We start from the raw sequence: 230,686 nt of genomic DNA, 5'->3' as shown, positions 1-230,686 counted from the left end.
AATTCCACAGTTTTTCCAAGCTTTTCATAATTCTCTTTGATTTTGTCGTACTTTTCTTGAAGCAAATACTCTCTTAATTGCATGATGGTTTCATATTCGAAAAATAAAGTAGGCTTGATATCAATCCCGATAAACTTTCTGGAAATTTGTGCAATTTTTAGCAATGAAACCGAATCTACACCAAATTCTTTTAATGAAATATTTTCACTTATTTCCTCCATGGGTTTTTGGAACACCATGGAAACCATGATTTTCAAATCTTTTGTCAATAGTTCTGGTAAAATTGATTCCAGTTTTGCAAATGAATGATTTGAAATCTGGAAATGCTTATCTATTTTAGCCTTGTCACCTTCAATGCCTAAAATCTGTGTAAGATTTTGCTCTTTGGAAATCTTCAAGAGTTCCGCAAATATTTTCAGTCCATTATTATTTTCCACCGGCTGCATTCCAAAAACATTCTTAAGGTGCTCCTTTTCTTGAGGCATAACCTGAATCCCGCCACTTTCCCAAAGGGGCCAGTTTATTGAAATCGAAAGACCTTTACGCTTATTTTCTGCAACCATTTGACTTCGATATTCAGAATAGTAATCCATAAAGCTATTGCCTGAAGAATAATCACATTGGCCTTGATTCGGCATTAATGCAGCTACAGATGAAAACATAATAAAGAAATCTAGATTATCGTATGCTGTGAATTTATCCAGATTCACAGTACCATCAATCTTAGATGATATAACTCTTTCAAATGATTCTGCCGATTTGTTGATAATAAAGCTATCCTCAATCATGCCTCCAGCTTGTATTACTCCATCAATGCCGCCATATTGAGCCCTTATACCTTTTAAAGACTCTTTCAACTGATGCTCATCGGCAATATCTGTTTGAATATATTCTGCATTTCCTCCTGTTTTGCTAATATCATCCAGAAATATTTGTATATGTTCATTTTTAGCCTTCCGTCCAAGTAAAATCAAATTTGCCTGATAATTCCGGGCCAAAAATTCAGAGAATATTTTTCCAAGTCCCCCTGCCCCTCCGGCAAAAACATACACGCCGCCTTTTTTAAAACATAATTCTTCATTTGAATGCTTACCTGCCACAGGAACCATTTCCCGCTGATATCTCTTTCCCAGAACAAAGCGTGTTTCATTCATGGGTGAAAAATTTGCAAATACTTCTTTCCAAAGCAGTTCATGGTTTTTATCATTCTTGCCGTCAAAGCTTGTAACCTCCAACCTGATACGCGGATATTCATATTTCAATGTACGCGCTAGTCCGCCTACAGCATGAATATATGGTAAAAACTCTGGTTTGCCGTCCATATCAAAATAAGAAATTTTAACCGGATTCTTTATTTTAGCCTTAATCAGAGATTGAATCAGGTGAAGCAAAACCTTTAAGTCGCCTTTTCCCGGGCTGTAGGAATGCATAACAATATGACTTGGAATACTTTTTTTAGTCATCAATTCTTTAAACAGCTTAAGGAAATCTACCGAATCGTCAGCTCTTAAAGATTCACCCTCCAATTTGTCAGTTTTGAAGGTTTTATACATAGTGATTTGAATGCCTTCACCAACTGTTGCTATGGCATTTTCTTTCATGCTCTTATCGCCATTAATAATCATAACGCCAGTTGCTGCTAAAGGATTCCAATTGCTTTCTTTTTTACGCCACTGGGATGTATAATAATAAACCTGTTGACTATTGTCACCTTTGCCGGGCAGAGCACGTTTCACAAAGTTCTCAAAAGATAAAAGAACTTGTCCTTTTTGATCACAACCAAATATATCAAATTTTAGAACAGATTCATTTGAATCTTCTTGCTGTCTGACATAATAGAAACTCAGCTTTTCCAAATCTCCCTTACATACAAGATTTTCTAAAAAATAAGGCACGTATTGGGAATCTTCACCCGACTTATCTTTAATGCTCAATCTGACTGCCGTCTGCAAAGCACCATCAAGAATTCCAACAACTGTCTTTTGAGTTTTGTCATTAATTTTTGCAACTGCTTCATTTTGCCCACAATAAATATTTTGTAACATTTGGAAGGAAGGCCCATATAAAAGACCACTTTTTATAAATCTACTATACAAAGATTCATTGGATTCTTCCTCCGAGCACCGTCCGATTACTTTCTGAATATCAAGCCTGTCTGTTTCTAAATTATTGCTGAATATTTCGACTACACCTTGGCAATATACCTCATTGGAAATGTTAATTTGGAAATTATATTCATTGCCTGCAGGCTTGAAGGATAGTGTAAGTTCCATTGAGTCTTCCAGAAAAACAGCAGGCTTAATCCAATAGATTTTTTTCATGCTCCAACAATTCACATTATTGGCACCCAATTCTTCTGCCAGTGTTTTTAATGCCAGTTCCACATAACCCATTCCAGGCATTGTTTTTTTACTTTGAACAAGATGGTGGGCAACCATTAAAGAATCTGTAGTAACTGTTATTTTTGTGATAAACCCCTTTTCGGATATTTTCTTCTCAACAATTCCAGTTTTTATCTCACTTTCTTTATTATCCATATTCATAAACCAGCAACGCTTCTTTAAGAACGGATGACCTGTCAGTAAGGTACGTTTACCAGGAAATGTTGAAATATCCCAATCAATTAAGCCACCGTTCACCCACTTAACAGCGTAATGCAGCAAATCGTCTGTAAACATTACCTTTTCTGGTATATTGCCTTTTATACCGGAAGCCAAGCCATAAAAACAGTCTTTTGAAGTTTCACCTTTCATATACCCCTGCAGTAAAGCAATAAGGTTTGCTGTTGAATCCGTGTAAACTGCCAGTCTTTCTTCAAATTCATCACGTCCGAACATCATTGTAAAGGCAATGTCTTCAATGGATACTTTAAGTCCGTTCTCATTGCACAGAAAATCCAGTAAGTCCTGTACCATAGTTTTCAATCGGTCTTTTTTGGATGAGAGCAGCACAAGATGTTTTACCGAATTATCAACTAGCTGCTTTCGCTGGACTTTCGGCGGTTCTTCAAGAATAACATGGGCATTTACGCCACCCATCCCAAAGCCACTGACAGCAGCTTGCTTGGGTTGAATTTTTTCATTAATTTGTCTGTTTTCCCATTTCATTGGCTCTTTAACGATAAAAAAGGGAGAATTATCCAATTCTATATATTGATTTAACTCTTTAAAATTAAGTAATTGAGGTAGCATCCCATGCTGCATACATAGCAATACTTTAATTATTGAGGCCATGCCTGAGGCACTTTCAAGATGTCCTATATTTGTCTTCACTGAGCCAATACCACAATAGTTGCTTTCTTTCATCTCAACATTGCAAAAATCATAATATTCTTTATAGGCCTTTTTGAGTGCATTAATTTCTATAGGATCACCTAAAGGAGTTCCTGTACCATGAGCTTCAATATAGCTGATATTTCTAGGGTCTACTCCAGACCTTTTCAAAGCTGTTAATACTACCTCGGCTTGAGCTGTTACATTTGGTGCAGTCAAAAAGTTAGAGCGACCACCATGATTAATTGCTGTCGCTTTAATCACTCCAAGGATATTGTCTTTGTCCTTGAGAGCCTTTTCAAGAGGCTTAATAAAAAGTGCACCAACACCTTCCCCGCGGACATATCCATTTGCTGATGCATCAAATGTCTTACACTGCCCATCTTTGGACAACATTCCGGATTTTGCATGTGAAATATACATTCGAGGACTAATCATTGCGTTTACGCCACCTACAACAGCAGCTTCGCACTCTCCCAGACATATATCTTTCACCGCATTATGTAAAGCAACTAATGAGCTTGAACATGCTGTATCTACTGCTTCACTGGGCCCATTAAAGTTAAAGAAAAATGACACTCTATTTACTAATATGGAATGAACTGTACCCGTTGATACAAAAGCACTGATGTCATGACCTAAAAGCTCACTGTAATCATTCTTGGAAACTCCTGCATATACACCAATTTTTCTTCCAGACAAGCTTTTTGGGCTGTATCCCGAATTTTCGAAAAGCTGCCAAACTGTTTCAAGAAAAATTCTATGCTGAGGATCGATATAATTGGCTTCTTTTGGTGATATGTTAAAAAAACGGGAATCAAATTTATCAAGGTTATCGATAAATCCCCCCCATTTACTATTCGTTTTATTTTCTTCCTTCTGGGGATCTCCGTATACTTCTCTCCAATCCCAACGTTCCTGTGGGATTTCCGTTATGCTGTTTACCCCCGAAATCAAGTTTTCCCAAAATTCTTGAGTATTGTTTGCTCCCGGAAAGCGGCAAGCCATCCCAATAATAGCGATATCCTTTTTATTGTTAATATCACATTCTTTATTGCTTATTGCTCCTTGTATTTCAAGCTTATTGATAGCACCATCATTCATTGCACAAATCCACCCCTTAAATAGATTGCAATCAAGTATCTCTTTGCAGTAGAGATTAAATCATTGATTTCAATTTATCTCTTATTAGGTTTTCAATTATACACAGTGTTTCATTAATGAATGAAACTGTGAATTCAAATATGCTGCTGTTTCATTCATAATTTTGATGCCTATTTCATCTACATGCCTATTTCTCCAATTTTCCAGTTCGGTCCCTTTGACCCATTGATTAAATGCACCCAGAGCCGGGCCACAGTGTACCTGATAATTTACTCTCTGGTCTTCATTTCCTTCCAGTGCAAGTTTGGTCGAATACCTGAAATACCACTTGAAAATCAGAGCCATTTTGTATTTCGGGCTTTTTTCTGCTTTTGAAATTTCATGAGGATATTTGTTTACAATTTCAGAATAAATATCTTCAAAGCTTTTCATAAAATATTTTTCCTGAAGCTGAGTCCTTGTCTTTAAGTCAATTTCTTCTAATGAATTATGTTGTCTGTACAAATCATATAATTTGTTTGCTCTTGCCGGAAAAAACAGTCCTTTTTTCAATACCTGAACTTTGGCTCCTATCTCAAACATATCTCCAGCCGGAGCATATTCAGTGTCCTGTACATTGGCTTTTTGAAGCAAATCCTTTACTGCACTGCTTGTTGCTGCCTCCACAGTACATTGATTAATAGAGCCTGTCAAAATAAAATCGGCATCCAGAATGAATGCTGCTGCCGCTGACTCAGGTGTCCCAATTCCACCAGCAGCACCTACCCTAATTTTTTTGTGAAATCCAAATTTCTCTTGCATTCTATCTCTTAATGTCGTAATTGCAGGCATCAACGTATATGCTACTCCTGAATCTGTATGCCCTCCTGAGTCTGCCTCAACACAAATATCGTCGGCCATGGCTGTTTCCGCCAACATATCTGCTTCTTCCTGGGATAGCTTCCTTTCCTCCAACAACTTTTTTACAATACGGTTGGGGGCAGGAGATAAAAAAGCCTCTGCTACTTCTGGCCTTGACACCTTTGCAATAATTCTGTTGGTAGCTATAACTTTTCCATTGGCTATGCGCTTCAAACCTTTGCCACGGTATTTTACCAAGGCAGGTGTTATTCCCAAAAAAGCAGCCGCTTCTATAATATTAATTCCATTATCTAAAATAATGTCGATTATTTTTTCTTCCATTTCATGATTTTCAGGATGGTGCAAAAAGTTTATTCCATATGCTTCATTTCTGGAAAGTTCACTTTTAATATACGAAATTGATTCTTGGATTTCAGGGATTTTTAATCCGCCTGTTCCCAGAAATCCCATCATTCCTGCCTTCCCCATCTTAACTACCATTTCCTTTGAGGAAATTCCACGATACATACCTCCTGCCAGATATGCATATTTAAGGTTATAATCCTTTTTAAATTCAGAATCTCCTAACGAGAAAGGCGTGATTCCCTCTGGTTCCACTGATGGAAAGTTTTTTGATTCAGTAATTGAATTGTTAATATCCGTATACTTTAAAGTCCCCTGGCTTTCCACTGCAGCATATGTTATACCGTATCTTCCTGATAGAACACTCTCTTTTTCATCATTTGGAATTTCTATGGGGTTAGCTTCCTTTTGTATTCTGGAGAATAAGCCTGTTAAAACCTTTCCTGCACCAATTTCATTAAATTCCAATTCTCCAAATCCAAGGAGATATCGAATACTTTCTGTCCATTTTACAGGGTGTGTAATTTGATTGACCATGTTTCTTTTGATTTCAGTTTTTATATATGGCCTTGCTGTAACATTTGAAATAACAGGAATCTTAGGTTCATTAAGGCTGATATCGCTTATAAAGTTTTCAAATTCAACTTTAGCTTTCTCCATATATCTGGAATGAAATGCTCCGCTTGTTTTAAGTGGTATATACATCTTAACATCAGGATGTGATTTAAAAATAGCTTCTGCCAAATCAATATCGGCTTTAAGACCTGAAATTACGATTTGATAGGGGCTATTAAGATTTGCTATATCAATTGTATGTAAATTATTCTGCTTTAAAACATCAAATACCTGTTCTTCACTTAATCCAATAACCGCAGCCATTCCGCCGCCAACTGCCATAGCCATCAGATTGCCTCTTTTTTGAACCAGTCTTAAACCTGTCTCAAAGTCGAATACATCTGCTGCAAACAATGCGTTATATTCTCCTAGACTGTGACCAAGTACAAAGTCCGGCTTTCTGCCAACTTCCTGAATTTTTTTCAAGTAGCTTAAGGCATTAACAACAAAAAGTGCCGGCTGAGTATATTGTGTCTGTCCTAAATTTGAGTCCGGATCCTCTAAACAAAGCTTCTTTATTGAATACCCTAAAATTTCGTCAGCTTGAGAAGTATAGTCCTTGAATTCGTCAAACAATATTCCTCCCATTCCTTTAGCCTGTGAACCCTGTCCTGGAAAAGAATATACAACCATATACCTGCCTCCTCATCATTATCCGGTGTTATCTATCGAAATCTTAGCTTTACAATATCAGGTGTAAAACTTTAACCTGAATAAACTGCCAATGCACCAACACGTCTTAAACTTATTTTTTAAAAACTACAGAGGTGTTGATACCCCCAAAGCCGAAGGAATTGCTTAATGCTACCTGTAATTCCGCCGGAGATGAAGTTTTTCCCACAAAACGAAATCCTATGTCCACCGGATTCTCAAGGTTTCTGTTGGGATGTACAAATCCCTGCTCCATTTGTAAAATCGTCGCAATACCTTCCACCACTCCTGCCGAATAAAGACAGTGGCCTGTAAGTCCTTTGGTAGAATTTATCCATATATTACCAGTGTGTTCTCTGAAAACCCGTCGGATGGCCTTCAGTTCGGTAATATCTCCCAAGGGAGTGGATGTACCATGTGCATTAATATAGGACACTTCAGATGCTTCTACATTTCCCTGAGCCATAGCGGATATCATAGTTCTAGCCTCCCCTTCTTCATTAGGATCCGAGAGTCGATTTCCGTCTAATGCAATGGCTCCTCCTAACATAAATGCATGTATTGATGCTCCTCGTGCAGAAGCACTATCATAAGCCTCCAGCAGTATGCATCCTCCGGCTTGACCATAGATAAAACCTTCATGATCCTTGTCAAAGGGACGGCAAGCCTTTTCTGGTTCCTCTGCAAAACCCTTTCCACCCATGCCTCCTAAATTGTAAAACCCTTGCAACTCCATAGGGGACAAATCTGCTAGTGCACCTACCACCAAACAGGCATCTACAATGCCGCTCTGTACCATACGGAATCCCTGAATCAATGCCACATTACCACTAGCTGAGGCTCCACCTGCTGTAAAGCCTTCTCCTTTGACTCCTAGTAATTGGCTCAGAACGCCCAAATGGTCTGTATCCATATAGTGAAGTGCATAGCTAGGCGTCAGATACTCAGGGGTATTGCGAAATTTATCATAATGACCATAAGTATAATTTTGGGAAAGGTTGCTTCCCGATACAACTATTCCAATTCTGTCACTTTTCAGCTGTTCCTGATACAGTCCGGAATTCTCCCATGCCTCCAAAGTAGCTAGAACTGAAGCCTGAATGGGTAGTGATGACCGCCGTGCAAACTGCCTGGCGTTTTTCACTGTTTCGGCAGGCAAAAGAGTATATTTTTCCAAGCCTGCTTCAAAGGAAAAGTTTTTAATTTGCCCACCAATGGTCACGGAAATTTCAGGTGCCGGCATATTTTCCAGCTTTTTAATACCATGTTTTCCTTCTTTGAGAGAGGCTGTAAATTCCGGGATACTGTTCCCAATGGAACTTACAATTCCCATGCCCGTAATCGCAACCATTCTTTTACTATCGCCCATTTATTTAACTCCCCATCTTCTTTTCATACAAAAGGTCTACGATTTCCCCAATGTTTTTCAGCATGCCAAATTCAACTAAAGGAATCTTTAGTTGAAGCCTTTCAATAGTATCCACAATGATATCCATACGGTCGATTGAATTTGCTCCAAGATTTTTTAAACTTTCCTCAATAGTAATGCTTTCTTCTGGTAAATCTGGAAGTATTTCTAGAATATTTTCCTTGATAATACAAAAAATCTCTTGTTTTGTCATGATTCTTCTTCCTTTCTGATTGCGATAATAGGAAATCAAAATCAGTTAAAGCTAAACTTAAACTGATAACATATATCTCGGTTATTAAATTATAAATATGGATGAATCTGATATACACTTCTTGTATCTTTTGAGAACTTTAAAAATCCCTGGAATTAATGCCGCATTACTGCTCCAAGGGCTTTGAGAAGGCCTTTTTTAAAGGTATGGATGTGTTTAACGGAGAATGCCTTTTTATACCTATTATGATAAAAAGCGAACTAATTAATTTACAGAATATCTATCGCAGATTGAGCAAATCCACGCTATTGGTACTAACAGCATCGCGACCAATGTAAATTTCTTCCAGATACACTGGAATACATAAAACAATTCATCTTAGTCATTTCCATTATTCACATGCTTTCCCTCAAAAATATACTGTCCCCAATTCTATTAAGTTCTGCAATATTATAACTGAAAATAGTTTCTTTTTTTATGAATCTATGCAATTTATATCAATATTTTACAATGTGTGTATAAGAACATTATATACTCAAATATATAATTTTACAATATTTATATTTATTACATTTTAGTATTAAAATTAATAAATTTGTTATTTTTTGTCTATAAATGATAAATAAAATTGGATTATGATGAAGAAGTAACATATACTTGTGCAAGGTAACATTAAGTTTACACAATTATCAAATTTAATGAGCTGCTTTATATACTGTTGGATAAACTCAAAAATCGTATACCCTAGAAAAGCCTCAATGCCACTTCTCTTAAGAGTATACGATTTTCACTAAATTTATATAACACAATAATTACTCAGCTTCGGGAACATCAAGCATAAGCATTTGTGGAGGTACTTCTTCGTTATAATCAAAAGGAAGACGTACACCGCAACACTCTGTACGTGGAATCCCCCAATCACAGAGTCTACCGTCCGGGTCATTAATGTATGCCATATTCTGACCGCTGCTACTGTCAGATTCACTTCCCCCATCGTCATCCAATTTGCCCTTGATACTATCTAGTAAGCCGCAAATTGTTTCATGGTCCTGCCCCGGAATAAGACTTTGCTTTTGCTACTCTTACATTAGTTACGTTCACCTCGTTTCAACCACCCACATTTATTATAAAGAAGTAGAGAGATTATGGCTTGATTTTACTTGCTGTTTGAGCAGGAAATTTGTTAATAGTCCCAAGTAAGTATTGCTTAATTAATGAAAAATCCAGTGCTGTTATTTGCTGGTCTCCATCAACATCAGCAGCAAGCTTGCCTTTTGAATCAGGACAATCAGAAATCTGGCCCAGCAAATACCGTTTTACTAATGAATAATCTAATGCGTCAATCATGCCATTTCCGTCAACATCACCAAACTCTATATTTGTATCAGTGGAGCTTGCTTGTACTTTTAGTACCACTACACCATGTGACGGTACATTGGCTGTATACCCAGTGTTAAAGGTACCGCAGTCCTTATGCTCCCAAAGATCACGAACTGTGACAGGACCATCGGCAAGCTGTATATCACTCCAATTAACTGTGATATCTGCCGAAGTGGCTCCTCTATTTAAGAGTGCAACCGCCTTGGTAGTACCATCTGTCCCTAGAGGTTTACACCATACTTCAAGTTCTCCTGAAGAACTTACCTTAGTGCCTTGCACTCCTGCGGCATCTTGGTCAATAGCAATGACTTCTTTGTTGGTAAGAATTTCTTTGGTAGCAGGTGTCATATTTCTAAGATCATTTCCGGCAATAAGTGGAGCTGCCATCATACACCACATGCTGAAATGCGCTTTGTATTCTGTGTCTGTCATATTACCATTACCAACCTCCAACATATCTGGGTCGTTCCAATGCCCAGGACCTGCGTAAGCGGCTGATTTAGAGTTTTCGTCAATATTCCTTATAATGCTTCCCCAACTGTCACTTATATCCCCCGTGGTTCTCCAAGAATTACCGCAATCTACCATCCACGGACCTGCAAAATACCAGCAACATATGCTGTAAAAAATAGGCCTCCCTGTCTTCAAAAGAGCATCCCTCATTTTTTCGTAGCCTGCCTGCAAATTGCTGTCTGAAGCGCAGTTATCATATTTTAAATAGTCCACGCCCCATTCAGCAAAAGTTTTTGCATCTTGCTCCTCATATCCCTGACTTCCACTTTGGGGAATATTGCAGCAAGTGGTTACTCCCCTGTCACCATATATTCCAAATTTTAATCCTTTTGAATGAATATAATCTGCCAAAGCCTTCATTCCGCTCGGAAAACGTTTGGGGTCTGGAATAAGTTTTCCATTAGCGTCACGTGCAGGGTTTGCCATCCAATTGTCATCAAGATTTACATACTCATAGCCTGCATCCTTCATTCCTGTTGTAACCATAGCATCTGCAATTTCTTTAATTTTATCTTCGTTGATGTCACCCCCAAATATATTCCAGCTGTTCCAACCCATTGGGGGAGTCAATCCCAGACCGTTGTTCAGGGCCATTACTTGATTGAAATTTAAGACAGATGCCGGAAATGGTGAGATAAACACCATTGTTAAAATTGCCAAGGCTATAAGGCGTTTGATTTTTTTCATTATAATAACCTCCAAAAAATTAATAGTGAGACACAAACTAGAACAACGTTAACTGAGTATGTATGTTTGTTATGCTGGGACTTTATCTATAATAAATATCATTTTACCATAACTTATTTATCTTGGTAAAACCAACTAAACTTTAGATATCATGAGAGTATTCCCTTTTAAATTGTCTTGATTGACATTGTATCACGATGATATAATATAACGGAAAAAAATAGTATAAATATATATATTTCTTAAAAATGTAAAGTCATTTCATATGGCCGTATTTAATTGTAAATCAATCTTACTAAACATCGACTCTATTTCTCGTCTTTCTCTGTGTGGTGTATTGGACACACGCACAGCGAAATATAAATCATGCAAGTAATGACCGGGATTGTAATTGAATCAAAGGTTATACACTGCTATATCATATGGAGAGGAGGCAAACCAAAGCTCATTTCTATGTGAGCGGTATCGTTCACATCTTATTTCCAACTATTTAACCTTATATTTAAAGGAGGATTATCATGTTTAGAAACACCAATAAAAGAATTCTTGCTTTTGTTATTGTTGTTGCAATGTTAATGTATTTCATTCCAACAATGACTTTCGCAGTAGAAGAGGATAGCTCTCATCTCATTACCAATCAGGCTAAAAAGCCTTCAACTGCAGGCGCCCTTCAACTTCTAAACAAGAACGGAGTTAAAACATTATGCGACAAAGATGGGAACCCTATACAGCTTCGTGGTATGAGTACCCACGGTCTTCAGTGGTTTCCTGAAATAATTAACAATAATGCCTTTGCGGCTCTCTCCAAGGATTGGGGCAGCAATGTTATCCGTTTAGCAATGTACGTTGCTGAAGGCGGATATTCAAAAGACCCTGAAATAATTAAGAAAAGAGTAATTGATGGAATTGATTTAGCCATTGCAAATGATATGTACGTTATTGTAGACTGGCATGTACTTACACCAGGTGACCCAAATGCAGATGTATATAAGGGTGCAATGGATTTCTTCAAGGAAATATCCCAAAAGTACCCCAATAATCCTCATATAATATATGAATTGGCTAATGAGCCAAGCCCCAACGATCCGGGTGTTACCAACGACGCAGCAGGTTGGGCAAAAGTAAAAAGTTACGCAGAACCTATAATAAAAATACTTCGTGACAGCGGTAATAAGAATCTTATAATCGTTGGAAGTCCAAACTGGAGCCAGCGCCCTGATTTGGCTGCTGAAAATCCAATAAACGACAACAATACAGCATATTCATTTCACTTTTATAGTGGAACGCATAAAACTTCAACTGATAGCACCGACAGAGGCAATATAATGAGTAATGCAAGATACGCTCTTGAACATGGTGTAGCAGTTTTTTGCTCTGAATGGGGAACTAGTGAAGCAAGCGGAAACAACGGACCATACTTGAAAGAAGCAGATGAGTGGCTTGAATTTCTCAATGCCAACAATATCAGTTGGATTAACTGGTCTCTTACAAATAAGAATGAAACATCAGGATCGTTTATACCTTTCATATCCGGCAAATCAGATGCCACAAACCTGAATCCCGGAGATGATCAGGTTTGGTCATTAAAAGAACTGAGTGTATCCGGAGAATATGCCCGTGCCAGAATAAAAGGTATAAAATACGAACCTATTGAGCGTTCCGAAAAAGAAGAGTTTACAACAAATGTATGGGATTTCAATGATGGAACGACTCAAGGCTTCGGTATAAATGGTGACAGTCCGATTAAAGCTGACAGTATCACCCTTGCAAATGAAAAAAATGCTCTTAAAATCACCGGCTTAAATAACAGCAATGATCTTACAGAAGGAAACTACTGGGCAAATGTTCGTCTTTCAGCTGATGGTACAAGCAATAAACCTAACATTTTTGGTGCAGAAAAACTAACAATGGATGTTATTACAGCTGCTCCTGCCACAGTATCAATAGCTGCCATTCCACAGAGTTCAACCCATGGTTGGGCGAATCCTACACGTGCCATTGCTGTAAAACCAGCTGACTTTGTAAAACAAGAAGATGGTACATATAAAGCAGTATTAACAATAACACCGGCTGATTCACCGAATTTTGATTCTATAGCAAAAGACAGCAAAGATAGTACAATGACTAATATTATTTTGTTTGTTGGTGCGGATACAGATGTTATTTCACTTGATAATATAACTGTATCAGGAAACCGTGCTGTGGTAGAAGCACCTGTTGAACATGCTCCAATAGGAAAGGCAACTCTTCCTTCAACCTTTGAAGATTCAACCCGACAGGGATGGGCTTGGGATGCTACCTCAGGAGTTCAGAGTGCCTTGACAATAAAAGATGCCAACGAATCAAAAGCCATTTCATGGGAAGTTAAATACCCTGAAGTCAAGCCAGTAGACGGATGGGCCTCAGCACCTCGTATAATGCTTGGTAATGTAAATACAACTCGTGGGAATAACAAATATCTTACATTTGATTTTTATCTGAAGCCTACACAGGCAAGCAAGGGTTCTCTTACAATAAGTCTGGCTTTTGCTCCACCAAGCCTTGGTTTCTGGGCGCAGGCAACAGGTGATGTAAATATACCTTTATCAAGTTTAAGCAAAATGAAAAAAACCACAGATGGGTTATACCACTTCCAGGTAAAATACGATTTGGATAAAATAAATGACGGAAAAGTACTTACTGCCAATACTGTCCTCCGTGATATTACAATTGTTGTTGCAGACGGTAACAGTGATTTTGCCGGTACTATGTACTTGGATAATATCAGGTTTGAAAATGACAGCAAAACTGAACTTAATAATTCCATAACAATGTTGGTATCAAAAGGTATCATCAATAACGCAGATGTTAAAAAAATCAATTTTAATAGTAGCATTTCAAGAGGCGAGTTTTTAATGTGGCTTGTTAAAACTTTAGATTTGAATGCAAAATTTAGCTCAAATTTCAGCGATGTTAATAAAAAAGGCAGCTACTATAATTCAGTGGGTATTGCCAAAGCACTTGGTATTACTAGCGGCGTCGGAAATAATAAATTCAATCCTAATAAGGCAATAAGCCGCGAAGATATGTTGGTATTAACCTATAAAGCTCTGAAAATAGTAAATAAAAATTTGGCTAAAGGTAATGCTAACGATTTAAAACAATTTACTGATGCTTCAAAGGTTTCAAAAAATGCTGTTGAAAGTGTAGCCACTATTGTAAAGAACGGATTTTATTCAGGTGATGCAAAAAAACTGAATCCAAAAGCATCTGTTGCAAAGTCTGAGGCTGCATTAATGCTTTATAAAATATACTCTAGTTTACATAAGTAAAATATTGGATTAATTTACTTATAAAAAATCTTCCGTACGTTTGTTCGGAAGATTTTTTTTTGTATGAAATAGTATTAAATAAGCAATTGATTTTTAATTTACTTCCGATGCTTTAGTTTTCAATTATTTTACCATTTTGCATCATAAAGTATCTGTTTGCGGCAGTTGGAATTTGTCTGTCGTGAGTAACGATAATTATCGCAGTGCCGCCTTTGTTTATCTCTTCAAAAAGCCGCAAGATTGAGTCGGCGTTTTCGGGGTCAAGGTCGCTTGTAGGTTCGTCTGCAATCAGTATCTTGGGATTTGATATCAAACTTCTTGCTATTGCCACACGTCTTGCCTCCCCACCTGATAAATTACGAGGCCTTTCATTTAACAGATGTGATATGCCGACTTTTTTAAGAAGTTCTACGATATTCACTCCTTTAATCCCCGATAACTTTGATGGCAAAGTTATATTTTCGATTACAGATAAATTGTATAAAAGCGTATTTCCTTGCGGAATATATCCGATTTCAGAACAGCGAAGATAAGCAAGCTTATCTTCAGACAATTGTGTTAAATCTTTACCGTCAAAAATAATTTCTCCGCTGTCTGGTTTCAAAATTCCTGTAAGTAAAGAAAGTAAAGTGCTTTTTCCACTTCCGGAATGACCAGTAATGACTGCAAAATCCGTCTTATATAGTTCAATGTCTACTCTGTCAACTGCAAAAAATTCCTCGCCACGTCGAGTATATGATTTTGCTAAATTATTCGTTTTAAGAAAGCTCATAAACTATTTCACCGCCTTTAGTTGCTGTCTTTTATATTGTTTAATACTTCCATCTTAGAAATTTTTACAGTCGAAAATAATACCGCAATTGTCCCAGCCATGACTCCTGAAATAATCGCCCCGAATATAAGAGTCACTGCCGATAATCCGGATGGAGGAAGATATGCTGCTGAAAGAGATTTTTCAATAAGCTTATTATACAACGAAACACCGAAAACTGCTGTTGATGCGCCAATAACTGCGCCTGTGAGTGAAAGAATCAGACCTTCAGAAATCATAATCTGAATAAGAACATTGTTTTTTGCGCCAACTGCCCGAAGTATTCCAAATTCACGTTTCCGTTCGTTAAGTACAACAGTCCATATAATTACAAGTGCAAACACGGCAAAAAGCCAAATCCCAACCGAGATAACAGTTAAAGTACTTTTCACAAGTCCCAGGTTTTTTGATGTACTTGAAATTAACGCTTTATTCGTTATGGTTTTAATGCTCTCACGACGAAAGTGCTCATTTATATTTTTTTGTACATCCACTATATTGTAATCATCGGAAATATTAGCCATAACAGTCGAAACAACATCTTTTACGCCTTTGCCCTTTGGTAATGGTGACGATTCCTTGTAATGCTGATATTCATCAAGCAATGTCTGTGCCGTATCAAGGGTTACAAATACGCAGTTATCAAACCCCATACCCGTTTTTCCAAGATTTGCAACAACTTCGTATTCTTTTGAAAACAAGAGCATTTTCTCCCCGACAGTGCGCTTGATGTTTGCACCTACTACGATTTGTCCATATTTGGGAGTGAAAATATTAGAATTGCTCAACCAAGGCTTAATAACAAAATCCGTTTCCGGGTCATATCCGATTATTTGTACGAGTGCCGCACAGTGTTCACTATTAAATGTTGAAATAAATATTTGAGGCGTGCTATCTTTAATTCCGTCAATTTGTGGCAACTCCTCTGCTACTGTGTTAGAAATATAAAACGTAGACGGTTTGCCTGAAAGCAATACACCCTCAAAATCATTTTCAACTTGAACAGGAACAAGCATAATATCTGCACCGAGTCTTTCTGTGATGCTGTCAATACCGTTTTGCAAGCCAATTTTAAACCATAGCCCCACTGTTATTATAAAAACTGCAAAAGCGGTTAGCAATAATATCCCTACACTTCTAAAACTTCTTTCTTTAATGTTACAGATTGAAATTTTCCAAACAATCATAAAATTTCAACCTTTTTATGAATACTTTTTATCTTAGAAAGTATCTGAACAATAGATAGTAAGCTTATAAGTACGCCAAGTACAATCAAAGTAGGCTCTGTTATTTCACGACAAGCCATAGTTTCCATTTCGCAGTATCCATTGAATTTAGGGATAATAATAACCAAAACTCCTCCCAAAAATAACAATCCGCTTGCTAACAAGTTGACCTTTTTGCTTTTAACAAATAATGTTCCAAGTGCAATTGCTGCAAGAATTGTGCCGAGTACAGTCACACTGACACAAGTCTTATAACACAGCATATGAGTTCCCATATGCATACCAGTGGTTTCTTTTAAGTGATACACTCCTTGAGGAAGTACAGCCGTTACCGCTCCTAAAAATGATGTCACTACCAATAGTACTTTTGCTCTGGTTTTAAGTTTAGTCATTTTACCCATTCTCCTTAATTCTCAATATTTGCAAATCAAAATGCGATTGTTCGAATGTTCATATCCTGTAATCGCCCTCTATCGATTCTATAAGCCCATATTCTATCAGAATTTCCTCAAGGCGTTCCTGAGTCATAGGCGTGGGAATAGTGAATTTTTCATTCTCGTCTATGGCTTTTGCAAGTTGTCGATATTCTTTTGCCTGATTTGCTTTGGGGTTGTATTCGATTACTGTTTTGCGGTTAATTTCAGCTCTCTGAACAACGTTGTCACGTGGGATAAAATGTATAAGCTGTGTGTTTAGTTCTTTGCTGAACGCACGAAGCAAGTCAATCTCCCGGTCTACATTACGGCTGTTACAGATAATACCTCCAAGGCGAACACTACTTGTTTTGGCATATTTGGCAATACCTTTTGAGATATTGTTTGCCGCATATAACGCCATCATTTCTCCGCTTGCAACAATATAGATTTCTTTTGCTTTGCCCTCACGGATAGGCATAGCAAAACCACCACAGACAACATCGCCGAGAACATCATAAAATACATAATCCAAATCATCCGTATATGCACCAAGCTGTTCAAGAAGTCCAATAGACGTTATGATTCCGCGCCCTGCACAACCCACGCCAGGTTCAGGTCCGCCGCTTTCAACACACTTTATGCCAAGAAAACCCTCTCTAAGAATATTATCAAGCTCTACTTCCTCACCTGTCTCACGAAGAGTATCTAGAACGGTTTTTTGTGATAGTTTACCAAGAAGCAAACGTGTACTGTCAGCTTTTGGGTCACATCCCACAACCATAATTTTCTTTCCCGCTTCCGCAAGCCCTGCCGTAAGATTTTGTGTTGTAGTAGATTTACCGATACCACCTTTACCGTAAATTGCTACTTGTCTGAGTCCCATAAATTAAACCTCCATATATTCATTAACTGTGTGAAAATGTATTTTCAAAGCTTACTTCACGTAAGTAAATTGTTCACGAATATTAAATTTCATTTTGTCGCTCATAAATATCTACTCCTCTCCCATTCTCCGATATGCTTTAAGTTTTCCGAAAGTATAAGCACAGTATCTTTTTTCCACGGCAAAATTCGAATTGTTTTAAAATCGGGATATAAGAATGCATCGAGTGCCCCCTTACTAAAACCTGCTCTGCCGTCTTCTGCAAAATAATTAGACTGGACATCCCATCGCTCTTTATGTAATTCATATATTCACCATAAAAAATTATTTTACTTCAAACTGATGTGTAACAATATCACTGACTTTTATTTCACCCTCTTTTAGAGTACCTGATTTTACAAGGTCGTCAATCCAGGGTTTGATGCTATCTTCGGGGATTTGGGTGTTTTCGGAATAGTAATGATTTCCTTTTACTTCCTGACCTATAAAATCCCCCGTAAGCTTTGCGGTTTCTTCCTTATTTGCGTTCGCCCAAACTTGAGCCTTTTTCAAAGCGTTGACAAAGGACTGAACCTTGTCAGGGTGTTTTGCAATAAAGTCATCTGAAAAGAAATAGAGATATGTTCCCGTTGCTTCACCGAGTCCAGCATCCCAGCTATCGTCAATTTTATGAAGGCCAGCTTCTTTAGCTGCATCAAAGAACGGAGGATGAACACCAATTATATCAACCTGTCCCAGCTTGAGTGCCTCTATTTTTGATGTGTCCGCATCCATACCTATCCACTCAAAATTAGAACGCGGTACATTGTATTTATCAAATATTGTTTCAAGTATGAAAGATTCACAAGTATTGACCCAACCGGCTGATTTGAGCTTTGTGCCACTCTTGTATTTCTTTAGGTCAGCAATAGTCCTTACGCCTGCATTCCAAGCGTCGTCATTAACGAAATACCACATATGCAGTAATCTGTGTTCGGTATCACCTATTTTATCAGGGTCAGGTTCGATGATAGAACGCCCCACAGCCTTTACTTTGGCACCACCTTGTACCCAAAGTGCAAGCTGATTTGGATGAGTGTCATGGAAATCATTTACTCCTGTAACAATGGACGTGAGTATTTCGCTGTCTGGAATTTCACCTGTCCATACCAGTTCAAGTCCTTCTTCTGCAAAGAATCCCTTTTTAATCGCCACGATATACGGAGCAAGTGTGCAGTCTTTGCGAGTTGCGGTTTTAATGGGGAAAAGTTCCTCTTTTTTGCTTGAAACATTTGCGTTTGTCTGCGTATTCCTTGCTTTTTCATCATTTCCGCAAGATGCAAGTGAAATGACTACCACAAACGACAGAAGCAGTGTGATTATTGTTTTGTTTTTCATAACAATCCTCCCTTTTTAATAATTTTATGTTAACGTAGGTAAGTACCTTTTCTCCTCATCAATTTATTAAACTTGCTTTTTGCTTCCAATCAAAAAGTTTTTCACCAATTAAATCAAGTATTTTTGTAAGAACTATGCCTATGATTGCTGTAATGATTATACCGGAGTAAATATTCGGCAGATTATATGCTTTTTTTGATTCCATTATGAATCCGCCAAGTCCTGGGAATAGATTTGAGGAGCTTATCATCTCAACAGATACAACAAATAAAAACGACATTTGCACTCCGAGTTTAAAACCAATGTATAGCTCTGGAAGCGATGCGGGAAGTATAACCTTTAACAACAGCACCACCCTATTTGTTCCCATAGCTTTTGCCCCTTTTATAATCTCCTTATCGACGTTTTCAATGCCCGCAAGGGTATGAAAGGCAATTTGCCAAACCACTACCCAAAACACAATAGCTGCTTTACTTTCATCACCTATACCGAAAAACAGCATAAACAACGGAAACAACGCAAGGGGATTAAGTTTTTCAAACAAATGCAATAGCGGCATTATATATTCTTTTGCAAATTTTAAATAAGTGGCAAGTGATACGCCAATAAATATTCCGACAGTCGCTGATATGGTAAAGCCCTTCAGTCCTCTTTTTACAGTAAGAAACAATGTCTTTTGCCAAAAGTCAGGTTGCTGTATATTTATCAGAATCCGTTTTAGTACATCAAGAGGTGCGGGCAGAATACCATTATCAATTGCACCTGTTACGATAGCTATATGCCAAACAACAAATAAAACAATTGTGAGAAAACTTGCAGAAATGAGATTTTTAAGTCTATCCATCTCTACATCACCTCCTTGGATTCCCAACGTACCGACCATTCCTGTAACTTATCAAGAAGGGTTGCTACAATTATGCCGATTATGGCTATGAGTAATATTCCAACATACATTCGGGGAATGTTGTAATTCTTTTCAGCATTATGTACAAGCCACCCAAGTCCGCTGTCCGCGCCGAGTTCTTCCACTGCAATAAGTACCGTAAATCCGAAAGTAACCGAAGTTTTAATTCCTGTAAGTATTCGTCCGAAACACCCAGGAAGTATTACCGCAAAGAACATTTTAATCCCGTTTGTTCCCATGGCTTTTGCGGCCTTAATCAATATCGGGTCAAAGTTGGTTACGCTTATCATAGTTGAAAATAGTGCCGGAAACACAACACACCAAAATATAATCACAATCTTGCTTGTTTCACCAGTTTTAAAAAGAATAATGAATATAGGCATAAGCGTGAATGCGTTTATAAGCGAGAGGTTTGTCAAAAAAGGCGTTACAAAACCTGCTACTTTAGGAAGCTTTGTCGCAAGTATAAACCCAAGGGGCAGTGCGACCAGTACTGCTATCACAATCCCTAAAGCAAGTCTGAAAACGCTGTAATATATGTGCTCCCAGAACATATTCAGCTGTATCATCTTCGCCATTTCTTTGATTACAGTAGAAAACGCAGGGACAAACTGCGTATCAATCCAGTTCTGACTTGCCGCAAGCTCCCAAAACCCGAAGAAGAGGATTACAAATATAAAACCCACAAATTTTTTCATATTCTATAATCCCCCTCATTCAGAATATCTTCGTCTTCAGGCTTGTTATGGAGAAGCTTCCAAAACAGCTGAACATAATCCCGAAATACATTTGTACCACGTATGTCTGAGTTACGGGGGCGGGTAAGTTCTATGTTTTTTATGGCTTTTATTGTCCCGGGGTTTTCAGTTAGGACAATTACCCTGTCCGAAAGGATAACTGCCTCTTCAATACTGTGTGTGACAAAGATAATAGTCTTCTTAGTTTGTTCCCAAATGTTTAAAAGTTCGTCCTGCAAGATTTCTCTTGTTTGTGCGTCAACTGCCGCGAACGGTTCGTCCATAAGCAGTATGTCCGGATTATATGCCAGCGAGCGCGCAATAGCCACACGTTGCTTCATTCCGCCAGAAAGCTCATAGGGGTATCTGTCCGCAAAGCTTTCTAGGTGAATGAGTGACAAATATTTATCAGTTATCTCTTTACGCTCTTTTTTAGGTACTTTTTTTAATTCAAGACCATATTCAATATTTCTTCGCACAGTCCTCCAAGGAAACAGCCCATAGCTTTGCATGACAAACCCTACATCAAGAGATGGCTTTTCAACCTTCTTATCGTCAATTAGCACTTCTCCTTTTTCGGGTTTAATTAGTCCCGCAATCACGTCAAGCAATGTTGACTTTCCGCAACCAGAAGGACCAAGTATTGTGATAAATTCTCCCTCTTCTACTGTAATATTAATATTCTCCAGTGCGGTAAATTTTTGTTTTTTACCGTTATCTTTGATTATATAAGATGTTTTAAGTTCGTTAACAATAAGTTTTTTAGCCATATAGATTCCTCATTCTTCTTACGGCTGACCGCCTACCGACGCCGTATATATTGTTTCAATTAACGATAACGCTCCTCGATATCCCACATAGCTTTTATTTATAACAAGTCTGTCTGTTATCGGCGTCCCAATGCGGATAAGCTGTGCCTTTCGTTTAGCCGCAACGTCTGCCTCCCAGGATGTACCGAATATGAATGGCATTGCAGAGCCAAAATCTACCTTTTCAATCTCCTGTTCGATAATATAACCGTCCTCGATAAAGTCTACATCAACGCTTACACCGTCCGTGAGGTTTTTATACAATTCTTGTAAATGTACACGATGTTTTGCAGGCGTGTTGTCAGTAATAATTGCTTTTAGGGGTATAAGCCCCAATTGATCGGCAAGGAATTTTGTTATTGCGATGTTATATGCAGCATCTGATACAATAGCAAATTTTGACGGCAGTCCGAACCAGAATTCCGCAAAAAATTCTGCAAAGTGTTCAAGGTAGTAATAGTAAATCTGTGCTTCTTTGGCAATGAAATTGTTAGCCTTAGCCACTTGTGTCTTGCCTGCTTTTGTAAATTTCAGAACATTATGTATAAATTCAGTGGTTGCCTCTTCGCCGATAGGTATGACAGGATAATGTAGATAAGGTGTGTTGTATTTCTTTTCAAGGTGCTCAGCGATTCTAAGTCCTACCCAAGGTGACAGAACAATATTATACTCCGCTTTGGGAATGGTTTTCCATTCTGAAATCCCGCCGCTGTCAATTCCGAAAAGTATATTGACGGTATACCCCGCCCCCTCTAAAATACGCTTTATCTCTGTATAATCACCACGCCAAAATGTATTAAAGTATGGAACCTCCGTAAATACATTGATTAGTTTTTTTTGCTTCGGCTCGTCTTTTCCATAATCCCCCACAAACTGGTCAATAATATCAATAACAACTTGTTCATGTCCATAGAGATTATTTCCCTTAAATCCAGCTACGTCCGAATGTATTACAGGTTTTCCCTTTTCGGCATATTTTCTCGTAACGCTTTCAACGTCGTCGCCAATAAGCTCGCTAACACAACCTGACAGCACAACGAACAAATCGCCGTCAATAATGCGGAGTGTAGATTTCACAAGATCATCAAGTTTTTTTGCGGCTCCAAATACCACATCCTTTTCACCGATATTTACGGAGGGAATAGCACCACCACCACCATATCCCGCACCCTGATAACCGTTTTCACCCGAAAGCATTGTGTATTGTTTATCCACGCAACCGGGAGAACAGTTTATAATAGGGATAGCCCTGTTGATTGCAAGAACGGTATATGCCGCACCGATTGAACAACCGTAACGTGGGTGGACTATTGAGTTTGTTTGTTTAGCCATTATGCTATAACCTCCTTAATTACGGTTTTTTTCTTTGTGGTTTCTACAACAGGCTCGGGTTCATCAAGTATTTCGGGGTGCTTTGCAAGTATAAACTGATCGGGCTGATTAAGCCACCATTCAGTATATGGCAATTTAACATGGCGTTTTAATACATTGTTGAATTTCTTGCGAGCCAAAATATCAAGTAATGCGTTACCTGTACGAACAATTCCCTCATACCCAAGCGGGAAATGTTCATCGCCCATGGCAAATGACGGTATCCCGAGCTTTGCAGCAACAGGAGCAAGACCGTTATGTCTTATAATAATAAAATCGGGGTTAACACGTTTTAAAAGTCCGGCAAACTGAAATTGCTGTGTTTTACTTACGGTAAAATAGTCTATATCACCGCTTGCATCTATTAAATGCTGCAAAGTTTCCTGTTCAGGATAACCTGCGTCATAAGTCGGGTCATGGTGGAAAACGATAGAACCGTTCACATCCACACCAAGGTCACGGACAACTTCAATCATAGCATGTGCGAATGATGAGCCTGTTGAAACGAAACCCCTTACCGTTTTACCTCCGTTAAATTCTTTAAGCTTTATTTTGAGTTTTTCAATTTCAGGCAGCCATTTTTCGTGCTGTTCTTTGATATAGTCCTCTATTTGCCCATCTTTGCCAACTGTCCGAGCAACCGCTCTGAGCCAATCGTCCGTGCCTTTAATGCCGTATGGTTGAGGTCCTTTTATTTGCGGTATACCATATTCTTCTTCAAGTGCAGTGGCCATATATGAACCGAGAGTATGGCAGAATGTTGCTGTAGCTGCCGCTTCGGAAGTTTGCTGTAATTCTTCAAAGCTAGCCATGTCTATTATATAATTCACTCTCAGTCCGAGAGGCTTTAACATATCCGTAAAATAATCCGTCCCCCAAAGTGCAACTATGTTTATTAAGTCCGGTTGCCGGACAGGGTTTTTATTCGCTATCTGTCTGACAATGCCATGCTGTGAAATATCGAAACCTGTTGACCAGTGTTTGCTTCTGAAGCCTTCGCAGTAAAGTGGAACGACGGGTATACCAATTTCTTCTTCAAGCTCGCTTGCAATTGCACCTATATCTTCACCGATAATAGCGGTGGAGCAGGACATTGATATAAATATTGCTTTCGGTGCGTACCTATTAAATGCATCTCGTATGGATTGCCGCAACTTATCACTTGCTCCAAACACCATATCTTTTTCAAGCAAATTTGTGCTGAAAATGCGTATGCTTTCCACAGGTTTATGACGACGAATGAGACCTATTTTGAAACCCAGATCAAATCGGGGATGATTGGCGGAACAGCCTATTGGGGAGTGTTCAATTAAAATGCAATCTGTAAGATTCCCGATTTGACATGCGACAATGGCATTATTACACATCGTCTGCTGATTGAACGGCATATTTAGTTCATTTATGCGACAACCTCCGCCTTTTTTATTACCAGCACAACCACTGCAACCGTTTCTGGAAATTTCACGACTTTCATTTTGTTCTTGCGAAAGTCTGGAAAGTTCACTTGCCTTTCCATCCCATGATACAATAGAACCGAGTCTTGCTTCGCGATTTTCAACATTCGCAAGACGTAAGTTTACTTTGGACATTTTATACCTCCATCTTATTTAAAATTGAAAAACAAGAATAGATTTAGCCTATTAGTCAAATCAAATATCACTGCGGTTATTATAGAATAAAAGGCTTTTCATATCCAATACATGAAAATGATACGCGCCTATAGAATGAATCTATAGGCGCGTATCGGTTTCTTTGCCATTGGCAATAAGAAATTTTTTGATTTCTTCAATATACTGACTTCCCATGTGACTGAGAATGGTGTTTTTTCTGATGATATAACCGATTTCCATTACACTATTTGGATTTAAATCATCATCCTCAAAAGGAACTGTAGTAAAATCGGTGCCGTTGAGTTCTTCGCAGATTATGCCGGAGCACAGCGTATAACCGTTCAACCCAATCATCAGATTCAGCATAGTTGCCCGGTCGCATGCCTTGATGGTCCGCGGATATTCGTTGGTACTCAGTATTTCTTCGGTAAAATAAAAAGAACTGTTATCCCCCTGCTCAAAGGATAGACAAGGATATTCGGCAAGCTGGGAAAAATGGATGGAACTTTCCTTTGCCAGCGGATGACCCTTCCACAAATAGACATAAGCCTTGCAATCAACCAGCTTATGAAATTCAAGATTATTAGTAGAGAGCAATCTCCTAATGATTTTTTGGTTAAAATCGCTCAGGTATAGAATCCCTATCTCGCTTTTGTGCGTACTGACGTCGTTTATAACGTCCTTTGTTTTCGTCTCCCGTATGGCGAACTCATATTTAGAGGTGTCAAAGGATTTTACCATTTCCACAAATGCCTTTACCGCAAAGGAATAGTGTTGTGTGGAAACACCGAATTTTCTTTTCAGATTTCCGTTTTTCCCATACTTTTCAAGCAACGACTCATATTGACTATAAATCTGGCGGGCGTAAAGTAAGAATTCTGCGCCGTCACTAGTCAGGCTCACCCCTTTACCGCTCCTGTGGAAAATTGTAATGCCGATTTCCTTTTCAAGTTCTTTGACGGTACTTGTAAGCGAAGGCTGTGACACATAAAGAAACTCCGCCGCCTTGTTCAGCGAGCCTGTTTCGGAAATAGTAATAACGTAGCGTAATTGCTGTAAAGTCATAAATCCTTCCCCCATTTATTTGCCATAAAATGGTGGTTGAACCCCCCACCTAGCGTAATATATATCTAATTAATATGAATTCTGGCATAATTAAATTGCTGTGCGACTTTCTCCATATCGATTGCGTACCAGTAGGATTCAGATGCGTTTCAATAATCAATGGGAAAATTCCAACGTTAAATTTTTGCACACAAGTTTTTTTGGCTCAAAATCCAAATCCATATAAAACATATGTGACTAGTATGCATTATTATAGTAAACAGTCCACTTACTGTCAATACTTAATTGGTAATAATATGAAAATTTTGGCTTGCCATTTCTCCATTCCTTTTCCGATAAACTCCAACATACTCAACAGGCTAAAGCCCAAAAAAACCGACTAAGATGCTACATCAGCACCCCAATCGGCAGTCAAATTCGTTTAATAATTCTAAAATATCAAAACTTTATTTTCAAATCCATATCCTCTATAGATATTTCTGGATGATGATATTGCCCTCTTTTATTCAACATTTTTCCACCCCGAACAGCTTTTTTAGGGCACCAATGAAAACAAGCTAAACAGCTTGAACAATCCTTTTTCCAATGTGGCCTTTTATTTATAATTTTTATATTATTTAGTGGGCATACATTTTCGCATATTCCACAACCAACACACTGATATGTATATGAAACATTTTTAGGATTTAAATATAAATGCTTTCCCAAGAGTTCACAAATGCTACTTTCTATACGAGTCTTAAGGTTATCTTTACCTTCAATTTTAATTATACTTCTATTATTAATTTTAGCAGAAATTTCAGTTACTTTAGCCTTATAAGTGTTCAGCCTTTCAACTTCTAAGTTGTGTGGAGTTACAAGTGCATTTCCAGGCATATTAATAAGAAATACTGAAGACAATGATTGTCCTTTTTTATTTATACATTTATTTAATTCACTCAAGCTTATACCAGGAGTTCCATTGCAGGTTGCAATAGCAAAAATATATGGATTAGTTTTAAATATTAATTTTTTTATAAAGGACTTAACTAAATCAGGAACATTCATAAAATGAACTGGAAATGCAAATCCTACTACATCTGCATTTATTTGAACAGATTCTTCATTTCTATATATTGATAATGGAATTATACATGCTTTATCATTCAAACTGTTATTAAGTTCTCTTGCTATTGCCAAAGAATTTCCAGTTCCAGAAAAATAAAAAATTCTTGACCTCATACTAGCACCTCTTATTATAATTTTAAATAATTATAAATCTTGTACTTAGGTACAAAGTCAAGCATATTTTTATTTTTCTAAATTATTAATAAATGCATTACATAATGGACATTCATGTGGCTTATATAAATTTTCCTTAATATCTTTAAGATTTTCTTTGACACCTTTAAGCTCTATAATCTTATCATCAATTTCAACAAGCTTTTTATTAATTAATTCTTCTACGTAATTTATATCTAAATCTACACCATTAATAGCTGAAATAAATTTCTTATCTGTTCTAAAGTAAATCCAGCACTCTTAGCACTCTTAATAAAGCTAAGGATAATTAATGTATCTTCTGAATAAAGTCTGTATCCTTTTGAAGTTCTTTTAGGATTAGGAATTAGCTTGTTCTTTTCATAGAATCTTAGTGTTTCCACATTAATGTCAGCTATCTTGGCAATTTCACCTCTTAAATAATATTTCATATTACTTTCCTTTATTCATGCCTTTCTATTCAAGATATGTTTTTTTTAACTTAATATTTGATGAGTTATCATATTATCATACAACTCATTTACGGAACGGGCAAATTATATATTGTCCTATGTAATTTATAAGAAGGTTCTGACTTTCAGATTTCCATGTATTGTAGCAATAACATAACGAGAAGTTTAAGCTTGAACATTAGTTACGAATATTACTTATTAGCAGAAGCAAAAGTTATTTTTCTGACAAATCATGTGTTAAGTAATTCCTTTAATACCATATCAACCACTTCTGGTACTGTGTCTGTTGACCCTTGTGCCCCATTTTTTTCCGCTTCTACCCTATGCTCCAACCGACTTCCGTCTGAAGAGAATATTATAAATGGAATTTTGTTGCCACTATCACGTATTTTCTTCAACAATACATACCCCTCGCGAGGTCCTTCCTTTCGCCCCATATCAGATATAACAAGCGAATACGTATTGTTCTCCATAAAATTTAGTGCACGTTCAGTTGATAATGCTAAATCAAACTTTAACCCATAGTTTTCAAGAATGTTCCGTACATACACATTGTTTTCAGGGCAATCGTCCACCCAAAGTATCAGTTTATTTCCTCTCGTTTTACTAAACTCTACTCCACGATGAATACTGTCAATATATAATTCTAAATGCTCACGAAATATATTTACCAAAGCATTTTCGTCTGGTACTGTGAAGAAAAGACCTTCATTTTTATGTTTCTCTTTAAACGCTTGTATTTTAGCATACTGCTCTTGGTCGATTTTTGATGGTGAGACAGGTTTGTCAAGAAAATAAAGAAACACATGCTTTCCATCCTTGAGCATACGTTCTATTTCTTCTTCCGTACCCGAGCCATAATCCTCGGTTTCTGTACCAAATCTTGTCCAAAAAACAGCAACCGCAAAGTCTGCTTTATCAACAATCTGTTTATCCAAAATTTTTTGAGGATGTCCACCAAATTGTGGAAAGGCATTGTTTGTCCAACTTATTGTCCGCAAGACAACACCATTTTCTCTCCCATAAAAGTTATTAAATTTACTCGCAACATTTTCAAACATTCCTACAAATTGAGAAACATCACCTGGGCAAGATATTAGCAAGTCATAAACTTTAGCCATTTTCATAATAAATCCTCCTCAAATATAAGGTATTTATATTTTTAATATAATTCTTATTTGATAGTATAAAGACATGGTAGCAATTCGAATTTTCACATTACTGCTATTATATGCATGCCCAGTAATATGGAAAACAGTATTTAAGCCCCCCATAATTCTTAAAATTACAGCCTTCCAATCTTAGCTAAATCTTCTTAATCAATATTTTACCATATATCCCTTATATTTGTTATAACATATCTTTCCTTTAAAATCCTTCTATAACACAAAAAGCCACTATTTATGAATCCCAAAACCCATAAATAGCGACTTTTCTCATCATTTAAGCAATCTGCTTCACGTTACCAACATCATGTATCTACAGTCAAACTACCACTATATCACATCTCTGTTCTTACAATTTTACCTGCACCAAATCCTAATTAACATAGGGCAACTTATCATACTTACCCAGCAAATACCCTTTGAGTATGGCTAAATCAATAGCATTTATTTCACCATCCATATTTAAATCTCCGACAAACATCTTGTCCTGGACAGGAAAACTATCTATCTTTCCCAGTAGGTATTGCTTTAAATATGCAAAATCAATGGCGTCTACTGTTTTGTCTCCATTATAATCACCTACAACTTCTACGTTAAGCGGTGTTTCTGCCACCCCTTCTAATGTAGGAACTACTACCTTCATCAGTCCGGTGTTGGCATCAAACTCCACTTTATCAATACAGGTCTCTCTATGGTAGCCGAGACCACTGCTATATTGCCCCAATGGCGTCACAAACCTGTGATAAGCCATATAATACTCATCTTTATTAGGAAGCTTTATAATTGACTGATGTCCGCATCCAAGAATATTGTTGTCCGGATTCTTGGATAAAACTGTGTATTGATATTGAATAGGCCCATATAGGCTATTTGAAGTACCATAGTTTACATGATAGTTTTCACTACCTGTATCATCACACGACCATGTAAAATGATACAGACCGTTCCTCTTAATCACTGTCATTGATTCTCTGAAATCAACAGCACCACTCAGATTTTTCATAGACCCTGATTTTAAGCTTATCATATCATCATTCAACTGAACTATAGCAGGTGAGCCATTACCAAAAAGCAGATAGGAAATTCCGTCATCATCTGTAAAGACTGATGAGTCTATTGTCTGACTTACAGTAACTCCATTTTCCAGATTTTCCGGTGTGATTAATGGTTCACTTTCTGCTATAAATGGCCCTTTAGGACTTTCCGAGGTTGCAACTCCAATACAGGATTTACCATCTGAACGCTTTGCACAGAAGTAGAAATAATACTTTCCGTTCTTCTCTACAATAGTTGGCGCCCAAGCACTTCCTACCGCCCAAGGAACATCCTTCCCCACTCCTGCATCAAGAATAACTCCTTCATCTTTCCAGTTAATCATATCTGATGATGAAAATGCATGGAACTGGGTTCCACTCCATCCTGTATAACCGTCTGTGGTAGGATATATATAGTATTTATCTCCAAATATACTGATATCTGGGTCAGCAAATTGTCCTCCTAAAACAGGATTATTGCAGAGTATCCCTTCTACTGTCCATACCTGTATACTCTCATCCGGCATCTTGATTCTAATCGATACCGGCTGTGTCAAATCTATGGGGTGTCCAACCAATCCATCTATTGTACAGCCGTTTGCTAACTGATATTTTAATGGCACTGATGAAATATCCTTTACAGTACTGTTGCTACGACTGAAATATACTGTAGCCTTTTTATTTACCGAATCACATTTTGTCCCAATGATACTGTATCCTTCTGCAGATGCTCCTTTTATAATGTTCTCTTCAACAATGTTTGCTTTAACCTTTACCGTTGACAATACTTTTCCGTCTGCCATTGGTACTCCGAAGTTAGGAGTTCCGTCGCTATTCCAGACTAATTTCTGAACACGGGTATGTCTGCCTGCATCATACAGGGGTTCATAGCTACCACTAATGTATTTTTCTTCCTGACGGGCATGGTATACAAGGATATCTTCACTACCATCCTCAGACACTGTAAATGTATTATGTCCCGGGCCGTATTGGCCTGCCTCTGTATTGAAGGTCATTACCGGATATGGTGTCTTTACCCAAGAATTAGGATTCAATAAATCGCTTTTATCCGAGGCTGTAAGAAGTCCCATACAATATAGAGCATCTGTACCGCTAGCGGAATAAGAAATGAATATTCTGCCGTTTCTCTTAATAACGCTTGGCCCCTCATTTACTTTATAGGCATGAATTTCCCAATCGTATTGAGGAGTGGCAATCTTGACAGCATTTGTATCAATTGTATAGGGATCTTTCATTCTAGCAATATATAAGTTTGAATTAGGGTCATTCTGAGCCCAAACCATATACATATTTCCGTTATGCTCAAAAACAGTTTCATCCAGAGAGAAACCACTAAAAGCCATGTCTGAAGAATTAGTCTTCTTTACCTGTCCCTTGTCCTGCCAGTTTTCTTTTACCATTGGATCCAGATTACCCGGGCACATTAAGACATGTGGCCGTATTTGCCAGACGTCGGTGCTGGATATGGTAGTTGTATAATAAATATACCAATTCCCGTTAATAAAGTGTATTTCTGGTGCCCAGACATGAGGACTTTTGTTTCCTTGAAGAGGAGCCTTTGTATATATTACCTTTTCAGTTGCAGTGGAAAGGCCCTGAATGGTTGATGCTTTTCTAATTACTATACGGTCATATTGATACATACCTACATTGTTGTGTCCGTTTGAAGCATCTGTATATGAGGCAGTGAAATAATAATAACCATCTGTATGTTTATAAATACACGGATCTGCCCTGTTCAATATTAAAGGATTTTCGTACTCATTTTCATATAATACTCCTTCAACTGTAGCAATTCCATCCTCTGTATACTTAGCCTGACTTATATCATCCCATAATACTTTAGCACTTCCTGTTGTACCATTACTGTAATTAACTTTTACTTTCGAAGGTAATTCAGGTAATTGACCTGCATTTTTGGTAACAGTAACATCTTCTGCACTTACTATTTTTACTGGCTTGTTAGCAATACCAAATTCATCTGCAATTTCTGTTTCATTAAATGCACGATTGTACACTTTTACATTGTCAAAATAGCCCTTGAAATAGAGATCTGCTGAGTAGAAGGATTTACCTAGATAAGCCATCAGACTTGTACCCAAATCCGACATTGAAATTGACACATTATTATTTCTGCCAAGCATCAAGCCATCCTTATATATAGCCATACTTGTAGGTGTTATTACCAACTTAATATTCATCCACTTATTTGCTATAGGTACAGTAGTGGCCTTAACCTCCTGTTCATTTGAGTAGGAATTTATAGTAATTGCATTTCTGCTTTCAGTATCCCGTGTTCTCAGAAACATATATTTATTTGTATCTTTACCTACAGTAAAAGTAAAGAAATTCCCTGATACTGTCAACGGCTTAATATCCATAGATATTGTTACCGTATTCCTGCCATCAAAGAAACCCTGTGGGAAAGCCGCAAAGGTATCTGTGGTTCCATCTAGATAAAGTACTTGAGATTTCTTTTCAGAGTCATATACATATGTTGCATTTCCGTTCAAGGTACCCTTACGGTTATTACCTGATGTATCAGCGATTGTATTTCCTGTCTTTGTCTCGTCAAATTTGTATTCAAGTATCGGAGTTGTCTTGGGTTCTTCAATTGGTGCTGAGTTTCCCCATTTTGTCATAATTGCATTGTATTCAGCCTGGGTTATGGGCATTACTGTTCCATGACGTGGCCCGGTTGGCAGCTTATACTCTGAAGAATTTAGTCTAGTAAACACACCAGATGCAATGTCTGTAGATACCATGGGATAGTAGCCTCCTCCTCCATAGTAATCTAATAGCAGACACCATTTGTTTTGACCGTTAAACTTGAAGATTGCGGGTCCTTCAACACCTTTCTGGCTTTCAACACTAGTTGATGGTAAAGATACGAAATTCTTATTCAGCAACTGATCGCATTTATCTATAAGAATGTTCTTATTAACTTCATCTTTTGAAAATCTGTAATATATGCCTGCGTGTTTGATTATTGTTGTATCTATTACATCATTACTTCTTTCAATATACAACTTTGGTTCGGTAAAAGTATAAAAGTCTCTTGTCTTTGCTATGTATATTCTAAACTTGCTATAGTTATCTGCTCCTATTCTTGATGCCCAGAACATCACATATTCTCCGGTTTTCTCGTCAAATACTATTTCAGGAGCCCAGGTACAGCCTGCGTCATCCCTTGCAACCTTAACTAGTCTTTCTTTAGACCAATTTATTAAATCATTGGATTCCCAAATAACAACAGATTTACTTCCGGATGTTGCAGCTGCATCCCAGCCTTTACCATTTGCTATTCTTAGGTCTGTTGCAACCATATAGAATTTATCTCCATCAGGTGATCTTATTATAAAAGGATCTCGAACACCCTTATCTCCAACAGTTGAAGTCAGTACCGGATTGTTTCCATTGAGTTCATTCCAATGAAGTCCATCTATACTTGAAGCAAAGTATATCTGCTCTGCATCAGATCTGGCAGTGCCATTAAAATATGTAAAGAAATATCCCTTATAATCCGATTCATTTATAGTTTTTGGTTTTGCCTTTACTGTAATAGTCAAATCTGTGGTATCCGATGCAGTTCCATTTGTCAGATGTGCTGTTAATGTTACTTTTGTGTCTGTGTTAGGCCTTGTAACGACACCTGCAGGAGTATTGTCATAGCCTTGATTCACTACTTCATTCACATTAACAATAGAAGGCTTGTCCGTTGACCATGTTACCTTGACAGTTACTCCTTCAGTAACAATTGATGATGGTAATGTAATATTTCCGCGTATATCATCTGCATTAGGAATAAAAAGCTGCTTTTTGGCATTCTCAATTACCTGGTCCTGTCCTTGCAACAATGCTTTAACTGTAACTTGGAATATTTTAGTATCACTTGCACTTCCTCTAGATATAGTTGCAGTAAGCGTTACCTGTTTATCTGTATCAGGGTATTTAGGCCTATTTACATAGCCAGTTGAAGAAACAACACTTGGGTTAGAAGAGACCCAGGTAATAATACTGCCATTCTCTCCTGTTGTGGGCAAGTTAATTTTTGAAGTTACCTGACTTAAATCTCCTAAGTTTAGCGCTGCTTTGTCCATTGCCACAATATCAGCTGCGCTGCTGTTACTTAATTCTACTACCTCTGCGCTGCTCAATGCCCTATTATATAATCTGAAATCAGAAATTTTTCCTTTGAAATATTTGTCCTCAACATAAGGTGCTCTTCCAATGAAATTTGCTGCCGTAGATTCAATATCTTTGGGAGTATATGCTACATTGGTGTTCTCAGCAACCTTCACCCCATCTACATAAAGTGTACCTATAGTCCCTTTTTGAGTATATGTAACATACTTCCACACTCCTGTACTAAAGGCCGAGTTCACCTTAGTGTTTTGCTCGTCAGTCCAGCGTGCTTTTGCAAGCATAACCCTGTAAACTCCTGATTCTAATAGAAAACCGAAATAATGTGCATTCACGTCACTTTTGGAATCTGTCGTCGTACCAAAAGTAAATATCCAGGACGGGTTCATATTTGATGAATCAACAAAGACCCTGGCGCTTACAGTAGTCTCTGTCAGCTCTGACAATAGGCCATTGGGCATCTTTATATATCCTGAACTTCCATCTAATTCAATTGCACCCGAGCCATTTTGGGCCGTTATCCAACTGCAATTACCATTCAAAATTCCGTCCCTGCCGTTACCTGAAGAATCGGCCACTTTTATACCTGATCCCTCGTTAAACCTATACCAAAGCATCAAACCGGTGTCTGCATTTGCATTGTTTACAGGCATAAATGAAAGTAGTCCTGTGAGAATTGAAGTAATTAGCAGACATGACAAAATACGCATTTTAATCATAGCTTTCCTCCTTTATATTCACTTTTCAATTTGGCGGGAGCTTATATTTCTACAGATAGTTATCATAGTAGGGTTTATACAAGAATATTATATCATAATTATATACATATAAGTAAATTATTGTATTATAATTCAATTAGTGAGTCAAAAAATAATGCTATATAGAATAAGTATAATTAGTTAAAAGTATGTTATTTAGGCATTTTAGAAGGGCTTAATATTGTATTAATTATTACTTTTTTCCGTATATATAATTACTACATAAAGACATGCAGCAAAAGAAATTAATCTTTTGTTGCATGTCTTCATTGTACTTACCTCCTTGTACAATTATTTTGTATTAAATCAGTGACCAAAGCCACTGTTCGACCCATTAAAAGTCATAGTTAACATAACACTTCAAATTTTATTCTTTTCCAAACATCAAGCACATCATCCGGCTTCACATCTTAGCCATTATGCCAGCGTTTGTTGGCCTGAACTTTGACAATCATGTATAATATCTTCCGGACTTGGAAGGTGTGTGTTTCACCTCCTGGGACGGACCTTGGCGGGCCGATTACCCGTATGAAAGAGTATTTTTCCATTCCGGTAAGTCTACATGATTTGGCTGGTTGAGGCCAGCTTTTTAGCTGGTTCCTCGTGTCACATGCAAGGTTGTTTGCTTACATGAGAAGGAATGGAGGCTTTTAAGTCCATTAATTTTTTAAGGAGGCATTTTGATGAATTTCAGACCTATTGCAGGAATCGATGTAGGTAAATTCTTCAGTGAGATGGCAATTCTTTCTCCATCCAATGAAGTGATTGCCCGCATGAAGATCCACCATGATTCCAGTTCTGACGTTGAAAGAGTCGTTGAATTACTGAAAAAAACGGAAAAGGACTTTGATTCTAGGCCTTTCGTCGTCATGGAATCCACCGGGCACTATCACAAAATCCTTTTCCATTCACTTTGTAAAGCTGGATTGGAGGTCTCCATCATAAACCCCATCCAGACTGATTCTATCAAAAATATTGGAATCAGAAAAGTGAAAAATGATAAAGCTGATGCCCGGAAAATTGCCCTGCTATACAGATTTCAGGAGCTTAAAACTACTAATATCCCCGATGAGGATATTGAATGCCTGCGAAGTCTTTGCCGACAGTACTACAAGCTCTCTGACGAACTTACTGCCTACAAAAACAGGCTTACGGGTATTGTTGACCAACTCATGTTAAACTTCAAGGATGTATTCCCCAACATCTTTTCAAAGGCTGCTCTTGCAGTATTGGAGAAATATCCTACGCCTGCGCATATTCTTAAAGCGAACAGGAACAAGTTGATTGCACTGATCCAGAAGAATTCTCGCAGAAGCCTTAAGTGGTCAACTGCAAAGTATAATCTTTTGGTCTCCAAAGCCAGAGAGTTTGCGCCTTTGACTGTTCATAATTCCTCGAACATTGCTATGCTGGGTGTCTACATATCCATGATCAGAACTCTGGAAGATAACTTGGCGAAGGTCCTAAAAACCATTCATCTATTGATCGCTGAAGATATGGCAAAGGATATGCCCATGCTAGCATTAACTCTTGAACTTTTTCAGAGCCTGCCAGGTATTGGCCTTCTTACTGCTGCCACCATTCTAGCAGAAATCGGCGATTTTTCCGCTTTCTCTAAGCCGGGAAAACTGGTTGCTTACTTTGGCATTGACCCCTCTGTGATGCAATCCGGAGAATTTACCGGCACACGGAATAAAATGTCCAAGAGAGGTTCCAGGCTACTTCGCAGGGTTCTTTTTACAACTGCTCTTGCCAATATCCGAACTAAGCGGAATAAAGAGGCTTGCAACCCTGTATTACTTGAATTCTACAAGCAAAAATGCCAGAGTAAACCTAAGAAGGTAGCTTTGGGAGCAGTTATGCGTAAGATCATCATTTACATCTTTGCTGTTCTAAGGGACAGAAAACCGTACCAGTTACGCAGTCCTCAGGAACATGCTCAGATATTAGCAGCAAAGCATATAGCAGCTTAGCAGTACCTGCACTTGATGTTTAGTTTTCAAGGATCAGTATTTCATTTTAGACCAGCTATTTTATGTCTACTTCGCAAAGGTGGTCTTGTTGTTATGCATTTTTTCTATGTCAGGAGTTTTCAAAAATTCATAAAGCTTTTTCTTAAAAACTCTTGACTTTAATTAGCTGGTCTTTTATTTTTTTGAGCTAATTCTATTATTATTTTCTATTTATTGTAATTTTTTAAATAAATTGACAAAATGTATAATAATTCTAATCTATTTTTTTGTAAAATGTTGGAATAATTGTTGACAATTTGCAAGATATCTTGTATTATATGAAATATCCATTATAGTAAATTCAACCCATATATGTATTATGTATAGTTTATTATTCAATCAAACATAAGTAGCTGTGATTTAGCCACTCTTGTTTTAGTTAGCTTTATATGTAAACATTTAAATCTTTTTGCTAAGGAGATTATAGCGGTATAAATTAGTAGAATATGCTAAGCAAAATCTTTTCAAAACATTTATTCTCCCAAGTATAGACCTGTACAGAGGGTAGTATCCCCCTTATCAGATTAATAAGGGTATAGAAATACTTGGCGTTCCATAAAAGGAAGTGGAAGAACATAAATGTGCAGCGTTATATACTTTTTTGATTCAGAAGTATTATAGTAAGAACACTCAAAGTGCCCATATCAGTCTTAAGAATGGATTTTAAAGAGATATAAAATTCACTTTTTTGACTGTGTAGGATTATTAAAAATCTAAAATTTTAGGAGGATGAAGCAACAATGACTGAAAATGAGAAAAAAATAATAAAGATTTTGGAAGAAGTTTTGGCATTAGAGGACTCTGGTGAAACAATAACTGCCGATTCTGATTTAATAAATGATCTTGCCGCTGAATCAATTGATTTTATTGATATCTGTTTTAGATTGGAAAAGGATTTTAATATCGGTAAAGTAGCAGTAACAGATATTTTCCCTGCGGGTTTAAAAGATGAAGAAAAATATGATGATGATAAAATGAGCGATGAATTAAAAAAATATCCTCATATTAAAGGAGATTTGCTGGAAGAAATTATATCAACTAAGAGTTTAAAACCACTTATGAAGGTAAAAACCCTAATATACTTTGTTGATTGGAAGAAGGCAAATGCATAAGGATAATCAGGTTGTTGTCACTGGCATCGGTTTGGTTACTCCTTTAGGATGCAATTATAATGAGGTGTGGAACTCACTGCTTGCCGGCGAGAATGGTATTCGCCGATTATCCGGTGATTTTAGCCGATTAAGTGAAAATCAAGTATATATTGGCGGTGTAATGCCTGAACTTCCATTCCACCAGCTAAAAATGATGAATTCAGGATATAAGGCTAAATGTAGACATTTGGGTCCAACCGCCAAAATGCTTATTTATGCAGGACTAAAGGCATTAGAAGATGCAAACCTGAGTACTCCGGATGATACTCAAAGGTATAATATCGGGGCTGTTGTAGGTGCTGGGTCCACCCTTGCAGAGGAATATGATGGAATACCTTTAGAGGATAGGAATCCTAAATGGTTTTTGGAAACCTACCCTAATCTTCTACTATCCCACCTGGCTTCTGCAGCTTCTCTCAAAGGATTTGGGTGTACTATTTTGTCTGCCTGTGCCGGAGGCAATCAGGCTATCGGAGAAGCAATGAAGAAGATTCAGCGTGGCGAGGAAACTGTTCTTCTGGCTGGAGCTGTGGATAATAAACTGTCATACTTACATACCTCGGGCTTTAGCCGACTGAAAATGTGTTCAACAAGTGACGACCCTGAAAGTGCCGTCAAGCCTTTTGACAAAAACCGTAATGGTTTTGTTATTGGTCAGGGTGCTTGTATGCTGGTGTTGGAGTCATTAAGCAACGCCCTTAAACGAGGTGCGGATATAAAAGGAAGAATTGTGGGCTATGGAAATGCATTGGATGGAGGAAGTTTGACTGATGCATCCTACAAAGGAAAAATTGCGGCCATGCAGCGGGCTTTGGATGATGCCGGACTGCAGGCTGATGGCATAGGGTATATTAATGCCCACGGGACATCCACCGTATCCAATGACAAGGAAGAGAGTATCGCAATTAAAGAGGTTTTTGGAAATAAATCCTACGAAATTCCTGTAAGCAGTACAAAATCAATGATTGGGCACACTTTTGCCGCCTGTGGTGCAATAGAAGCTTTTGTATGTATCAAGAGTCTTTTAGATCAGCGTGTCCATATTACCAGAAACTTTCAAGAAGGAGATCAATTCTGTAATCTTGATTACGTTAAAGGTTCTGCCAGGGATGTTAAGATGGATTATTGTATCAGTAATACAAGCGGACTCGGAGGTTATAATTCATCCCTTATTTTTGCAAGGGTTTAAATTATGTGGAGGATATCATGGAAAATGCAGTAGTCATCAGCGGAATAGGAATTTTAAGTCCATTGGGAATTGGATTAGAAGATCACATAACTGCCTTGAAAGATGGAAAAAGCACTCTCAGGGCTTCAGATAAGAGTGGTTTTGCAAATAATATCGGTAGTGTGCCGGATTTTAACCCGGGCAAATATATTCAAAATAGAAAGTCTCTGAAATTCCTTAGCAGGCAGAACATCTTTGGCTGTACTGCTGCCGAATTAGCAAAACTAGATACGGATTTATCATTAGAAGAAATCAAAAAGCAGAGCCAGGCTACCACTTTAATTGTCGGCTCCGGTTTCACCCATAGCCTTAGCTTAAAACCTGTAAGCGAGGCTATAATACCTTGTGTTGACGAAGATGGTTGTTTGGATTACAACAAGCTTGGAGATACAGGATATCGCATGCTCCCCCCTCTTTGGATTCTCGGACGACTACCTAATACAACAGCAGGTCAAATTTCCATACAAAACGGAATTAAAGGTTTAAATTATACTGTAGTAAATGGAATTAACAGCGGGATTGTAGCTATTGGAGAGGCATTCCTGGTTCTACGGCATCAACGGGCAGTTAGAGCTTTCTGTGGTGCTGTTGAAGATGCAATTTCCCCCGACGTTTTTTGTCTAATGCTAGATGAAGGCGTAATAAGCGAATCAATTCATGAATCGTATCCTTTTAGCGTAAAAAGTAAAGGTTTCATAGGAAGCGAAGGCGCAGCTATTCTAATTCTAGAAACTGAACAAGAGGCTAAAGAAAGAGGCGCAAAGCCATACGCCGAAATCATCGGTTACAGTAATTTTTACATTCCTGACCGTGCAGACTTTAACTGTTCCGAAAGCCTTATACCGCATTTTGAAAAGTGTATGGTTAAAGCATTGGAGTCATCAGGCATTTCTGCAGATGACGTAGATTTTATCCAGGCCAGTGCCGGCGGTAATTCAATCATGGATGCTGCCGAAGCGGCTTCTATTAAAAAGCTGTTTGGTAAGAAGCCATGGGTAACGACAGCACAATCTTACATTGGAAACACCTTAGCTGCCTCTGGCGCCATTTCGGTGGCCATTTCCTGTCTAGAACTTCAAAACGGGTTTATCGCACCAATTCTATCAGATAATTCTCATTTATTAGATCAATCATTGAATTATGTATTAGGACAGGCGTTAGAAGTAGACAGCAAAATTTGTCTGATCAATTCTTTCAGTCATCTAGGAGAGATCAGCAGTCTTGTCATAAGGAAGAGGGATATATATGAATAGAGTAGTTGTAACAGGTATGGGGGCTGTTACGCCATTTGGTTTTGGCGTTAATACCCTATGGGATAATTTGCTGAAATGTAATAATGGGATTTCCAAAATTAAGCATATCAATTTGCAGGGTGACATTGTTAAAATTGGGGCATGTCTGCCTGAAGCTGATTTTACCCAATATGAAAAAGAGGATCCCGTACTTTTTTCGTATCTACCGGAAGATGATAGCGTAAAAAGCTATTTTTTGGCTGTATACGAAGCATTAAAGCAATCAGGATTGGAGCCGCGAAAAATGGACTCCACTGACCATATAGCGGTTTGTATCGCTGACCGAAAAATGAACTTAATAAATTACGTTGATCAATATGCCCCCTTTCTTAAGAAAGCAAAAACTGAAACGGGATTTGACGATCAACTGTATTTTGATTTAATTAAAGGAAAAAAATTGGGCAAAACTACCCCATTTAATGATAATGAGAGCATTAATCACTATGTTTCCCGAAATCTTCGAATCACTGGCCCACAGTTAAGTGTAGCTACTGCGTGTGCATCAGGAAACAATGCTATTGGAGAGGCTTTCTTTAAAATACAGAATGGTTATATAGATATTGCCATTGCAGGTGGAGCTTACAATTTGGATTTAAATAGTATGCTTGGCTTTACACGTATTGGTGCTTTGACAGTCAATCCTGACCCTGAAACAGCTTGCTGCCCTTTTGATGCACGTCGCGATGGATTTGTGATGGGTTCTGGTTGCGGAGTTGTCATTTTGGAGAGTCTGGAATCAGCCGTAAAAAGAGGAGCCAATATTCTTGGTGAAATAGTAGGCTATGGATATTTCAGTGATGCATACCGTCCTACAGACCCAGATCCTGAAGCCACAATCAGTACAGCAACCATACAGGCATGTTTGAAGATGGCCGGTGTAAATCCTGAGGATGTGGGATACATTAATGCTCATGGTACATCAACTAAAATGAATGACTTAACGGAAACCATAGCAATTAAGAATACTTTTAAAGACTATGCCTACAAAATCCCAATCTCATCTACCAAATCTATGATTGGACATTCCATCATGGCAGCTGCTGCCATTGAAGCAATTGTTTGTCTGAAGAGCATTCAAGAAGGAGTAATCCATCCTACTAGAAATTGGAAAGAACGAGACAGTGCACTTGATTTGGACTATGTTGCAGATGGTCCTCGTGAGGTAAAAATGGATTATGCACTTTCCAACAGCTTTGGATTTGGAGGACAAAATACTTCAGTATTATTTGCAAGATATAAATAACATTATGAAAGGAACCGCCTCTATGCATACGGAAAAAAAGTTTCAAAATACCGAAAGTGCCTTTGAACTTTCGGAAGACCGTTACCCTCATTTTAAAAACCATATTGAGTGTTTTTCTGTGGAAGGAGATACAGCACGTTTAGATATTGAAATAGATTCGTCCCACCACGTTTATTTAAAGGACCATATTTTCGGTACCGATTCTTTTGTTCCTGCAACCATGATCATGGAGCTTTTTTTTGAAGCCGCTGTCTTCTATTCTGAATATCAACTGAATTTGGATGTAGCTAATTTAAGACCGGCACAGCTTGTGGATTTTTCAATATTGCGTGCACTTGCAATGCTTCCCGGTAATTCCATGAAGGCACAATTTATATACCGGAAAGTAATTAAAAATAAAAATGAAATTGAATTTGAAATTGAAATTGTTTCTAAAAGAATTAACAAAATGAATCAGGTATTGGGAACGCGACTTAATGCGACATCACGCGTAGTTTTATCCTATAATGATGTTGAAATTCAGGAATTTCTAATTCCCCAGGAAGAATATAACTACTACCAATTACCAAAAGATAGTTACTATAAGTTCTATTTCCCTTCATTAGGACCTTTGTTTCAAAGTTCCTGTGCACGCTTTGCTGTAAATAGTGAAAAAACTTTATTTATCGGTGAGTATGACTGTTCTGGAAAAGAGAAAAACTTCATTTCCAATCAAGAATCTACTTTTTTGACTTCTCCTCTTGGAAATGATTCTTGCTTACAATATGCAGTATTCTTTTCCAGATATATAAACCTAATTGGAAGGCTTCCTATTGGAGGTAAGCAATTGGATTTTTGCAGACCTCATCCATTAACCGGTAAAGTTAAGGTTTTTGTAGAATTGGTTGCTATTGATGAAGATATGGTGTGTAACATCTGTTCCTTTGATTCGAATGGTATTATTTTTAAAGCAAAAGAATTTGTTGTAAGAAAGTCCCCATATCATTCATTAATGGAACGAAAAGAATTTGATGACATGATAAATAAATGTAAGGCAATGCCGTTTATTTGGTAAATTCGGAGTAAGCCTATGTGCTTGAAAGGATTAAATATAATGTCGGATAAGATTTTATATGCCTATTTAGGTAAAACATCTAAAGAGCAGTCTCTATCCATTTTGGATTTAAGATCTGACAATGATATAAACTATATGATTGATTCTGACCTAAGAAACAGCATAAACAAAGATGTAGAAGGTTTATGTGGCTATACTGATTTTTTCGATGAGCGTCAGATTCAGGAAAAATTGGATAATTGGATGCCTGCAAAACATATTGTAGTATGCCCCACAGTAGATAGTCTTTTGGATTTATCCAGTGCCGATGAAAACTTGAGAGTACTCCTGCAAAAGGTCTTCTCCCTCACAAAAATGCTTTATCTTCCGGTAATGCGTTATAGACAAAGTATGTTATGGTATCTGGATTTCACTCCAATATATTTAGAAAAAAATCCTCAATGCGGTGTTTTGATGGAATCCTTTAGTAAAGGTCTAGATGCTGTATCTAAGGTAGCAGCATTAGAATTATCAAGAAAAAAGATTCTTGTGAACTCCATCAAAGTAACAAATCAAGATTACTTACCGGATCTTATATCTTTTCTGGCATGGTCTGGCAAACGGAAAATGTATTTGACCGCACAGTCATTAACGCTTTAAGGAAAGCAGGGTGAAATATGGACAAGAAAATTGCTTTGGTAACGGGTGGTAATAAGGGAATTGGAGCTGCTATATGCAGAAAACTGGCATCGGACGGGTGTTATGTATGTATCAACTCCAGAAATAAAGAAAATGCCCGCGATTTATTGGATGACATTGTAGCCTCTGGTGGGGTTGGAGAAATCATTGAATTTGATGTGAGGTCTCCTCAGGAAGAAATTCAAAAAGCTTTGAATAACTTCCCTTTCCAACGGTTGGATATTTTAGTAAATAATGCAGGTACCTTAAAAGACAATCTCATTTATGAAGTGAGTAATGAGGACTGGAATCAGGTGTTGGATACTAATTATTTTGGTGCTTTAGCAGTCCATTCTGCCTGTTTGAGCAGGCTAAGATTATCCCCAAACGCTACGGTTGTAAATCTTTGCAGTATTTCAGGAGTCAAACCCCGGAAAGGCCAGCTCCCCTATGCTGTTTCTAAAGCCATGCTTATTGAATGGACAAAGCAAATGGGCCTCCGTAACAGAAAAAATGATATTTCATATTATGCCGTCTCCCCTGGCCCGGTTGCTACTGATCTGATTAAATCCTCACCTTGGTACAACGACCCCAAATCTACTCAAAGAATACCGTTGGGAAGGTATGCAGAAGTGGAAGAAATAGCTGAATTCATTTCATATCTTGCAGAAGGAAACCATGTTTTTGAAAATGGCTCTAACATTATTTTGGATGGCGGTTTCACTCAAACCGTAAAGGAAACCTAATTTTGACGAGTATGAGCAATATTAAACCTGTTGTTTAGCGAGGTAGTAAAATAATTGTAAAGGTATTGGTTACTAAACTATGAAAGATAACATGAGCAAATTTTTTATTGAGAATAATCAACGTACGGTATGCTATTATGTTGGAGGCAATCCCGCTTCTGAGAAGATTATCTTCTTTTTAAACGGTTTATATGTAGGTAATAAATCATGGATAAAACAGCAGCGATACTCTTATTTTCGCGATAATTATAAACTACTGTTTCTTGATTACCCTGGAGTAGGCAATTCTGAAGAAAAGGAAAATCAGGAACTGGTTTATGAGGATATTATAACAGCCATAAAAAATGTTTTAGACCGTGAGGGTCGTCGGGAAACTCACTTGATTGGCTATTCACTTGGAGGTATGTTCGGCCTTTGGTTCACCTACCAGTTTCCATCTTATGTAAACAGTCTGGTATTGTTGAATACCGGTGTCCGGATAAATATTTATATTTATCAGATGATTCATGGTTTGATAACAATGATTGATTCAGGTGTTGACCTTAAAAATGTATATATGTTTCTATATCCCTGGAACCATTCAGAGGAATATTTAGAAAAAACTTCTGACATGGAGCATATTACTCTTGAAAACTATTACAATTACAACCGAAACACTCGTTCTTTTAAAGCATTGTTAACAGCCCTTAGAAACCATCCAAATCTTAAAGAGAGTCTGGAACATATCACCTGTCCTACACTTGTTGTTGGTAGTGGTAATGATAAGGTTTTCCCTCTGGAATATCAGAAGGAAATCGCAGCAAAGATTCCAAACAGTACCTTGCATATTATCCCCAGTGCAGGGCACTCAGCGTTTATTGAAAATCACCAGGAAATGAACGCTTTAATAGAACAACATCTAAAGAAGTTTGAAAATACAAATGAGAAGTTATAAACTGCTGAATTTAATAATTGGGAGGAATTATAATGAATATCACTGAGAACTTATCAACACAGGATATTTTAAAACGGCTTTCGGAAAAAAATTATACCGAAATATTCAACATTCGTTCAAGGGTGGAAGCAAGTGATTGGGAAAGAATTGCGGTAGAAAATCTGAAGCAGAATATTTTTGCCAATCCCAACCGATACCCGAACACAAAAAATGTTTTGTATGTACATATTCCCTTTTGTGCTACAAGGTGTGATTACTGCCCTTATTATACAACTCCATATACATCCCAAAAAATAACGGATTATTTGGATGCTTTGGAAAAGGAAATCGAAAATATAAAGAATACTCCCTTTATAAAATCTACAACTTTTAGTTCTGTCTACTTTGGTGGTGGTACCCCTTCGGTTTTAAGCGCAGAAAATATTAAACGAATTGTTTACAAAATTTTTAACAGCTTTAATTTTGACAAAGATGGTGAGTTTTCATTTGAGTCAAATCCTTCAACATTAAATGAAGAAAAAATTATAGCGTTAAAAAGCAGTGGAATGAACAGAGTCAGTCTCGGAATCCAGACCTTTAGCGACCGTTTTCTAAAGGAAATGCATTGTGCACATACGCCTGAAAAAGCAAAACAAATAATCAATCTTTTACTGGATTATGGATTTACAGTAAATATCGATATGATTTATGGGCTCATTGGACAGACAAAGGAACATTTGGAATACGATATGGAAGTGCTGAATTCTTTTGGTGCACCACATCAAGTTACTTTGTTCCCTCTTAGAATTGCCACACACACACCTTTAGGTGAAGAACTTGAAAGAAAAGAAGGTATTACAATTAAGGCACATTTCAAAAGGTTATTGGAATTTGATGCTTTTATTGAAAAAACTATGCTCAATAATAATTATTTCAGAGAGGAATCCCCCGTATTCTATCATAAGAAAGGTGCTTATGAACATAAATACCATTCTACTGAAACAAGGATTGTAGGTATCGGTTCTAGTGCCGGAACATTACTTGATGATGGTGAAGGCTGTAATTTCCATAACGTTGATGAGTATATCTCTGCAATAAATGAAAACCGTGATCCTGCTATCAGCGGAGTTGCTCTCAATCAGCAGCAAGCTTATGAACGATTCATTCTCTATCGTATTATCTATATGAATCGTTCCCTACCCAATTTTAAAGAAATTGTAGAACAGCGTTTTATGGAACACTATGGAGTTCCAATGGGGGACATTTACGACAAAGTGCTGGAGGATATGCGCCGACTACGCTTTATTAAAAGCGGAACAGACAAAATTATATTTACAGACCGTCTTTGGATGGTACTTAATAAGGTCAAAATTGGAATGCCTAGTATATTATAGTTGCATTAGGATAAGGAGTGTTGATATATGGAAAAGCATTGTAAAAAGTGTTTGTTACCGGATACTTATCCCGGTTTGACACTGGATGAAAACGACATTTGCAATTTATGCAACAATTTCGAAAACGAAATTGCTCGTAAAAGTTCAAGGTTATTCGAAAATGAGGAGGAATTAGGTAAATTTCTTAGGAAATTCAAAAAAAGGGGCAACAAATATGATGTCCTTGTTCCTCTCAGTGGAGGCGTGGATAGCTCTAATGCATTGGTAACCTTAGTTGAGAAATACAAACTCCGCCCTCTTGTATATCATAATGACGATGGTTTTGTAAGTGAAATAGCTTCGGAAAATGCCAGAAAACTTTGTGCCGGGTTGGATGTAGATCTAATTGTCTGGCAACATGATATGACATTCATGAAAAAGTTATTTCGCTATATCAATGAGTCTGATCTTAAAATTAGTACCTGCTTAATGTGCGGAACTATTTTATATCTAAATAACATTGAACTGGCAAGGAAATTTAACATTCCATTGATTATCAACGGCTTTTCAAAAGGTGGATTTTCCATTATTACAAACAGACCGAGATTTAATGATATGGTTGAACAAATCATTGCAGAAGTATTAAAGCGTGAAGATATTCAATTTGTGAGAGAGTTCCGTAATAAATTTAAGCTTATGGATGAACATGTAATCCTACAGGAGATGAAAGATGCTGAAGAAAGCATCCGCTCGGAACTGCCCCTGTTTATTCCCTACTATATGTTCAAATTTAATAAAACCGATAAGGAAGCTTATAAAGAAGATCTCATGCGCCGCTTTGGCTGGCAGCCTATGCCCACCAGTTATCCCTGCAGAACTACCAACTGTATAATGATTTGGCTAAATACTTATAGTGACTTTAGGAAAATGGACTATACGTATTTTACTGAGGAATATGCTTATATGATAAGAGAAGGCGAATTTTCCCAAGAACAGGCAAAAAAAGATCTGATGTTCTCTCCCCCACCTGGAATGCTAAAAAAATTAGCTGAGCAAATCGGTCAGGATGCATTTGAATGTCCTGACACCGTTACATTAGATAATTGGGGAAAACCATGTAAATAAACTAATATGAAAAAGGGTATAAAATATGTGTGGAATCAATAGCCTATATAAAATTCATGGAGTTGTAGATCCAACAGATTTGCGGCGGATGTCTTCTGCCATCGTACATCGTGGACCGGATGAGGCCGGTTTTTGCATTGTAAATGGTGGAAGGGTCGGTCTAGCAAACCTTCGCCTTAGCATTATAGATATAAAAAATGGGCATCAACCCATGTATAATGAAGACCAATCAGTTGCATTAGTATATAATGGTGAAATTTATGATATTGAGGAATGTCGCCAGAATCTTATAAAAAAGGGACATCGCTTTATTACCCGCTCTGATACTGAAGTAATTGTACATCTTTACGAAGAATATGGAATGGATTTTCTTGATAAAATCAATGGCGAATTCGCGTTTATATTATGGGATGAGCGAAAAAAGACAATGTATGCAGGGCGGGACCGTCATGGAATTAAACCGCTTTTTTACCATGTTAACAGTAATGAATTTGTATTTTCTTCTGAAATCAAGGGAATTCTTTCTCTTGACAGGATTGAAAGAAAAATCTCGCCCGACTACGTTATGTCTACCTGTATTACCCTTTACTCACCAACTGATACCTTTATAGACGGTATAAAAAGTATACGTCCCGGCCATTACCTAGAAATCAGCGACGAGTACGGTTTAAGGGAGAAATGCTATTGGAAACCTCGCTTCAATACCGATAATAGTATATCCTTTTCTGAAGCCAAAGAAGGAGTACAACACTACTTAGTTAATGCGGTAAGACGAAGAATGATAGCAGATGTCCCTGTAGTGGTTTATTTGAGCGGAGGTGTGGATTCTACCCTTCTCTGCGGTATCATGGCAAAGCTTAACCAAAAGTTGAAAGCATTTAATATAGGGTTCAACGAAGCTATATATGATGAATCGGGTATTGCTGAGGAAACTGCCAAATTTTATAATGTAGACTTTCAAAGTGTCCATTGTAGTATGGAAATGCTGGCAGATTCTTTTGAAAAAAATCTTTACCATAATGAAGCAGTAATTGTAAATCCGCATTCTATTGCAAAACAACTATTATCAGCTCATGTCCATCAATCAGGCTATAAGGTTTGTATTACCGGTGAAGGCGGAGACGAGTACTTTGGAGGGTACCCCTATTTCCGTCTGGAACAGATATGGAGGATGCTGTTATCCGACAGTGATACTGCTAAAAAAGGACTGAAATTTTTAGAAGAATTTAAAGTAAAAGAAGCCCCAACGGAATTTGCTATGTGGGATCACAATGATAAATGGAATCAGAACAGCAGTTTTGTCGGATATCACAGTTTTTTTGCCAACCGTGCAATCGGAGCATATGAAATGTTTCATAAGATTCTGGACACCGAGGCACTGGGAATCACTTCAGCTCAGCAACCGGGAAATCTCATACGACGCAACTATGATTTCGAGTATTTAAGAGAACTTCACCCTTTCAACGCCAGCCGTTTTATTTCTTTAAACCAACTATATACATATATGATTCCTCTTCTAGGGGACAGAATAGAAATGGCAAATTCTGTAGAAGGACGTTTGCCTTATTTAGATCGTGATTTAGCAGCGTTTGTATCAAAACTTCATCCCAAGTATCTTCTACAAATGGATAATCTCCGTGAAAAACATGTCCTTAGAGAAGCATTTAATACAGAGCTGCCCCCTCATATTAGAAAAGGTAAAAAGCACACGTTTTTATCACCTAATTGGGATTCCTTTCTGGCAACTAGCAGAGGGCATGAGCTTGAAGAAGAACTGCTTTCGGTAGATGCAATTAAAAGAACCGGAATTTTTCACAGAAAAAATTCAAAATATATAACTCTGGCTCGGAAAACTCTCTCACCTGATGATCACACCAGGAAAAGAGTAGATTTGGCTATTGGAGTAATGCTTTCTCTTCAAATGCTACATCATCTTTTTATTGAAAATAAAGTATACTCAAATCCAAAGTTTAATATGGTTGATCGAAGCCCTAAGTAGTTAAACTTTTTAAAAGTTTGTTACGTTAAGGTAAAAAGTACAAATAAAAAAGTTTGAGGTGTCGGTAATGAAAATAACTGTACTAAACGGAAGTCCAAAAAGAGAAAAAAGTACAACTTTACTGCTAGTTAAACATTTAATTGATAATTACCCACAACATGAATGGAATGTATGCCATATCTGTCAAAGTGAGAACTCCCATGAAAATTTTTTGCACGCAGTTAAATATGTGGAGAAATCAGATATAATACTCTGGTCATTCCCGGTGATTTTTATGTTGGTTCACTCCGATTATAAAAGATTTATTGAATGGATTTACGAAAACAATTTCCAGACAGCATTTAGTAATAAATATGCAGCCTCTCTATCTACTTCAAACCATATTTACGACAGTACAGCCCATGATTATATTCAAGCCATATGTGAAGACCTTGGAATGCAATACTTTGAACCATTTTCTGCATCTAAAAGTATTGCATTAAGTATAAAACAGAAACAATGTCTTGAAACATTTGCAGAAACCCTCTTTCAATCTGCATCAGGCAAAGTGCAAAGAGAAAATTTATTTCCCCCTCTGCAAGAAAAGTGCTTTACATATACTTCAACTCTCCCTCTTAAAAAGGTAGATGTAAAAGAACATCGTATATTAATGCTCACAGACTGCACTGACCCAAGTTCTAACCTGTACGGAATGATTGAAAGGATGCGTAATACCTTTTCAGGCTCCGTTGAGGTATTGGATGTTAATAAAATCAAAATGAACGGCAGTTGCAAGGCTTGTTTACAGTGTGGGATGGACAACGTATGTATTTATGGTAACAGCGATGACATCCATGAAATCTATAACAAAAAGATTAAAGAGGCTGATATTATTATTTTTGCCCTTAGGATGGTGGATCGCTATTTTTCATCACGCTGGAAAATGTTTGTGGACCGCCGTTTTCTTAATACTACCCGTCCGCAGATGGTGAATAAACAGATTTGCTATCTTGTTTCAGGACCTTTACGACAAAATTATACATTGCATGAACTCATCCGTGCTCAGGTAGAGATTGACAAAGCAAACCTGGTAGGTATTGTAACCGATGAATACCAAGATTCACAAGAAATTGATCGATTACTGGATGTTCAGGCACAAAAATTAATTTATTTTGCTGATCATAGTTATGTTAAACCCTTTACCTTCCTTGGTGTAGCGGCAGGCAAGCTGCTAAGGGATTTAATTTGGGAGAGATATTCCGTAAAACTAAATGGGGACTACCGATATTATCGTAAACATAAGATGTTTGACTTTCCCCAGAAGAAATTTGATAGAAAAATCAAAAACATTTTTTTAATCAATCTCATTAGACTGCCTTGGGTTAGAAAAACCATTCAAAAAAATACAAGGCGCATTATGATTGCTCCTTTTCGTAAGGTTATCCATAATTGGAGCAAATAATATTTTTATACATCGAGGTGTTTACAATGAAAATCACGGTACTTAATGGAAGTCCAAAAGGAGAAATAAGTGTTACTATGCAGTATGCACGCTATATGGAACAGGAATTTCCCCAGCACACCTTTCAATATGTACATGTATCCTATGATATCCGCACTCTAGAGGAAAATACTTCGGAGTTTTTACGTGTCATAGATATAATCAGAAATTCGGACGGTATAATATGGGCAACACCAACTTTCTTTTTTTTAGTGCACTCCAACTATAAACGTTTTATCGAATTAATTCGGGAGCGTAAAGCAGAAGATGCCTTCAGTGGAAAATATGCAGCAATATTGACCTCTTCCATACATATATACGATAATGTAACTCATGATTACTTAACAGCAATTTGTGAAGATTTAAACATGCTTTGTACTGGTTATTTTTCTGCTTCCATGAACGAATTGATACAGAAATCCCAACGAGATAGATTATATCTTTTTGCTATGGACTTTTTTAACGCCATTACTGAAAAAATTCCCATTGCAAAAATGTATCAGCCCTTACAGTATAATAGTAACAGATATATTCCGGGAGAATCTGCCTGTCAGGTGAATAGCTCCGGGAAAAAAATACTGCTTCTAACCGATTGTCCCGAAGCCGACAGCAACCTTGGAAAAATGGTGTCCCGTCTAAGTAATGCGTTTACCGAATCTGTAGAAGTCATCGACGTAAACAGGATGGATATTAAAGGCGGCTGTCTTGGATGTGTGCATTGTGGCTTCGATAATCAATGTGTATATGCAGATACTGATGATATTTTCACTGTTTATAATAAAAAGATTCGGGAAGCCGATATCATTATTCTGTGCCTGAGAATCGTTGACCGTTACTTTTCATCCCGGTGGAAAATGTTTTTTGACCGGAAGTTTTTAAATACCCATCAACCTCAAATGATTAATAAGCAAGTGGGATACATTGTCTCTGGGCCACTTAGTCAATTACCTCAACTTAGAGAAATCATTCGTTTCCAAACGGAGATTGATCGAGCTAATCTGGCAGGGATTGTTACCGATGAGCACGAAAAATCAGAAGACATTGACTCGCTGATAGATGATTTTGCAAAACGGATAGTTTTCTATGCAAATCAAAAATATCGTCGCCCATACACCTTCCTTGTAGAAGGCTCTGGAAAAATTTGCAATGATTTGGTTTGGGGAAAATGGCGTTTTATTTACAGGGGTGACCATCGGTTTTATAAAGCACATGAAATGTACGGATATGGTAAATCAAAAAGAAAAACAAGCAGAAGTATTTTAAATTTTCTTTTGACTATGCTATGTAGAATTCCGGGTGTGAAAATGTACATTTGGAAGAATTACAGCGAGCCAAAATCTGACCCTTTCGATTATCTGGATTTACTTGAAAATTGATTTATAAAATCTTGAATTTCTATAAAGTACCCTTTGAAGTATCATCTTGAGAAATATTCTGAAACTCCTTTGATTTCAGGGGTTTCAGAATATTTCCGCTTTCTTATAAGAAAAAACAATAAGATTTAGCAATTATATTTCTCCGTAAGCAGCAAAAATACTAATATTTGCATTGGTGCGTCCACAACCGGAAGTTGCACAGCAATTACCACCGGCACAATCAACAATTACATTTTTCAGACCAACAGAACGAAACCAACTTGAAACGTCTATTCGTTTAAATCCCATCCATCGATCATGGTGTTCAGTTTTTAAAAAGTCAATATTATGTTCGTCCAAATCAGTTATAACGATTTTTCCACCTGGCTTAAGTATTCTGACCATTTCTTTTATAGCTAGTAGAGGTTCTTCAACGTGGTGTAAATACATATTAGCCATTGCATAATCCACAGAATGGGTTTCAATTGGGAGACATTCAGCTTCCCCTTGCCGGTATTCAATTTTTATATTTGCACCAAATTTATTTTTCATCTGCTTCAACATTTCTTCTGATCTGTCTACAGCAATAACTCTCAAACCCTTTTGTATAAGCCCCTCTGTTATAAAACCAGTACCGGCTCCAATGTCTGCTGCGATTTTTCCTTCTTTAACATTTGCAAGACTATATGCCTTTTGCCGAACAGTTTCTGAAAAAAAACCTTGCCGCATCGTATCCCATTTACCAGCTACCTCGCTAAAATATACTTTACTATCTATAAAATTCACTCACTTCTACTTCAAATCCAGTAATTTTTCAACTATTTCAGAGGAATCTCTCACTAATTTTGGACACAATGTTTTAAAAAGATTCTTTTCGCCAGCTACACTCATTTCTTCAGGAATACTGATATCGTAACCTAACAATTCTTTACATCTGACCGATCCATTCAATTTTACAAATTGTCTCTTGTATTCCTTAACAAGTGCATAGGTTTTTTCCTTTGAAGCATTATCATCAACTCTTACTTTTCCATGTTTCAAACCGATTAACATTATTGCACCTGTGACCGCACCACAAGTTTCACCAATATGCCCCATACCTCCACCAAAGCTACCTGCAATTCTCAAAGCTAATTCAGGGTCTAGCCCCAATTCACCGGAGTATGTAGAAAAAACAGCTTGCGCACAGTTAAACCCACTTAAAAAACATTGTTCGGAACATTCTACTTTATTCATAATCAAACCGCCTTTCTCTAAATTCAGTTGTTTTTATCAATGGCTTCCAATAAGAGCCCCAAACTTTCCAATACCTGTAATTTTTTATTTTTCGGAAGTGAGTTGTATATTTTACCAAAATATGAATTCATACTTTCCTCAATATCTGTAAACAGTTTTGCTCCACTGTCTGTGAGCGAAATGGTTATATACCTTCTGTCTTCCGGGTCAACATCTCTTTTTGCCAGTTTTGCCTTTACTAAGTTATTTACTGTTCTACTCATGGTACTGTTATCAAGATTTAATAAATCTGCCAACTCATTTAAAGAAATACTGCCTGAACGCCCAATTTCAACTAAAGCATGGCATTGACCTAAAGTGATACTACAGCATGAAGTTTGGTTTTCCTTTATAACACCTAACTTTCTTTCAAGTACTCTAATTAGTTCTCTTAATTTTTTCGAATCATCAGTAATATTCATTATTTGCTTGCCTCCTACTACCATTGTACTATACAATAGTTGTAATGTACAAGTATTATATAAGAAAATATTTATTTATTTTCAATATTTAAAATCCTCAAGTGGTGTCGCATATCATTTCTCCTTGATGAAACCTTGTTCTTTTTTATAGGCAAGTTCCGTAATTATGTATTTACCAACTCCAATGAATTTTAAAACAGTTAATTAATATTCAAATCTGTAAAATTTTTACTTTCATATTGACAATATCGTAAAATATAGATATAATTCATATCGTAAACTAACGATATGAATTTGAGAAAATACAATCTTAGAGGCCTTCTATTTTACATATATCTAAAATAATTAAACAGTTGTTATAACAACGTACTTTTTTGCATATTCACATCGTAAATATACGATATGGATATTAATTACTATGCCAATCAGAAAGGAGATGAAATAATCAGCATAACAGCATAAAAAATATATTGTAAAGTGAGGAAATTAATATGATAAACAGTAATGAAAAAAAGAAATCTCTGATACAAGTTCTTAGAAATATATTTCTCGATTCTGACCAAGAAAAAGAAAATCAAGTTTGTGGATGCAATACGCCTCCCAAGGCAACACAAAATTGCAGATGTTGTACTCCACCATCTCCCCCGACCTGCGGATGCGGTAGTGCCAACCAAGTCAGCAGCTGTTGCTCCTCATCTGTAAACGAAACCTTTAATAGTATCGCACAACGATTCGGTAAAAAAAAGGCGGACTCAAGCTGTGGATGCGGCAGTATCTATACTGTTGGACCTGAAGAAATTACAAAAATGTCACAAGAAGAGCTTACATACTACAGAGCATATGAACAGATTAATCCTAAAGTGTTTAAAAATCTAGATGACCTTTTTAGCTATAAAAAATTCGGAAAAGTACCTTCCCCAACATTTATCTCAATTGATCCTACTAATATATGCAATTTAGAATGTCCATTGTGTTTTTACGGGCAGAAAAAGGCTAATTATAAAAAAGGTGTAATGTCATTCAGTACATTTAAAACAGTGGTTGACAAAATACCTACTTTGGAAAGCATAGCATTATTTAGTTTCGGTGAATCCTTTTTAAACCCTGAAATATTTGAAATGATAAAATACTCTAGCCAAAAGGGTATCATGACTTCAATCCATTCAAATTTTAGTTTTAATAAGAATAATGAATTTTTTACCAATATTGTACAATCCGGATTATGTAGCCTAGTCCTTTCTATCGATGGAGCATCTCAAGATTCTTACTCCGCCTATAGAAAAGGTGGTGACTTTGATCTTATTATTTCAAATATACGTATGTTAAATAGTATTAAAAAGCAATTAAAGAGTGAAACACCGATTATTGTTTGGAAGCTGATGGTAAATAAATATAATGAACATGAAGTAGAAAAAGCAAGGAAAATGGCCGAAGATTTAGGAATGCTTTTTATGACTGATGAGATAACACTTTGTGATCTCATCCCTGACGCTGATTTTGGTGAAACCCTTGAAAAAAGAAAAAATGATTGGCTTCCTAAAAACGATAAATATGTAAAAAGTATTTATCTAGGAGAATACACCTACCCAATAAATCAAAATAGCATTTGCAACCAACTTTTTGAAAACTTAATTGTAAATTGGGATGGCAAGGTATTTCCATGTTGTTGGTTGACAAATGAGGACAATGCCTTTGGAGATTTGTCAAAGGAATCCTTTGAAGAGGTCTGGCATGGTGAGAAATACCAATATGCAAGAAGTATGTTTATCCCAAGAGATGGCGCACCTAAAAATATAAAAAACACAATCTGCTCTGCATGCAAGAATTTCAAGAAGAATGATACATTTTAATCTAATAACAACAGTAGGATAATTGTTGATTTGCAGTGATTATCCTACTGTTAGACCATATATCACATTTAAGTTATAATTTTATTTACATGTGCAGTCACATCCGTTATCTATCATAGAATTATCTTTACATATACAATCACATGTATCAGTTACAAGGCTCATAAGAAACAGAATAAGCTTATTACAGTTGGTAGTATCCAGTGAATAATAGTTCCATAATCCTTCTTTTCTGCTTTTTACCAGACCACAATCGGTTAAGACCTTCATATGATGAGATAATGTTGGCTGTGTAAAATCAAATTGCTCTAATATATTACAAGCACATTTCTCACCACATGACAAAATATCAATTATTTTAAGTCTGCCTGGATCAGAAAGGGCTTTAATTATTTTTGAATTTTCTTCATAATTCAGCATTATTTATCACTCCAATATAGATAATAATCTATACTATAGACCATTATTTGGTATATATCAATATATATTAATCAATTTTTATTAATCATGAAGAGATAACCTGCCACAAAAACAAGGGGTGCATTATAATCAATTGCATACTCGTTACAGGAGCAGGCTTCGAACAAATCAACATATCCTTTAGGTCCGAGACCTTTACTGTAAAAACCATCTTCAGCATTATTATTCGGACCTGCCACCAATAATCCAGGTATTAATATTCCTTTTGATTTTATAAGACGATGATGAGGATTTCGAACATAATCAGTACCTAGTTTAGTAATATAAACCTTGCTTAGAGGGTTAACTCCCAATACATAATCAAGCTGGGCTTTAATTTCATCTTCCAAGTCATTCCTGCCAAGAATTTTCTGTGCAAGGATCATGCTAACACCATAGGCCAAAGCAGCCTTGTTTGAACCCCAAGTATACTCCTCAAATTTCAAAGCACTCCTGTAACCATTTAAAGAAATCTGATTTTTTATACTTTTCGTCCACTGAAATATTGTATCTCTGATATAATTCTGGCGCTCAGTTGGAATTCCCATACAGGAAGTAAGTGCATATGCAGCTAAAAAAGAGACATTGTCCCAGTTAATATTAGGGGAAAAAACTTCAACCCAATACTTATCAATCAGAGTAATGTATTTGCTATTCCCTGTCAAACAGTAAAGCTCTGCATAACACCATAACAAATCATCTTCAACAGAAGAATTAAGATAAGCTCCTGTATTTCCCACAGTATGAACCAAAATCTGATCATTAGTTTTAATCAGAAATTCTCCTGCTGCTATTGCAGCCTTCTTTAGCGTGTCTGAATAATCCTGATCAACCTTTTCAAAGACTCTTGCAGCAATAGAAATAGCCGCTCCAAAGTTGGCAGTTACTGCCGTTCCCTTGCTATAACAATAGCAAATACTATCATCATCTTCAGGTGCTATATTTGGCGGAGGAAATTCATTGGTACTTATCTTAAAATAAACTCCACCGTCTTTGGGATCCTGCATTTTTAGCATCCAATCCAGCTCATATTTAATTTCTTCAAGGATATCGGGTAGATGTAAATTATCTTTTTCTTTTTGAATATCAAGAAAAACACTTCCGAATGTTTCAGGTGAAAGTTCATACATCAGAAGTATTTGGGCTACAGTTACAGCCGCGGTAGGAATATATTTTCCATAATCCCCTGCATCGTGCCATCCACCCGTTGCAGTTATTTTTCCGCCTTTAGGTTCACTCTCCATAATGGCATCGTTTATGTGACATGGTCCATGAGAAACACCGGTTATTGAGTCATTGATTTCCATGCCACATCTTTGAAGGTAATATGAACGCATAGCTGTATAAAACACTTTTCTGTACTTATCTGGCGTAATCTTAAATGGATATGACTCTTCATCACCGATTCTTATAACATACTCTCCGGGTTCTTCAACAAATGAAAACTCACCTAAATAATTTTTGTCTCCGCTGTCTTTATCTACAATTATATTCCCTAGCACTCCTTTGAATGCTTTATGGTCAGACAGACGAACAACATGAAAAACAACCCCGTTCATATTTTTATTGATATCAGTAAACATGAATACCTTCCTTTCAAAAGGAAGGTATCCCACTTGATTTACTTTAATTTTTTTAACCGGCAGTTGTATAATTTTCTCTCCAAATAAAACCGTCTTAATTTTCTTTAAGAGCAATATAAGCTTTTTTATCATATAACCACCCTGTTTTTATTTCTATTTAATTCCTACAAGTCCCGTTGCAATTAAGATGTCATACAGATATCCGCAGAAAATTCCCCCAAAGAATATTAGTCCAACATAAAGAGCAAGAGCACGTCTTTTCATGAATGTAGCAAGACCTGCAATAACCATTGCACTGGTACCCGGACCTGTGATCATAAAAGCAAGAACAGATCCACCGCTTGCTCCTCCCTTGAGAAACGATTGTACAATTGCAATAGAAGCTTCAGTATTAATATAGATAGGCACACCTATTGCAGATGCCAATGGAACGGCATAAAACTTTTTAGCTCCAAACAAACTTACTATTAAATCGGTAGGAATAAATCTGTTTACAAGATAGCCTAAAGCTATAAATATGGTAAAGTAAAGTAATATTTGCTTTACACCTATATCTATTAAAGCCTTCCAAACTTGGTCCAGTTTTAGTTTACCTATAAGCCCCTTGTCAACCACCGGTGATTGTATATTACCACAACATGTCTGTACTGTTGCAGTGGCCGTACCGCATCCACATGCCTGAACTTCCGGAACAGTATCTGATTCACATGAACAGCTTTGTACCGGAGACGGTTCAGGTGTACCGCATGAACATGAATTCACATTCTCAGGTTCATTTGTCGTACCGCATCCACATGCTGATGCAGGTTTTGATTTACCGTCAAAGCGGCTTTGATTCTTTAAAAATTTAGTTTTGCGTTCGATAGCACTTGTTATAAAGCCTGATCCCAAACCAATAACAATAGATGCAATTGTCAATGCTACCGCAAATTGGAAGCCGATTATTCCAGCATTCATAACGAAACCATCAGGACTCATTAACGGTGAAGAAGTCAGGAACGCCATAATAGGGCTCCATGGTAAAGCAGTAGTCACCATCCCCAACAGAACTGCCATTGTTCCACATGCACAAAGAGGTGTGAGTGCTCCGAAAAGTACAGCTGCAAAAACTGAAATTTTCGTTTTTTTAAGAAGAAAATTGCTTAGCTTATCATTATTGACATATACCGTCATTATTGCAGCTGTGAGCGCGGCTATGAGAAGTGGCAACCAATTGTGTGAATAACTTGTAAGAACTTCAATAACCATGTTAGAAACTAAATCCCCTATCATGGGAAAATATTTTTCCATATCTTTTACCTCCATCATAAATCTATATCGTTTTTTTACGATGTAGACAAGTAAAATTTTTTATTATTTTAGGTCACTATTCAACTCTGCTAAAAACTCTTTAATTACTTCAGTATTAAGGAAATAACATGTCCAAAGATCCCTTTTTTCCCTATAAAGTAATCCAGCCTTCTCTAGTACTACTAAATGCTGAGAGACTGTTGACTGTGCAAGTCCGGTAAGTTTAACTACATCTCCAACACTAATACCATTTTCAAAATATTCAATCTTATCACAGCATGTAGAAATCGACTTGTTCTTTAAAGATTTAATTATCTGAAAACGGGTTTTATTACCTAAAGCATTGCAGATAGCAATAACATCCATTAATTAATATATTCACCTCGCTTACATCGTATTTACACGATGTATTATATCGTATAAATACGATACTGTCAATGATTTCATTGGATAATATTACTTATTTGTAATTACTTCCTATTATTGCCTTATTTCACTTGACTTAAAAATATATTTTACATATAATTATCGTATATTTACGATATGCGATAAGGAGGTAGTGATTACATGCCAGATACTAAAAAAGATGCACAAAAGCGTAAAACGCTGAGCGAAATACTTTTTGGTAAAAAAACTGAAACACAGTGTGGATGCGGTAGTACAACTGTTGCTAACAGCTGTTGCTCTTCATGTGAAGTTGATGTATCTTCTGCAATTGAAGACACACTTGTTTCACAGGATTGTGGTTGTGGCAGTAATGAGCAGGCAGAAAGTTGCGGCTGTTCCCCAAAAGTTGATAATGACTGCACCTGCAAGTAATCATACAAAAGAGGATTACTGCCAATTTTGAATGATTCGAAATTGGCAGTAATTTTTGAATGTTTATAGCTATATTATTTCAACAAACATATCTGCTATAGTCATCCAGTCATGCCTGTCGATAAAATCATTTACTACAGAACTGTCAATACTCAAGGAATCTTTATTGTTATATATTTCTTGAAAGACATCAATAATGGATTCCTTTATAGGAACATCAATATGATATGTATTTCTCAAATTTCCATCATCCTTTGATGGCTTTCCAACTAAAACAGGAACAAGTTTTGTCTTGACCCTGAAGCTTTCCTTATCCGAAAAATAACCGTCATAATTGCCATTATCCAATATCATTGGTTTTTTACCAAAAGCTATTGACTCTAATACCCAACTGTTTATTTTCATCAGGGAGTTAAGATTAATAAAGCAATCACACTGGAAAATCTCTTTTGAATACTCTTCTTCAGATAATTCCGCTTGCAGGAACTTAATATTCTTTTCGTGCTGATATTTATTATATAAATCAGCATAAATTCGGTCAAAGGACTCTTGATAAAAGAATTTATTATATGAACTATATACAAGATTTTTTCCTGTATGAACAATCTTTAAATCTACATCGTCCTTATTCTTAAACAACTCAGTAAATGCTTCTAAAATAATTTCAAGATTTGAATATTTGTCGGTATATTGATCTGACCAAAGAAATGTAAATTTATCTTTCTTGGCCTTATCCATTCCCTTTATTTCAATTATTTTTTGCTTATCAATGCCCACAGGTATGTAACCTATTAATTTATTCTCATTATAAAAATCCACATCCCTTTCTCTTCTTGGGCAAACTGCATCAACATAAGAGGTAATATCAGAACCGAACTCTTTTTCATGACCGTGATAATTTATTTCATCCCATAATATCCTTGCCCCCATATTTTTGGAAGCAACCTTTAAAAGAATTTTATCAACAATTGATATCGTTTGACTGGAATTTATGCTCATTTCATGCCTTAAGAGCTTATTAATTATATCAATTTTTTCTTTATTTCTGGTATGCATAACACCACGGTTTGGATTTATTTCATGGGTTGGGTCAAAATATACATTATAACCGGTTTTAATTCCTTTCTTATGCAGAGCAATTGCAAGGTTTATATAGTGTCTGTAAATGGAGTAGTTCTCAAATGCTGATACATAAAAAATAATTTCTTTTGGGAAGTCAAAGGGTTCTACCTCGGTAGAATTCAAAACGGAAAGAATATTTGAATTGTCATCTACCAAAATTACTTTTTTGGCTATTCTGCTTATTTCATGATACAGGATGTGAAAAAGTCCGTAATTAATCTCTTTGTATTTTATTGATAGCAGTGCCAATTCAAAATGGTTGTCTTTATAATCAGTTTTTATTCCTAACCAATTAAGTACTTTTTCCGACTTTATCAAAGGTTCAGGATTAAATACATTAATAATTTTATGGCAATTAATTAATTCACTTATCTCGATTCCACACAGCAAAACGTTTTCAGGCAGATGGCTTATAACTGTATCAACATTTTGGATTTTTGACACAATATGGCTTCTCTTCTTTATTAACTTTTGCATTCCAATAATTTCAATAGCCTGGGTTTCATACTCTTTGGTAAATAGCTCAACAGTCCAATGCTTGTGCATACGAAGAAAAATATCATAATTTTTCATCATTGATTCAAATCTTTTGAAGCCATCTTCAGTGTGAAAAATATGAATACCGTTTGCTGCTTCGTTCATTTCAATAATACACCCATTTTGAAAAAGTCTAAACCCAAGTTCCACATCCTCTGCACCCCAATTTTCAGAAAATACTTCATCAAATCCGCCTATAGCTTCAAACTCATTTTTAGGTATACATACACAATTAGTATAAAGATATTGCCATCCGCCCACTATTTTGTTACCCGTGCTCTTCTCATAATCCACATTTAAATGGCGGCTGTCTGAATTATAAGGAAGTTTTAATAAGGATTCACAATTATTTTCTACAGCTTCTTCTGTCAAGAGACTGATGTCAACTTCTCTAAGAAGTCTTCGAAATCCCACTGAAACCAACCTTGGGTTATCTTTTGTTGCTTTATAAAAAGCGGATATTAAATTGCTCTCCGGTATTATATCACCATCAAGAAAAATTATTTTTTTGCCATTACTTTCTTTAGCACCTTTGTTTCTATTCCGACCACGGTTCCCGGTGTGCTCAAGATATATATACTTTATGTTCAAATAATTTGCATATTTCTCTAGCAAATCATTAATGGAATTTTCTGAACCATCATCTACTATAACCACTTCAAATTTGCCTTTATCATAGTCCTGACAGGATAGTCCTTTTAACACAAGATTAAGCTCAAATCTCTTGTTGTAAAATGGTATTACGACAGAAAAATCAAATTTCATACAAATATGGTCCCTCCTTATTAAAAGTAGGAGGGGATAAAATTCCAATCCCCTCCTCTGTTCTATTTCTAAAAATATTACGTTTAAAATTCATTAATATAAATCAACTGGCTTTACGAGCAAATTCTCTATTGCCACTATATTCGGATTCATCCTTTGCTGGTGAAATTTGAGCAATAAATTTATATATACAGCCACCTAAAATTGCTCCAGCGATTGGCGCTAAAATATACACTAGCAAAAATCCTCCATTTGGGCCCGGAATGGCAATATCTTTCCATCCTGCAAAGTATGAAACTAACCTTGGACCAAAATCTCTGGCAGGATTAAGCCCGGCTTGGGAAAAAGGAGCGAACATGATTATGGATATAGAAAGTACAAGACCTATGCAATATGTAAAAGCTCTGAATCCTTTTTTGGAACTGTCAAACTTCTTCTCATCTGTTAATGCAAATACTCCCAGTGCAAGAAACATAGTACCCATAAACTCTGCCACCGTACCAATAATCAATGGTACCTGTGCAAATACTTCTTTTGTGGTTCCATAAATAGCAGGATTCGGGAAGTACTCTCCAAACATCATAGCCGATAATTCACTTCCAGGCTGCCCTCTTACAATATTATTTGAAGCTTCAAAACTGATAAGGGTTTTACTAAATAGTCCGTACAATACTAGCCCGGCAATAACAGCGCCTACTAATTGAGCTAAAATATATGGCAATATCTTTTTTGCGGGAAACTTTTTAGGTCTGAAAATAGCCATAGCAATTGTTATTGCAGGATTAAGATGCGCACCACTTATGGAGCCCACCATGTAAATGGCCAGATTAACTGCTATTCCCCAAACAATTGCCACCTGAAACAAACCAAGATGTGCACCGCTTATTACATCAACTGCAACGGAGCCACAGCCGAAAAAAACAAGAATAAACGTGCCAATTATTTCTGCTATAAATTCTTTACGCATATTTATATCAACTCCTCGCTTCTGCCAAATCAATTAGGCAGTGTAAATGAATTAAATTTCGTATTTTTAGAGATATTTTCTCATGGCAAGTCTTAGCAGACCATTTTGATTAAAGGTCGGAAAGCCGTCATCCACAGTACTTAATTCGCCATTAAAGGCATATATTGTCATAGGACAGCTGCCGGCAGTCGGTGAGCCATATGAGGATACAAGACCAGCATTAGCCAGTTGCTTCAATTCTGATACTAAAGGATTTGGACAACAAGAATCTTTATCTGCAGGATCACTTCCCTGTAAAATAAAATAATCATTATTGTTATCAATCATATTTTTAAAGCGTAATTTTAATGAATCGGATATTGACTTGATTTTCTCTATCTGAGGGTAATAATTAATACTTTCGCCCATACTGTTTCCCAGTAAAAAAATCGCCCCATACTTTTTATATAAATCCAAATAGTTTTTAGCAAGTGGAGCTGTAAACTCTAATAATAAATAGTTATTCTCCCCTATAATTTCTGCAGATTTTTTTGATACAGAAACTGGAATTCCCCTTCTTACAATAGTTCCATTTGGAAGAAAAATACAACGAAAAGGACCTGTATAAAGCAAACTTACTTCTGCTGTCTCGGGGCTATATTTTATGTTTTCGGCTACTAAACCTGCATCCCTTTCAAAAGTATCACAATCAAACAACACGGGATCGGTAGTTAATCTAGCATAAAGTTCAGGATCGGGTTCTGAAACTTCGAGTTCCTTTTGATAAACCGGCAACATATATACACTGCTGGTCTTTTCACAAATCCGCATATTCTTGAATATAAAATGATTATCATCATCCAGAACAGCCAAGCAATTGCCCTTGTAGTGTACTGTTCTTCCGCTGTCAAAACATTTTTCATCAGGAGCCTTCCAGCCTTCTAAAAAATATTCTCCCTTTTTTGTTACAGATAAATTAATTCCACGAAGATTATTTGATTCAAATTCATTAATTACTTCATAAATACAATCAAGTTGAAAAGTTACTCCCCATTGCTCAAATTTACCTTGCTGAACTTTGCTAATATTAAATTCCTTTTCATTAATAAAAATTGACATTTTTATCACTCCTTTAATTGTCGACTAATTGCCTTTATTAAAGCATCTGTCATAGAATAAACATCATCTTCTTCGGTGTAATACCCCATAGATATTCTCAATGAACCAAATGCTTCCTTCATACTTCTGCCCATAGCCATTATAATGCGCGGCGGAATTTCCATACTGGAATGACAGGCCGATCCCGATGATATTGCATATCCGTGCATAGCCATCTCCGTGACCGTAATACTACCCTTTATACCAGGGACTGATAGTGATAAAAGTCCTGGTAATCCATTATCGCTTGAATTGAATATTATTTGGGGAAAATGCTCCGTAAGCTTACCTTTTACATAATTGCAATATAATTTTAATCGTTCTTCCATTTGTTCAAATTTATTAATAGATATTTCAAGAGCAGAAGCAGCCGCAGCAAAAGCTGCGATATTTTCCGTTCCAGCACGTATATTTTTCTCTTGTGGTCCGCCAAAAATGAAGCTGTTTAATAGCTCAGGTGAACTTGTAATAATCCCTCCGCTTCCTCTTGGAGAGCCAAATTTATGGGAAGAAAAAGTATAAAATATTCCCTTAAAATCATCTATTCCTATAGGAATATGTCCTACAGTCTGAACTCCATCAATATGTATCAAAACATTTTTATTTCTACAGATTTCAATTATTTTTCTTAATTCCCTCTGAACAACTCCTGTTTCGTTGTTTCCGTGAAGTATACATAGAAGAGAATATTCCTGAGAAAGAGTGTTCTCCAAATCCTTTAAATTAATCTGACCATGACTGTCAATATTCAGAATATCCACTCTATCGGGATACTTTTTTTTGATAAAATAACATGATTCGTGGGAATCCTGTGCAACTAAGATTTTCTTATCAGGATATTTCAGAATCATGGAATTCAAAATCAGATTATTAGCCTCTGAGCCTCCTGAAGTAACAACAATAGTTGCATCTGAAATACCAAGTACATTTAAAAACTTTTCTTTGCTTTTGTTTAAGATTTCCCTTGCTTTCATCCCTGGGCTATGGTTGGATGAAGGATTTCCAAAAGTAAACATAGATATGTTTTTAAAAACTTCAATGCTCTCCTCAAATGCAGGAGCACTGGCCGCATAGTCAAAATACCCTTTTGCTTCTTTCAAAATATTCACACCTCTGCTTTCCTCTTTTTCAAGTACACATTCTTCCGGATACAATATAATTTCATTTTGAAATCATTTCAGCATATTTTCTCATGGAATCAAGTATAACTTTCTCACTCCAGAAGCATGCTTTGTGTCCTGAAGCCGCTGATAATCTGCAGCCTCCCAGACAAACCGGGAGCAATTTACACTTTAAGCATTCTTTTCGATTATTTTCTAAATCTTCAAAGACAGGTCTTATCCAAGGTTGAGCATTTTCGTTTAATGAAATACGTCCATCCAAGGTAATTTCTCCTACACTCTTTTCTTTTTCAACCATCATGGTATCACACATAAACACAGCCCCGTCAGCACCGATAATATAAGTATTTCCGCTGCTTCCGGTACACCAAGTGTGTATTGGTGATGGTAAAGGCTTAAATATATTGACCATAGAATCCATTGATTTTTCAGGTAATTGACTGAAAACCTTGTTTGCGAGAACTAACTGTGAATTTACACCTTCATCAGGATCTAATATATCATCAGCAACCTTTTCCACATCATTTCTGGAGGTTTTAAAGTGATATACCGGTCTGAAAAAGATATTAAATCTTTTATCTGTCTCAAAATCTTTAACAAAATCCTCTATAAATTCATTCATTGATTCAATGCTGCTCTTTAAAAAGTTCGCTCTAATGTAAAATTTAAAACTTTTCTCTTTACCGGTAAATCTTTTGATATTTTTTAAGTTTGTATAAATAGTATCAAATGTAGACTCTCCACTATTTAATCTCCGCAAACGATCATGACTACTTTTACCTCCGTCAACCGTAACCTGAAAAGTTTCTATACCACATTCTAGGAGTTGTTGGAACAAGTCACTTGTAAGAAGATATCCATTTGTATATATGGAACTATTTAATTTAAAATTGTAATTTTCTTTTAACTGGTTCAACCTTCCCATAAACTCAATTATCTTTTGGGAAGCTAATAGAGGTTCTCCTCCGTACCATGAAAGCTGTACTAAAGTTTGCTCTGTACTTTTTGATACCTTACTTTCAATATATTTAAGGATTGAATCATATACCCATTCGCTCATAAAAATATTTCTCTGCCTGTAAATAAAGCAATAGGGGCATGTAAAATTACATGCCTCAGCAGGTAATACAATTAACCGTACAAGGTTCTTTGCTTTTCTAAAGCTCTGAGTAATTGACTTGATATCATCCAACTCATTTCTATTTCTTTCTACTATGAAGCCTTGACTTAACAAGTTGCCTATTAATAATCTGTCTTTGCATACATTTTTACCTGATAAAGCAGAGCTCATAGTGTCTCTTTCTATGTTGTCTAAAAGAGAAACAGCACCGGTTTTGGTGTTATATAGCATATACTTTTCATTATCCAGCTTTAGCTCAAAATTATAATAGCTTTGTTTATATAGTGGTATTTGCCCGCTAATATTTTCAGTCACAAAAAACATCCTTCTTTTATAATTGTCTACTTGAACCGCAGCAGGTACAAGCTACTACGCCGCCCTCTTTACAATTGCATCCTTCTCCAATAATTGAAGTTGTCAGCTCAGTAATATCAAGCAGCTCATCATTTATTATGGTTGTTTCCAGAAATTTTGCTTCTCTCAAATTTTCCATACTTTTCACCTCCCTTTACCTAAAATCATTTATTTACTTTTTAATACAAGCTTTCCTAACAGGTTTGGATTCATTTCCACAACCATTCCTGGTGACCATTCCCACCACCACTCAGCCACATATGGATAAGGATGTTCTCTTTCGTAAAGCACCACATTAAATCTTAAAACCTTACCATCTTCCGGTTTCACTCCAAATTCCTTCCATGGAATAGCAACCTGATATGACATTCCTTCCTCAGTTTCACTTATAGATACAATCGCATCTTCTACATTTCCAAAGAAATCCTTTGATATATCCTTCATATAGAAACGAGTGAGAACAGGTTGTCCTATGTTTAAACCTATTCCATATTCCCATATATTCCCATCAGTATTCTCCATAAGACAGAACCGAACCAGATTTTCTTGATTAAACATTTTTTTATCAGAATTCAAACCAAGAATATCAGCTTTCAGATAAAAATATTGTTCATCCCACAAAGTATGTACCTTCCCAGTAAAAATCTGTTTTCCGCTTACAGCTCCCCTTAATTGCTCTTTTCTATTTAGATTTATAATCTTTGCATTTTCCCAAGCAGTTGAATCGGACAGCGGTGAAACATTTGTATGTTTACTTGATGCTGACAATAATACAGATTGGGGAGAACGCCTTCTAAATGCAGTTTCAAGCATTTTTGAAGCCTCTGGTCTGCTTCTTATTCCAGAAAGTAAAATCATTGCTTGCTCTATAACATGCCTTACCAAATCACATTTAACAAGATCTGGGGTTTCAAGTGAACCATTATTGAGCCATCCGGCATGTGCACATCCTCCTCCGCACAAATTAATTGCCCAGCATTTTTTACACTCTTCCTTTAGATTCACATGCATTTTGGTTAAAAGTGAATTTCTCTTTTCGTTCCAGGCAGTGTCATCGTCAAAGATGTTTCCTACCTTAAATTCTTCAAAACCTATAACGCTCTGACATGAGTAAATATCACCATCACTATTAACAACAATTGTGTCTCTTAAAGCAGGACACCTGTATTTAGAAACAATTCCTTTTAACAATGTCTGGAAAAACCTGCCCAGCAACTCGTCTCCATCAATACAAGATATATAATCTACTAGTTGCGCATCATCCTGTTCCAAAAGGAACTTAATAAATTTCGTATATTCCTCTTTTACAATATTCACATTGTCCTTTGTTATTGCATAAGGATTATCATAGCTTGCTCTTATAGGTTTGATACGAATACGTCTGAATCCCAGGTTATAAAGATGGAGAAAAATCTCAGTTACATTTGGATTTTGACCGTTTAGTACTGCAGATGCTACAGTAGGCCATTTGTTTACGCAGTCCTTTACATTCTCCTCAATAATTGTGTAAGTTCCTTTTCCGTTGGGAAAATGCCTTACTTTATCATGGATATGTGCGGGACCATCAATGCTTATATTTATTTCACCCATATCTGACAGTTCCCACATTTCACGGGCTTTTTCAGGGGTTAAGAGAGTAGCATTTGTGGCATTAAACCTGCTTGAGAGCCTTTTACCGTTTTTGTTTCCCCAGTCCTCAAGGTATTGCTTCATTTCTGTTAAAAGGGGAATATTCAAAAGTACTTCGCCAAACAGCGAAAAGTTAAACATAAATCTTTTGTTTTTTGACGGAGCAACAAACCGTTCTATCAATCTGTCCAAAATCTTGAACACCTGTTCTCTAGAGACAGGCTTGTAATAATCCTTGCTATAGCAATATTCACAGTCCAGATTACAAGCATGAGGTATTGTAAGGTTTATTGAACATACATTAAGTTCATTCTCCGGTATTTCACGGGTAAAATTTTCGTGGCTGTAATAATCGATATATTTGAGAGTATTGTACTCTTTAACTGCCGCCTCCATTTTGCCTTCACGCGCTGCTTCTCCCTGCAACACTTTAAGAGCATACTCGTCCATTTCCATACATCTGGATGTATTTACATCCAAAGCGATATATTCATCTCCGTTTTGAAATACATGCCATCTTGTTCCTGACAAAGAGAATTCATTACTATAATTATCTTCTTTTTGGGAAGAACAGCTGCAACCGCAACTGCAGGAAGAAGATTTAAAGCTTAACTGGTTTTCTATGTATTCCTCCAGAAATTCCATTGGTACAACTCTTCCTGAAGACACTACACAATCATCCATCAATAGAATTGGAGTAGTATAGTTCAAAAACCCTTCTTTGTTTGCTTCATATGATATTTTTTTCAAATTTATATCAGGATACTTATTCTTTAGGACAACCAATTGCTCATACATGGTAGTACATTTTTCACACTCACTGTTTGGAGAAACTAATGTTAGTTCCATTTTTCTACCTCCCGTTATATAAAATATTATTTAACTTACTCTATTAAGCTAATAATTCCGATTCGTGCCATTTTATCAATTATTGCTCTTACAGACATTTCCGTTGCGTCAGAATTTTCAGACACCACCATTTGAATAATTTTCTCTACCGTGTAGCTGCCATTACAATATTTATGTATACCAAAAGAATCAATTCTGTCCAGGTCAAACTTCATATCAAAAGCACTTAAAATCTTAAAATGTTGGAAATTTAGCAATCTTTCATTCTGAATGGGGACACACAACATATTACCCTTGGTATTTTTATCTTCAGTTACCACAAACTCGGGATTCCATACTGGATATAAATCCTTTTCTTTAATTTTCGAAGAACTACTCATTTTTTTTACCCCCTTAATGTTTTAATTCCGCATATACTCACTGCTATAGCATTTCAATCTATTATGATTTCTAAATACCAATTCCGTGGTATTCGTATCCAATATTCAATAACTTAGTTTTATCCAGCAAATTTTTAAGATCAAAAATTATACTTCTTTTCAATTGCTTCTTTGCCGCTATAAAATCAATTTCGCTGAACTGTTTCCATTCTGTTGCAATAACTATTGCATCCGCATCAGCTATTGCATCATATTCATCATTTGCAAAATATAAATTTTCTTGTTTTATAAGACATTTTTTCGCTGAATTAATTGCAACAGGATCAAAAACTTTTACAAATGCGCCTTTATTAATTAATTTATTAATAATGACTAATGCAACCGACTCCCGCAAATCATCGGTATCCGCTTTAAAGGAAAGCCCCAGCAAAGCTATAGTTTTTCCACATACACCGTCTAAAACCATTTCAATTTTTTTTGCAATACGATTTTTTTGAAGATTGTTGGATTTGATTACAGTTTTAATAATAGACATGTCTACTCCATATTCATTACCTATATGTACTAATGCTTTTGTGTCTTTAGGAAGACAGTTTCCGCCATATCCGGGGCCGGCATTTAAATATTTACCTCCAATGCGGCTATCTAGCCCCATCCCTTTTGCAACATCCTTAACATTTACTCCGATAGCCTCGCTTAGATTTGCAATTTCGTTAATAAAAGCAACCTTCACAGCTAGGAATGAATTACAAGCATATTTAATTATTTCTGATGTTTCTATATTAGTAAAAACAAACGAACAATTATTTTTATTGTATAGTTCTTTGAAAATCTTTTTTATATTATCGTTTTCATCAATATTATCTGCACCTACTATAACTCTTTCCGGATTCATAAAATCATGTACACTACTTCCTTCTCTCAGAAATTCCGGATTTGAAACTACATCAAAATTATAGTTTTCACCTCTTTTACTTAGTACTTCTCTAAGTATTTCTTTGATTTTATTACCTGTACCTACAGGAACCGTACTTTTTGTGACGATAATCTTATAGTCGTTAATGTACTCCCCTATGGAATTAGCGACTGATAGAACCTGACTTATATCAGCATTACCTTCTTTATTTGACGGGGTATCTACTGCTATAAAAATTATCGTTGAGTTTTCCACAGCATATTTACAATCTGTCGTAAATTCAAGTCTGCCATTAATATAATTTCGCTTAACTATTTCACTTAAGCCCGGTTCATAAAAAGGTACTTGTCCATCTTTAAGCATATTAATTTTTTCTTCATTAATATCCATGCTGACAACATTAAACCCTGATTCCGCAAAACATCCGGATGTTACCAATCCTACATAGCCTATACCTATAACAGCTATTTTCATATATATTCACCTCTCTATTCAGCATAAATAGATTCGAAATACTTAGCTGTCTTATAAATTCCTGTCCTAATGTCAACACATGGCTTCCATGCCAATTCCTTGGCAGCTTTTGATATATCGGGCTTTCTTCTTGTGGGGTCATCTGATGGCATATCTTTATATTCAATTACCGGCTCTTTATTCATAACTTGCGATACAATTTTCGCTAATTCGGCAATGGTTATTTCATCAGTCCCTCCTAAATTTATGGGTCCGGAGCTGTCACTATTCATCATCCTTATAAGCCCTTCAACAAGATCATCAATATAGCAGAAGGAACGTGTTTGAACCCCCCCGCCAAATAATTCGATAGGCTGGTTTTTTAGTATACAATTTATAAATTCACATACCACTCTTCCATCATTTTTATTCATGTATGGACCGTAGGTATTGAATATCCTGACAATTTTTGTGTCCACTTTATGATGTCTGCGATAGTCTGAGCATAAAGTCTCACTACATCTTTTGCCTTCATCATAACAAGCTCTGATCCCATTTATGTTAACATTACCTCTGTAAGTTTCAGTTTGGGGGTGCACCAACGGCTCCCCATAAATCTCACTTGTTGAAGTGTTTAGAATCTTTGAATTGTTAATTCTTGCACATTCCAAAGCATTCAAGGTTCCAATAACAATAGTTTTTATTGTATAGATGGGATCCTTTTGATAATGCATTGGCGAAGCAGGTGCCGCAAGGTGGTATATTTCATCCGCACTAATATTAAACGGAACTGTAACATCGTGTTCCACAAGCTCAAAATCCTGATTTTGAAGCAAGTCCTCTACATTTCTTTTGCTTCCCGTATAAAAGTTATCCAGGCAAATAACTTTGCAGTTTTCTTTTAATAACCGTCTGCAAAGATTACTGCCTATAAACCCTGCACCGCCTGTAACCAACACTGTTTTACTGATAGACATTTATATTTTCACTTTCCTTTCTTTGACTTTTTATATAAAGCAGAAATACAGTATTATTTGCTTGTTAACAAACTATATATGTTAAAATTAATCCGGAAAATTTCATCATTAGGAATGTAGCTTAATATGATGAGTCCATAAAAATTTAAATAACTATTGAAAAAGCAAGTAAAATACACAAGCTTATTAGATGGCTCCATAATAATAAGCTTCCGCTGTTTATTTGGCTTTCAAGCTGACCATCGAAAGTAACAATCTGTTTAAACCAGTAGTGAATACTATTTTTTCGAAGAGCTTTTATCATAAACCCCAGTTCATTTGTCAGCACAAGAGTTTGATTTACAAACTGCTGCAGAAAGTTGGTCTTTTTTATGTAAGTGAATTTGTTTATTAAAATCGAAGTAAGAGCTATATCAAAAATAAGCAATGCAGGAAACGAGATCAAGAATAACCACGACTTAGAAAATGAAAAAATCATAATTATAATGAGATAAAGAAAATAAATTAGTGTTCTTCTAGGCAGTACATTCATTAAAGTCCGGGTGCTTTTTCATTAGGTAATAATCGGATGAACCATAATACCATACACGCTTAAACATATCCTTTACAGGAATCCATGTTTTTTTACTGTGGTAAACTAAACCATGTGATGTACATGCAATTTTGTAGCCTAATTTGTTTATCCTTAGTCCAAAATCAACATCTTCACCCCCCGGCTTATTTGGAAAATCTTCATCAAAGCCCTGGGTTTTAATAAAAACGTCTTTTCGAACAGAGAAATTTGCAGTAGGTCCCCAAGAAACATTTTTGGCATGTTTGGCAAGATAAAAACTAGTAACAAATTGGGAATTGCCTGCTGCCTTCCAAAACCATGTATCTTCACCGGTAAATTCCAGAAGGCCCAAAACAGCACCAACACTTTTATCTTCATAAAGTTTTAAATGTTCATTTATCAGATTGGGTGTTGCAAGACAATCAGAATCCAAGTATAAAATAACCTCGTGCTCGGCATGTCTTCCTCCATAGTTGCGTTTTCCGGCAACCGAAGGAGAGAAATACATCATTTTACAATCGTATTTTTCACATAATTTTCTTATTTCTAATGAGTCTTTTTCATTACTGTCATCAACAACAATTACTTCACTTTTTCCGGAATAATTTTGTCGTGCAATAAATACGCTTTCCAGTAACTCACCAAGCAGATTAACTCTTCCTTTAGACGGAATAACAATGCTAATTCCCAAAGTGAACACCTTACCTTCCCGATACAAGTAAAAATGTCAAATTTGTTTGGAATTACAGTTAAAGACGAATATTATATTATGTGTATAATATATAAAATTGAAATTAAGTTAAAAGTAAATTTAATAAAACCGCGTATTACTATTATATGCAGTATTATACGCAATTGTACTATGATATTATTTCTTGTATTAATTTTAATTCATATATGATAATCTATTTATTAAGAGCATCAAGAATTGGGGATTGAATTCTAGACAGAAAAATTTAATATATAAAAACAGCTATCCATGTATTTTTTTAATACATGGATAGCTGTTTTTATACCTCAATCCTTATTCCTTACTCCTGCATTCCTTTTCCTTATCTATATAATAGCTTAACTTATACTTTTTATAGGCCTTCTTATATTCATCTGCTGCTTTAGAATACTCTCCGTCTTTATACAATCTATAGGCTTTCAAGGAAGGTTCTATGATTTCGATTTTAGCTTTGCTTCTTAGTTTCTCAAGCCAAGTGTCTAATTTATCCGATATGGAAAATTCCCTTACAATCATCATTTTCTTATATTCATCTTTAGGGTGGATTCTATCCGGCATGTCTTTGTACTGTTTAGTATATTCTTCGTATTTTTTGTTAAAATCATTTTCATCAAGACTTACTCCATACTCCTTTGCAATATCCGGAACACTCTTTAGCTTTAAAATATATAATTCAACATCTTTTTTGTATTCGGCTTCTGACTTATAATCAAGGCCTTCACTGATACTGGCACCCTCACCACCAGAGCCTTCTAAGCTTGGCTTTACATATTTATTGTAATAATCATCTATTTCTTTTTGAGTCACTTTGTAACCTGAATAATTGTAGAAGTAGTTATCAGCCAGTACTTTTTTTATTACTTCCTCAAGAATCAAATCATTGATTTCCTCATCGGTTTTTTGCATCATTGTAGAGTTTGTTTTGTTTCTTTCAAAGAAAATATTTTTTTCGTCACGAAAAACACTGGTTTCGACAATTTTGCCGTCTATTTTAAGTGCTTGCTCTCCAAATACGTAGTTTGAAGCTTTTCCAGTATTTTTTGTCATGATTAATACTGTGGTTAAAATGGCAAGAACAATCAATAAAATCAAACTTACAAGAATTATTCGATTTCGTTTGACAGATAACTTACCGACACTTTGCATAGTATACATCTCCCCCTAACACTAAATATATAGATAATATTACAATAAATAATAAAAATTTACAATGTAATAAAAATTTAACCAACCATCAATTAAAGATGATTGGCTTTTAGTAAAAAATTTATCCTTGTATTTTTTCTTTTTTCCTTCCGCTGAATAAAACTGATAATATAATACTTGAAGTTAGTTTTTATTATTTTACTATCCTTTGCATCATTGCTATCTTCATTCTTAAAAATCATTCTTATTCAGCTAATAATGAGAATAGCCCTAAATACATAGAAAATCCAATGGAACATATTAACAATCGTAACCCCAAGTAAAACAAATATAAGCCTTAGTATCAATGCTCCAACTATACCGTAATTGAGTACTCTTCTTTGATACTCTTGTTTAATTCCAAAGCTACTGAATACCATAATAAATAGAAAAAGATTGTCTATACTCAAGCTTTTTTCTATTACATAGCCACCCAAAAACTTAATCAGTTTCGGATTATGTTAAAAGTCTCGTTAACCGTATAGGAAACAAAGCCAAATGCAGTTGCATCATGTATGTTAACTTAGTTATTTACTAACTACTCACCTTTAACGAAATTATAATAATATGCAAACCATATTTACATCTATTAAGAGAATGTTAATTGTTTGTTAATTAAATCTTCTCTCCTAACATATTCAGTAATTTTTCCGGCAGCCAGTGCGCCCTGACCAACTGCCGTAGCTACCTGCTTAAAGCCGCCGGTGCAGTCGCCTGCTGCGTATAGACCGTCAATGTTGGTTTTCTGGTTTTCATCCACAATAATAGATGCACCTTTTGTCAATACTCCAAGCTTTTTTGCAAAATTAATACTAGAAGCAATATCATTTGCTATAAACAATCCATCCAACTTTTCAAAAGAGCCATCGGTAAAATGTATTTCCTCAAGACATTCTTTTCCGTGAAGCTTTTGAATTGGCTTTTTCTCTATTCTAAAATCCTTATGTAATTTATCATAATCGTCCTTGCATTCCAGTTCTTTTCCATTTGTATATATGGTGATATCATTGGTAAAAGCTTTTAACTCTCTAGCTTCATGTATTGCAAAATCCTTATTGCCGAGAACTCCAACCTTCAAGCCCCTGTAAAAAAAGCCGTCACAGGTTGTGCAGTAGCTCACCCCTATTCCTTCCATTTCCTTGAGCCCATCTATTGATAGTTTTTTCTGGGGCTGGCCGCTTGCCAATAAAACTGTTTTTGCAAAATAGCTCTTTTCACGTGTAATAATCTCAAAATTGTCTGTCTTTTTAATTTCCATTACTTCTTCATCCGTAATTTCTGCTCCCAGTCTTTGAGCTTGAAGTTCACCTGCTTTTAATAAATCTCTGCCGCTAACAGCCTCTGAAAATCCAAAATAATTTTCTATTTTGGAGGCTTTATATAGTCCGCTATCATTCTTACCTATCACAAGTGTTTTTAAGTTTGCTCTGACTGTATAAATGGCAGCGGACAGGCCTGCCGGTCCTTTCCCAACAATAATTACATCATATATCATTTACAAAACTCCTTCCAGTTCCTTTTCAAATAATTCCCATCCAACCCGATCAAGAGTGTATCTGAAACGCTCACCCTTTTTAGCATTCTTTTCAAAAAATCCAAGAGTGACATCAATAATGTCAAACAACTTATCTTTTGGGAATACAATTGGGAGAAGCTGTTTTCCTATTGCTATTCTATTTCCGAACAGGCCTCCAAAGTAAACGATAAAACCACTTTCACCTTCATATGCTCCTTTAGGACACCCTTTTACACATTTCCCGCAATATTTGCATAAAGATTCATCATATGAAAAACCTTTAACCTCTTTATCAATAGTTATGGCCTTATGTCGACAAACAGCTTCACACAGACCGCAATAGGTACAATTATTTTTACTCCATACTGGTTTAATAGCTCCCTTTACCCCAAGATCATTTTCTTCTGCTTTAAGACAGTTATTTGTGCAGGCTGTGATTCCAAGCTTGAATTTATGAGGTAATTCCTTTCCGTAATACCTCTCGCTAAACTCCTTTGCAAGGTCGGCTGAATCTATAAGCCCATTCTTACAAACACTGTTTCCCTGACAAGCTGTAATTGTTCTTACTCTTGGTCCGCTGGCAGCAGGGTACAATTCTGCCTCAGCAAGTTCTCTCTTGACTGTTTCAATATCTTCAAGCTTAATATATGGAATTTCAATACTTTGTCTTGAAGTCATATGTATATAACCTTGCCCGTATTTCTTTGCGATTTCATAAACTTTAAGCAACTGGTCTGCCTTAATGTGGCCACCGGCAATGCCTAATCTCATAGAAAAGTTATCTTTTTGAACCTGCTGAATGAATCCTCCATTTTTCAATTCCTTGTAATTTACCTGTCCCATATCTACTCAACTCCATTTTAATTAAAAAAATGTCACCTTTTCAGGTAAATATATCTTACTTTACTCCTAATAGTCAATAATTACTTTTTGCTTTTAAGTAAATCATATAGCGAATCAACAATCCTCTCATTGTCAGAATCCTTGATATGTGCATCAGGTATAAAGTTGTTAAATGGCGATTCTCCAATATTAATAATTCTTACTTCATGATTCCGAATCAGCAGCTTTAGTTTTTCCGCTTCATAATCATCCAAATTGAATACAGAAGTAATAAATATTTGCCCGGCATTGGTAAATATTTCGGCAAGTTCACCAATCTGCAGTATCTGACTGTCCCTATCACCGGAAGCTAATGGAGTTTCAGCGCTTGGTATACCTAAATAGCAGGTTATATGATTTGATTTGAATAATTTGTACTCAAGTTCTTTTCCATTCTGGTGTATAGACTGTACGTATTCTTCATTACCAGAGGTTAAAACAACGAATATTCCTTTGTGACCATACAAGTCTTCTCTCATATTTGGCGAAACCAGCCCCTGCTCCCATAAAAATTCTTTTTCACTTATTTGACTATGTAATGTATCACCTTTTTCTGAAACACCCTCAAGAATAATTCCTCCCCCTGATATTTCATAATTATCCACAATTACGAATCTGCCGGTTGTTTCCATTTGGGAAATAGGGTCAAAGGCAATAGGCTTTACTGTTTCAAGTATGCACTCTGCCACATCATGTCTTTCTACCTGGTTCTTGACGGTATTTATATTCAGTTCTGCTGCGTCGATTATATTCAGAATTTCTGCTAGCTTTACTGTAATCCTTAAAGTTCCTATCTTAAGTTTGTAATTTTTATTTTTAATTAGTGGAAATTTACCTACCCAAAAAATATTTACTCTGAAGCGTGAGCTCAAAACCGGCTGAACTTCATCAGCTCTGACCATTAGTTCTCCTGCTTTTATGTATATTTGTGTTTTAAGTGTTAAACCTATTGCCTGTCCGGCAGCTGCTTTGTCCGTAGGGACTACATTAAAGCCTTCAATACTGTTTACAACACTCTTCTTTTTTGAAGGCAAGAAAACCACCTCATCACCTGCCTTTATGGTTCCGCTGAGAATAGTACCTGCAACAATTCTTCTGTGGTCATTTTCCTCGGTAAACTTGTAGATATCCTGTACTGGCATACGGAAGGGTAGTTGAATATCTTCCTTCCTGTTTTCAAATGAATCTAACTGCGCCAGTACTGTAGGACCGTCATACCATGATGTGAGACAGGATTTATCTGCAATATTGTCTCCGTTAAATGCACTTATAGGAATGAAGTTTATGGGTTTTATATTGATTTTACTCAGGAATTCTGTAAATTCTTCGGTTATAGATTTATAAACATCTTTATTAAAGTCTACCAAATCCATTTTATTAACTAAAACCACAACCTGCTTTATTCCAAGCATTGAAACAATGTGTCCGTGACGCTTAGAGTTCTCCTTAATTCCCTCATTGGCATCTATTACTAAAAGCGCTGCTTCTGCTCTGGATGCACCCGTTACCATATTTTTTAGAAATTCTATATGGCCCGGTGCATCGATTATAATATAGTCTCTTTTATTTGTCTTAAAAAAGCATCTAGCAGTGTCAATGGTAATCCCCTGTGCCTGTTCGTCTTTTAGTGCATCTAAGAGAAATGCATATTCAAAGGGTCTGGAATTTTTTCTGCAATATTCCTTAACCGATTCCAGCTTACCTTCGGGCAGTGAACCGGTGTCTGCCAGCAGCCTTCCTATTACCGTACTTTTTCCATGGTCCACATGGCCTACAATTACTATGTTCATTTGCTCTCTATTGTCCATATTACATATAACCTCCCCTACGAAGTGTTTCAAGTCCGCCGCCGTCATCCTTATCCTGTTCACGACCTGATCTTTCTGCTATATTTGCAAATTTGCCGCTCTTTAATTCATCAATTATCTCACTTACATTTCGTGCTGTGGATTCTACAGGAGATGTGCAAGGGTAGCAGCCAAGGGACCTGTATCGTTTTCCGTTGCCCTGATCAAAATATAGTGATGTAATAGGGATATTCTCCCTCTCTATGTACTCCCAAATATTTAATTCCGTCCAATCCAGAAGAGGATGAATTCTGATATGTGTCCCCGGAGCAAAATCAGTTTTGAACTGATTCCAGAATTCCGGCGGCTGATCTCCCACATCCCAGTCGTTTTCTTTGTCTCTTGGTGAAAAGTACCTTTCTTTTGACCGACTGCCTTCTTCATCCGCCCTCACACCTACAATAACTCCGGTGTACTTTTCTCTATTTTTATCTAAAACGTATTTACCAGTTGCATGGTCCATAATATACCTGTTCCACTCACCTGATAGTGTATTTTTTAATGCTTCTGATTTAAGTTGCTGGCAGCAGGTTATGCGGTCTGTCTTTCCGTCTGGGAAGGTGTTTTTATGTGCCAATGCTTCACTGTTTTCACCGTAAACCATGGTTAGTTTCCACTTTAGCGCCAGTTCGTCTCTGTATTTTATCATCTCAGGAATCTTATAATGTGTATCAATATGAACAAGAGGTATTGGTACATGACCGAAAAAAGCCTTTCTTGCCAACCATAAAAGAACTGTACTATCTTTTCCTATAGACCAGAGCATGCATATATTTTTAAATTCTCTGTACGCTTCTCTTAATATGTAAACACTCTGTGCCTCCAATTTATCTAAGTGATTCATAGCAAACCTCCATTTAATGAATATTTTTATATACTGCTTTAATACTTTATTGACTGTGTTGTTCCCAAATGGAGACCACATTCTTTTTTATCAGGATCCTCCCACCACCATCTTCCGCTTCGCACATCTTCACCGGGCTGTACGGCTCTGGTACATGGCTGACATCCGATACTGCGAAATCCGTTCCTATACAGATTGCTGTAAGGAATGTTATGGGCTTTAATATATTTCCACACATCTTCTTCTGACCAAAATACAATAGGATTAATTTTGTAAATGGAATTGCCCTCATCCCATTCAAAAATTTCCATGTTTTGTCGGGTAGGTGATTGTTCTCTTCTCAAACCACATATCCATCCGTCTACAGTAGCAAGTACTCTTTTTAGAGGTTTGACCTTTCTGATTTCACAGCATTTTTTTCTTGAATCAACACTGTCATAGAAAAAATTCGGTCCTAGCTGTGATACAGCTTCTTCAATATCTCCACTTTCAGGAGCATATACCTCATAGTTAAACTTATAAGAGCGCATTGTTTCTTCCATAAGGTCATAGGTCTTTTGAAAATGTCTTCCCGTGTCTATGAAGAATATCCTAGCTTTAGGGTTAATATTTAAAATCATGTGTGTAAGCACCTGATCCTCTATTGACAAGCTGGAAGCCAGTGCTATATTAGAAGGCCCCATTATTTTCAGAATGTAACTTATAACTTCTTCCGCACTTTTGTTTTCTGAGTTTAGTGCTTTTAAATCAAGTTGTATCATTTTAATTTCTCCTTTCAAGAATTATCTCTTATAGCTCATTACCTAAAAACTTTTCCAATACCATGGCACTAGCACCAATAGCAATGGCAATTTCATTAAATTGCCCTCCTCTGTTGAAAATAACTCTTCCGTCTTTTTGTAAATGACTTTTTTTATAAGCTATATCTGTACATAAATCATAAAAAAGTTGAGAATTTATGATAAGTGGACCGCTTAAAATCACAATACCGGGATTGAGCAGCTTTATAAGATTGGCTAGCCCTTCACCCATAAACTTCGCTGCATACGTTATAACGTCAACAGCTGGAGTTTCCATCCTTTCTGCAGCCTTACAGATTTCAACATAAGTTATTTCATCTTGTATAATTTCCGAGTCGGTTTTCTTATTTAGATTTTTAAATCTTTCAACCAAAGAATATATAGATGAATAGGCTTCTATACAGCCTTTATTTCCGCAGGAACATTTCATACCGTTAGCATCAACAACCATATGTGCAAATGCATCTTCTGCATCGTTAATATTTCTTACAAAGAGACCTGAGGCAATAATCCCCATTCTTATCCCAATACCACAATTAATGTAAATTACATTTTTAATCCCTTTTGCAATTCCGAAATTTGTTTCAGCAAGTACAGCAGCATTTGCTCCATTGTCCACTTCAACCGGGACTCCTAGTCTTTTTTCAAATATTGATTTTAGGGGTATATTCTCCCAACCGGGAGCTAAAAAGTTCTCAGGATTTAGTATCAGCCCTCTTTTTTTATCAATAGGACCTACAGTACCTATCCCAACACCTATAATAGTACCGTTTTCTTTTTTCAGCTTACTATTTACATCCTTTATCCAGCTTAGTATTTTGCTAAGTACAAGTTTTGGAGTGGATTCCTTGTTCATATCAAACCTGAATTTTTTTATTGGCTTCATTTTAAGATTTGTTAGAACAATTTGTGTATATGTTCTGGATATATCTATTCCGATTATGTAGTAACCTGAAGGATTCACATCATATAAAACAGGTTTTCGCCCTCCTGTTGATTCTCCGGTTTCTGCTTTTACTAGGAGTTCCATTTCTTCAAGTGGCTGCATCATTCTGTTCAAACTTGTGAGCTTTATGTCCGATATCTCTGACAGAGTGCCCTTAGTTGATGCCCTGATATGTAGTATTAAACTGAATATCTTTTTTGATTCCGAGCTTAACCCGCTGAAAATATTATTGTCAATCATCAAATCACTTCCTGACTTTTTGCCATTTTAGGCAAAAGTATACAAAAAAATTTTTCATATCATATAATCTTCCGGTATAAATACTTTAAAATCCTTTGGCTTAACATAAACTGTTTGCCTTTCCTTTAGTAAAAGCTTTTTATATAAATCTTTGCTGATTTCAGCTTCTACATATTCTCCGGTGTCTAATCTTTTCATTTCAAGGTTAACAATAGGCCCTACTGCTCTAATAAATATAATCTCAGCTGCAACGAATTCATTTCCATTTTGCTCTAGACTTATTTCAATATCGTGAGGGCGAATATAACTAATGATATTCCTGTCAACGGCTTCGGAATGTTCCGGAGAATCCAATGTCAAGCTTCCAAGCTCTATTTTTCCGTTATGTACTCTCCCGTGAAACAGATTTACATTTCCCAAAAAGTTATAAACAAAGGGATTTGCCGGATTATCATATACTTCCTCAGGAGTACCTATCTGTTCTATTTTCCCTTGATTAAGAATTACTATCCTGTCTGCTACGTCAAGTGCTTCCTCTTGGTCATGTGTAACAAATACACTTGTAATTGGATATTCATCATGAAGCTTTCTAAGCCATCTTCTAAGGTCTTTCCTCACTTTTGCATCCAAGGCACCAAAGGGTTCATCCAGTAAAAGCACTCTAGGTTCAACAGCCAGCGCCCTTGCAAGTGCTATCCTTTGTCGCTGTCCTCCTGATAGTTGGCTAGGATAACGTTTTGCAAGTTCTTCCATTTTTACCAGAGACAATAGCTCATTTACCTTTTTTTCTATATCCTCTTTTCCTGGCCTTATTTTAGATGGCCTTACCTTAAGTCCAAAGGCAATGTTTTCGAATACTGTCATATGCTTGAATAATGCATAATGCTGAAAAACAAAACCTACTTTCCTATCTCGTGTACTTTTACCTGTATTATCTTCTCCGTCAAACAGAATGCTCCCCTGGTCTGCTGTTTCAAGTCCGGCGATAATCCTTAGAAGCGTTGTTTTACCTGATCCTGAAGGTCCTAGTAAAGCCACAAGCTCTCCGGTATTTATTTTCAAATCAATATTAGTGAGAGCCTTGAATGATTCAAATGTCTTTGAAATATTTGATAATTCTATACTCATAACTTACACTCCGATTTACTTTTATATTTTCCTTGCTATTTTTGATATTTTTCCTGCTGTTTGATTTTCCAATCTGCGATATTTTTGATTATCAGGTTAATAATTGCAATTACTGTCAAAAGTGAGGCTACTGCAAATGCAGCTGAAAACTTGTATTCGTTGTACAATATTTCAACGTGCAGAGGAACAGTATTTGTTAATCCTCTGATATGTCCTGACACAACTGATACTGCGCCAAATTCTCCTGCTGCCCTTGCTGCCGTAAGCATAATACCATAGGTCAATGCCCACTTTACATTCGGAAGAGTAATAAGCAGAAATGTTTTAAAGCCGCTTGCTCCCAATGTCAGAGCTGCTTCTTCTTCAGAAGTTCCCTGTGCTTCCATAAGTGGAATAAGTTCTCTGGCTACAAAAGGTAGAGTTACAAATAATGTAGCAAGAATTATCCCTGGAGGGGCAAAAATTACTTTGAGACCAAATTCATTTAATACCGGAGCCAGTATTCCATGGCTTGTACTAAAAAGCAAAACAAATATCAATCCTGCTACTACGGGAGAAATAGCAAAAGGCAAATCTATAATAGTTATAATAAGGTTTTTCCCCTTGAATCTGAACTTGGATACAGCCCATGCAGCTACAAGCCCAAATACGGTGTTTATAGGAACCACTATAATTATTGTAAGTAATGTTAGTTTAATAGCTTCAAGTGCCATAGAATCACTAATAGCTGCCATATAAACCTTAGCTCCCTGTTGGAAAGCTTTAACAAATACTGATATAAGCGGAACTAAGAGCATTAGTATAAAAAAGAGTAACGCCAGTACAGTAAGTATTATTCGCACTGCCCCGGAATTCTTTGGGGTACTTTTCTGATATGTATTAAGAACCTTATTGTTCAATGGTAAGCTTCCTGCCATTTTGTCCTCCTTTATAAAGTATTGAAAAATTATTTATGCCTGTTAACTGCCCACCACTGAAAGAAATTTATGGTTAACAGCATTAAAAAAGAAATTATGAGCATAATTGCTGCAACTGCTGTTCCACCAGCATAATCATATTGTTCAAGTTTTGATCTTATGAGAAGCGGTGTTATTTCTGTTTTCATAGGCATGTTTCCTGATATAAACACTACAGAGCCATATTCACCCAAGGCTCTTGCAAAGGATAGTGCAAACCCTGTAATGATAGAAGGAAAAAGTTCCGGGATTATAATTTTGCAAAAGGTTTGAAATCTGCTTGCTCCAAGACAGGCTGCTGCCTCCTCCACTTCTCTGTCTATACTCTGCAGAACCGGCTGAACTGTTCTGACTACAAATGGAAAACTAATAAATATTAATGCCACAGTTATTCCAATAGTCGTATAGGATACTTTTATGCCCATTGGCTCCAGAAGCCTTCCTATCCATCCATTTGGTGCATAAAGAGTTGTAAGGGAGATGCCGGCAACTGCTGTTGGTAATGCAAATGGTAAGTCAATCAAGCCATCTACAATCTTCTTGAATGGGAAGGTATATCGCTGCAGAACCCAAGCCAAAAGAAGTCCAAATATTGCATTTATTGTAGCTGCAAGAAACGATGTACCAAAAGAAATTTTCAGCGATGCTATCACCCTACTGCTTAATGCAATATCCATAAAGTTTTTTAGGCCCAAACTTGAGCTATTGACAAATACCATTGATATTGGAATCAGCACCAAAAGTGCTAAATACAGAAGTGAAATTCCCATGGTAATTCCAAAGCCGGGTATAACACTTGGCTGCTTGATTTTTGACGGCTTTATTATAAGATTCATAATTTCACCTCCAATTCTTCATTATTTTTTTATGTAAATTTGGTCAAAGACTCCTCCATCGCTGAAATGCTCCTGTTGAGCTTTGTTCCAGCCTCCAAAAACTTCGTCTATAGTAAATAGATTGATTTTTGGGAACTGTGTTGCATATTTCTTTTCAATATTCTGATTTCTTGGTCTGTAGTAGTTTTTTGCTGCTATTTCCTGACCTTCATCACTATAGAGGTATTGAAGATATGCTTCTGCAATCTTTCTTGTACCTTTTTTATCAACAACGGAATCAACTACAGAAACCGGAGGTTCAGCCAAAATACTCACCGACGGTATTACAATCTCAAATTTATCCTTTCCAAGCTCATTTATCGAAAGAAAGGCTTCATTTTCCCACGCTATTAATACATCGCCTAAACCGCGTTCAACAAAGGTAGTTGTTGCACCTCTGGCTCCTGAGTCCAGAACCGGTACATTTTCAAAAAGTTGTCTGACAAAATCCTTAGCCTTCTCACTATCATTGTTATTTTTTTTCAGAGCATACCCCCACGCCGCAAGATAGTTCCAGCGAGCACCACCAGAGGTTTTGGGATTTGGAGTTATTACCTGTATCCCTGGTTTAACAAGGTCATCCCAATCTTTTATATTCTTTGGATTGCCTTTTCTCACAAGAAATACTATGGTTGATGTATATGGTGTTGAATTATCAGGTAAACGTTTTTGCCACTCCTTGTTAATTAACTCTTTATTTTTATTAATTGAATCGATATCATAGGCTAATGCCAAAGTAACTACGTCTGCCTCGTTTCCATCAATTACTGTTCTTGCCTGACTTCCTGAACCACCATGTGATTGCTGAACTGTCACAGTTTGTCCTGTTTTATCCTTCCAGTATTTTATAAATGCTTCATTATATTCTTGATATAGCTCCCTTGTAGGATCATATGAAACATTTAACAGTGTTATAGAGTTGTTTTGTGATGAACCAGATGCATTATTTGAATTTTGGGCATTGCCACACCCGGCTAATGCTGAAAATAAAAATAGTATACACATGGTAATCACACTAAATTTAAGAATTTTATTCTTCAAAACATATCACTCCTTCATTGAATAATAGCTTACATATATACTTAGTATGTATTTAAGCTAAAAATTTTTGGTTATTGGTTAAATGATTAGCCTCAAAAAAAGATACAACATACCCAAGTAATCCTATATGTTTTATAAGTTATGAAAATGGTAACATGTGGTTAAAAGTATGTCAATTACTTTTTTATAATTCTTTCAATATTTATTTTTACATAAAAAATAAACAGAGAAACGCATAAATGTAATAAATTAAGCATTTCTCTGTTCTTAAACCCTTGTCACGCTCTTATCCAATCTTCAAATCAGAAAGGAGCTTTCATTAAATATTCTAAAAGTCAGATATTGTACCTAGCAGATACTTTTTGAGTAGTGCAAGGTCGATTGCATTAACAGAATTATCTTTGTTTACATCTGCCCTGATACTGCTCTCTGAATCCAATTGTAAAGAACCAAGGAGATATTTTTTCATTAAAGCAAAATCAATAGCATCTACAGTTCCACTACCATCTATATCTCCTAGCTTAATATCAATAACTGTAACAGGTTCAACTCCATACTTGAGCTCTCCTTTTATATAAGCTGTAATTTTGCTATTGTCTCCATAATTGCTTTCCATTTCAGGATTACATGAATAATCATTTCTATGGTCATAATCAGATGAGCCTTCTATCCTAAATGGTATATCTCCTGTGCTTGCCCCTGGTGCAAGTTTGCCAACAGCATCTTTAAATGAAATTTCACAATATGTATCCGCACCCTCCACAGCATTATCCAGACTGTAGCAATTACCTATTACATTTTCTGTACCACATGGTGCATATTCACATGTAAATGTGTTCTGCACACTACCATCATTTGTAAACCAATAGCGCAATTTTACGTCTGATAAATTTACAGGAACAGTTCCATCGTTCACTATATTAACTGTAGCCCTTAATGTATTTGATAGGTTATGAGCTGCACCAAACTTATACTGAACCTTTATTGAAGGCGGTGTAGTATCAGGATTGTCATCAGGATCTTTCGGAGTAAGTTTTGGAGCCTCCTCTCCAAATGTTAGAACGCCATTCATGTATACAGGAATATTTTTAGTTAGTACGTAATCACTTGTAAGGCCCTTCCTGCTAAAGTCATTAGTTGGGTCCCAGTGAGTCATATAATTTGAATCCTGCTTTGCTGTTAACGTAAATGCCAACTCTCTGTCCCCATATATTTCTCTGCCGCTCCAATCAAATTCATAATAATATGTTCCGGCATCATCCCACTTTATTGGGCCTTTATATGTAATAGGCTCCTGTTGTAGTGAAATCTGTTCATCATATGCTATGCTCATTTCAACATCATTAATGGTCTGTCCGCAATCAAGCAGTTCACTAATGTTAAAGAAATATCTTACCTTCATTCCTGTTTCATAATGGGGAGGACGGCTTGACTCATTGTGCAATTTAATAACTACCTGCGTGCTTTCTTTTATCTCTCTTTCTACACGCGCCTCACAATAATAATCATCAGTTTCAGGTTCTTTTGGAGGGAAATTAGGTATAACCTCCTGCCCCTCACCGTAGAACTTATACAGCCCTGCACAAGCACCTACAAATGCAGCATTATAGTCAACAGCAACCTCATTATAAACGAAATCGGTTGTTACATCCTGATGGTAGTCATCTTTGTCTGGTCCACCAACCAGCGCTCCCCACAAGATATGCCTGTGTTCCGGCGGATCATTCATACTTAATGTTTTAGAGCCATGAGCAGCTCTGTGATGTGGATGCTTTGCAAAAGGCAAACCTTGCTCATAACCATAACCTACTATATATGAATACCCCATTGGATTTCTTCCCATTAGATATTCCATCTGGTTCTTTGCCCATGCACCCATATCTGTTCTTTCAGGGTGATGCTGCATATAAACAAGTGCACATAATTGAACTGCTGTGTTATAACGGGCAGAACCCCATCCATTTATCATTGTATATCCTGCTGGAGAAGTTGAAGTATAGCCATTGTCGTTTGGCTCCTTATGCTTTGCCATACCACCTGACAAATATTCTATATTCCAACGAGCAATATAGTCATATAACTCATTTTCCGGGAATAATGTATTTAAAACTATAAACACTCCGCCCCATACAGCATCCCAACAGTGACACCATGTGTTGAACCACATATTTGTGTTGAATGTATCAGGTATGATTTTTTGCAAATATCCAGTATAGTATCTGCCGTCTTCTGACACAGACATAATATCGTCTATATAGTCCATATTGCCAGTACAAGCGTACAGCCATACTGCTGCCCAAGCCATTTCATCATCGTCATATGCTGATGTATAGTAACCATCACCTTTTGACATTCCTCTGTTTTCCTTTGCAAACTTGTACATAGCCTTTGCAACAGTCAAACACTTCTCTGCATATTCAGGTTCATCATCCTTAAAATTCAAATAAGATGTAGCAAGTGCTGCAGCTGTACTACCACAAACATCACTACCTGGAGATTCTACCGTAGCAAAATCTGCTGGTCTTGGTATACTATCGGGATATAATTCAGGTGGTCCCCAATATGAGTGATCTAAATCTCCTTCACCAACCATATAACAAAAAGCAATTAAATCTCCATTTTCATCAAGAAAAGAACAACGTAAAAATGTATCAGTAAAGGTCTTTAAAATATCAATCATATGTTCTTCTTGCCCTGACTTCTTGAAGGCATCCCTAAATTCGTAGAAACTCCATCCGAGAGTACCGGCAGTATAGCTCTGGGGAAGTCCAAACCTAACATGGTCTCCGGCATCATGAAATCCGCCGTGAACATCTACTGTTCCATCTCCATCGGGGTCAAGTATATTTCTATACTTTTCTATGAATTCAGGAGAAAGTGAAGTGTTTTCAAGGGGAATATTGCAGTCTCCCACATGGCAATCACCTCTCCATTCCAGCCTTCCTCCTGTAATACCCGGTCCGCATTTATTAGCATCATAAAAATAAATTGATTTTTGCAATGCTTCTGCAAAGTTAAAGTAATTATAATCCTCCCATCCTTCTTTAGGAGTAAATTTTGATGTTGATGTAGCATCTGTATTTGAACCAGTATTTTCTGCTGCTAATATATTTGCTGATAATAGAAATTGTCCAGCAATTATACTAACACTTAAAAGCATTGCTACAATACTTTTTAGATTTAAAACTTTTCTATTCTTTATAAATCTATTCAAGCTTAATACCTCCCTCTTGGGAATTTTTATAAGAGAACTTAAAAAAATGATTTCCACAAAAGACCGTACTCTCTAGTTTACATACGTTCAAATAGATTAGGAGTACGGTCTTTTGTAGAATATTTTAGTGTTAATATAATAAATGTGATTGAATTAATTTTGAGTTTATACTATTTCAGATATAATCAGTTATCAAAGATGTTAGTCTTCTACAGGGAATGAAGGCAATGTACCAAGAAGATGCTTTTTGAATAAAGCAAAATCAATAGCATCAACTGAGCCGTCCCCGTTTACATCTGCTGCAACCAAAGCAGTTGCATCTAATTGTAGAGTTCCAAGTAGATACTTTTTCAATATAGCAATGTCTAAAGCATTAATATCTCCGCTATTATCTAAGTCACCAATTTTTATAGGATTATCAATTATTATTTTAACTGGTTCAATACCACATTTGAGCTCATCCTTGATATAGGCAGTTATTTTGTCGTTTACACCAAGAGTATCCATTTTTGAATTGTAGGAATAGTCATTTGACTTATCATATTCTGAATCTCCTTCAATTCTGAAAGGTATATCTCCCGTAGTTCCACCTGCGCCGAGAATACCAGCATTGTCTGTAAATGAAATTTCACAATATGTATCAGCGCCCGTTACCGGATTATCTATGCTATAGCATTTTCCTAGTACATTTTCTGCACCGCAAACAGCATAGTCACATACAAATGTATTTTGTGCACTTCCGTCATTTGTGAACCAATAACGAACTTTAATATCTGATAATTTAACTGGAACAGTACCAGTATTCTTAATATTTATAGTTGATCTTATTGTATTTTTTGTTAAATCAACTTCTCCAGTCTTATACAATAACTGAATTTGTGGCGGAGTAGTATCCGGATCTTCATCAGATGGATCTTTAGGGTCAAGTTTTGGAGCTTCTTCACCATATACTAATTTACCATCCAAATATACAGGGATTTTCTTTGTTACTGCATATTCAGTAGTAAGACCTTCTTTACTGTAATCGTTTGATGAATCCCAATGAGTCAAGTAGTTTTTATCCTGTTTAACTCTAAATGATATTTGAAGCTCTCTGTCTCCATAGATTTTACTGCCGCTCCAATCAAATTGATAATAGTATGTTCCCGCATCATCCCATTTAAATGGCCCTGTTAATTTTATAGGATCCTGTTGCATTGAAATCTGTTCATCGTATTCAACAGAGAAGATTATATCATCAATTGTTTGCTCATTTTTTAGTAACTCATCAATATTAAAGAAATATCTTGCCATCATTCCAGTTTCATAATGAGGAGGTTGGCTTGACTCGTTATGAATCTTTAATACTACTTGTGTACTGTCTGCGGTCTCTCTTGCCACTTTTGCTTCGCAATAGTAATCGTCTGTTCTTGGTTCCTTTGGAGGGAAGTTTGGTATTGGCTCTTGTCCCTGTCCATAATAATGATATAATCCTGCAAGAGCTCCAACAAATGCTGCATTATAATCAACAGTTACTTCGTTATACGCGTACTCAGTAGTTGAATCTATATGGTAGTCATTTAAGTCTGGTCCACCAGCCAATGCACCCCATAAAATGTGTCTGTGTTCCTCAGGGTCATTCATGCTATTTGTTTTTGAACCATGAGCCGCTCTATGGTGTGGATGACGAGCAAAAGGCAGTCCCTTTTCATAGCCGTAACCTACTATATATGAATAACCCATAGGATTTCTTCCCATAAGGTATTCCATCGCACCCTTAGCCCATTCTCCAAAATCAGGTCTGTCAGGGTTATTTTTCATGAAAACAAGTGCAGATAGTTGAGCAGCAGTATTATAACGTGCAGAACCCCAACCGTTTATCATTGTATATCCTGCTGGTGATGTTTTATAGTAGTTTTTATCTGTAGGATCTTCATGTGGGCACTTACCACCTGATAAAAATTCTACATTCCATCTAGCAATAAATTCAAACAGCTCATTTTCAGGGAATAATTGATTCAGTTTCAGGAATGTTCCTCCCCATACTGCATCCCAGCAATGTACCCATGAATTGTACCAAACATTCTGCTTAAATGTTTCAGGTATAATTCTCTTCATATATCCAACATAGTTTCCTGTTTCATCAACTCTAGTAATGTCATCTATGTAGTCCATGTTGCCAGTACATTCATATAACCATGCAGCAGCCCAAGCTAATTCATCTTCATCATAATCGGATGTATAGTAGCCATCACCTTGGTGCTTTCCTCTGTACTTAACGGCAAAATCATACATTGCTTCTGCAACTCTTAGACACTCAGCTGCATATTCCGGATCTTCATCCTTAAAGTTCATGTATGATGTAGCAAGTGCTGTAGCGGTACTAGCACAAACATCACTACCAGGTGAATCATAAGTTGCAAAATCAGCAGGTCTGGTCCTTTGATATTCTTCTGGATATAATTCTGGTGGTCCCCAATAACAGTGGTCTACGTCACCTTCACCAACCATATAACAAAATGCAATTAATTCTCCGTTTTTATCAAAGTAAGAGCAACGTAAAAATGTGTCAGTAAAATATCTTAAAATTTCTATCATATGCTCTTCTTCACCAATTGCTTTAAATGCATCTCTGAATTCATTAAAGCCCCATCCTAATGTAGCCGCAGCATAGCTCTGAGGAAGACCAAATCTAACATGGTCTCCAGCATCATGAAATCCTCCATGTACATCTACAGTTCCGTCCCCGTCTGGGTCAATAATGTCTCTGTACTTCGCTAAGAATTCATCTGATAGTGATGTGTATTCTAGTGGAATTGCTGCATCACCTTCGTGGCAGGAACCCCTCCATTCAAGCCTGCCTCCTTTGTCACAACCGGCTTCTTCGCCGCATTTCTCTGCATCGTAAAAATAAAGTGATTTCTGCAATGCTTCTGCAAAGTTAAAATAATCATAATCCTCCCAGCCTTCAGCCGGAGTAAAAGAAGTTGGCGGTGCTTCCGCCGATACCGTAACCATCGACATAATTTGTCCTGCAATAAGAGCAAGAACCAGCAAAATCGACAGCCTCTTTTTCCTTTCTTTTCGTACTCTTGACATTGTTTAACTCCCCCTAAAAATTATTTTATATGTATTAAATTTACCGGAACTCCTTTAGCCTTATTATGGTAAAAAAGAGCTCCTTACAACAATTATACCAAATTAATACATTAATAAAATAATTTTGTAAAAGGTTGTACGAAAAAAATGCAATCATTTTGTTATTTTTTCATAAATAATACTATATATTATAGTTTTAATAATTTATCTGCCATTTTAGCTTCTGATTCTGAAATAATTGAAAAGTTATTTGAAATTCTATTAAGGATGTCTTTGTTTTCAGGATTTTTCATATATCTCAAAACAAGTGCGTGATTAATTTTCCATTTGTCACTTATTGATTTAAATTCTTTAGAAAAATTGAGTAATTCAATGTTATTGTACTTTTCACCTAAATACTCTAAAAAAATACTAAAAAGCGTCCTACCACCGGATATTCTCAAAAGCCTCCATATAATATGGGCATTATGCGGATCATTTCCGTGGGCAGTTTTCAATTCAGCTTCCAAATCAAAGGAGCTTTTAAAACTATTTACGAATCTGTCCAAGGAAGAAAAAGCTTCATTTTTATTTGCACGGTTTACAGCATTATGTAGAATAACTCGCCAATCAATTTCACTATCCTTATATTTATCTAAATTTATAGTGAGACACCCGGTACAACTTTCATGAAAGTCCTCAATTTTCATAATTGCTCCATCACAGGGAGGTGCCGAATCAATGCAAAATAGATTTCTCTCTTTATCTAAATCTACTACTGTGCATGAATGATTAAGGTGTACTTTTTTAAACAAATTAGTCCATACACAGTTATACATATCTGTGAAAATAATTACAGGCATACCTTTTGAAGTTTCTTCTTTAACCAGTTGATATATTTCTTCTGTCCCTATATCATAATGTCTGTTAATCTCTACATTATAAAAATAAGACAGACATTCAAATATATTATTGAAACCTTCTTCTATTCTTGGTCCTAATGCTCCAGGATAAGCTTGATCTTCGTCATTAAAGCTGAAACCCCATATATATGAAAAAGCCAGCCTATACTCCAAACCTTTCCATGCCATAAATGAAATTATGGGACTTGAAATGCAATTAAGTTCACTGTTAAAAATCAGCGGAAAATTTCTCATATTTTACATCCTCCCAATAATATTATTTAAATTAAATAGAATTACATATACGTAGTACATTTGTCGCCTGAATTTCACATTATAACCATAAGTTACATAATTACACCTATATTATATATTATTAGGCTGTACTAAAACAATATATATTGTTTTAGTAGTCTATAACTCTTTTTGCACCTATATATAAACCTTTGTATTGGGATAATTTTTGAATACGAACAGAGCCTTTTGAAGAGGATGCATGAATAAATTTATCACCGCCTAAATAAATACCTACATGGTTAACTGCTCCTACTTTGCTTCTGGAGGAAGCATCAAAAAACAGTATATCTCCTGCTTTCAAAGCATTTCTTGATACTTTCTTACCGTTAGAATACATACTTTGTGCAGTTCTGGCTAGCTTGACGCCGAATTTCTTATATACATACCCAATGAAACCGGAACAATCAAACCCATCTGGGCTTGTCCCACCATAAACATATTTTACACCAATAAATTTCTTGGCATAGTCAACTACCATTTTTACAATGTACCCGTTGTAATCAGTTGTATCTAAAACCGATGTACTTCTTATATCAATATTGGTTATTGCAGCTTCTGATTGACTGTTTGAGGCCATTACATTAGTTGAAATAAAGAAAAGCTGTAATACCAAAGTGCAGCCTATCAGAAGCTTTCTATACTTGCCTAACATTTAATCCTCCTTTTAATGCTTTACTAAATAGTTGGCAATTCCAACATGAAGAATTTATGGAGTTTTAGCAAAAATTATTCAAAACATTTCTGGAATACTTTTCATGGATAACCTCCCAATGTATCTGCATAATATTATTAAATAGCATTAAATATAAGGAATGATGGAATGTTCACGGAAAAAAGACTGTTAAAAGCTTATAGAAATGCCAGGCTTCAACTGTTTGATAATAATTCTAAATATATATTTTTCAGTGATTCACATAGAGGAGATGACAGCATTTCCGATGAGTTTGCCAGAAATCAGAATATTTTCCGTCATGCACTAAACTATTATTTTGACAACGGATATATATACGTTGAGGCCGGAGACGGCGATGAGTTATGGGAATATACAAAGTTCAGACATATCAGATTAGCCCACAGCGATGTTTTTATAGTTATTAAAAAATTCTTTGAAGATAATAGATTTATCATGCTTTATGGTAACCATAATATTTATCTTAAAAACAAGGACTATGTAAGTAAGAATTTTTACAGCTATTATGATGATTATAGTCAGGATATTCATGATTTGCTTAAAGGAATGACACCAATAGAATCTCTTGTATTAAAAAATAAAAGCACCGGTCAGGAAATACTTGTTGTTCACGGGCATCAGGGTGATTTAATGAATGATCAGCTCTGGTTTATTTCCATGCTCCTTTTACGTTACTTCTGGCGATATATGCATGTTGTAGGCTTCCACAATCCATCAAGCCCTGCCAGAAACCATTTTAAAAGACATAAAATTGAGAGGAATTATAAAAAGTGGATTCAAAAACATAAAATAATGCTTATTTGCGGGCATACTCACAGACAAAAATTCCCAAAGCCTAAAGAACTTCCTTACTTTAACACCGGCTGCTGCATTCATTCAAAAGGTATAACAGGTATAGAAATTTTAGAAGGAAAAATATTAATGGTTGATTGGAGAGTCCGTGCAGACGAAAACGGTGTTCTGCAAGTTGAAAGATATGTTATGAGAGGCCCTGTACCTATTGAAGAATTTGATATGAACAGCAATCATGACTATGAAGATTGTGTAAATAAAGATCTCAAATCTGACAAGGAGGATTGCTGAAAATCCATATCTTATGTGATATACTAATAGATATATGAATTATCTATCATATGCATCTATTAATATTACATAGGGGTTTTACATATGAAAAATATATATGATTTTGAAATGCCTGTTGTTTTAAGAGATTTCTTGAATTACATGCAAACTATAAAAGGTAAATCCATAAACACCATACAGGTGTATTTTTATGATCTCAGAATATTCTTTCGTTTTTTAAAGTTGCATAGAAATATCGTCGATAAAAATATTGAATTTGATAGCATAGAGATTACGGATATTGATATATCTCTTTTAAAAACTGTTACACTCAGTGATTTATATACATATATGTCCTTTGTCAGCAACAAAAGAGATAATACCTCCCATACACGTGCAAGAAAAGTTGCAAGTCTAAAATCATTTTTTAACTACCTCTCGACAAAGGCTAAGCTACTGGATGTAAACCCTACTATTGAATTGGAGTCTCCCAAAATTTTAAAGAGGCTTCCCAGATATCTTAATTTTGATGAAAGCAAAAAGCTCTTGACCTCAGTAACCGAAGCGGACCATGAATATTCCGTGAGAGACTATGCAATAATTACAATTTTTTTAAACTGTGGAATACGTCTTTCTGAACTAGTCGGAATAAATCTTCAGAATATTAAGGATAATACTCTTACAGTATTTGGTAAAGGCGGTAAAGAACGCAGCATACCACTGAATAAAGCTTGCCTTCAGGCTATTGAAGACTATATGAAGGTACGTCCCGTAAACGGTCTCAAAGATAAAAATGCTTTGTTTATAAGCCGTAGGAACCAGAGAATCAGCAAAGAATCCGTACAAAAAATAGTTAAAAGGTACATAAAAGAAGCCGGTCTTGACCCACAGCGTTACTCAACTCACAAGCTGAGACATACTGCCGCAACCCTGATGTACAAATATGGTAACGTTGATATCAGAGCTTTGCAGGAGATTCTTGGTCACGAAAGTATTTCTACTACTGAAATATATACTCATTTGGATCAACAGCAGTTAAAAGAAGCTGTAAATAAGCATCCCCTTTCGGATTTTAGTGCGAAGTAATTTCGTTGCATTATGTTTTATGTAAACCGCAGTTCAGATATTTGAACTGTGGTTTTGCTTATTTGTAGTAGTATATTTCAATATTATTTGAATCAAAGTAAACTAATTCTCTATCAGGATATATCTTTATAGCTTGCATACTACCAGGTATCAATATACCATTTTTGTCTTTGTAATTATCGTATTTAGCTTTCCACCCTATCGGCGTCATAATTCCATTTATCTTCTCTACCTGTCGTTCATCACTTTCAAAGCTCATTAATCTCCCTTGCTCATCAAAGTTAAATATCCCTACCCCTTCCACTCCATTATAGGTGATTTTTGCCTTTACATGGGTAGAATCAATTTCTTCATATGTAATAAAATCCGATAGTAAGATACAGGGATTTACACAGGCACCTTCTGCTAACCAGGATATCAATCCAGCCTTGTACATTTGTTGATTGTGGACATCAAATAATTCAATAGCTTTTCCAAGAATCCCCTTCATTCCGCCAACCTTGTCATCAGAACAATAATCAATACCATCAAATGGAACCCCAAACATGCTAGATTTACAAAAAGCACTCCTAAAAGGTTTATCACAGAGTAACCATAAATTATATTCCATATCAAGTATAGTGCCCTTATTACTGTCAAATACAAACCTTGTGTCGTGAAACACTATATTTACTGCATTATTTTTTTTACTTCCAACCAATCCAATATATTTGCAGTGCTTTTTAAATGCTTCGGGTAAACGTTCCACTTCATCATGAGTGCAAATTTCTTTATTTTCCGCAATTTCTAAAATTCGCTTTTTCATATCCTTGTCGAAGGAACTTTCAAATGGAGAATATGGTATACCCCAATAAATCAACAAAATTCCTATTAGTAGAAAAACAGCTCCGATAATAATCATAATCATATTTCTCCTATGTACTTTCATTCGATAACTCCTTGTACATTTTTATGCTAAAGAACAAAGCAAATCCACCTAACGCGACAAAGGACAGATACTTTGTAACTAACACTTGTATTGTTATTTCAGTGTAATACCTGTAAATTCTTTGTCACCAATTGTTTGAATCCTATTACATAAAGAAAATAAAGTCCCATAAATTGCATACTTCACGTATACCTGTTAATTTCCATTTTTTTCATTAGTATAATGTGTTAAATATATAACATGTTATGTATTATGTCAATAATGAATAATTTATTGGTATTACGGTACATCATTATGCGTCCTTAGCCAACCTGTCTAAATGAATGTAGAGTGGATGCTTTTTCGCTTCCTGTGCTTGACGTACTGAATAACTTTCCTCAATTACTTCAATTGGCTCAATATAATATACTGCTGCAAAATCATTCGACGGATTCCTCTGTTGAGCTGCCGCATATGCCTCCTCATACTCATGTCCTGCAACCAATGATTTTACTGAAATCCCCTTTATCTGGTAACTTTTCCAGTCCTTTGTAATGATATTAATTGCTACTTTTTTATTAAACCACAGTGCATAAGTTACATTTTTATTAGTCTGGGAACCTTCAACAATTCCCAGTATTTAATTTTTCCGTCATCTCTATAGAATATATTTTGATTATTACAAGACTAGATTTGGACTTTTACAGTTTATAGGTTTGTAGCAATTTCTGCAGCAAGGAAAAACATCTTTTCAATTGCTAAATGGCTCTCCATCATAACCCAGTTATCTCTCGGATCCCACTTAATACTGCCTAAGCTGTCTTGTGCATATAGAAGCTGACCATATTTAATTTTCCTAAACTCAGATATAGCCAGGAGTGCTGAACATTCCATATCAACAGTCAAACACCCCTCACTTTTTCGCTTTGCAACCTTTTTTTCAGTTTCTCTGAAAATTGCATCTGTAGTCCAGGTCTTGCATTTTTTATAATGAATATGGTGCTTTTCAAGTATTTCTACTATAGAATTAACAACTTCCTGATTCATTTCAATTTCCCTCGATGGTGGTAAATAGTGGTAACTTGTACCCTCGTCCCTCACAGCAGATACAGGTATCAAAATGTTTCCCGCACTGATTTCATGATTTAAAACACCTGCCGAACCAAAAACAATTATTTTGTTAACACCCAGAGCAATCAGTCTTTCAAGCTTGATTGCCGCAGCTGCTGCACCTACTGGCATCTGTGAAAAAGCAAAGGGTTTACCGGCATACTCTGATTTGAAAATATCTGATTTTTCAATTTGGGTTTCAATATATCCAATTTTTTTTACACTTTCAAGCTTAGAAAGTTGTTCAATGAGTTTTCCTGAGAATGTAAAAACCGCACTGCTGGGTATCGTCTCCTCAAGATAAATATTTCTCCCCATTGAAGGCTCAATGTATGCCTCCCTTGTATTGTCATACTCGTGTAAAGGGCATATTTGCTCCATATGTATAACCATCCTTTTTTTAACTTTATTTTAAATATAGTATTCAATGGGATATTCTGTATTTTCAAAGAAATGCTGATAGATTTCCTTCCTAATACTCTGAAAAACGCTATTTGTGCGTTCCCTTGGTCTTGGTAAATTAACAGTAACAATCTTTTTGATTTTCCCCGGTCTGCTTGATAGTATAACTATTCTATCACCAAGATAAATCGCTTCATCAATATCATGTGTAACAAGAATCATGGTCTTTTTTTCTACTTCCCAAAGCTTAAGAATTTCGTTCTGCATACTAATTCTCGTAAGTGCATCCAATGCTCCAAAAGGCTCATCTAACAATAGTATATCCGGGTTATTGACAAGTGCTCTGGCAATGCTTACTCTTTGCTGCATTCCTCCCGATAACTGTTTTGGAAGTGCTTTTTCAAAGCCATTTAGTCCAACCAATTCAATATGCTCTGCAACAATTTTTTTCTTTTCTTTCTTACTAAGTTTCTTTGTTATTCCAAATTCAATATTCTTTTCAACAGTTAACCAAGGATATAATCTTGCTTCTTGAAAAATCATACCGCGGTCAATGGAAGGTTTATCAACAAAACGCTCTCCGACCTTAATCTTTCCACTTGTACTTTTCTCCAAACCCATTATTAATTTAAGCAAAGTACTCTTTCCGCATCCGCTGGCACCTACAATACTGATAAATTCCCCTTCCTTCACGTCCAAGTTAATATCCTCAAGTGCCTCAACCTCATCACCATTTATCTCAAAAGTTTTTGATATATTCTCAATCTTTAATCCTTGAGTTTCAACCTTATCAAAGTTCATTTTCCTCATCTCCTTCCATTATTCCATTATATTCCAGATTAATACTTTATTTTGTAGTTTTAGTATTAGGGTATCAATAAGCAGTCCGATAATTCCAATAGATATCACTCCAACAAAAACAACATCGGGCTGAGATAGTTCTCTTGCGTACATTATCATATAGCCAATTCCTTTTGCAGCAGCAATCATTTCAGCTGCAACTACGCAGGTCCATGCAGAACCCATACCTAACCTTATACCTGTGAATATAGCAGGGAGAGCCGATGGAAATATGACACGGATTAGAATCTCAAAAGTTGACTTTTCTAATATCTTTGCTACTTCCAATAATTTTAGATCTACTGACTGTATACCATGAATTGTATTAATTAAGACAGGCCAAAAACTTCCAATTACAATAACAGCTATTTTTGACTCTTCATCTATGCCCATCCAAAGAATAAGAAGAGGAATCCATGCTATCATTGGAATTGGCCGTAAAATACCTACAAAAGCACTTAATATCTTGTTTATACTTCGAGATAGTCCCATAATCGAGCCAACAACAACTCCGCTGACTGTTCCGATTAAAAATCCTTGAACTACTCTAATACCACTGATTTTCAGATGTCCGCCAAGTTTACCATTTTCAATAAGATGTATTGTTGTATCCAATAAACTAGACGGCGAAGGTAGAATCATGGTATTTATGAAGCCTTTTTTGCAGCCTAGCTCCCATATAAGCAAAACAAAAACAGGAGCAATAAGTAGATATATAATATTCCTTATTTGACTCTTAATATTTGACTTTACCAACTTCTTATTTACCTTGTTTGCCTTCTCAAACAGATTGATATTCAAATCATCAAAATCTTCAATATAATTTGATGAAACTTCATTTTTTGCTGAAATATTTGCCATATTAATGTTCCTTTCTAAAAAATTATATGTGATGGATTAATATACGAAATGACTTTTGATTATTTTTAGTCAATAGAACAAAGCTGTCTTAAAAATAGACTTTCAAAATTCTATTTAAAGACAGCACTTTTGGTGTTTTGCAAAAACCCAATAAAGTCCATAGCAAATTTAAATTCACATTTTAAATCAACTGATCCAGATGACCTAGAATCGGATGATTATCTCTTTCTTCCTGTACCCTTATAGAGAAGGTTTCCTCTTTGACTTCTTCTGGGCGGATAACCCAAATGCCTGATATTCCGATTCCGGGATGCTTTTCAACTGCCTGTTTATATTTTTCTTCAAATAATGGCCCTGAGATATGTAATTTTACAGGTATTCCTTTTATCTGATAACTTTTTTTGTTGGCACCAAAAATATTTATTGCCACATATTTATCAAACCAAATGCTGTTGGTTAAATTCTTATTGGTCTGTGAGCTTTCCAAAACCTCTAGGTAATATAAATTCCCATCCTCATCCACATCTATTGAACCTTTAAAGGCTACATGGGGTTTACCTGTTTTATCAACTGATGCTAAAACTTTAAGGGTTTGCTTATCCCTTAGTAATTCTCTTATTTCATTATTTATTGTTATTGCCATTGAAATAGCACATCCTTTCAAAAAATATTCAAATATTAAATCCTTGCTAAATCACTGCTAGGATGGTTTCCGCAACGGCGATAATCATCAAAATACACATCAATCCCGTAAGCCTCTCTGATATCATTAAGTCCTTTAGACAATTGAACGTAATATTCAAGTGAAGGTGGAATCTGATTGTGAAAATATGTACCAGGTGATACGTGCCATACTGAATTGATAACGCTTACACCATGCTTAGCTAGCTCCTCTGCTTCAGCAAAATTTGCCTTCAAGCTTTCTGCTTCTGTCTTATATCCATATGGCTGTGCTAAATCCACACCGCCAACAATACCTGTATTTACATTACCCTTTCCAAATACCTCAACAGCATCATAAAGACGTTTCTTCCATTCATTATATCCAACAAATTCTGCCTTCCCTGGGCAAATCCATTCAAAAAGCTTAGGGTTCAACACTTCAAGGTCAGTAGTATAGGATATAACACCTGTTTTATCTCGGAGTACTTCTAGTTGCTTTTTGGAGTATGCAGAACCAACAATTTGAGCATGAATCTTATTCTCTTTGAACAATTTCTTCAACTTTGAAAATAAATCAACGTACAATTGAATTTCATGGTCAAATAGCTCTTCTCCTGTAAGTATTGAGCCCATTGTCAAGCAGAAAGTGGTAAATCTCCCCTTTTGCTTTAGTCCCTCTTGCACTGCTTCAAAGACCTCATCAATATCCAATAAATTTGAAATATTTTTATCTTTATTCTCTTTTGCTAAAGAGCCTATTGTGCAATACTTGCAGCCACCTCCTGGTTTATCCCAAAAATGGCAGTGTTTGTTAAGTGCAATATCAAAACGTTGAGGCCTGGAGCCAACAATCTGCCACATAGGATTACCTTTGCTGGTAAGTTTATCAAAGAAGTGGGGCTTTCTCCAATATTCTACTTCCTCCAGTACTTCTCCCTGATCTGTGAGAACCAATTTACCATTCACCACATCCACTAAATATGGATCCCGTATTCCGAAATTAGCTTCTTCTGTGTAGCTTCCTACGATTAATGTTCCGTCACGTAGAATTAATCCTGAAGGATTTATGTTCTCCCTATTAATAAATACAGTTCTTCCCTTTGACTGATGGATATCAGGGTCAAACAATTCTCTCGCCTTATCTGACAAAGCATAGCCTCTGCGTTGTACATCAGTCTTCAGAATTACAAATCTTGAAACATCCGGGTATTTTTTAATAACATCATTGATACCTAATTCTTCTTTTCTCCAATTTTCAAGTTTAATTGTCATATTACTTCCTTCCCGTGAACATATTCACAATAACAAATTATTTTCCAAGGGCTTTTTTGATAAATGAATCATCAATATAGTCTTTTATATTAAAATCCCCTCTTACTAAATCACGATTAATCATAAAGGTATTGGTTTTGCCCAGTGCATCAATATCTTCAGCGTTTATATCCAGATTTAAGTCTACCTTTGGCAACAATACCTCTAAAGATTTTGCATTCATTCCTGTGATTTTTTCGCTTATAGCTGCAGTCTCTTTAATATGAGTTTTTTGCCATTCGTATGCTCGGTCCAGCACCTTGAGATAACGTACCACTATATCCGGGTGTTCCTTTAAATATTCATTTCTTGCTACATACGTTACATAAGCAGGATTTTCTTCATTGTCTATAATCTTTTTTATTTTCCCGCTGCTATAAGCATCCCAGAAAGCCATTAATGAATTTACTGCGAAATCAACATTCCCTGCCACTAGAGCATTTAGCACGTCTGAAGCTGATTGAATATTCACAAGATTGATATCTGACTCCTGTAGTCCAGCTTTTTCTAACCATTGATTCAGAATTTTTTGTGAGTAAGTGCCAACACTAACTGCTACTTTCTTACCTTTCACTTGAGAAATATCTGTAAACTTGGAATCACTGCGTACAAATAAAGCAGAGGTTCCTTTAGCTCTCTCTCCTATAGCAATAATTTTGCATGCTTTGCTATTGGCAATTCCGGTAATGGTAGGCTGATCACCTGCTGGCGCAACGTCAATTGCCCCGGATGCAAACGCCTCATTAATGGCAGGTCCATTAATGAACCGATATACTTTCACTGTAATATTGTCCTTTTTGAATTCCTCATCAAAATATCCGTTGTTTTCCGCAATAGCAGTATGTGCAGTTGTAGGGAATGATTGAAAATCTCCCACATTTAATATAATTTCTTTCTTTGATTTATCATCAGAAGCAGCTGCATCTTTTGCATTATCTTTGTTGCCGCAGCCCATGGCCCCCAATATTAACATTGTTGTTAGTGCTACGCTTATAATTACTCTTATTCTATTTTTTATATATTTCATAGCTGTTCTCCATCATTTCAATCTTGAATAAACATTTTTATAAGTACTTCTTTATGTCATCAACCTTATCAAGCTTTTCCCAAGGTAATTCAATATCTGTTCTTCCAAAATGCCCATATGCTGCTGTCTGTTTGTAAATTGGCCTTCTCAAATTTAATGCTTCAATAATCGCTGCCGGTCTTAAATCAAATTCTTTCTCAATTATTTCAACAATCTTTGCTTCCGGTATCTTACCTGTTCCAAAAGTATCAACTGAAATCGATACTGGTTTTGCTACACCTATTGCATATGCAACTTCAATTTCAAGTCTATCTGCCACCCCTGCTGCTACAAGGTTTTTTGCAACCCACCTTGATGCATAGGCAGCTGATCTATCAACTTTTGTTGGGTCTTTTCCTGAAAATGCTCCACCGCCATGTCTTCCAGTCCCGCCATATGTATCAACAATAATTTTTCTGCCTGTGAGACCTGCATCTCCCTGAGGCCCGCCTATTACAAACCTTCCTGTTGGATTCACAAAGTATCTTGTCTTCTCATCCAATAAATTTTCTGGTATTACCTCTTTAATTACATATTTAATAATATCTTCGCTAATTTTTTCTAAAGATACGTCTTCGCTATGCTGTGTAGAAATTACAACGGTATCTACTCTCTTTGCCTTTCCATTGTCATCAAATTCCACAGTTACTTGTGATTTACCGTCCGGTCTCAAGTATGGGAGAGTACCATTTTTTCTAACCTCTGCCAATCTCCTTGTCAATCTGTGAGCAAATGAAATAGTGATTGGTAGGTATTCCGGTGTTTCATTGGTTGCATAACCGAACATCATTCCCTGGTCTCCGGCGCCGGTGCCAAAATCTTCATTTGAATTACTGACTTTCGACTCATATGCTTTGTCAACACCTAATGCAATATCTGCTGATTGTTCATCTATTGAAGTAAGTACTGCAATTGAGTCCGCATTGAATCCTCCGTCAGTTTGTGTATATCCAATATCTCTAATTGTTTTTCTTACAATCTTCGAAATGTCAACATAAGCTTTGGTGGTAATTTCACCTACTACTAATGCTAATCCTGTTGCAACTGTTGTTTCTGCTGCTACTCTGGAATATGGATCCTGTTCAATTAATGCATCTAAGATAGCATCTGATATTTGATCTGCAATTTTATCTGGATGACCTTCTGTTACTGATTCTGATGTAAATAATTTTGACATAATTAAAACTCTCCTTTATATTCATAAAATTTTCTTTATATGTTGATAATATTTCTGTGATATTCTAAGTTTCTGATTCAAGTACTAAATTAATTTTTTCAATAAATATATCTTTTTGTACTGCTCCAATTACCTTTTCAGCAACTTCACCTTTTTTAAATAAGAGTACTGTAGGTAAGGCTTTTATACCATAGACTGCCCAAGTAGCCCTGTTCTCTTCAACATTAACTTTTCCAACTTTAAGTTCACCTTCATATTCACATGAAATCTCATCAACAACAGATAGTATTAGCTTGCAAGGTGCACACTTGTTTGAATAAAAATCAACTAGAACCGGAATTGATGATTCAAGTACTTCTTTCTCAAAATTCTCATCCGTAAATACTGTTACCATTTTTAAACCTCTTTCATAAATCCACTGTATTCAATTTTTAATTCTGTTTTTCAAAGAGCTCTTTGTATATCTTCTTTCGAGAATCATAATTCATACTTTTCCGATATGTATATTATAGTTTCTTACGTTTTTGATTAACAATAGAAAAAGTTTAGATTAATACTGGTTAAAATTTTCATTTTCTATAACAAAAAAACTGTAAAGAACATGTTCATTCCTTACAGTTTAAAAAGTATATGTCATTAATAATATCCTATCCATGCCACAAATCCTTAACTACTTGCATCCTCCACCCATATAATAGAGTAATTCTATCACAGCACCCTCTTTGATTATATTACTGTCATAATCGCTTTTAGGTATTATGCTGTCATTTAGCTGAACAGTGACATATTCTTGGGTTTCTACATAATTCTGCTGTAAAAATTCAGAGATAGTTAATTCCTTATCAATTTCTTTTTCTTTCCCATTTAGAGTTATTTTCATAATAATCAAATCTCCTTTAATAATTTTTTAGCCGCATACATTTAGTTCATAATCTATAAGCTTGGTAATTGTTGGTATTTCCCCGCAAATAGCACAATGAGTATTTCTAGGAATATTAATTTTTCTGAATTCCATTGTTTTAGCATTGTACGTCAAAAGCTTCCCATTCAATAGTTCCCCAATTCCGGTGACATATTTTATAGCCTCTGTTGCCTGAATTGTACCTATTACTCCCCCCATAACCCCAAGTACTCCTGCCTGCTGACAAGTAGGAACAGTGTCTGGAGGAGGCGGATTTTCGAAAATGCAACGATAGCAAGGGCCTTTTCCGGGAAGATATGTCATTGTCTGGCCATCAAATCTGATAATTCCTGCATGTGAAAACGGTTTTTTTAGCATTACACATGCATCATTTATCAGAAACTTAACAGGAAAATTATCGGTACCATCAATAATAAAATCATAATCCTTATCCTTGATAATATCTAAAATATTTGCAGAAGTAGCCCGTTCCTGATATGTAATTACATTAACATCCTGATTCATTTCATTAATACTCTCTTTACCAGAAATGACCTTTGGCTTACCAATATCCTTAGTTTGATGAATAATCTGGCGCTGCAAATTTGACAAATCTACAACATCTGCATCAACTAAGCCAATGGTTCCTATTCCCGCTGCGCCTAGATACATTGCAGCCGGTGCCCCAAGTCCTCCTGTTCCGATTATCAATACCTTTGCATCTAGCATTTTTTCCTGACCTTTAACACTAACTTCATCCAAAATAATGTGTCTTGAATATCTTTCAAGCTGTGAGTTTGTGAATCTCATTTTATATCAACTCCCATAATGTTTTTCCGGTAATCACCTGTTAATAATATTTCTAACAAGAATAGCAAGCTGATGCAGGTTTTCCTTAACAAGATACGCACAACATCTATTTTTCATTGCAAACTTAATGTTTTCCGGTGATACATCCTCAGAAACTATAATAAATGGAGTTTCCGGAGCCATCTCATTTCTTGTAAAAAGCGCTTGTATCGCATTAAAATGTGGTGTTGAATTATCCGAAAGAATAATATCAAATTTTTCCTGACGCAATGCCTCCTGCATGTCCTTTTCACTTGAAACGTACCTGCTTTTCACTTCAAAACCGCCTCTTTTCAGCTCAAGCACATTCAAGTCTGCAATATATTTAAATTCTTCTATTATTAGCACATTGATTTTTTGCATTGTATTCCCCCTTGATAAGGCATCTTTTCAAGTGCTGCATCAAAATCATTTATTAAATCCTCAATATCTTCAAGCCCAACACTTACCCGTATTAAATCATCATAGATTCCTGCATTCTTTTTTTCTTCTTCACTGCTTTTGAGTCCCGGGTAATTAACAGTTATGTTTTTGTAATTACTTTGAATGTATTCTGCAAGCTTCAAAGCATTATTACAGAGTCTTTCCATCCTTATACCCAAAGTCTCTAGGCCAATACTGTTTAAATAAGCATTAAACGGTGAAAGACACGAACCAAAATTTCTGAATAAGTACCCCCTGAGCTTAGAAAGGTATATAAATTGTCCAAATCTCTTTGTTTCTAGCAGGCTAGGATATTCTTCAGTATCCCAGTCAAACCTTCCGCTGTCTATGATTACTCCGCTAATTGAATTACCACTACCATTTATGTATTTTGAAGCTGAATGAACTACAACATCTGCTCCAAATGATATAGGTTTCACCAAAAATGGAGTTGCAGCAGTATTGTCCACAATGAGCGGAATTTTATGAGAGTGTGCAAGCCTCGCAATAGCACTTATATCAACTACATCTAGTTTTGGATTTCCTATAGTTTCAGTAAATATTAACTTGGTTTTCTTATTTATTACTGCTTCATAACTTTCAGGAGATTGATCCAACACGTAATTGGTTGTTATTCCAAATGCTTGTAAATCTTTAAATAGGCCAATCGTACCGCCAAAAATACTGGCACTTGAAACTATCTCGTCTCCGCTTCGCAGTATATTTAAAATTGCAAGAGAGATTGCAGCCATTCCTGACGAACAAGCTACCGCACCAATACCTCCTTCAAGGTATGCAATTCTTTTTTCAAATGATTCTATTGTAGGGTTATTTATTCTTGAATATGAGAAGCCTGGTTCATGATTGTTAAAAGTGTTTTCCAGCTGTTCGGCTGTTTTATGTCCAAATGCGCTTGTCTGATATATAGGAGGCAGTATTGCTCCCGTATTGTTATCGCGACTATAGCCACCATGTAAAAGAGATGTGTTAAATTTCAAGTAAACCACCCTTTGTCACTCTAATGGTATAAGTACCATCTTGATTTTTTTCTACACTTGTTACTTTGTGCTTATCATTCTTTAAACTTCTTGGTACATTTTGAATTGGTTCACCATCATTTAACTTAATTTCAAGAGTTTGACCGTTTTCAATTTCCTCAAGTGCAACCTTTGCTTTTACAAAAGTCACAGGACATACAACATCTGTTATATCAACAAATGCATCTACATCTACTTTGTTTTCACACATAATTATCCTATACAAATTTAGTCAGCAACTAAATCATAAACTCCTTTCTAATTTTTTAATGCCTCATTCAGTTTTTCTTTTAGCTTTTCCTTACCAACTCTGTCAATTGTAAGTCTGAAACGTTCCCCAGTATTTCCATGTTCCTTGAAGAACTCTATTGCAGCATCCACAATAGCTAATAACCTATACTTTTCTGTAATTAGGGGAAGAAGTTCTTCTCCAAACACCAGATTATTTCCAAAAGTTCCGCCAAAATAAATAATATATCCTCTTTTTCCTTGCCAAGAATCCATAGGACAGCCTTTAACACATTTACCACAATAAATACATTTGTTTTTATCAAATTCAACTAAATTATCAACCTTGTTAATAGTTATAGCTTTTTGGGGACATACTGCTTCACAAACTCCACAAAAGCTGCATGATGCTTTATCCCATAACGGCAAAACTCCACCCTTAATTCCAAGGTCATTTTCTTCTGCTTTGAGGCAGTTATTTTTACATCCTGTTATTCCAATTTTAAATTTATGAGGCAAATCCTTGGCAAAGTATTTAGCATCAATTTCTTTAGCCAATTCACTGGTTTCTATTAACCCACTGCCGCAAATAGTATTACCTTGGCAGGCAGTAACAGTTCTCACTCGAGGCCCGCAAGCACCGGGCTGCAGTCCTACTGAAGCCAGTTCTTCTTTTACTGCATTTACATCTGCCAAATCAATAAATGGTATTTCAATTCCTTGTCTTGATGTCATATGAATATAACCGTGTCCATACTTATCTGCGATTTCGCTTACTTTCCTAATCTGGTCAGCTTTAATCTGACCTCCCACCACCCTAAGTCTCAAAGAAAATTTTTCCTTTTGAACTTGCCTCATGAAGCCGCCTTTTTTAAGTTCTTTATACGCTAACTCATCCAAAGGGCATTCCTCCCCATCAATATACTTTCCTCAGTATAAATTGCATTAACTATTCTGACAACAAGACAAAATTTAGGAATATAGTGGTTATTATTTTGATTCTTTAATTTTTCGTTGACATTCAGAAAACACTTTTTTATTTTCTAGATATTAGAAGATATTGACAACTGATAATTCAAGCTGTATCCTATTTACATACTTTTCCTATATGTTTTATAATATTAAGAAAGGAGTGTTATTTTGCTAATTATAAAAAGCAAACAGAATGAAGAAATTCTGGCACATTCAATTGCAGCATTGCCCAATGAAAGCTGTGGTCTTTTAGCAGGAACAATTGAGGGAGACAATAAAATCGTTCAGAAAGTTTACCTACTAAGAAATATTGATGAAAGTCCAGAGCATTTTTCAATGGATGTAGAGGAACAGTTTAAAGCCATAGCAGATATACGAAAGAACAAATGGCAGCTTTTAGGGAACTTTCATAGCCATCCCATGTCACCTTCAAGGCCATCTGATGAAGACATAAGGCTAGCCTTTGACCCAAACCTAAGTTATATTATTTTATCTTTACAAGACAGCTCAAACCCTGTAATTAATAGTTTTAAAATAATAAATCAAACAGTATCCAGAGAGGAAATAAAAATTTTGGAGTGATCGGATATAAAAGAATTCAGTTATACAATATCTCATGAAATAAAAGCTCCTGTCAGAGCAATAGACGGCTATGCAAGAATCTTTATTGAGGACTATGGTCAAAGTGTCAGTGAAGAAGGTCTTGCGCTGATTCAAAACATCAGAAATATCTGCAGTGATACATTTATACTAATAAACAAACTTTTAGAATATGCAAAGTTTGATGATTCGGAGTTAATAAATGAAGCAATTGATTTAAAGGAAATGATTAAGACGGTATTTAACGAGTTAATTATCGGCTATCCCTCAAGCAAAAAAATAACTCTTCAAATTGAAGAACCCATTCCTTGCCTCTTGACCGACAGCGTAATGATTAAGCAGGTTATTACAAATATAATATCAAATTCTTTAAAATTTACAAGTAATAAAGATGATGCAAAAATAACTGCCGGTTATTATTACGAAAACGATGAAAACATATTTTATATTAAGGATAATGGTGTTGGGTTTGATATGAAATTTTCGGAAAACCTTTTCAAAATGTTTCATCGAATGCATTCGGTTGATGAGTTTGAAGGCAGTGGTATTGGTCTAGCTTTAGTTAAAAAAATTATTATGAAGCTTGGAGGCAGAGTCTGGATAACTGGTGAGGTTGGAAAAGGAGTGTGTGTCTACTTTACACTAAAAAACGATAACATACTAAAATAAATTGCAAGTTGCTATAGAACCGAGGTGATACAAACTATGTATAAAACGCTAATTGTTGATGATAGAGAAATCTTCATTATTGAGCTAAAGAGATTAAATGTATGGGGTGAAACCTCTGGTTTTACCGTTGCAGATAAAGCAAATAACGGTAGTCAAGCTCTTGATTTATTAAGGAAAAACAGATATGACTTAGTTATTACTGACATTAGAATGCCTATAGTTGATGGATTGCAACTATTAAGAATAATTAAAAAGGAAAATCTCTGTCCATGTGTTGTCCTTATAAGTGAGCATAGCGAGTTTAACTATGCTAGAGAAGGAATTGTTTTAGGAGCATTTGATTATTTGGTTAAACCTGTTACAGAAGCAAGTCTGCTAGAACTTCTGTTAAGGTCAGAAGAATATTTAAAAGCAAATTACAGTACAAGTAGAATTAACCTGCCCTCTGACAAAAAATTTGAATGGGCATATCCATCTGTGGATGAAAAAAATATTATAAACTACATAAAAAGCAAAGATATTTCAGCCATTAAGTTATTTAAGGTAACTCTTGAAAACCTATATACTGCTTTATCTGATAATATAATATCCGCAGATATTATTGCTAAAAAGCTATACCATAATATTATTATTGCAACCTATGAAGAATATCCGTGGCTAAGCAATTTCATTGACATGCAATATTTTGAGGAAGTTGATTATTTTCATGATAGTAACGCCAATAGCTTTATAGAATTTTACTTAAGAAAACTAAATTATCTGATTAAATCAATACTAAAGCTTCAACCTGAAACTTCAGATAATAATATTAATGATATTTGTAAATACATTCTTAATAACCCTGAAGCTGATTTAAAGCTAAAAATTATTTCAGAAAAATTTTATATGAACAATACATATTTGAGTAATTCTTTTGCAAATAAAACAGGGATTCATTTTAATGATTATATTACACTAATTAAAATGTCACGTGCCGAATATCTGCTAAAGAATTCAAATCTAAAAACCTATGAAGTCGGATACCAAATAGGTTATCGGGACATAAATTATTTTATGAAGCAATTCAAAAAAGTTTTTGGTAAAAGTCCGTCGGAATATAGAAATACAAAGTATTGTGATTATCAGATATAAAATACCTATTTGTTTCGAATATTGTTCATGTTTTCCAAAGCTATTTGAAGAAGACGATTAAATTCTTTCTGTTCATTTTCTGACATACCTGATAGCAAAATGTGTTCTGTTTCAACAGCTGTTTTTCGCAGCTGTTCTTCTAGTTTAAGGGATTGTGGCGTAACAGATATTATGGTTTGCCTTTTGTCATCCGGCGCTGTAGTACATTTTATCAGGTTCTTCTGCTCCAGTCTGCGGATGATTCCCGCAATGGTCGATTGCGCTAATTCAAGATTTCTCATCAAATCAGCGGCAGTAATCCGCTTATAATCCTTATTTCTTAAAATATACTGAATAGCCTCACTTTGTGAAGCTGTTAATTCAATTGATTTCATGTTTTGATTTTTATACCATGATATAGCATTTCCAAGCTTAACAAGTAAACTTGCAGTTATATATTCTTGCTCCTTTGACACTTTTATTCCTCGCTTTTTGAATTATTGACATGAATCTTAGGCTGTTCTATAATAAATCGTATGCGATGTATCCCTTGCTATGAATATAATAAAATGATATTCAGCAATTGTCAAATATATATTTTATAGAGGAACACTATTATGAATGAAAAAATTGTTACAAAAAACTTTGTATGTACATTTATAGCACAGTTTTCATTGGCACTTGTAATGTACACATTGATGTCAACCATTACGGAATATGTTACAGCCTTTGGTGCAACGGCAGCAATTGCAGGACTTGTTTCGGGAATATATGTTGTAGGTGGATTATTCTCGAGAATGTATTCCGGCAACGCAATGGAAAAGTACGGCTGGAAGAAAATTGTTATAATATTCGGAATAATTCATTTTACTGCAAGCTGTCTGTACATTTTCGCCAATAATGTTGTTTTGCTCCTCATTATAAGATTTATTCACGGTATTGGCTTTGGTGCAACAATGAATGCAATAATGATTATAGCTATGTCAGGGCTTCCAAAGAGCAGATATGGAGAAGCAACAGGATACTTTATGATGTCAACATCTCTCGGAGTAGCCATAGGCCCATTTGTAGGCGGACTGATTTACGATAATTTTGGAGGAAACGGCTGCTTTGCTGCTGCCATGATTTTCTCATTTTTTATTGTTATATCTATGTCTATGGTAGATACAAAGAATCTTGATCCATGGTATCAGAAAGTCAAAACTACAGACGATCAAGCCCAAAATTCAAATACCATAAAGAGATTTAGTATTGATAGATTCATTGAAATAAAAGCAATTCCAATTTCATTGTGCATATTCTGTCTTTGCTTTGGATATGCGGCACTTATGTCTTTTTACAGGCTTTATGCGCAATATACCAATCTGACAAATGAGTTCAAATATTTCTTCCTGATTTACGCTGCAATGCTTATCGTATCAAGACCTGTGGCAGGCAAACTACAGGATAAGCTAGGTGATAATGCAGTTTGCTATCCTTGTATTCTGGCACAGGTGGTTGGAATCACATTGATAGCCTGGAAGCCTTGTATGATTACCATTGTAATATGTGCATTATTCGGAGCACTTGGCTATGGTACACTTAATTCTACCCTTAACGTTATTGTTAATCGCCAGTCTGTTAGTGCTACTCTAAAATTGTACCACATACCGGTAAAAAATTAGGCCACCTTAATCAAATTTCCTGTATGATTATGTTGACAGCATCATCGTACAGGAGGAAAGGATATGATTAAGATGGCACAATTAGAGGATATCAGAAAAATGTACTTCATGGAAGACCTAAGTATCAGGGAAATAAGCCGCAGAACTGGAATGCACAGGGATACGATCTCAAAATATATTTCCATGGATGAACCAAAACCGCCGAAATATAAGTTGACAAAAGAACGTAGCCATCCGGTATTAGGCCCATACATACCAATGATCAAGCAAATAATAGAAGACGATAAAACAAGGCATCGTAAGCAGCGTCACACAGGGACTAAAATATTTGAGACACTTAAAAAAGAAGGCTTCTTGGGCGGATACAATACTGTAATGGATTACCTGAGGAAGGAATACAGAAAGCAAAAGGAAGCTTTCCTGCCATTGGAGTTCGAACTGGGGGCCTATGCAGAAGTGGACTGGACAGAAGCATACTTTTATCTGAAAGGCAAAGAAACCAAGGCACATTTGTTTGTAATGAAGTTGAGAGGATCAGGCGGATTCTACGTAAGAGCATACCCTTTTGAGAAACAGGAAGCATTTTTTGATGGGCATATCAAATGCTTTGAGTTTATGAACGGTGTACCATACAAGATAGCATATGACAATCTAAAAACGGCAGTGAAGAAGATACTCGAAGGCAGCAACAGAGAAGAACAGGAGCAATTTATCGCCTTACGTACCCATTACCTTTATGAATCTTCATTCTGCCGGCCAGCAAAGGGAAGCGATAAAGGCGGTGTGGAGAATGCAGGCAAAGAGGCTGTGCGAAGGTTCTTCGTACCCTACCCTGAGGTTGATTCCTTTGAGGAGTTGAATGAATATCTGCACAACGAATGCATAAAGATTTTGGAAAGTAATCCGAAATGGGAGGCGGAAAGGGCTGCTTTGAGGCCATTACCGACAGTAAGGTTTGATGGCGCGAGGTATAAAGAAGCAAAGGTCAACCGCTATTCTATGGTACAGTTTGAAACTAACCGATACTCTGTTCCCACGATATATGTGGGAGAGAAAGTCACTGTTAAAGCTACAGCAGATGAAGTAAAAATACTATACAAAGGGACAATGATAGCAAGCCATCCAAGGATATACGGACGATACCAGGAGCAGATAAAGCTTGATCACTATCTGGAACTGCTGCTGCAAAAATCACGCGCCCTGGGCAACACAAAAGTATATAAACCTCAGATGCTGGCACCCGTTTATGAGCAGTATCGTCGAAGCTTAAATGCAAGAAGTCCGAGAGGCAACAGGGAATTCGTAAAGATACTTATGCTGCACAGGGATTACCCTACGGCACTGGTGACAGAAGCTATTGAAATAGCTATGGCATACAATGTATACAGTTATGACGGTTTATTTAACATATTAGGACAGCTGCTGGTCTCAGGCAATCCTAAGACGGCTCCTGTCAGCAAAGACAAGCTTCAGGGCATCCCCGAGGTTGTTGTAATACCTCCTGATCTCAGCAAATACAGCGCTCTCATGTCAGGAGGTGGGCAATAATGCCGGTCAATAAAATGCTTATTGAAACTTACTTGAAGAAGCTAAAAATGCCTCAGGTGGCAAAAACCTATGAATCCCTGGCAAGAGAAGCCGCAGACAACAATCTGGATTATGAAGAATATCTGCTGTGTGTGCTGGAGCAGGAAGTACACCAGCGGGAGAACAACCGGATTCAGAGAGGGATACGACAAGCGGGCTTCCCCGTAATCAAAACGATTGAAAGCTTTGACTTCCTTGCCATACCTTCTTTGAACAAACCACGGGTATTGAAACTCATGCAGGGAGAATATATCCGAAGAAGAGAAAATGTCATTTTGATAGGCAACTCCGGAGTAGGGAAAACCCATATTGCAACTGCGCTCGGTTACGAGGCTTGTCGGCAGGGTATGAAGGTCAAATTCTATACGGCAGCTGGTTTGATAAATGAATTGCTTGCAGCACAGCAGGAATATCGTCTTAACAAGTTCGAAAAGCAATGGCTGGCGCCGCAATTAGTGATCCTTGACGAATTGGGCTATGTGCCCTTCAATAAAGTCGGAGCTGAATTATTGTTCCAGTTCTGCTCCTCCCGATATGAGAGAGGCAGCCTGATCATAACTACAAACTTAGAATTTCCAAAATGGACGGAGGTGTTAGGCGATGAACAAATGACAGCTGCCCTGCTTGACCGCCTGACCCATAATGCACACATACTGAACATCAATGGTGAAAGCTACAGGTTTAAGCAGGCTCTTTCCAAGCAGGCAAATAATGACTGATTTTTTATGAAATGGTGGCCTGATTTTACTCCGGTAAGTGGCCTAAATTTTGATTGACATTAACACCAGTCCACAGATGAAAGACGCCCCTTTGCGGTTTCAACTTATTGGGCATTATCTGATATTGGTGTAGGAATTGCTCCGGCAATACTCGGTGCAATAGCTACAGTATCAGACTATCATGTTTTATATTATGTAGCGGCATTAATATCTCTTATTTCACTGCCAATCTATTGGTTGTTCTGGGGAAAAAGAGTAGTGGAAAAACAGAAACATTAAGAAAAAGTTATCTTATTAATGCATACATGTAAGAGTCATATAATATCCCATTTTTATAAAAGTTCTTTTTTTTCAGTCCTTCTTGTTTAAATCCTGCTTTTTCTAGAACTTTTATAGAACCGGTATTATGTGATAATACTTCTGCCGATATACGAATAATATCATAAGTATTAAAAGCTGTTTCACAAATTTGCTTTACAGCTTTTGTCATTATCCCTTTAGACCAATATTCTTTGCCAATCCAATAACCAATATCTCCACTTTTTCTATATACGCCGCTATTTATAGTTACGCCAATTGAACCTACTGCTTTACCATTAATATCTATAGCTCTTACTAGCATTTGAGATTCATCTGCATTTGCAAATAAAGAAACACTATTGCTTGCATTTTGATAATTATAAGGAAAAGGATATAAGTCGCTTAGATTGTCTGTAATTTCTTTATCATTTACATTTATGAAAAAATCATCTATATCATCTAAAGTCCATTTACGAAGTTTAAAGTCCATATTATCCCAACTCATTTCTGTATAGTATTTTAACTACTTTCATTATTATATATTCCTGTCATCATTCTCTCAACATATTCTTACATACAGAAGTAATCTCTGATTTACCGTCCTGTTTCCAAATAAAGAGAACATCATCTCCCACTTTTGGTCTCACAGAATCATTATTAAAGTCTTTACTAAGCTTTGCTGGAATTGATAACTCCCAAAACTTAACTGAAAAAACATCCTCGTTTACAGATTCAATGACTCCAAAACGTTTTTCTAAAATCATCAAAAAACCATCTTTGATTTTTACCTTGCGATATTTCGGAAACTCTGCCTCAAGTTTCTGGATTTCCTCAATATTTTCACAATCTTTAAATACTGGACTTTCTATGAATTTGCCATGAACTGAATTAAACAATTCCATATTAAGAGGAAAGCACATTAATGCATCAAAATTTTTTCCTTCAGCATCAGTAATCCCAAACTTATCACAAGTCACAAAACCTCTTTTTGGATAATATTCAGGCTCTCCAGTGATTACAATCCCTGAATATCCTGCTTCTTTTGCTAAATTAATGGTCTCTTCAAGCAAAGCTCTTCCGATACCAGAATTCTGCAAAGTTGGTTCTACTGCTAATGGTCCAAATGTAATTACACTATGCTCTGCGTTACCTTCAACAACTTTAGCCTTTGTATAATAAATTGCCCCTACTACTTTTCCATTTAATTCAGCAACTCGACTTATATTCTGTAAGTAATCTTGTGACTCTCTAATCTTTCTAACAAGAAGATGTTCACTGCATCCCGGACCATGAATATTCCAAAATGCCCTCATTGTCAGATGTTCTACCGATTTGAAATCAGCAGGTATTTCTCGCCTGATTACTATATTATTATACATTATATGTTCTCCTCTTATGTACTTTGAGGTCAGATTCAGTGCTATTTACTTCTATTCTATCTTTACCTTTTCATTTCATTATCTATAATTTGACAAATACCATTATAGGTACTAAATTCACCAGAAACAACAGCTTCTTGTGGAATTTTTATTGAAAATTCTTTTTCAACATCAAAAAATAGATATAATAAATCCTTTGCAGGCATGCCAAATTCTTGTCCTAATAGTTTTTTATCTCTAAACTTGTCTTTATTGGGACCCATCTCTATTCCAAATCTTCTCTTAAATATGTCATCTAGCCTTTTCTCTATATACTCCATATTTTACCCTCCTTAAAAAGCTGATACTTCTGCATAGCTGCTTAATTTATCCAATATGAAATTATACATTTTATCGGCATGATCTTCATCAAGAATATTATAGACAGGTGTTTCCAACCCAGATAAATTTTCAATTTTTTGTATAACAGCCGTTGAATCCAGCAGCGTATAGCACATTTGGCCGAATGATTCTGTTCTTACCAAGTCAAATTGGTAATTTGATAAATTGAAACAATCTACTTTAAACCCTAATTTATACTGTAACGATTTGAATATATTTTCAAAATATGTAAGCTTATAATCTGCATACAAGACACTGCAAATTGCAGCATCAGGAATAATGGCCTGAGATATTTCATAGGACGTAATTCCATAATTGCATGTATACTTATTATTGAATTTCATTGTCCCTCCAGGCAGCCCTATAATTATAACGTCTGGTTTCTCTTCCTTTTCCATTTTCTTAATATAATGATTGAACAAGGTTATCTTTTCTGGCTCCGATAAGTTATTGCCAAACATAAAACTCGGCATGGAGTGAAAGCCTAAAAGCTCACAATATTTTTTTGTCCCAACTTGGCTAACTTTATAGCCTTCCTTTATCAACCTTTTTCTAAGAGCCAATTGTATTTCAAATTTGCTTGTCCTCTCGGACACTCCCAATACGAAAATAACTGGTGTATTTACGTTATATATTTCACTTTTTTCTGGGGATGACCACACTTCATTATCACCTAGAAAATCGCAACTTACCCCATTGTTTGAAGCAAGTTCTGCCAGTTCCTTTTTTATTTTATCTTCAACTTTTATTTCACACAGGATATTCTTCTTTTCTTTTATGGTTTCAAGCATTTTGGGATAAACTATTTTTTCAAAATCCAGCTTCAAATGAGAATCAATAAAGAGTACAGCATCGCAATCACCCAAAGCTTCTTTAAAATTTCCCTCTACTTTTATTCCAGTTTCTTTACACTTACCTGTGCTTCCTGCATCTTTGCCTACAAAACCCCATCCATTAGGAGAAACTAATTTTGATATCTCATATTCACTTATAAGCTCATTATGCTTTATTGTAGCCAAAAAATCATTATCAAAGGGATATACCAGCAATCTTTGTTTCTGTATCATTTTCTTTTGCCTCCCATTGGTTTTTTGAAATTTGAATAAAAGGATAATCCTCACCTTCAAAGTCATATCCCAGTTCCAATAATGTACAGTATTCCTTCATTTGCTCTTCTACATCTCTTTTTGCACTTACGCATTGCTTCAGCCTTTTTTCTGAAGTCAACTCTTTTGTGTCGTCTGCAAGAGCGGCACATTGAGAGCAATATCTGAAAGCCCAGCAGTTTATACAGCTTTGCTCTGTAATTTTGCCTATATTAAGGATTTTCAAGCATTTCTCTATATCAAACCCCTTCTCTACAGTTCCTATTTTCATTACTTCAGATGTCTCGCTCACTCTCTCACAAGGATAAAACACACCGTCTACATTCATAAACAGTCTCATTTGTCCGGGTATGCAAGGTCCACCTGGGTGTCCGTAATCAAGAAGACCTGTTGTCAGTGCTTTTTTTTCATAATAAGTGTTTTTCAACCTTTCAAAATATGATAGGTTAAAATTACTTATATACTTTTTTTCAAGCCGCCCTAGTTTGCTTAAAAAAATTTTGAAAAATTCATAGTTATAATCCGCACGGAAATTATCGCTCATAGTCACATTCTTATTTGAATAATTTGTAGAAGGCAATGTCGCCATTTGAATGGTATCTTTTACAGTATCATAGTTAACAAAGAACTCAGATATGCATTTAAAATCCACTGTCGGGTCTATTACTACATTAAATAATATATTATTAAAATACTCTGGGTATCTCTCCTTTAGAATCTCTAAGTTCTCCATTATTTTGTCAAAGGAGCCTACACCACTTCCAGCAAACTTTCTGTTTTTATTATGTATTTCCTTCGGTCCATCTAAACTAATAGTAAGCATAATATCATTTTCAGATAAATACTTGATAATATCTTCACTAAGCAGTGTTGCATTTGTAGTAATTGAAAAGGATATTTCTTTTCCTTCCGCTTGCTCTTTTGCATATTTTACACATTTCTTTATAAGTTCAAACTCTAAAAGAGGTTCTCCGCCATAGAACCCTATATTTAATCTGTTTGAATCTTGGGAATGTTCAATCAAAAAATCAATACCTTTTCTTGCCATATCAAAGCTCATACTCTTATTTTGATGAGATCTGTTTCGGTAATTTCCGGTGTCTCCAGAGTATATACAGTACTCACACCGTAGATTGCATTGTTGTGTTACCTGTAAGGTTATTTTCTCCAAAGCACTGTCAAGTATATATTCTAGACTCTTACTTGCAGGATGTAATATATATTTTAACTTTTTATCAGATAAATAACCTTTTTTTATCAGTGTATTAATTTCTTGTTCAACGTCGGGATTGAGTTCATTTGTTTTTCCGTCCAGATACTTATAGGTTTCTTTACTCACACCAATAATTCTATTTTTATTAACATCATAAAAATAACATCCTCCCGCTGTACAGAAGGGATAAATAAACGGCTTCGATTCAAGCATAAATATGTCCATGTCCCAAATCCTATACAAGAACGCCAAAGACATATGCATTTCTTTCATAGAAATTACACGGACTTGACACCTCCTTGTACAATTATTTTGTATTAAATCAGTGACCAAAGCCACTGTTCGACCCATTAAAAGTCATAGTTAACATAACACTTCAAATTTTATTCTTTTCCAAACATCAAGCACATCATCCGGCTTCACATCTTAGCCATTATGCCAGCGTTTGTTGGCCTGAACTTTGACAATCATGTATAATATCTTCCGGACTTGGAAGGTGTGTGTTTCACCTCCTGGGACGGACCTTGGCGGGCCGATTACCCGTATGAAAGAGTATTTTTCCATTCCGGTAAGTCTACATGATTTGGCTGGTTGAGGCCAGCTTTTTAGCTGGTTCCTCGTGTCACATGCAAGGTTGTTTGCTTACATGAGAAGGAATGGAGGCTTTTAAGTCCATTAATTTTTTAAGGAGGCATTTTGATGAATTTCAGACCTATTGCAGGAATCGATGTAGGTAAATTCTTCAGTGAGATGGCAATTCTTTCTCCATCCAATGAAGTGATTGCCCGCATGAAGATCCACCATGATTCCAGTTCTGACGTTGAAAGAGTCGTTGAATTACTGAAAAAAACGGAAAAGGACTTTGATTCTAGGCCTTTCGTCGTCATGGAATCCACCGGGCACTATCACAAAATCCTTTTCCATTCACTTTGTAAAGCTGGATTGGAGGTCTCCATCATAAACCCCATCCAGACTGATTCTATCAAAAATATTGGAATCAGAAAAGTGAAAAATGATAAAGCTGATGCCCGGAAAATTGCCCTGCTATACAGATTTCAGGAGCTTAAAACTACTAATATCCCCGATGAGGATATTGAATGCCTGCGAAGTCTTTGCCGACAGTACTACAAGCTCTCTGACGAACTTACTGCCTACAAAAACAGGCTTACGGGTATTGTTGACCAACTCATGTTAAACTTCAAGGATGTATTCCCCAACATCTTTTCAAAGGCTGCTCTTGCAGTATTGGAGAAATATCCTACGCCTGCGCATATTCTTAAAGCGAACAGGAACAAGTTGATTGCACTGATCCAGAAGAATTCTCGCAGAAGCCTTAAGTGGTCAACTGCAAAGTATAATCTTTTGGTCTCCAAAGCCAGAGAGTTTGCGCCTTTGACTGTTCATAATTTCTCGAACATTGCTATGCTGGGTGTCTACATATCCATGATCAGAACTCTGGAAGATAACTTGGCGAAGGTCCTAAAAACCATTCATCTATTGATCGCTGAAGATATGGCAAAGGATATGCCCATGCTAGCATTAACTCTTGAACTTTTTCAGAGCCTGCCAGGTATTGGCCTTCTTACTGCTGCCACCATTCTAGCAGAAATCGGCGATTTTTCCGCTTTCTCTAAGCCGGGAAAACTGGTTGCTTACTTTGGCATTGACCCCTCTGTGATGCAATCCGGAGAATTTACCGGCACACGGAATAAAATGTCCAAGAGAGGTTCCAGGCTACTTCGCAGGGTTCTTTTTACAACTGCTCTTGCCAATATCCGAACTAAGCGGAATAAAGAGGCTTGCAACCCTGTATTACTTGAATTCTACAAGCAAAAATGCCAGAGTAAACCTAAGAAGGTAGCTTTGGGAGCAGTTATGCGTAAGATCATCATTTACATCTTTGCTGTTCTAAGGGACAGAAAACCGTACCAGTTACGCAGTCCTCAGGAACATGCTCAGATATTAGCAGCAAAGCATATAGCAGCTTAGCAGTACCTGCACTTGATGTTTAGTTTTCAAGGATCAGTATTTCATTTTAGACCAGCTATTTTATGTCTACTTCGCAAAGGTGGTCTTGTTGTTATGCATTTTTTCTATGTCAGGAGTTTTCAAAAATTCATAAAGCTTTTTCTTAAAAACTCTTGACTTTAATTAGCTGGTCTTACATTTTGATCCCCGAACACCAAAGCTCGCGACTACTCTGACATTCAATCTATACTGAATCCCTATATTTCCTCGAGGTTTTATTTGTAGGGAAACAATACCCAATATTACCTTTTGGCTTATAGGACTATACTTTCAGAATCATAGTCAATATGGAGGATTTCCGTAAGTTAACATATTATATCACTCTGTAATTTCATCCTTAATAATTTGTAATATATTATTAAATGTGTTAAACTTCCCCTCAATTATATAACTCTCAGGAATTGTTATTTTAAATTCTTCTTCAATATCTACAAATATGTAAAGTAAGTCTCTAGGAGTAAGTTTAATATTTGAACCCAGTAAATGATCATTCTTAGCCTCATTGTTCAGTATATTTGTAACAGGTATATTATTTTTTTTGAAGTTTTGATTTTTTTCATCGACTAATTCAGAATCTACAGTAAGATACTGCATAGACTTTAAAAATTGAGAACCATTATAGTCAAAACTATTGTTAGATAAGTTAAAAAAATCTGTTTCAAAGCCGAGTTTATATCGAGTAGATAAAGATATTTTTATAAATAAAATTTCAATGTCCATCAAATCTCTTTAAGTATATATTAGCCCATTATTTACGTTTATGAGCAGAAAAAAGTAATATTACGCACAAAGCAATATTAATTTTTTAGTATAATGGTTTAGTAATTAAAAAATCCATATGGAAATACCGTTGTTATATATCATTTTTTAACTTACTTTTTATACCAGTATTATAACTTATTTACAATATTTGTCAACATTTAATAAAACACTTATTTCCCTGGTCAATAGAATTTCATTGGCCTCAAAGCTATGACCATAGGTTTAAGATTACTGTCTAATTCCAAAATACGTACAAACATTGCATGAACTTTTAGTTTCTATAAAAATAAATAAAAGACATGAAAGTTATCCTCTCATGTCTAAATTATATTTACTGCATAATTATCACACTACACTGCTATTTCAGCATTTTCTCTTTGAAACAAAAAAACTACAGTATGCAAAGGACAAGTACCTATTTTTTACCAAGTCGTCTAACAACTTTAATTCCATCCCACCATGTAGCATTTACGTATACAGCACCTTTTGGACATCCTAATTCACATATGGAGCACTGAACACAATAAAGCTCCCTGACCGGGTCTGGCTTTTTTTGAGAATTGTTTATCTCCATCCACTCGAATACATTAGTAGGACAGCTTTGAACACAATTCCCACAAGAAATACAATGTTCATGATCAATTGCGACTTTTGTTCCATGTATTTCAGAGTTAGAATTTTTAAGTTTCCAGACATTATGTCCATTATGTGTACCTGTCATTTCACATCTGTCTTCAAATCCTCTGATAGGTGAAGCCATATGTACAATTTTTCTTGCAAAAATTTTTGCATTAAATATATCTTTTGGGGTAGGATGATATTTATTTAAGCCTCCAAATCCAATCAATGGTCCTGTAAAATCAAATCCTCTACAACCAAATTCTTTGTCTAACACTTCAAACCCCTTCGATTTTAACTTCTCTCGAAGTGTATCATGATACTTTCCAATGTATGGCTGACATTTAGATGAAAAAATGAAAGCTTTCTTCTTTATATTTGGCAACTCATCAACAAAGTCTAACAATTTTTTGCTGTGTTTTCCAAACATAATGCCCGAACCAAAGCCAAACAACAAAAACTCGGAAAGATCATGCTTTTTTGCCTCATCAACGGTAAACAGTGTAGCTCCACATGAAGATGCCATTGCCTCAGCTAACATCTTGGTATTTCCCATATAACTTGATTCATAAATAATTACTGTTTTCATCTTAATTTCCCTTACCATTTATATACTTTATATACATTATATTACTCAAACTTATCTTGTCAATAAAAATACTATAAGACATAAGTGGTACTACTTAAGAATAAGAGAGCAATTTCTTAAAATTTATCTCTTATCTTTTTGAGTTCCTCTGCTATTGTGTCAACTGTATATCTGATTTGTTCTTCTGTGTGTTTTGCAGTAATAAAGAACCTAAGTCTTGAATCTCCTTCAGGTACAGCTGGATACATAATAGGATGTACGTTTATGCCTTTTTCAAAAAGATTATTAGCTAATATAATACACTGTATGGAGTTTTTAATAAGCACAGGTACAATAGGTGTATTTTCGCACAGCCCTGTCTCTAGTCCCTTTTCTTTGGCCAATCTTAAAAATAATTTTGAGTTTTCTATAAGTCGAGTAACACATTCTGGTTCTTTTCTCATTTTTCTAATTGCTGCCAATGCAGCTGAGGCATTTGTAGGAGTAAGTCCTGCACTATACATGATAAGTCCAGGAGCAAAATTCTTTAACATTTCAATTAATGATTTTGAGCCTGCAATATACCCGCCACAGCTAGCAAAGCTTTTACTCAATGTTCCCATCCAAATATCCACATCACTGCCTTTGATATCAAAGTACTCTCTTACACCAAATCCATTCTTACCAATAACTCCCATGGAGTGGGCTTCATCTATCATCAGGAGTGCCTTATACTTATTTTTCAAATTTAGTATTTCAGGAAGCTTAACAATATCACCATCCATACTATAAACACCTTCTACTATAATTAGTGCGCGTTCATAGCTATTACGGTTCTCATTCAACAAACGTTCCAGATCGGAAACATCATTATGAGCAAAAGGAATTCTTCTAGCACCTGACTTAACCGCTCCTGCCATAATACTGTTATGACATAGAGCATCATAAAAAATAACATCTTTGCTAGGTCGAATTAAGTAACCAATAGTTGACAAATTTGTACCATATCCACTTACAGAAACTACACATTCCTCAGTTCCTATGATATCGGCAATTTCTTTTTCAAGTTCCCGATGAAGGTCTAGATCACCGGAAACAATTCTACTAGCAGAGGCAGATGTACCGTACTTGTCAATTGCTTTTTTAGTAAATTCATTTATGTCTGCGGCTCCAGAAAAGCCAAGATAATTATATCCTGAATAATTTATGTACTCTTTATTATCTATTTCTATAACATTATCATTAACATCATTATGAGTATCAAAAAATTGATTTCTAATATTCAAGCTCTCAATGTTTTTGTTTCTTTGAAACAGTTCCTTGTATTCTGGGAATTCATCAAAGTTATAGTACTCACTTAAAATAACTTTTTCATCTGTTTTCTTTTCTGTTTGTGTATTATTTTTTAAGTTTCCCTTTGAATTAAGCAGTTTCTTTGCTAACTCTCTCTTTTCTTCAAGGGATAAACCTGCAATATTTGGGGTACTCATATATATACTACTCCTTTCTACATTTTTATTACTGGAATATTGGTTTAGAGTTGAACTCTATTAGAGTTCAACTCTTTAGTTCATTATATAAGTGTAAGAAGTTTATCAAGCTCTTCTTCACTCATGTTATCAATATTTTGCACTTCGTCATTATTAGTTTCAGTATCTACTTTATCATCTGTTAACCCGAGTCTTTGAATTATAGATGATGAAAGCTGGACTATACTTATTCCTTTAAGTAATTCCAACGTAGAAATCTCAACTCCCAATTTTGAATAAATAGCCACTTTTAATTCGTAAGATAGCAGAGAATCTATACCTATATTAGTTATTGATTCATTAATATCAATTCTATCTGTAGAAATATGCAGACACTCTCCGATTATTTCACTCAATATGATATTTAGCATATCAATTCTTTCATTCTTACCAACTGAGCTCAGTAATTGTATAATTGTATTCACTTCACTGGACTCTGCTTGATCCTTTGAAATCACCAAGTTAGCAAACCTTGGTGAAGCTGCTACCTGAGGATCATAATCTCTCCATTTACCCCAATCTACATCTGCTATACCAATCAGAACTGGTTTACTCTTAATGACTTTTTCAAGGGAATAAAGTGATTCACTTATGGAAATCATGTTCATACCCATATTGAGCAAATTATTTTTTACTTTTTCATCTTCTGCCATACCATTTGAGCCAAGTGCTCCCCAACTAATACTTGTTGCTGGTAAGCCTTGTGATGCCCTGTATTGTGCAAAGTAATCTAGGAATGCATTTGCAGCAACATAATTTGACTGTCTCGCGTTTCCAACTAATAGTGAAACAGATGAGAACATGATAAAGAACTCCAGATTTTCACTTAAGGTAGCCTTATGAAGATTTAGTGCTCCAAGGATTTTTGGATTCAAAACCTTTGTAAATTCTTCATCACTTAAATCAACAATCAATCCGTCATTAAGTACAGCAGCAGAATGAATTACACCTTTTAAATCCGGAAGATTATCTTTTATATCACATATCATTTTGCTAACTGCATCATAATCAGTTATGTCAAGTGCATAGGATTTTACATTACAACCCAGGTTTTGAATTTCTTTAACAATTGCTTTCGCCTCAGGAGTAGAGTCTCCTCGTCTACTAGTTATTACTAAATTCTTCACTCCGCTTTTTGCCATCCACAAAGCTATTTCTTTACCAAAGCCTCCGAAACCACCTGTTATAAGGTACGTCGCATTGCATTGGAATAATTGATTGCTTTCCTTTTTGCTATATATGCTTACCTCGTTCTTGTCATCAAAGCACAATACATTATTACCAGATAATTGCATATCAACATCTTTAATGTCCATTTCCATTATTGATGCTAAACTGCTCTTACTCTGTTGCGGCAGACAAATCTCTCTCTTTTGCAACTTATCTACTACCTCAGCAAAAAGTCTTTTTACAAGATTTCTATCCACTGCAAATAGTTTTGCTATATCTACAATTGAAATTGTAAAGTTCTTGTTGCAACTTACTTCAAATAAATCACCATTATTCTGAGAATTTGGCAATTTAACAATAACAAATCGTTCTAGCAAAGAATGAAGTCTAGAATTATTCTTGAACTTATTACTTCCTGTAAAATCAATAAAGGCACTAGAAACATTATCCTTTGTTATACTTGATATATCACTAAGGAAATCTGTTGAGTAGGCAATAACAATATTTTCATATCCCTGCTCTTTGAAATATTCAAATTCCTCTTCGTTACCAGCTATACAGTAAACTTCACAATTTCTAATCTTTGCAAACTGCACTATGGATTTTAAGAATTCATCTGGAGCCTTGGTTAAAAATATCTTCTCTGCGTCCAATATCCTTAGTAAATAATTAAGTATATAATGTGCCGTAATAAGAGGAATTTTCGAAGAAGCCGCCTCATAGAAATCCATACTATCATCCATTACAATTAGTGAAGATGAATCAACAGACGTCGTTATATGGGATTCAATAGTACTATTCACAAATCCCATTACCTTGTCGCCTACTTTATAATCAGAGACATTTTCTCCTATATTAGTAACTGTTCCAGAAATTTCCATCAATGAAGGTTTATCACTTCTTAGAACATGTGAAATAGTATTACTGTTTAATGATAAAGCTTTTAACTCTATTTCAACTTCACCAAAGCATGGAGAACTCAGTTTTTTGCTAATAAGCTTGATTTTCTCTTGCTCATTGTCTTCATCAGTCGATAAAGTCATATAGAAAGCCTCTGCTTGACCTGGCTCAAGTTTCTCTATATTTTTATTGCTATTGGTCAAATTATTAATATCTTCTCTATTCAAAACATGTACATACCTATCTCCTTTTCTAAATGCAACATCATCCTCGTTGGAGCCAAGCATTATTTCGTTGTATACGAGGGAAATGGATGTGTCCAAATCATCGGGGTCAACATCTAGTAATGTTGTCATACAGTCAGGATACTCATTAAATGAAACTCTGGATAAACCAACAAGTGCAGCTTGATTCATATTTGGAATATCTGTTGGAGTAACAACTTGTAAACCCTTTGTAACAACATAGATTCTCAAATTAAACATATTAGTTTTGAAAAATGCTCTTATCATATGGAAACAAGTTTTGACTTCTTGAATTCCAGAAAGTTCACCTGCCTCAGACTCATCATAATTCCATAAATAAATAATACCGTCTAGGGATTTGATATCTACTTCATTAAATAATTTTTCAAAATCGTCGTATTTACCCTTCTCAAGTCTGTAGAAGGTATCATTTTCTTTAGTGAAGAAATCTGATGCAACAACAGAAATTACAGTATTTTGATTGTTATTCTGAAGTCTACTAACTATGTTTTCTGAGAATACATCACTGTTGTGGAAAACAAGCCATTTACATGGTTTTTCCTCTGCTGCAGAAATATCTGTTTTCTCCCATACATAGTTATATAATTTTTGTGAAAGTTTTTCGTTTAGTGAATCTTTACGCTCATTTATAGACTGACAAACTAGTCCTTTTACTTGAGCGATAGCATCACCATTTTCATCAATAATAAGGATATCTCCTTCGATGAAATCAGATGTTGTACTAGTAAGTCTGCCATAGCTATAAAATCCTTTTTCAGGAGTTTTATAAACAATCAGTTGGTCTATATGTACTGGAAGATATGTAGTATTATTTTCCCCAACTGGAAGTGCAGCTATTAGCGACTGGAAACACCCATCAAGCAATGTAGGATGAAATGCATACTCAATGGACTTATCATAAACAGATTCATCTCCATAAATATATGATAAAACCTCATTGTCTGCACGGTAAAGTTTCTTAATTACCTGAAACATATTTCCGTATTGCAATCCCCTCATACTCAATTCTTTATATAGTGTTTCAGGGTCAACTTCTTCTGGACATCTCATTTTTAAAGCTTCTAAATCAGAATGACTTACTTCCAATATTTTTGAGTCAGAAACTTTTGCTGTTGCATGGCATGTCCATGTAAATTTATCATTCTCAGACCTACTGAAAATCTTTATTTCATTATTGTTTTTATTATACGAAACTTGAATTTTAGGCTCAAAATTTTTGTTTATTACCAATGCCTTCTTAAAATTAATATCTTCAAGTACATGTCCTTTTCTTTCATCTTTTAATATGTAACTGCTTACAGCTAGACTAGTCTCAACATATGAAGCAGCTGGAAGAACAATTAGATCTTCTACCACATGGTCAGGTAGGAATGGCAAATACTGCTCCGTTATGCTACTTTCCCATGTATCCTGTGGTGCTGCTATCTTCCTTCCCAAAAGCGGGTGTTCTATATTTCCAAGACGATCATCCAAAGAATCTTCTGATTCTATCCAATAACTTTCTCTTTGCCAAGGATAAAGCGGCAGTTTCACATATTGGGCACTATTGCCAAAATACTTAGTAGCATTAATGTCACATCCCGCCACATAAAGATTACATATTGAACTCAAGAAAGTAGCATATTCTGGTTGGCTACGTCTTAAAGACATCAAATTAGTTGCCTTTATCCCTAATGATGTTACAATTTCCCTAATTGATGTTGATAATACTGGATGAGGACCAACTTCAAGGAATAGAGAATATCCATCGTTTAGCATTGTTTTCATAGCTTTCGCAAACAATACACTTCCTCTCATGTTATCAAACCAATATTCTGCGTCATAGGAAATATCATTAACTTGTAGACCAGTAACAGTTGAATAAAGAGGTATAGTAGGAGTCTTAGGTTTTAGTTTTGAAAAAACATCCAATACTTCATCTTTAAATTCTTCCATAAAAGAACTATGATATGGAACTTCAACCTTTAACATCCTATTAAAGATACCTTTTACTTCAAGCTTTTCAGAAATCTTTTTCAGACCTTCCATATCACCAGAGAGAGTAATTGATGTATCACTATTAATTGCTGCTATAGAAACAGGTTCTTCCAGCATTTCAATCATAGCATTTGCTTCTACTTCATTCATTCCTACTGCAAGCATTCCACCTTTTCCGGCAGCTTTTTTCTGAATTCTACTCCTATGATAACTTACAAATACAGCTTCCTCCATGGTCAGCACGCCTGCGGCATATGAAGATGATACTTCTCCTACACTATGTCCCACAACAGCTGCTGGCTTTATTCCCCATGATTCATATAAATGAAGCAGGCATGCCTGAATTAAAAAGTTTGCCGGCTGGGCAACCATCGTATCACTCATCTTCGAATTCTCTTCGTCTGCCATCATTTCCTCAAGTATTGACCATCCTGCATACTTTTTGAAAATTTCATCTATCTCTTTTGCTGTTTTTAAAAAGACAGGCTCTTTTTGTAGTAATTCTCGACCCATCGCCCACCATTGAGGTCCCATTCCAGTGAAAATGAAAACAGGCTCTTTCTTTTCTGAAAAGTTCCCCTTAATAATTTGAGCATCCTTTTCACCATTTTTAAATGATTCTAATTGACTAATCAGCTCTTCACAACTATCTCCTATTAAAGCTATTCTATATTTATGTTGAGCTCTGTGATGTAATGAACTGAAGCAGATGTCTCTCAAAGAATTCGACTTATTGGCCTTCAAAAACTCCGCATACCTTTGGGCAGTTTCTTTTAACGCACCTTCAGCACGACCTGATAAGAAAAGCATATATGGGTTTGAAAATTCCTCTTCATCGGCTGTTTTCGATATATTATTCTCATTACAAGTAGCATAATCCTGAAGAATCGCGTGGGCATTTGTACCCCCATATCCAAATGAATTTACAGCAACGTATGTCTCACCTTTTTTCCCTGGCAAATCACACGCCTCAAGAGGAAGTTTTAACCCAAGTTCATCTAAGTGTAGCTCAGGATTAATGTTTATCAAATTAGCTTGAGGGGGAATCTTTCGATTTTTAATACAAAGTGCCAACTTGATTAATGCCGTAATTCCAGAAGCTCCTTCAGTATGTCCAACATTTGCCTTTACAGAACCTACAATACATCTCTCATCATCTGAACGGCCTTGTCCATAAACAGTACCTATGGATTTAACTTCTATAGGGTCTCCCTTAGCAGTACCTGTTCCGTGAGCTTCTACATATGATATATGCTTTGGAGAAAGCTTTGCATTTTCTAATACTTTTTTCATTAATTCAACTTGAGCATCAGGATTTGGAACAGATATTCCTGTTGTAGTATGACCATCCTGGTTAACACCAGTTTCCTTAACTGTAGCATAAATGTAGTTTCCATCAGCCAAAGCCTTTGAAAGTGGCTTTAATATTAATATTCCGGCTCCTTCGCCACGTCCATATCCGTTAGCACGTTCGTCAAAACTCTTTGAATAACCGTCAGGAGATAGTAACCCAGCTTTACACATTGCAATTGGGTATTCAGGACGAAGCATAATATTTACTCCACCTACTACTGCTACATCACAATCTTTATTTTGGAGAGAGCGACAACCAAAATGAAATGCCACAAGTGACGATGAGCAGGCTGTATCCATAGAAACACTAGGTCCACGAAAATCGTATAAATGAGATATTCTGTTTGAAATCATAGTCATAGTTGAACTAGCAGCAGTAAAAGGGCCCGCCATTTCTCGGTTCAGTGCACTCATCTGATTAAGCATACCATCAAGAGTAAATCCTCCGACAAATACGCCAGTATTTGAACCTATCATACTGGTTGCATCAATTCCTGCATCTTCAAATGCTTCCCAGACAACCTCCAGCAATACCCTTTGTTGAGGATCCATACTTACTGCCTCTCTAGGAGAAATACCAAAAAATAGCGGATCAAAATGATCTATTTTGGCATCAAGAAATCCACCTTTTTTTACGTACATTTTTCCTGGCATTTCTTTGTTTTCACTATAGAACTTTTTAACATCCCATCTGTCTTTCGGTACATCTACTATTGCTGTTTTGCCCTCCATCATAAAATTCCAGAAATCATCAGGGTTATTGATTCCCCCAGGCAATCTACAGCCCATTCCAATAATAGCAATCTTTTCGTTTTCTAGACTATTCTTTGACATACTATTCTTATTACCCCCTAAGTATTTATTTTTCATGTACTCAAGCAAACGGAATAATGAATTGAGGTATATTTTTATGCATAACATTCCGCACCGCTATGTAATATATTGGAATTTTTAACTTTTTAATTACCCAAAATCTCATACGCACATATCCAACCGCTAATCATTGTTCCTGTAAAGCCACCACCAGGTAATACCCAAGCAGAAGAAAAATAAAGATTATCGACAGGAATACTTAGTTTTGCATTTAATCGATTATCACCCGCTTGGGAAGGCAGTTGGGCATAACCGTAAATACTACCACCAGGATTTAAAGTATATCTTTCAAATGTTTTGGGAGTACTTGCTTCATAGTATTCAACACTTTCTTTGATTCCTGGGTACATTTTATCCAATTTATCAAGGTATAAATGGACTAATTCTTCCTTTTTAAGCTTATACTCTTCATTGCTTAAATTCTGCCAGTTGTCAATAAAGTCTGGAACAAACATTGAACCAACTGATTTTCCTTCTGGAGCTAAATTAGTATTTAAATGACTATAGTTTACAAAAATTATCATTTTTGAATTATAATCATCAGAAGGTACTAATATTTGCTTTTGGTTTTTAATCTTTTCATCTAAAATTATGGTAGTATAATTATTGCAGCCTAATTCAGCCAAGTCCTTGTTAAATCCAAAATAAATACAAAATGCAGACATTGAAGGTTTTAACTTTGAAATCTTATTTCTGAAAGTTTCTATTCCATCAACATCAAGCATGTTATTAATAACATTTGGCAATGCTGCATTTGCAACAATGTACTTTCCTTTGAAGGTTTGATTTTTATTATTTAGGCTTAGATTAACAGCCTGAACTCCAACTGCCTTTTTATTTTCAACAATAATTTTTTTAGCCAGATGATTATATAGGATTTCTCCACCATGATTTGATATAAATTTAGCTAAATAGTCCGCTAGAGACTGACTCCCGTTTTTAAAGTAATGTGCACCGCAAAAATATTGATCCTGACCTATACTATAATAGCTAAAAGCCATACTATATGGATCTTCTGCGAAATAATGAATATTGCCCAATAAGATTAATTTCAAATCTTCATTTTTGATTATGGAATCAAGGACTTTTCCTAAAGTTTTATTCCCATATTTCATAAGATATGGAAACTTAATGGGAAACAAAAGATAATTAATTCTTCCACCCTGAGCCTGAATACTTGAATATACATTTATTTCTTCAGCAGTTTTTTGAAGAACTTTGAAGAATTTAGTTATTCTATTTCGCTCATCCGGAAATTTATCCGATAAAACTTTAATAGCTTCTTCTCTGTTGTCTGGTAAAACAAAATCAACTCTTTTATTATAGAACCTGTATAACTCTTTTACTTTAATAAGTTCAACATTTTCATAAATGCCCAAATCCTCAAAAATTTCTTTTTTTGTGTCTGAATCATTGAGCCCATCCATTTCATGTAAACTCGCTTCAAAAGTAAAGTCTTTTCGCTTGAATGTTGTCGCATACCCTCCTGGTAATCCATGTTGCTCTAAAATAAGGACCTTTTTGCCTTCTTTACATAATTTTGCCCCACATACCAAGCCACCAAGCCCAGCCCCTATTATAATTACATCATAATCACTCGGCATAACAATACCCCTTTTCGCAGTTGTAAATAATTGCAAACAAGATTATTTACAACGGTAATTGTAACTGCTATAATTATTTACAATTGTAATTATAACTGCAAATATTGTCAATATATGTATTAATTTTATTTAACAATGTTGCAATTTTTATATATTTTTGTATATTCCTACATTTTTTGTACCTTTCATTAGCTTTTATACCATAAAACATTAAAATAATATAAATATTTACATGAAACCATTTAAATGCTATCATGTATTTGTATTATTTTTCTATATTGACAATAAAAAGTTAGAATAGGAGAATTATTTATGATTCCAACTAACCAAAAAACCTTTTTCCGAGTATCAGGAATATTAGCTATTATAGCCGCTGTATTCTATATTGTTATAGGAATTTGCATAGGTTTTGATCCATCAGAGCAAAAATCAGGAGTAGAATACTATCTTGAACTTTTTAAAAATCCTTCTTTGGGATATTTATGGAGAATACTCTTTTCATTAACTGGTTTAATGAATATAATGATTTTTATAGCATATGGTAATTACATATCCAAATCCCAAGATTCAGACTATCTTTTTGTAAAGGTTCTGACTGCTATAGGACTAATCAGCGCAATTCTTCATACAATTGATTGGGTTAGGGATATTTCTTTTATAAATAATTGTTTAAAGTTTTATAATGAGAACCAATTGGAAAATCTCAAAGCAATGATTAACATGAATGAAGTTCTGAAATATACTGACGAAAATTTCATATGGCGTTTTGGTTTCTTTGGATTCTACGTTATTGGTGTTTCGGTAGTTGCACTAAGAAAAGGCCTTTTATCTCGAGGAATTAATATAATTGGCATCTTGTCAGGCACTTTTCTTATATTTACAATGATTTTTTCAATTACAGAAACCGTTCTTAGAATATCCGACTTTGAAATGTCTGTAATGCCTATTTTTGCTGGTATAGGAGGTTCTATTCTAGGACCAATATGGTATTTGGGATTAGCTAAGAATTTTCTTAAGAATTCAAATAGTAGTTTGCGAAAAAGTTAATCAGTTACAGTATTGGTAATAATTAGTATGTGTCAAAAGTATAAGTTAAATAGGAGGGTAACATGAAAACGATTATTTTAAATGCAAGTCCTCGGACTAAAGGTAATATCTCTAATATGGTCTCAATTATAGCAAATAATATAACTGATAAATCTTCTTACGAAATTGTTAATATAAATGAGCTCACCTTGAAACCATGTGTAGGTTGTATGAAATGTAGAAGTCTTGACAAGTGTGTTTTACCAACTGATGATGCACATATTGTAGGAGAAAAAATTAAAGAAGCAGATAACATAATTGTGGCATCACCAACTTATTGGGCAAATATGCCAGGAAATCTAAAAATACTATTTGACAGAAATGTCTTCCTGTTTATGGAAGAATCTAAACGAGGCTACCCTATCGGTAGGCTGAAAGGTAAAAAAGGATTTATTATAACAACTTGTTCAACCGCATTTCCATGGAATGTTGTTTTCAAGCAAAGCAGTGGATTAGTTAGATCAGTAGAGGAAATTTTCAAAGCTGGCGGTATAAAAATAGGCGGAGTAGTTGCTTTACCAGGAACAAAATCATTGAATAAGATACCACCAAATACAATAAACAAATTGAATAAAATAGCCAGATTGCTTTAATTACTAATGGCTATGTATTTTCAAATTATTGCCAGATTATTATAGTTTTATGCATTATTTTTATTAAATCTGGCAATAATTTTTTAATTTATCATAAGCCTTTTTATCAAAATATTAAGCACTTGCACTGATGGCAATAGTAAATATTTTTTCAATCAAGGACAGTGCACCTCTATATCCGACGTTTGCTCTTGACAAAATCACCTCATAAGATGACGGGAATCCAATTTCAACAATATTCCCTCCAAGCTGCTTAGCAGCATCTCTATCCCAGGTTGTTCCTAAAATAATAGCGGGCTTTTCTTCCGAATTAATAAGTGCTTGCTCAATCAAATAACCATCCTCCAAAAAAAGAGGTGATACACTGACATCATCTGCAATGTTTTCAAATTCTTTTCTAATATTATCCTTATGCTCTTCAGGAGGATTCTCAGTTATAATTTGCTTAACCGGAATCAACCCAAGCTGATTTACAAGAAATTTTGAAATGGCCAGATTATAGCTGCTTTCACCCACAACAGCAAATTTTGATGGAACCCCCCACCAATATTCTGCATAAAAGTCTGAGAAATCTTCCAAATATTTATAATAAAGTTTCTCTTCCTCTTGTATGAATTGTTCTGTCTTTTCCTGATTTAATCCAGCAAAATCCGAGACTTTGCGTAAGAACTCAGATGTTGCTTTGGCACCAATTGGTATTACAGGTATATGTAAAAACGGCTGACCGTATTTTTTCTCAAGGTGCTCTGCTGTACTAAGTCCCAGCCAAGTTGATACTACAAGATTAAACTGAGCCTTGGGTATTTCTTTCCATTCTTTAACACCTTTTGATTCATGTCCAAATAAAATATTAACTTCAAGGCCTATTCCTTCAAGAATACGTTTGATTTCAGCCAGATCCCCCCTCCAAAATGGATTTTGATATGGAATTTCCGTCCAAACATTAACTACATTCTTTTTCTTTTCACCTTTGTACTCACCCACATATTGGTCAATAATTGCCTTTGTAACCAGTTCATGACCTGTATAGTTATTGCCTTTAAAACCGCCTGTTTCAGCGTAAACAATTGGAACACCTTTTTCTTGATATTTTGATACAACCGACGGTACATCATCACCAACAAGGTCAGGTATACACCCTGTAAGTACTACAAACAAATCTGCATCAATTACTTTTATTGAAGCCTGTATCAGCTCTTTAAGCCTTTCATTTCCTCCAAATACCACTTCATTTTCTGAAGCATTAAGACTGGGTGGAACAGCTCCGCCACCATAGCCGCCTCCCTGAAACCCGTTGTAAAAAGCAAGACTTACATATTGCTTATCTGCACAACCCGGGCCGCAATGAGTAATTGGAACTACTCCCGGAATTGCACTTGCAGTATACATAGCACCGATTGCACAACCATAACGTGGTCGGCTTATAGAATTTGTTTTCTGATTTTCGTAAGAATTTTGAATATGTGACATTTTCTACCTCCCAAATTAGTCCTGATATATAATTTCCGGGTTTTTAGCAAGGATATATGGATCATCTTGACTTAGCCACCATTTTGTATAAGGTAGCTTAATATGCTGTGACAAATCTTCATGAAATTTCTTTCTTTTTAAAATAGCTAGTATTGCTTCCCCCAAGTTTACAATACCTTCATAACCTACTGCAATATGTTCGTCTCCAAGGGGAGCAGCAGGAATACCAAGACGTGATGCAAGAGGTGCCAACCCGTTATGTCTTATTAATAAAAAGTCAGGCTTAACTTTTTTCAGTAAGGCATATAGCTGATATGGTTGTCTATTACTAACACTGAAATTTTCCACATTCCCATAGTTATTAACAAGAAAAGCCAAAGAGTCTTGTATAGGATCTTCACTGTCATAGATAGGATCGTGGTGGAAAACCAATGAACCGTTTACTTCAACCCCCAACTCTCTCAATACTGAAATCAGTCCATGAGAATATGCAGAACCTGTTGCAACATATCCTTTTACACCCTTCAGTTTTTTCTTTAACTCTTCAATTTTTGGTGTTACACGTTCATGTTCTTTTTTTATGTAGGCCTCACAAAGCTCCTCACGATGTGTGATTTTTGCTATACCCCTAAGCCAGGCATCAGTTCCGGCAAATCCATAAGGTTGAGGAGCTTTTAATTCCGGAACACCAAAATTCTGTTCTAGTCCCTGGGCCAAATACGAGGAAAGGGTGTTGCAAAAGCCAACTGTCAAAGCAGCCTCAGACATTTGTGCCAAATCCTCAACAGTGGCCAAATCTACAACATAGTTCACCCGTAAATTAAGTTCTTTAAGCATTGGCGTAAATACATCAGAACCCCAAAGATTGATTACATTCACTAAATCTTCTTGCTTCTTGGGATTCTTCCGTACTATATCCCTTAAAATACCGTGTTGAGTAGCATCAAATCCTGTGCTCCAATGTTTTGAGCGGAAACCCTCACAATGTAGTGGAATTACGGGAATTCCAAACTTCTCTTTATACTCCGATGCAACGCTGTCAATATCATCACCGATAATTCCTGTAGCACAGGCTGTTCCAATAAAAATAGCATTTGGCTTGTATCTTTCCCATACATCGTTCAGTGTCTGTTCAAGCTTTCCAATACCTCCGAAAACCATATCACCTTCTATCAAGTTTGTAGAAACTATTTTAAGATTTTCAACAGGAAGTCCCCTCATAGCAAGACCATTACGATATATTGAGTTATAGATTGTTTGGCTCACTGCACAACCAATAGGAGAATGTTGAATCAGTACGGCACCTCGCACATTTCCAGCCTGGCATTCCACCATTTGTTCACTGCAAACAGAGCCTTGTGTAAAAGGTCCATTTATTTCGCAAAGCTTACAACCGTTGCCTTTTTTACCGGTGCAACCGGGAACAGAATATCCTGATTCCTCTACCAGTTTTAGAGCATCGCCTTCCCAGCTAATAATGGTACCAAGGCGCTGTTCACGACTTACAACAGTAGTAGATGCTAAATTAATTTTACCCATGCTAACTCCTCCATTAATACTTTTATACTAATTGCACTTAAAGTAGTGCAGTACATAAAAATAAAAAAAGACTATTTTCAATACCTGCATAAGCAGAATTAAAATTAGTCTCTAATTTTTTTAGTCAACTTTTTCTTATTTTATTTTAATGTTTGGTTTTATCTATTATAAATGCTATTTCCTTCCATGTCAATAGGAATACTATGATTTGTATGCGATAATAGAATATAAAAATATAAGGTATTCGTTGCACAATAAAATACCCCGCCTACTTCGACGAGGTATTATTATCAAGTATTTTAGATAGCCATTTATATGAAAAACTTTATACGTCTTGAAATAATACCGTTGATAAGTATCTCTCTCCAGTATCAGGCAATATTACTACGATATTCTTACCTTTAAATTCAGGTCTTTTTGCTATCTGAGTTGCTGCAAATGTTGCTGCACCAGATGAGATACCAACTAATAGGCCCTCTGTTCTTGCAAGCTTTCTTGAGGTCTCAAAAGCTTCTTCATCCTTAACCTTGTATATCTCATCAACTATCTTTAGATTTAAGACATCTGGAATAAAACCTGCCCCTATACCTTGAATCTTGTTTGGCCCTTTAACTCCACCTGACAATACCGGAGAACCAAAAGGCTCAACTGCTACAATTTTTACATTGGGATTTCTCTGTTTTAAAACTTCGCCTACACCTGTGATTGTTCCACCAGTACCTACTCCTGCCACGAATACATCCACTTGTCCGTCAGTGTCTCTCCATATTTCTTCAGCTGTTGTTTTTCTATGAATTTCTGGGTTTGCAGGGTTTTTAAACTGTTGGGGCATATAAGAATTAGGTGTTTGCGCTACAAGCTCTTCGGCTTTCTTTATAGCTCCAGGCATTCCGTCTGCTCCTGGAGTTAAAATCAATTCAGCTCCTAATGCTTTTAAAAGATTCCTTCTTTCAATACTGAAGGTATCAGGCAATGTTATTATTAATTTATACCCCTTTGCAGCTGCAACAAATGCTAATCCAATACCTGTATTGCCGCTTGTAGGCTCAATAATAACAGAATCCTTGTTCAAAAGCCCTTTTTCCTCTGCGTCCTTAATCATGGCATAACCTATCCTGTCTTTCACACTGCTGGCAGGATTGAATGATTCAAGTTTAGCAATAACTTTTGCTTCCAGTCCATTTTCCTTATTATAGTTCGTCAGCTCCAACAAAGGAGTATTCCCTATAAGATCAGTTAAATTCTTTGCAATTTTTGTCATAACATCGCCTCCATAATATTTTTTCCTATTATTCCGATATGTTTTGTTTGCTATTCTAATTGTATTATTAATAACAAAGAATGTCAATACTAACAAATTGTATCAATTAACCACTTACTTCACCTGATATACTACCGTTGACATCAGTACTCTCATTGTGTATTCTGTTGAGGCCTTTTATTTCTTTAAACAGCAATAAACCTGTTATTATAGATGACAGCAGATCGGATACTGGAACAGCAAATAATACTCCGTTCATTTTGAAAAAAATAGGCAAAATAAACAGAAGGGGTACTAAAAAAATAATCTGTCTTGACAAAGTTAAAAACATAGCCTGTTTGTACTTTCCAATTGACTGGAAATATCCCGAGCCAACAAACTGGAATCCTAAAATTGGTAAACCCAACATAAAAATACTCATTGCGTACTTTCCAAAATCGACGAATTCCTTATCTTTACCGTTAAATGCCGACATAAGCTGCCCTGGAAATATTCTGGTAACTAAAAATCCTAATACTGTTATACCGGTTGCAGCAATAATAGCACATTTTAGAGTTTCTTTCACTCTTTTATAGCTTTTGGCTCCAAAATTATATCCTATTATTGGTTGAGCGCCAAGGTTAATCCCTAAAAGAGGCATAATGATAAGCATGAAAATACTGTTGGCTGCTCCCATTGCTGATATTGCAGTATCTCCTCCGTATTTTTTGACACTTGTATTCATAATTACATTGAATATGGATGCAGCTACCTGCATAATAAACGATGCAGAGCCTATTGAAAATATCTTTTTAACCTTATCTGATTGGAGATTGAAGTTCTTTATATATATTTTTAGAGTACTATTTTTGCCAAGGAAATGTGAAAGCACCCACGCAGCTGATACCAACTGTGAAACAACTGTTGCAAGTGCGGCCCCTTTCATCCCCCATTTGAAGCCAAAAATAAAGATAGGAGCTAAAATGGTGTTCAAAACAGCACCAATAAGCAAAGTAGCCATAGCCTTTTTAGGCTTTCCTGTAGCTCTGATAAAGTTATTCATGCCTAAACTTATGAGTTGAAAAATAGTCCCCAGCATAATAATAATCATGTATTCCCTTGCAAAGGGAAGTACTTTGTCACTGGCACCAAAGGCTTTTAGTACTGGGTTCAAAAAAATCAATCCTGGTATGGTTATTAATAAAGAAATTATTATTAGCAACATAAAAGCATTGCCTATAACCTTCTCGGCTTCATCTATTTTTTTCTGCCCCAAATTGATTGCAACGAGGGTTGTCGCTCCTGAGCCAACCAGTGCAGCAAATGAAGACACTATCATCATAATTGGAAATCCGATTGTTATACCTGCAATACCTAGTGAACCTGTGCTGTTGCCTATAAAAATTCTGTCAATAATGTTATAAAGAGCATTAATTAGGGTCCCAATTATTGCAGGCAGTGAAAACTTCAATAATAAAACCCACACTTTTTCCTCAATGAATAATTTGGTATTGTCCATTATATCTAATCCTCGCTTTCAAAATTATTTCAGGTTACATAATATTTTCAATAATTGCTTCCACTTCCTTGAAGGAATTTACCTTGTAATCTATAAATTCATTGAATATTCCGTAATCCTTTAAGGTGAAAATGTCATTTAGCATCATAACTGTTGTAATCCCGTGTAGCTTTCCAGTCATTAGGGCCGATGGGGAATCATCAATGTACAGACACTTTTTTAAATCTATATTCAATTCCTGTGAAGTCTCTGAAAAAGTTGCATATCTTGCTTTTGAGCGTCCTTTAAGGTTACATATGCAACTATTATCTACTCTCTCAAGCAACTCCGAGAATCTTTTTACATTCTTGCTGGCTGAAGAAAATATTCTGTAAGAAATTGAATTTTTCTTGCAAAAGTCGATAAAAGAATAAAAATTCTCCTCTATTTTAATTCCAGTTCCACCGTAATCCTGCATCTGACTTACTTCCCTGTATAGTTCCATAATTTTATCCTCAATACCCAAGGATGTTAATATAAGCTCCATGGAAGACTTGACCGGAAAAGAAACTGTGCTTTTGAAAAACTCAAGAAGTGCCTCCCTGGGAAAAGGTGTATACCTGTTAATAAACCCATGAAGGCAATTAAAGAGCAGCAATACAGAGTTTTTTGAAATTACACCGTCAAAATCTATCAAGACTGTTTGAGGCTTTTGAAAGGTATTCATCCCTTTTCCCCCTTTAAATCTCCTTGGCTCTTCCACAAGGTCCCATCTGATATTTCTTCGTCTATTCTCTGTAGAAGGTCCAAATCGATTTCTTTTACAGAGTTCAGTATGTACTTCAATCCCGTACGTATCATATCCTGTCTTTGGAAACCCCAAGGAAATTTTGACGGAATTCCTATAAATGGGACATTATCAGCCTTGGCAGCTTCAGCAAACGTATTCACATCATCTATAAACAATACTTGGTTGTAATCAAGTCCATATATATCCTTTGTAATCTCTTTTATTCCAGGCCGAAAATCATTTGTACATACATAACGGTCAAAGTAGTTTAGATACTTCTTGAAATCATCCAGTATAAGATCTTCCGACAGTCCTCCGTAACAAACCAGCTGAACATCAAGGGAGGATAGAAACTCCAAAAACTCGGGGACACCTTCAATGAGCCCGCTGTCATGCTCTTTTAAATACCTTTCCCTTTCCCCGAAAAAGGAATCGTACAAATACTTTCCGTCGTCAATATTAAATACTTCCATCATATATTTTCCAGCATCAGCTCGTTTGCGGGAAAACACATTCCTTTCCAATTCTCTTGTATACTCGTGCCCGAATTTTAAGGCAAGATTTCTAAGTACTGGACTGAAGGTATCCTCCAAAAGCACCCCATCAATGTCACAAGCTATTAATCTTATGTTTTTCATTTTATCTATATCTCCTCACAAACTAATAATTACCTTAAATTTAGAATTAAACTCCCCAGCACTGCCACACAGTACTAGTACTTCTCAATTCCTATCATTCCCGATTCAAGATAGCGCTCTCCCAGCACCTCCTTTGAAGAAACAGCCTGTTCTATTTTACTTATTTCTTCAGGGCTCAACTGAATTTCTGCTGCTTCTAAATTTTCTATAAGATACTGTACTTTTTTGGTCCCCGGTATAGGAACAATATTTTCATCCTTAGAAAGTATCCAGGCCAATACCAGCTGTGCAGTAGTAACCCCTTTTTGCTGTGCTATTTCCACCAGCCTGTCTACAAACTTCAGATTATGTGCAAGGTTTTCTCCCTGCATACGCGGCAAAAATCTTCTCATATCGCCTTCTTGGGTCAGCAAATTTGAATCCAGCCGCCCTGTTAATATTCCCCTGCTCAATGGACTATAAGCTACAAACCCTATACCTAATTCCTTTAAAACAGGTAAAACTTGGGCTTCAACATTTCTTGTAAAAAGCGAGTACTCCGATTGAACAGCTGTTAAAGGGTGAATAGCGTGGGCCCGCCTTATGGTATCAGGAGAAGCTTCCGAAATTCCTATATAACGTACCTTACCTTCCTTGACCAGTAAAGACATGGCCCCTATGGTTTCTTCAATAGGTATGCTTGAATCAATTCTGTGCAGATAGTATAAATCTATGACATCTCTGTTCATTCTTCTCAAGCTGGCCTCTGCGGCTTTTCTTACATATTCAGGCCGTCCATTGATTTTCCGTTCATAGCTTCCAGGCTCTCTTACTATTCCGAACTTGGTAGCGACAAAAGCATCTCCTTTCCACTCCTTAAGTACCGAACCAACCAATTCTTCATTAGCTCCGTTTCCATATGTATCCGCAGTATCAAGAAAAGTCACTCCAGACTCTAGTGCTGTAAGAATGGTTTTCTTTGACTCTTTAGGATCAGCCTTGCCATAAAATTCGCTCATACCCATACATCCTAAACCTATGGCAGAGACTTCAGCTCCGTTATTTCCAAGGTATCTTTTTTGCATATCACAATCCTCCTTATTTCAGCGTCTTACTTTTGTTTTATTTATTGCTTATTTGCTTTTTGTTTTCTTGAGCCCTTGGCAGGAATCTTTATATCTTTAAGATTGTTAGAAATATAACTCTCCTCTAAAAGCAAAGACTGTATTTCAAAAGAGCCCTGTTTTAAGTCGTTGGAAGTAATTATGCCTTTTAGCTCTAATATACTATTATTTCCAACATTTATGACGTCATATTTACTCTTTTTAAGGAATATCCTCTCTTTTTTATGTAATGGGCGCTTAATTTTTATTTTTATGGATTTAAGGACAGGTATCAGGTTTTCACTACTTGTAGGTTGATTTTGTGAGCTAAAGTAGTATCCAAAGGCTCTGAAGCTCTGGCGACACGCCTCAGCCAATACGACACTGTCTATATATTCCCCCTTAAAGTCGTTAAAATAAGGGTTATCAGGTTGAAAAATAAAATAACACCCAATGTCTCCATTTTCATTAATAACATCACTAATAAGAACATTTAAAGGATTTTGCTTATTTACAATAAGCTGGTTACAAGGAGCGAATTCTCCAGCAGGAGTTAAATCACTGTCCTCAGTATGTTCATATTTAAATCTATTTTCCAGAATTGTAAATTTACCAGAAGCAGTTTTAGTATTATTCTGAATTATTTCTGCACTAAAATGGTATCCTGCATTATTTGATTTAATCAGAGTAGCTTTAGCCCAGGATTCTTCTTCCTTCACACAGTAACCATGATATGAAACATTAATTTCAGGAATAAACAAGGGAGTTAACGGCGAAGTTCCAGAACTATATAGAAAACCTGCTCTGGTTAGCTGGCTCATTCCTTCCAGTAGTTGCATTCCCGATACATGATCCAATTCATGGTCAAAGAAGAAGGGATGTGTTTCGTCAATAATTAGCTTACAGTTAAAAACCTCATGATTATTCTCATCTGCTTGTATGGCTTCAATTACAATGTTTTGCTTGTTATTTTTTTGACATAAATTAATTTCATGCAGACTAAAATGTGTTTTTTCCTTTTCTACGCTGAATCTCCGTTCTTTTATAAAATCCATAAGTCCACCGATAGTTGAAAAATCAGAAGCCAAATATCTTATAAGTTCATTTCCAGCATCGGTTAGTTCATTTAAATAGTTGAACTCGTTAAGTATATCCCTTGCAATCTTCACATTTATGACAGAGTCAGTTCCCAATTCATCCAAGGGCTGATCAAGATTTAAATCTTCTATGTTATGGCCGGTATTTTCAGCAATAATTTTCTGAAGTAATACACATAATCCAGTATCTGTCTCGTCAGTATCATCTTGAAGCTCGGACTCTTCCTTATTTGAGTCACTGATTGGAGACTTTTCAATGGATTCCTGTCCTATTTTCGCACCTCTTTTATTTATGTAATCTGCCAATTCCTTTATACTGGGATTGTTTCGGGAAACATATTCAAGCAAAAGGTCTCCCTCACCTTCCCGTTCTTGCAAACCTGACAATTTCAAAATCTCAAAAACAGTTTTCATTGAGGTAATTGAATCCATTTCCCATTGATCCCATTTAAAATCAATATCTATACTGTCTGCTTCAACAGGTGTATTTTTTTGAATTATATCAATTAAAGCTTTCTCATTCTCACTAAATTCTGAGCCTTTGGAGGATGTAATAGCTTTTTGCAATCCATCTTTCTCAATGTCTGTAAACCAGTAACGTTTGCCTTCAAATGGGTATGTTGGTAAAGATACTATCCTTCTGCTTTTTCCTCCTGATAATCTGGCCCAATCTAACTGCATACCATTTACCCACAATTGTGCCAATTTATCCAGCTTGCCCTTTTTAAACCATTTTTCAATCATTTCTTCAGCATCGTCGTCGTTGATTAGGATTTGGGCTTCTAAATTGACTTTATTTGAACTACCTGAATATATCCTATCTCCGTTCATATTTCCTTCAAGAAACTTTGTCAGCCCTGAAACAAGTTCATCTTTATCCCTAGCAATTACGGCAAGCCTTTCCTCCATTGACTCACGCCCAATCTGAAGGGTGTATGCAATATCAGCCAGAAGTGAAGTGTCGGGTTTATTATTTTGAATAAAAGTCTTTATGTTTTCGGCATGCTTTCTCAATCTCTCCCTATTCCGTGCAGAAAGGACGAATATCTGGGGCATTGCATTTTCAGTTATCTCAGAATATTGTCCATTATTGAATTCTTCAACCACCACATGTGCGTACGAACCTCCAAATCCGAATGAGCTGATTCCCGCTCTCCTTGGTTGGCCGTTAAGAGGCTTCCACTCCTCAAGCTTACGGTTTATATATATGGGCGAGTCTTCAAGCTTGATATACGGATTTAGGTTTTCAAAATAAGGCATTGCTGGTATTTCTCCTTTTTTTAATGACATAATAGCCTTAATAACACCGGTAATTCCAGCGGCTCCTTCGGTATGTCCTATATGTGCCTTTGCCGAACCCACAGCACAGAAAGGCTTAACATCCTGATAATCCTTAAACACCATGCGCAGCGCATTAATTTCAATAGGATCGCCCAGTTTCGTTCCTGTACCATGTGCCTCAATATATCCTATCGTTCTAGGGTCTATACCAGCATCCTTCCAGGCATCCTGAATAACCTGAGCCTCCTGCTTTACGCTAGGAGCAGTAATTGAAGGGGTATATCCCCCATGATTGATGGCAGAACCCTTAATAATTGCATGAATATTATCTCTGTCTTCCAATGCTTTTTTCAAAGGTTTTAGTAGCACTGCAGTAACAGCTTCTCCGGGAACATAACCATCAGCCCTATTGTCAAAGGTATGGCAGCGTCCTGTAGGCGATAATAAACCAATGCTGCAAAAATACCTGTAGTGAGAAGGACTGAGCAGTAAGTTGGTACCTGCGGCGAAAGCCATTTCACATTCATTCTGCTTTAGTGCCTTACAAGCAAGGTGTAAAGCCACCAGCGATGAAGAGCATGCCGTATCCACAGCCAAACTAGGTCCATACAAATTAAAATAAAATGATGGTCTGTTTGCCAACATTGTAGCAGCATTCCCAGTACCGGAATGAGGATCGACAGTAATCATATGCCTTGATATCTCCGAATTATAGTCGTGAAAGCATACGCCAACATACATTCCTGTTTTTGTACCGCTAATCCTGGATGCATATCCCGCGTCCTCGGCTGTAGAATATATGACCTGCAGAAGTTTTCGTAGCTGAGGGTCCATCATAGCAGCCTCTCTAGGCGAAATATTAAAGAACCCAGAGTCAAAATTCCCTACATCCTCAATAAAGCTCCCCCATTTTGAGTACATCTTGTCAGTTGCCAAGGGATTTGGGTCAAACCAGTCCCGGCAATCAAAATGGTCGAGAGGAATCTCTCTGATTAAATCCTTTCCGCTTCTGAGATTTTCCCAAAAACTTTCTACATCCGGCGAATCGGCAAAAATACCTGCCATACCTATAACAGCAATATCATCAGCATTGTCATTAACTTCTGCGACCTCCTGGCTTTTATACTCCTCGGATTTTTTATTTACTTGGCCTACAATATCAGCCTTTTTCTTGGCAGTTAAGTCCTCTACTCCTTTGTTACTCTCAGTGAGTTTTACCGGTTTCTCTGTTTTTACATTAAAGTAGGACCTTACTCTGTCGCCGTGTTCATTTAGAAAGTATCCTACAAGCTCGTTAATATTCTGGTATTCAAAAAATAATGTAGGATATAGCTCAAGGTCTAACTCCTTTTCAATATCATTGGCCATGGATATCAGGCTTGTAGAATCTATCCCCATATCCATAAAGTTTAAATCATTTTCTATACAATGATCTTCGACATCTAAGAGAGATTTGACTTTATCTGTTATATAGCTTTCAATTTTCTTACCTATATTTGTACTTTCATAAACAGTGAAATCTCCGCTAGTATCTATATTGACATCTTCTTGCTGTATCTCATGTATATTTGAAAGGACTGTACTATTAGCACCTTGCCCTCCGAAATCTTCCATACTTCTTACCTTCTTAAAGGTAAAGCCCTTCAAATTAAGAAGTATTTCTCCTTTTAAACTACAAATATCAATGTTTGCAACTACAATATTAGAATTGATTTTTTCTATTCTTGTGTATGACACACATTGAGGCGGAAGAGACCCGTAAATATAAACATCCTTCACCATCAAAGGCAGAAAAGTCCCTTCAACCTCATCTGTCAGTATTGGCATTATGCTTACCAGGGCACCGTCCAACAAAGCAGGATGGGCTTCATATCTACAGCTGTTTTTGATTATTTCTTCTGTTAGTTCAAGTTCTCCAAGGGATTCCAATCCGTTCATATATACTTTTTTTAGTGTTTTCAGCGACGGTCCGTGGACAATGGGTGATTTTCCCATACTTTTATAAATCTCTTCGCCTGTCAGTACCCTTTCACTATTTTCCTTAATGGATTCCAAATCCAACGTTCCGGGAAAACCAGCAGACTCACTGATGTATTCTCCCGACGCCGCTTCAAAATTCTCCAATCCTGGAGTTTTCCTACAGCTGCATGCAAAGTACAGCCTTTTGTTATTCTCCCTTATATTTACTGTTAATTCCACAGCTTCTCCATCTGATACAATAACTGGATTTATAAATAGAAGATTATTTATACGGGTAGCCGGTTTTCCCTGTACCTTGCTCAGTGCATCAATGGCCATACTAAAATGAGTTACACCAAGTAGCACCTGTTGCCCGAATACAGTATGATCCCTTAAATAAGGTTCATCGTACTTAAATGTAAGCACCAACTGTGAATTTTGAGCTTTCCCTTTTATATTTTTAATATGCTCTAGAGCTTCGTATTTGCTCATACCGCTGTCTTTAAAATCTTTTAATATATTCAGTAAATTCTCATCCATATTCCTTCTCCTTTAATTGCCTATTAAAGCCATTGCATCTTCAAGACTGACATCTCCACTTTTCAACCCTTCCAAAATCTTTAGAATTTCATCTTCCTGCAATTCGGACTCTTTTATCTCACTTTTAATTTCTTTACCTATGCAGAAATAGTTACGGCGAAACGTATTTAATGGAAGCGCTGTTCTTACAAGCATATAGTTTTCTACCTCATTACACTGGAACTCATCTAGAATCATATGGCAGTTAGTACCGCCAAAGCCAAAGGACGATATTGCAGCTCTCCTCATATTCCCCTGCGTACGCCATTGTCTCACTTCTCTAACGGGATAAAAAGGTGAGCTTTCAAATTTAAAACGAGGGTGAGGCTCCAAGCAGTTTAAGGTAGGCGGAATTATTTTATTTTCAAGGGCAAGCGCAACTTTTATAAAACTTGCAACTCCGGCTGCACGTATCAGATGTCCTATGTTGCTCTTGACAGACCCAACTGCGCAGTATTGAGTTTTTCCTGCTGTGTCTTGATAAACCTGACTTGCAGCCCTTATTTCAATAGGATCTCCTAGCAAGGTCCCTGTCCCATGAGCCTCCAAATAGGAAATACTTTCAGGAGTAACACCACTCTTTTTAAGTGCCTGGCTGATAACCTCTTTTTGTCCTTCCTGGCTTGGAACCGTCAGTCCCATGGTGTGACCGTCATTGTTGACAGCCGAACCCAAAATAACAGCTCGAATGTTGTCCCCATCCTGCACCGCCTTTTCATAAGGCTTTAGAAGAACAATTCCCGCACCTTCTCCCAATACAAAGCCATTAGCCTTTTGGTCAAATACACGGCATACACCGTCTGGGGACAGTACTTCCGCCTTACTGAAACCTATATGAAGGTCAGGGTCAAGGAGCAGTTCTATTCCTCCTGCTATGGCCATTTCACATTCCCCGCTATTAATACTCTGGCAGGCCTTGTGGATTGCTACAAGTGAAGAAGAGCATGCTGTGTCCACAGTAAGGGATGGACCCTTCAAATTATAGAAATCGGAAATCCTGGCAGCCATCATGTTCTGAATCATATTGACAATAAGATGCTTCATCCCATTTTCCGGTATTAAATCTTTGTTATTCTTAATATAGGAGCTTTCTCCACCTCCTATAAACACGCCCGTCCTTGTATTACTTATTTCGTCCCTACGGTATCCCGACCGTGCTATTAATTCTTCGCTTAATTCAAGCAAAATACGATGCTGGGGATCCATCACAATAGCATCCTCATATTTGATACCAAAATAGTCGGCATCAAAAAGATAAACATCACTGATAAAGCCTCCCCATTTAGAGTAGCTTTTGCCATTTTCGTCCTTATGGGGACTGTAGAAATCCGAAATTCTCCATCTTTCTTCGGGTATCTCGGTAATCATACACCTTCCGTTTTTCAGATTGTCCCAATACTCTTCTATAGAATTAGACTTTGGAAAGCGGCAAGCCATTCCGATAACAGCTATTTTGCAATTATCAGAAGAGTACTGTGAGCTTATTCGGCTAAATCTGTTTGCTGCACCCAACGATTTCTGCAAGAAGCCATATCCAGATGGTTCTGTTTGTAATTCTTCCTGAACATGTTCAGCCACAGTATCTTCATGATTTATTTCAGAATGCAGCGCTTTATCTGAGAAGTCCAGCATAGGAAGTATATATTCTGCCAACCTTTTGACAGATGAATTTTCGCTAACAGCATTGGGTTCCACAGTTATCCCATACATTTCTTCAATACGGTTCAGCATTGTCATCATTACAATCGAATCAATGCCGTAATCTCCCAAATCCACTTCTATATCCAAATCACTTTCTTTAACTTTTAAAAGCTCTACTATCAGCATAGTAAGGTCTTTTTCCACCTTTGTCCTTAAACCATCGTTAACGTCTCCGGTTTTATTGTCAATAGTCACAGTTGCCTCAGGGTTAGCTGGAGTGTAAGGTGTACTAACGGTAATTCCTAGTTTTTCGATTATTTTATTTCTATTTCCTTCAAGCACAATTACCTGGGAAAAATCCGATTTTAAAGTATCAGTAAAAGCTTTAAGGCCGTAGGAAACAGATAAAGGCGCAACTCCAGAGGCATTCTCCATCCTTTGGCTTGTCTTTTCATCCACTTTCATCCCCCCATCTTTCCAAAGGGGCCAGTTTATGGATAATGTTTTCCCACGACGTTTGCCTTTAGAACGCAGCCCTTCCCTTATTTCAACAAAGCTGTCCATAAAGCTGTTCCCAAAAGCGTAATCACTCTGCCCGGCATTTCCTATTACTCCTGAAACAGAAGAGAATAACACGAAAAAATCCAGAGGCTGGTCTTGAAATACTTTATCCAACCAGACAGTACCGAATATTTTAGGAGCAAGGACTTCATCAAAGTTCTCCCTTGTTTTTCTCGGAACTAATGCATCCTTAATTACTCCCGCACTATGAACAATACCGTTAATAGCTCCATACTCAGAACTAATTTTCTGTGCCAGCTGTTCCACTTCATCTCTTTTTGAAATATCCGCAGGCAGATATATAATCTTGGAGCCCCATTTCTTTAAATTATCCAACTCTATTTGTTTTTCAGCTCTTAATTCGGAACGCCCTGTAAGTATGACGGTCACTTTCTCCTGTTTTACCATGTATTCAGCAAAAATCAGTCCAAGTCCACCCATACCTCCTGTAATCAGATAGATACCGTCTTTCTTCAATAAACTGCATTCCTCTTCTTTCCTGTCTTCACTCATCAGATTCATTTCAACCAAAGCTTTCAGAAAACGCTTTCCGTCTTTATACCTGACTTCTGTATCCTTTTGATTTGAATCTTTGTCAAGCTCGCCAGTTACAATATCCAATATTTCTTTAGTTTCAATCTGCTGCGCAACATTTTCCTTTTGAATTTCAATTGCTTTAAACAGCAGCCTTAAATTCTCCTGACGGATGGCCTTTGCAAAAGCACCAATTGCCGAATACTGGGGCTGAGATTCTCCAGAAGCACCTTTATAAATATGGAAAAGCTGAATCTTACTGTTGATTTTATGACGCATAAAGGCTTTGCTCAGGTAAAACAAGGAGTATACTCCTGTAGACAACCCTGACACTATATTCTTTTCGTCCCAATCAAAACTTTCTTTTGACCATAAATGGATAATCAAGTCCGGAATTTGATTATTTTCCGACATGGTTTTGACCAGTTTACTGAAATCCTCTTCGTTTTGAGGATTAATGGTGTATAAGTAATCTTCCTTATAGGAGAAACTGTTTCCCGGCATTGCCAGATTTACCTGGTAGTCTGAAACGTTGCTCTTTTCAAGATACTCAATATATCCCTTATAAAAATCCTTCTGAGTGTCAAGTATCAGCACTTTATTAGCTAAAATAGGTTTCTCTGATACATCCAAAGGCCACTCTTTCCAAATAGGTCTTAAATATAAAAGGGTGTTCTTAGTCTTTGCTAAAGCGTTTTTTTCATGAGTTTGCTTAAGTTTACGGACTATAAAGTCACTTATCCTAACTAGCGGCAAACCACTTTCATCCAGCAGCAGTATTTTATATTTTCTTGATGACCCTGTTTGAAAGTTTTCTGATGTGTCTACAAAAGCATAGCAGCTTTCAGTCAAAGGATTAATTAGCTCAACTTCTCCTACTGAAAAAGGAAGCATAAGACCTGCTCCTGAGCCATCCGCACTGCCGTCCATACCTGCAAATCCTATTAAGGATTGGAATGCACCGTCCAGTATACTAGGATGCAATCCGAATTCATCGAAACTGTTTTTTAGTGTTGTCGGTAATTGCAAATGGGCCAGAACACTCGTCTTTCCAATGAAAATCTTTTGAATTGTCCTAAAACCCTGACCATATTCAAGTCCATTATTTTCAAAGCTTGTATAGCATTCTTCAAATGAAAAGAATTTTTTTGAACTTCTTTTTAACTCTTCGATATCAATTCTCTGTTCCTTCACCTTTTCTTCCAGAAGCCCTTCAAATACAATCTTACCCTGGCCGTGTATTATTCTTGAGTTCTGCTGTTCTTGTCCTGTGCTTGATACCACAAATTCAGCTGTGTTATCACCAGGGTAAAGGCTGATTTCAATATTCATTGGAGAATTCTCAATTGTTATTGGACTTGTCCAAAAAACGTTTTTTAGTTTCCGTACCTTCTGTTCTGCTGCCATCTCTCCGGCAGCCCTTGCCATTTCTATATAAGCAGCACCAGGTAGGGTTTTTATCCCACTCACTCTATGATCACTTAGGAAAAATTCATCCCCTGTCAGCCTTACGCAGAATTTTTGCTCGGTAAAATTGGAAATGTTTCTATCAATTAAAGGATGCAGCTTTGAGGTTTTACCTTCAAACGCATATCCTGAGTCCTCATTGGAAGACGGTATCCAGTACCTATCCTTGGCAAAAGGATAAGTCGGGAGACTGATTCGTCTAGGCATTTTACCAATTTCATAAAGCATATCCCAGTCAAATTCAATACCTTTTACCCAAAGCTCGCAAATCTTTCCATAATCTTTAGCTTTAATATGTTTTCTAATTGTTTCCTGTATTTCTTTTTCTGTAGTCAAACCAGTCAATTCTTCTTTTGAGCTTTTTATATTGTCGTTATACAGCTCGTTTATAATTTCTTTACCTTCAAGAAAATCCTTTAGTTTTTTCACTAGCTCATTGATAGAATTTGCAGTTAGAGCCAAGCGTTCTTCCATAGGTTCACGTCCAACTTGAAGGGTATAAGCCGCATTAAAAAGCTCATCTTCAGTAAGCTGACCATCTTCAACTTCTTTCAGAAACCGTTCTATCACTTCTTTGAGCCTTATACTGTTTTTTGCAGACAGAACTACAATTGCCGGATAAGAGAATGTTGTCTGTGAAAAGCTGCTTTCCATACTTTCCGAAATGTACTCTTCAATTATTATGTGTGCGTTTGAACCACCTGCTCCAAAGCTGCTTATGCCGGCACGTCTTGGAACTTCCCTTCCGTTGATAACCGGTCTTTTCCATTTTGTAAGCTCTTGTTGGACTACAAACGGCGTATTTTCAAAGTCGATATTTGGATTTAGTATTCTGGAATGCAGTGACGGTACTAATTGCTTGTATTTCATCTGCAGTAAGACCTTTGTCACTCCGGCAACACCTGCTGCGCTCTCACAGTGTCCTATGTTGGATTTTGCAGAGCCAATGGCACAGAACTTTCTGTCTTTAGTGTATTCCCCGAAAGCCTTAGTCAGTCCGGCAATTTCAATGGGATCCCCCAATGATGTCCCCGTACCATGAGCTTCAATATAGCTTATAGATCTCGGATCAATTCCGGTCCGCTTAAACACATTTCCAATAACATTAGCCTGTGCATTGGGATTGGGAACAGTAAATCCGTTGGTTTTACCGTCATGGTTTACAGCCACTCCTTTGATAACCCCATAAATCTGATCCCTATCGGCTATTGCTTTGGATAAGGGTTTCAGTATCAATGCCCCGACGCCTTCTCCGGGAACATATCCATCGCCTCCCTTTCCGAAGCTTTCACACCTTCCTTTGCTGGAAACAAATTTTCCCTGTCCCAGCCCCAGATATTTGTTAGGGTGAATGGATAGGTTCACTCCGCCGGCTACAGCAAGCTCGCACTCGCTCCTCAACAAACTGTGACAAGCCAGATGTATGGCTGTCAGAGAAGAGGAGCACATTGTATCCACTGACATACTTGGCCCGTGGAAATTAAAGAAATATGATACACGGTTGGCAATCGAGGAAGGATTGCCTGGAATAGCCATAGGTCTACCCTGCATGGTTTCCTGAACCCCGTAAAGCTGGTACTCCTCGTACATGACCCCTGCAAAAACACCTACATTTCCTCCCATTCCGTTTTCATTATGCTTTGCAAGAGCCTGACGGGTATATCCAGCATCCTCCAGAGCCTCATACACACATTCAAGGAACAAGCGTTCCTGGGGATCCATAAATTCAGCATCCCGTGGTGAAATGTTGAAAAACAGCGGATCAAATTTATCTACATCATTAATGAAGCCTCCCCATTTACTATACGTCTTACCAGGCTTGCTTTTGTCTTCGTCAAAGTATAAACTGTAATCCCAGCGTTCCTTCGGGATTTCTGTGATACAGTCCCTACCGTTCTGAAGATTGCTCCAAAACTCCTTAATATTTTCTGCACCCGGATATCTTCCCGAAACACCAATGATGGCAATATCCAATACTTCAGGCAATCTTTTTGTGTCATGTCTGCTGCTTATAAATGAAAATTTGTGACGTCTGTGTCTGTTAAAGGCAGGCTTTGCCTTTTCAGTCAAAGGCGCCTCACTTTCTATTTCAGAAATGTTCTTCTTGTCAATTTCAAGGAGTTCCGCCATCTTTTCCGGATATAATTCAAGAAAATATCCACTTAGCTCCCGGATATTCTGGTATTCATAAAATAAGGTTTTAGGCAGTGAACCGAATTTCTTTTCCAGCTCATTTGTAAGCTCCATAACCATTACTGAGTCTATCCCGTACTTTTCCATTGGTGCATCAATTTCAATTCGCTCCGCAGGAAGCTTTATAGCAGTAGAAAGTAAGTTCTTAAAGTACTCTGAAACATTTTCCGTATTTAATTTGTCCCGAACAGGCTCCACAACTGTAACTTCCTCTACGGTATTTAAGAATTCCGATGTTTCAATCCCTAGCTGCTTTATAAAAGTATCACTGAATTCCTTCGAAAGAAAATTAGCAAGACTCTCAATGGTTTGGTTTTGGAAAAAAACTGTTTGACTTAATTCCAGATTGAAATTCTTGTTTAGTTCACTGGTAAATTCAGAGAGTGTGACCATGTCAAAGCCATATTCGGATAGCTCAACATATGTATCTATGTCTTGTGGATTTACTTTAAGTATTTTTGACGCAACTTCCAGCAAAGCAGCCTGAATCTTATCTTTTAGAATACCTGTTTCCTTCACTGCCACAGATTCATCAATGCCTTCCTTCTCTTGACCTAATCCGGTTGATAGTCTTATTTCTCTTTTTCGCTGAGCTGCAATGAGTTTGAATTCCTCCAAAGCCTCCTTGCTTTCGATATTCCCATTTTTAATCCGTTCATATAAAATACTTATTTGATTACGCATATTAACCTCCACTTTTAAGATACTCTCAGTTGCTCTTCCAACTGCTCTTCAGTCATTTCCCCCTTTGCAATCTTTTCAAAAATGCTGAGATAAAATTCGTCCTCATTTTCGGTCTGGTTTAACTCAAGTTCCTTTGAACTTGAATTTATAAGGTTCCTCTGTTCTTCAGGCACCTTTAATGCCAGCCTTTCTATACGTATACAAATCTCTCCGGACTCTCCTAACAAGTCAATATCCAGTTCAGGTGCATTGTCACCAGCCTTGCTTCCTTCACTGTACCTGATAAACGCCCACATAGAAGGAGAACATCTGTTGAAAATTTCGATGGAGCCAACGGCAATGGGTAAGCCGGGCTTGTTGTCTGAACCTATAAACAACCCGAGAGTTCCTTGCAATGCGGAATCTACCAGTCCCGGATGAAGTACAAACCCATCATTGGCATTAAATACTTCAGGGGATAGGTAAAGTTTGACTAAGACCTTTTCATCGCCCACATATACCTTCTCAATTCCCCTATGACTTACTCCGTAATGAAATCCTGCATCTTTAAAAATCTGATAGCACTGTTCACCTGTCAGTATGTCCCGGTTGCATTGAGCCTCTAGGTCTTTTAAATCTATCATTACGGTATTTACAGTTTCTTCGTATGTTACTATTCCCTGACTATGAATTACCTGCTCTCTGTCCTCACCGGAATCACCGCTGTAAACTTCATATACAATCTGTCCACTGTCTTCGGGATATAAACCGATATCTACCCTTAACGGCTGGTCTCCTACAATAACAGGGCGTAACCAATTCACATTTTCAATTCGAATGGCTTTATTACCATCTTTCGTCAAATCCCAAGCCTGTACTGCTGCTGCCCTAGCCATCTCAAGATACGCAACTCCCGGAAGCAACCGTTTTCCGTTAATAATATGATCTGCAAGGAAAGATTCTTTACCTGTAAAAGTAGAACTAAACTGCAGCCCATATATGTTTGAGGTGTTTTGATGCACAAGTGGGTTTATTACTGCCGCCTGCACTACTTCAGTACTAGTTTCGTAATTGATTGCAGGTACCCAATAACGTTCCCTTTCAAATGGATATGTGGGTAAGCTTATCCTAATTGGTCTTTGATTTTTATAAATTTTATTCCAATCAATATTTAATCCGTTAACCCATAATGTCAACAGTTTCTCATACATTCTTTTGGAAATCCAACTGTCAATAGCTTTCTCAATATCAATGTCAGCAGTTAATGTCTCAATTATTCCCTTGTGCTCCTTAACTCTGCCCCTGTAGAGTCCTTCTCTACCGCTGCGGTCTTCTTTAAAATCTTTAAGCTTTTCTTCAAACTCCGATATTGTACTCGCAGTAAAAGCCAACCGTTCTTCCATGGCCTCACGTCCAGTTTGAAGTGTATAAGCCAATGATGGAAAATCAGTATCGCTTAACTGCCCACTCTCAATCCTATCCAACAGCATTCCAGCTAATTTCTTAAGCTGTCCTTCACTCTTTGCAGACAATACTACTACTGCTGGATTTTGGGTATCATATTTAATTTGAATTTTTGAAGAATCTTTTGGTATATATTCTTCAATGATTATATGCGCATTTGAGCCTCCCGCACCAAAGGAAGAGATTCCTGCAATTCTTGGGTACTCTTTTATCTCCCCGTCAATTTTTAGCAAAGGTCTTTTCCACTCCGAAAGCTCCTGCTGAACGGTAAAAGGAGTATTTTCAAAGTCTATATTGGGGTTTAAAACTCTTGAATGTAGCGAAGGTACCAATTCACCGTATTTCATCTGCAAAAGCACCTTAGTGAGTCCTGCAATACCTGCAGCACTTTCACAGTGCCCTATATTGGACTTGGCAGACCCTATGGCGCAGAACTTTTTGTCTTCGGTAAACCCACTGAAGGCTTTGTTAAGACCTGCAATTTCAATGGGGTCTCCAAGTGAAGTACCTGTACCATGAGCTTCTATATAGCTTATACTCCTGGGATGAATTCCCGCTTCCTTAAAGGCCCTCTCGATTACATTGGACTGCGCGTTAGGGTTGGGAACGGTATAGCCATTGGTTTTTCCTCCGTGATTTAGTGCTATTCCCTTTATAACCCCATAAATATGATCTCCGTCTTCAACTGCTTTTGAAAGGGGTTTAAGAAGCACTGCACCAACGCCTTCCCCTGGTACATAGCCATCCGCCCCCTGTCCGAAGCTTTCACAGTGACCTTTACTGGATGCAAACTTTCCCTGTCCCAACAACAGATATTTATTGGGATGAATTGATAAATTGACTCCACCAGCTATGGCAAGTTCACATCCTCCTGTTATAATACTCTGACATGCCAGTTGGATTGCCGTTAGAGAAGATGAACACATGGTGTCTACTGCCATGCTTGGTCCGTGAAAATTAAAGAAGTACGATACCCTGTTGGCAATGGAGGAAGGATTCCCCGGAAAAGCAACAGCTCTGCCCTGCATGGTTTCCTGTACTCCGTACAACTGGTACTCCTGGTACATAACCCCTGCAAACACTCCTACATTCCCTTTCATACCTGATCCGTTGTATGCCCCAAGAGTTTCACGTGTATATCCTGCATCCTCAATTGTTTCATAGACACATTCAAGGAATAAACGCTCCTGAGGATCCATCATTTCCGCTTCCCGTGGTGAAATATTAAAGAACAAGGGATCAAAGCGGTCAAAACCGTTTATAAAGCCGCCCCATTTTGAATAGGTTTTTCCTTTTCTGTTTTTGTCTTCATCAAAATATAAGCTGTGGTTCCAACGTTCTTTTGGAATTTCTGTGATACTGTCCTTTCCATCCCTCAGATTTTTCCAGAATTCCATAAGATTTTCTGCCCCTGGGTAACGACCCGAAATACCTATAATTGCTACATCCAGTGCTTTTGATGTTTTTTCATCCCGGTGTTCATCCTGTGAAATTACAAAACGCCTTCTTTTATGACCTGTTGAAGGAATATCCGTCTGCGTTTCATCTATTTCATGGCTTTTCGAATTTTCAGATCTCTTATAAGCCCCTTCATTATTATCTGCTCCTAACAATTCTACAAGACGATTTTTATGAGCCTTCTGGAAATATCCCGCTAGCTCCCCAATGCTTTGATATTCAAAAAACAGAGTTTTTGGTAGTGAGCCAAAGGTTTTTTCCAGTTCATTAGTCAACTCCATAACCATTATTGAATCAATTCCGTATTTCTCAAAAGGCGCATTTGCTTCCATTCTGTCTGCCGGCAACTTAATAACAGTTGAAAGAAGCTTCTTTAAATAGCTGACCACTTTCTCCACAGGTATATCATCAGCAGCTGGGTTAGCCTCTACAATAGGTGTTATGGGTCTTGAGCTTGACAACTGCTGACGTAGCTTTTTGAGTTCCCCGTTGGACACCATAATCTGGACTTCACCGTTAGCCATGCACCGGTAAAAGGCATTAATACCTATTTCTGTATCCATCGCAATCATGCCAGAACTCTGTCTCATGTTATTCAGGGTTTCTTCATTGACTTTCATACCGCCTTCCTGCCAAAGAGGCCAGTTAATTGACAAGGTTTTTCCCTTTCGTCTTCCGGCAATAACCAGCTTATTCCGATATTCTGCATATGCGTCCATAAAAGCATTGGCTGTGGCATAATCTGCCTGGCCAATATTGCCAAATACTCCTGCCAATGAAGAAAACACCACGAAAAAGTCCAAAGTTAAATCCTTGCTTTCCTCATCAAGATTCACTAGCCCGTCAACCTTTGGAGCTAATACCTCCTGAAACTGTTCCCTGCTCTTTTTGAGTATGAAACCGTCACGTAGGACACCAGCACTATGTATGATTCCATCAAGACCGCCAAACTTCTCATTTATTTCTCTAATAAGACCTTTTACGGCCTCCCGGTCTGTGACATCCACTGTTCTGTATTCAATCCTAGCACCCGATGTTTCCAAAGCTTTTAAACGGGATTCTTTATCTTCACTAAGCACTGACCGTCCGGTAAGAATGAGCGTGGAATTTTTAACTTTATGTGCTATCTCTTCCGCAAAAATAAGACCCAATCCCCCGGTACCGCCTGTTATAAGATATCTACCACCATCTTTCCATGGGATAGATTTATCCTCCGGTGAAGCATTTATCTCTTCCCATTCTGTCACCATACGTTCTCCGTTTAAATAGCGTACCTGTCTGTTGTATAGATTTCTGCTGTTCTCATTCAAAATTTCTATTATATTCTCTCTTTGCTCCCTTAGGTTTATTTCAACTAATTGACCTATTAGATTAGGATTTTCCAGTTCTGCTGTTTTAAGTAAGCCACAGAGTCCTGTGAAAAGCTGTTCTTCTTCACCTAAAGGTATTACAATCTGTACCAATACCTTTCCAAATATCTTTTCTCCCAATATTTTACTTATTTCCTCAAACAACTGCTCTGTATATCCGCGGAACATCTCCGATGCAGCGTTTCCTATAGGCGAAAGATTTAATAATTCTGCTCCATCCATATCTTTTTTCACATCTTCGTATATGGTCTGGTCCACATCACAGAACACCACCAGGTGCCTCACGTATTCCATGGGCTGGAGGTTTTTGTCTGCAGGCTCTTTCTTCCATACTTGTTTAAACAACAATGTCCCTGTATTTTCGACTGTCTTATTTAATTTTTCTTCCTTCTCCAGTATGCGTGAAGTAAACCCTCTAATTAGTGCACATATTGTTCCGTTTTGGTTTAAAAGGTCTATGTCAAGTTTCTTGACCTTATCGGTTGTACTGCTCCCCTTGCTGTAACGTACAAAAGCCCACATATCCGGAGTACATCTGCCTCTTATTTCAAGTTCATCTAGTGCAAATGGCAGAAAAGTACTTTCAAGTTGCGGCATCAAACCCACTGAAGCTTGTAATGCAGAATCCAACATTCCTGGATGCAGGATATAGCCGTCTAAATCATCCAAAGAGGAAGACTCGAGAGAAAGTTTTGCCAAAACCTGGTCCTTCCCCACATATATCTTCTCAATTCCTCTATGCCCTTCACCGTATTCAAGGCCTGCGCTCCTGAAAGCCTCATAACAGTATTCCTTTGAAAGAATGTTCTGGCTACACTGAAGCCTCACCGCTTCAATGTCCACTGTTTCAGGTTCCGAAACCTTGATAAATGCGGCACTTCCTTGAAAGTAGGTTGTTTCACCTATCTTTTGAGAATCTCCATATATTACATAATCTATATTACTTTCATTAACGGGATATAGCGCAATATTTAATTTCAGCGGCTCTGCTTTTACAGTTATGGGTTTTGCCCAGATTATGTTTTTGAGTCTCAGCCCATCTAATCCTTCTTTCAAATCACTTGCAGCCAATTCTACGGCAGCCCTTGCCATTTCAAGGCATGCAGCTCCTGGCAGTACTTTTTGTCCATTTACAACATGATGCTTCAAAAAGATTTCTTCTCCTGTAAAGACTGAGGTATACCTTTGCTCCAATAGACTGGAGGTATTTTCGTGCAGTAGCGGATGAATAAGCACTTTCCCACTCTCAGCAGCTTTTCTATAACCAGAATATATCTCTTTTTCTGGTATCCAGTAGCGCTCCTTCGAAAACGGATAAGTAGGCAGGCTTATTCGTCGAGGTTTTATTTTACCATACAATTTTTCCCAGCCAATGTTCGCACCTTTAACCCACATCTGTGCAAGTATAGAAAAATCATTTTTTAAAACGCATACTTCAGTAAAATCTTCGCCAACTTCTCCAATTTCCGCTTTTCCATCTTTATTCCTTATAACATTAGCAGTATGAATGTTTTCCGTTAAGACACCCTTAACAAAAGCATCCAGACCATTTATCAAATCATCCCTCGAATCAAATGGGAATGCCAGCCTGTAATCCATATTCTCCCTGCCTATCTGCAAGGTATATGCTAAATTCTCTAGATTCAGGCTTTCCTTAAGCTCTACAAAGTCTTTTATTACTGCGGCATATTTTTTTAACTGCTCTTTTGATTTTGCCGACAAAACAAACAATAACGTTTTGTCTCTGCTGACCTGTACAGGCACATCCAATGTCGTCTCAGCAGATGTATATTCTTCTACAACGATATGTGCATTGGTTCCGCTGAATCCAAAGGAACTTATGCAAGCTCTTCTTGGTATTCCATCTGGTACTTCCCAGGGCTTAAGCTTGTTATTCACATAAAATGGGCTGTCTTCCAGAGAAATATGTTCATTTACTGATTCAAAATTGATACTTGGCGGCAGCATACGATTTTTTAATGCAAGCATAACTTTAATGAAGCCGGCTACGCCGGCACCTGTCATCAGGTGTCCTATGTTGCTTTTTACAGATCCCAGAGCACAGTAATTCTTTTTTTGGGTAAAGGACCTGAAAGATTCGGTAAGAGCCTCAACCTCAATAGGATCACCAAGCTTTGTCCCTGTCCCGTGAGCCTCTATCAGAGTAATATTTTCAGGATTTATTCCGAATCTTGTGTATACATCTTTCTCCAACTGAATTTGAGAAATCACACTTGGAGCTGTTATACCATTGGTCTTGCCGTCCTGGTTTAGCCCCCAGCCACGGATTACCCCGTAAATATGGTCACCGTCCCTGACCGCATCCTTAAGTCTCTTAAGGAGTACAACACCAACTCCTTCTCCCGGAACAAAACCGTTAGCTCTGTTGTCAAAGGTATAACATTGTCCGTCTTTGGATAACATTCCTGATTTGCTGCACATAATATGTAACTTTGGCCCTGCGAGTACACATACTCCGCCTGCTAGGGCAAGGTCATTGTTCCCAAGGGCTAAATTAGTGCAGGCCTCGGCTATAGCCACCAGTGAAGAGGAGCAAGCAGTCTCAATAGCCATACTTGGACCTTTAAGGTTTAGCAGGTAAGAAATACGTGCACTTAAAATTGACATGGCTCTTCCCATCAAGCCCTGAGCATTTAGCCCATATTCATCTGCCAATTCCTGATATTCACCAGATGCACAGCCCACAAAAACTCCGCACCTTGTGCCGGATAGAGAAGAAGGGGTAATACCCGCATCTTCTATGCAACTCCAGCAATTTTCCAGAAACAGTCTTTGTTGAGGATCCATCAATTCAGCTTCAGCAGGAGATATATTGAAAAACAGCGGATCAAACTTGTCAGCATCCTCCAATACACCCATCCATTTAGAATAAGTTTTCCCCTGTGCCTTGGGATCAGGGTCAAAGTATTTATCCATCTGCCATCGGGTTTCAGGAACCTCCGATATACAGTTAACACCATTTTTAATATTTTCCCAGAACTGCTCTAAGTTACTTGATTTAGGGAATTGTCCCGCCATTCCTATAACAGCTATTGCTGTATCGGTATTATCTTTTATTGAATGACTTTCTATCTGAAAACCGTCATGCATCACCAGTGAGTTCTTATCCCACAGCTTTTTACAAGCATTATGCATTAGCAATCCGGCTATCTCATCTACATGCCTGTTCTTCCAATGCTCATACCTTGTCCCCTTAACCCACTGGTTAAAAGCTCCCTGTGCCGGCCCACAGTAAATAACAAAATTATCTTTTTCCGTAAGATCGCCATTAAGAGTGCTACGGCTACAGTGCGAAAAGTACCACTTAAAAATAAGTGCCATTTTGAACCTTGGATTCTCTTCAGCTTCTTTTAGCTGCTCAGGATTCTTTTTACTTTTATATTCATAAACCAGATCCAAGACTTGTGAAAAGGTTTTTTTGAAATAGTTCCTTTCTATATCCAGTCTGATTTGCTCGGGAATTTCTTCAAAAGAATTATATTGTCTGAAAAGCTGATAAAGCTTATTTGCCCGTACTGCATACTGTGTCCCCTTCTTAACCACCTGCACTTTTGCACCTATTTCAAACATATCTCCAGCAGCAGTAATAGCAGTATCATGAATGGAAACAGTATTTAAAATATCTTTTACAACAGAATGGGCACCACTTTCAGCAGTACACTGGTTTATGGAACCGGTAAATATGAAATCTGCTCCCAGAGTAAATGCTGAAGCAGCAGCATCGGGAGTACCGATTCCTCCGCCGCAGCCTACCAATATTTCTTCCTGGTATTTATATTTTCTTTTCATAATATCTTTTAAAGAAACAACTGCAGGAATCAGGGAAAATGATACTCCCTGGGTTGTATGTCCTCCTGAATCGGCCTCAATGGCAAGGTCATCTGCCAAAGGGATAAACTTTGACAATTCCGCCTCCTCATTATCAATCAGTCCTGCTTTCAAAAGATCCTTTACAATTTCCTCAGGAGGAGGAGATAAAAACAGTTGTGCAATTTTAAGATTGGAGCATTTCCCAATAATTCTACGCGGCAGAATAATACGCTCTCCCTTACGGTATATACCCTTAATCCTGCAATATACCAGCGGTGCAGTAACTGCTGAGTAGGCGGCCGCTTCTATAACAGGTATATTGTACCTGACAAATAATTCAACCTGTTCTATTTCTTTTTTAGAGTTATCAAGGTTTGAAATCAGGCACATACCGTAAGGTTTGCCTTCTCCCAGCGCTGATTGGATGTTTTTTATATGTTCTTCCAGTTCTTCGGGCCCAAACCCTGCGCTCCCGAAAAAACTTAAGAGGTTAGCTTTTCCCATGGTTATTACAAGTTCTTCAGAAGATATGCCGCGATACATTGAGCCTGCATAATAACTCCATTTACAGTTATATCTTTCCTGAAAAACTGGGCTTCCTAATCTTTTAGGATTTAACTCTTCAGAAAAATCAAGTTCCAATTTCTCTTTATCTTCCAAGTTTTCTTCCTCGTTGACGGAAGTAGCCCCTTTTATTTTTCCGGCAAGTATCCTTTCGGCCTCATCAATGCTTATCTTCCCGTTTTGTAAAGCTAGTAAAATATCTTGTGAATTCATAGATATCTCCTCTTTTAAACCATTTATTAGTTTAATATATAATTCTAAATTTAGTTCTTCAGAAAGCCTGCTATATCACCAAACTTTTTGAAAAATTAACTTAGATAGCATTCATGCTTGTTAAACTTTCTACTTACCGAACAAAGTCATGATTCTATCTTTAACCTCTGGTTGGTGAAATGTTTTCTCATGCATTTCAAGCTCTTGCTTTATGATAGTAGGAAGCTCTTCCCTTATTTGTGCCACCAGATGGTCTTTTAGAGTTATCAATGAAACCCTTGGCTTTTCAGCTACTTCCCGGGCTAGTTGAATTGCATACTCCAATACTTCTTCCCGGGGTAAAACCGCAAAAGGCACGCCACGTTTTTCCAGTTCTGCCCCACGGTAAGTTCCTCCATTCAGAAGCAACTCTTCTGCCAAAGAAAACCCTAATTTCTTTTGCAATATATATGTGGCACCCATTCCAGGTGTAAATCCATATTTCATAAAGTTAGCAGTATAAACACTTTCCCTGCTCAGAATTATGAAATCTGAATATATCCCCATAACAAAACCTCCTCCAATACCGTGACCCTGCATTGCAGAAATCACCGGAACCCTGCAGTCCAATGCAAGACTGTAAATATTCCCGTCTGTAAACTTCAATTTACCTTCATATATGCCTATCAGACTGTCCTGGGTTCCTCCTGAGGCAAAATAGCTATCATATCCCGTCAAGATTACCACTTTGCAGGTCAAATTTTCTCTGATTTTTTCAAATGCTTGGACTAAACCAAACATTAATTCTTCCGAAAAAGTGTTCTTATTCAATCTGTCCTGCATTGTCAACAGTATGATGCCGGGTTCAATTTCCTGCATGTCAACTACACATTGCGCCATTTTTTACCTCCGAATTGTATGTAATACTTGAAGTTCAACTTTTATAGTATGGCATCTCATGTCAGCCACTTGTATTTACGGTGAAACTCTCTGATTTCATCCAAAACCAAAAGTTCTTTCCCGCGACATGCTTCAAACGCTCCCGGTATCAATCCGTAATCAAGTTTAACGTTCCGTGTTCCGAATTTCACCGCCCCACTACCTCTTAACAAATCTTCATATTCCCGCATAGATAGTTGATAGCGCTCATTCAGTCTGCGTTCAATATCCATAGTTTTTAGCATATTCTGTCCCTGGGCGGTAGTAACTCCGCTGTAAAACTCGGAGCAGCAGCCTGAGCCGTATGAAAAACACCCTATACGTTTGGGTGTGTCAAACTGCCCATGTTCTATTACACCAGCAAGTGATAAAAACACGGTAGCACCCATAATATTTCCGACCCGTTGACAGTAGCGGATACCCGGCATTACACGTTGGTTGAAATCCTCTTCAATCTCATTAGGTCTTGCCTTTGTCATTTTTCTCATCATAGTCCTATGAGCTCCCTTTACCATACCTCCAAAGGGAGTATGGAATGCCAGATACTGGAAAGTATCTTTGTAATCCACATTGCTGACCCGCTTTTTGTATTCCAAAAAAGCATTTTCGCAGCAATCTAGGTATGACGACAGTGACAAGTCTACGTCTCCAGCCTCACTGTCTGGAAGAGGACGGCAGGTATCCATGACTTCATATCCATAATATCCATTTGCGCCTTCATCAACCTGAAAAATATATGGCTTTTCACTTACCAGAAGAGCTACAGCTCCTGCTCCACCGCTGGGCTCTGCAAAGGACCAATCTTCGCTCAATACATCTCCCGCCTCAACCACCAAAAAACGTGATATATCAGTTGCAATTACCAGGGCCTTTGCTCCAGGAGAAGCCTGCGACAAAATAAAGTTTACAGCCATCGAAAATCCAGCAGTCCCAGAATAGCAAGCCTGCTTAATTTCAAACATACGGCAGTTTCTGTTAAGACCCAAATAATGATGAATGTAGGAACTCACCGACTTTCCAAAATCTATTCCCGACTCGGTGCAAGTGATTAATAATTCTATCCTGTCTCTTTCTTTTTCAGTGAGAGCATCCACCAGTTTTTTTGCAGCATTTACACCATATGTGACAGGGTCCTCATAGGGAAGCGCCACTGTCTTTTCCAGCATAAGAAGATTTTTGAACCTAGTAGTGTCCAGCTGCCGATGCTCAGCCAGCTGGTTAACATCCAGATACGCCGTACCTCCATAAAAGTTCATTGCCTCTATACCTACAGGAACCATATTCTTTCTCCTTTTAATCATATTTATATTTTTTCAATTGCAAGAATTTTATCTTTGCTCATCTTATACGCTTTCAAACTAAATATTGTTTATTCGTAAAAACTCGAAAGAGCATTGTCATCATTGGAGGATTCATCCCAATTCTTCAAACTGTTCAGTATTTGCTCCCCCTGTTCTGCATTCAAAGTACCCTTTTGAACCTTCTCAAGCATTTCACGAAGATTTAAGTATGGATTTAAGGAAGTAGCCTTTTGATTTTCATCTTCTCCGTTTTTTTTCAATTCTTTAGCCATAAAACTGCTAAATTCGTTTATAGTAGGGTAATCATAAATTCTGGCAGCTCCAAATGAAGTACCGTATTTTTTATTGATTGCTCTTATCCATTCCACTCCTATGATTGAGTCCATTCCCATTTCATTGAACTGCTTGTTAAGCTCCACTTCCTCCGGTTTTATATACAAGGCTTCAGCAAAGCTAATTCTCAGTTCTTCTTGCAACTCCCGTACATAGCTTTCAGAAATGGCAAAATCAGTATTTTCATGGGTTTGATATTTTTCATGTTGCTTTTTTCGGGATGCCTTTACGGAATCCAGTAATGATATTTCCTCTGTTTTTTGCGGGGCAGATGTATTTTTTTGTTTTTCTTTAGAATTCATGCCTTTGTTTTCCATCTCTTTAGCCATAAACACTGAGAATTCCCGTAATGTGGGATAGTCATAGACTCTGGTAGCTCCCAAAGAGGTACCGTATTTTCTATTTATTTCTCTTATCCATTCTACACCTATAATAGAATCCATTCCCATATCAATAAATTGCTTGTCCAATCCTACATCTTCCTGCTTTAAATAAAGTGCTTTTGCAAGACTTTCCCGAAGCTCATCTAATAATGAATCCACCGGAGTTACTATTAAAGCTTCTGTATGACTTGAACCTTTGGTACTTTCCTGCGGTTCGGAATCATCCTTTATTTCAGGCTTTGCCAATGTAAGACCTAAGGGCCTTAATTTCACAGATTGCTCTTTAATACCCGCCGGGTATTCTTGTATGTCTGTTTTCTGTAATAAAGGACGCAAAGATATGTTTTTAGGCTTTTCATCACCATCTTCAATCCTGTCTTTTACTTCTCGTACCGGAAGCTGCTTCAAATTCTCATCTACTTGCTTATCAGTTGAGTATGTAATCTCACGAGCCCAGTAAATCTCCTTTGAAAAAGGATATGAAGGTAGATGAAGCCTATTAAGTCTTTTATTTCCAAAAAGTGCTTCCCAGTCAATGGAATAACCCTGACAATAAAGGTCTGCCACAGTTTCAAGAGCTTTCTTATATATGTTTATGTCTTTTTCCATCTCTTGAATTGTATTTGGAATGTCCTTTTCAAGATGCTCTGAAGCTTTTTTACTTGCAAACTTTTTATCAGCGGTACCTTTAATAAAGTTTGATGGCATTTCTCCTTTAGCCACTTTCTTAAGTGCATCTATGGCATCGTTTATGTTCTTTACGACAACAGCACAACGGTGACTGAAATGATGACGTCCTTGAAGCAAAGTATAACTGATACTGTGTAAATCCTTTTCCTTGAAAATACCGTTTTCAAGAACGCGAACCATATCTTCAACTTTATCACTCAGTGCCTCCTTGGTTTTAGCTGAAAGCACCAGCAAATAGTATGGTAAGGTTTCAACTTCTTTTTGGTTACTATTTTCATAGCCGCTCTGCAAAACAACATGTGCGTTAGTTCCGCTCATTCCAAAAGCACTTACAGCACCAGTACGGATTTTTCCTGGAATATGAGGCCAAGGTTTGCTCTTTTTATTTACGTAGAAAGGACTTTCCATCCAGTTAATATATTCATTTTGCTGCTCAAAATGGATATTTGCAGGAATTGTCTCATGATTAAAAGCCTGAACCAAGCTTATCAAGCTGATTAACCCTGAGGTTCCTAGTGCATGTCCGAAATTAGTTTTGTTGGATGTAACAGCACAGTATCCCTGCTTATTAGTGTAGGCTTTAAAAGCATTATTAAGTGCATTGATTTCTACAGGGTCTCCCAATTTGGTCCCGGTGCCATGGGTTACGATATACTCAATATCCTCTGGATTCACATGGTACCGGTCGTATACCGATTTTATCAGCTCGGTTTGGGCTATTCCGTTGGGAGCAGTAATCCCATTGGTCTTACCATCAAAGTTTATTCCACTTCCTTTTATAACGGCATAAACCGGATCTCCATCTTCCACAGCCTTGGACAACGGCTTTAGTACAACTGCTGCAACCGCTTCACCAGGAACAATACCATTGGCACGCCTGTCAAATGTATAGCATTTTCCGTCATTTGAAAGCATTCCCGCCTGTCCCATGCCGACCAGAGTTCGTGGAGAAAGCAGTAAAGTGGCCCCTGCAGCTACAGCAGTATCACACTCATGGTTCCGCAGGCTCATGCAAGCCTGATGCACAGCCACAAGTCCTGAGGAACATGCGGTATCTATTGCCAGCACAGGCCCTTTAAGGTCAAGGAAATATGCTAACCGTGCTGCAAGAACGGCATTGTTATTTGAGGTTATACTGGTGTCTTTTATAAGATACTGGTAGTCTCCCTGTTCTACACCTACAAACATCCCTATTTTACTGTTCTTAATATGCTTTTCGCCATACCCGGCATCTTCTAATGCCTTCCATGCCTCCTGAAGTAAAAGTCTCTGTCTAGGGTCCATACTCACAGCTTCCCTTGGAGAAATATCAAAAAACGCCGGATCAAATTCACTAACACCAGGTACACAGCCACACCATTTACAATTGGTTTTATCTGGCTCATTTATGGGATCGCCGAAGTATTTTCTCCAATCAAAGCGTTCAGGCGGTATTTCTTCAACCGCATCTATGCCTTTCTCAAGAATATCCCACATTTCATTGATATTTCTGGCCTTAGGAAACCGCCCGCTCATTCCTATTATGGCAATTGGCTCATCTGTCTCACGACTTTCGGTAGTATTTTCAACCCTAATATCCTCTTTAGCAGCCTTAATAACTTCATCAACTGCAGATTCAGCTTTTGCAACAGTTTCAACTACGATTGGGGTTTTCTCTTTTAATGTTCCTTCTTTATAGAACTTCTTCACAGCATCGCCATGCTCAGTCAAATAGTACTCCACAAGCTTTTGAATCGTTGACTGCTCATAAAACAGCGCAGGAGTAATTTCAATATTATAAAGCTCTGTAAGATGCTTAGCGTATTCAGTCAGACTTATGGAGTCAAATCCAAATTCAGCAAGGCTCTCTTCTATATCCAGTTCCTCCATAGGTATTTTTAGTACCTTGGTTATCAGTTCCTTAAGGTCCAATTCCAGGCACTGTTCAAAAGAGAATCCTTTCATTTCAGGTCGGAAGCCTAGTCCTGGGGCACAAGGCAGATTACTCGAATTTGCTTCTGACTGGACTTGTGTAAGCCGCAGAAATTTTTCAATACGACTGCGTTGTCCTACCAAAACAAGAGGCTGGGTATTATTTGTGCCAAGAATCCTTTCAAACAACTCAATACCTTGATTTGAATCCAGGAAATGTTGTCCGCTGGTTTTAAGGTACATTTTCGCATTTTCTTCACTTTCAAAGCTCATACCCCCGTCTTTCCACACCGGCCATTGTATTGCTACCGCTTTACCCCTTCCAAGGCCCTGGTTGCTCCTGTAATTGGCAAAAGCTGTTTGAAAACGATTAGCCACTGCATAATCACATGAGCCAAAATCACCTAAGACTGCAGATGCCGATGAAAAATAGCAGATAAAATCCAGTGGTTCATCCTTAAGCAAATCCTCCAAAACAAGAGTTCCTTCAATTTTGGGTTCCAATACATTTTTAAAGCTGTCAATAGTACTTTCAACGATATTGTTACTGTTTATGACCCCTGCTAAATGGATAACCCCATGAATATCTCCGAAAAGTTCTCTAGCCCTGTTTAAGCCTTCTTTCATAGTTTTTAAGTCACTTACATCACTTTGTATGTAAAAAATCCTGCTGCCCTTCTTTTCAAGTTCCTTTATTTTCTGTTGCTTTTCTTCATTTAAAAGAGTTCTTCCTGTAAGTATGATATTAGCATGGTATGTTTTCGCCAGGTAATCCGCAAACAAGTATCCCAGTTTTCCTAATCCTCCTGTAATAAGGTAGGTTCCTTCATCACGTATTGAGTTTCCGGCAGTCTCCATAGATATAGGCCTAGCCCTGTATACATGCCGTTTACCTTCCTTGTACAGAACACTTTCTATACTCTCAGAATTCAACTCATTCCAAAGTAAACGTAATATGTCGCCTATTTCTCTAGTCTTCTCTCCTTCATTCCTATACACACTTGCCAGCCTGATACCGGGCAGTGCAAATCCCAATGAACGCTCAAAGCCAAGCCATGACTCCATATAGCAGTCATCAATACTATTTTTGAATTGTCCAGACAGTATAATTTTTACATTTTTTATTTTTAAAGAAGATATAGCTTGCAGCGTATATAGAATGGCAGAATAATCTTTTACACAGGTTAAATCTTCTTCCGGCCAAAGGTACAGCACACCGTCCAATGAATCAAAGTCCTCAAGGATGCCACCAAATGCCTTTTTGTAGTCCTCGTATGCTTTTGATATACTGTAATTCGTCTGTGACTGTTTCAAAAAGCCTGTACTTTGTGAAATAAATACAACCTTTGTCATTGGGTCTATGGTCTGTATAACTTCTTGGGCAGTCTTCTGGTTTTCCTGTTCTGAAAGGAAGCATACCAGAGTTTTTATTCTATCTTGTGAAGTTTTTAACAGGGCCTTTTCTTCCCATATTTCTTCAAAAGTCATTATTTCAAAGTTTTCCTTCACTTCTTCTTTCAAAGTGTTTCTTTGATTATCCTGCGATACGTAGGCTTTTTCTTGCTGCAGCTCTACAGGCACCAAATTAGTTGATGCAAGGTTATCATTGTTTATCCAATAGCGTTTTCCTGCAAATGGGTACGTAGGCAGACTGATACGGAGAGGTTTTTTATGCTCGTACAGTTTCTCCCATTCAATATTCAAGCCTTTAGCCCAAAGCTCCGCTAACTTCTCATACTTACCTTTAGAAATCCATGAATCTACTGTATTTTGTAAATCTTCATCTTCAGTGAAAATAGTCAACAAGTCTTTATTACGCTTAGCCTGCCCGTAATAAAGTCCATGTATATTATTCCGGCCTTCTATAAAGCTCTTCAGTTTTTCCTCTAGTTCTTCAAATGAACCTACAACTACAGCTAACCGTTCATCCATTGCATCACGGCCTACCTGAAGAGTATAGGCTACACTTTTTAGGTTTGAAGATAATGCTTGCAAGTTCCCCACTGCATCAAGAAGCTTTTCTACATATCTTTTGAGTTGGTCACCATCTTTTGCTGACAATATTATTATCTGGGGACGTTTGTCTTCAGTATCATCTACTATAGTATTGTATTCCTCAATAACAATATGTGCATTGGCCCCGCTTGCCCCAAATGCACTAACGGTAGCCCTCCGTGGATAGGTTTTACTCTCACCGTCAACTTGAATTACAGGCTGGTTCCAGTCAGCCAATTCTTGCTGGACATAGAAAGGCGTTTTCTCAAAGTTGATATTTGGGTTTGGTATTTTTGAATGCAGAGATGGAACAAGTTTTTTATATTTCATCTGCATAAGCACCTTGGTAAGGCCTGCTATACCTGACGCTCCTTCAAGATGGCCGATATTTGATTTGACTGAGCCAATGGAGCAGAATTGGCCTACACCTAAATTTTCACCAAAGCTCTTGGACAAAGCTGTAATTTCAATGGGATCTCCCAGGGATGTACCTGTTCCGTGAGCCTCCACATAGCTTATGGTAAGGGGGTCTATCCCGGCTTTTCTAAATGACTCCCGTATCAAATTACTTTGTGCTGTCGGATTTGGGACAGTATAGCCGTTGGTTTTTCCTCCATGATTAATTGAGGTCGCCTTTATTACACCATAAATATTGTCTCCGTCCCTTATTGCATCATGTAACGGCTTTAGCAGAACAGCACCAACGCCTTCTCCCGGTACAAAACCGTCCCCACCTTCTCCAAAGCTCCTGCAACGCCCGTCTGTAGAGGACATAGATAACTGGGAGTGAACAATATATTTAGCAGGATGTATAGATAAATTTACTCCGCCTGCTATTGCAGCCTCACATTCACCCCGTTTGATACTTTCTACAGCAAGGTGAATAGCCGTTAAAGAGGATGAACACAGTGTATCTACAGCCATACTGGGGCCATGGAAGTCAAATATATAGGAAACCCTGTTAGCTATTGAGCCATAGGTTGATACAACAGACAACCGATCGCTGTTTATCTTGTTTAAATCATTCCACAACTGATATTCTACATACATGACACCGACAAAAACACCAATATTGCCATTGAAAGCCTTCTTTAAAGTACTCTGGTTATACCCTGAATCCTCAAAAGTGTTCCAGACCGTTTCTAAGAACAACCTTTCCTGAGGATCCATAGTTTCAGCTTCTCTGGGTGAAATATTGAAGAATAGAGGATCAAACTTATCTACATCATCAATAAATCCACCCCATTTGGAATAAATTTTCCCTGGAGTACGTTTTTCTGCATCAAAAAACTTTTTGTAATCCCATCTATCTACAGGTATTTCTGAGATACAATCAATTCCGTTTTTAAGGTTCTCCCAAAATTCTTCCATTGTCCTTGCTTTTGGATACCTTCCGCTCAAGCCTATGATGGCAATATCACCCACTTTATTTTCCTGCTCACTCCTAATAGTCAAGGACCTTAAACCGTTTTGCTTCAGTTCAGTGGTCTCTGGGATACTCCTGTATGTCACCGACTTTGATACAGATATTGGTACATCCGATAAAAGCGCCAATTTGTCAGAATGAGTATTTAAAAAGTATCCGGCAAGTTCATGAATTGTCTGGTACTCAAAAAAGAGTGTTTTAGGAAGTTCACCAAAATCTTTTTCAAGGCGGCTGTTCAATTTAGCAATCATTATTGAATTAATGCCATATTTATCAAGGGTGGACTTAACATTAATCAGTGACAGCGGAACCTCGGAAGCATCTGAAAATATTTTCTTTAAATAATTTTCCGCTTTATTTAAAAGAGTACTATCCTCATGTGTCTCATACTCCGAAATATCTTCCTTGTCTTCCGGTCTGCTTTTCCTATTTTCCATGGACCAATTCTCTCCTGAAAGTTCTATGTCTGAATCTTCATACCAGTGCTTTACTTTAGCAAATGGATAAGTTGGCAAAGGTATTCTTTTTCCCTCTTTTAAAAGGTTCCACTCAACAACAGCACCATTAACCCACTGCTCTGCAATGGAATGAATGTTTTCCTTGTCCTCTTTCACTCTTAAGACTTTGTCGGAGTTAGCTTTCCCTCTATAAACACCATGGGTAGTTTGGCCATTTGAAGCCAACTGCAACTTTTCTATAAGATCAACTATATTTTCTGCAACAATAGCCAGTCTTTCATCCATTTCAATACGCCCTACCTTGAGCGTATATCCGATATCCGCCAAGTTCAAAGCTCTGTCAGAACTTCCTTTGAGGTATTCATAAAGTCTTGACACCTGAAGATTCAATTGATTCTCCGAAGCTGCTGATATTGGAATTATCACTTTTCCTATCGTATCCAGCCTGTTTTCCTCATGTATATATTCCTCAAGGATAATATGTCCTCCTGAGCCTGTAGCTCCAAAAGCATTTATTATTGCCCTTAATGGTATGTGTTTTTCTGTTTTAACTTCATCATTCTTACTGTTACGGTTACTCCAAGGTCTAAGAACATCCGTAATTTCAAGTCCGCTTCCCTGAAGCTGTATAAGCGAATTCACAGGACTGGAATTAACTGAAGGCACAATCTGGTGGTGCTTCATCTGAAGTAGAACTTTCGCCAATTGTGATATTGCCGAAGCTGATTCAAGATGCCCTATACTACCTTTAACAGAACCTATCAGCAAAGGAGTCTCTTGATTTATACAACCCTCAAACACATTTTTTATGGCATTTATTTCAGAAGCATCGGCAATACTTGAACCAGCTGCCGCTGCCTCAATATAGCTTATGGTTTCAGCAGAAACCCCTGAGATTTCAATTAATCTTTTAATGTCTTCTTCCTGTGCAACTGTGTTTGGCGCCCCAAACCGTACACTTCTTCCGCTGTGTCCGATGGACGTTCCTTTTATAACACCGTGAATATAGTCTTTGTCTCTTTCTGCATATTCAACTGGCTTAATGAGTACCGCACCTACACCCTCTCCTGGAAGCCATCCCGTAGCCTGAGCGCCAAACGGTCTACACTGGCCGTCCTTTGACAACATGTCCAAGCCTAAAAGGAGATCCTCATGATACGTATGTGTTAACAGGTTGACTCCACCTACCAAAGCCGCATCGCACTCTCCCCTTTTTATGCTTTCACATGCAAAATGAAGAGCGGTCATAGCTGAGGAACAAGAAGTATTTACAGCAATACTTGGTCCAGTAAAATTGAAGAAATATGACACTCTGTTGGCAACAGATGAGTGGAAAGCTGTTGTCTTAACTTCCCGTGCATTACTCCTTAAATTTGAACTCTGGTTCTGGTAATCGTTCCACATGGCTCCAACAAATACACCTATTCTGCCGGAAGTTTTCAAAAGATTCTCAGCAGTATAGCCTGCATTTTCCAGACATTCCCATGCAATTTCCAAGAAGAGGCGTTCCTGTGGGTCCGTAATACGGGCCTCCGAAGGTGAAATATTAAATAGCAGACTGTCAAAGCTATCTATATCCTCTAGATAACCTCCCCGGCTTTTTTCTCTTTCAGCCCCATCCCCAAATACCTTGAATAATTTCTTTCTTTCCTCAGGAATATCACTTATACTACTTTTGCCTTCCTTTAGAATATCCCAAAACTCGTCCATATTGCGTGCCCCTGGATATCTACCACTGATTCCTACAATAGCCAAATCATACTGCATCGGTACTCTCTTTATGGAAGGCTTTTCCTTACGTAAATCAGCATCTATTGTATTTCCTTTACCCTCTTCAAGGAATTCTCTATCCTCCGGGATTTCCTGTACAAAGCCTCCACAAGTAAAGCTGTGAAGTAGTTTATAGCCTTCATCAAGCTTGAAATCTGGGCGTATTCGCTCGAAGTCCAAACCACCTATTGGGCATACTCCTATATCAAACTCTGCCTGCTTATCCATAAGGAGCTGCCCCAAATACCCTGCTTCCAGAAGACTTAAATACAAACTGTCATCATTGTATAGATGCTTAATATCATCCGGTTTACTTATTAGGTATAGGCAGAAAGCAGACTGCTGGTATTGCTTTCTGTTAAAAGGTGTATAACTTGGTTTTATTTTCTTTGTCAATGTTGATGTCACAAGGACTAACTCATGTTTCCGAGGATTATAGTAATAAATACCTTCATCTAGACCTTCAACTCCTTTATCCCTGATATATACATATATATGGATACCATATATCCCTGAAACTGAAGGATACAGTGAATAGTCCATGCCATCCTTTTTCTCATGGCTCAGAAGATTCATGAATTTACTAAACTTTTCAAAAGAAATGCTTTCTCCAAGATACTCTCTTCTGCATGAGCGAAGGGTATAATCACTTCTTTTAAAGCTGTACTTTTCCAAAGGTATACTCTTCTCATTTTCTGAAAACTTCCTGATGTTAAGGTGCTGAGAATGGAAATTGTCATGTTCTTCTTTGTTTAAATACTTCATATTCTTTAAATTATTTTTCCAGTCAAAATCCAAAAATGCGGCAAATGTCCTATCCCCAGTATAATTCTTTAAATGATTGGTAATGTTTTTCCCGGTTTTCTGAATATATTCTAAAAGTCCTTTTTCATTTTTGTCTCCATCCTGCAAAGAATGATTTCCGGCAGTACCACCCAGCATACAATGAATGAATCTATGACCCTTGTCCAACTTAAAATAGGAAGCTATTCTTTCAAAATCCACTCCCACAACAGGACACACTCCCATTCCGAATTCACTTTGCCTGCTGAGAAGCAATTGTCCCATATATCCTGCATCTATAGTCACCAAGCTTGGACTTACTCCCTGGTATACTGGTGTAATTGCATCAAGCTGAGCTATAAAAAACAGTACAAATCCTGCGTTATGGAAAAAAGGACGGTCATACTCAAAGAATATATCCTCTTCAATTTCAGGATCATTATGTATAAGATACAATACATGTTTCTCAGGATGATAATAGTAAATACCTCTTTCAAATCCCTCTATTGAATTCTCTTTTATATAAATATATGTCTGAACAGCATTGAGCCCTCCTGCAGTAGGATGCAGGTATTTAGACTCTCCGTCAATTGTTTCACGACTAAGAAGTGACAGAAAACTGCTGAACGAACCGAAAGGTATTAACTTTTTAACATAATTCCTCTTAAACCTACCTTTTTGATAAGCAGATTCCTTAAATATAGCCTTATTAAGCCTAATAATTTTTTGACTATCCCTGATACTTTCCGTGGGCTCTTTAACCAACTCTATATTTTTCTCAACAGGCTGTTTCTTTACCTCACTTTTAAATTCCGAAAACTTCGCCTTTTCAGCCACATAAGCTGCAATAGCATTGATACTGGGGTCTTCCAAAATAACATCTATAGGAACAGTGACATTATATGTTTTTTGAATTACTTCAACCATTTGGGCCATAGTTAAAGATGTTGCGCCTATATCAAAAAGGTCGTCACCGGCTTCAATTCTTTCTAAACCTGAAATCTTTGAGAAAAAGCCCATCAAATAGCGTACGACATCAAGTTTGATTTCTCCTTTATCATTAATATCTACTTTTTCCATATAGGGCTGTTGTTCTGGAGTTTCAACTTTTTCGTCGACACGGACATCTACATCAAGGCTTCCCGTCGCTATGCTTTGCTCCTTAACTTTACTGTTTACATAATTAGAAACAGCCTTAATAGTAGGCTCATCTAGAAACACATCGACAGGAACCTGTATACCATATTGATTTTGGATTTTTTCTACCAACTGTGCCATAGTTAAAGATGTAGCTCCAAAATCGAAGAGATCGCTGTCCTCTTTAATCTCTCTATTTTCAAGGGCGTTTACCATGAAATCCAACAAAAACTCTGATACATCTTCATTGATATTCAGCTCCTTCTTAACTCCGGTAGTCTTTTGGAGCTCCGTAGATGTATCTTTTATGGGCCACGGTAAAGCCTTACGATCCAGCTTACCATGTTGTGTAACAGGCATTGAAGCAATTGGAACGAAAATATTTGGCACCATATAATCAGGCAACCTGCCTTTTATAAATTCTCGCAGTTGTTTAGAAGTGGGAAACTCACCATCTTTAACAATGTATGCTACAAGCTTGGGATCCAGACTTTCCTGATCCTTCACAAGGACAACAGCTTCCTGTATGTCGTCATAGGCTCGTAGTGTCTCTTCTATTTCTCCCAGTTCAATGCGGTTTCCACGCAGCTTAACTTGGAAGTCCATACGTCCCAGAAACTCTATATTTCCGTCAGGCAAAAACCTGCATTTGTCTCCTGTCTTATAAAGCTTCGCTCCCGGCTCAGTACTAAAAGGGTTGTCAATGAACTTTTCCGCTGTTAAATCAGGGCGATTAAGATACCCCTTGGCCAAACCTATTCCTCCAATGTGCAATTCCCCTTCTTCACCAATAGAAACCTGATTTAGATTATCGTCAAGTATGTACGTCTGTATATTGAAAATTGGCCGACCAATGGGAACCTTCTTATCCTCTCGTTCCTGGCACCTCCAATAAGTTACATCCACCGCAGCTTCGGTAGGTCCATAAAGGTTATGCAGCTCTGCACCCAGGTTTCCTTTGAACTCTTTCATTAAATCATAAGTCAAAGCCTCTCCACTGGTAAAAACCTGTCTTAAAGTATTGCATTTACCCACATTGGGATTGCCGGTAAAAAACCTGAGCATGGAAGGCACAAAATGACATGTGGTAATCCCTTCATTTCTTATTGCTTCAACAAGATAATTACTGTCTTTATGACCTCCTGGTTTGGCTAATACAAGGCAAGCTCCCGAAAGCAGTGGCCAAAAGAATTCCCAAACCGAAACATCAAATGTAAAAGGAGTTTTCTGTAAAACCCTATCACTCTCCGTAAGGCAATATTTTTCCTGCATCCATAACAGCCTGTTAACAATGGCTCTATGCGGTAGCATACACCCTTTAGGTTTGCCTGTGGAGCCAGAGGTGTATATAATATATGCCAGGCTTTCAGAAGAAGCCAGATTATCCAAATCATTTCCCTGTTCTCCCGAAATATATTTCCACTGGCTGTCCATATAGAATTTTGTCCCCTCAAAATCTCCTACAATGGAGCCAAATTTCTCCTGTGTTAGAATAACCGAAACTCCTGCATCCTCCAACATAAACCTAATTCGCTCCTCAGGATAACCTGGGTCCAGAGGCAAATAGGCACCACCTGCCTTTAGAATTGCAGTAAGAGCTATCGGAAGTTCTAATGATCTTTCCATTATTACCCCAACAATACTGTCAGGCCCTATTCCAAGACTTCTTAAATAACGTGCACATCGGTTGGCACGGTTGTTAAATTCTAAATAGCTGAGCTGTTCTCCGTCAAAACGTACAGCTGGATTATCCGGGCTTTTGCGCACCTGTTCTTCTATAAATTCATGCAGACATTTGTGTAATGGATATTCTCTGAATGTTTTATTCCATTCCAAAAGGCGTTTATGATCATTATCTCTCAGTAAAAATTGCTTATCCGTCATATTCACATCACCCTTCCTATAGCTTGTCCGGAATGTCCGTATTTCTCCGGCTGTGGCCTAATCAAACTGTTGAAATCCATAACGTCCCAGTTTTCAGGCTTTTCTGCCAGGCTCTTCAGCAATCTCTCATACCCGGCAAACAATTCTTCTATCATACCTTCCGGATATATACCCTTTGCCACATTCCAGAAGAAATGAAGCTGTTCTCCACGTACCTCGCTTATTGTATCAATGTAAACTTGAGGTGTTTTGGTAATTGGCTCAAGTTTTTTAAAACCGCTGCCACCCTGGTATGTTTCTTCCGTCAAACTGCTGAAAACTACAGGGAATGCAAGTCCACCACCATTTGCCTTTTTTATGGCAGCTTTCCTTATAGCTTTCAAACCGCTTACAGCCTTGTGGGACAGATCCTCTTTTATAATCCGGTCATTCAATTTCACTTTTTCACTGAATGTTCTCTTCTTTCCATCATTGGCAACCCAACTCATAGCAGTAAAATCACCAACCAGCTGGTATATATCCTCATGAAGTTCAAGACGTTCCCAACACGGAACCGCAATAGAAAATGGTTTTGACTTAAGCCATGCTGAAAAAACCTCAGAGTAAGCTGTAAGTAAAATAGAGCTCGGAGAAACAGACAGTTTATTTGCTATCTCTTTGAAAACTCCCCACTTTTCCAGGACTCCTGCATACTGCTCATGCCCACTAGAAACCAAATGTTCGCTTCCATCAATTACGGGAAGCTGAGGCCCTGACGGCATTTTTGAGAATTTGTCCTCCCAGTATTGTTTGCTTAATTGATATCCTTCTGTACTCCTGTATTCTCTAAGGGATATAATATAATCTCGATATGAGAACACAGGTTTTTTAAGCTGCTCATCTGGATGCTCGTACAAATAAAAGAGCTGCTTCATTAAAAGCTGAATGCTGTTTCCATCAGCAATTAGCATATCAATGGCAAAATGAATTCTTGATTCTATATTATCTACAATGGATACACACAGGTCAAAATAGGGCCACCGTTCAAGTTCAAACACATTCTCAAGCATACGGCGTTTTATCATTTCCAGCTCACGCTTTGCTTTCACAGTGTTTCTTCCCCTTAAGTCAGTGACACTGATTTTATAATTCGGAACTTCTTCCAGAATTTTTTGTGCACCTTCGGGCTTTAATACGGCAGTTAACATTTCATGGGTTTTTATTAATTTATTAAATGCATTTTCCAAGCGTTGAATATCTAGATTTTCTGCCGATATCTCTTGATAGTACTGGCAATTACCGCCGTTCCCGGACATCAGCTTGCTTCTGCTGAAAATATATGCCTGCTGTAGGTCTGTTAAGGGAAACGGGTTATACTTGTCTTCTGCCGAAATTTTTAGCTTGGGGCCCTCCGGTAAATAATTTTCCTTATTTCCTTGAAGAGCTTTTAAGAGCGGCTTTTGCTCAGGTGAGCTACTAGTAATCCCTTTGGCTATAGCAGCTATATCCCATTGTTCTGTCTTAGTCGAAACTAAATCTAAGAACTGGCAGTATGCAGAGAACATCTCCCTCAATTTTTCTTTTCCTATAATACCTTCAGCCGCATCCCAACTAAACTTCAACATACCATCCTGCTCCAGCACCTGATGGTCTAAATAAACTTGCGGGGTCTGAGTCACCATATACGATATTTGTTTAAAAAAATCTTCTCTGCCTTGGTCAGTATTGTTATTAAAGCTGTTTACCAATGATGTGAATACTACAGGCAGTATTGTGTCCTTCGAAGTTTTACCCTTTGATTTTAGTTCTCTTAAAACGCTGATTCCACTGACACTGCTGTGATCCAGGTCATTCCACAAAAGCTCCTGATTATATGAAATGATTTCTTCAAAGCTTCGTTCCCCTCTTTTTTCAACAGTAAAAATGTTTGTTGAAATAAATGGGCCAATAATCTGGTCTATTTGCGGGTGCAGCGGGAGTCGGTTAAATAAAGTCAAAACAAGTGAAAATTCTTCCTGTCCGCTCCAAATCCGTATGAACTCAGAAAATATACTCAGGAGCACAGCAGTAGGAGATACCTTCAACTCCTCTGCTCTCATTTTAAGATGACTCCATCGTTCTTTCTCCAAGATTCCATTGAGCCTTATACGATAATAATCGTTATTACTGAATTCTCTGTCCTTATTAGGGCCTGTGATGAACTTTGGTCCGTCAGGTATGTTTTCCAGCCTTTTCATCCAGTACTCCAGGTCTCTGCTATAACGCTCTGATTTTTCAAACTTCCTGGTTGCAATTATGTAATCTCTAAAAGATATTTCAAGAGATGGTAATTCAAGGCTAGGATTCTCATAAAGCATTTGCCATTCCTTAAGAAGAAGGTATATTCCACTAGCGTCTATGATTAACTCATCAATGCTAAAATGTATAATATACTTATTTTCAGGGCATAGACTAATCCTAATTTCATAAAGAGGCCATTTGTCACTCTCATATACCTTATGAGACATTTTTTCTCTTACTTTTTGGATATATTCCTTAATTTCAATTTGGTTTTTCCATCTCAAGTCAGCAGTTTTAAACCTGTAGACAGGCGTTTTCTCCAAGACTTTTTGATTTCCATTAGGTAAAATAACAGCACGCAGCATATCATGACGCTCCATAAGTCGTTCCCATGCTTTGTTCAAACGGTAAATGTCCAGGTTATCCCTTTCTATTTCAAAGTAGATATGACATCCTGTCCAGTCGCCTCCAAAACGTAGTTTGCGTCCTGTAAGGAAGGATTCCTGAATATCGTTGATGGGAAAGACTTCATATCGCCCTGCCGTATCAGGGAGTATTTTTGTAAGGGTATTTCCAGAATTTAAGTCATCCTTACTTGTATTGTTTGTGCGAGCATCAAAAGCAGTATTGTCTACTAATTCTGCAAGGCTTTTTTCCATTTGCTCAATGGTGTTCTGTTCACTTAAAGTAGAAATAGGAATCTCTGTACCAAAATCCTGTTCTAGTAAAAACTTCAGTGTTACTGACTGCATTGAACTAAAGCCAAGGCTGTTGAGAGGCTTTTTAGCAGGCAAGTCTTCAGGTGGTATGCCTATAAGACCGCCTATTCTATCCCTGATTTGGCTGCTTAAGCTACCAGAATATTTTTCTTTTGCTCCATAGCTTCCAGCAGGCAATTCTTCATTAATTGATACTTGTTGCTGCTTGGCAGAATGAATCCAGTAACTCTGCTTTTCAAAAGGATAAGTTGGCAGAGAAATTCTTTGGGGTTCATATCCTTTATGGAGAGATTTCCATGGAATATTCCCTCCTTTAACCCAATAAAGAGCCAGTTTCTCCAAATTACTTTCACCTAGTAACACGTCAAGTAAGACCTCTTCAAGTTTTCCTGACAAAAGACTTCTGATTTCCGATTGATCTTCATTCAAGTTTCCTGTATAAATAGTTACCTGAGCCTCAATATCCCGGTTTTCTTCTACAGCCTTCAAATATTCCCTCATACCGTGAATAAATTCTTCCCGGTTGTTTACTATCATTGCAACTCTTGAATCCATTACCTCACGGCCTACCTGAAGGGTATATGCAATATCCTCAAGCCGGAGTTCCTCTCTATGTTGCACATACTCTAGCATTTGATTTATAACTTCCCTTACTCTTTCCTGGTTCTTTGCAGAAAAGACTATTATCTGTGGGCCAACCTCTAAAGCTCTATGAGCACTTTCTATAGAAGGTGAGATATATTCTTCCACAACTATATGGGCATTCACTCCTCCAAACCCATAACTGCTGATACTTGCACGTCGTGGCATAATTCTACCGCTTTCGTCCTTTAATGCTTCCCATTTCCTGTTTTCTTTCAGTATTTGATATGGGCTTCCTTTCAATATTATATTCTCATGAGGTTTTGTAAAATTGGGTATACCCGGCATCATCTTATGACGTATTGCAAAGATAACTTTCATTAAAGCAGCCATCCCAGAAACCACTTCTCCATGGCCGATAGATGGATTTATATTACCTATGTAGCATACCGGCTCATCTTGTTTACTTTTTTGATACTGGGTGGAAAGTTCCTGATACCCTGATTTCAAAGCATTAATCTCAATACCGTCTCCCAGAGGTGAACCAATTCCGTGTGCTTCTATGTAAGATACTGTCCGTGGGTCAATATTCGATGCTCTGTAAGCTTGCAGCATTGCAGCCTTTATACCTGCAGCACTGGGAGCAGTCATAGACATTCCCTTTCCACCGTGGGCCACTCCTGTGCCTTTAATTACTGCATATATGTGATCCTTATCTTCCACAGCATCTTTCAAAGGCCTAAGAACCAGTACCCCTACTCCTTCGCTTCTTACATAACCATTGGCATTTGCCTGGAAAGGTCTTGTCTGTCCATCATGGCTAAGAAAACCCATTGCTTCAAACGCGGCAAATCCCAACGGGGAAAGAAGTAAATTGACTGAACCAACTATGGCATATTTACATTCTCCATGATGCAGGGACTGAACTGCACGGTGCAGCGATACAAATACCGAGGAACATGCCGTTTCGAAATATTCGCTAGGACCACTGAGATTAAGTGTATATGAAATACGGTTTGGAACCATTGACGGAACTATGGATGTCATAGTCATAGGATTATCTTTGGGTAAAGTCTGAATATCTAAATATTCATTCAGCCCTACAGCACTGACAAAAACTCCTGTCGGCTGCTCTGCCAGTTTACTGTGAGCAATACCCGCATCTTCAATTGCTTTCCAGACATGTGTTAGCAAAAGTCGCTGCTGAGGGTCCATTAGTTCTGCTTCTCTTGGTGAAATCTCAAAAAACAGTGGATCAAACTGATCTACTCCTTCAATAAATCCGCCCCATTTGATTTTTGTTTTATTATGTTGGTTCATGGGGTCTCCATAATACTCTCTCCAATTCCAGCGGCTATCAGGAATCTCTGTAATACAATTCCTTCCCTCAATAATGTTTTGCCATAATTGATTGGCATCTTCCGACTGTGGAAACGCCCCGCTTATGCCTACAATTGCTATGGGTTCATATGTGCTTTCTTCTGTAGACTTTCTCATGGGTGCAAAAAATCGTGTAAACCGTGGTATTTTCCTTTGAACCGGTGAAAATTCTTCTCCAACAGTTTCATTGGTATTAACAACAGCCTTTTCCTTTGGCTGCACATCAAATCGTGCTGCCATCTGGCTTTTATATTCATCAATCAAATGTTTAGCGACTTTTTTTATGGTTGTATGTTCAAAAAATATCGTTGGTGCCAGTGTAATTTTAAACTCTTCATTTAGTTGGTTGGCCAGTTCTAACAGGGTAATAGAATCAAATCCGTATCTGCTTAATTCAGAATTACTGTCAATATTTTCCAATTTTATTTTAAGCTTTCTTGACACATTTAGCTTTAATGCAGCCTCTACTTTCTCCTGTAAGCTACCCAAATCCACATCTATCACATGATAAGCTTCCTCATGGACTTTCTCAATTTTTTCTGCTGAAACATCAGAGGAAGTGTCGATTAATTTTTCCCTAATCTCGTTAATATTGCCTTCTACAGCCATCAAATTGTGGCTAGTATACGACAAAATTCGATAAAAGCTTCTGAGACCTGCCGATGTCTCCATAGGCACCATACCCATTCTGTTTCTCAGAATACTTTCACTCTCTTTATCAACATGCATTCCCCCGTCCTTCCACAGAGGCCAATTTACGGACAGTGTCTTGCCACTCCTCTGTCCGGAAGCTGTGAGAGAACTTCGGTACTCTGCAAACGCATCCATAAAAGAATTTGCAGCAGAATAGTCAGCCTGTCCCAAATTTCCCAAGGCACCTGCAACAGAAGAAAAGAGTATCATGAAATCAAGCTCCAGCTCCTTGCTTGCCAAATCAGTATTAACCAGTCCTAAAACCTTTGGAGCCAGTACATCCTGATACTCCCTGACAGTTTTATTATGAATGAGACTGTCTTTAATAAATCCGGCACCATGGATGATTCCATTCAATCTACCAAACTCCTCCTTGATGCCCTTTATTAAATCAAAGACCTCCCTCTTGTCGGTCATATCAACTCTCTTATACTTTATCCGAGCTCCCAGTGCTTTTATTTCTTCAATCTTTTCCTGTTTGTCTTCATTAAGGCTTGAACGTCCTGTGAGTATCAAAGTAACACCGTCGGCTTTCTCAGCAATTTCCTTTGCAAATATAAGCCCCAGTTTACCTGCTCCACCAGTAATCAAATAAACACCATCGCTTTTCCAAGCAATCGACTCCACTTCTTCAAGTCTGTCAACTTCTCTCCAGCCTGCAGACAGCATTTTACCCTTTAAGTACTTTAGATGTATATCCTGAGGACAAAAACTGCAGCTCTTAAGTATTTCAATAACCTTCGCCGGTTCGTTCCAGGATTCTATTTCAATCAGCTGACCAACTATTTTTGAGCTCTCTATTCGTGCAGTTTTCAAAAGTCCCGAAAGCCCGCTGTAAACGCGTCCATCTCCTTCACCCAAATGCACAACTTGTATTAATATCTTGCCCTCCGGCTTTTCTATAATAGTATTCCTGATTTCTTCAAAAATCTGTGTCGCATATGTTTTAAAGCGTTCTCCGATATCCTCTTGGGTGGATTTCAGAACTATACAGTGCCCTTCACCAATTCCATCCCTGATACTCATTACCGAATTTTCATCCGGTTCCAGCAACATGACAATATTTCGCATATACTGAATAGAGGTGTTCTGTCCAACAGAAGACAACTCTTTCCAGTATGGCTCCATTATTACTGTCCCGTGTTTATCAGGTTCTTCAACCATATCCCCATCAATGTCTAATACTCTGGTGGAAAAACCTTTAAGTCGTACACAAATTTTCCCTGTATCATCTATTAAATCAACATCCAGTTTCTCAACCTTGTCTCCTGCTTTACTGCCTTCGCTGTAACTGATAAGGGCCCACATGTCAGGAGCACATTTGTCTGTGATTTCAATCTCCTGTAGTGCAAAAGGCAACGCCAGTTTTGGAAGCTTGTCCATATCCTTCATTCTTAGGCCTAATGACGCCTGCAGAGCTGAATCTATTATGCTGGGATGCAGGACAAACTGCCCATGTGTGTTGGAAACTGAATCTGGCAGCGAAAGTCTTGCCAGTACTTTATCTTCTCCTAATCGTATTTCTTCTACGCCCTTGTGGCCAGGTCCGTAATCTATACCCATAATACTATAAGCTTTATAACATTGCTCTCGGGTTAAAGTACCCCTGCTGAAACCGCTTTTTAGTACCTCCAAGTCAACAGACGGTACTTCGTCATCTATGCCAAATACAACACTTCCCTGTCCGTATATTACATCATCCTTATTCTCTTCTTCATGTTCACTGAAAATTACATAAGAAATCTCCTCACCCTCCTCAGGGTAAAGCCTTATGTTTACCTGTACAGGCTTATCCGCAACAGTAATAGGACGAGCCCAAACAATGTTTTTTAATCTGACATGATTTATATTTATTGGGGATGCAGCCATTTGAGCCGCAGCCCTAGCCATTTCAAGACAAGCCACTCCTGGCATAATCTTTCGGCCTCTTACCACATGATCCTCAAGAAAAAACTCTTTTCCAGTAAAAGTTGAAGTAAACCTCTGCTCCAGTAAATTTGAGGTATTAACCTGAAGCAGCGGGTGTAAGTATTCAGGAGAGGTAGTATATTCGTAACAGTCATGCTTCCAAGCACCCGGAACCCAATAGTTCTCTCCCATAAATGGATATGTAGGTAAAGGAACCCTGTGGTATTTGCCTTTCTCGAACATAACCTCCCAGTCCAGGTCATATCCATTTATATAAATCTTCGCCAAACTCTCAAGCTTTTCCTTAAAAACATCCCGACTTATAGTTCCAGTCTCTGATATATCTTCAAGAAGCCTTATGCCATACTCCTCCTGAGAATCCTTTTTAGCATGGAGTTTTTCATCTTCACTTGTGAAATAACCATCTGCCAATCCTTTTTCTTTTACTTCTTGAATTTTTTGTTTTAGTTGAGATAGGTCTTTTGCAATAAATATACATCTTTGTGAAAAATGACTTCTTCCCTTAAACAAGGTATAAGAAATATCCTGAATCGGAAAGTTTTCTCCCTCACGCTCAATCCATAGAGCCATATCTTCTAGTTTCTGGTCCAGTGCTTCCTTTGTCATTGCAGATAGCGGAAATAGGTAAAATGGTTTAGCTGGCTCAGTTTCCGTATTCTTCTGAAGCGGAGGCTCTTCTATAATTACATGACAATTGGTACCGCTAAATCCAAAAGAACTTACCCCTGCTCTTCTAGGTATACCGTCTTTGCGCTTCCATTCCATTAGTTCGGTATTAATAAAAAATGGACTTCTTTCAAAATCAATATGCCTGTTTACTTCCTTAACATTAATGGTAGGAGGAATTTGACCATATTTCATAGCCATGAGAATCTTAAAGACCCCACCAATTCCTGCCGACATTATGGAATGTCCGAAGTTAGGCTTGTGAGAGCCAATTGCACAAAACCGTTTCTTATCTGTAAACATACTGAAGGCCTCAGTTAAAGCTTTAACCTCTATGGGATCACCAAGTTTTGTTCCTGTACCATGAGCTTCAATGTAACCTATAGTCTCAGGATTAATCGAAGCTTTTTCATATGCTTCATGCAATAAAGCTTTCTGTGACAACATACTCGGCGCAGTAATTCCTTTTGTCTTCCCATCCTGGTTAATGGCGGAACCTTTTATTACTCCGTAGATATGATCTCCGTCTTCAATGGCCGCATCAAGACGTTTTAATAAAACAGCCCCAACTCCTTCACCCAAGACAATTCCGTTTGCATCATTGTCAAAAGTTTTGCATTTTCCGTCAGGTGAAAGCATTGCGGTTTTTGATGTCATTACATAAAATTCTGGAGAGCTAAGAACAAAAACCCCTCCTGCTAAAGCAATGTCAGATTCACCTCTTCTTATGCTCTCGCTTGCCAAATGAATTGCCACAAGAGAAGATGAACATGCAGTATCCACAGAAAGACTGGGGCCTTTTAAATTTAGAAAATATGATATTCTTGCCGAAAGTATTGCCATGTCACTGCCCAAAAATGTCTGGGTGCTTATTTCTTCTTCCATCAGTGTCTTATCTCTGTAATCTGAAGCCCTGCCTCCTACAAAAACTCCTACTTTCTTCCCTGACAATTCTTTTGGTGAGTACCCTCCGTCTTCAAAGGCCTTATAGGCTTCTTCCAAAAAAAGACGCTGCTGTGGATCCATTCTTTCAGCTTCAAGGGGAGATATATTAAAGAATAATGGCTCAAATCTCTCTATATTCCTAAGTAATCCACCCCATTTACTTATAGATTTATTCTTTTTGGTGGAATCAGGGTCATAAAACTCATTTTCTAGCCATCCACTCCGATTGATTTCTTTAATACAATCATCGCCAGCTTGCAGATGCTTCCAGAACTCTTCGATTGTTTCGGATTCTGCAAATTTGCCTGAGATGCCTATTATAGCAATTTCCACATTTCTTCCTTCCCAGCCAATGTCTCTAAAGAGACTATCAACCTGATCTGCTTCGCCAATCAAATTCTCATATTCAGCACTCTCATATTCATCTGAACTTCCTTCAGGCAAATCCATACTAAAACCATTCCCGTAATGTATGAAAATGAACTCTGCGAGTTCACTTGCTCCCTTGTAATCAAAAACTTTTTCAATCCCTAAATCAATTCCCAGCTTTTCATTGACTCCTTCAATCAGTTCAGAAGTCAATCCAAGTTCAACAAAACTCTTATCCAAATCAAGTAATTCCCCATCGTTTTTCAACAAGAGGGACATTACCTCTTTAATTTTCAACTCGATTTCCTCTTTGCTGAGGGCTGTTAAATCCACTTCATCACAGACACTTATTTCCTCAATGTTAATTGGAAGCTGTTCTAAGGTTTTTTTGGTAAAAAACTCTCCGCTAATGTATTTTGCTAATTCTTTAGCATCTCTGTAATCAAAAACAACCTCAATTCCCAAATCAATTCCAAGTTTCTCATTTAAAGCTTCCACAAGCTCTACCGCCAAAACTGAATTAATACCCAATTCCAAAAAACTTCTCTCCAGGTCATTGGAACTTACGGTATTCTCCAGAAGCTTTGACAGTACTTCCTTTACTTTTAATTCTAAATGCCTGAAATCATGAACAGAAGTATGTACGGAGCTTTTATCCAAGCTGCTTATTGGTTTACTTTTTGGTCTGTCGGACTTCTTATTACCTTTAACTTTTGTCTTCTGTTTGCTATCAGACTTTACTGGCGCTTTACCTTCAACCTGCTCTAAAATATGTTCAGCTAACTCATTTACATTACGGTAGTCAAAAACCACTTCAATACCTAAGTCAATTTTCAGCTTACTATTCAAAGTTTCAACTAATTCCACCGCCAGAACCGAGTTTATACCAAGTTCCAAAAAGCTGCCATCCAAGTCTTGAGAGCCCTTTTCATACCCCAAAAGTTCTTCAAGGATTTCTTTTATTTTTTTTACATAAGTATTCTTTTTTGTCTTTAGGCTGCCCTTCATACGCCTGTTACCTCCTTAAAGCACTTTCTCACCGATGCCCATATACAACTGCCTTACTATTGAGTGTTTTTCAGCCTTTAACATATTACGCCAGCTAATCGAAATTTTCCCAAGCATCTTACTTGATAAGAAGCCGTCCTGAACTAGTTTCGTTGGAATACCAATACCCTCGGACCTTGAAAATAATTCCTCACCGACAATATCACTGTGAGCACTAATAATTTCAAAATCCACCTTTGTAAATCCGCCATTTTTTAATATATTTGGTAGTTCACGTCCAATTTTGGGATTTCCACCCTCTTGGTACCTTGACTGACAGTAAGCATCATACAAATCTCTTAATTCAGGAATATGGGGATTGGTCATAATGTGCATTTCAAAGTCATTGTCCACAAAAATGGCTCTTCCCCCCGGTTTTAATATTCTGTAAACTTCACGTACCGCATTTACCGGGTCTGGCAGGTGTTCCAGCACCAATCTTGTAATTGCCAAATCATATTTGTTATCTTCAAGACCTGTGTCCATTATTGATCCTTCAATCACTTCACACTGCGTTATTCCTTTTAAAGACAGGTTTTTTCTGGCATATTCAACCAGCAGAGGCTCAATCTCTACGGCAGTTATTTTAGTGTTTGGAAATTTTTCAGCAATTTTTTCCGTAACAAATCCAGGACCTGCTCCCAGTTCAACAATAGATATTCCATCTCTTAACCCAAACTCGATGTAATGCTTTAGTTCTTTATCCCAAAACAATTCCACTTGTCCTTTTAGCCTGTCAATTTCCTTTTCCACATTACTAGCTATTGTTTTTATTTGGTAAGACCCCTGTTGACTCATTCTTATTCTCCTTTTACACTTGCCAAACTTTGTTTTTGAGTATTAGTAAAAAATTCTATCATCTTGTCAGCAACTTCCTTCCATCTGGGATCCAGCATCATGTCATGACTTATATCTGGAAAGATAACTGCTTCTGTACCATAGGCCTTAGCAATTTCTTTTACAGTTTTATTTGGAAAATACCAGTCCTTTTTTGATCCAATCACCAAAACCGGTACTTTTGTACTCACCGGCAAAGGGACAATAGGCTTGAACATATCATTACGTGCTCTATCAGATTCAGGTTGAAGAAGCTCAAGATATTTATTCCTTTCATCTGCATTAAGCTTTTTTGAAAAAAATACTTTTGGGGGAAAAATTACATCTTCACCTTTATTGAACTTGATCATCTGCAAAACAACTCTTAGGTTTGTAACAGCTACACGCAACATATCTTTAACCATTCCCTTGTGAGAAACAGATGCCATTAAGACCGCCATTTCAACCTTTTCGGGATGATAATAAAGGAGTTTTTGAACAATAGCTCCCCCCATTGAATGTCCCACCAGTATCAATTTACCCTCTATAGACGACATTACTTGAAGCACATCTTCAACATAATCATCTAGTGAAAAGGAATGCAGTTCTTCATATCCTTCGCTCTCCCCGTGCCCTCTAAGGCTTAAAGCTAACCCATAGAAACCCTTTGAGGAGAAATACGGAAGAAAATGCTCTTTCCAACACCAGGCTCCATGATGTGCTCCATGTATAAAAAGAATCGGGAGACCTTTTTGCTCTTTCTCCGGTACATATTTTAAGATTTCTAATTTCATTTCTAACCACCCCCCTAATTAATTCAACTGGAATAACTATATCGCTATAGCTTTTATCCGTTGAGATAGCAGCTTTGCAGTCTCTGCCATAATCATTTTTCCTATTTCATCCACATGGCGGTTTCTCCAGTTTTCTTTGTCACTTCCTTTGACCCACTGGTTAAATGCACCTAACGCAGGTCCGCAGTGAATCTGGTAGTCTACTCGTGATTCCTTACTGCCATTCAATGCAAGGTTAGTGCTGTAACCAAAATACCATCTGAATATTAAAGCCATTTTATGCTTAGGATTCTGTTCAGCCTTCTCAATTTCATTGGCAGAATAAAAAGATTTGCATTCCTCAAATACCTTTTCAAAGCTGCGTTTAAAATATTTTTCCTCTATTTGCTTCTTTGTTTTTTCGTCAATTTCATCAATGGAATTATACCTTCGGTATAATTCAAATAACTTATTTGCTCTGGCAGGAAAAAATAATCCCTTTTTCATTACCTGAACTTTCGCACCCAGTTCAAACATATCCCCAGCAGGCACATATTCGGTATCCTGAACATTTATCTGCTGAAGCAGATCTTTAACGGCTTCACTGGTTGCTGCTTCAACTGTACACTGGTTTATAGAACCAGTCAGTATAAAATCTGCCCCAAGTATAAAAGCTGCTGCTGCCGCCTCTGGCGTTCCTATTCCTCCTGCTGCCCCAAGCAATATCTTTTTTTGATACCGGTACTTTTCCATCATATCGTCCCTTAATTTAATCATGGCCGGTAATAATGCAAAAGCAACTCCACCGTCGGTATGGCCTCCGGAATCAGCCTCAACACAAATACCGTCTGCTACCGGTACCTCTTTTAGTAACATTGCTTCTTCAGAAGTAATGTTACCTTCAGCTAGTAACTTTGAAACGATTCTCTCAGGTGCGGGGCTTAAAAATGCTTCTGCAACCTCAGGCCGAGATACCTTTGCAATAATTCTATTTGAGATACTAACTGTTTTCTGCTGAGTATGTTTTAGACCTTTGGCCCGGTACCTGACCAGTGCCGGAGTAATAGTTAAGAAAGCTGCTGCTTCTATATTTCTTACTTTGTATTGTAAAAATAAATCAACTAATTTTTCTTCCCTTTCCGGGCTGTCGGGGCTGTGAAGAAAGTTAAAGCCATACGCTTGTCCTTCTGTAAGCTCCTTCTGTATACGGCGTATAGCTTCTTCTATTTTGGGAAAATCAACTCCTCCTGTACCGAAAAAGCCCATCATTCCCGCCTTACCCATTTTTATTACCATTTCCTCGGAAGCAATTCCTTTATACATACCACCTGTAACATATGCATACTTTAAGTTGTACTCTTTTTTAAACTCGAAACTTCCCAGTGAAAATTCTGTAATCTCAGGAAAAGCACACGCGGTTTCCTTAATGACTCTCTGCTTACCTAGATGCTCCTCATATTCATTCTCATTGCTTGCTTTAGTGGCAGTATCAATATCTTTCCTTATTCTTTCAATTTCTTCAGCGGAAGTCTCACTTTTTATTTTCTTAATCATACCGCTTAAAACAGCACCTGGGCCTACTTCCACAAACTCATTCACCCCAAGGGCCATTAAATATTTTATACTCTCATTCCACCTTACTGAATTGTCTATCTGCTGGGATAAAAGTCTTTTAATTTCACTTTGTTTGTATGGCCTTGCATAAGTATTTGAAATGACAGGTATGGTCATTTCTGAAAAAGTGAATTTTTCCAAATACTTTTCAAACTCTTTTCTTGCTTCAGACATATACCGTGAGTGAAAAGCACCGCTTACTTTAAGCTGTACATACATTCTTAGGCCTTCGGCATCCTCGAAAACTTGTTTTGCCTTTTCAATATCCTCTATTTTTCCGGCAATTACAATCTGTGTCTCAGAATTCAAATTAGCTATGTCTATACTCTCAAGACTATTATTTTGCAAAATCTCTTCAACCCTACTGCGGTTCAGTCCGACAACAGCCGCCATTCCACCTCCTGATGCCTGACTCATAAGCTCGCCTCTCTTTTTAACTAGTTTTAGCCCAGTCTCGAAGTCGAAGGCATCCGACGCAAAAAGAGCATTATACTCACCAAGACTGTGTCCCGCAACATAATCAGGTTTTATGCCTGTTTCCTGAATCTTTTTTAAATAGCTCAATGCACTGACTACATATATAGCAGGCTGAGTATATCTGGTATTTGCCAACTGCTGTCTTGGGTCATCGATACATAGCTCCTTTATGGAATACCCCAATATTTCGTCAGCCTTGTCAACCAATTCTTTAAATTCATCAAACAGATGACTTCCCATGCCTTTCTGCTGAGCTCCCTGTCCTGGAAATACAAATGTCAACATTTTCTGCTCCTTTAACTTTCTGATTGAATTTTATTTTTGAAATATTTGAAATACAAAAACACATATAATGTTTAAATGGATACATTTGTGATATAATATGATTGCAAAGCAAATAGCTTTGCGCTGCTGGACCTTAAATCATAGATTCCTCCAAAAGTTTATATATGCCAGCATCAAAACAATTAACTGAAGACTCCTTATATATTAAAACTTACTATTAGTCCATAATTTATTAAAATTAAACATTTTTTCCATATTTCCTATATGTTTACTTATATATCCAAAATTCTAGCATGTACTACGTTTAATGTCAATATTTTCCTTACATCTTGATTGAGTCATTTTTTTGTAGAAATTTAGAGACATCTCCCTTATGATTTTTCAGCTAAGAAGGAGATTAGTGCAAAGTACAAAAAAATGCCTGCATCCTAAAATATTAATACAGTTTTTTGTATAAAAAATAGAAGCTAAATCTACAGATCCTTGGTGGACCAAAGCTTAGCCTCTTGGTTTTTAAAATATTATAATGTAGCGTCTCCGTACAATGTTTTATCTGCTTTTTCAAACATTTTAAGCAGCCGCAGATAGTGATTCGCTTCACGTAGTACGTGGTCACCCAGCAGCGGAATTATGATTGATCTTATTTTACATGAGAGAATTCCTTGGGTGCCTTGTGCCTTGAAATTTCTTAAATTCTCAGTTGCCCTTAAGCTTTCGTCAGTAACATTAGTCAATGGAGTCGTAGCGTCCATTGCCGCTTTAGCTTCTACTGTCAATTGATCAAACTCATTACCAAAATCATTAGCTTGATTAATTAAATTATTTTCTGTCGGGTCAAGAAGCCCTCTTATAAACTTAGCATGCTCTGCCATTTGCCTATTCCAGAAAAATTCCTGTTGGTAGGCTTCTCTTTCCAGCTTTATCTCTTCCCTGTTTTGAAGTCTTCTAAGCTGCTGAAGATATAATTCTGCCTCACGAGTTATGTGTATTATCAACAAAGGGTAATTAAGTGTAAACATTTTACAGCTTAAAACATTAGATAAAATATTTGATTTAAACTTTATTAACTCAGCAGTTGCTTTTATTGCCCGTTGGTTAAGAGCAAATACTTGTCGTTCAAGCATAGGGTTGGCTGTTATAATTCCACTTCCCATTAATTTTGCTTCTGCCTGTGTTAGTTGAGTTGGTATACGTACTCCAGTAAAAAATGTGGTTGCCTGTTCTGCTTTAAGAGTAAAGGGTGTTATTACTTCACCTGATTGTAAAACGCCTGGATTAACAACGCCGTTAGAAAGTGAAATAACATCTCCTAGAATTCTATCAAATTCTTTGCGAAAATTATCAGCCTGTTGAGTAAAATTAGTGTCCTTTGGTGTAAATGCCACTTCAAGGAAAAATGAGTGTTCTTTCATAATCCTTGCAAAAAACAAATGTAAACCCAGCGACTGTTCTATAAATTCAATGGTTGACAACATAGTAAGTACCTCTCATAAAGGTTATTTTATATCAATATTTTATGTTAACTCAATTAATAACGTTACATGATATCACTACTTTTTTATTAGAGATGCAGTACAAATTTTATAATCAGATTTCATTTCATTTAAAATCATTGTATTGTGAAAAAGGACCGTTCAAATTGAAAAGAAAAAGAGGACAAAGTCCGTGACAGCTAAAGCTGTAGAACAGGCTTTGGAAGATATGTTTCTTTTCTGATAACGTTGATCAATTCAAGCTTAAACTCGGAATTGCACTTTTTCTTAGACGCGAAAAGTGCACCCAAATGTTAGATTTTAAAAACTTAATATCTAACATTTTGGGTGCACTTCAGAAATGGATGGATTGTTACCCTTACAACATCTTATCAAATATTATTTCTAATAACTGCTTGCAGATTTTCACTAGAATTATTTATATCTTGCATTGATGAATAAATTAAATTGATACTTGCACTTTGTTCCTCCATAGTTGCCAGCATTTCTTCTGTTGCTGCTGACTGCTCCTCTGAAATACTTGCAATACTTTCAGTTTCTAGATGTATTTTAGAGAAAATAGAGGATACATTCTCAATCATATTTAATTCATTAGCAATATTAATATCTATATCTTTGAAGGATAATTGAATCTTCTTAAAAACTTCTGTAACATCATTTATGAGTACTTCACCTTCACTCGTTGCAATATTTCCATCCTTCACCTTATCAACAACTTTGAGTGTTTTAATTTTTATATTTGCAATAACCTGATCAATTTGCTTTACTGTATTTGCAGTTTGCTCAGCCAGCTTGCGCACTTCATCTGCTACAACAGCAAATCCTTTTCCTGTTTCACCAGCTCTAGCAGCTTCTATAGCAGCATTCAGTGCTAATAAATTTGTTTGCTCAGCAATTTGTGTAATACCTGATAAGAAGTTAATAATTTCATCCATATTGCTTTGAAGCTCCTCAACCGTAGCAAGGGACTCTGTTGATGAAATATTTATTAAGTTCATCTGTTTATCCATATTGATTATTTTTTCGGAGCCTTCAGTTACTACATCACTTGCCATGCTTGAAACCTCAGCAAGCTTTTTTGAATACTTAAGTACTTCAGAAATCTTATCTTTCGCTTCACTCATCATATTATTTATTTCATTGGTGCTTTCTGCTTGACCTACAACTCCTTTAGTTACTTCCTGGACTGTTGCTGTAACTCCCTTACTTGCCTCTTGAAAACGTTCCAGATTTGTATTACAAGCAGCTATATCATTATTTAGTGAAAATGTATTTGATTTAACAGTATCCATAGTTTTTTGTAAATCAGTTAATAGAATATTTGTCTGTTTTTCTTTTTCAGTGGCAATTTTAATTATTCCAAGTCCCCATTTAGTTAGTAAAAATAAACACGATGTGCAAAATAAAATAGAAGCTAGTTGTAAACTGAAATCGTGATAGTTATAAATATTTTTAAAGATTTGAAGGAAAAGTAATATATTACTCATAAAGATGCCATATATTAGAACAAGCCATTTGCGAAGATACGTAGTAGTAAAACATAAACCTAACATGATAAAAGCAGTCACTGAATTAGGTAAGTCCATTATTAATGAGCATAAAAATGTATATAAAAAGAATAAAAGCACTGCCATAACAACCTTTTCATTAATTTTTTTATACATAAGTATTGCACATGTACAAGTACTTATTGCTAGAATTGCAAACGGAATATAAGTTGAAAGAATAGAAGAAATAGCTAGTGCCAAGCAACAAATGGCTCCTAGCATGGAAGTAATTATAGTGAATTTATTAACTTTTAAAGTATGTGACCTTAGCATAGCTTCATTACTCATTAATATAACCCCCAAGTCATAATTTTATAATATAATGAATATTTTTACACTATTATATTACATTTTTCAACATTATTCAACAATTTTCAATTCTAGAGAAGATTTTGGTGAATTATCTTGCTTACAGTTTGGGGGATATAGAAATATTTTTGAATTGGAAGAATATTTTCTATATTGATGCTAAAACTTAAACTTATAATACATTGAAAGTTTTTCAAAATAATTAAATATAAAAACGTATTTTTTTGATATCTCCGTTATCAGGTTTTAGACTTCTTCAAAATAATTATAGAATTTCTACATACCCTTCTGTTCCATTAACTCGAATTCTTTCTCCATCTTTTATCAATTGGGTAGCATTTTCTACTCCAATAACCGCTGGCAAACCATATTCACGAGCTATAACTGCTCCATGGGTCATCATTCCCCCAACTTCAGTTACCAAACCTTTTATGGATACAAATAGGGGTGTCCAACTTGGGTCGGTAAAAGCTGTTACTAAGATATCCCCTTCTTCTAAATCAGCATTTTTCATATCCAAAATTACACGCGCTCGTCCTTCTACCACTCCTCCAGAAACTGGTAACCCTACAACAGCATCATTGGGAAGATTTTCTCGTTTATATTTCCCTACAACGATTTCTCCATCAGACGTTAAAACTCGCGGAGGTGTTAATTTTTTGTATAATTTTAACTCTTCCTTACGTTTGTTGATGAGCTTATAATCCACTTCACTCCCTCGTACAACCTCGTGAAGTTCTTCAAATGTTAGATAGTATATGTCCTCTTTATCATTAATAACATTGGCTTTAACCAACTGTTCAGCTTCTTTCAGTAATGCCTGCTTGTAAATAAAGTACCGACTGACAATGCTGTATTTTGGATATTCACGATATCCTGCCAAATTTCGGAGTAGGTCTATCATTCTTTTTGTCTCTTCAGCTTTTTGCTTACCATCCGGTAATAATTTTAGCCGTTCTAATAGCTTTTGCTCTTTCTGTAAAGCCTCCTTAAGTCCTTGCTCAAATTTCTTCTTAGCAGCATTAGGCTCAAAATTTTTGATATTATTAAGAATCAATGGTACAAGTGTGACAGGCATTTCACTCCAGCGAGGTTTTGTAATATCGATTTCTCCGCTGCACCTCATTCCATACTTATTAAGATAAGACATAATTGCAGCTTTACTTTCCTGCCCCCCTTCAAACTTAATCAATTCATCCAAAAAATTATTATCTTCTGTATTTTTTAAATACTCAATAACTTCAGGATAAGGACGAATCACATCTGCCACATCCAATAAAGCAAGACCCATTTCGGAAGTAATATTATTTTGTACAGATTGTGAAAGAATATCGGCTACGTTTTTTTCACCTAACCACTCCAGTATTTTTTCGTTGAGCCAGGTGGAAGCATTTGCTACAGCCATAATTACACCCATGCTTTGGGGATTAAATAAGCTCTGTTTAAATAGCGAGATATCTTCCAGTATAAAATCAAATAAATCTACTCCTGATTTTGATTGGATTTTTTGTTTTAAAGTTTCTATTGATGTTTGACTTCTCTCAATCAAATTAGAAACTATTGCAGGATTGTTCCCTCCCTGAGCCAGAATATCCGCAGATGACAAAACTATTTTACCTTTTTCAGTACTTAGCTCTTTTTTATCCTCTGGTAAAGGTTTTATAAAATCTCCCTGTTCTATTATGGTCATCAATGCGTCTTTGATAAGTGGATCGTGTTGTCCCATGTTGTTTAATAATATTTCCCTCATGTCAGGGGAAGCCAGCATTTGCGCAACCTCAACAAAAGGTCTTCCACCGGCTGTAAACATATTTCCGGCAGATGTTAATTTCCAAAATGACAAACCTAAAGGTTTCATAGCATCAGTCATCATTTGTTGATGACCTACAGATATATAAACATGGTATTCATGGTCATTTGCCTCAGGAATGGGAAATAGCGTAGTAATAGGACGACTCTGAAGAATATAAAATGTTTCATCAGCCAAACACCATTCAACATCCTGAGGATTACCAAAATGTTCTTCAATCTTTCTGCCAATATGTTCAAGCTGCACAATTTGCTCATCAGTGAGCACTTGCTTGTTCTGCATATCAAGCTCAATTTTCTGTTTTTTAGTACCACCGTCTTTTTGTGCATAAATGGCCAACTGCTTTGTTGCTATTTTTTTGCTAATAATCTTACCTTTTCTTACTTTATAGTTATCTGCATTTACAAGTCCCGATACTAAAGCTTCACCGAGGCCAAAACCGGCATCAATGGATAATACCTTTCTATTAGAACTTACAGGATCGGCAGTAAACATAATTCCTGCAACCTGGGGAATAACCATCTTCTGAACAACAACCGCCAAATTTACTTTACGGTGGTCGAAGCCGTTTTGAAGGCGATAAGTTACTGCTCTCTCAGTAAACAGCGATGCCCAACATTTGCTGATATGCTTTAGGATGGACTCTTTCCCAATAATATTCAAGTAAGTATCCTGCTGTCCTGCAAAAGAAACTGTCGGAAGATCCTCCGCAGTTGCACTGGAGCGTACAGCGTAGGCATTATTTTCGCCAAGTTCGGAGAGGACACGTATAATATCTTCAATAATGTCTTGTGGAATTACTATAATTTCTATTTCTTTACGGAGTTCACTGCAGAGTTCACCTATTTTATCTCTTTCTTCTGCTCTGAGAATGGTTAGGAAATCAAGTAATTTGTTAATTTTTGGGTTTTCTGCAATAACTCTTTTATATGCTTCGGTAGAAATACAAAAACCCTCTGGAACACGTATGCCTTCAATTTTAGAAAGTTCGCCCAGATTCGCGCCTTTTCCTCCAGTAATCATGATTTTTGTTTTGTCAATATCCTGGATATTAAATACATAAGAACTCATTAGTTTTCCTCCTCTTAGGTATTCCTTTAGTTAATATCACATAAAAATAGTTTAATGGAGCATTGTGTAATAGCTTATTTATAATTACCTTTTACAAATATTCTATATTCACTCCAAACACGTATTTTTAGCATGTTATTGCATTATAGCACCGTAAAAACTGAACAAACAGTCTGCATTTTAATTTTTTAGTATGATATAATTATGGTGGAGAGAAAGTATTTGCTCGAAAAAAAAGAGCAAAGCTCTAAATTTCGCTCTGCTCTCTTAATCCACTTCATTAATTTTATTTGAGTAATATTATCTTTAAATTTGCTAAATCAATTGCATCAATTACCCCATCTCCATTTATATCCGCATTCTTTACATTTATAGTGTTATCAAGTCCCAACAAGTACTTTTTCAATTGTGCATAATCTAGAGCATCAACTGAATTGTCCCCATTTACATCACCAACTTTTATAGGATTCTCATTTTGAAAGTTACTGTTGGCAAATGCGGTGATAAACTGAAGAGTGGAAGTAGAACCAATAGCGTGCTCATTTGTAGTCCATTCATCTGCACTGTCCAAATAGCATTTTGCAGGGAAGTTTGAAAGGCCAGCCCCTTGATACCTGTTAGGACCTAACGGCATAAAGCCCTTAGCTATCCCCGGTTTTCCGTCACTATTAAAGGTAGCGAATATGGTTTTAATACAATCTTCACCGTAACCTGACACGAAGCTCTTTCTTAAGGGATTTGCACCAAGAATCCAGTGTAATGAAGAAAGTGCCATGTTGTTAATAGTCTCGTTATTTGTGCCCAGAAGTTTTGAACCAATAACAGCTTCCATACACATACCCATTATTTGGTTGTTACTGCCCCAGTAATAGTTTGAGTTTGTAAGGGCATTTCCCCATGCACTGTTTTTGTAACGTTCAATTTTATTATTTAACCAGATTTCAAACTCGATATTGAACCACTTTTCAGCATCAATGTTTCGGTTATCGGCTTTCATATAAGAGAAAAATGCAAAGTTCCAGTTTCCTACCCAATCTCCTGATGCATTCTCATAAATATCCTTTCCTTTTGAATAGTTTGCAACAAAATAATTATCATATTTTGCTTCACCTGTAGCCCGATACAAGGATGCTGCTGCTAAGAGTCTGCTGCTCATATCGTTGTCAGAATTATAAGGTCCATTTGGAGATTTAATATTGTTTGGATTCTGTTCAAGATACGTCCACGCACTCTTTGCTGCATTCAGACAAGTAAGTGCAAACGCTGGATCATATTTTGAATATACAATGGAAGCGTGAGCTAAAGCAGCAGCTGCACATGCAGTATCTTCTGTGGGTCTTATATTTGTGGTGTCACCCTCTTTATCCTTTATAATCCTTTTTGTTATGTTACCATCATCATCGGATTGAACTCTTGCATAAAAACCTCCGCTTGAGGTTTCTTGCATTTTTAGAATCCATTCCAACTCCCATCTTGCCTCATCAAGTATGTCCGGTATACCATTTCCGCTTTCGGGAATATTAAACTGATTATCCTGATATAGCTCTGGGAACATGTCGTAAGCCCAAAAAAGATTTATTAAAGTCCCTGCTCCTGTACTTACATACTTTCCAAGATCTCCAGCATCAAACCATCCTTTAGATACATCCCTTGTCTTTCCGTAGTCAGAGTCAAAGACAGCAGTTATGTCCTGTGGTGTTTTGTCTTTTCTTGGATAATCGGGACAGTATTTATCCGTAAGGTCTATACCTGAACGCTGATAATAAAAGTATCTTGCTACATCAGTCAAAAGTGATTTGTAAACATCATTTCCAATCTTAAACTTAGGTGATTTTTCTATTCCTGACATATTAACTGTAATGTAATATTCACCCGGTTGTTCAAGGTCGGTAAACACTGCTTTGAACACCCTTTCACCTGAATCCGGGTCGTAATCCTTCAAAAGAACCAGTTGACCATTATATGCTACGGAATCGTCAGAAACTCTTTTCACCTGGAATGGAGTTCCTTCTGTAGCGGTAAACTCATCCTCAAACCCTGAAACATAGGCATATTTCTCGGCATCTTCACGGAATCCTACCTGATTTACCTTGATTGCAGGATACGCTTTTTCTTTATTTGGAGAAGTCAACTTCAGTTGATTAATCCATACACAGAATGGATCAAGATTTACTTTATCAAGTACAATTGCCTTTGCATTGTATGGATCCATACCCAGTGATGGCTCTAAAATATCTTTTAAGGGTATTTTTACATGTTGCCACTCAGTTGTAATCGTACAGTAATCAGTTATCGGTTTTGTTATTTTCTGCTCAACACCTGATGCACGCTCGCTTACATGATCAACTGCTCCAATTACAAACTCCTCTCCTCCTTTTTTACCCTTTACATTAAATTCTAAATATCCGTTGGGAACATACTGAGATACATCATGACAGTTCCATTCAGCCAATGTTAGTATTACCGACATCCAATACGAAGAAAGTTGTGTTTGAAGATTCAATCGCAATGAAGGTAAATTTTGGTATGTAACTTGGGTATCAACAGGTAAATTCCCGTTTTCTGTTTCTAATTCACCTGCTCCGCTTCCAGACCATCCACTGACTTTATCCTTAAATACATAAAAATCCTGAAGGTTCCTCCAACCCTGAGGAGCACTTGCATTGATAATAATCATTGATGTAATCAACGAAGTACATATTATTGCAATACATAAAAATAAAGCAAGTAATTTTTTTTGATTCATACTTTTCCTCCTATATTTTGAGAATAACTTTTATTTAAATATATAGCAAATATATGCAATATTCCTTGACTTTTTAGTCTAAAAATAGCATTATTTAGACAAGGAGTTGAAATAAATGGAGTATATGTATCTTCATTATTTTACGAAAGAGCCAGATTTTCCTTTTTACATTCAGTATGGATTTCATGATGAAGATATGCCTGAGCATTTCCACTACGATTTTTTTGAACTTGTGATAGTTTTAAACGGAACTGCCACTCATATAGTCAATTCAGAAGAATTCTTTATTAAAAAAGGTGATGTTTTCGTATTTAATACGGATATATCACACGGGTATAAAGACCCTCATAACTTTAAAATAATAAATATAATATACAAACCAGAACGGCTCACCGAAATATGTAATGATATAAAGAAATCACCAGGGTATCAGGCACTTTTCGTATTAGAGCCCTTTTTTAGAAAAAAGTACAGTTTCAGTAATACCCTATCACTCTCTATTTCTAGTTTAGAATATGTAGCAGATCTTGGAGCTCGCATTAATAAAGAATATAAAAGAAAAAATCAGGGATATCAAACCATGATCTATGCTCATTTTATGGAAATGGTTGTATACCTATCAAGACAATACGTTATAGAAAATAAACACTTGCACGATAAATTTATACATTTAGCAAAAGCTGTATTGTTTATAGAAAATAATTATCTTAACCCCATAAAACTTGATAAATTAGCAGATGAAGCACATATGTCCGTTAGGCATTTTAACAGAATATTTAAGGAAAATTATGGTACTACCCCTTTTAAATATATTCTGCAACTTAGAGTTAATCATGCCTGTTCCCTGCTTAAAAACAGTAACTTATGTATTGCTGATATAGCACTGGAAAGCGGCTTTTCTGACAGTAATTATTTTTCAAGGCAATTTAAGAAGATTACCGGTTTAACACCCAAGGAATACAGAGTAAGGAATAAATTGATTTATTCAAATATAGATTTAACACTCATTTGATTTTTAGTCGAAACTCACTCAAAGGCTCCAGCAGAATACATTTCTCTTACAAATAAGCTTTTCTTTCCAAACATAGATACAAAAAATCCTGTACCAGTAATATGATACAGGATTCATATATAATTATTTATGTTTTATTTATATAAAGGGTATTTGTTACAAAGAATTTCTGCTCTCTTTGCAACACTTGATTTTGTATTTTCAAAATCTGTTATTGTGAGGTAAATCAAGTCTGCAATTTCCTTCATATCTTCTTCATTCATTCCTCTGCTGGTTACAGCCGGAGTACCAAGTCTTATACCACTAGTGATAAATGGACTCTGAGTATCAAAAGGAATACCGTTTTTGTTACAGGTAATGCATACTTCATCCAATCTGTGTTGAGCTTCCTTACCTGTAATATTCATATTAGTCAGGTTGATAAGCATAAGGTGATTGTCTGTACCGTCAGAAACTAGTTTAAATCCTTTTTCCATAAGTGCAGAAGCCAAAGCTTTTGCATTTTTAACAATATTCTGTTGATATGTTTTGAATTCATCCGTAAGTGCTTCCTTGAAGCTCACTGCCTTAGCAGCAATAACATGCATCAATGGGCCACCTTGATTTCCTGGGAACACGGCACTGTCGATTTTCTTTGCGTATTCCTGCTTACAGAGAATCATACCTCCTCTTGGACCTCTTAATGTCTTATGAGTTGTAGTAGTTACAACATCAGCATATGGAACAGGATTTGGATGTAATCCGGCAGCAACAAGACCAGCAATGTGAGCCATATCAACCATAAGAATTGCTCCCACTTCGTCTGCAATTTCCCTGAACGCTTTAAAATCAAGTGTTCTTGGATAAGCACTTGCTCCTGCTACGATTATTTTTGGTGAGTTTTCCTTAGCAATTTTTCTCAACTCATCATAATCTATATAACAGTTGTCCTCTCTTACGCCATATGGTACTACATTATAGTATTTTCCTGATATATTTACAGGACTACCATGACTTAAATGTCCTCCGTGTGCAAGATTCATTCCTAAAATAGTATCTCCGGGATTCAGGAAAGCAAAGTATACTGCTGTGTTAGCCTGTGCTCCGGAATGTGGCTGTACATTCGCATGATCCGCACCAAAGATCTGCTTAGCTCTGTCAATAGCCAACTGTTCAACTATATCAACATATTCGCAGCCTCCGTAATATCTTTTACCTGGATACCCTTCAGCATATTTGTTTGTTAATGGTGTGCCAAGAGCCTCTATAACTGCATCACTTACAAAATTCTCTGAAGCAATCAATTCTATCTTATTTCTCTGTCTGTTAACTTCCATCTCAATAGCTTCTGCTAATTGAGGGTCCATCTTCTTTATTGTATCAATATTGTACATAAAATGCCTCCACTCCAATGTCATTAAATCGTGACATTTGCTCGTTTTTTTATTCACGCAAGTAAAATTATAATAAAATATCCATATATATGTCAATTAAATATGCAAATATCGCACTTATATTACATATTTATACATTATTTAATTAATTTGTACAGTTCATCAGAGCCAGGAGCATCAATATCCTTTACAGTCCCTTCTTGTTTGCTTACAAGGATTCTACCGGCATTTTTATCAGTAATTGTCCCTATTATGGTTGCCTTAATTTTATTTTTTTCAAGAAGCTTTACCAAACCTTCTCCATCCTTACAGGTTATAATCATACATCCACTGGAAATCAATCTCAAAGGATTTATTCCAAAGTAATCACAAATTCGACGTGTGACAGGCTCTATCGGTATGGAGTCCTTATTTATAGTTATACCCGTACAAGATGCTTCTGCAATTTCCCAAGCAGCACCAAGCACTCCTCCTTCAGTAATATCATGCATAGATGTTGCACCAAATCTGCCTGCAAGAACTCCTTCGGGGACTACACTTATGTAATCTATAAAACTTTTTGCATATTGAAGTTCACTTTTATCTAGATAACGTGATAATTCATCCTCAAAATCACCTGCAATAATTGCAGTACCCTCAAGTCCGGCACTTTTGGTTAATATAACACTGTCTCCCGGTTTTGCTCCTGAAGATGATATAATTTTATCTTTATAGGCTTTACCTACGCAGGTTGTAGACAGAATAATTTTATTAACCGCAGGTGTAACCTCCGTATGACCTCCGATAATTTCTACATTCAGTTTTCCGGCAGTTTCACAAACCTGTTCCATCAGCTGCTCCAACTCGATTTCTGTGGTTCCCACCGGACACAATACAGTAACCATCAAGCCCAACGGTTCAACACCGGAAGATGCTATATCATTACAGGATATATGAACCGCAAGCCGCCCTGCATTTTTACCGGCAGCTGTTATAGGGTCTGTAGACATAACCGCTGCATATTTATCAAATTCTATTGCGGCACAGTCCTCACCGATACCGGGGCGCATAATTACTTCTTTTCTGAAGGTATTAATTTTTCCAATAACTATTTTATTTAAAATGTCGTTTGGTATTTTACCAGATTTCATGTATTATCTTTAGCCTCCTGAGCCGATAACCTGCCATAATATTGCAGTTATCTAAAAGTATAGCATAAGAAACGGATTAAAACAGGGGTATCACCTGATTTAATCCGCCAAGATTGCTTTTTTACTAGTTGTTTATGATTCAGTTTCAACACTACTGCCTTCGGTAGCTGCCAATTGGTCTTTTGCCAACTGATACTGCTCTCTGGCCATGTCAATTAATTTTGGATTACTTCTTGCCCCACTTGAGGAAACAATTCTGCTAAACCAAAGTACTGATTCATTGAGTTTCCCTATTCTTCTGTATAGCTCTGCTATTATGTACATGCAAGTGTATTCGTCAAGTTTATCCAGAGGAAACCTCTCTTTTTGATAGGCTTCATTGTATGCCTCTGCTGCAAATGTTAGAAAATCAATTTCCTTTTTATCTCCTTTGGCTCTGTAAAGCCAAGCAATTCTAAGACATACTTTAGCTATTTCACTGCTTTTAGCCTTTCTTACCTGTAGATTTAAAAGAGCAAGTTTAAATGCTTCTAAAGCATGATCTACATCTCTTTCACCTAAAAAGCTTCTTTTGGTCCAATGACTGGAAATCTTATCTTTTATTACAGGAATATCTCTTGTAAAAATACTTTCGAATTTTTCCTGCAAAGCTGCATAACCACAATGTTCACAGACCCATACATCATAAAAAAGTACATTAATACCTTCATAATATACACATAAATCAGTATCTCTTGATTTTACCCTGCATCCTTTTGTCTTAACTTTAGTAACCTCAATTTCCCTGTTACAAACAGGACATATTACTTTTTTGTTGTAAAGTAAATCATTCATGGCAATACTCCTAGTCTTTTTAATTAGTCAATTTCAACAATTCATAAGTTCTTTTGTCCACAGCATATTCTCCTATAATCGGCTTATAAATATTTACATTTATGCACTAATTTTCCAACTATTTATTTTGCCGCCCCATCATTATATGATTCTCTCTATAAAAATGACAAAATTATGGAAACATTGTTTCGAATGTATTCCAACAAATTTTTGCTAAAATAATTCTACCATAATTATAAATGTATGTGGGCTTTTTGCAAAAAAATCGTCTATATTTATTATTTCCCCTGCCAATTCAATTAAGGCTTTATAATAATCACTTCGGTATTTTCAACTGCTGTATTTATAAGGGGCTCAAAGTCAACAACTGACTCAGATTTTATTATTTTCTCAAGCTTCGGCTTGGTTTGAGGATGTTTTGCAACAAACACGGTACAGCAATCTTCATAGGGAAGCACTGAAGTATCAAAAGTTTCAATCCTTCGTGCTATTTCTATTACTTCAACTTTGTCCATACCAATCAATGGCCTAAATACAGGCATATTTACAGCGGCATCCGTACAGTAAAGGCTTTGCATTGTTTGACTGGCAACCTGTCCCATGCTCTCTCCGGTAATAAGTGCCATAGCATTTACTTTTTCAGCTATTTGCTCTGCAATTTTCATCATAATCCTTCGCATAATAATGGTAAGCTGCTCTTCTGGGCAATTGTCGTTTATTTTAAGTTGTATTTCTGTAAAAGGAACAACATGCAACCGAATTTTACCACAGTATTGGGCCATTATTCGAGCCAAATCAATTACTTTCTGCTTTGCTCTTTCACTTGTATATGGGTAGCTGTAAAAATGTACTGCTTCAATTTCTACACCCCTTTTGCCCATCATCCATCCGGCTACAGGACTGTCAATTCCTCCTGAAAGAAGTAGCATTGCTTTACCGTTTGACCCCAGAGGCATTCCTCCCTGAGCCTTTATTGTTTCAGAATAAATATAAGTACTTTCTCTAACTTCAAGGTAAAGTATAAAATCAGGATTTTTAACATCCACAGATAATCCTTCTATGTTTTCCAGTATGAAACCTCCTACATCGGCACTGATTTCAGGGGATTGCATAGGAAATCTCTTGTTTCCTCTTTTAGTCTCAACCTTGAAAGTCTTGTATCCCTTTTCTTCTACCAGTTTAGAAGCCATTTTAAGAGAAGTAGCCTTTATTGTCTCATAGTCGGTTTCAACCTTCCAGACTGGGCTTACAGAAACAACACCAAATACCTTAGCCACCTTTAAAAGCACTGCATCAAAGTCATAGTTTTCTTCCTGAGGCTCAATATAAATTCTGCCTTGAGATTTTATTACCTTGACTTTACCAAATTTAAAAATCGCACTCTTTATATTTCCAATAAGTTTATCCTCAAAAACGGGCCTGTTTAACCCTTTTAGTATTATCTCACCATAACGTACCAGTATTACTTTATTCATCTCTTACCTCCACGTTTTATACTTATAATCGGAATAATTTCATTCAGTGCTTCAATAGTTTTGTCCATTTCATATATGTTGTTTGAATGTGATAAACTAAAACGTATTGCACCGTCTATATACTTAGGACTTACACCCATAGCTTTTAATACATGGCTGTGATGTGCCTTTCGTGAAGAACATGCCGAGCCAGTTGATACAAATATATTTTTCTGTTCAAGGTGATGCAGCAGTACTTCCGATTTTAAATTTGGGAATGAAACATTTATAATGTATGGTGATGCACTATGGGGTGAGTTGACAACAGCATCCGGGAATGTTTCATTTATTCTTTTTACAAAATGGTTTCTTAGTTCCTTTGCTTTTTTATAATTATCATCAAGCTTTGCAAATGTTATTTCCGCCGCCAATCCAAAACCGCAAATGCCCGGTACATTTTCAGTACCCGATCTCAAAGCGGATTCCTGTCCTCCTCCTATTAAAACAGGTTTCAATCTAAGTCCTTTTCGAATATACAAACCTCCAACACCTTTTGGGCCATGTATTTTATGTGAGCTAAAAGACATTAAGTCAACATTACAGGTTGTCGGGTTAATCACTGTTTTGCCAAAAGCCTGGACAGCGTCAACATGAATTACCGCATTAGGACATAATTTTCTTCTAAGGTTACAAATCTCTTCTATGGGTTGTACCGAACCTGTTTCATTATTTGTATGAATAATGCTAATTATTGATGTTTCCTCTGAAATCATATCCTTTAAAACATCTAATTTGATAACACCGTCGCTATCCACTGGCATAAAATCTACCCTATACCCGTCCTTAGCTAATTGCTTGTACACTTCTAAAACTGACGGATGCTCTATTTCACTTGTTATAATATGTTTACCTGCTCTCGGATTTGCCTTCAAATAGCCTAATATTGCCAAATTATTCGATTCAGTACCTCCTGAAGTAAAGCAAATATCTTTGGAATCCACTTTTAAAGCTTGAGCAATCTGGCTTCTTGCTTTTTTTACCAGATTCTCTGATTCGATACCTTTTGTATGTAAGGAAGAAGGGTTCCCGTAGAACTCTCTGCTTACTTTTGCAACATATTCAATAACTTCATCGTATGGCTTTGTGGTAGCACTGTTATCGAGATATATCTCATTGTTCATAAATAACCTCTCATAATTATAACTCGAGCAGCTTACCCCGAGTTATATACTGATTAAAATATATTATTAGTATATATAAAATTATTATTTCGTTTTGCTATTCTCTTTATCTTCTAATTTTTTGCTTAATTTCTCTATCTGCTCCTTCGTTATGTGTTCTTTCATAAAGTCACGAAGGGTAATACTCCTGTATTCATCTGCTTCATCAATACACTTTCCGCAGTCATCACAATGTTTTGTAGGATCAAGATCGCATATATCACATTCACCGCAATCTATACATTCTCTTTCATATAACTCACATTGGTCTGTCATTCTAACTTGCACGATTAACTCTGCAAATCGTGCTGCCTCCTTCTAGTATAATATATATCTTATAATCGTCCAATTGCTTTTAGTATACCATAAATTAATGCCTGAGGCCTAGGGGGACAACCCGGAATATAAACATCTACTGGTAAAATAGTGTCAATCCCATTTCTTCCAGCATAACTATCCTTGAAAAGTCCACCACTGCAAGCACAAGCTCCTACTGCTACTACCAGTTTAGGAGATGGGGTCGCATTATATGTTTTGACCAACGCTTCTTCCATGTTTCTTGAAACACATCCTGTCACCAGGAGCAGATCTGCATGCCTGGGAGATGCAACAAAATGTATACCAAATCTTTCAATATCGTTATATGGACCGTTAAGTGCTTGAATTTCATAATCGCAACCATTGCAAGAGCCAGCATCAACTTCCCTAATGTTAAGGCTTCTTCCAAATTTCTTACCAACTTTATCATTTAACTTTTTTCCAATTATTTCATAATCAGTACCATTTATTTCTTCGTCTCTGATATATAAAGGGGCAGCTCTAAGTAAATCTCTGCTTTTCTGGGCAAGCTCAAATTCATTTGATAGTCTTACTGCCTGGTTTGAACAGGCTTCTTCACAAAACTTGCAGAATATGCACTCATCAGTATTTACTGCTGGAACTTTCTCTTTTTCCCCATCCTTATCAACCAGAACAACTGCCCCTGTGGGACAAGCAGAAATACACTTTCCGCACCGTGTACATTTTAAATAATCAAATGCTGGAATACCTGTAATATAAGTACTTTTTGTATTCTTTTTCGGATACTCTACAGTAACAGTACCATGCTGTATCATCTTTTTTACTATGTTATACATTATTCCTCCTAATACGTGCAGACTTATAAATCGTTTCCTGCATACGAGAGATTAAAGCTTTTATTTATTAACGGGAAGTCCGTCAAAGTATTGGTATTTACCGCATGACATAGAGCCGGCCAGTTACAGAAAGACGGCGTTCTTACTTTATAGCGGAAAATAGTGTTATTTTCACCTGTCATTACAAAATGTATATTTTCGCCTCTTGGAGACTCTGTCAAACCAAATCCATAAGAATATGGCTTTAAATCCCCAATATCAACTGATACAGGCCCTTCCTCCGGCATCTTTCCCAACGACTGCCTTATAATATTTATAGACTCCATTACTTCTTCTATTTTTACGTTCATTCTGCAATTAACGTCACAATTATTATGTTCTGGAACATTAAACTTCAGTTTTGAATATGCCGCATATGGGAAATCCTTTCTCACGTCGGTTTTTACACCGCTAGCCCTTCCTGCAGGCCCAACAGCATTCAAATCAACTGCAATGGAATTTTCTAAAATCCCTGTATGCTCAACTCTATCTATAAACATTCCACTATTTTTTATAATAGATACTGTATCCTTAAACTCTTTTTCCAGCTTGCTTATGCATTCAAGAATAATCTTATCATTATTGCGTATAAAATCACGTCTTAATCCACCTGGTTTATTTGTATTCCTAAGAAATCTGCTGCCTGTTAGTTGTTCATTGAGAAGTTGTATCCATCTTCGCATCATTCCAAATTGACCTGACGGAAATATATAAGCTGTATCTACACATAGTCCTGATATATCTCCCAAGTGACCACATATACGTTCAAGTTCTGCAAATATCACTCTGGAATATGCTGCACGTTCTGGTATATATGTGATTCCATTTATCTTTTCAATTGCATGGCAGAAAGCCAGTGAATTAGTAAATGTCTCATCTCCCGAAATTCTTTCTGAAAACAAAAGGACCTTCATATAATGTTGGTTTTCACATAGTTTCTCAAGACCTCGGTGTACATAATATAGTTTTGCTTCTAGATTTATTATTGGTTCCCCTGCCACACTGAATCGGAAATGGCCCGGCTCAATAATACCTGCATGAACAGGCCCCACCGGCACTTCAAAAACACCCTTTCCAGTAATAGTTGAAAACTCTAACTCCCGCTGTTGAAAAGGAAGTCTCGTATTTGCTTTGAAATCCCTTCTTAAAGGATACACATTCAGAGGAAAATTTCCATGATGAACCAACTCCCTGCTGTCAGGACATCCTTCAAAGTTTATTCCATACATATCATGAATCTCACGTTCATACAAGCTTGCAGCTGGAACTTCCAAAGCTATGGAATCAACCTTTGCCGAGCCATCACTTTCAAGTTTCGAATACAATGTAAATAGGGTATTTGATGATCTTATGGCAAATGTATAATATATAGTTAGCTTGTTGTCAATTGGTGTAGTATCATTTGCAAATAAATTAACAAGTACACATTCAATATTATTGTATACATTAATGCAATCCTCCTTCACAGTGGAAGAAGAAATGCAGAAGTAGATTTCATTGTCATTGATAAGCCTGCTTTCTTGTACATGAGTGGATAATAATTTCTTTATAGTATCAAAAATAGCTTCCGAAACCATAAGCTAACCCCCAATTCCCAGTATAATATTGGTTGTGTTGTCCATTAACTCTTTGAAAGGCGTCGGAATATATATCCCTGCCAAAACCGTAATACATAAGAGAACAATAAGTACTGCCGGCCCTATAATATCAAGTTCACCCTGTTTTATTTCGGGGTTAACATTTCTTCCGTAAAACATTTTTCCCAACTGTTTTGTAAATCCGGCAAAAACCATTGAAAGAAATATTAAAAGCAAAGCTGTTACCAAATACTTTTTGGAAAACAGCGTACCCACAACAGTATTAAACTCGCTCATAAACACACCAAAAGGAGGCATACCAGTTATAGCAAAAGTACCAAGTACAAAAACAACTCCTGTTACAGGCATTGTTTTTATAAGGCCATGAATACTGGAAATCTTTTTAGTATGGTGTTTCAAATAAACATTTCCTGTTGCCAGAAACAACATCAGTTTTGTCATTGCGTGATTAAAGGTATGATAAAGTGCCGCAAAAATGCTTATTGGCGTACAAACTCCAAGACCTAAAGCAATGATTCCCATATGTTCTATACTGGAATACGCCAATATACGTTTATAATCCTGCTGTACCAGTATGAATAAAGCCGCAGTGCCAATTGAAAGTACCCCCAGTAAAATCAGCAGATTTCCAGTGTAATTACTGTTTCCCAGGCATTTATTCACAATGGACATAACCCTTATTACTCCATACATTGCCGTATTAAGCAATACTCCCGACAGAAGTGCACTTACAGGCGAAGGTGCTTGACTATGAGCATCAGGAAGCCAGGTATGCATAGGTGAAAAACCAATTTTCGTACCAAAACCTATTAATATAAAAATAAATGCGATTTTTAAAATACTTGGATCAAGGGAAACCGCATATTTGATAAGATAACTCCAATCAAGTCCCGAAATTCTTGCTCCTCCCAATTTGACAGTTGACGAGTAAAACAGGAGAATGATTCCAAGCAACGCAAACGCAATACCAACAGAGCAAATAATAAGGTACTTCCAAGCAGCTTCAATTGCGCGTTTGTTGTTATAAAAACCAACCAAAAACGCAGAAGCCAAAGTGGTAGCTTCAATTGAAATCCACATAACTCCCATATTACGAGTAGTTAAAGCCAGAATCATTGATAATACAAATGCATTGGATAATGAATAATATAACTTTAGCTTACTAATTGTAATAACCTTTTCTTTTAATTCCTGTCCAAAATAACTTATTGAGTAGAGAGAAACTAAAAAGAATGCCAATGCGGTTATAAACAATATATAACCGCTTAGTGAATCCATATAAAAAAGATTTTTGAATAAACCAGAGCTTGTTATCACCTTATTATTATTAATATCAATAAGTGACAGAATTGATATTATGAGTAATCCTGCTGCTCCAATTAAATTTATGGTATGTATAAATAATTTATTTTTACTAATCCATACCAGCCCACCTGCCAGTATCGGTATAACAATCAATGCCGGAATCATATTTCCTCCCTGAAACTCAATAATTTAACCTTTTAAATGCTTTAACTTATTTACATCTATTGAATCAAATGTACTATTAATCTTAAAAACAAATATACCCATAATTAAAAATGCAGTTAATAAGTCAAAGAAAAGACCAAGCTCAACAATCATCGGCATTCCATCAGTCGTCATCATGGCTGCCAAAAACAAACCATTCTCTATTACAAGAAATCCGATAATCTGTCCCAATGCCTTTTTTCTGCTTATCATAAAGAATAATCCAATCATAACAACTGATAACGAATAAACAAGATAATTTTCAGTTGTAGGATTTGTAATACCTTCTACATGATGAACAACGTACCAACAAAGAACAACCAATCCGCAACATAAAAGCATTGAAATAGGTATATTTATAAAAAAATCTTTTTCTACCTTGTATTCCACCTTGTCGGAGGTTTTTCTCAGAGCCATTGGAATCACTATTACTTTAAATACTACTATAAGAACAAATATAATAATAACCTCATCAAACTTTTTTGTTTCAACCATGCTTTTAACTGAAATAATTAGTGAAATCAAAGCTAGTAAAAGTGACTGAAGTCTGAAAGTTGTAATATAACCATTTTGACGTTTATTGGCCACTAGTCTAAAAGATGAAATCAATATTAGAATTGCCAAAAGGTTTAAAGCATTATTGTACATTTATTTACCTCCATACCATATTGTTTTACCTCAAAACAAAGCGGGTTAAAAAACCTAAAACAGCAATAATGAGAGCAATTACAGCATAGTTTGGAAGACTGAAAAGCCTGAATTTGACTGTATTAATCTCAATAACACCAACTAAAATAGTAATTACTACTATTTTTAACAGATATATGCCAAGTCCAACTATTAAACTTTCCGCGTTTAATCCAAGGGGAATTAATATATTGGCCATAAAAGTCATAAATACCAATTGCTTTATATATGTACCCATTTCAATGAAAGCAAGATGTCTTCCCGAGTATTCCAAAGTCATTGCTTCGTGGACCATGGTAAGCTCAAGATGTGTTGACGGATCATCAACCGGAATTCTGGATGACTCCGCAATCATTACCATCAACATGGCTGCAAACAGCAATATATTTATAGTTGAAAAAGTATTAGAGCTGTTTTCTACTACATAATCGTATATTGAAAAAACGCTTGTTGAAGCAATCTCGGGATTTGCACCTACTGTTATAATAATAAGAAAAAGCGCAGGTTCAACCAAAGCTGAAATCAGTAATTCTCTGCTGCTTCCCATCCCTCCAAATGTACTTCCAGTGTCCAGTCCTGCCAGAGCCATAAAAATACGTCCGGCCACAAAAAAATAAACTATTACCAGAAGGTCAGTATACAAGGAAAACCCCCTCAATTGATATACTACAGGCAAACACATAGCTGCTGCAAGGGAAGTTATAAAATAAACATATGGTGCCACATTATAAATCCAAGATGAGGTATTTGATACCACCAAATCTTTTTTTAATAGCTTTATCAAATCATAATAGGGTTGAAAAACCGAAGCACCTATTTTATGCTGTATTTTTGATTTGATTTTCCTTATTACCCCGGTAAATAGCGGAGATATTAAAAGTATAAAAAACATTTGAAAAATAAACTTCAACATTGACACAAACATATTAACAATCCTTTTTATTGTAGATAAAATTTTTAATTATGCTGTAAATGAATAATATAAAAGCATAAGCACCATAATCCCAAAGAAATACATTAAATATGCATGTATACTCCCTGTCTGAATGGTAAAACGGATTTTCCTTGAAAAATAAATTATACTTTTAACAAAAGGTTGGTATAAATATTTTTCAAAAAATTTTACCGTAGATGTTGTATATCTACCAGCTTTAATATGATAAGGTGCAATTCCTTCTGTTATTTCTAAGTCTCTTACAGGTTTAAATAATCCTCTGAATATAATTCTCAAAGATTTAGAAAATCCGGTTGCAGAATACTGCATTTTTGAGTTTAGCTTTGTATACCCGCAATCCCATGTATTATATCGTTGGACAAAAGTTCTTTTTCTCAGTGCCATTACTACTAACAATACTATAGCTCCCAACACTACCAGCAGAAGAGCAATAAGTCCCGAAGGTATGCTTAATCTACTGTTATTCGCAGGATAATATTCTGATGGTAGTAGCGACCAGTTTGTTGTTAACAGCTTTATATAAATCAATTGACTGCCAACGCTATCTATAAGTTTTATAGCATAATTTGGGAAAATACCAAGCAACAGACAAAGCACTGCAGCTGACGCAAGTGCCATAATCATAGGCTTACCCGGCTCCTTGGCATTCTCTGCTTCTTTACTTCTTGTCATTCCCAAAAAGCAAATACCGAAGAATTTAACAAAACAGAATGCAACCAAAGCTCCGGTTAAAGCAAGTGCAGCTGCAGCTACCATTAAGATTACAACCAGAAGGAAGCTTTGTAATGGTGCAAAATAGCTGATACTGCTAATAATAGTCCTAAAAATCATATATTCGCTTATAAATCCGTTAAAAGGCGGTACTGCAGAAATAGAAAGACAACCTATGAAAATAAACACTGAGGCTAAAGGCATTTTTTTTATTAACCCCCCCAGTTTCTCCATATTCTTGGTATGTGCTGAATATTGAATTGCACCTGCACCCATGAAAAGTAGTGATTTAAAAACCGCGTGATTTAAGGTATGCAGGAGTACTGCCGTTAAGGACAGCGAAAGAAGAAACAGGTTGTTTGATGCTCTTGCAATAAGCATTATTCCAAGGGCTGCTAAAATAATCCCTATATTTTCTATGCTGGAATATGCCAATAGCCTTTTAATGTTTGTAGTAGAGGCGATGGAATAAGCAATTCCAATTAATGCTGAAACAATACCTATGCAAAGGACAAGTACTCCCCACCACAAATCACCAGCAGGAAGAACATTAAAAATAAATCTTATGAGACCATAAACAGCCATCTTTATCATAACACCCGACATTAAGGCTGATATATTGCTAGGAGCTACCGGATGAGCATATGGCAACCAGATATGAACAGGTATAATACCTGCTTTGGTTCCTAATCCAATTAGCAGAAGGATAAAAATAAAATTAGCTGCGCCTTGAGGTATGGATTGCAAATTAATTGATGTAAAATTAAAACTACCTGTATAGGCTGCAATCAAAACAAAAGCTGCTGTAATGCAAGCAGTTCCAGTATAAGTCATTATAATGTATATTCTGCCGGCTTTCTGAACCTCCTCTTTTCCATGCTCGAATATAACGAGAAAAAAAGAAATAAGAGACATCAGTTCCCAAAAAACTAAGAAAAGCAGCAGGTTGCTGCTTGAAACCAAAAGAACCATTGAGACAATAAACAAGTTGTACAAACAACCGAAAATAGATATATTTTTTTTTGAAATATAGTGGGACATATATGTATATGAGAATAACGAAACAATAATTGCTACTATTGAAATAATCAATATAAAAAAAGCTGATAGATTATCAATATTAAACTTTACAGTGAAAAAAGGAATATTGGTATTAAAATTTAAATTTATTGATATGTCTCTGGAATATACCAATTTGTAAATCATTAAGAATGTAAGTAAGCTGCTTGCTAAAAGTGCAAAGGTATTTGACAATCTGTTTGACCACTTTGGACTTGCAAATGAAGCTAGAGATGTCAATGCTCCGATTACATACAAGATTACACATACTATAAAGAAAACTGCTATTTGATTTGACATCATGAGTCAAAAACCTCCAAAGAACTCCTTATTGTAAGACTTAAATAAATACAGGTTATATAATACTACCATGAATTTTAAATGTCAAATAAGCACGAGTCTTTGTTAGTAAATGATATGATTTATATTTATTTGTCGACGGGTACCAATAGAGATACGTTCTCTCTTAAATCACTTGAATCCATATTATTTATCTTTTTTATTAAATATATCTTCTTTCTTATATCAGTTTTTCCACCGTACTTCGAAGCTATAGACCATAAGGAATCCCCTTTTCCTACTGTAACCGTAATGTACTGCTTATCAGAAAAACCTGCCACTGTAACTGTATAAACCAGGGTAAAAGTTATAAATAGAATAAAAAACAAAAAACTTAAAAATCTCTTTTTATTTTTTAAAACATATTTTTTTCTAGTCATATTAACCCTCCTTGCAACAAACATACGTTCTTTATACTTATATTTTAAGGAACATGTGTTCTTTTGTCAATAGGTTTTGGAAAAACATCCGAACATTAGTTTGATTTCCTGTTTTGTATGTGTTATACTATAGCAGTAATAACTGCTTTTTGGGGGTTAAGACTTTTATTACATAAAATTATGAGCATATGCTCAAGGAGGTCTTTATGGCAAAGAAGAATTCTAACAAGCAACAGGAAATTCTTGATTATGTTTATAAATGTGTTCATGAAAACGGTTACCCGCCTTCTGTAAGGGAAATATGTTCAGCGGTAGGTTTTAAGTCTACTTCTACTGTACATTCCTACCTTCAAAAACTTATTGATAGCGGACTTCTTCAAAAGGATCCTACTAAACCGAGAGCAATCAAAATTTTAAATAAAACAAACCAGGTTAAGGAAAGCCGTACTAATAAAGATGGGTATTATACAACCCGTGAAATGGTGGATGTTCCAGTTGTGGGAAAAGTTACAGCAGGCCAGCCTATTCTCGCCGTTGAAAACATTACTGATACATTTCCTCTTCCTGTAGATTTCGTACAAAACAGCGATGCATTTATGCTCAGAATTCAAGGTGATAGTATGGTAGAAGCAGGAATACTTGACAAGGACTTTGTACTGGTAAGACAGCAGTCTTCTGCCAATAATGGCGATATTGTTGTAGCCTTGATTGGTGATGAGGCTACATGTAAAACCTTTTATCGTGAAAAAGACCATGTTAGGCTTCAGCCACAGAACAGCAGTATGGAACCAATCATTGTAAAAGATAATTTATCAATTCTAGGAAAAGTAATTGGTGTATTTAGGCGTATGTAGTTCTAACACCTTACATATTAAATAAAAAACGCAAAAGGACAATTTTTATGCTCCTCTTGCGTTTTATTATTTACATATATATAAATATGTAGTATTATTCTTTTCCCTGCTCATTAAAAATAAGATTCACCGATTTCATTGGACTTATGGTAGAAATCGCATGCTTGTATACCAACTGCTGTTTTCCGTCACTGTCAAGAACCACAGTGAAATTATCAAATCCCTTGACCATCCCCTTTAATTGAAACCCATTTGTAAGATAGATAGTAACAGCAATGTGTTCCTTTCTTACTTGATTCAAGAAAATGTCCTGCAAATTGATAGTATTCTTTACCAAAGTATTCACTCCTTTGTTATATATATATTTATCCATAAGCTATCCCCACAAAATCGGGCTTAACTTAATTTTGATATACTAAAACCACTCTTTATTATTTTACTAGATAATACCATTTCATGCAACAAGAATATAGTTTTACCAAGGTTTTTAGCCATTTACGTATTCATAAACCTCATTTATTACATTTATATTATTTCCAGAATCATCTATAATAAACCACTTAATTCCATTAATTCTCTTAAACCATGTAATTTGTCTTTTAGCATATCTTCTGGTTCCCTGTTTTATATTTTCGATTGCCTGTTCAAGTGTTATATTATTTTTCAAAAATTCAAGTATCTCTTTATATCCGATACCCTGCATAGAAATTATACTATCAGCATAACCAAGGTCTACAAGCTGTTTTACTTCATCTACAAGGCCATTTTGTATCATAATGTCCACTCTCTTATTTATTCGTTCATATAAAACCTGCCTGTCCATATTTAAACCAACAAGAACAAATTGGTATCTGGGCGGTATACTCCTTGATACCTTATTATGATAAGATATTGGTTTTTGTGTCTGATAATATACTTCCAATGCTCTTATTACTCTTTTTATATTATTAGGATGAATATTTAGAGCTGAATCCGGGTCAACTTCCTGTAGCTTTTTATGGAGAAACTCAGGCCCTAATTCCTCTGCTTCTTTTTTTAAAGTTTCTCGGAGTTCCCAGTCGCTTTCACTTTCACTAAAATTGATATTGTTTATCAAAGAACTGATATAAAGTCCTGTGCCCCCTGCTACAATTGGCTGTTTACCTTTTTCAATAATGGTATCTATATATTTTTCAGCCAAATCCTTGAACCTTACAACATTAAAGTCTTCATTGGGAAATACTTCATCAATAAGGTAATGTTTTATGCCCTGCATTTCTTCCTTTGTTGGTTTTGCAGTCCCAATGTCCATATATTTATAAATCTGCATGGAATCAGCAGAAATAATTTCTCCATTCATTCTTTTTGCAAGCTCAATAGATAAATTTGTTTTTCCTGATGCAGTAGGACCAACTATAACTATAACTCGGTTCATATGTCCCCTTTCTAAACAATTCTTTTAAACATTTTTTCTATTTCATATTTTGTCAGGCGTATTACGGTAGGACGTCCGTGAGGACAAGTATACCGTCTTCCTGTGTTTGAGAGTTCAGTCAACAGCTGATGAACTTCCTTTTCATCAAGTTTTTTATTTGCCTTTATAGCAGCCTTGCACGCAATAGTATGAATTATCTCATCAGCTAAAGGTGTGCTGACAGGTTTTATTGATTCCTGAAGCTTTTGTGTTAGCTCAATAAATATATCTCTTGGAGAGCAGTCTCCTACCATATACGGAATTCCTCTAATAATAATGGAATTGTTTCCAAAATCCTCAAAATCAAACCCGATACGTGTCAATAATTCCTCTTTGGATTTTATTGCATCCAGTTCAAAAGGCTGAAGTTGAAGGACTACTGGTTCCAGTAACAGTTGAGTTGTATTTTCTTGAGAATCAAATTTTTCTCTGAGCTTTTCATATATTATTCGCTCATGTGCTGCATGCTGATCTACCATTACCAGCTCATCATTACTCTGTAAAATAATATATGTAGAAAAGGCCTGGCCTATATATTTCATGTCGGCAAGTTCAGGATGGACCTTTTCTGTATTTGCTTCCCGATTGTCCTCATTTAAATCTTCTTCAACATCTTTTGAATAATCAGCTTCTTTAATTACATTGAAATTATTATCTGTTTTAATAGTATTTTCCTGTTTTACTTCGTTTGACACAGTCTGTGGCAGATTTACATTATAATCTTCAGACTTTGTAAAGGTAAAAGAGGACATATCTGTCTGGGGCTTTTCCGTAAATGTACTTACTTTGTGTACATCACACTTTGCCAATGGCTCCAGGGCTTTTGTAAATAGCCGTATCTCCTCCGCTTTTTTATTGTCATTCTGTTTTTTGCTTATTTCTATTTCTTTTTGAACATATTCATTTTTAGGTTGGGAATTACCTGTAAACTTAAACAGCTCTCTATCTTTAATAGGAACTTCTACAGGATTAAACAAGCTTCCACCTGTAGTAATGGCATTTGAAACAGCCATATATATGGTTCTGGACAAATAGCTTTCATCGGCAAACCGCACCTCGGTTTTCGCAGGATGTACGTTAGCATCTACCAATATAGGATTAATATCAATATTCAATACGAAAAAAGGAAACCTGTTTTTCATAAGTATGCTTGAAAAGGCTTGTTCAACTGAATACGATACCAATCTGCTTTTTACATATCTTTTATTTATATAAAGAGATTGATAGTTTCTGTTGGACCTGGCAGCTTCAGGTTTACCTACATATCCGCTTATCTTTATTTTTTCATCTGCATACTCGACTGCAACAAGATCTTTTATTATTTCTTTTCCGTATATACTGTAAATTACACTTTTTAAGTCATTATTTCCCGGGGTATGAATCAATGTTGTTTTTCCGTTTGTCAGTTTAAAAGAAATATCCGGATTACCCAAAGCTATTCTCGCTATTGTATCAGAAATATAGCCCGCTTCTGTAGAATCCTTCTTTAAAAACTTGTAACGTGCCGGGGTATTATAAAATAAATCCTTAATAATAAAGGTTGTGCCAACAGGACATCCTGTCTGCCTTACATCTTTAAAAACTCCTCCCTTTATGTGTACATACATTCCATACGGGCTTTCTGCTGTCTTTGTCATAAGTTCAACAGATGAAACCGCCGCTATACTTGCCAGAGCTTCCCCTCTGAAACCCATTGTTATAACAGAATCAAGATCTTCTGCCCTTTTAATTTTACTTGTAGCATGACGCTCAAATGCAATTTCTACATCGTCTTCATCCATGCCACTTCCGTTATCGGTAATTTTTATATAGGATATACCGCCATTTTTTATATCTACTGAGATGCTAGTTGCACCGGCATCAATAGAGTTTTCCACTAGTTCCTTTACAACGGAAGCCGGCTTTTCGACAACTTCTCCGGCGGCTATTTTATTTGAAGTATTTTCATCCAGTACAATTATGCGTCCCATAGTTCACCCCACATCATATCAACAACTATTCCCGGCTGTTCATTTTCCTTTGAAGCTCATATAATATATTCATTGCATCAATTGGAGTAAGCCTTGATATATCAATTTTTCTTATTTCTTCAAGTATTTCTGCATCAGCAGATGCTTTTGCAGCTTGTGCAAATAAATCCAACTGTCCGTCAACCTGTTTCTTTAATCTTCGTACTTTTCCATTTCTGTTTATATCAGCATCATCCAAGTTTGCCAGTATTTCTTTTGCTCTGTCAATAACAGTCTGAGGTACTCCAGCAAGCTTTGCTACCTGTATACCATAGCTTCCGTCAGCACCGCCTCGAATTATTTTTCTTAAGAATATTACATCGTCTCCCTTTTCCTTAACGGTTATGCAATAGTTCTTTATACCGGGCAGCTTTCCTTCTAGCTCGGTTAATTCATGGTAATGAGTCGCGAAAAGTGTTCTGCAGCCAAGCTGCTCCTTGCTCACAATATACTCAATCACTGCCCATGCAATACTTAATCCGTCAAAAGTGCTTGTTCCCCTGCCTATCTCATCAAGAACCAGAAGACTTCTTTTTGTTGCATTAATTAATATATTTGCTACCTCTGACATTTCTACCATAAAAGTACTTTGTCCCGATGCTAGGTCATCTGAAGCCCCTACTCTTGTAAAAATCCTGTCCACTAAACCGATTTTTGCAGAAGCTGCGGGAACAAAGCTACCTATTTGAGCCATCAAAACAATAAGGGCAGTTTGCCTCATGTACGTTGATTTACCTGCCATATTGGGGCCTGTTATTATAGCAAGCCTGTCCTCTTCCATGTCAAGGATAGTATCATTTGGAACGAACCCGCTTTTTTCAGTCATTTTTTCCACCACAGGGTGTCTTCCATCTGTGATCTCTATTTTGTCAGAAACAGAAACCTCAGGTTTACAGTACCCTTCTCTGTCAGCTACCTCTGCCAGCGAAGCCAATACGTCAATTTCTGCAAGAGCTCTTGCAGTTGACTTTATTCTTGATAACTGCTCTGCAATCTTATCCTTTATTTGTACAAACAAACTGTATTCCAGCTGTACTATCTTTTCTTCCGCTCCAAGAATATTGTCTTCAATCTCTTTGAGCTCAGGAGTTATATACCTTTCACAATTAGCAAGAGTTTGCTTTCTGATATACTCCTCTGGCACAAGGGAAAAATATGATTTAGTTACTTCAATATAATAGCCAAATACTCTGTTAAAACCTACTTTTAGATTCTTTATACCTGTTTTTTCACGTTCGGAAGCCTCCAGAGCAGCTATCCAGTCTTTACCCTGTATTGAAGCCATCCTGAGCTTATCTACTTCTGAATTATATCCGTCTTTGATTATTCCTCCTTCTTTTATTGTTATAGGAGGATCATCAATTATTGATGCTTCTATAAGATTACAAACATCTTCAAGGGAATCCAACTGCTGATAGCAATTTTTTATATACTCTGTTTCAAATCCATTAAGAAGTTCTTTTATGTAGGGTATCTGGCACATGGAATTTTTAAGTGCTATCAAATCCCTGCAATTCACACTGCCCAATATTACCTTTCCCATCAGTCTTTCAATGTCATAAACCCTTTTAAGAAGTTCTCTTACTTCTACTCTTGCCATGAACTTATTTTTAAGCTCCTCTACAGCATCGAGACGAAGAGAGATATCACCGTGATTTATTAATGGCTGTTCAATCCATTTCCGAAGTAGTCTTCCCCCCATGGAGGTCATTGTCTTATCCAGTACCCAAAGAAGTGAGCCCTTCTTTGATTTCTCTCTCATGGTTTCTGTCAGTTCTAGATTTCTTCGGGATGAGGCATCCAGAATCATGTATTCTTCAAGTGCATAGGAGTTAAAATTCTGTATGTGACTCAAATTAACCTTTTGAGTACTCTCAAGATATTTAATTAGTGCTCCTGAAGCGTTAACGGCAATGTCATATTCCTGAATATTCAGTGTCTTCCCTTCAAATTGATTTTTCAGGGTATCCATAGTATTTCCATATTCAAATGAAGAATCTTCAAAGGTCGACACATAGGTATTAAATCTTTGCTTTATTTCAGATGTAAGCGCATTGTCACCATTTAATTCACTATTTACAATAATTTCAGAAGGAAGATACTTTGCAATCTCATCCAAAAGTTTCCCTCTTGTGTTGCCCCAGGTTATTCTTGTTGCATAGAAATCACCTGTAGTTATGTCTACTGCTCCTAAACCGTAAAAATTACCGTTTTTATAAACAGACATCAGGTAATTGTTTTTTCTTTCGTCTAACATAGTAATGTCAGTAACAGTACCTGGTGTAACAACCTTTATTACATCCCTTTTAACGATTCCTTTTGCCAGTGCAGGATCTTCAACCTGCTCACATATGGCAACCTTGTAACCTTTTGACACCAATCGGGCCACATAATTATCGGCAGCGTGAAAAGGAACACCGCACATGGGTGCACGCTCCTCAAGTCCGCAATCCCTTCCGGTTAGTGTAATCTCCAGTTCCCTGGACGCCAGTTCCGCATCTGAAAAAAACATCTCATAGAAGTCTCCCAGTCGGAAAAATAAAATACAATCCTTATATTGTTCCTTTATATCCAGGTACTGCTGCATCATTGGCGTAACAGTTCCCATTTTATCCTCCATGTTATTGTACCTGATGTATAAAACCATCAGGCACATTGGTAAATTTATTATTGATTGTAATTAATTAAAAGTACTAGCCTCTGCAGCCTCCACCGCAGCTCTTGCATTTATCATCTGAACACCCTGACTCTCCAGTTATTGAAAATACTAATATATCATTTACCTTCTTCATCAAAGCTTCAAGATTCGCCTTGGCTGTCAGATAATCGAAAGTAACGGGGTATGAATTGATTTCAAGCTGCTTTGCAAGCAATTTTTCCTTTGTTTCTTCTATTGCTTGTTTTTCGGCTCCATCTTTTGTGAGCTTAACCATCTCTATCTGAAGCTGTTTGTACTCCTTCATGAGAGTTGTAGATTTATCATCAGATTTCATAGCAGCTTCTGCAGTATTATAACGCTCCATCTCTGTTGACTTGGCCAGCATTTGTCCTAATTCTCTTGCTTTTTCTATAATATCCATTTTAATTACCTCATCATTTATATATTTTTTAAGCCTGACCTTCTGCAATTTTTCCAAGCAGCGACCAAGTTTGTATTTCATCTATTTTAACTTTTACAAGTTTCCCTACAATATCAGGACTTCCCTTAAAATTAACGATTTTATTTTCTCTGGTTCTTCCGGTGTAAGTGGTTTTGCTGTTTTTACTAAGTCCTTCCACCAAAACTTCCACTTCCTTACCCAAAAGCTCGTCATTTATTTCCTTGCTGATTTTGTTCTGTAGCTCTAAAAGCTTATCAAACCTCTGTTTTTTAACTTCTTCAGGTACCTGATCCGGATTTTTTGCAGCAGGAGTACCTGTTCTCTTGGAATAGAGGAAGGTATAAGCCATATCAAACCTTACTTTTGCAGCAACATCCAGCGTTTCACTGAAGTCTTCTTCAGTTTCACCAGGGAAACCTACTATTATATCTGTAGATAATGCAATGCCTGGAATGTTGCTTTTAACCTTTTCAATAAGTTCAAGGTACTGTTCTTTTTTGTACTTTCTGTTCATTTCATCCAGTACTTTTGAACTTCCTGCCTGCACCGGCAAATGCAAATGTTCGCACACTTTCTCGCAATCCCTTATTGCATATATTAAATCATCTGACAAATCTTTAGGATGAGAAGTCATAAATCTTATTCTCTCAATTCCCTGTATTTTGTTCAGCTCTCTTAACAATCCTGCAAAGGTTACATCCCCTTCAAGATCCTTACCATATGAGTTTACATTTTGGCCTAGCAATGTTATTTCTTTGCACCCGTCCGCAGCCAGTTTTTCAACCTCATTTTTTATTTCTTCCAAGCTTCTGCTGCGTTCTCTACCCCTAACATACGGAACAATACAATAGGAGCAGAAATTGTTGCAGCCATACATTACGGTAACCCAGGCCTTTATATTGTCCTTTCTTGCTATAGGCATGTTTTCCGCTATTGATCCAGTGGAATCCCATACATCAATAACCGTGCTTTTTGTGGTAATTGCCGTATTAAGTAATTCCGGAAATTTATATAAGTTATGAGTACCAAATATTATGTCTACATGTTTGTAAGTCTTTTTAATATGCTCAACAACTTCCTTCTGCTGCATCATGCATCCGCATATAGCAATTATAAGGTTTGGGTTTGTCTCCTTTAGCTTCTTTAAAGCTCCTAGATGTCCATAAACCTTTTGTTCGGCATTTTCACGAACACAACATGTGTTGAATATTATAAGATCGCTGTCCTTTCTTTCTGAACATTCCGAATAACCCATTTCAGAAAGCATACCTGAAAGTCTCTCAGAATCATTTTCATTCATCTGACAGCCAAAGGTTTCAATATTGTATCTTACAGGCTTTCCCATATTTGATATAATTCCCTGATTATATTGCTTCATTGTTTCTATATATTTGTACTGCTGATTGATTTCTTCAGCAGACACTTTTGTAGTAATTCTCTTGCCCTCACTCAAATAAATTCCTCCATTGATATAAGCCATGATATTTTTATACAAAAGCTATTATAACATAATTTTATTAAATAAATATATAATTGAATTTTTCCTCTACAATATCTCTACCGCCAAGGTTAACAGTTGCAAATGTATTTGTGCTTTTAAATCCGAATTTCCTATAGAATCCTTTTGCACGTTCATTGTCCTTTATAACCCATAAGTAGCAATCATCAAAGCCCTGCTGTTTAAGTCTTTCCACCGCATATTTTGTCAGTTCATAGCCTTGTTTTGTATGCCAGTATTCAGGTAGGACATAAAGTGATATTATCTCACCTGAATTACAGTTATAACAATTGCTTGAATAGTTAATATCTGAATTTGACATGGTACAGGTTTGACCTACTCGCCCTTTACCAAAGGTTATGCAGCCGGTAATCCTATTATCAAGTTCAAAGACCGCAGCTCGGTGTATATTTTTAGAAATAGACCTACTAAATATTTTAATCCAACCATCATCAGATATATTGTTCAAATATTCCTGAGAAATGAAATCCTTATAAGCAGTTTTCCATGTTGTTGAATGAATATAGCTCATTGCCGTTACATCATCTAACGTTGCAGACCTGATTATTCTCATATGTTCTCCATAGTTAAAATAAACTTCTTGCCTATTGTATCAAAGTACTTTAATTCTATCAACTAACCTTGGTGTAAAAAGTTATATTTACTTTTGTGGTTATTCTTGTATAATTGATTGTAATGAATTTCCTAACATAAGGAGTATAGTTATAATGGAAAAAGATATAATCAGATTTTTTGATAAAGACAGATTTGCTCATTTTGCCGGAATTGAACTTAAAAAAGTAGGTAAAGGTTATGCCGAAACAAGTCTTGATTTATCAGAAAAACATTTGAACGGATTAGATGGTGTACATGGTGGTGTAATATTTACCCTTGCGGACTTTGCCTTTGCAGCGGCAATAAATTCAGAGGGTTTTGCTACTGTTGGAATTAATTCAAATATTACATATTTTAAAGCTCCTAAAGGTAATAGAATCACTGCTGTGGCCAGAGAAACATCCGCAGGAAAAAAAATCTGCGGATGCGATGTAGATGTATTTGACGAAGACGGTACCCTTATAGCCAAGTTCAGCGGAACAGGCTACAGAAAAGGCTTGAAAATAGATTTTGCTACAGGAACGCTTACAAAAATTAAGTAATTATTTTGGTATTATTGTACCGGGTTGAATTTTGGGGTTTAAATAGTCGTAGGGGTTGGTGCTTATTATTCTTTGAACCTGATAATCGGAGTCGCCATAACGGGATACTTGTACTTGTATCCCGTCAATATTCATTTCGCTATAGTTAAGATTATTTTTCCCATTATCCTTAGAACTGCTTCCCATGACCACATTATGGTCATAAATAGTATAAAGAATCATTGGAGCTTCCCTCCCTGCTGCTGCAAAGAATTTTCATTTCGTCTCAATTCAATAAGTTCATTGAGTTTCTTTATTGCATCAGATAACCCACCTACCTGATCAATTAAACCCGATTTTGTTGCTTCTTCTCCAAACAGTACTGTACCCACATCATTTGCCAGTTCACCGGTTTTTAGCATAAGTTCCCGGAATTTCTCCCTTTTTATTCTGGAATGGGAACAGACAAAATTAACTACCCTTTCCTGCATTTTATCAAAGTATTCATATGTTTGAGGTACACCTATTACCAGCCCATTCATTCTGATAGGATGTATTGTCATGGTTGCAGAACTGGCAATAAAAGAATAGTCAGCAGATACTGCCATAGGTACACCAATACTATGTCCGCCTCCCAGAACCAGTGAAACCGTTGGTTTTGATAAACTCGATACCATTTCTGATATGGCAAGTCCTGCTTCTACATCCCCTCCCACAGTATTAAGAACCAAAAGAAGACCTTCTATCTGTTTGCTTTCTTCAATGGCAACCAACTGTGGAATTATATGCTCATATTTCGTAGTTTTATTATGTGGTGGTAATAATATATGTCCTTCTATCTGCCCTATAATTGTAAGACAGTGAATATTACTCTCCTCTTTAGGAATTTCAGCTGTTCCAAGTTCTTTTATCTGCTGAAGTTCAGCAGCTTCTTTATTCTGTTCCGCTGGTTGTGTTTCTGAATCTTCATTATTTCTATAGTTTTTATTCTTCACGGTTTATACCTCAGTTTATTATAATTTAGTCTTTCTTATTATCTATTTTATTTATAGAAAAAATACGTAAATCTAATAATGATAAGAATTGCCAACTTTAGTCAGGTTTGTTGTCCTGACAAAAATTGGCACAATTATATTTTAGTTCTTATGTACTAATATTGGCTGAATCTGCTTGTGTTTTAAAGCTTCAACAACCGTAGGCAGAATTTTATCAAAATCAGCAACCAATGAAGTACATTTCTTTATTGGATCATCCTGACCGAATGGGACCATATATACGTTTTTAGTATTTAGCAGTATACCGATGTTTTTTGCATTTGCACTTAACCCATCGTTGGTTGAAACTGCAATAACAACGGGCCTTCCATTTCTCAGGTGTGCTTTACAAGCCATAGTAACCGAGCTGTCCGTAACAGCATTGGCAATTTTTGCAATAGTGTTTCCCGTACACGGGGCTATTACAAGTATATCCAATATTGCTTTAGGTCCAAATGGCTCAGCTTCTACAATTGTACTTATAGGAGTTTTACCTGTAATTTTTGTTAATTTAGCTTTTAAGTCTTCAGCAGTTCCAAAACGAGTATCAAAATCATTAACAGCCTGTGAAATTATTGGAATAACTTCGGCACCCTCTTTTACTAAATTTTCTATCTGTGGAATTGTTTTACTAAAGGTGCAAAAGGAACCTGTTAATGCATATCCGATTTTAATTCCTTCCAGTAACATGTTTATACCCCCAACTCTTCAATAATGTTATATGTAGTATCTTTAATAAATCCTGCTGCTGTTACAGGGGCAACTTTTCCCGGAAGTGATAGAGCCCAGATAGCTTTTAGTCCAAGTTCTTTAGCCTTGCTAAAATCAACCCCTCCAGGCTTTGATGCAAGGTCTATTATAAGACATTCGGGATTCAGTAATTTTAAAAGCTCATAATTAAGTACCATAGATGGAATAGTATTAAAGATAACATCTGCTTTTTCAAGAACCTGTGATAGATTACTCAGCATTACAGGATGGTACCCTAAGCTCCTTATCCAAGCCAAATCAGCATACTTACGTGCTTCAACATAAACATTGGAACCTATACCATGCAGCATCTTTGCGAGAATTTTGCCTATTCTTCCGTATCCTAAAATCAGTGAATTGCTGTTATGTAAAGTTATTGGCATTTCTTCCATTGCAATTTGAATAGCACCCTCAGCGGTAGGTATTGCGTTTAAAACCGCCATTTCCTCCCTCTCTAGCAAGTCAACTGTATAAACATTACATACTTGCGCCAAGTGACTTATTTTATCACTTATTCTTCCTGCAAGGAAAAGTTGATTTTTATTCATTGCTTTAAATAACTCGTTCACATGAATACTCTCATTATGAAAAGGAGCATTTATAAACTCGTTATCATTTGAACAAGGTATGGGTCCGATTATTACATCTGAATCTACGACAGACTCCATTAAGGTTTTGCTTTGTTTCAGTTTTATCTCAAAACCCGCTGTTGTAAAACCATATATATTAACGGAATTACCATCTTGCGCAATTAACTCTGCCAACTTTACACTTCGTAAATCTCCTCCTATTATGCTATACCTTTTACTACTCACCATAAGCCCTCCCACGCAACCGAAGAATAAACTAATTATGACGACTAGTATATCTTATGAAACAAACATATACCGAGTGCCTGTACCAAATACACTAATTCTGATATTTGAGCATAACAAAACAGACCGATGGCTTAAATCCATCGGTCTGTTTTGTTAATAAATATTATATATTGTTTTTAATATTTCCAACTGCTGAAATACTCATTTTTTCAAAATTAAACACTCTTTTAATCATTTC

The 230,686-nt window shown here is 36.7% G+C and carries 158 protein-coding genes and 4 pseudogenes (2 of these 162 running past the window's edge); 33 read left to right on the top strand and 129 right to left on the bottom strand.

What is annotated here, in order from left to right:
* The 6 genes and pseudogenes from K412_RS21545 to K412_RS0118700 all read right to left on the bottom strand — a co-directional run.
* Nucleotides 1-4,376, bottom strand: the 5' portion of a protein-coding gene (locus tag K412_RS21545; RefSeq protein ID WP_024834507.1) for an SDR family NAD(P)-dependent oxidoreductase. It extends 5,842 nt beyond the left edge of the window; 4,376 of the gene's 10,218 nt are visible here — the first part of the coding sequence; the start codon lies at nt 4,374-4,376; its stop codon lies beyond the left edge, outside the window.
* Nucleotides 4,377-4,472: 96 nt separating this feature from the next.
* A complete protein-coding gene (gene fabD, locus K412_RS0118720; protein WP_024834506.1) occupies nt 4,473-6,827 on the bottom strand; it encodes an ACP S-malonyltransferase in 2,355 nt (784 codons plus the stop codon).
* A 112-nt stretch (nt 6,828-6,939) separates the two neighbouring features.
* Nucleotides 6,940-8,214: a beta-ketoacyl synthase N-terminal-like domain-containing protein gene (locus K412_RS0118715; RefSeq protein WP_024834505.1), complete on the bottom strand. Its 1,275-nt coding sequence runs from the start codon at nt 8,212-8,214 to the stop codon at nt 6,940-6,942.
* Nucleotides 8,215-8,218: 4 nt separating this feature from the next.
* Nucleotides 8,219-8,467 (bottom strand): acyl carrier protein, encoded by a 249-nt coding sequence (locus K412_RS0118710; RefSeq protein ID WP_024834504.1) that lies wholly within the window; start codon nt 8,465-8,467, stop codon nt 8,219-8,221.
* 815 nt (nt 8,468-9,282) lie between these two features.
* Nucleotides 9,283-9,543: pseudogene (locus tag K412_RS0118705) on the bottom strand (AraC family transcriptional regulator); the annotation flags it as partial.
* Nucleotides 9,544-9,610: 67 nt separating this feature from the next.
* Nucleotides 9,611-11,047, bottom strand: a complete 1,437-nt coding sequence (locus K412_RS0118700) for a dockerin type I domain-containing protein (RefSeq protein ID WP_024834502.1) — start codon at nt 11,045-11,047, stop codon at nt 9,611-9,613.
* Nucleotides 11,048-11,565: 518 nt separating this feature from the next.
* Between K412_RS0118700 and K412_RS0118695 the strand changes: the two genes are divergently transcribed.
* Nucleotides 11,566-14,358, top strand: a complete 2,793-nt coding sequence (locus K412_RS0118695) for a carbohydrate-binding domain-containing protein (protein ID WP_024834501.1) — start codon at nt 11,566-11,568, stop codon at nt 14,356-14,358.
* A 112-nt stretch (nt 14,359-14,470) separates the two neighbouring features.
* On the opposite strand, the gene K412_RS0118690 is transcribed toward K412_RS0118695, so the two are convergent.
* The 15 genes from K412_RS0118690 to K412_RS0118615 form a co-directional block, all read right to left on the bottom strand.
* On the bottom strand, nt 14,471-15,130 hold the full coding sequence (locus tag K412_RS0118690; RefSeq protein WP_024834500.1) for an ABC transporter ATP-binding protein: 660 nt from the start codon (nt 15,128-15,130) through the stop codon (nt 14,471-14,473).
* A gap of 17 nt (nt 15,131-15,147) precedes the next feature.
* The gene (locus tag K412_RS0118685) at nt 15,148-16,356 is read right to left on the bottom strand and encodes an ABC transporter permease (protein ID WP_024834499.1); all 1,209 of its coding nucleotides are present in this window, start codon (nt 16,354-16,356) and stop codon (nt 15,148-15,150) included.
* Nucleotides 16,353-16,787, bottom strand: a complete 435-nt coding sequence (locus K412_RS0118680) for a DUF4418 family protein (protein WP_024834498.1) — start codon at nt 16,785-16,787, stop codon at nt 16,353-16,355. The genes K412_RS0118685 and K412_RS0118680 overlap by 4 nt, the downstream gene beginning before the upstream one ends.
* A gap of 58 nt (nt 16,788-16,845) precedes the next feature.
* A complete protein-coding gene (nifH, locus tag K412_RS0118675; protein WP_024834497.1) occupies nt 16,846-17,694 on the bottom strand; it encodes a nitrogenase iron protein in 849 nt (282 codons plus the stop codon).
* 324 nt (nt 17,695-18,018) lie between these two features.
* Nucleotides 18,019-19,071, bottom strand: a complete 1,053-nt coding sequence (locus K412_RS0118670; protein WP_024834496.1) for an ABC transporter substrate-binding protein — start codon at nt 19,069-19,071, stop codon at nt 18,019-18,021.
* Between the two features lie 58 nt (nt 19,072-19,129).
* Nucleotides 19,130-19,915, bottom strand: coding sequence for an ABC transporter permease (locus K412_RS0118665; RefSeq protein ID WP_051461067.1), 786 nt, complete (start codon nt 19,913-19,915; stop codon nt 19,130-19,132).
* Between the two features lie 2 nt (nt 19,916-19,917).
* The gene (locus K412_RS0118660) at nt 19,918-20,673 is read right to left on the bottom strand and encodes an ABC transporter permease (protein ID WP_024834494.1); all 756 of its coding nucleotides are present in this window, start codon (nt 20,671-20,673) and stop codon (nt 19,918-19,920) included.
* Complete coding sequence (locus tag K412_RS0118655; protein WP_024834493.1) at nt 20,670-21,482, bottom strand: ABC transporter ATP-binding protein; 813 nt, start codon at nt 21,480-21,482, stop codon at nt 20,670-20,672. Before K412_RS0118655 ends, K412_RS0118660 begins: the two co-directional genes overlap by 4 nt.
* 18 nt (nt 21,483-21,500) lie before the next feature.
* Nucleotides 21,501-22,853, bottom strand: coding sequence for a nitrogenase component 1 (locus K412_RS0118650; protein WP_024834492.1), 1,353 nt, complete (start codon nt 22,851-22,853; stop codon nt 21,501-21,503).
* Nucleotides 22,853-24,481, bottom strand: coding sequence for a nitrogenase component 1 (locus tag K412_RS0118645; protein ID WP_024834491.1), 1,629 nt, complete (start codon nt 24,479-24,481; stop codon nt 22,853-22,855). Before K412_RS0118645 ends, K412_RS0118650 begins: the two co-directional genes overlap by 1 nt.
* 141 nt (nt 24,482-24,622) lie before the next feature.
* On the bottom strand, nt 24,623-25,567 hold the full coding sequence (locus K412_RS0118640) for a LysR family transcriptional regulator (RefSeq protein WP_024834490.1): 945 nt from the start codon (nt 25,565-25,567) through the stop codon (nt 24,623-24,625).
* A gap of 438 nt (nt 25,568-26,005) precedes the next feature.
* Nucleotides 26,006-26,788, bottom strand: a complete 783-nt coding sequence (locus tag K412_RS0118635) for an EFR1 family ferrodoxin (RefSeq protein WP_024834489.1) — start codon at nt 26,786-26,788, stop codon at nt 26,006-26,008.
* 242 nt (nt 26,789-27,030) lie between these two features.
* Nucleotides 27,031-27,258: a MerR family transcriptional regulator gene (locus K412_RS21540; protein ID WP_051461066.1), complete on the bottom strand. Its 228-nt coding sequence runs from the start codon at nt 27,256-27,258 to the stop codon at nt 27,031-27,033.
* Between the two features lie 251 nt (nt 27,259-27,509).
* Nucleotides 27,510-28,406, bottom strand: a complete 897-nt coding sequence (locus K412_RS22430) for a response regulator (protein WP_157833857.1) — start codon at nt 28,404-28,406, stop codon at nt 27,510-27,512.
* Nucleotides 28,407-28,818: 412 nt separating this feature from the next.
* A complete protein-coding gene (locus K412_RS0118615) occupies nt 28,819-34,362 on the bottom strand; it encodes a family 43 glycosylhydrolase (protein WP_024834488.1) in 5,544 nt (1,847 codons plus the stop codon).
* Nucleotides 34,363-35,084: 722 nt separating this feature from the next.
* Here K412_RS0118615 and K412_RS0118605 point away from each other — a divergent pair.
* From K412_RS0118605 to K412_RS0118540, 14 genes are all read left to right on the top strand, one after another.
* Nucleotides 35,085-36,374, top strand: a complete 1,290-nt coding sequence (locus K412_RS0118605) for an IS110 family RNA-guided transposase (protein WP_024832178.1) — start codon at nt 35,085-35,087, stop codon at nt 36,372-36,374.
* A gap of 779 nt (nt 36,375-37,153) precedes the next feature.
* Entirely contained in the window at nt 37,154-37,525 is a 372-nt protein-coding gene (locus K412_RS0118600) for an acyl carrier protein (RefSeq protein WP_024834487.1), read from the top strand.
* Nucleotides 37,518-38,753: a beta-ketoacyl-[acyl-carrier-protein] synthase family protein gene (locus K412_RS0118595; RefSeq protein ID WP_024834486.1), complete on the top strand. Its 1,236-nt coding sequence runs from the start codon at nt 37,518-37,520 to the stop codon at nt 38,751-38,753. Before K412_RS0118600 ends, K412_RS0118595 begins: the two co-directional genes overlap by 8 nt.
* A gap of 17 nt (nt 38,754-38,770) precedes the next feature.
* Nucleotides 38,771-40,045 carry a beta-ketoacyl-[acyl-carrier-protein] synthase family protein gene (locus K412_RS0118590; protein ID WP_024834485.1) on the top strand — a complete coding sequence of 425 codons (1,275 nt, stop codon included), beginning with the start codon at nt 38,771-38,773 and terminating at the stop codon, nt 40,043-40,045.
* Nucleotides 40,038-41,327 carry a beta-ketoacyl-[acyl-carrier-protein] synthase family protein gene (locus tag K412_RS0118585; protein ID WP_024834484.1) on the top strand — a complete coding sequence of 430 codons (1,290 nt, stop codon included), beginning with the start codon at nt 40,038-40,040 and terminating at the stop codon, nt 41,325-41,327. Before K412_RS0118590 ends, K412_RS0118585 begins: the two co-directional genes overlap by 8 nt.
* Nucleotides 41,260-42,381: a polyketide synthase dehydratase domain-containing protein gene (locus K412_RS0118580; protein WP_024834483.1), complete on the top strand. Its 1,122-nt coding sequence runs from the start codon at nt 41,260-41,262 to the stop codon at nt 42,379-42,381. The genes K412_RS0118585 and K412_RS0118580 overlap by 68 nt, the downstream gene beginning before the upstream one ends.
* Nucleotides 42,382-42,420: 39 nt before the next feature.
* Nucleotides 42,421-43,020, top strand: a complete 600-nt coding sequence (locus K412_RS0118575; RefSeq protein WP_157833856.1) for a hypothetical protein — start codon at nt 42,421-42,423, stop codon at nt 43,018-43,020.
* Nucleotides 43,021-43,037: 17 nt separating this feature from the next.
* Nucleotides 43,038-43,784, top strand: a complete 747-nt coding sequence (locus K412_RS0118570; protein ID WP_024834481.1) for an SDR family NAD(P)-dependent oxidoreductase — start codon at nt 43,038-43,040, stop codon at nt 43,782-43,784.
* A gap of 79 nt (nt 43,785-43,863) precedes the next feature.
* Nucleotides 43,864-44,718, top strand: coding sequence for an alpha/beta fold hydrolase (locus K412_RS0118565; RefSeq protein WP_024834480.1), 855 nt, complete (start codon nt 43,864-43,866; stop codon nt 44,716-44,718).
* 32 nt (nt 44,719-44,750) lie between these two features.
* Nucleotides 44,751-46,091, top strand: a complete 1,341-nt coding sequence (locus tag K412_RS21535) for a coproporphyrinogen-III oxidase family protein (protein WP_024834479.1) — start codon at nt 44,751-44,753, stop codon at nt 46,089-46,091.
* A gap of 27 nt (nt 46,092-46,118) precedes the next feature.
* Nucleotides 46,119-47,195 carry an adenine nucleotide alpha hydrolase family protein gene (locus tag K412_RS0118555; RefSeq protein ID WP_024834478.1) on the top strand — a complete coding sequence of 359 codons (1,077 nt, stop codon included), beginning with the start codon at nt 46,119-46,121 and terminating at the stop codon, nt 47,193-47,195.
* Between the two features lie 25 nt (nt 47,196-47,220).
* A complete protein-coding gene (asnB, locus tag K412_RS0118550) occupies nt 47,221-49,194 on the top strand; it encodes an asparagine synthase (glutamine-hydrolyzing) (RefSeq protein ID WP_024834477.1) in 1,974 nt (657 codons plus the stop codon).
* Between the two features lie 67 nt (nt 49,195-49,261).
* Nucleotides 49,262-50,635 carry an NAD(P)H-dependent oxidoreductase gene (locus tag K412_RS0118545; protein ID WP_024834476.1) on the top strand — a complete coding sequence of 458 codons (1,374 nt, stop codon included), beginning with the start codon at nt 49,262-49,264 and terminating at the stop codon, nt 50,633-50,635.
* Nucleotides 50,636-50,661: 26 nt separating this feature from the next.
* Nucleotides 50,662-52,050 (top strand): NAD(P)H-dependent oxidoreductase, encoded by a 1,389-nt coding sequence (locus K412_RS0118540; protein ID WP_024834475.1) that lies wholly within the window; start codon nt 50,662-50,664, stop codon nt 52,048-52,050.
* Between the two features lie 132 nt (nt 52,051-52,182).
* Here K412_RS0118540 and K412_RS0118535 read toward each other — a convergent pair whose 3' ends face one another.
* From K412_RS0118535 to K412_RS0118525, 3 genes are read right to left on the bottom strand one after another with little or no spacing between them, the layout of a single operon-like run.
* Entirely contained in the window at nt 52,183-52,815 is a 633-nt protein-coding gene (locus tag K412_RS0118535; RefSeq protein ID WP_242835730.1) for a class I SAM-dependent methyltransferase, read from the bottom strand.
* A 6-nt stretch (nt 52,816-52,821) separates the two neighbouring features.
* Nucleotides 52,822-53,265 (bottom strand): C-GCAxxG-C-C family protein, encoded by a 444-nt coding sequence (locus K412_RS0118530; RefSeq protein WP_024834473.1) that lies wholly within the window; start codon nt 53,263-53,265, stop codon nt 52,822-52,824.
* Nucleotides 53,266-53,288: 23 nt separating this feature from the next.
* Nucleotides 53,289-53,726 (bottom strand): MarR family winged helix-turn-helix transcriptional regulator, encoded by a 438-nt coding sequence (locus tag K412_RS0118525; protein WP_024834472.1) that lies wholly within the window; start codon nt 53,724-53,726, stop codon nt 53,289-53,291.
* A gap of 491 nt (nt 53,727-54,217) precedes the next feature.
* Between K412_RS0118525 and K412_RS0118520 the strand changes: the two genes are divergently transcribed.
* Nucleotides 54,218-55,576 carry a radical SAM/SPASM domain-containing protein gene (locus tag K412_RS0118520; RefSeq protein WP_024834471.1) on the top strand — a complete coding sequence of 453 codons (1,359 nt, stop codon included), beginning with the start codon at nt 54,218-54,220 and terminating at the stop codon, nt 55,574-55,576.
* Between the two features lie 81 nt (nt 55,577-55,657).
* Here K412_RS0118520 and K412_RS0118515 read toward each other — a convergent pair whose 3' ends face one another.
* The 4 genes from K412_RS0118515 to K412_RS0118500 form a co-directional block, all read right to left on the bottom strand.
* Nucleotides 55,658-55,999 carry an ArsR/SmtB family transcription factor gene (locus K412_RS0118515; RefSeq protein ID WP_024834470.1) on the bottom strand — a complete coding sequence of 114 codons (342 nt, stop codon included), beginning with the start codon at nt 55,997-55,999 and terminating at the stop codon, nt 55,658-55,660.
* A 68-nt stretch (nt 56,000-56,067) separates the two neighbouring features.
* Nucleotides 56,068-57,750: a glycoside hydrolase family 9 protein gene (locus tag K412_RS0118510; RefSeq protein ID WP_024834469.1), complete on the bottom strand. Its 1,683-nt coding sequence runs from the start codon at nt 57,748-57,750 to the stop codon at nt 56,068-56,070.
* Between the two features lie 21 nt (nt 57,751-57,771).
* Complete coding sequence (locus K412_RS21530; RefSeq protein WP_024834468.1) at nt 57,772-58,908, bottom strand: permease; 1,137 nt, start codon at nt 58,906-58,908, stop codon at nt 57,772-57,774.
* Nucleotides 58,909-58,971: 63 nt separating this feature from the next.
* Entirely contained in the window at nt 58,972-59,274 is a 303-nt protein-coding gene (locus K412_RS0118500; RefSeq protein ID WP_024834467.1) for an ArsR/SmtB family transcription factor, read from the bottom strand.
* Between the two features lie 201 nt (nt 59,275-59,475).
* Here K412_RS0118500 and K412_RS0118495 point away from each other — a divergent pair, with 201 nt between their 5' ends.
* A complete protein-coding gene (locus K412_RS0118495) occupies nt 59,476-59,727 on the top strand; it encodes a hypothetical protein (protein WP_024834466.1) in 252 nt (83 codons plus the stop codon).
* Between the two features lie 69 nt (nt 59,728-59,796).
* Here K412_RS0118495 and K412_RS0118490 read toward each other — a convergent pair whose 3' ends face one another.
* The 28 genes and pseudogenes from K412_RS0118490 to K412_RS0118355 form a co-directional block, all read right to left on the bottom strand.
* Nucleotides 59,797-62,151 (bottom strand): glycosyltransferase, encoded by a 2,355-nt coding sequence (locus K412_RS0118490; protein ID WP_024834465.1) that lies wholly within the window; start codon nt 62,149-62,151, stop codon nt 59,797-59,799.
* Between the two features lie 103 nt (nt 62,152-62,254).
* Nucleotides 62,255-63,118: an MIP/aquaporin family protein gene (locus K412_RS0118485; protein WP_051461064.1), complete on the bottom strand. Its 864-nt coding sequence runs from the start codon at nt 63,116-63,118 to the stop codon at nt 62,255-62,257.
* Nucleotides 63,119-63,184: 66 nt separating this feature from the next.
* Complete coding sequence (locus K412_RS0118480; protein ID WP_024834463.1) at nt 63,185-64,216, bottom strand: hypothetical protein; 1,032 nt, start codon at nt 64,214-64,216, stop codon at nt 63,185-63,187.
* Nucleotides 64,217-64,221: 5 nt separating this feature from the next.
* Nucleotides 64,222-65,355 carry a cysteine desulfurase family protein gene (locus K412_RS0118475; RefSeq protein WP_157833855.1) on the bottom strand — a complete coding sequence of 378 codons (1,134 nt, stop codon included), beginning with the start codon at nt 65,353-65,355 and terminating at the stop codon, nt 64,222-64,224.
* 61 nt (nt 65,356-65,416) lie between these two features.
* Nucleotides 65,417-66,811 carry a radical SAM/SPASM domain-containing protein gene (locus K412_RS0118470; RefSeq protein ID WP_024834461.1) on the bottom strand — a complete coding sequence of 465 codons (1,395 nt, stop codon included), beginning with the start codon at nt 66,809-66,811 and terminating at the stop codon, nt 65,417-65,419.
* Between the two features lie 16 nt (nt 66,812-66,827).
* On the bottom strand, nt 66,828-66,989 hold the full coding sequence (locus K412_RS22425) for a hypothetical protein (RefSeq protein ID WP_157833854.1): 162 nt from the start codon (nt 66,987-66,989) through the stop codon (nt 66,828-66,830).
* Between the two features lie 29 nt (nt 66,990-67,018).
* Complete coding sequence (locus K412_RS0118460; protein ID WP_024834460.1) at nt 67,019-69,328, bottom strand: radical SAM/SPASM domain-containing protein; 2,310 nt, start codon at nt 69,326-69,328, stop codon at nt 67,019-67,021.
* Between the two features lie 35 nt (nt 69,329-69,363).
* Complete coding sequence (locus K412_RS0118455; protein WP_024834459.1) at nt 69,364-69,708, bottom strand: hypothetical protein; 345 nt, start codon at nt 69,706-69,708, stop codon at nt 69,364-69,366.
* Between the two features lie 70 nt (nt 69,709-69,778).
* Nucleotides 69,779-71,098 (bottom strand): UDP-glucose dehydrogenase family protein, encoded by a 1,320-nt coding sequence (locus K412_RS0118450; RefSeq protein WP_024834458.1) that lies wholly within the window; start codon nt 71,096-71,098, stop codon nt 69,779-69,781.
* 14 nt (nt 71,099-71,112) lie between these two features.
* Nucleotides 71,113-72,054, bottom strand: a complete 942-nt coding sequence (locus K412_RS0118445) for a UDP-glucuronic acid decarboxylase family protein (protein WP_034848335.1) — start codon at nt 72,052-72,054, stop codon at nt 71,113-71,115.
* A gap of 145 nt (nt 72,055-72,199) precedes the next feature.
* The gene (locus K412_RS0118440; protein ID WP_024834456.1) at nt 72,200-72,499 is read right to left on the bottom strand and encodes a hypothetical protein; all 300 of its coding nucleotides are present in this window, start codon (nt 72,497-72,499) and stop codon (nt 72,200-72,202) included.
* 70 nt (nt 72,500-72,569) lie between these two features.
* Nucleotides 72,570-73,298, bottom strand: a complete 729-nt coding sequence (locus tag K412_RS0118435; RefSeq protein ID WP_157833853.1) for a glycosyltransferase family 2 protein — start codon at nt 73,296-73,298, stop codon at nt 72,570-72,572.
* 333 nt (nt 73,299-73,631) lie between these two features.
* Nucleotides 73,632-74,483: a hypothetical protein gene (locus K412_RS0118430; RefSeq protein WP_024834454.1), complete on the bottom strand. Its 852-nt coding sequence runs from the start codon at nt 74,481-74,483 to the stop codon at nt 73,632-73,634.
* 188 nt (nt 74,484-74,671) lie between these two features.
* A pseudogene (locus tag K412_RS22060) lies at nt 74,672-74,968 on the bottom strand (TerC family protein); the annotation flags it as partial.
* Between the two features lie 143 nt (nt 74,969-75,111).
* Nucleotides 75,112-76,017, bottom strand: coding sequence for an NAD(P)/FAD-dependent oxidoreductase (locus tag K412_RS0118420; protein ID WP_198527709.1), 906 nt, complete (start codon nt 76,015-76,017; stop codon nt 75,112-75,114).
* The gene (locus K412_RS0118415) at nt 76,018-76,881 is read right to left on the bottom strand and encodes a 4Fe-4S binding protein (protein ID WP_024834452.1); all 864 of its coding nucleotides are present in this window, start codon (nt 76,879-76,881) and stop codon (nt 76,018-76,020) included.
* A gap of 80 nt (nt 76,882-76,961) precedes the next feature.
* Complete coding sequence (locus K412_RS0118410) at nt 76,962-78,728, bottom strand: sulfate adenylyltransferase subunit 1 (protein WP_024834451.1); 1,767 nt, start codon at nt 78,726-78,728, stop codon at nt 76,962-76,964.
* 1 nt (nt 78,729) lies between these two features.
* Nucleotides 78,730-79,611 (bottom strand): sulfate adenylyltransferase subunit CysD, encoded by an 882-nt coding sequence (cysD, locus tag K412_RS0118405; protein ID WP_024834450.1) that lies wholly within the window; start codon nt 79,609-79,611, stop codon nt 78,730-78,732.
* Nucleotides 79,612-79,649: 38 nt separating this feature from the next.
* Nucleotides 79,650-80,372, bottom strand: a complete 723-nt coding sequence (locus K412_RS0118400) for a phosphoadenylyl-sulfate reductase (RefSeq protein ID WP_024834449.1) — start codon at nt 80,370-80,372, stop codon at nt 79,650-79,652.
* Nucleotides 80,373-80,400: 28 nt separating this feature from the next.
* Nucleotides 80,401-81,597 (bottom strand): ROK family protein, encoded by a 1,197-nt coding sequence (locus K412_RS0118395; RefSeq protein WP_024834448.1) that lies wholly within the window; start codon nt 81,595-81,597, stop codon nt 80,401-80,403.
* A gap of 54 nt (nt 81,598-81,651) precedes the next feature.
* On the bottom strand, nt 81,652-82,725 hold the full coding sequence (locus K412_RS0118390) for a sulfate/molybdate ABC transporter ATP-binding protein (RefSeq protein ID WP_024834447.1): 1,074 nt from the start codon (nt 82,723-82,725) through the stop codon (nt 81,652-81,654).
* A gap of 35 nt (nt 82,726-82,760) precedes the next feature.
* Nucleotides 82,761-83,642: a sulfate ABC transporter permease subunit CysW gene (cysW, locus tag K412_RS0118385; RefSeq protein ID WP_024834446.1), complete on the bottom strand. Its 882-nt coding sequence runs from the start codon at nt 83,640-83,642 to the stop codon at nt 82,761-82,763.
* Between the two features lie 29 nt (nt 83,643-83,671).
* Nucleotides 83,672-84,517 carry a sulfate ABC transporter permease subunit CysT gene (gene cysT / locus K412_RS0118380; protein WP_024834445.1) on the bottom strand — a complete coding sequence of 282 codons (846 nt, stop codon included), beginning with the start codon at nt 84,515-84,517 and terminating at the stop codon, nt 83,672-83,674.
* A 21-nt stretch (nt 84,518-84,538) separates the two neighbouring features.
* Complete coding sequence (locus tag K412_RS0118375; RefSeq protein WP_024834444.1) at nt 84,539-85,597, bottom strand: sulfate ABC transporter substrate-binding protein; 1,059 nt, start codon at nt 85,595-85,597, stop codon at nt 84,539-84,541.
* Nucleotides 85,598-85,925: 328 nt separating this feature from the next.
* A complete protein-coding gene (locus K412_RS0118370) occupies nt 85,926-88,757 on the bottom strand; it encodes a glycoside hydrolase family 9 protein (RefSeq protein WP_051461074.1) in 2,832 nt (943 codons plus the stop codon).
* 255 nt (nt 88,758-89,012) lie between these two features.
* A complete protein-coding gene (locus K412_RS0118365; RefSeq protein ID WP_024834442.1) occupies nt 89,013-91,889 on the bottom strand; it encodes a glycoside hydrolase family 9 protein in 2,877 nt (958 codons plus the stop codon).
* 188 nt (nt 91,890-92,077) lie between these two features.
* A complete protein-coding gene (locus tag K412_RS0118360) occupies nt 92,078-93,025 on the bottom strand; it encodes a cysteine peptidase family C39 domain-containing protein (protein ID WP_024834441.1) in 948 nt (315 codons plus the stop codon).
* A 151-nt stretch (nt 93,026-93,176) separates the two neighbouring features.
* Nucleotides 93,177-93,719 carry a C40 family peptidase gene (locus K412_RS0118355; RefSeq protein ID WP_024834440.1) on the bottom strand — a complete coding sequence of 181 codons (543 nt, stop codon included), beginning with the start codon at nt 93,717-93,719 and terminating at the stop codon, nt 93,177-93,179.
* Between the two features lie 168 nt (nt 93,720-93,887).
* On the opposite strand from K412_RS0118355, the gene K412_RS0118350 reads away from it, so the two are divergent.
* Together K412_RS0118350 and K412_RS0118345 are read left to right on the top strand one after the other, a co-directional pair.
* Nucleotides 93,888-94,841, top strand: coding sequence for a metallophosphoesterase family protein (locus K412_RS0118350; RefSeq protein WP_024834439.1), 954 nt, complete (start codon nt 93,888-93,890; stop codon nt 94,839-94,841).
* Nucleotides 94,842-94,925: 84 nt separating this feature from the next.
* On the top strand, nt 94,926-95,906 hold the full coding sequence (locus tag K412_RS0118345) for a tyrosine recombinase XerC (RefSeq protein WP_024834438.1): 981 nt from the start codon (nt 94,926-94,928) through the stop codon (nt 95,904-95,906).
* Between the two features lie 58 nt (nt 95,907-95,964).
* On the opposite strand, the gene K412_RS0118340 is transcribed toward K412_RS0118345, so the two are convergent.
* The 16 genes from K412_RS0118340 to K412_RS0118265 all read right to left on the bottom strand — a co-directional run bounded on the left by K412_RS0118340 (nt 95,965) and on the right by K412_RS0118265 (nt 108,581).
* On the bottom strand, nt 95,965-96,834 hold the full coding sequence (locus tag K412_RS0118340; protein WP_024834437.1) for a DUF6544 family protein: 870 nt from the start codon (nt 96,832-96,834) through the stop codon (nt 95,965-95,967).
* A gap of 292 nt (nt 96,835-97,126) precedes the next feature.
* On the bottom strand, nt 97,127-97,318 hold the full coding sequence (locus tag K412_RS21525; protein ID WP_051461063.1) for a hypothetical protein: 192 nt from the start codon (nt 97,316-97,318) through the stop codon (nt 97,127-97,129).
* Between the two features lie 203 nt (nt 97,319-97,521).
* Nucleotides 97,522-98,304 carry a nucleoside phosphorylase gene (locus tag K412_RS0118330; protein WP_024834436.1) on the bottom strand — a complete coding sequence of 261 codons (783 nt, stop codon included), beginning with the start codon at nt 98,302-98,304 and terminating at the stop codon, nt 97,522-97,524.
* 30 nt (nt 98,305-98,334) lie between these two features.
* Nucleotides 98,335-99,126, bottom strand: a complete 792-nt coding sequence (locus K412_RS0118325; protein ID WP_024834435.1) for an ABC transporter ATP-binding protein — start codon at nt 99,124-99,126, stop codon at nt 98,335-98,337.
* Between the two features lie 18 nt (nt 99,127-99,144).
* On the bottom strand, nt 99,145-100,026 hold the full coding sequence (locus K412_RS0118320; protein ID WP_024834434.1) for an ABC transporter permease: 882 nt from the start codon (nt 100,024-100,026) through the stop codon (nt 99,145-99,147).
* A 181-nt stretch (nt 100,027-100,207) separates the two neighbouring features.
* Nucleotides 100,208-100,669 carry a pyridoxamine 5'-phosphate oxidase family protein gene (locus K412_RS0118315; protein ID WP_024834433.1) on the bottom strand — a complete coding sequence of 154 codons (462 nt, stop codon included), beginning with the start codon at nt 100,667-100,669 and terminating at the stop codon, nt 100,208-100,210.
* Nucleotides 100,670-100,704: 35 nt separating this feature from the next.
* Nucleotides 100,705-101,961 (bottom strand): radical SAM protein, encoded by a 1,257-nt coding sequence (locus tag K412_RS0118310; RefSeq protein ID WP_024834432.1) that lies wholly within the window; start codon nt 101,959-101,961, stop codon nt 100,705-100,707.
* A gap of 37 nt (nt 101,962-101,998) precedes the next feature.
* Nucleotides 101,999-103,027, bottom strand: a complete 1,029-nt coding sequence (locus K412_RS0118305; RefSeq protein ID WP_024834431.1) for an ABC transporter substrate-binding protein — start codon at nt 103,025-103,027, stop codon at nt 101,999-102,001.
* A 37-nt stretch (nt 103,028-103,064) separates the two neighbouring features.
* On the bottom strand, nt 103,065-104,243 hold the full coding sequence (gene metK / locus K412_RS0118300) for a methionine adenosyltransferase (protein WP_024834430.1): 1,179 nt from the start codon (nt 104,241-104,243) through the stop codon (nt 103,065-103,067).
* A gap of 64 nt (nt 104,244-104,307) precedes the next feature.
* The gene (gene trxA, locus K412_RS0118295) at nt 104,308-104,637 is read right to left on the bottom strand and encodes a thioredoxin (protein WP_024834429.1); all 330 of its coding nucleotides are present in this window, start codon (nt 104,635-104,637) and stop codon (nt 104,308-104,310) included.
* A gap of 276 nt (nt 104,638-104,913) precedes the next feature.
* Nucleotides 104,914-105,123 carry a sulfur carrier protein ThiS gene (gene thiS / locus K412_RS0118290; RefSeq protein WP_024834428.1) on the bottom strand — a complete coding sequence of 70 codons (210 nt, stop codon included), beginning with the start codon at nt 105,121-105,123 and terminating at the stop codon, nt 104,914-104,916.
* A 27-nt stretch (nt 105,124-105,150) separates the two neighbouring features.
* A complete protein-coding gene (locus tag K412_RS0118285; RefSeq protein ID WP_024834427.1) occupies nt 105,151-105,954 on the bottom strand; it encodes a HesA/MoeB/ThiF family protein in 804 nt (267 codons plus the stop codon).
* Nucleotides 105,955-105,987: 33 nt separating this feature from the next.
* Complete coding sequence (locus K412_RS0118280) at nt 105,988-106,356, bottom strand: response regulator (protein WP_024834426.1); 369 nt, start codon at nt 106,354-106,356, stop codon at nt 105,988-105,990.
* Nucleotides 106,335-107,414, bottom strand: coding sequence for an O-acetylhomoserine aminocarboxypropyltransferase/cysteine synthase family protein (locus K412_RS0118275; protein WP_024834425.1), 1,080 nt, complete (start codon nt 107,412-107,414; stop codon nt 106,335-106,337). Before K412_RS0118275 ends, K412_RS0118280 begins: the two co-directional genes overlap by 22 nt.
* Entirely contained in the window at nt 107,404-107,664 is a 261-nt protein-coding gene (locus K412_RS0118270) for a sulfurtransferase TusA family protein (RefSeq protein ID WP_024834424.1), read from the bottom strand. Before K412_RS0118270 ends, K412_RS0118275 begins: the two co-directional genes overlap by 11 nt.
* A gap of 47 nt (nt 107,665-107,711) precedes the next feature.
* Nucleotides 107,712-108,581, bottom strand: coding sequence for a 4Fe-4S binding protein (locus K412_RS0118265; protein WP_024834423.1), 870 nt, complete (start codon nt 108,579-108,581; stop codon nt 107,712-107,714).
* A gap of 240 nt (nt 108,582-108,821) precedes the next feature.
* Between K412_RS0118265 and K412_RS0118260 the strand changes: the two genes are divergently transcribed.
* The 4 genes and pseudogenes from K412_RS0118260 (at nt 108,822) to K412_RS0118250 (ending at nt 111,053) form a co-directional block, all read left to right on the top strand.
* Nucleotides 108,822-109,235 carry a M67 family metallopeptidase gene (locus K412_RS0118260; protein WP_024834422.1) on the top strand — a complete coding sequence of 138 codons (414 nt, stop codon included), beginning with the start codon at nt 108,822-108,824 and terminating at the stop codon, nt 109,233-109,235.
* Between the two features lie 6 nt (nt 109,236-109,241).
* Nucleotides 109,242-109,427, top strand: a pseudogene (locus K412_RS23015) (sensor histidine kinase); the annotation flags it as partial.
* A 51-nt stretch (nt 109,428-109,478) separates the two neighbouring features.
* Nucleotides 109,479-109,922 (top strand): sensor histidine kinase, encoded by a 444-nt coding sequence (locus tag K412_RS21135; protein ID WP_024834421.1) that lies wholly within the window; start codon nt 109,479-109,481, stop codon nt 109,920-109,922.
* Between the two features lie 36 nt (nt 109,923-109,958).
* Nucleotides 109,959-111,053 carry a response regulator transcription factor gene (locus tag K412_RS0118250; RefSeq protein WP_024834420.1) on the top strand — a complete coding sequence of 365 codons (1,095 nt, stop codon included), beginning with the start codon at nt 109,959-109,961 and terminating at the stop codon, nt 111,051-111,053.
* 5 nt (nt 111,054-111,058) lie between these two features.
* On the opposite strand, the gene K412_RS0118245 is transcribed toward K412_RS0118250, so the two are convergent.
* Complete coding sequence (locus K412_RS0118245) at nt 111,059-111,508, bottom strand: MarR family winged helix-turn-helix transcriptional regulator (protein WP_024834419.1); 450 nt, start codon at nt 111,506-111,508, stop codon at nt 111,059-111,061.
* Nucleotides 111,509-111,649: 141 nt separating this feature from the next.
* Here K412_RS0118245 and K412_RS0118240 point away from each other — a divergent pair, with 141 nt between their 5' ends.
* The 4 genes and pseudogenes from K412_RS0118240 to K412_RS23100 all read left to right on the top strand — a co-directional run.
* Nucleotides 111,650-112,696, top strand: a complete 1,047-nt coding sequence (locus K412_RS0118240; RefSeq protein WP_024834418.1) for an MFS transporter — start codon at nt 111,650-111,652, stop codon at nt 112,694-112,696.
* 63 nt (nt 112,697-112,759) lie between these two features.
* Nucleotides 112,760-114,244 (top strand): IS21 family transposase, encoded by a 1,485-nt coding sequence (gene istA / locus K412_RS0118235; protein ID WP_024831343.1) that lies wholly within the window; start codon nt 112,760-112,762, stop codon nt 114,242-114,244.
* Nucleotides 114,244-115,002 carry an IS21-like element ISCth9 family helper ATPase IstB gene (gene istB / locus K412_RS0118230; RefSeq protein ID WP_024832078.1) on the top strand — a complete coding sequence of 253 codons (759 nt, stop codon included), beginning with the start codon at nt 114,244-114,246 and terminating at the stop codon, nt 115,000-115,002. The genes istA and istB overlap by 1 nt, the downstream gene beginning before the upstream one ends.
* Nucleotides 115,003-115,086: 84 nt before the next feature.
* Nucleotides 115,087-115,281, top strand: a pseudogene (locus K412_RS23100) (hypothetical protein); the annotation flags it as partial.
* A gap of 7 nt (nt 115,282-115,288) precedes the next feature.
* Here K412_RS23100 and K412_RS0118225 read toward each other — a convergent pair.
* The 5 genes from K412_RS0118225 to ccpM all read right to left on the bottom strand — a co-directional run bounded on the left by K412_RS0118225 (nt 115,289) and on the right by ccpM (nt 119,606).
* Nucleotides 115,289-115,792, bottom strand: coding sequence for a GNAT family N-acetyltransferase (locus tag K412_RS0118225; protein WP_024834417.1), 504 nt, complete (start codon nt 115,790-115,792; stop codon nt 115,289-115,291).
* Nucleotides 115,793-115,853: 61 nt separating this feature from the next.
* On the bottom strand, nt 115,854-116,681 hold the full coding sequence (locus K412_RS21130; protein WP_024834416.1) for a GNAT family N-acetyltransferase: 828 nt from the start codon (nt 116,679-116,681) through the stop codon (nt 115,854-115,856).
* Nucleotides 116,682-116,743: 62 nt separating this feature from the next.
* The gene (locus K412_RS0118215; protein ID WP_024834415.1) at nt 116,744-117,001 is read right to left on the bottom strand and encodes a peptide maturation system acyl carrier-related protein; all 258 of its coding nucleotides are present in this window, start codon (nt 116,999-117,001) and stop codon (nt 116,744-116,746) included.
* A 12-nt stretch (nt 117,002-117,013) separates the two neighbouring features.
* Nucleotides 117,014-118,129, bottom strand: a complete 1,116-nt coding sequence (locus tag K412_RS0118210) for a TIGR04066 family peptide maturation system protein (RefSeq protein WP_024834414.1) — start codon at nt 118,127-118,129, stop codon at nt 117,014-117,016.
* Nucleotides 118,092-119,606: a Cys-rich peptide radical SAM maturase CcpM gene (gene ccpM / locus K412_RS0118205; RefSeq protein WP_242835729.1), complete on the bottom strand. Its 1,515-nt coding sequence runs from the start codon at nt 119,604-119,606 to the stop codon at nt 118,092-118,094. Before ccpM ends, K412_RS0118210 begins: the two co-directional genes overlap by 38 nt.
* A gap of 474 nt (nt 119,607-120,080) precedes the next feature.
* Between ccpM and K412_RS0118200 the strand changes: the two genes are divergently transcribed.
* Nucleotides 120,081-121,370, top strand: a complete 1,290-nt coding sequence (locus tag K412_RS0118200; RefSeq protein ID WP_024834412.1) for an IS110 family RNA-guided transposase — start codon at nt 120,081-120,083, stop codon at nt 121,368-121,370.
* Nucleotides 121,371-121,727: 357 nt separating this feature from the next.
* Here K412_RS0118200 and K412_RS22420 read toward each other — a convergent pair whose 3' ends face one another.
* The 5 genes from K412_RS22420 to K412_RS0118175 form a co-directional block, all read right to left on the bottom strand.
* Nucleotides 121,728-122,129: a peptide maturation system acyl carrier-related protein gene (locus K412_RS22420; RefSeq protein WP_024834411.1), complete on the bottom strand. Its 402-nt coding sequence runs from the start codon at nt 122,127-122,129 to the stop codon at nt 121,728-121,730.
* Nucleotides 122,130-122,586: 457 nt separating this feature from the next.
* Nucleotides 122,587-123,378, bottom strand: coding sequence for a 4Fe-4S dicluster domain-containing protein (locus K412_RS21520; RefSeq protein WP_024834410.1), 792 nt, complete (start codon nt 123,376-123,378; stop codon nt 122,587-122,589).
* A 116-nt stretch (nt 123,379-123,494) separates the two neighbouring features.
* Entirely contained in the window at nt 123,495-124,847 is a 1,353-nt protein-coding gene (locus K412_RS0118185; protein ID WP_024834409.1) for an aminotransferase class I/II-fold pyridoxal phosphate-dependent enzyme, read from the bottom strand.
* An 83-nt stretch (nt 124,848-124,930) separates the two neighbouring features.
* A complete protein-coding gene (locus tag K412_RS0118180; protein ID WP_024834408.1) occupies nt 124,931-131,386 on the bottom strand; it encodes a type I polyketide synthase in 6,456 nt (2,151 codons plus the stop codon).
* A 125-nt stretch (nt 131,387-131,511) separates the two neighbouring features.
* Nucleotides 131,512-133,065 (bottom strand): phytoene desaturase family protein, encoded by a 1,554-nt coding sequence (locus tag K412_RS0118175; RefSeq protein ID WP_157833852.1) that lies wholly within the window; start codon nt 133,063-133,065, stop codon nt 131,512-131,514.
* Between the two features lie 276 nt (nt 133,066-133,341).
* Between K412_RS0118175 and K412_RS0118170 the strand changes: the two genes are divergently transcribed.
* Both K412_RS0118170 and K412_RS0118165 read left to right on the top strand, forming a co-directional pair.
* Complete coding sequence (locus tag K412_RS0118170; RefSeq protein ID WP_024834406.1) at nt 133,342-134,076, top strand: DUF4386 family protein; 735 nt, start codon at nt 133,342-133,344, stop codon at nt 134,074-134,076.
* 62 nt (nt 134,077-134,138) lie between these two features.
* Nucleotides 134,139-134,708, top strand: a complete 570-nt coding sequence (locus K412_RS0118165) for a flavodoxin family protein (protein ID WP_024834405.1) — start codon at nt 134,139-134,141, stop codon at nt 134,706-134,708.
* A 114-nt stretch (nt 134,709-134,822) separates the two neighbouring features.
* Here the strand turns inward: K412_RS0118165 and K412_RS0118160 are convergent, their stop codons facing one another.
* The 21 genes from K412_RS0118160 to K412_RS0118060 all read right to left on the bottom strand — a co-directional run bounded on the left by K412_RS0118160 (nt 134,823) and on the right by K412_RS0118060 (nt 202,359).
* On the bottom strand, nt 134,823-136,178 hold the full coding sequence (locus K412_RS0118160; protein ID WP_024834404.1) for a nitrogenase component 1: 1,356 nt from the start codon (nt 136,176-136,178) through the stop codon (nt 134,823-134,825).
* A gap of 15 nt (nt 136,179-136,193) precedes the next feature.
* Nucleotides 136,194-137,717, bottom strand: coding sequence for a nitrogenase component 1 (locus K412_RS0118155; RefSeq protein WP_024834403.1), 1,524 nt, complete (start codon nt 137,715-137,717; stop codon nt 136,194-136,196).
* Between the two features lie 325 nt (nt 137,718-138,042).
* Nucleotides 138,043-138,978 (bottom strand): cysteine synthase A, encoded by a 936-nt coding sequence (gene cysK, locus K412_RS0118150; protein WP_024834402.1) that lies wholly within the window; start codon nt 138,976-138,978, stop codon nt 138,043-138,045.
* Nucleotides 138,979-139,084: 106 nt separating this feature from the next.
* Nucleotides 139,085-140,476, bottom strand: a complete 1,392-nt coding sequence (locus K412_RS0118145; RefSeq protein WP_024834401.1) for an MATE family efflux transporter — start codon at nt 140,474-140,476, stop codon at nt 139,085-139,087.
* 34 nt (nt 140,477-140,510) lie between these two features.
* On the bottom strand, nt 140,511-141,182 hold the full coding sequence (locus K412_RS0118140) for an HAD hydrolase-like protein (RefSeq protein WP_024834400.1): 672 nt from the start codon (nt 141,180-141,182) through the stop codon (nt 140,511-140,513).
* Nucleotides 141,179-141,883 (bottom strand): HAD family hydrolase, encoded by a 705-nt coding sequence (locus tag K412_RS0118135; RefSeq protein ID WP_024834399.1) that lies wholly within the window; start codon nt 141,881-141,883, stop codon nt 141,179-141,181. The genes K412_RS0118140 and K412_RS0118135 overlap by 4 nt, the downstream gene beginning before the upstream one ends.
* A gap of 74 nt (nt 141,884-141,957) precedes the next feature.
* The gene (locus K412_RS0118130) at nt 141,958-142,947 is read right to left on the bottom strand and encodes an aldo/keto reductase (RefSeq protein WP_024834398.1); all 990 of its coding nucleotides are present in this window, start codon (nt 142,945-142,947) and stop codon (nt 141,958-141,960) included.
* Nucleotides 142,948-142,988: 41 nt separating this feature from the next.
* Nucleotides 142,989-147,842 (bottom strand): beta-ketoacyl synthase N-terminal-like domain-containing protein, encoded by a 4,854-nt coding sequence (locus tag K412_RS0118125; protein ID WP_024834397.1) that lies wholly within the window; start codon nt 147,840-147,842, stop codon nt 142,989-142,991.
* Between the two features lie 12 nt (nt 147,843-147,854).
* A complete protein-coding gene (locus K412_RS22965) occupies nt 147,855-154,961 on the bottom strand; it encodes a type I polyketide synthase (protein WP_024834396.1) in 7,107 nt (2,368 codons plus the stop codon).
* A gap of 14 nt (nt 154,962-154,975) precedes the next feature.
* Nucleotides 154,976-163,840 (bottom strand): PfaD family polyunsaturated fatty acid/polyketide biosynthesis protein, encoded by an 8,865-nt coding sequence (locus K412_RS21115; protein ID WP_024834395.1) that lies wholly within the window; start codon nt 163,838-163,840, stop codon nt 154,976-154,978.
* A gap of 129 nt (nt 163,841-163,969) precedes the next feature.
* A complete protein-coding gene (locus tag K412_RS0118110; RefSeq protein WP_024834394.1) occupies nt 163,970-164,719 on the bottom strand; it encodes a polyketide synthase in 750 nt (249 codons plus the stop codon).
* Between the two features lie 56 nt (nt 164,720-164,775).
* Nucleotides 164,776-166,038: a hydroxymethylglutaryl-CoA synthase family protein gene (locus K412_RS0118105; RefSeq protein ID WP_024834393.1), complete on the bottom strand. Its 1,263-nt coding sequence runs from the start codon at nt 166,036-166,038 to the stop codon at nt 164,776-164,778.
* Between the two features lie 89 nt (nt 166,039-166,127).
* Entirely contained in the window at nt 166,128-178,829 is a 12,702-nt protein-coding gene (locus tag K412_RS22240) for an amino acid adenylation domain-containing protein (protein WP_034848323.1), read from the bottom strand.
* Between the two features lie 2 nt (nt 178,830-178,831).
* Entirely contained in the window at nt 178,832-189,379 is a 10,548-nt protein-coding gene (locus tag K412_RS21515) for an SDR family NAD(P)-dependent oxidoreductase (protein ID WP_024834391.1), read from the bottom strand.
* A 15-nt stretch (nt 189,380-189,394) separates the two neighbouring features.
* Nucleotides 189,395-190,216: a class I SAM-dependent methyltransferase gene (locus K412_RS0118090; protein WP_024834390.1), complete on the bottom strand. Its 822-nt coding sequence runs from the start codon at nt 190,214-190,216 to the stop codon at nt 189,395-189,397.
* 2 nt (nt 190,217-190,218) lie between these two features.
* The gene (locus K412_RS0118085) at nt 190,219-191,028 is read right to left on the bottom strand and encodes an alpha/beta hydrolase (protein WP_024834389.1); all 810 of its coding nucleotides are present in this window, start codon (nt 191,026-191,028) and stop codon (nt 190,219-190,221) included.
* 36 nt (nt 191,029-191,064) lie between these two features.
* A complete protein-coding gene (fabD, locus tag K412_RS0118080) occupies nt 191,065-193,383 on the bottom strand; it encodes an ACP S-malonyltransferase (protein WP_024834388.1) in 2,319 nt (772 codons plus the stop codon).
* Between the two features lie 521 nt (nt 193,384-193,904).
* Nucleotides 193,905-194,858, bottom strand: coding sequence for a DUF2935 domain-containing protein (locus K412_RS0118075; protein ID WP_024834387.1), 954 nt, complete (start codon nt 194,856-194,858; stop codon nt 193,905-193,907).
* Between the two features lie 389 nt (nt 194,859-195,247).
* Nucleotides 195,248-196,711, bottom strand: coding sequence for a methyl-accepting chemotaxis protein (locus K412_RS0118070; RefSeq protein ID WP_024834386.1), 1,464 nt, complete (start codon nt 196,709-196,711; stop codon nt 195,248-195,250).
* 286 nt (nt 196,712-196,997) lie between these two features.
* On the bottom strand, nt 196,998-199,613 hold the full coding sequence (gene ppsA, locus K412_RS0118065; protein WP_024834385.1) for a phosphoenolpyruvate synthase: 2,616 nt from the start codon (nt 199,611-199,613) through the stop codon (nt 196,998-197,000).
* 286 nt (nt 199,614-199,899) lie between these two features.
* Nucleotides 199,900-202,359, bottom strand: a complete 2,460-nt coding sequence (locus tag K412_RS0118060) for a glycoside hydrolase family 9 protein (RefSeq protein ID WP_024834384.1) — start codon at nt 202,357-202,359, stop codon at nt 199,900-199,902.
* Nucleotides 202,360-202,474: 115 nt separating this feature from the next.
* On the opposite strand from K412_RS0118060, the gene K412_RS0118055 reads away from it, so the two are divergent.
* The gene (locus tag K412_RS0118055; protein WP_024834383.1) at nt 202,475-203,371 is read left to right on the top strand and encodes an AraC family transcriptional regulator; all 897 of its coding nucleotides are present in this window, start codon (nt 202,475-202,477) and stop codon (nt 203,369-203,371) included.
* Between the two features lie 134 nt (nt 203,372-203,505).
* On the opposite strand, the gene K412_RS0118050 is transcribed toward K412_RS0118055, so the two are convergent.
* The 13 genes from K412_RS0118050 to yneA form a co-directional block, all read right to left on the bottom strand.
* Nucleotides 203,506-204,744, bottom strand: coding sequence for a serine hydroxymethyltransferase (locus K412_RS0118050; RefSeq protein WP_024834382.1), 1,239 nt, complete (start codon nt 204,742-204,744; stop codon nt 203,506-203,508).
* A 137-nt stretch (nt 204,745-204,881) separates the two neighbouring features.
* Nucleotides 204,882-205,874 (bottom strand): AIR synthase family protein, encoded by a 993-nt coding sequence (locus tag K412_RS0118045; RefSeq protein WP_024834381.1) that lies wholly within the window; start codon nt 205,872-205,874, stop codon nt 204,882-204,884.
* A 132-nt stretch (nt 205,875-206,006) separates the two neighbouring features.
* Nucleotides 206,007-206,708: a DUF2225 domain-containing protein gene (locus tag K412_RS0118040; protein WP_024834380.1), complete on the bottom strand. Its 702-nt coding sequence runs from the start codon at nt 206,706-206,708 to the stop codon at nt 206,007-206,009.
* A 299-nt stretch (nt 206,709-207,007) separates the two neighbouring features.
* On the bottom strand, nt 207,008-208,183 hold the full coding sequence (gene thiI, locus K412_RS0118035) for a tRNA uracil 4-sulfurtransferase ThiI (protein WP_024834379.1): 1,176 nt from the start codon (nt 208,181-208,183) through the stop codon (nt 207,008-207,010).
* Nucleotides 208,180-209,343, bottom strand: coding sequence for a cysteine desulfurase family protein (locus K412_RS0118030; RefSeq protein WP_024834378.1), 1,164 nt, complete (start codon nt 209,341-209,343; stop codon nt 208,180-208,182). The genes thiI and K412_RS0118030 overlap by 4 nt, the downstream gene beginning before the upstream one ends.
* An 84-nt stretch (nt 209,344-209,427) precedes the next feature.
* Nucleotides 209,428-209,670 carry a hypothetical protein gene (locus K412_RS0118025; protein WP_024834377.1) on the bottom strand — a complete coding sequence of 81 codons (243 nt, stop codon included), beginning with the start codon at nt 209,668-209,670 and terminating at the stop codon, nt 209,428-209,430.
* Between the two features lie 47 nt (nt 209,671-209,717).
* Nucleotides 209,718-210,518, bottom strand: a complete 801-nt coding sequence (locus K412_RS0118020; protein WP_024834376.1) for an NADH-quinone oxidoreductase subunit B family protein — start codon at nt 210,516-210,518, stop codon at nt 209,718-209,720.
* A 23-nt stretch (nt 210,519-210,541) separates the two neighbouring features.
* Nucleotides 210,542-212,134 carry a hydrogenase large subunit gene (locus K412_RS0118015; RefSeq protein WP_024834375.1) on the bottom strand — a complete coding sequence of 531 codons (1,593 nt, stop codon included), beginning with the start codon at nt 212,132-212,134 and terminating at the stop codon, nt 210,542-210,544.
* A 3-nt stretch (nt 212,135-212,137) separates the two neighbouring features.
* Nucleotides 212,138-213,625, bottom strand: a complete 1,488-nt coding sequence (locus K412_RS0118010) for a hydrogenase 4 subunit F (RefSeq protein WP_024834374.1) — start codon at nt 213,623-213,625, stop codon at nt 212,138-212,140.
* A 24-nt stretch (nt 213,626-213,649) separates the two neighbouring features.
* Nucleotides 213,650-214,312: a hydrogenase gene (locus tag K412_RS0118005; protein ID WP_024834373.1), complete on the bottom strand. Its 663-nt coding sequence runs from the start codon at nt 214,310-214,312 to the stop codon at nt 213,650-213,652.
* A gap of 25 nt (nt 214,313-214,337) precedes the next feature.
* Nucleotides 214,338-215,243 (bottom strand): respiratory chain complex I subunit 1 family protein, encoded by a 906-nt coding sequence (locus tag K412_RS0118000; RefSeq protein WP_242835728.1) that lies wholly within the window; start codon nt 215,241-215,243, stop codon nt 214,338-214,340.
* A 69-nt stretch (nt 215,244-215,312) separates the two neighbouring features.
* Nucleotides 215,313-217,379: a proton-conducting transporter transmembrane domain-containing protein gene (locus tag K412_RS0117995; RefSeq protein ID WP_024834371.1), complete on the bottom strand. Its 2,067-nt coding sequence runs from the start codon at nt 217,377-217,379 to the stop codon at nt 215,313-215,315.
* A 125-nt stretch (nt 217,380-217,504) separates the two neighbouring features.
* A complete protein-coding gene (yneA, locus tag K412_RS0117990) occupies nt 217,505-217,795 on the bottom strand; it encodes a cell division suppressor protein YneA (RefSeq protein WP_024834370.1) in 291 nt (96 codons plus the stop codon).
* A 206-nt stretch (nt 217,796-218,001) separates the two neighbouring features.
* Here yneA and lexA point away from each other — a divergent pair, with 206 nt between their 5' ends.
* On the top strand, nt 218,002-218,649 hold the full coding sequence (gene lexA / locus K412_RS0117985) for a transcriptional repressor LexA (RefSeq protein ID WP_024834369.1): 648 nt from the start codon (nt 218,002-218,004) through the stop codon (nt 218,647-218,649).
* A 94-nt stretch (nt 218,650-218,743) separates the two neighbouring features.
* On the opposite strand, the gene hfq is transcribed toward lexA, so the two are convergent.
* From hfq to K412_RS0117950, 7 genes are all read right to left on the bottom strand, one after another.
* Nucleotides 218,744-218,986, bottom strand: coding sequence for an RNA chaperone Hfq (gene hfq, locus K412_RS0117980; protein ID WP_004618053.1), 243 nt, complete (start codon nt 218,984-218,986; stop codon nt 218,744-218,746).
* Between the two features lie 150 nt (nt 218,987-219,136).
* Entirely contained in the window at nt 219,137-220,063 is a 927-nt protein-coding gene (gene miaA / locus K412_RS0117975; RefSeq protein WP_024834368.1) for a tRNA (adenosine(37)-N6)-dimethylallyltransferase MiaA, read from the bottom strand.
* A gap of 11 nt (nt 220,064-220,074) precedes the next feature.
* Nucleotides 220,075-222,072, bottom strand: coding sequence for a DNA mismatch repair endonuclease MutL (gene mutL, locus K412_RS0117970; protein ID WP_024834367.1), 1,998 nt, complete (start codon nt 222,070-222,072; stop codon nt 220,075-220,077).
* A 25-nt stretch (nt 222,073-222,097) separates the two neighbouring features.
* Complete coding sequence (gene mutS, locus K412_RS0117965; RefSeq protein ID WP_024834366.1) at nt 222,098-224,719, bottom strand: DNA mismatch repair protein MutS; 2,622 nt, start codon at nt 224,717-224,719, stop codon at nt 222,098-222,100.
* Nucleotides 224,720-224,804: 85 nt separating this feature from the next.
* Nucleotides 224,805-225,191: a YlbF/YmcA family competence regulator gene (locus K412_RS0117960; RefSeq protein WP_024834365.1), complete on the bottom strand. Its 387-nt coding sequence runs from the start codon at nt 225,189-225,191 to the stop codon at nt 224,805-224,807.
* Between the two features lie 28 nt (nt 225,192-225,219).
* Complete coding sequence (gene miaB / locus K412_RS0117955) at nt 225,220-226,557, bottom strand: tRNA (N6-isopentenyl adenosine(37)-C2)-methylthiotransferase MiaB (protein WP_479691925.1); 1,338 nt, start codon at nt 226,555-226,557, stop codon at nt 225,220-225,222.
* A 172-nt stretch (nt 226,558-226,729) separates the two neighbouring features.
* Nucleotides 226,730-227,284, bottom strand: coding sequence for a GNAT family N-acetyltransferase (locus tag K412_RS0117950; protein ID WP_024834363.1), 555 nt, complete (start codon nt 227,282-227,284; stop codon nt 226,730-226,732).
* A 154-nt stretch (nt 227,285-227,438) separates the two neighbouring features.
* On the opposite strand from K412_RS0117950, the gene K412_RS0117945 reads away from it, so the two are divergent.
* On the top strand, nt 227,439-227,867 hold the full coding sequence (locus K412_RS0117945) for a PaaI family thioesterase (protein ID WP_024834362.1): 429 nt from the start codon (nt 227,439-227,441) through the stop codon (nt 227,865-227,867).
* On the opposite strand, the gene K412_RS0117940 is transcribed toward K412_RS0117945, so the two are convergent.
* The 5 genes from K412_RS0117940 to K412_RS0117920 form a co-directional block, all read right to left on the bottom strand.
* Complete coding sequence (locus tag K412_RS0117940; protein WP_024834361.1) at nt 227,868-228,089, bottom strand: YlzJ-like family protein; 222 nt, start codon at nt 228,087-228,089, stop codon at nt 227,868-227,870.
* Nucleotides 228,086-228,841 (bottom strand): ClpP family protease, encoded by a 756-nt coding sequence (locus tag K412_RS0117935; protein ID WP_024834360.1) that lies wholly within the window; start codon nt 228,839-228,841, stop codon nt 228,086-228,088. The genes K412_RS0117940 and K412_RS0117935 overlap by 4 nt, the downstream gene beginning before the upstream one ends.
* 141 nt (nt 228,842-228,982) lie before the next feature.
* On the bottom strand, nt 228,983-229,570 hold the full coding sequence (locus K412_RS0117930) for a dipicolinate synthase subunit B (RefSeq protein ID WP_024834359.1): 588 nt from the start codon (nt 229,568-229,570) through the stop codon (nt 228,983-228,985).
* Between the two features lie 2 nt (nt 229,571-229,572).
* Nucleotides 229,573-230,448 carry a dipicolinate synthase subunit DpsA gene (dpsA, locus tag K412_RS0117925; RefSeq protein ID WP_034848315.1) on the bottom strand — a complete coding sequence of 292 codons (876 nt, stop codon included), beginning with the start codon at nt 230,446-230,448 and terminating at the stop codon, nt 229,573-229,575.
* A 163-nt stretch (nt 230,449-230,611) separates the two neighbouring features.
* On the bottom strand, nt 230,612-230,686 hold the final stretch of the coding sequence (locus K412_RS0117920; RefSeq protein WP_024834357.1) for a M16 family metallopeptidase. Its footprint extends 1,161 nt past the window's final position; 75 of the gene's 1,236 nt are visible here — the last part of the coding sequence; its start codon lies beyond the right edge, outside the window; its stop codon occupies nt 230,612-230,614.

Source organism: Ruminiclostridium josui JCM 17888 (genome assembly GCF_000526495.1).
Taxonomy (GTDB): domain Bacteria; phylum Bacillota; class Clostridia; order Acetivibrionales; family DSM-1351; genus Ruminiclostridium; species Ruminiclostridium josui.
This window is presented reverse-complemented; position numbering and strand designations above follow the sequence as displayed.

What these genes read in the sequence shown, in the direction of transcription:
- K412_RS0118540 (WP_024834475.1), top strand. Translation starts at nt 50,662, where the DNA reads ATGAAAATCACGGTACTTAATGGAAGTCCAAAAGGAGAAATAAGTGTT.
- K412_RS0118635 (WP_024834489.1), bottom strand. Translation starts at nt 26,788, where the DNA reads ATGAGGTCAAGAATTTTTTATTTTTCTGGAACTGGAAATTCTTTGGCA.
- K412_RS22240 (WP_034848323.1), bottom strand. Translation starts at nt 178,829, where the DNA reads ATGACGGATAAGCAATTTTTACTGAGAGATAATGATCATAAACGCCTT.
- K412_RS0118270 (WP_024834424.1), bottom strand. Translation starts at nt 107,664, where the DNA reads ATGTGTGAAAACAAAGTAGATGTAGATGCATTTGTTGATATAACAGAT.
- K412_RS0118020 (WP_024834376.1), bottom strand. Translation starts at nt 210,518, where the DNA reads ATGTATAACATAGTAAAAAAGATGATACAGCATGGTACTGTTACTGTA.
- K412_RS0118520 (WP_024834471.1), top strand. Translation starts at nt 54,218, where the DNA reads ATGATAAACAGTAATGAAAAAAAGAAATCTCTGATACAAGTTCTTAGA.
- K412_RS0118200 (WP_024834412.1), top strand. Translation starts at nt 120,081, where the DNA reads ATGAATTTCAGACCTATTGCAGGAATCGATGTAGGTAAATTCTTCAGT.
- mutL (WP_024834367.1), bottom strand. Translation starts at nt 222,072, where the DNA reads ATGGGACGCATAATTGTACTGGATGAAAATACTTCAAATAAAATAGCC.
- cysT (WP_024834445.1), bottom strand. Translation starts at nt 84,517, where the DNA reads ATGAATCTTATAATAAAGCCGTCAAAAATCAAGCAGCCAAGTGTTATA.
- K412_RS0118710 (WP_024834504.1), bottom strand. Translation starts at nt 8,467, where the DNA reads ATGACAAAACAAGAGATTTTTTGTATTATCAAGGAAAATATTCTAGAA.
- K412_RS0118365 (WP_024834442.1), bottom strand. Translation starts at nt 91,889, where the DNA reads ATGTCAAGAGTACGAAAAGAAAGGAAAAAGAGGCTGTCGATTTTGCTG.
- K412_RS0118050 (WP_024834382.1), bottom strand. Translation starts at nt 204,744, where the DNA reads ATGTACAATATTGATACAATAAAGAAGATGGACCCTCAATTAGCAGAA.
- K412_RS0118305 (WP_024834431.1), bottom strand. Translation starts at nt 103,027, where the DNA reads ATGAAATATATAAAAAATAGAATAAGAGTAATTATAAGCGTAGCACTA.
- nifH (WP_024834497.1), bottom strand. Translation starts at nt 17,694, where the DNA reads ATGGGACTCAGACAAGTAGCAATTTACGGTAAAGGTGGTATCGGTAAA.
- K412_RS0118695 (WP_024834501.1), top strand. Translation starts at nt 11,566, where the DNA reads ATGTTTAGAAACACCAATAAAAGAATTCTTGCTTTTGTTATTGTTGTT.
- K412_RS0118445 (WP_034848335.1), bottom strand. Translation starts at nt 72,054, where the DNA reads ATGTCTATCAGTAAAACAGTGTTGGTTACAGGCGGTGCAGGGTTTATA.
- K412_RS0118185 (WP_024834409.1), bottom strand. Translation starts at nt 124,847, where the DNA reads ATGAGTACCCCAAATATTGCAGGTTTATCCCTTGAAGAAAAGAGAGAG.
- mutS (WP_024834366.1), bottom strand. Translation starts at nt 224,719, where the DNA reads ATGGGAACTGTTACGCCAATGATGCAGCAGTACCTGGATATAAAGGAA.
- K412_RS0118615 (WP_024834488.1), bottom strand. Translation starts at nt 34,362, where the DNA reads ATGATTAAAATGCGTATTTTGTCATGTCTGCTAATTACTTCAATTCTC.
- K412_RS0118000 (WP_242835728.1), bottom strand. Translation starts at nt 215,243, where the DNA reads ATGTTTTTTATACTTTTAATATCTCCGCTATTTACCGGGGTAATAAGG.
- K412_RS0118210 (WP_024834414.1), bottom strand. Translation starts at nt 118,129, where the DNA reads ATGATACAGAAACAAAGATTGCTGGTATATCCCTTTGATAATGATTTT.
- K412_RS0118315 (WP_024834433.1), bottom strand. Translation starts at nt 100,669, where the DNA reads ATGGCAATAACAATAAATAATGAAATAAGAGAATTACTAAGGGATAAG.
- K412_RS0117945 (WP_024834362.1), top strand. Translation starts at nt 227,439, where the DNA reads ATGGAAAAAGATATAATCAGATTTTTTGATAAAGACAGATTTGCTCAT.
- trxA (WP_024834429.1), bottom strand. Translation starts at nt 104,637, where the DNA reads ATGGTAACAGTATTTACGGATGAGAATTTTGAGAAAGAAGTACTTGAA.
- K412_RS0118130 (WP_024834398.1), bottom strand. Translation starts at nt 142,947, where the DNA reads ATGCAAAAAAGATACCTTGGAAATAACGGAGCTGAAGTCTCTGCCATA.
- K412_RS0118360 (WP_024834441.1), bottom strand. Translation starts at nt 93,025, where the DNA reads ATGAGAAATTTTCCGCTGATTTTTAACAGTGAACTTAATTGCATTTCA.
- K412_RS0118590 (WP_024834485.1), top strand. Translation starts at nt 38,771, where the DNA reads ATGGAAAATGCAGTAGTCATCAGCGGAATAGGAATTTTAAGTCCATTG.
- K412_RS0118495 (WP_024834466.1), top strand. Translation starts at nt 59,476, where the DNA reads ATGCCAGATACTAAAAAAGATGCACAAAAGCGTAAAACGCTGAGCGAA.
- fabD (WP_024834506.1), bottom strand. Translation starts at nt 6,827, where the DNA reads ATGGTTGTATATTCTTTTCCAGGACAGGGTTCACAGGCTAAAGGAATG.
- K412_RS0118125 (WP_024834397.1), bottom strand. Translation starts at nt 147,842, where the DNA reads ATGGATGAGAATTTACTGAATATATTAAAAGATTTTAAAGACAGCGGT.
- K412_RS22965 (WP_024834396.1), bottom strand. Translation starts at nt 154,961, where the DNA reads ATGCGTAATCAAATAAGTATTTTATATGAACGGATTAAAAATGGGAAT.
- K412_RS0117995 (WP_024834371.1), bottom strand. Translation starts at nt 217,379, where the DNA reads ATGATGTCAAATCAAATAGCAGTTTTCTTTATAGTATGTGTAATCTTG.
- K412_RS0118410 (WP_024834451.1), bottom strand. Translation starts at nt 78,728, where the DNA reads ATGGACAATAGAGAGCAAATGAACATAGTAATTGTAGGCCATGTGGAC.
- K412_RS0117930 (WP_024834359.1), bottom strand. Translation starts at nt 229,570, where the DNA reads ATGTTACTGGAAGGAATTAAAATCGGATATGCATTAACAGGTTCCTTT.
- K412_RS22425 (WP_157833854.1), bottom strand. Translation starts at nt 66,989, where the DNA reads ATGGAAAATTTGAGAGAAGCAAAATTTCTGGAAACAACCATAATAAAT.
- K412_RS0118680 (WP_024834498.1), bottom strand. Translation starts at nt 16,787, where the DNA reads ATGACTAAACTTAAAACCAGAGCAAAAGTACTATTGGTAGTGACATCA.
- K412_RS0118330 (WP_024834436.1), bottom strand. Translation starts at nt 98,304, where the DNA reads ATGGAGCAAATATGCCCTTTACACGAGTATGACAATACAAGGGAGGCA.
- K412_RS0118325 (WP_024834435.1), bottom strand. Translation starts at nt 99,126, where the DNA reads ATGAACTTTGATAAGGTTGAAACTCAAGGATTAAAGATTGAGAATATA.
- K412_RS0118310 (WP_024834432.1), bottom strand. Translation starts at nt 101,961, where the DNA reads ATGACAATTAAACTTGAAAATTGGAGAAAAGAAGAATTAGGTATCAAT.
- K412_RS0118430 (WP_024834454.1), bottom strand. Translation starts at nt 74,483, where the DNA reads ATGCAAAGTGTCGGTAAGTTATCTGTCAAACGAAATCGAATAATTCTT.
- K412_RS21135 (WP_024834421.1), top strand. Translation starts at nt 109,479, where the DNA reads ATGATTAAGACGGTATTTAACGAGTTAATTATCGGCTATCCCTCAAGC.
- K412_RS21530 (WP_024834468.1), bottom strand. Translation starts at nt 58,908, where the DNA reads ATGGAAAAATATTTTCCCATGATAGGGGATTTAGTTTCTAACATGGTT.
- yneA (WP_024834370.1), bottom strand. Translation starts at nt 217,795, where the DNA reads ATGACTAGAAAAAAATATGTTTTAAAAAATAAAAAGAGATTTTTAAGT.
- K412_RS0118605 (WP_024832178.1), top strand. Translation starts at nt 35,085, where the DNA reads ATGAATTTCAGACCTATTGCAGGAATCGATGTAGGTAAATTCTTCAGT.
- K412_RS0118340 (WP_024834437.1), bottom strand. Translation starts at nt 96,834, where the DNA reads ATGAAAGTACATAGGAGAAATATGATTATGATTATTATCGGAGCTGTT.
- K412_RS0118145 (WP_024834401.1), bottom strand. Translation starts at nt 140,476, where the DNA reads ATGGACAATACCAAATTATTCATTGAGGAAAAAGTGTGGGTTTTATTA.
- K412_RS0118135 (WP_024834399.1), bottom strand. Translation starts at nt 141,883, where the DNA reads ATGAAAAACATAAGATTAATAGCTTGTGACATTGATGGGGTGCTTTTG.
- miaA (WP_024834368.1), bottom strand. Translation starts at nt 220,063, where the DNA reads ATGAACCGAGTTATAGTTATAGTTGGTCCTACTGCATCAGGAAAAACA.
- K412_RS0118570 (WP_024834481.1), top strand. Translation starts at nt 43,038, where the DNA reads ATGGACAAGAAAATTGCTTTGGTAACGGGTGGTAATAAGGGAATTGGA.
- K412_RS0118355 (WP_024834440.1), bottom strand. Translation starts at nt 93,719, where the DNA reads ATGTTAGGCAAGTATAGAAAGCTTCTGATAGGCTGCACTTTGGTATTA.
- K412_RS0118085 (WP_024834389.1), bottom strand. Translation starts at nt 191,028, where the DNA reads ATGAAATTAGAAATCTTAAAATATGTACCGGAGAAAGAGCAAAAAGGT.
- K412_RS0117940 (WP_024834361.1), bottom strand. Translation starts at nt 228,089, where the DNA reads ATGATTCTTTATACTATTTATGACCATAATGTGGTCATGGGAAGCAGT.
- K412_RS0118285 (WP_024834427.1), bottom strand. Translation starts at nt 105,954, where the DNA reads ATGAGATTCACAAACTCACAGCTTGAAAGATATTCAAGACACATTATT.
- K412_RS0118345 (WP_024834438.1), top strand. Translation starts at nt 94,926, where the DNA reads ATGAAAAATATATATGATTTTGAAATGCCTGTTGTTTTAAGAGATTTC.
- K412_RS0118055 (WP_024834383.1), top strand. Translation starts at nt 202,475, where the DNA reads ATGGAGTATATGTATCTTCATTATTTTACGAAAGAGCCAGATTTTCCT.
- K412_RS0118060 (WP_024834384.1), bottom strand. Translation starts at nt 202,359, where the DNA reads ATGAATCAAAAAAAATTACTTGCTTTATTTTTATGTATTGCAATAATA.
- K412_RS0118640 (WP_024834490.1), bottom strand. Translation starts at nt 25,567, where the DNA reads ATGACTTTACAGCAATTACGCTACGTTATTACTATTTCCGAAACAGGC.
- K412_RS0118070 (WP_024834386.1), bottom strand. Translation starts at nt 196,711, where the DNA reads ATGAGTAATGAAGCTATGCTAAGGTCACATACTTTAAAAGTTAATAAA.
- cysK (WP_024834402.1), bottom strand. Translation starts at nt 138,978, where the DNA reads ATGACAAAAATTGCAAAGAATTTAACTGATCTTATAGGGAATACTCCT.
- thiI (WP_024834379.1), bottom strand. Translation starts at nt 208,183, where the DNA reads ATGAATAAAGTAATACTGGTACGTTATGGTGAGATAATACTAAAAGGG.
- K412_RS0118650 (WP_024834492.1), bottom strand. Translation starts at nt 22,853, where the DNA reads ATGGCTAAACAAACAAACTCAATAGTCCACCCACGTTACGGTTGTTCA.
- K412_RS0118450 (WP_024834458.1), bottom strand. Translation starts at nt 71,098, where the DNA reads ATGAAAATAGCTGTTATAGGTATAGGCTATGTAGGATTGGTAACATCC.
- ccpM (WP_242835729.1), bottom strand. Translation starts at nt 119,606, where the DNA reads ATGGACATATTTATGCTTGAATCGAAGCCGTTTATTTATCCCTTCTGT.
- thiS (WP_024834428.1), bottom strand. Translation starts at nt 105,123, where the DNA reads ATGAAAATAACTCTAAATGGGAAAGAAAAAGAAATTGATAAGGAATTA.
- K412_RS21515 (WP_024834391.1), bottom strand. Translation starts at nt 189,379, where the DNA reads ATGAAGGGCAGCCTAAAGACAAAAAAGAATACTTATGTAAAAAAAATA.
- K412_RS0118390 (WP_024834447.1), bottom strand. Translation starts at nt 82,725, where the DNA reads ATGAGTATAGAATTATCAAATATTTCAAAGACATTTGAATCATTCAAG.
- cysW (WP_024834446.1), bottom strand. Translation starts at nt 83,642, where the DNA reads ATGGCAGGAAGCTTACCATTGAACAATAAGGTTCTTAATACATATCAG.
- K412_RS0118460 (WP_024834460.1), bottom strand. Translation starts at nt 69,328, where the DNA reads ATGGAACTAACATTAGTTTCTCCAAACAGTGAGTGTGAAAAATGTACT.
- K412_RS21535 (WP_024834479.1), top strand. Translation starts at nt 44,751, where the DNA reads ATGAATATCACTGAGAACTTATCAACACAGGATATTTTAAAACGGCTT.
- K412_RS0118715 (WP_024834505.1), bottom strand. Translation starts at nt 8,214, where the DNA reads ATGGGCGATAGTAAAAGAATGGTTGCGATTACGGGCATGGGAATTGTA.
- K412_RS0118525 (WP_024834472.1), bottom strand. Translation starts at nt 53,726, where the DNA reads ATGAATATTACTGATGATTCGAAAAAATTAAGAGAACTAATTAGAGTA.
- K412_RS0118500 (WP_024834467.1), bottom strand. Translation starts at nt 59,274, where the DNA reads ATGGATGTTATTGCTATCTGCAATGCTTTAGGTAATAAAACCCGTTTT.
- cysD (WP_024834450.1), bottom strand. Translation starts at nt 79,611, where the DNA reads ATGAATCACTTAGATAAATTGGAGGCACAGAGTGTTTACATATTAAGA.
- K412_RS0118645 (WP_024834491.1), bottom strand. Translation starts at nt 24,481, where the DNA reads ATGTCCAAAGTAAACTTACGTCTTGCGAATGTTGAAAATCGCGAAGCA.
- K412_RS0118160 (WP_024834404.1), bottom strand. Translation starts at nt 136,178, where the DNA reads ATGTCACATATTCAAAATTCTTACGAAAATCAGAAAACAAATTCTATA.
- K412_RS0118690 (WP_024834500.1), bottom strand. Translation starts at nt 15,130, where the DNA reads ATGAGCTTTCTTAAAACGAATAATTTAGCAAAATCATATACTCGACGT.
- K412_RS21115 (WP_024834395.1), bottom strand. Translation starts at nt 163,840, where the DNA reads ATGAATTCACAAGATATTTTACTAGCTTTACAAAACGGGAAGATAAGC.
- K412_RS0117950 (WP_024834363.1), bottom strand. Translation starts at nt 227,284, where the DNA reads ATGAGAATAATCAGGTCTGCAACGTTAGATGATGTAACGGCAATGAGC.
- K412_RS21130 (WP_024834416.1), bottom strand. Translation starts at nt 116,681, where the DNA reads ATGTATAATAATATAGTAATCAGGCGAGAAATACCTGCTGATTTCAAA.
- K412_RS0118225 (WP_024834417.1), bottom strand. Translation starts at nt 115,792, where the DNA reads ATGGACTTTAAACTTCGTAAATGGACTTTAGATGATATAGATGATTTT.
- K412_RS0118010 (WP_024834374.1), bottom strand. Translation starts at nt 213,625, where the DNA reads ATGATTCCGGCATTGATTGTTATACCGATACTGGCAGGTGGGCTGGTA.
- K412_RS0118140 (WP_024834400.1), bottom strand. Translation starts at nt 141,182, where the DNA reads ATGAATACCTTTCAAAAGCCTCAAACAGTCTTGATAGATTTTGACGGT.
- K412_RS0118395 (WP_024834448.1), bottom strand. Translation starts at nt 81,597, where the DNA reads ATGATTGACAATAATATTTTCAGCGGGTTAAGCTCGGAATCAAAAAAG.
- K412_RS21520 (WP_024834410.1), bottom strand. Translation starts at nt 123,378, where the DNA reads ATGAAAACAGTAATTATTTATGAATCAAGTTATATGGGAAATACCAAG.
- miaB (WP_479691925.1), bottom strand. Translation starts at nt 226,557, where the DNA reads ATGGGAAAGCCTGTAAGATACAATATTGAAACCTTTGGCTGTCAGATG.
- K412_RS21540 (WP_051461066.1), bottom strand. Translation starts at nt 27,258, where the DNA reads ATGAAATATTATTTAAGAGGTGAAATTGCCAAGATAGCTGACATTAAT.
- K412_RS0118600 (WP_024834487.1), top strand. Translation starts at nt 37,154, where the DNA reads ATGACTGAAAATGAGAAAAAAATAATAAAGATTTTGGAAGAAGTTTTG.
- K412_RS0118530 (WP_024834473.1), bottom strand. Translation starts at nt 53,265, where the DNA reads ATGAATAAAGTAGAATGTTCCGAACAATGTTTTTTAAGTGGGTTTAAC.
- K412_RS0118400 (WP_024834449.1), bottom strand. Translation starts at nt 80,372, where the DNA reads ATGATACAACTTGATTTAAAAGCACTAAACTCAGAAAACAAAAGTGCG.
- K412_RS0118565 (WP_024834480.1), top strand. Translation starts at nt 43,864, where the DNA reads ATGAAAGATAACATGAGCAAATTTTTTATTGAGAATAATCAACGTACG.
- K412_RS0118670 (WP_024834496.1), bottom strand. Translation starts at nt 19,071, where the DNA reads ATGAAAAACAAAACAATAATCACACTGCTTCTGTCGTTTGTGGTAGTC.
- K412_RS0118490 (WP_024834465.1), bottom strand. Translation starts at nt 62,151, where the DNA reads ATGAAATTTGATTTTTCTGTCGTAATACCATTTTACAACAAGAGATTT.
- K412_RS0118485 (WP_051461064.1), bottom strand. Translation starts at nt 63,118, where the DNA reads ATGCGTAAAGAATTTATAGCAGAAATAATTGGCACGTTTATTCTTGTT.
- K412_RS22430 (WP_157833857.1), bottom strand. Translation starts at nt 28,406, where the DNA reads ATGAAAATGGCTAAAGTTTATGACTTGCTAATATCTTGCCCAGGTGAT.
- fabD (WP_024834388.1), bottom strand. Translation starts at nt 193,383, where the DNA reads ATGTTGACATTTGTATTTCCAGGACAGGGAGCTCAGCAGAAAGGCATG.
- K412_RS0118545 (WP_024834476.1), top strand. Translation starts at nt 49,262, where the DNA reads ATGAAAATAACTGTACTAAACGGAAGTCCAAAAAGAGAAAAAAGTACA.
- K412_RS0118155 (WP_024834403.1), bottom strand. Translation starts at nt 137,717, where the DNA reads ATGGGTAAAATTAATTTAGCATCTACTACTGTTGTAAGTCGTGAACAG.
- K412_RS0118180 (WP_024834408.1), bottom strand. Translation starts at nt 131,386, where the DNA reads ATGTCAAAGAATAGTCTAGAAAACGAAAAGATTGCTATTATTGGAATG.
- K412_RS0118665 (WP_051461067.1), bottom strand. Translation starts at nt 19,915, where the DNA reads ATGGATAGACTTAAAAATCTCATTTCTGCAAGTTTTCTCACAATTGTT.
- asnB (WP_024834477.1), top strand. Translation starts at nt 47,221, where the DNA reads ATGTGTGGAATCAATAGCCTATATAAAATTCATGGAGTTGTAGATCCA.
- K412_RS0118015 (WP_024834375.1), bottom strand. Translation starts at nt 212,134, where the DNA reads ATGGTTTCGGAAGCTATTTTTGATACTATAAAGAAATTATTATCCACT.
- lexA (WP_024834369.1), top strand. Translation starts at nt 218,002, where the DNA reads ATGGCAAAGAAGAATTCTAACAAGCAACAGGAAATTCTTGATTATGTT.
- K412_RS0118415 (WP_024834452.1), bottom strand. Translation starts at nt 76,881, where the DNA reads ATGGGACAGGTAAATTACAAGGAATTGAAAAATGGAGGATTCATTCAG.
- K412_RS0118110 (WP_024834394.1), bottom strand. Translation starts at nt 164,719, where the DNA reads ATGGCGCAATGTGTAGTTGACATGCAGGAAATTGAACCCGGCATCATA.
- K412_RS0118240 (WP_024834418.1), top strand. Translation starts at nt 111,650, where the DNA reads ATGAATGAAAAAATTGTTACAAAAAACTTTGTATGTACATTTATAGCA.
- K412_RS0118420 (WP_198527709.1), bottom strand. Translation starts at nt 76,017, where the DNA reads ATGATATATGATGTAATTATTGTTGGGAAAGGACCGGCAGGCCTGTCC.
- K412_RS0118555 (WP_024834478.1), top strand. Translation starts at nt 46,119, where the DNA reads ATGGAAAAGCATTGTAAAAAGTGTTTGTTACCGGATACTTATCCCGGT.
- K412_RS0118660 (WP_024834494.1), bottom strand. Translation starts at nt 20,673, where the DNA reads ATGAAAAAATTTGTGGGTTTTATATTTGTAATCCTCTTCTTCGGGTTT.
- K412_RS0118655 (WP_024834493.1), bottom strand. Translation starts at nt 21,482, where the DNA reads ATGGCTAAAAAACTTATTGTTAACGAACTTAAAACATCTTATATAATC.
- K412_RS22420 (WP_024834411.1), bottom strand. Translation starts at nt 122,129, where the DNA reads ATGGACATTGAAATTTTATTTATAAAAATATCTTTATCTACTCGATAT.
- dpsA (WP_034848315.1), bottom strand. Translation starts at nt 230,448, where the DNA reads ATGGTGAGTAGTAAAAGGTATAGCATAATAGGAGGAGATTTACGAAGT.
- K412_RS0118045 (WP_024834381.1), bottom strand. Translation starts at nt 205,874, where the DNA reads ATGAAATCTGGTAAAATACCAAACGACATTTTAAATAAAATAGTTATT.
- K412_RS0118165 (WP_024834405.1), top strand. Translation starts at nt 134,139, where the DNA reads ATGAAAACGATTATTTTAAATGCAAGTCCTCGGACTAAAGGTAATATC.
- K412_RS0118585 (WP_024834484.1), top strand. Translation starts at nt 40,038, where the DNA reads ATGAATAGAGTAGTTGTAACAGGTATGGGGGCTGTTACGCCATTTGGT.
- K412_RS0118575 (WP_157833856.1), top strand. Translation starts at nt 42,421, where the DNA reads ATGTCGGATAAGATTTTATATGCCTATTTAGGTAAAACATCTAAAGAG.
- K412_RS0118685 (WP_024834499.1), bottom strand. Translation starts at nt 16,356, where the DNA reads ATGATTGTTTGGAAAATTTCAATCTGTAACATTAAAGAAAGAAGTTTT.
- K412_RS0118170 (WP_024834406.1), top strand. Translation starts at nt 133,342, where the DNA reads ATGATTCCAACTAACCAAAAAACCTTTTTCCGAGTATCAGGAATATTA.
- K412_RS0118090 (WP_024834390.1), bottom strand. Translation starts at nt 190,216, where the DNA reads ATGAGTCAACAGGGGTCTTACCAAATAAAAACAATAGCTAGTAATGTG.
- K412_RS0118005 (WP_024834373.1), bottom strand. Translation starts at nt 214,312, where the DNA reads ATGTACAATAATGCTTTAAACCTTTTGGCAATTCTAATATTGATTTCA.
- K412_RS0118105 (WP_024834393.1), bottom strand. Translation starts at nt 166,038, where the DNA reads ATGGTTCCTGTAGGTATAGAGGCAATGAACTTTTATGGAGGTACGGCG.
- K412_RS0118700 (WP_024834502.1), bottom strand. Translation starts at nt 11,047, where the DNA reads ATGAAAAAAATCAAACGCCTTATAGCCTTGGCAATTTTAACAATGGTG.
- K412_RS0118040 (WP_024834380.1), bottom strand. Translation starts at nt 206,708, where the DNA reads ATGAATGATTTACTTTACAACAAAAAAGTAATATGTCCTGTTTGTAAC.
- K412_RS0118510 (WP_024834469.1), bottom strand. Translation starts at nt 57,750, where the DNA reads ATGATAAAAAAGCTTATATTGCTCTTAAAGAAAATTAAGACGGTTTTA.
- K412_RS0118280 (WP_024834426.1), bottom strand. Translation starts at nt 106,356, where the DNA reads ATGCAAAAAATCAATGTGCTAATAATAGAAGAATTTAAATATATTGCA.
- istB (WP_024832078.1), top strand. Translation starts at nt 114,244, where the DNA reads ATGCCGGTCAATAAAATGCTTATTGAAACTTACTTGAAGAAGCTAAAA.
- K412_RS0118250 (WP_024834420.1), top strand. Translation starts at nt 109,959, where the DNA reads ATGTATAAAACGCTAATTGTTGATGATAGAGAAATCTTCATTATTGAG.
- K412_RS0118075 (WP_024834387.1), bottom strand. Translation starts at nt 194,858, where the DNA reads ATGTTGTCAACCATTGAATTTATAGAACAGTCGCTGGGTTTACATTTG.
- ppsA (WP_024834385.1), bottom strand. Translation starts at nt 199,613, where the DNA reads ATGAGTTCTTATGTATTTAATATCCAGGATATTGACAAAACAAAAATC.
- istA (WP_024831343.1), top strand. Translation starts at nt 112,760, where the DNA reads ATGATTAAGATGGCACAATTAGAGGATATCAGAAAAATGTACTTCATG.
- metK (WP_024834430.1), bottom strand. Translation starts at nt 104,243, where the DNA reads ATGTCAAAATTATTTACATCAGAATCAGTAACAGAAGGTCATCCAGAT.
- K412_RS0118320 (WP_024834434.1), bottom strand. Translation starts at nt 100,026, where the DNA reads ATGGCAAATATTTCAGCAAAAAATGAAGTTTCATCAAATTATATTGAA.
- K412_RS0117960 (WP_024834365.1), bottom strand. Translation starts at nt 225,191, where the DNA reads ATGGATATTATAGAAAAAGCAAGAGAATTAGGACAAATGCTGGCCAAG.
- K412_RS0118215 (WP_024834415.1), bottom strand. Translation starts at nt 117,001, where the DNA reads ATGGAGTATATAGAGAAAAGGCTAGATGACATATTTAAGAGAAGATTT.
- K412_RS0118370 (WP_051461074.1), bottom strand. Translation starts at nt 88,757, where the DNA reads ATGCTTTTAAGTGTTAGTATAATTGCTGGACAATTTCTATTATCAGCA.
- K412_RS0118580 (WP_024834483.1), top strand. Translation starts at nt 41,260, where the DNA reads ATGCACTTTCCAACAGCTTTGGATTTGGAGGACAAAATACTTCAGTAT.
- K412_RS0118595 (WP_024834486.1), top strand. Translation starts at nt 37,518, where the DNA reads ATGCATAAGGATAATCAGGTTGTTGTCACTGGCATCGGTTTGGTTACT.
- K412_RS0118480 (WP_024834463.1), bottom strand. Translation starts at nt 64,216, where the DNA reads ATGTCAATTTTTATTAATGAAAAGGAATTTAATATTAGCAAAGTTCAG.
- K412_RS0118030 (WP_024834378.1), bottom strand. Translation starts at nt 209,343, where the DNA reads ATGAACAATGAGATATATCTCGATAACAGTGCTACCACAAAGCCATAC.
- K412_RS0118455 (WP_024834459.1), bottom strand. Translation starts at nt 69,708, where the DNA reads ATGAGTAGTTCTTCGAAAATTAAAGAAAAGGATTTATATCCAGTATGG.
- K412_RS0118350 (WP_024834439.1), top strand. Translation starts at nt 93,888, where the DNA reads ATGTTCACGGAAAAAAGACTGTTAAAAGCTTATAGAAATGCCAGGCTT.